The sequence below is a fragment of the Paenibacillus sp. Paensp38 genome (assembly GCF_059491915.1).
In genome coordinates, this window is the sequence record NZ_CP168516.1 from 2,500,343 (window position 1) to 2,731,028 (window position 230,686).

The following is a 230,686-nucleotide window of genomic DNA, read 5'->3' on the forward strand; positions in this document are numbered from 1 at the left end:
CTTCAAGCATGAATTACTAGCCCAGCCCCCAATCAAAACGCCGGGCGGAAGCGTACGAATCGTCGACTCCTCCAATTTTCCGATTTCCAAAACCATTGCAGCTGCTCTTGTTGAGATTGAGCCCGGCGCCATGCGAGAAATGCACTGGCATCCTAATAATGACGAATGGCAATACTATCTTGCCGGGCAAGGACGGATGACTGTCTTTGGCGGTAATGGTGCAGCCCGTACGTTTGATTTTAGAGCCGGAGATGTTGGATATGTGCCTTTTGCTTACGGTCATTACATTCAAAATACAGGCTCCAGCACACTTTGGTTTCTTGAAATGTTTAAAAGTGACCGTTTTGCAGATGTTTCCTTGAATCAATGGATGGCCCTTACGCCTACAGAACTGATTCAGAGTAATTTACATGTAGGTACTGATGTGATCTCAAATTTACGAAAGGTAAAATGGCCCGTTGTCAAATATCCCAGTTATTCTTATGACCCTAAAAAGAAATAACCATAAGAGGTCCGATGATTACTATACAAAAAAACACCGTATCTAAATACGGTGTTTTTACAAACTAATTAACAAAGACTATTCCTCAGAGTCTACATTGTGGTAAACCTGCTGAACATCCTCCAAATCTTCTAATGCATCAATCAGTTTATCGAATTGAACCTGTGCATCTTCTGGAAGAGAAATATCATTTTGGGCAAGCATGGTGAGCTCCGCAACGGTAAACTCAGTTACTCCTGCTTGTTTGAAAGCTTCCTGCACAGCATGGAATTGATCAGGCTCTGCATATACGATGACGGCTTCATCTTCTTCAATGATGTCACGTACCTCTACATCTGCCTCCATCAGTAGCTCCAGCACTTCATCTGCGGTTTTACCCACCAGACCAATAACTGCTGTTGAATCAAACATGTAGGCTACAGATCCGCTCACACCCAGGCTACCACCATTTTTAGTAAAAGCAGAACGAACATCCGATGCTGTACGGTTAACGTTATTGGTCAGCGCATCTACAATGACCATGGAACCGTTCGGTCCGAAACCTTCATAACGAAGCTCTACGTAGTTTTCATCGCCAGCACCTTTTGCTTTTTCAATAGCACGGTCAATGATTGCTTTGGGTACATTGTACGTTTTTGCACGTTCTAGAACTACTCTTAGTACCCGATTGGATTCAGGATCAGGTTCGCCTTGTTTGGCTGCCACATAAATTTCCACGCCAAATTTAGCATATATACGACTCGTATTAGCATCCTTGGATGCCTTCTTTTCTTTAATGTTATTCCACTTACGTCCCATAATATCCCGCTCTCTTCCTGTATGAATATACACAACGAACTTCATTATATCCTTGTATATTATATCTCCTAAAGGACATACGAACAAGTTTAAACAACTCTGTTATGGAAAAATAAACAATTCTACCTAATTAGGGATGCTTGAAAATGTGTACTTTCATTTCTCCTCATCTATGGACAATCTCCCTATCCATGTCTAAGATGAAGAGGAAGTCTGACTTGAAGGAGATCATTCACTTGGATGTCTTGTACAAAAAGTTGAGCCATAATCATGAAATCACAGTATACGAAACCACCGAGCTGTATGGTGAAAAGGGATTATTTCGGGTGATGCAGTTTTCAAATACAGCCGTCCAAGGCGCGGTGGACTTGAATCATCCACAACGCATTTTGTTCGAATATCCGAGAGCAATTATCCATCTTATGGAGCTGAACGATCCATCATTTGAAGATGTATTTGTTATCGGGCACGGTATAGGTACAATAGCGGGTCATTTTACAGATAAACGTTTTAAGATTGCCGAGCTGGATGCACAAGTTGTAGAGTTCAGCCGAACATTCTTTGGATACGATCAGGATAATGTGACTGTTGGCGATGGACGACGCCTTCTGGAGAAGGAAGCGCCGGATGCTTATGACTATGTTATTTTGGACGCCTTCACGGAGCTGGGTACGCCCTTGCATTTAGTATCCTGGGAATTTTTCAAGATGGCCAAAGAAAAGCTGGATTCCGAAGGCTCCCTGATCATGAATTTAATGGGCAAAAGTGAACACGACCATTTGATCCATGCCATTCATACAACGTTGCGTGAAGAATTTGCCTATGTCTCAACTTTCTCGCTCCCCTCGGAAGGCGCTGCCGACGTTCAAAATATCATTATGATAGGTCGGGACAAGCCAATCCGGTTTCAGGCACGTCAGATGGCGGACTTTCATGAGATTACACTCGGAGAAGGCCATATTCTACGGGATATAGATGCTTAGTGTAGTTCCAATATTCGTCTCTCTACATCTTCAATACGAATCGTCTCTTTGTTGCAGCTTTTTCGTTCCACTAACTCTACTTTCCCGTGTTCGGCATCTTTACCTACGATGATGCGCACGGAAATACCTACTAAATCGGAGTCTTTGAATTTAACCCCAGGCCGTTCCTCCCGATCATCCAGCAGCACCTCCACACCGCGATCCTGCAGCTGGTTGTATAATTTCTCGGCTATTTGCATCTGAAGCCTGTCTTTCACAGAAATCGGAATAATATGAACTTGAAACGGGGCTAGTGCATAAGGCCATATCATTCCGTTCTGATCGTGATTTTGCTCTACAATGGCAGAAAGGATCCGGGATACGCCAATGCCATAGCAGCCCATAATCATCGCTTGCTCAGCTCCAGACGCATCCAGAAAGGTCGCACCCAGCTTCTCACTATATTTGGTGCCCAATTTAAATACGTGTCCGATCTCAATTCCACGATGAAGTTTCAATTCCCCTTCGTCACATCGAGGACATCTATCCCCTTCTATGACATTGCGCAAGTCAGCCACATGCCGAAGATCTATATCGCGCCTTGGGTTCACATGTCGATAATGGTAATCCAGCTCGTTCGCGCCTGCGATACCGCTGGACATTTGGACAACGGCGTAATCCACCCACACAGGGATTGTCAATCCGCATGGGCCTATGAACCCCGAGGGGGTTCCAGTCGCCTTTGACACGATGTCTGTACTTGCTATTTCGAATTTTTCACTACCTAAAATATGTTTAATTTTCACTTCGTTAACCTCATGATCCCCCCTAACAACTACAGCAATAGGTTGATCGTCAGCCATATAAATCAGTGTTTTGATGATTTCTTTGGGCTCTATGTGAAGCGATTCAACCAGTTGATCTATTGTACACAGGCCTGGAGTATGGAATTTTTCCATTTTAGCTGTATCAAAAGAAGGAGGGCTGACTTGTTCATTTTTATATGAGACAGGAGATATTTCTATTTTTCCCGTCGACCGCGCCACGGATTTTTCAAGATTAGCTGCATATTCACAGCAGGTACATGCTACAATGGTGTCCTCTCCAATATCAGCTAGAGCCATAAATTCATGGGTTTCACCTTCGCCACCAATGGCACCCGCATCTGCTTCTACTGCACGAAAGTTTAGACCACAGCGAGTGAAAATGCGATGATATGCCTGGAACATGGTCGAATAGGTATGATCTAGTCCTTCCCAATGTGCATCAAACGAATAGGCATCCTTCATCAAAAATTCTCTACTGCGAAGCAGGCCAAATCGCGGACGTCGTTCATCCCGAAATTTGGTTTGAATTTGATACAACGTTACAGGCAATTTGCGATAAGAATTCACTTCATTTCGTATTAAAGACGTAATGACCTCTTCATGTGTAGGCCCCAAAGCAAACTCCCGACCATGCCGATCTTGCAAACGCATCAACTCAGGACCATAAACATCGTATCTTCCTGATTCTTGCCACAGCTCCGTTGGCTGCAATACAGGCATCAGCAGCTCCCCAGCCCCTACGCGATCCATTTCATCCCGTACGATTTGCTCTACTTTTCTGAGCACCCGTCTGCCCAGGGGCATATAGGTGTACATTCCAGCCGCCAGTTGGCGGATAAATCCTCCCCGCAGCATAAGCTGATGACTGATCACTTCAGCTTCTGCGGGTGCTTCACGCAAGGTTGTCAGTAATAATTGGCTTTGGCGCATGTGTAGCTTCCTCCTTGTATGGACGATAAAATGTACGCAAAAAGACACATCCGTCAGGGACGAATGTGTCGTGGTACCACCCTTCATTTGACCGTAGCCATACACGGAACGGTCCTTCATTAGATAACGGCGTCTAGCCGGTAACGGTTTATCATACAAACCGCTACAGCTCGCAAGGCAGGGAAACGTTCATTCGCGGCGAGAAACCTTTCAGCCCATGAGTTTCTTCTCTGTATAGCGAGTATTGAACCTTTGATCCTTGGTCTACACTATTCCTATATATTACAATTTTCACCACTTTACACGAAATGTAATTTCTAGTCAAGGAGATAATCTTCTGCTACACAGCAAGAAACTCGTTACCCTGCTCTGCCTGTAAGGGCCGCATAGAATAGATCAGTCTGTCCATCATACAACATGCTCCTTTTACAAATTCAATAATTGAGGCCATTACATACGTGAAGCTCCAAATATGCGCTGTTGTAGGTTAGAGTTCTCTTGATTAATTATGTATCATTCTTTTTAAAATACACGCCCTTGAAAAACACAAAATTTTGCGTATGTGTGCCATACAGCTCCTGAAACCTAGAATGAAGTTTATTCATAGAAAGAGTCTCTGAGACCGTCCGATCCGTTTGCAGGGTCAAGTCGACACAGCTAATTCCAAATTGGCACACTTGCTCCATAGGATAACCTTGGGTAATTCCATATATCATCCCGGCAATAAAAGCATCATCTGCGCCTGTGACATCAATGACCTCTTGAACGGGATGAATGGGAATTTGGCCATGAGTTCCATCCTGAGAGGCGTACAAAACACGATCAGCACCGCAGATAAAAATGACATTCTGAACTCCAAGTTTGTGAAAAATTCGGGTGGCATCCAACATATGCTGATCATCTGTAAGTTCTAGCTCCAAATAGGCTTCAGCCTCCACCGGTTTACATACCAGCCACTCCACTCCATGCAAATTTCGGGGAAGCTTTCTCATCTTCGAGGCCGATACCGAAGAAACGACAATCGGAATCCGATGCTCATGACAGACATGTATGGTGGCTGCAATTACGTTCATAGAGAAATTAGTGTCCAGCAGAACGAGTCGGGATGAGGCAATTAAAGGAGCATTTTCAAAAATTACTGAAGGACGAATCTGATCATAAATCTCCATTTCTGCTGTCGCTACAATCAGTTCACCACGCTCGTTCAGCAAGGCAGTATAAACCCCAGTTGACGGTTCACCTTGGACTTGCAGAGGAACCACGTGCATGTAACGGCTGGACTGTTCGATAATAAATTCACCTTCCGCATCGTCCCCAACTGCGGTCAGCAGGCTGACCCGCTGGCTCAACCTCCCTAAATTTTCGGCTACATTTCGTGCTACCCCACCGCAAGATTGCAGTCTTGTACTGCTCGGATTGGAGGTATGAAGCTGAAATGTACCTTTAATCATGATTTTACGATCCAAATTGGCCCCTCCGATACATAGTATTGGTTTGCTAGAGGGCCAAGGCTCGTCCTGTTCATTTTGGTGGATTTTTTTTAATTTCATCATTTGACTCCTTTCTCGAGTCTATTCGTTAAAATGATTTAAATTTGTACAGAAATAGGCACTATATAAAATTAACACGTTCCAAATGTCATATTCCCAAGAATAATGTCGAGTTCGTTAAAATATCCTAAAGTTACACATGCAAAAAAACACCCTATTGTAAAGATATCTTTCACTTTTACGATAGGGTGATTGGGTTGGAACTACAGCATAGTTCTTCCTTACATTATGTTATTCAGGATTTTTGCAAAATCCTCTATTTCAAAATAAATAGAGCTGCTCCGTGAGGAGGTAAATCTGTGGACAGCTCTTGTGCTAAAACACCTAAATCTACATGGTTCCATAAATCTCTGGCATTTGCCTGACCTTCAATACCAAGGTCTTTTAAGGATACACGCACCTTTGAAGATTCATCCCCAGCATTAAACAAAGCTGCATATACATGCCCTTTCCCGTTATGTGAAGTCCAAACGATATGTTCATCCTTTCTATACACCTGCCGTGCATTCAAACCGTTGCGATGAGCATTTAACACTTCTTCATTAGTCAGCAAAGAAAGAGTCCATGCATCATTATCCCGCAGTTCGCCCCCGAACATCAGGGGAGACCGGAAAATGCTCCACAAGGTCATCATCGTTAGCTGCTCATCCTTAGTAAAGCGTGTCCATCTGTCATGGCTGCCGGAATCTACCGAATCTACCGAACGAATACCCAGATGACCCAGTGGCAGCATGTCGCAATCCGGCCAGTGACCTGGACCTACATGTTCTGCCCATTTCTCGCAGCGCTCAAACATACCATACAGTAAAGGCCATACATCCCAGAAGTCATCAGTCATACGCCACATATTCGCGTTTGCGATTAAATCAGATGCATACTCCAGCGGTGCAGGACCAGGCGATAGACTCAACACCATCGGACGTCCGCATTGGGCGATAGCCCGCCTAATCAATTCAATTTCCGCCAAATGAATACCATAGAGACGTGATGCAGCAATGTCATCTACTTTGACAAAATCCACACCCCATTCCGCATACAGATCAAACAACGAATTATAGTACTCTTGTGCGCCTTCCTTGGATGCATCTACCCCATACATATCTGTGTTCCAGGGACAAATAGAGTTGGGATGCGCAATTTGTCTCGCCGTGGCTGTGGTTCCCAAAATCGGGGTATCCTGATGCACCGCCTGACGGGAGATGCCTCTCATAATATGTATACCAAATTTCAATCCCAGACCGTGTACATATTCCGCAAGAGCTTGGAAGCCTCGTCCATCTGCTGCCGAAGGAAACCGATTCACTGCTGGAATAAGACGTGAAAATGAATCCATTTCCAATGGGACAAACGGGCGATACTGTGAAGATACTGCTCCTGACTCATACCACTGAATATCTACCACGACATATTCCCAACCATATTCCTTCAGATGCTCCGCCATATATTGAGCATTTCCCCGTACTTCCTCTTCCCGTACTGCTGCACCGTAGCAATCCCAGCTATTCCACCCCATAGGTGGTGTATGCGCTGTCAAATGATGCTTCATTTCATTCATCCTTTCATCCAGTAGATCTCATCCTGCTACCAAAAATCCCCTCATCAGTACGTAACTATTATAATGTAAACCCTTACTTTTGTCGCTCGTCTCCTTTTTCATTTCCACTTTTTATACATTTAAGTTGACTAACTAAAAGAATGTGGTACATTTAAAATTGCTTTTAAAAAACTTTGACTTGAATCAGAGGGTGATTTTACATGTGTGAACATACTTATCGAATTTTGTTGTTTTACAAATATGTCAACATTGAAGATCCTGCCACCTTTACGGCAGAGCATCTGGCTTACTGCAAGGAGCTGGGCGTCAAGGGAAGAATCTTGATTGCTGCGGAAGGAATCAACGGAACACTGTCTGGTACAGTAGAGCAAACGGAGCAATATATGCGTGATTTGCGCGCCAATCCGAAATTCCACGATATCGTTATTAAAATAGATGAGTCTGACGGTCATGCGTTCAAGAAAATATTTGTACGCCATCGTCAGGAGCTTGTTACGCTGCGTCATGAAGATGAGCTGGACCCTAATGAAATTAGCGGTAAGCGTCTGTCACCAAAGGAGTTTTATGAACAGCTTCAAGATGAAGATGTAGTTGTTCTGGACGGACGTAATGACTATGAATATGACATCGGTCATTTCCGCGGGGCTATTCGCCCCGAAGTCGAATCGTTCCGTGAATTTCCACAATGGATTCGCAACAATATGACTCAGTTCAAAGACAAGAAAATTCTGACGTACTGCACCGGAGGTATCCGTTGCGAAAAGTTATCGGGTCTTCTGATCAAAGAAGGATTTAACGATGTAGGCCAGTTGGATGGCGGCATTGTGACTTACAGCAAGGACCCAGAAGTACAAGGACGTTTGTTTGACGGTAAATGCTACGTATTTGACGAACGAATCTCGATTCCGATCAATCATACGGATGAGGACGTCATTGTCGGCAAGTGCTTCCATTGTGAAACGCCGAGCGATCATTATATCAACTGCCCAGTGTGCAATCTCCAGCATATTGCATGTCCAGATTGCGAAGAACAGCATCAGCACTATTGCTCTGACGATTGCCGAACCAAAGCGGAAACCGTAGCTACTGCATAAATTGGCAGTATCATTGGTTCATTATAATAAAAGGGATGCCCTATTAGCCGTTCATCATGGCTGTGGGCATCCCTTTTATTGTTTTCACAATAAGTGTCGTAGGCTTCATAGTATATACCTATGGCCTTGATTGTATTTTCATCTTGGACGGGCTCGAAAGTAGCGTCTTATAATGGAAAATGTCATTACAGAAAGGATGGGTGGAATTCATGATTCAAATCGTACTTTCAACTCTATTATCGGTTATCGTTCCGCTGTCCATTCCGGTGATCGCCGGATTTTTACTTGGAAAATTCATGAAGCTGGAAACGAAACCGCTCTCGACTTTGTATTTATATTTTTTAAGCCCCGCCATGATTCTGGACACGCTACTCAAAGCACAGCTTACCTGGCATGATGTGGCGCAGACTGCCGCTTTTTCAATATTAAACCTGCTGCTGTTGTGGGGAATTGCACAATTAGCAGGGAAAATCTTTAGACTGAGCACTCCGGAAACGGCTGGACTTACCTTAATCTCCACACTCACCAATAGTGCAAATTATGGCCTGCCCCTAATTTTACTTGCCTTTGGGCAGCTCGGTCTGGATAAAGCCTCCGTGTATGTCGTCATCCAGATAATTATAGTCAATACCATTGGCGTTTATTTTGCAGCCCGCTCTGAATTTTCTGTTCAAAGTGCTGTTAAGTCGGTGTTTTCACTTCCTGCGATCTATGCAGCTCTACTCGCCATGGGACTGCGGCTACTGGACTGGCATCTTCCCTCAGGGATTCAATCAGGCGTCTCGATGATTGCTGCTGCCTATTCTCCGGTCGTGCTGGCGATTCTGGGTACCCAGATGGCTTATGTAAAAATATTTAAGTTGGAGTCGTCTATTAAAAAAGCCAGCTACGCCGGACTAACAATTCGGCTTCTACTCTCCCCACTTGCGGCTTGTCTTGCTATGCTGATACTGGGAATTTCAGGTCTTTTGTTCTCCGTTCTCTTCATTCTGGCCTCAATGCCGGTTGCTGTAAATGCTGTCATTTTAGCAGAAAAATTTAATGCATCGCCAAAACTGGTTTCCACCTGCATCCTGTGGAGCACGCTTGCCTCATTCCTGATATTGCCTATTCTGATTATGTTGGTGGCAGGTTAGCGAGAAAAAAAGACTCTCTACACCATAGAGAGCCATGCGCGATTCTGTCTCCATTCTACTTGCACAGGCGTTTCAAAAAAAGCACTAAGCGTTTCACTGCTTAGAATATCAGTCGTTTTACCTTTAGCAAATACCGTGCCCCGGCGGATTAAAATCGTATGCGTGTACATCGGTAGAATTTCTTCGATATGATGTGTAACATACAGTAAATTCGGCGAAGCCGGCGACTCCGATAACTGGCGAATGCTATCCAGCAATGCTTCCCGGGAAAAAAAGTCCAAACCATTACACGCCTCGTCCAAAATCAGTAGCTTGGGCGAGGCCATTAATGCGCGGGCGATAAGCACTTTCTGCTTTTCTCCCTGTGAGCATCCCTGATACAACCGATCCACGAGATGAGCACACCCCAGTTGCGTCATAAGCTGAACGGCCTGTTCATAATCTGTATCCGTCGTCTGATCATAAAGTCCAATGGAGGCAAATTTGCCACTAATAACAACATCCTGCGTACGCTGACTCCCATTAATTCTTTCCTGTAAAGAGGAACTGACCCAACCAATAGATTTGCGCAGCTCCCTCAGATCCACATCCCCAAAGGTATGGCCCAATACATCAACACTACCTGTGGTTGGCCATATGTAACCGTTAATCATATTGAGCATCGTTGTTTTACCTGACCCATTCAAGCCGAGTACAGCCCAGTGCTCTCCCTCAGCTACCTGCCAATTGATTTGATCTAGTATGGTGCGGTTATCTCTCTTCCAGCTTACATTGTTAAGTTCAATGACAGAATTCATGGCTGTACATCCTTTCTATTCGTCGTATCATCAGATGTTTATACGCATAGTAAAGATCATCGTTCGTACGTCTAGCTTCTCTTTCATGTAAGCATAGCACAGGGTCACAGGTTGTTCAATTTTAAATTGCCCACTCCATTGTTCATATAGGAGTGGGCTGGCAATGTAGTAATCTACTGGTCAAGATATTTTTTCTTTTTTAGGATCTTTAACTACTTTCTTATCTTTATCTTTATCTTTATCTTTATCTTTATTTTTATCTTTATTTTTATCTTTATTTTTATCTTTATTTTTATCTTTGCTTGGGACGGTGACTTTCCTTTTTTCATTAGCCAGCCGCCAATAGCTTAATACTTTACGGTACATGGACTTATCTGATAATTGGTTAAAAATATATGGGTCTGGCTTCGTATTCACCTCAATAATCCATGGGGTAAAGCGATGATCCAGTCCAATATCCACACCAATTTGCCGGAAATTTGGATATGTTTTTTGCAGTTGTTTGGCGATGGTAAGACCCAGTTCATTTAGTTTCTTGACCAGCTCCGCCTGTTTGCTTTGCGATAAATGGGATTTTAGTAACTGCTCCAAGGCCATCGGCTTGCCACCACTATGATAGTTAGTCACGATTTTACGGGGATGACCCAGACGTCCAATAATTCCAGTAGACTCCCATAGCCCTTTTTCATTACGCTGCACCATGACCCGAATATCAAAATAACGCATTTGATGGCGTAGTAAATGGATTCCCTTTTGAATAAGATAACTTTTCTTCCCCGTATGTTTCGATAGGCTGGTATATAGTGCATCCAAATGTTTAAATTCTTGACGCGTTTCCTCATATTGATAGGCGAAACGCTGGCCAGCCTCCTGCTCTACTCTCATTACACCTTTACCAAAGGTACCTCGCTCGGGTTTTACATAGACCATACCGTATTTCTCCAGCATTGACTTCAAATTTGCTTTGTTATATTTGCGAGTTTCTGGTACATAAGGTTTGATGCTTCCATTCTGAAGTAACAATTGGGTTTTATGCCATTTGCTGCGCGACGCCTGCGCTTGTGAAGAATTCACTTGCCCCTCTCCTCTCTACTCTCAGGTAGAACGCTCTTGTTAAAAAAGATCAATCTATCGTATGCGCTAACTCCCCATTCGAAGCTTCATCAGCCCTGTCCTGCATAGAAATGGACGTTTGACCTTGCCCGGTCGAAAGCGCCTGTCCAAGCATACGATATTGGGAGACGCTGGGAGCGTATATTTGCACATATAGGGAGTGAATAACATGTCAGCGCAATCGGATGGTCCACGGAAGGGTTTCCTTACAATCGATGTTCTGATTCCCGCAATTGATAAAGATATTGCCACACTACCGCTGGTAATTGACAGTCTGCGCCGTCACGTGCAGCACCGAATTGGAAATATTTATATCGTTTCACCGCAAAGCACCGGGATTCGCCGTCTGTGCGTAAACAAGAAATGTACATTTATAGACGAAAAAACGGTGCTGCCCATTACCAAAAAACATATCCATTACGGAACAACGCGCTGGGACCGTTCAGGCTGGCTGTATCAACAATTGCTCAAAATGAATGGCGACAAAATCAGTAAAGCCTCTTTTTTCCTCGTCATTGACGCGGACACGGTTTTGATTCGTCCACATACGTTCCGTAAAGACGGAAAAACGATTTTTTACTACCGCAGCTGGAGCCAGCCTGAGTATTTTCGCACCCATCACAAGCTGATGGGCGTTAAAGCTCCCTCACCAAAGTCCTTTGTTACTCATTATATGCTTTTTGAAAAAGCGCGGCTTACCCAGCTCAAGCAAGTTATCGAGGCCCGTCATGGAAAACCTTGGTACAACGCAATTATCCACAGTATAGACCGGACAAAACAGTTTGGGTTTTCCGAATATGAAACGTATGCCAACTATTTATACAGTAATCAGCCCTCTCGGATGATTTTGCGCAAGTCATTGAATAAAGCGCTTCATCGTCGGGCTTCTTCCCTGTCGCAAAAACAATTGGATGTCTTGGCTAAGAGCTATCGCTCCTTATCTTTTCATCAACGCAAGGTGTACCAGCTTACTCCAAAAACAAAGATTGAATCATCGCTAAAATAGTTTTTAAAATCCTGCAAAATGATGCAGTCCAAAATAGATCTGCATTGAAGGAGGAAACGTCCGTGCGCATCGTATTATTATGCGGTGGTGCCGGAAAACGGCTATGGCCACTATCCAACGAAATCCGGTCGAAGCTGTTTCTCCGGTTGTTGTCCGCTCCTGACGGGCATAAGGAATCTATGCTCGGTCGGGTGTACCGTCAGCTTACCTTAACCGGGCTGGATTCCTCTGCCCTGCTTCTGGCTCATCGGAGTCAGGTAAATCTAGCCTTTCGCCATACAGAAGGTCGTCTGCCCGTTCTGGGCGAGCCTGCCAAACGTGGAACCTTCACCGCTGCTGCACTGGCAGCTGCTTATTTTCACACCAGAGGCACAGGGCTGGATGAAGTTCTCTGCATTGCCCCAGCGGACATGTTTGCAGGAGAGGATTTCTTCCATAGCATAGCAGCGCTCTCCGGCATATTGTTTGAGAGCGGAGCCGATCTGGCTATGCTTGGGACAAGGCCCACTCATCCCTCCGACCAATACGGCTACGTCGTTCCGGGTCTGCAAATGATACGGGAAGGGAAAACTTCCTATGCGCAAGTTGCTCGCTTCACAGAAAAGCCGGATCTCCCCGGAGCACAACAGCTTATTCATCAGGGCGCGCTCTGGAACTGTGGTGTTTACGCTTTTACATTACGGTATATGTTGTCCTGTATGGAGCGAAGTGATCTGCCGCTGAACGATAAAGCATTATGCGCGATGTATGATAGCCTCCCCGTTCGCAGTTTCGACGAAGAGATTGCAGAGCGTGCCGAACATGCCATCGTCCTGCCCTACGATGGCGAATGGCACGACATCGGCAACTGGCAGGCTCTAACAGAGCAGCTAAACAGTCAAGTAATCGGGCGTGGACAGATTAGTGGGCAGACTCACGGCACGCATATCGTTAATGAGCTGCCCTATCCACTTCATGTCATTGGTGTGGAAGATATTATTGCTGCCGCGAGTCCCGATGGCATTCTCATTGCGTCCAAGAGCCATGCCCACGTAATCAAGGAGCAGCTAGGTAAACTTCAACTTCACCCCATGCATGGTGAAACCTCTTGGGGCAGTTACCGAGTGCTGGACGAATTTGATCATCGGAGTCTGAGCGATATACTGGCCATACGGCTGACGGTACTGCCAGATCAACGTTTGAATGGCCGTATTCACGGCAGTGGACTTAAAGTATGGACGATCGTGTCCGGCCGGGGAGAGGTCATGCTGAACGGAGAACGTTTTGCTGCGGCAAGCGGTTCTGTATTTAGCATTCCGGTCGATACGCATCACACAATCCGTGCCGATCTGGATACACCACTGGAGCTAATTGAGGTACGTCTGGGAAACAGCTTGGTGAACGCCTTCTATAAATCCGAGTCCTGACAACACATAGATCAGGATTTTGCAAAATTTGATTCCAGTCGCTCCAAAGTGCAATATATAGACGAACTAGAGCATTTCGATCTATATATTGTTCATTGGAAGTCGCTTATTGGATTTTTGCAAAATCCTCAGATATAATGCACGCTACGGATTCTGAACGAAGGTCGCAGGTCGCACATAAAAAATCGCTCCTGAGCAAGGTGAAAAAGTCCTTGCTCCAGAAGCGATTTTATTTTGTGATGCAGTTACCTTTGACTATTCCGGCTTCTTTTAAAAAATGCTGAACGATCTCCAACTGATAGTGTATGCGTACTTTCTTGGGCAGGCTCCAACCCGTTTCCACGGTAACCGCGCGTGCACCTAAAATACGGGCTACAGCGGTGCGGGAGGAACCTGGAAGCTCATGCAGCCGAAGGTTGAAATGTCGGTCGCTCACCTGTATGGAGCGATTCATTCGCTTAATAACCCGACGAACCGCAGGAACCACCGGGTTGGCCTTGTTGGAGATTAGCGTTTGACCAAGCACCTCGGCATCCTTTTGTGACAATCCATTGGCCTCATGCAAGTCAAGATACCATTCAGGTTGATGCTTTTGTGTTAATTTGAATAGAGCAGCGGAAAGTGGTTGTGTTGCCAGCTGCTTTTTTTTGCGCGGAAAGGTTCGATTAAGATCAGGTATTCCTCTAATCCGTTTGCGGTAAGCCTTTTGGTTTACAATCGGTACAATTATAAGCTTACCCTGGCTAATTCGCAGTTTTTGCTGATTCAAAAGCTTCACCAGTTTCTCAGCAGCTCGTATGCTAGCTATTTCATTACCATGTATCCCCGCGACCACCATCACACACGGACCTTTCTGCCCCCCTGTGACTATATAATAAGGAGTTGCCCAAGAGCCATTTCCGAGCATATATCGTTTGACCTGCATCCCCTTCACCTCCGTATAGGCTGTCGTTGTCCTCTCTTCTGTTCTCGCCGACGGATGATTTCACGGTATAGTCTTAAGTAGTTACTGGTCATCTGTTTGTTGGTAAATCTTTGGTTGACATATGAACGAAGCTGCGCTGGTGACGGATAATTTTTTTGCTGTGCCTTTCCTGCCATTTGGCTAACTGATTTGCAAATCAACTGTGGAAAGCCCAAGAGTACCTCGGGAACGGAGCCATTTTTTAATGCCAGCACCGGTGTTCCACAAGCCATGGCCTCGACCATTACGAGTCCAAATGGCTCTTCCCACAGTGTCGGAAACAGCAGACACTCTGCATGTTTCAGCAGCTTCTGTTTCTGAGCACCTCCAACTGCACCTACATAGCGTATATTCGGATTACGCTGAATTCGTTTCTGAATCTCTTTACGGAAAAATTCTGGAGCTTTGATAGGACCTGCAATAAGCAGTTTTTTTCCTGTTCGTTCTGCAACCTGAATGGCCTGCAATACACCTTTATCTCGTATGATTCTGCCCATAAACAGCAAGTAGCCACGCTTCTCACTGCTGAACTCGTATTCATGGGTGTTGATACCATTATAGATATAAAAACCTTTGCCCCTGCCCATCAGCTGACGCGCTCGTTTACTGACATATACCGGGTTTTTACCGTGTCTCTTCACTGGAAGATGAACGGTGCATACTGATGGACAAGGCAGCTTCCTACGTCCCACAGAAGAACGAAAAGTATGATCATGAATGATATGTGTGTTGGAAGGCATATGCCGGAGTACATATTGGGGGATCTGACTTTGTTTCAAACCCTTGGGGTAGGTAATCAACCGCGCACTGCTCCTGCTCCCACGGGCGGCAAACAGCGATACATGATGCCCTCGTCTCACCAATTCCTCAGTTAATTCATGCACGACCTTTTCCGTTCCGCCTTTGTTAGAGGGTACCGGCTGTGCATCGGGATAGTTGGAAATGACCTGAACAATGGTTAGACGCCGTTTTTTGAGTGCTTTATTCTGCCTTGAAGCCATACGAATTCCCCTTCCTGACCGGAAATACGGTGTGATCCTTACGATGTCAACGGGAATCAGAGCATACTCCCGTACAAGTTATAAATTGTAGTATATAGGTATGTATATTTTGCGTGATTGCTTGTGCCAATCGTCTGCAAGTCGTTTTTTGCCATACGAGCCTATCTATAAGGGGAGTCTATACAATTTGTCAAGCTAAAATTAAGGAGAAAATTCTCATCGTTTTCTAATAAATGAGGACAAAGCGTTGGGGTAACAGGTTTGTAACCATGAGTGGTAAATTCCGGACATTTTATTTGTGTTATTGTCATTTCAGGACATCAACACAATACGAATAACGGAGGAATTTATATATGAAACGTACTTCAAAAAAATTGTGGATGGGTATTTGCTTTACTATGACTTTGGCATTGAGCGCAGGGAGCTTCGTCGTTGGGCCAGCCACCACTCATGCCGCTTCGGCAAGTAAAGCTGATCAGATTATTTCTAAAGGTTCCCAGTTTATGGGTGTGCGTTATGAGCATGGAGCCCCAGCAGGCAATACAAGATCTTTTGACTGCTCTTCGTTCACTCAATATGTATTTGCACAAAATGGCATCAAGCTTCCACGTTCGTCCAGACAGCAATCAACTGTTGGCACTTTCGTACCGCGTAGTCAGCTGAAAAAAGGCGATTTGGTCTTTTTCTATGCGCCAATTCATCATGTAGCCATTTACATGGGGAACGGCAAAATTCTGCATACGTATGGTAAAGGCGGCGTAACGGTTACAGATCTAAATTCGGGCTGGTGGAGCCGCAATTACACAACAGCACGTCGTGTCCTCTAGGATAAATTTTAGTTGATTCCCATCCACCGAATGCTTAACTTACAAATAACAATAAAAAGGGCTGTTCCGCGAGTAGATATTTCTACTGGAGGGACAGCCTTTCCTTTTGTCTTTGGGGCAGCGTGACGATGACTACCGTTCCTTCTCCTTCTACGCTCTCCATACGTATCGTACCCTGATGAGCATCTGTAATTGCCTTGGCAATCGGCAACCCCAGCCCGGTCCCTCCAGTTTTACGATGCCTGGAGCTATCTACCCGATAAAATCGTTCGAAGACCCGCTTGATCTCGCCCTCAGGTATTCCGATCCCATAATCCTTAACCCGGATATAGACATCCTTTTTATCTTTAGATAAGCCTATTTCAATCTCATCCGAGCTGTATTTTAATGCATTATCCAGTAGGATCACTAGCAATTGCTTCATTTTTGTCAGGTTGGCATCCAGCCAAATTTCTTTCTCTTCGGTTAAAATAGAAATTTGACGATCATGTACAGGCTTGAGATGCGCTACTACCTGTTGACAACAACCGATCATTTCTATCCGCTCATGCGGCTCAGGGTCTTTCTGCTGTGAGGAGGCAAGAGTCAGCAACTGCTGTGTCATCGTACGCATTCGCTGAGTTTCTTCATAGATCGATTCAATGGATTCCTTATGAATGTCCTCATCACGCGTGCCCCACCGCCGCAGCATGTTGGCATAGCCCTCAATAATCATAAGTGTGGTATTCAGTTCATGTGAGGCATCTGAAACAAACTGCTGCTGGCTCTGAAAGCTTTCTTCTAATCTCTCCATCATTCGGTTAAAAGTAGCGGTCATTTGGGACAATTCATCTTGATTATGACTGCCAGCGGGGATTTTTTTAAATTTTAAGCTTCTCTCAATTTCCTGCATCGTTTGAATACTACTGGAAATCGGCAGCAATATGGCATTCGCCAAAATCGTGCTCCCTACCAAACTTAGCATCATTGCTCCTACAGTCGAAGTGATGAGAATCGTATTTAAAATATCGAGATTGGTTTCGAGTGCATCCCATTTTTCCACGATCTCCAGCGTTCCCTTCTGATTGCCCTCCGGAGAAAGCACGGGGAGATGGATTACCAGAATTTTATGACCCTGTACATCAGTCAATTGAGAGCTTTGAGAAGTGTTAAAACGAATATCGCCCAGCTTAAAGCGTGACTGGCGACTTACTTCATACAGAAGTCGGGATTGCTGATCAAACACCCTCAGAATAGTATCTCCGGAAAGCTCATCTTTCAATTTTGGACTCCATGCATTCTTCAGAATCATGGTATGTCCGGTTTCGGCAATGATTTCAGTCCACTTATTTTGCAGCACTTCTCTTTCATTTCGCGTAGCGATTTTGACGAACAACAAATGAACCGTGACATCCACAAACAGGAGTATTATCATCACTAAAATAGAACTGAGCAGGGTGATTTTGGTCCGCAGCTTCAATGTTCTTCCTCCCTGATGCAGTACCCCACACCACGTACGGTTTTAATTAATTTCTTTTTGTATCCATGATCAATTTTTTTGCGAACATACCGGATATACACATCTACGACATTCGTATCACCAACAAAATCAAACCCCCACACGTTCTGAATCAATTCATCCCGCTGCAATACCTGATTTTTGTGCTCCATCAGATAGAGAAGCAGATCATATTCTTTGGGCGTCAGTTCGATTCGGTTTCCTTCCCGCACCACTGACCTAGTCTTGCGTTCCAACACCAAGCTATCCACTTGGAGCCTGGACGACAACTTGTCCTCTTTTTGTGAAGCGGTAGCTGTTGGCTCCATTTGATGCCTCATACTGGCCCGCATCCGCGCTAATAACTCCTCAATCTCAAAAGGCTTCGTAATGTAATCATTGGCACCTTCATCCAGACCTGAAACCTTATCAGGAGTCGTGTTACGTGCAGTGACCATAATTACTGGTGTATGATTGTTCACTTTTCGAATCTGCTTCAGCACCTCGACCCCGTTCATTTCCGGCAGCATGACATCCAGAATGATGATATCCCATGTACGTGCTAGAGCTTTTTCCAATCCTTCTCTGCCCGTTTGTGCGATTTCAACTGCATATCCTTCATGGGATAACTCCAACTGAAGCAATCTGGATATCTTCTCTTCATCATCAATGACCAGCACCGACTTTTCCATCGCAAAACCACCTATTTCTATAGAAAAAGCAAATGAGTAACGGAAATGACATTCATTTTTTATTTGATTTTAAGCTTTTATCCGTGTAGTCGCTCTATAATATAACTTTGTTATTCAATTTTTTGATGTTAAGGAGTAATTTATTCATGTTAATTAATGTAGACTATGCTTTATTTCACTGGATCAATGAACTCGCTAATTCCCTCGCCTTTTTGAATGGAACCATGCGTTTCTTGGCGCAATATGCACCGTATTTATTCGGAGTGGCTTTGCTGATTTACTGGTTCACCTTTAAAATGCCGCATCGAATGATGGTTTTAGAAGCCGTTATAACGGTTTGTATCGGCTTTGTAATTAGTTGGGGTCTTGGACATTTGTTTTACAGAGATCGGCCTTTTGTCGGACATTCAGTCATTCAGCTTATTCATCATGATCCCAATGCTTCATTCCCGAGTAACCATGCACTTGGAGCGTTTTCTCTGGCTGCCATTTTATGGCTTCATCATCAAAAATTTCGTGTTCTCTGGGTTATTTTAGCTGTACTCATCGCAGTATCCCGCGTATGGACCGGAGTGCATTATCCCTCGGATATTTTGGCAGGTGCGCTTATTGGTGCAGGTTGTGCCATCGGCGTTCATCAATTCATTCGAAGTCGGAAGCTACCTGGCATCTTTATGCAGGCGGCTATTATATTTTATGAAAAATGGGAGCAGAAGCTGGGGCTCAAGCCTGGTGAACAGGCCAGAACCAAGATGACTGAACACACTTCCTCTGTCCAAATGAAAAGCAGACGCTAAAGCGTCTGCTTTTTTTAGAAACTTCATTATTTATGCAACCCGTTATGCTGTCGATTTAGAGCGAAGTGACAGCATTCGTCGTTCTTCGTACCGCTGATAAAACCAAATACAAGCTGCCATCCAGCAGCCACTCATAAAATAGCCACCCACAACGTCGCTCGGATAATGTACGCCCAAATAAATGCGGCTCGTCCCGATTGCTACAATCAGCAGGCTGCTGAGTACAATAAGAAGGATACGCCCCAGCCTAGAAGGAACATGCTTCCACACTAAAAATGTCAGCGCCGCATACATGCTGAAAGCTGTCATGGAATGTCCGCTTGGAAAGCTGTATCCATTCTCTTCAATAATACGGTGAATCTCCGGTCTCGCACGCTGAAAAAGTACTTTCAGTATCGTATTCAGCATTACCGATCCCAATACACCAGCCGCCAAAAAAAGCAGTTCTCTGCGGTGTCCCAATACTCTATAGAGCACGAACATGGCCATTAAAACAATGATCACAACTGGAATTCCGCTGCCGATCATGGTGAAAAATTTCATTACACGGGTCATGGCGGGCGACTCCAGTTGTCCAATAACCGAAATAATTTCCTGGTCAAAATGCCGAACTTGATGGTCACTCACCCATAATGCGATTAAGCCAAAACCGAATGCACATACTATACATGTGAGCAGAGCCAAGGAAATGGGCAGCTTTGTTGATGTTTGCTTCATTTTCTGTAGTTCCTCCATAATATTCATTGCGTGATAAAACAAAGTGCAGCATTAGCTTAGATATAGGTCTTACTTTGCCCACTTTTCCCTTATCATTTCATTAAAAGAATTAGTTGCATCCTCCACATAATGAAACCCGTTTTCAAAAAATATCACTTTCAGAATCATTTTATAATATAAGAAATTCATATTGACTACAAAATCGCAAGCGGACTGTAGCGAAAAAAGCAGCAACAAAAAAGGACGCCATTCAAGCCTTATAAACGGCTCGAATGACATCCTATGATTACACGTGGCATACTACAAACGTAATTCCCAAGTTAAACAAGCATCATCTACTAATTAGGTTGGTGTGACTTCTCCAAGTTTAACCTTACTCTCTGCTTCCTCTATTGGATAGCGTCTGCGGAACCACAGCGACTGAAGCAGCAAGAAGGTGCCGCTTACTGTCCAATATAATGGCATGGCAGCAGGGGCATTGAAGGAAAAGACCGCCATCATAATCGGTGAAAGATAGCCCATGATCGCAAATTGCTTGCGCTGGTCAGGCGTCATCTGAAACTGAGAAAGCTTGGCCTGTGCCAAGTATACAATTGCGACGACGATTGACAAAATCCAGTCCGGCTGTCCGAGCCGGAACCATAGGAAAGAGTGAGATGCGAGCTCCGGGGTTAAGCGGATTGCTGTATACATACCGCTCAAGATCGGGAGCTGAATGAGAATAGGCAGACAACCGATATTAAGCGGATTGAATTGATGTTCTTTGTAAAGCGACATCATTTCCTGCTGCATACTCTGCTGGCTGGTGGTATCTTTCTTGTTTTCATACTTCTTCTTAATTCGGTCCAAGTCGGGCTGCATAGCGCTCATCTTGCGCTTCATACCCTGCTGGGCACGCGTTTGACGCATCATAAGAGGCAGTAAGGCCAGACGGACAATGAATGTCAATGTCATAATCGCCAGCCCAAAGCTTCCACCAAACCATTGCGCCAATTGCTGAATAAGCCAAGAAAGCGGGAACACCACGTAATGATTAAAAAATCCGGGTGTCTGTGCATTTATCTCCGCAGCATTCGCACCACAACCAGACAGTAGCATGACCACCGCCAACGCTACCATTAATCCAAATATCCGTTCTTTTTTACCCCAAAAGGTGAATCCCTTGAATCGTTTCATATGTTCCTCCTCGTTGATTGGCTGTGCCATCGTTCAACGAGGGAGAACAATCGGATGCATCTTCATCCGGCGCTTCTTTACGCCGGATATGTCGGGCCAGCCGGACAGGCATGTCCTGTCCACGGGCAGACATCGGCATCTGCGGAGAGGCATGAGACCTCACGGGCCCACCTTCGACCCAGCATTCGGGTACATTGCCGTGCAAATGAGCGAGATACGTATAAGTCACTGTGCACAGCAAGCCAATTGTAAATAAATAAGGGAGTAGGTCTTGAAGCTCAAACAAGGGATTCACCTCCTTCGGTTTGTTGCTACAATTATAGCACGAAACCGGACAAGCGACTAATCTTTAATTAGAGATACGGGTTGGATCACAAGCAACTGAAATAATTATTTCTGCTCCTTCGGTCTAATGCTCAAATCCGGTGGAAGAACGCTCTATATTACGGTAAAACTTAACGGATAGCAAGCATACGATTCAATGCTAGTACAGCATCCTGTCTGATCTGAGCATCCACACGAATCACACCCACAGGCTCACCCCGGTCAAACTGTTCCATTGCCCACAGCAAATGGGGAAGATCGATCCGGTTCATGGTTAGGCAGGGACACATATCGGGATTGAGCGATTCAATCTGCTGTTCAGGGTACTGCTGCTTGATTCGTTGCACGAGATTCATTTCTGTGCCAACAGCCCATTGGGTCCCTGGCTCTGCCGCACGGATGGTATCGATGATGAATTTTGTGGAGCCCGCGCAATCTGCGAGCTGTACGACTTCATAAGAGCATTCGGGGTGAACGATGACCCGGACGTTCTTATCACGCTCGCGAACGTTGCGAATATGATCTACTGTAAACTTTTCATGAACAGAGCAATGCCCTTTCCATAAAATAATTTTTACGGTTGCTGGGTCCTGTTCAGTCTCAAGCTGATCTGCCAGCGGATTCCACACGGCCATTTCATTTAGCGGAATTCCAAGATCGTAAGCTGTATTGCGACCTAAATGCTGATCCGGCAAAAACAAAATACGTTCCTTTTGCTTCAGCGCCCACTCCAGCACTTGCTTAGCATTCGAAGAAGTCACGGTAGCCCCACCATGCCGTCCTACAAAGGCTTTGATCTCTGCTGTGGAATTTACATATGTTAACGGAATGATCGTATCTCCTACCAACTCCTGTAAATGCTTCCATGCTCGTTCTGTCTGTTCCACATTCGCCATATCTGCCATCGAGCAACCTGCACGCATATCCGGCAGGACAACAGTCTGTCGATCGGTAGTCAGCATATCCGCTGTCTCCGCCATAAAATGGACCCCACAAAATACAATGAACTCCGCTTCCTGATTTTGTGCAGCCATTTGAGCAAGCTGTAGAGAATCTCCTGTTATATCAGCAAACTGAATAACCTCGTCCTTCTGATAGTGGTGGCCCGGTATGAGCAGCTTGGATCCCCATTTTTGTTTCAGTTCGGCCACTCGCTGCTCCATTTCAGCAACCGTCAGTGTCTTATAATGCTCTGGCATAAGCCCTCGATTTCCTTGTAAAACGTCAAGCATAGACATTAGAATCCCTCCATATCGATGCGGCTGATCGTTCCGCTCTCAGCGAACAGATAACCGCTTTGTGTACATTCATATTTACAAGTGTCTTGACACTTATATTTACACATGCCTACAATAATCTCAAGAGTTTTTGAATGGAATTATTTTTAAGCAGGGAGGATTTGGTGTGATTTATCTCGACTATGCCGCTTCTACACCTATGTGTGGTGAAGCTTTAAATATGTTTAACGTATTAAATAAGGAAATGTTCGGAAATGCCAGCAGCCTTCATGATGCGGGCGGTCAAGCAGCCTACACGCTGGATTACAGCAGGCAACGAATAGCAAATATGATTGGCGGGCAAAAGGAAGGCATCTATTTTACAACAGGGGGAACAGAATCCAATATGTTGATTGTGCAATCGATCCTGAACGGGTTGCCGCAGCATAAAAAGCATTGGATCATGAGCGCTTTGGAGCATCACTCGATGTACAATCTTGCTACTTTGCTGGAACGTCAGGGCTATGAACTGACCATTGTGCAACCGGATCGGGAAGGACGAATGTCTCGCGAAGCTCTTTTACCTCACCTGAGAGAAAACACCGGACTTGTCTCCGTACAACACGCCAATTCGGAAACGGGACTAGTTCAGGACCTTGCTGCCTTATCTCCCCTGCTACGCGAACGGGGTATTTTGCTGCACAGTGATGCGGTACAGACATTTGGGAATATTCTCGTAGATGTAGAAGCCATGGGAGTAGATGCACTCTCTGTATCGAGCCATAAAGTGTATGGCCCCAAAGGCGTCGGTGCTGCATATCTCAAACCCGGAACCCCATGGCGTCCCGTGTACCCTGATACACTACATGAAAACGGATTTCGTCCTGGAACGGTTAATGTTCCCGGGATTGCAGCCTTTGTCGCGGCGGCAGAAATGATGACCGAACAGATGGAGTCGCATCAGGAGCGATATGCTTCCCTGAGAAGACACTTTATTACGAAAATTCGGGAAAGATCCATTCCGTTACGTTGGGTGGTACAGGAAAGCGAGAATAAAGCAGCGCTTCATCATATAGTAGGCTGTTTTTTTCACGGTTACGAGGGACAATATGTTATGCTGGAATGTAATCGCAGAGGTGTCTGTATATCCACTGGAAGCGCATGTGCTGCCGGACACCACGATCCTTCGCCTGCCTTACAGGCGCTTGGAGCATCCGGCCGTGAAGCGTTACAATTTATCCGTGTTTCTTTCGGAAGAACGACCACCATCGAGGAATTGAATGTATTGGTAGATATTTTGACAGACCTGACGCATCGAAAAGAAAGGAGCTTATCCCGTTGACTGAATCTTTAAAACGGTCAGGTACGGATCGCCGCGAACAGCTACTATTGTGGCTCAAGAGCGAATCACCACTGACCGGGAGCGAACTGGCGCGCAGATCCTCCGTCTCCCGACAAGTAATTGTACAGGATATTTCCCTGTTAAAAGCAAGCCAAGAGCCTATCCTTGCAACGAGTCAAGGATACATTTATATGGAGCCTGCGGGTCAGGCAACTCCCTTAGCCTCACGTATTATTGTGTGTAAACATCGACCTGAACAGACAGAAGAGGAACTAAAGCTGATTGTGGACTACGGTGTAAGTGTGCAGGATGTTATTGTTGAGCATCCGGTATACGGGGATCTGACTGCTCCGATACGGGTTGGAACTCGCAAGGAAGTGGACGATTTTATCCGTAAAATCAGCTCCACCCAGGCCACTTATTTGTCCCAGCTGACGGGAGGCATCCACCTGCACACCTTGAATGCCTCGGATGAAGATAAAATTAATGATGCCTGCGCTGCATTGGAGCAAGCAGGCTTCCTAATGACGGACTAACTTAGTGCGCTTAGCGGAGTAAAGAAAATCCTGTCCAGTGTATGTGGAGTGCAACTGTGCTCCACATGGACGGTATGTAAGCAGCGAGAAATAAAAAAATCCCGGCCCCCTCATATAAGGGAATCGGGAATGAACTATGTGAGCTTAATTTCAAGCAGCTCATATTTAATTACAGCCATGGGTGCATCCACATGAATGATACTGCCCACTTCTTTTCCCAAAAGTGCCTTGCCTAAAGGACTCTCATAGGAAATTTTGTTATCAAGAACATCCGCCTCAGCAGGACTTACAATTTTGTATTCCATCTTTTCTGAAAATTCGATGTCATTCAAAATGACAGTCGATCCAATACTAACGGTTCTAAGGTCTAAATTACTCTCATCCACGACCCGGGCTTTGGTCAGCATCTTCTCCAATATGAGAATGCGGGTTTCCATAAACGCTTGGTCGTCCTTGGCTGAGTGATACTCACTATTTTCTTTCAAATCGCCGTAGCTGATAGCCAACTTAAGGCGTTCGGCTAGCTCCTTGCGTTTTACGGTCTTCAGTTCCTTTAGCTCATCCTCCAGCTTGGCCAATCCCTCTTTAGTTAACAATACTTCTTCATTCGACATATTTTATCTACAACTCCTATTTCAGCATTTTGCTTAATTCCAATTCAACGCTCAAAAATACAATAAACGAACTAAACCGTTTTAGTCTAAACATTGCTGATTGAAAACGCTCTGGGATTTATGCAATTGATCATTTGGCTTGCTTTATTGTAGTTTACTCTAAATCGGACCAACATGCGAAATAAATTACTGGATAACAGTAGCCAACTGCCTTCAGCCAGGGTGATTCTTATAGTAACCAATGCTCTCTTATTCGCATATCGTATGATCATAACGTATTTTGATGAGCACTGTAGTGCCGCTGTCCTTGTCCCGAATTTTCATAAAAACCAGGCAAGAACAGTATATGGCGGGAGGAAGATTCAATGGCTTCCTTAGGAAAGAACGGCAATGGGAATGGCAATGGAAACGGGAATCGTAAATCCAAATCCCCACCTAACGGTCAAAAGAAAAATGGATTAAACAGTAATTCGGCTATCTTTTCCGCGCTTCAAGGAAAAAATGTGGAGGTCCTTGTGGCAGCCCTCCTACTAACAGGAAAACTAAACGTCGATTCGGTGACTTTATACAGACAAGCAACATTGTTTTTAGGACTCACAGGAAAATACAAAACACTAGCATCCACTCCATCCAATGTCGATAATATGGTGAAATTTTTAAATGATAACGGGAATATGACACTGGACCAGGTGATACAAGCCTTTTCACAGAAAATAAATAATTAACAAGTGGCGAAAGGAGACTTATGTGGTGAGTGAGTTTGATGGAGAATATTTTGCAGAGGTTGTCATTATTGTGATTCTAGTTGCCATGTTCTTCTATGGCTCCTCAGATATAGAGGGACTTTCCGCTTCGCCAACCCAATCCTAAAATGATAATTCCCGCTTCGTAAAAAATAAAAAAGCATCTATAGACTCTCACGAGGTCAATAGATGCTCTTACTTTTTAACGGCCCATCATTTCTACTTCATGGCCCTTTACTTCTACACTTATCGTTTGACTAGAAACTTCTCCTGAAGCATTGACTAACTCGGCCCGGTACTCATATGTACCCGGCTTTTGATTTTGGATGCTGGTCACTGCACTTTGGGCCTGCGGACTTTGGCTCAGCAGATCCTGCGCGTCGATCAGCTTTCCGTTTTCATACAAGTTGTATTTCGTCGCATTTGTGCCCCACCACATGTTCATAGCAAGAGTATAGGCACCATCACCATCCCAATTGTCATGAGACAGCACTGGAATGCCAGGAGAAGCATCGGTCACTTCGACAGTTAACGGGTCGCTGGTCGTTTTACCAGAAGCGTTGATCAGTTCTGCAGTATACGTGTAGGTACCGTTGGTCTTACCTGTAACAGGAATGACTGCATGCTGTGCTCCAGGAGAAGCCGCTTGCAACGATTGAGTGCCAATCAGCTTGTCATTTTCGTACAACTTGAGTTCATCACCATTCGTACCCCACCACAGATCCATAGTGATGTTGTAATTGCCATCCTTCAGCCCAGTGTCCTGCCCGTTATCATGCGACAGCACAGGTTTACTCGGCACTTCACCTACACCAGTCTTTTCGACTCTAACAGTTACAGGATTGGATACGACCGTTTTACCATCCAAGGTAACGCTGGCTGTAATCTCCGCGCTCCCCTCTTTTAGGGCCTTAAGTTCTCCATACGTATCCAGCGAAACGGATTCATGACTGCTGACATACTGAACAGAAGCGCGGTTTAAATCTGCTTCGCTGCCATCTGTCAGCGTACCCTTGAGATGTGTCACTGCCGTATCCCCAATGTTGAGGGTCGTTTGATCCAGTGAAAGCTCTACTTCTTGCAACTCTGCACCTGCCTGAGCTGAAAAATCATCCAGTCCACGCGGTTTCAACTGATAATTCCCTTTGAAAATCGCCGAAATTCCTTTTAGCTTCACGTGCTGTCCTTCTTGATATGGAAAAGTTGTCCGTGTTAAGCCTGTACGTGCATCGACACGCACATGGTGACTTACTTCACCTGATACTGCATCAAATTCAAACGAACCTACGGGAGTCGCGTCTATCACATTACGAATCATTGCCGTAGGAAGCTCAACCAACTGTCCTTGGCTCGCATCACTGAGTTGGGTGACTTGTACAGCTTCTGGAAGTTGTCCTTCTCCCGTTTTTTCAATTGCCACTGGATCGGTTAACTCTAGCTCACTATTAAACAGTGCCAAGCTTGCTGTAAGCTTTACTCGATCCCCTTGGTGAAAGCCGCTTTGGTTCTGATATACATAAATACCGCCACTTTCATCCTGCATGTAAAAGGCTTGACCACCGAATACACCTGGTTCTGTCGTCACAACACCCTCTAAGGTCACGACTTTACCAGCCGGGAGACTCCGTGCTTCTGCGACACTGATACGAGCTGGAACCGTATTGCCTTCCTCAGGCAACGGCTGGGCCGGGACATCAGCCAACACGACGGATTGAGTCAGCAGATTGCTGCCGTTTTGCCTCAGTCTAAGATTAGCTGAACCACTGGTTCCCGGCTTGATTCGCACCGTCAAGTCCTTATAGGCATGCCCTTTGCCGTTGGACTCCAGACTAAATGTTCCGCTATAGCCGTAAGAGGTTGGCCAGCTTCCATCCGGATTTTGAATCTGGGCTACTTGATTGCCGCCCTCTATATAAATACCTGTGCTGAATCCGCTAATCGTACTATTGGGAGCCAGCTGATCGGCAGTAACTCGAATTTGAAAAGGCTGTGCATTGGGCAGCTGCTCTTGACGAACGATGTTGTACACAGGCTGCGCACTGGCTGTAGGTCCGCCATAGGACCCTGCTTTGAAGGTTCGCTGATCCCACCATTTGTAGCCAGCTGCGGGAGCGGACCAAGGCTCGGCTTGTGGTTCCGTGGAAGCCTGTGGCTCTTCAAAAGGCAGTAATGCCGTCGGCTGGTCCAGCTGTAAGCTTTTCACTTCCGTCAGGCTGGTATACTCCTCCTTCTTGGACAACCAGTCTACGATATTGACCAGTAACTCGGCGTCATCCTGCTCCTTAAAGCCGTCATAGGTTGTCTTCTTGGTTCCTGTCTCTTCGCGCAAATATTTTGGCGTTGCATCTTCGACAGGAGACGAGTCCCCAATGAAAGCAGCTTTGCCTAGTCCTACTTTCGATACAACTGCATAAGGTCCTTCCGGAATGCCGCCTCCATTATACACGCCCTGATCTACCGCGTTGCCCCAAGCCTGATTGGTTTTAGGTAGATATACGATTCCCTTGGCTTTCGCTGGGTCGATAATTGCGAGTGTTGATCCTGCATGCATTGCCACATTACTCACTCCAGCTGTAATGCCGAACGCCTGTGCTGGCTCGACAATCTGATTGGCCGTGATATCGCCTAATGCATTGTAGCGAAAGCGCACACCAAACTGGCTGCCCAGCCAATCTGAGCTGACTACGCCCTGCATTGCTGCCGAGCTTTTTTCTTCCGCACTCATTCCCTTCGCAGGGTCTTCCCATGCACCACGACGATAGCCATTAATGCTCTCCGATCCGTCCCAGCGATTCTTGTTGCGGTCCGCGTTATAATGATCTCCAATGAAAAAAATACTATTGCCTGCTTTTACATACTGCTCCATTGCAGCCTGTTCGCTCTGTTTAAAAGGAATATTCGGCTCTGCTGTAACAAATACATCATAATTCTTTAGATCATTGTAAGTAATGGGCGTAGATTGGCGAAGCTCGTGTACATCATAGCCATTGCTCGCGAGGGCTTGGCCGAAGTCTGAAAATCCACCATCAATCACCCAATCTGCTGCGCCAGCTGTCTGTCCATGAGTATTATCAAACAGCACTTTTTTACCAGCGTTCTCATTGACCACTTTCGCTGCAATGAAGGGGGCTGGGTCCGCCGGACCTTCTGCCCGTACCGGTTGCATGCTGCCCGCAACACCAGCATACAACGATAAAGTGAAAACCATAGCAGTTGCATATTTGAAGCTACGGGATGTAAAACGACGAAAGATTCCCATTCTTTCCCTCCTGTTTGTTGGTTTAAAGCCCTTCTGGGGGGCATCAGATACAAATTTTAGCATTCATTTATGTTCGAATATGCATTGTTTTGTAAATCTTTAGGAATAATGGATAGGAAGGAAATTCCAATAAAAAAGATACACTGTATGCAGCAATGTGAGCACCGCAAATAGGATTTTCCCGGCAGCCCGGGTTCTTCTTTCCCCTGTAATCAGCTTTGCGCCATTCACGATCAATACCCACACGGCAATGAGTGCTGAAATGAGTGGCAGTGTGCAAATTCCCCAGATATACCACGCGGAATAGCCATACACGATCTGATTGTTACCATAGACGACCTGCACTCCGAGAAAAATCGTGTTTAGTGACGCAATGAATGCAAGGTTGGACGAAATGTGATTATTCGTTTTACGGATAGCTTTGATCACATATCTTACGATCCAAATTAGCAAGGTTGTGATGAAAAATAAGGAGGCGGCTGCATAGCTGACAAGCAGAGTCCAGGTGCGGTGCCAAAGTGTCGTTTGCTTCATGGTTTTACTATCCGGGGCAACCATCATCCACGTACCGTTTTCCTGATACAGCAAAATTTTAAGCTGGCCCTCCTTTTCCACAAACAATCCATCGCCTGCTGCTTGAAAAACTTTGTCTGTTGCTTCATTCTCATTTGGGTATTTTCCTTTAACAATTAACGTATGATCATCTTGAATTCGCACGGTGTATGTAATGTTTCCCAGTATTCGAATCCATTTTCCCCACCCATGAACAGGATTAGAATCCACCTGATATACACCCTCAATCTCTGGCGAAAGCTTCACTTGCGTGGTAGAACGAGCCAGTGACTGAGAAGCGGCCTGCGGATTTGCGGGCAGCATTTGGGCTATCGCATCGATGACTTTTCCATGAAGCAGAGTGTCCGTGTCAGCTGAATTAATGATCACAAAAATGCCGATCTTTTGTGACGGAATCAGTACCATTTCGGAAATAAAATCATCAATTTCCCCGGTAGCCCACAGCATAGGTACTCCTGTCTCCAAATGACCACGAAAAAATCCGTAGCCCACGCCATCCAGGCGTGCATCGACTGCAAATTGCTGCGCATGCATCACTTTTACCGTATGTGGTTGGAGCACCACTTTGCCCTCATACTTGCCTTGGTTTAAATGAGTGATCAAGTAATGGGAAAACTCGTTGGGTGTGACGTTCAACGCTCCTGCTCCGGGCAGATTGATATACGACAAAGGCTGTTTCAAATACGCTCCATCCTTCCACTGATACGACTGGGCCTGTGCAGGATGATTTAACGGCAATTCCAGTGTCGCGCTGGGCATATTCATCGGCTGGAACAGATGTGTACGAAGGTAATCATTCAGTCCCTGACCGCTTACTTGCTCCACGATATTACCGATCAGACCGAAGGCGACATTACTGTATTCATACTGAATTCCAGGTTTGCGGATAGGTGGCTGATTTTGAAAATACGTGCTGAGATACTGTTCTGTGGGTAAAACGCCTGCCCGAGTCGAGCTGTTAATGTCGTACAGCGCTTCATCCAATCCTGAGGTATGTGTCAAAAGCTGATGCAAATTGAAAGGCTGATTCTGGTATTGCGTAGCTTTATAGCTGTGGAGATAGTTATTCACGTCTTCATTCAAATCAAGCTTGTTTTGCTCAACCAGCTGCATCGTGGCGCTTGCACTAAATGATTTGGTTAGAGAGCCGACACGAACAATGGTCTTTGCTGGATCGAATGCCATTTTCCGCTCCAGATCTGCATATCCGTAGCCTTTACTAAAAAGAATTTGGGTTCCCTGAGTCACGACGACCGCAGCCCCCGGAATATGCAATTTTTCCAATTTTGTAACCATGATATCGTCCACTTTTTTTTCCAATGAATTAGGTGTTATGCTGTCTATTGCCCATGCCGGAGCAATGAGCAGGTTCCAGAGAAACAACGCTGCTAAAAATGCGGATAGGTAGCAAATGCCTTTATTCTTCATATTGAAGTACCATCCTTACGTATGAAGTTGATTTAATGATTTGAACCGTGCGGTGATTGCATAGCGAGCAGATATTTATACTCCGTATGGAAGCCATCAGCATGGCGCTATGGAATCATCGCACTTCCCATCGCGGGAGTGCACATAATAAAGCGAATCCTGATCGAGTCGTGTAAGCAGACGGCATCTTACCTGTCGATCAGGATTCATGTGTTACAGATTAAAAAATTAGTGATTCAGTTCTTAAAATCATCAACCGTAGATTTTCAAGATTTATGATGTGCTAAATCTTGTGTCATGTCTTTGTCCGTGTTCCGAGTTATCTTTTGTATTGCGGCACGGATACTTTTTACATTTTTCTCGATAAATCCGGGTTCCAGTAGTTCATAATGATTACCAATCAAGCTATGCTCTTCATAGCTACCTTGTGTAGCGTCTTTCCATAAAAGTCGATTATCTCCTGTACCCCTCACCGTTTCCGATCCAACGGCGACAAAGCCGTGAATATTCGCCTGAACGCTCTCTGTATTCACAAGCTGGTTGCCATACACCGCGTAAGCGATCATTTTACGTTGGTACGTTTCATTCAACAGCTCACGGTAGGAGTCGGGAACCTGTTCCAGCATGTCATGAATTTCATGCTCTGTTTCTTCAGCTGTGAAGGGCAGGGCTTCCGCCCTTTTGACCGAATCGAGCATAAAAATATCTGATACGGTATGACCTTGACGTTCCAGTGTGTCAGCAACCTTATGCGCCAGATTACCACCTATGGAATAACCAAGCAGTACATACGGACCTTGCGCTTGCGTGCTGACGATCAAATCAACGTAACGTGCCAGCATGGCCTGCTCATCGGCAGCATCATCCACGAACTCCAATCCATACACGACTGCGTCCTGATCCAGTTGTTTGGCCAGCTCCGCGAACGACAGCCCGTATCCAAGCATAGGAGGAAAGCAGAAGATGGAGATCGGACCGTGTTCATTCAACCGTATGATTGGACTATCGGCCTTGTATTCCAGATCCGCTTTCAATAATGTGAGCGCCTGCTCTTCTATAGTCGGGAAGTCCATAACACTACGGATGGGGAGCTCAATGTCTGTGGCAAGGTGAACTTTGCGTATAAGCTCCAGTACTTTCAAGGAATGTCCACCCAACGTGAAAAAGTCATCATGGATACCCACTTGTGGAATTTCAAGCACTTCCTGCCAAATGGATGCCAGCAACTGCTCCACATCGGTTCGCGGGGCGACATATTCTATACCCGTGTGCAGCCCTTTGTCCGGCACAGGTAAAGCTTTGCGATCGATTTTGCCGTTTGTCGTCAGCGGAAGCCGATCCAGTTGTACAAATGCGGATGGAATCATATAGCTCGGCAGACTGGCCGACATCGCAGCTCGAATCTCACGGACGGTCAGCTGTTCATCGGCAGTGAAGTAAGCACATAATTGCTGTTGACCCGTTCCATCCCGCAAAGCGATAACGACGCTATCCCGCACGGACGGTACACTTGCCAGCCGCGCCTCCACTTCGCCCAGCTCAATCCGGTAACCGCGAATTTTAACCTGTTGATCAATCCGTCCGGCGTATTCCAATATGCCGTCTTCACGCCAGCGAACAAGATCTCCTGTACAGTACAGGCGATCTCCGTCCACCCACGGGTTAGCAAGAAATCTCTCAGCCGTCAGCTCAGAACGATTTAAATAACCACGTGCAACTCCGTCTCCGCCGACAACCAGCTCACCCCAGGCTCCGACCGGTTGCAGGTTAAATGACGAATCCACAACATACGCCGTCGAATTGCAGATGGGACGTCCGATCGGCACAGAATCTAGCTGTTCTTCCGTAATGTGATACGTCGTCGAAAAGGTTGTATTTTCCGTTGGTCCATAGCCGTTAATGATGTTCATGTCCGGATTATCACGCAGAACCCGGTTAATATGGGGTGCAGACAAAACATCACCACCAACCAGCAAATACTTCACATCGCCGAAAAGTTTACTATCCTGCTGTGAAAGCTGATTAAATAACGGTGTGGTCAGCCACATCATGGTGATGCTATGATCCCGTATCGTCTCTTTAAGCTTGGCCGCGTCCAATAGATCATCCTTATGCACAAGAACAAGCTGACCGCCGTTCAGCAGCGCGCCCCAAATTTCAAACGTAGATACATCAAATACAAACGCGCAAGTCTGCAGCATTCGAGTCGATTCATCAAATGGCACATAATCGGTATTGCGGACAAGGCGCACGACACTTTGATGCTCAACAACGACACCCTTAGGCTTACCTGTTGAGCCTGAGGTATAAATAACATAAGCAGCATGATTACCCGCTCCATCTATACCCAGATTGGAAGCATCTGCACTGTAGGACTTATCCTCATTCAGATTAACAATCTGTCCGTCAAAATAGCAACGATCCAGCAAATCTTGTTGAGCCAGCAGCAGTTTGGCTCCCGAGTCCTCCAGCATATAACGGATACGGTCCTCCGGATATTGTGGATCTACCGGCACATACGCGCCACCAGCCTTCAAAATAGCGAGTGTTCCCGTAATCATATCCAGCGAGCGCTCCGTCAAAATGCCAACAGGTTCATCGGGTTTCACCCCTGCATCACACAGCGTATGCGCTAATCGGTTGGCTGTCTCATTGAGCTCCCGGTAGGTCAATGATTGATGACCCAAAGCGACGGCAATATGATCCGGCGTACGCTCTGCCTGCTCCTCAAACAATTTTTGGATCGTGTGATTGCTTGGATATGCAGAGGCAGTGTTATTAAACTCTCCTGTAATTTGTTGTTTTTCCGCCGCTGTAACCAGTTCCAGCTCTTCTATGCAAACATTCGGGTTAAGCAAAACTTGCTCCAACAGATTCACAAAATGTCCATGCAGACGCTTAATGCCTGTTTGATCATAACTTAACGCATTATACATAAAACGAATCTTGATGCATTCTCCTGGCATAACGACTAAGCTCAGATCATAGTTAGTCTGCTCCGCAGCCACCACGTTGGAGATCGGGAATAGTTCCTGCCCGTCACTTCCCAGTTCTTCGACCTGCTCATCTACCGGATAATTTTCAAACACCATAATATGGTTAATTAAATCCTGTTTCTGATCGGTCAATGCCTGAATCTCAAACAGTGGATACGTATCATACGCATGAGAAGCCAGAGCCTGCTCCTGCGTTTTCTTCATAACTTCTGCAAAAGATTCCCCTGCCTCACTAAGGATGCGAACAGGAATGGTATTAATGAACAAGCCGATAATATCCTCTACCCCGATAATATCCGATGGACGGCCTGAGACGACACTGCCAAATACGACGTCACTGTGGTTGTTATATTTTTGCAGCACAATCCCCCAGACGGTTTGTAATAACGTATTCATGGTCACTTGATATCGCTTAGCCGTCTCCTCCACCCGGAGGGTCAACTCACGTTCCAAAACCGTCACCCAATCACTAGCCGTGTTGCCTCCACTCTTGCGACCGGATTTTACAGCTGGTAATGCTGTTTGCTGCTCATATCCGGATAAATAGCTGCTCCAGTAGTCGGTTGCCGCCTTGCGATCCTGTGCTTCGAGCCATTCAATAAAGCGGCTGTACGGCACTGCGGGTGCTAGCTCTGGTACTCTGCCCTCCTGAAGTGCTGCATAGCTTTCAAACACTTCTTTATTTATAAGGGACAGACACCAGCCGTCCATGACGATATGATGGAAGCTCCATACAAAATGATAGCTGTCTTCTCCGGTACGTAAAATCGCTACACGCAGCAGAACATCCCTACGCAGATCAAAGCCTCGTGCTTTATCTTGTAGCTTGAAATTTTTCACCCGGGTATCTATTTCATCCTTCTCCAGATGGTGTAAATCTTCATATTGAAAGCCGCAATCCTGATTTCGATACACCACCTGCAACGGTTCCGTATCTCTGCCAAAATAAAAATGTGTACGCAGCGCCTCATGTCGCCGAACCAGAATATTCAGGCTTTCTGCAAAAGCCCGAATGTCCATCTGACCTCGCATATCATAAGAAACCTGCTCAAAATACGCGTCATTCGCGGCTGCTTGACTATCTAGCTGGCTGTGAAACAGCATCCCTTTCTGCATCGGGGTCAGTGCATATACATTGTCGATCTCACCTGCAGCACCCATTTCAGATAAGAGGCTGTCCAAGCCCTCCACACTCATTCCTTTATAGGAAATATCACTTGGGGTAAGCTCCGGGTGTTCTTTATGGATGCAATGCACCAAAATTTCGCGCAGGCTCGATTCCAGTAATTTCGCCAATCGCTCGATCGTCTCCGGTCTATAGCTGGTACGGCTATAGCTAATCGTCAGACCCAGTTGACCTCCCGAAATGATGCCACCAAAATCCAGCGTATACGTTCGAGCCATGGTCGGGCTCAGCGGCATCCCACCCTCATATGAGGATGATTGCAAGTCGTTCCCTTTCATATCCTGATCGAACTGTCCCAAATAGTTAAAGCTGATTTCGGGGTCTGTCGTAAATAGGGCTGGAGATGCCTCCGGTGCCTGTGTCTGATGATCGGCTAAGTATTTCAGTACACCGTAGCCAATCCCTTTTTGCGGGATGCCGCGCAGTCCTTCCTTCACCCGCTTAATCCGTTGCGAAAGTGCCAGTTCTTCCGGCATATCGAGCAAAACAGGATATTGGCTTGTAAACCACCCTATCGTCCGGGTAATGTCCACCTCTGGTAAAATGGCTTCACGTCCATGTCCCTCCAGATTAATCAGGAACCGATCATTTCCACTCCATGCTTGCAATGCCATTCCTACCGCCGTTAGCAACAGGTCATTAATTTCTGTACGGTAGGCACGATTGGCCTGTTTGAGCAGCTGCTCTGTCTCTGCGTGTGTCCACAAAGCAGTAACCGACTCACTATCGCCAATCAATGGCTTTTCGTGCTCATTATACCCGTAATCCTGCGGCAAAGGAGCCCGTTCCGCTTGTGCAAGTTTCCCCCAATACGCTTGCTCACGTTCCATAGCTGGGCTGTTGGCATAAGCGTGCAGCTGCTCGGCCCATGTTTGGAACGAATCTGTTTTATGAGGCAGCTGAATCACCTGTTCACCCTTGGAAGCTTGATCATAGGCAGTCGCCAAATCCTCGAATAAAATGCGCCAAGATACCCCGTCCACCGCCAAATGATGAATCACGACCAGCAGATGATCTCCATCCGGGCAACGGAACAGCCCCAGTCTCATCAGCGGACCTTCACTTAGAGAAATACCAGATTGAATTTCATTGCACTTCGCTTCAATTATCTTCGCCAAATCTTGCTGGTTTACATCGCTGTCATTATAATCAAAGCACTCTAGATGGTACGGTTCGCCTTCCTCTACACTGCGGTTCCATGCTGTACATCCGTTCTCCGACAAAATAAAAACCATACGCAGTGCATCATGGTGCGATGTAATCTGATGGAGCGCCCGCCGTAGTGCCTGTTCGTCATAGCCTTCCTGACGATAGAGCATGACAGATTGGTTAAAATAGTGTGGTTCTCCCGTTGGCTGTTCAAAAAACCAGCGCTGAATCGGTGTAAGCACTACATTTCCTGTAACCTCGCCCTGCTCGGCTATTCGGTTAACAGGCTGAATATATGTGCTTAGTCCTGCAATTGTCGGGTATTTGAACAAGTCCTTCATTTCCAGCTTGTATCCAGCCTGAAATAAGCGGGACGATACTTGAATGGCCTTGATGGAGTCACCACCCAAATGGAAAAAGTTATCCTGTATTCCGACTTTCGGGATACCAAGAATGGCTCCCCAAGCTGTAGCCAGTGCCTGTTGGACATCCGTCTCGGGTGCCACATAGTCCATACCTGTATCGAGATTGTGCTCAGGTGCGGGCAGTGCCCTGCGGTCTACTTTGCCATTCAGCGTCAAAGGCAGTCTGGAGAGCTGCACAAAGTAGGACGGCACCATATAGCCAGGCAGATCCTGCGACAAAATGTTACGTAAGTCGCTGGCGCTCAGTTCGCTATCTGTTACAAAATAGGCACATAGCTGTTTTTGTCCGTGATCGTCCTGCCGCACGGTAACAACTGATTCCTTCACACCTGGAATCGTGGACAAACGGGTTTCAATTTCACCCAGTTCAATGCGGTAGCCGCGAATTTTGACCTGTTCATCCATTCTTCCCTTGTACTCCAGTACACCATCAGCACGCCAACGCACTAAGTCCCCTGTACGATAGCAATATTCTCCAGACCGGAATGGACTTTCAATAAATTTTTCCGCCGTAAGCTCGGGTCGATTCAGATATCCACGCCCAACACCATCACCACCGACGATCAGTTCCCCCCAGGCCCCGATAGGTTGCAGCTTCAACGAACGATTGACCACATAAGCGGTCGAGTGATCAATTGGACGTCCAATGGGAATAGCCTGGGTTTGCGGTTCTGTAATGTCATAGATGGTGGAAAAGGTGGTGTTCTCAGTCGGCCCATAAATATTGGCTAGGCGAAGCTGCGAGTACTCCTTCAACACACGATTGACGTGCGGTACAGACAACACATCACCACCCACGAGCAACTCCTTCAAGGACGCAAACACTCCGATTTCTTGCTGCGAATACTGATTGAATAAAGCCGTGGTCATGAACATCGTGTTAACACGATACTTGTCAATTGCCTGTTTGAGCTTGGAGGCATCCAGAATAGTGTCATGACTTACCACATACAGTTGTCCCCCGTTCAGCAGCGTTCCCCAGATTTCAAATGTGGAGGCATCGAACACAACTGCGCCCAATTGCAGCATACGTGTATTTTCATCAAGCGTGGCATAGCTTTTGTTTTTCACTAGGCGCACGACATTACGGTGCTCAATCATCACGCCCTTCGGCTTGCCTGTCGTACCAGAGGTGTAGATCACATACGCAAGATCCGAGGAAGATCCCCCTGTTGTAATCGGAAGTGTTCCATCCGTATGAGCGTCAAATTCAGATTTGGTACTCCATCGTTGTTCATCACTCAAATCGATGACCGGAATGCCGGGTTCAAAAGGCATCTGCTCACGTCGTTGTAACAGTAACAGCCCCGCACCGGAATCCTCCAGTAAATAACGGATACGCTCCTCAGGATAATCGGGATCAATGGGAACGTAAGCCCCTCCGACCTTCAAGATCGCCAGCATACCGACGACCATTTCAATGGAGCGTTCAGCCATAATTGCTACTCGCTGTGTCTCTGGCTCGGAACCGCGCCGTATCCCATGGGAAGCGAGAATGCGTGCCAGACGGTCGGCACGTTCATTCAGCTCACGGTAGGTAAGCTGCATGTTCGCAAAGGTGATGGCCAGCCGATCAGGTGATTGCGCTACCTGTTCCTCGAACAGCACATGCAGTGCTTGATCTCGTGGATACGGATAGTCTGCTACCGTATCATTGAATCTCTGCACAAGCAGCTCTTTTTCTTGGGCCGAAACCATTTCTATAGCCGAAAGAGCGATATCCGGCTGTTGAGTAACCGCATTGATAAGCTGCTGCAAATGTTCAGTCAGTCGTTCAATGGTTTCTCGTTTGTACAGCCGAGTTCCGTATTGAAGAGCACAGGAAATTTGTTCTCCATCCTCCACTGCGAACAGACTCAAATCAAATTTGGCCGTCGTTTGCTCACTTGGATAAGATGCCAGTTGCAGCCCCGCCAGCTGCTGCTCTTTTTGCTCTATGTTTTGTAGTGCAAACATGGTATCAAATAACGGATTACGGCTTAAATCTCGATCCACGCCCAGCTTCTCCACTAGCTCTTCAAACGGATAATCCTGATGTTCAAAAGCCTTTAACGCGTTTTCCTTGACCTCCAACACATAATCGCGGAACGTTTTCCCGCCTTCTGGATAATTACGGATTGCCAGTGTATTCACGAACATCCCGATCAGACTGCCAAGATCCGCATGGGGCCGCCCTGCAATTGGCGAACCGACAATAATATCCTCCTGCCCGCTATAGTGGCTAAGCAAAGCCGAATAGGCTGCCAACAGCACCATATATAATGTCGATTCCGTCTGCACCGCAATGCTTTTTAAGCCTGCGCTTTGTCGTTGGTCAAGCGTAAATTCCAGCACATCTCCTTCAAAGCTTCTCACCGCTGGCCGTGGATAATCAGTCGGTAGATCAAGCACTGGTAGCTCTCCTGCGAAGGTATTGAGCCAGTAGTTTTCCTGTTCCCGGTAGCGTTCACTTTGCTGCTGCTTCTGTTGCCAAGCGGCGTAGTCTTTATACTGAATGCGTAACGAGGGCAGCGTGTCGCCTGCATATAAATGAATGAAGTCCTGAATTAGTACATTTATAGAGGTGCCGTCCGAAATGATATGATGCATATCCATGAGCAAAATATGATGCTCTGGGTCTGTTTCAACCAAACCAACTCGGAATAACGGAGCCTGCCTCAGATCGAATGGTTGGACAAAGTTACGTACCAGCTCATCCGTTTCCTTTGGGGTAGCTCCGTGAGCATTAGTCAATTCCATGCAAAAAGGAACCTCGTCATGTACTCGCTGGACAGGTTCACCGTTCATGGTCTCAAAACTTGTGCGCAATGTTTCATGGCGATCAATAAGCTGACGGAATGCACTATCCAGTGCCTTGTGATCAAGTGAACCGGTCAGAGTTAGGACACCAGGTATGTTATAGCTAATTCCCGCTCCATCAAGCTGATTGAGGATATACATCCGTTTTTGAGCCGAAGAGACCGCATAAAATGGCTTATTCTCCGTAACAGGGATGGATTCATAAGTGGTTTGCTCCAGTGCTTCAATAACCTGCGCCAGCTGTTCAATGGTCGGATGCTGGAACAGATCCTTTAGCTGCACATTTCTATGCAATTCCTTATAGATGAGTGATATGACATGTGTCGCCCGCAGGGAATGTCCTCCTGCCTCAAAAAAGTTATCCTTAATGCCAATGCGCTCAAGCTCAAGCACATCTTTCCAGATGCTAGCCAGTTGTGTTTGTAATTGATTTTGAGGAGGTACATATTCTGCGCCTGAGCCTACACCTCCCTCTGGCTGTGGCAACGCTCGGCGATCCACCTTGCCGTTGGGCGTCAGTGGCAATTGCTCTAGCTGTACAAAATACGACGGTACCATGTAGCCCGGCAGCTCCTGACTCAAAGCGCTACGCAGCTCACTTGTCGCTACTTCCGCATGGGTGACCACATATGCGCAGAGCAGCTTTTGCCCCTGTTCATCTTCATGTGCAATTACAACAGCTTCTCGGACTGCCTCCAGCTTCAACAGCTGTGCTTCCACCTCGCCCAGCTCGATCCGGTAGCCCCGGATTTTTACCTGCGCGTCGATCCGTCCCTTATATTCCAGCGTCCCGTCCGCATTCCAACGCACCAGGTCCCCTGTTCGATAGCAGCGTTCGCCGCCACGGAACGGGCTGTCAATGAACTTTTCGGTCGTCAGGTCTGGGCGGTTGCGGTATCCACGAGCCACCCCGTCACCGCCGACAATCAGTTCCCCCCACGCTCCAACAGGCTGGAGCTGCATCGAACCGTCCACGACATATGCCGTCGAGTTATAGATCGGGCTACCAATGGACACAGATCCCGATTGAACGCCAGTAATGGCTTGTGTGGTAGAAAAAGTCGTATTTTCCGTCGGACCGTAGCCGTTAATAATATGTAGATTCGGATGGGCCTCCAATACCCGATTAATATGCGGTACGGACAGCACATCACCACCGACCAATAGCTCCCGCATCCCCTCAAATAGTTCCAAGTCCTGCTGGGATAGCTGATTAAAGAGTGGTGCGGTCAGCCACATCGTGGTAATGCCGTGATTGCGGACAACTTCCTTGAGCTTGGGCGCGTCCAAAATAACATCCTGACTCACCAGCACCAGCTGTCCACCGTTCAGTAGCGCACCCCAAACTTCGAAGGTGGACGCGTCAAAGACAACAGACCCGGTCTGCAAAATGCGTGTGTCGGCATTCAAGCGTGCATAGTTTGTGTTTGTCACCAAACGCACGACATTACGGTGCTCCACCATAACCCCTTTGGGCTGGCCTGTAGTCCCTGAGGTGTACATAATATAGGCCAAGCGACCAGCTGCGCTCGCCTGTGGTTGTTCTTTAGCTGCATAAGTCTGCTGTATTTGTTCTGGTTCTGCTTGTTCTGATTGCGTAGCTTTTGGTTGCATGATTTCTGGTTGTATGGTTGTCGTAGAAGCAAGTTCGGGACTGGCGGAAATGGAGTAGAACGGATCTAGGCAGTCCACGTATCCCGAATCAGTATTCGTCCCGTGCTCATTCGACAAAATGGGATCGTAACGATCAGCATCATCCGTTCCATAAATTGCGGCATCGCTAAGGTCAAGCACCATTCCCTTAAAATCAGTGGGCCGATGTTCCATTCGCTGCACGAGCAGTATGTCCGCACCGGAATCCTTCAGCAAATAGCGTACACGCTCATCCGGGTAATCAGAATCAATGGGTACATACGCTCCACCTGCTTTGAGAATTCCGAGCATACCGACAATCATCTCAATCGAGCGTTCAGCTACAATGCCGACCGTCTGCTCGGTGCGGATTCCCTGCTTACGTAAAGAATGAGCCAGTCGGTTGGCCTTTTCATTCAATTCTGCATAGGTTAGGCTATCTTGCCCATACACTACCGCCACCTGCTGTGGTGTCTGCTTCGCCTGTTTCTCGAACAATTCATGAATAGACGCATGACGTGGATAATCCACATTTGTATCGTTGAAGGTATGGAGCAGCTGCTCTATTTCTTGCTCTGACAGCACTTGTGCTGTGGAAATCGCCAACTCTGGCTGCTGCAAAACAATAGTGTACAGCCGCAGAAGCTGCTCAACAAAGTGCTCAATCGTCGTCTCGCTATAACGGTCGCTACTATACTTTACGTTTAGGGAAACCGCTTCATGTTCCCATTGAAACTGGAAATCTAGTTCAGATTGTACGTGATCCAAAAAATCAGAAATATGAATATTTCGCAAGGATACTGTGGTGTGAATAAGAGGCTTTCCATCCTCATCACGTTGAATGTCAAGTAATTCAGAATAGTTCCAAAAAGGAATGTTTTGATGTTCAATAGCTTCGCCGACAGAGGTTTTGATTTGAGACAGCAAGGCTTTGAAGGTTGTGCTGGAATCCAGCGTATTTTTCAATAAAAGTAGATGGTTGATCGGCTTTGTAGCACCGTTGCTAGACTTGGCTACCGGAATGCCCAGCAGCACACGTTCCTCACCTGTGTATTTATGCAATAAGCTCTCTACTCCAGCAAGCAGGACCATAAACACGGCCCATGGAGCGCCACCTGTTATAGATGATATTCTTTGGGAAATTTCAGTTGGAAATGTGAGCGTGTACGTATGGGAATTTAAACTCGTTACAGTTGTACTTCTGGACACATGGTTAGTGTATGGTAGGCAGATGGTATGATCCTCAGATTCCAGTTTATGACTCCAGTAATTTTTTTCCTTCTCAAATAAGGCTTTCAATGACATCCCTCCTGCTTCTCGGGGCCTGTTCCCCGGTTGGATGGTGCGTTGTTACGTACATGAGCGTTGTGTCAGAAAAAGAATACTTTGCAGGCAAGGGCAGTCGGACAAGCCGCCGCCCTCTGCACACGCAAAGTGAACTCATTGCATTTTAGAAAACGGATTTAAAAAACAAAGTCGATGGAATCCGGTGAGAAGCCTTCCGGCCGCTCGTCCGAGTTAACCTGAATATCGCCTAACAGCAAATCTGGATCGATTCCAATCTGGGACAGGATCGCTATCAAATCTCTGGTTAATCTCTCAATAGCGTCGGCTCCAAACAGCTTCGTGCAATATTCAAACGAACCCTTGATTTCCCCGTCTTCATCACTCATAGACAAGGTCAAATCGAATTTGGAGATGCTGTGCTCCTGAACATATGGACTGAAGGACAGCGTTTCTAGCTTCGTTTCCTGCGACTCTGTATTTTGCAGTACAAACATGGTGTCAAACAACGGGTTACGGCTTGCATCCCGTGCTACATCCAGCTTTTCCACCAACTCTTCCAGTGGATAATCCTGATGCTCAAAGGCTTGCAGCGTACGATCTCTGGCTTCCTGCAAGTAGCTGTGGAACGTTTGGTTGCCTTTCGGCTGATGCCGGATGGCTAGCGTATTGACGAACATTCCGATCAGTGGCTCCAGCTCAGGCAACAAGCGGCCTGCTACTGGCGTACCGATGATCAAATCGTCCTGACCGCTGTATTTGGACAGCAGAACGGTGTAGGCGCTCAACAGCACCATGTACAGTGTACTTCCGGTTTGTGTCGCAATTCGGTGCAGTTGCTCGGATACATTCGCGTCCACTGTAAATTCATACATCGCACCTTCGAAGCTGCGAACAGCAGGTCTAGGATAAGCAATTGGCAAATTCAGTACCGGCAACTCTCCAGCTAAATGCTCCAGCCAGAAGTGTTCCCGGCGTTGGTATGATTCACGCTGCATCTCCTGCTGCTGCCACACGGCGTAGTCTTTGTACTGAATTTGCAGCGGCTCCAATGCCTGTCCTTCGTACAGTTGTACCAACTCCTGCACGATATTGTTCGACGATACACCGTCTGAAATAATATGGTGCATGTCGTACATCAGGAGATGGCGCTCTGGTCCGGTTTGAATAAGACGGACACGCAGCAGTGGTGCCTGGCGAAGGTCAAAGCTGCGTACAAAGGACTCGATATAGGCATCGGCTTCGGACTCCCTGGCTTGCAGGTGCTCTACTGCAAACTCCACTTGATCGTACACCCGCTGTACGACCTCGCCTTCCAGCATTTCAAAGGAAGTCCGCAGCGTTTCATGGCGAGCTATTAACTGACGGAACGCATCCTCCAGCCGATCGGCCTGAAGCGGTCCCTCCACGGTTAATACACCCGGCATATTGTAGCTGAGATCCCCACCTTCCAGATGGCTCAAAATGTACAGTCGTTTTTGAGCCGAGGAAACCGGGTAGTATGCCTGTTGCGCCGCCGCAGGAATCACCGTATAGGTGTCTGTGCCGTGCGTTGCGATGAGCTGGGCTTGCTGCTCAATCGTAAAGTGTTGGAACACCTCACGCAGCGTAATCCGGCTGTCCAGTTCCTGATGGATTTTGGCCACCAGCGTCGTTGCTCGCAGGGAGTGCCCACCCACGTCAAAGAATGAGTCGGTGACTCCTACGCTGGACAGCTTCAAGACATCCTGCCAGATTTGGGCTAGCTTGGCTTCCAGCGGCGTCCGCGGTGCAACGTACTCCAGGCCTCCTTCGAGGCGTGCTTCCGGCGCCGGCAGCGCCTTGCGGTCGATTTTCCCGTTCGGTGTCAGCGGGAAACGATCCAGTTGTACCACATACGTCGGGATCATGTAATCGGGCAGCTTCGGCTGCAGCGCATTCCGTAGCTCCGGCAAACTCAGGGACGCTGAAGCTATGATGTAGGCACACAGGTCCTTGTGTCCGTCTTCGTTTTCCCATGCTGTGACCACGGCTTTCTGAATGCCATCCACGGTCAGCAGCTGCGCTTCCACCTCACCCAGCTCGATCCGGTAACCCCGGATTTTCACCTGGTGGTCGATCCGGCCCAAATACTCAATACTGCCGTCTGGCATCCACCGTGCCAAGTCGCCCGTGCGGTACATCCGGTTTGCGTGAGTGCTGTCCGCTGGATCGGTTGCTGCCGCATCAGCGAACGGATTCAGGACGAACTTCTCTGCCGTCAGCTCCGGCAGGTTCAGGTATCCTCGTCCCACACCTGCACCCCCGATATAAAGTTCACCTGCGATACCGATCGGCACCAGCTGTTGCTGGCTGTTCAAGATGTACACAGACTGGTTCGCGATCGGCGTTCCGATGGATACCGTATGCTCCCCTTTTTCCAGCAATGCGTTCAGGGACTCCACATCTTCAATCGTATAAGCGGTCGCATCTACCGTCGTTTCGGTCGGACCGTACACGTTCGTAATCACCGGACGATACCCGGACCACTTGTGCAGGAACACTTGTACCAGCTGCACGGATAATGCTTCGCCACCAATCAGGTAATGCTTCACTTCCGGCGCTTCCGTCACACTGACGCTTTCGTTCAAAATATGCAGATGCGCAGGTGTGCCGTCCGACAGATCAATCCGGTGCGTGCGGTAGTAGGCGATCAAATGCTCTCCGCTCAGGCTGACGTCACGGGACACCACATGCAGAGTGTGGCCTAACAGCAAGCTGGCAAAGATTTGCTTCACCGAAGCATCAAATACAAATGCTGACAGCCATGCGACATGAAGCGGCTGTTCGTAACGGCTGTATACTCGTTTCCATAAAGCATCTACCAGATTGCTAACACTGCCCTGCTCGATCATGACCCCTTTCGGCTGACCGGTGGTGCCTGACGTGTAAATCATATAGGCCAGGTTATGCGGGCCGGCGACAGGGATCAGGTTGCTCGCATCCTGTGCTCCCAGTTGAGCTTGAACGTCCTCGTCATCCAAGACTACAGCTCGAACTGTGGATGGCAAGCTGAGCGACAGGTTGGCAACTCTACTTGTAATCACGACCTTGGCCCCACTGTCTTGGAGCATGTAGTCGATGCGCTCCTGTGGATACATCGTATCCATCGGCACATACGCGCCTCCGGCCTTCAGTACCCCCAGAATGCTCACCAGAATATCCGCAGAACGTTCCAGCAATACGCCCACCGGTTGATCTGCTTCGACCCCTTCCGCTCGTAACACACGAGCCAATTGGTTCGCACGCTCATTTAGCTCAGTGTAGGTCAGCGCGGTGGCCCCAGACACAACGGCTATCCGCTCAGGGTTGCGCTTCGCTTGCTCTTCAAAGCGTTCGCTGAGCGAATGGCCTTGTAATGCTCCAAGCACGCTATGCGCATTCGGATCATTGAATACCTTCAGAATCTGCTCGGTTTCTTCTGTTGTAATCAACTCCAGTTCACCCAGCTTCGCATCCGGGTTCACCGCCACAGCTTTGGCCAAGCGAACAAAGTGACGCGTCATCCGTTCTACCGTTTCACGCTCGTACAACGCAGTTGCATACTGCAATCCGAACTGGATACCCGCCTCTTCCTCTCTGGCTTCCAGCGTCAAATCAAACTTCGCTGGCGTTTGTTCCAAGCCGTATGGACGGAAGCTCAGATCTGCCAGTTGCAGTTCGCCTTCCTCAGTGGTTTGCAGGGTAAACATCGTATCGAACAGCGGATGGTGGCTCATATCCCGCTTCACATTTAGCTTTTCCACCAGCTCCTCAAATGGGTAGTCCTGATGTTCATAGGCTTGCAGTGCACAAACTTTCACTTCTTCCACGTAGCTGCGGAAGGTATGTTCCGCTGTCGGATAGTTTCGCAATGCCAGCGTTCCGACGAACATCCCAATCATCGGCTCCAGATCGGCATGCGGTCGTCCGGCAATCGGTGTGCCGACTACGATGTCCTCTTGCCCGCTGTATTGGTGTAAGAGCGCGGTGTACGCCGCCAGCAGCACCATATACAGCGTGGAGCCTGTGTACGCCGCCAGTTCTTTCAGCCGTTCGCTGACTTCACGTTCCAGTCCGAACACCACCGTGTCGCCTGCGGTACTTCGCACCGCCGGACGGGCAAAGTCCGTAGGTAGATCCAGTACAGGCAGTTCACCCCGGAAGGTGCCCCGCCAGTACGCTTCCTGACGTTGCATCCACTCTTGATGGGCTTCGCTTTGCTGCCATACCGCATAATCCTTGTACTGTATACGCAATGGCGAAAGCTCTTCACCGTCATATAAGCGGACAAATTCATCGGTCAGTACTCCCATGGACACGCCATCCGAGACGATGTGGTGCATATCGAGCATGAGTAAATGCTGCGATTCCTGCTCGGTTCCTTGTACGCCCAAATCTACCAAGCCTACCCGCAGCAGCGGAGCGGCTTTCAGATCGAACGGACGTACAAACTGCCGCACCCGTTCTTGTGCTTCCTGGCTGACCATCGTGTCCGTATCCGTGGTTGTATCCTGATCTGTATCCGTAGTCGCACCCTCTACCTGTACCTTTGTATACTCCACCTCGAACGGCACGGTGTCCTCAATCCATTGCACCGGCTCACTGTCCACCAGCTCAAAGCGGGTACGCAAAGTTGCATGGCGGGCGACCAGTTGACGGAACACGTCCTCCACTCGCTTCACGTCCAGCGGACCACTCACTTGCAGCACTGACGGCATGTTGTAGTTCACATCATTCGGGTCGAACTGATGCAGCACAAACAGTCGTTTTTGCGCCGAGGAAAGCGGGTAGAAGCTGCGTTCTTCCGTTACCGGAATGGACGCATACGCCACTTGATCCAGACCTTCCATGACCGTTGCCAGTTGTTCAATCGTTGGCGCTTCAAAAATACTGCGCAGTGGAAGCGGCTTGTTCAGCTCCTTGTGAATTTTCGAGGCCAGCGTCGTCGCCCGCAGCGAGTGTCCGCCAATCTCGAAGAAGTTTTCCTTCACACCGACCTGCGCCAGACCCAGCACATCCTGCCAAATTTGCGCCAGCTTCACTTCTACCCACGTCCGCGGTGCGACATAATCAGCTCCGCTTTGCAGGTTGCCTTCCGGTGTTGGCAGTGCCTTGCGGTCGATTTTACCGTTCGGTGTCAACGGCATCTGCTCCAGCTGTACCAAATACGAAGGCACCATGTAGTTTGGAAGCTCCTCGCCCAGTAAGCTGCGCAGCTCACCAGCGCTCACTTCCCTTTCAGCAACATAGTACGCCACCAATTGGTTTTGCCCCTGTTCGTCCGCCTGGGCCAGTACGATGACCTCTTGTACATCCTCCACTTTCAAAATTTGTGCCTCGACTTCGCCCAGCTCGATCCGGTAACCCCGGATTTTCACCTGATGGTCGATCCGGCCCAAATATTCAATGTTGCCGTCTGGCATCCATCTGGCCAAGTCACCCGTACGGTACATTCGTTCGTAGCCGGCTTCACCAGCCGCAAACGGATTTGGTATAAATTTCTCAGCCGTCAGCTCTGGGCGATCCAGATAACCACGGGCCAGACCCGGACCGGACACGCACAGTTCACCCGCTACGCCTACCGGAGCCAAATGTCCATGCACATCCACCATGTACACCCGATGATTCGGTATAGGGCGTCCGATGGAAATGAGTTGTCCTGCTCTCTCGTCCTCGGATACCGGCCAGACGGACGTCGCCACCGAGTTTTCGGTTGGACCGTAGCCGTTGTAGTACGCCACCTGATCCTTCCACTTGTATACCAATTCTGTTGAGGATGCTGAACCCGCAGTGAACAGAACACGCAGGTATGGCATCCGCTCCGGCTCCAGATACACCGCATAGGTCGGTGGTAACGTCGCCACCGTAATCTGATGTTCTGTCATATAATGTTCGAATCTCTCATAGTCCAAAATCGTCTCTGACGTTGGTACATACAACGTGGCTCCGCAGAACAGCGCCTGGAAGATTTCCCAGCAAGCCGCATCAAACGAATAGCTAGCAAACAGCAACGTATGATCCGACGTGCGGATCTTGAGCGTCTGATCAAAATACGTTTTCAGATTGCATAGACCGCGATGCTCCAACATAACACCCTTCGGCTGCCCCGTCGTACCTGACGTATAAATGACATAGGCCAGATCGTTCGGACCAGACAACGGCTCCAGATTGGAACCATCCTCGTGATACACACCCTGTGCCCCATTCAGCACCAGCACGCTACCGTCGAAAGCCACTTTATCAACCAGATGGTTTTGCGTTAACAACAGCTTCGCACCCGAGTCGTCCAGCATGTAGCGGATACGCTCCTCTGGATAGGTCGGATCGATGGGGACATATGCGCCCCCGGCTTTTAAAATCCCGAAGATGCCCACGATCATGTCCACCGAACGCTCGGTCATCAGTCCCACCAAACGATCCTTCGTCACACCTTGACTACGCAAGGTGCGCGCCAGACGATTCGCACGTTCATTCAGCTCGCGATAGGTCAGCTGTTCTCCTTCAAAGAACAATGCTGGCTGTTCCGGTGTGTGTGCCGTTTGTGTCTCGAACAGGCCATGGATCGTTTGCTCGCTCGGATACTCGGCGGCTGTATTGCCCCATACGCGGAGAATTTGCTCGCGCTCCTGCGTACTTACCATATCCAGCTCCTGCACCCGAGTGTCCGGCTTCGCTACCACCTGCTCCAATAGCTGTATCAGATGGCCCTGAGTCCGCTTCACGGCTTCACGATCATATAACTTCGCATTGTATTCAAATCGGATTTTCATCGCTTCCTGCGGCATGACAACCAGATTGAAATCATAGTTGGTTTGTTCAATCATGCCGGCATTGCGAATTTCAAAGTCCGACGCTGCCCCTTCGCCAAGTTGCTCGACCTGCTCCTCCACCGGATAGTTTTCAAACACGATAATGTGGTTGATCAGGTCTTGCTTTTGCTCGGTCAAGGCTTGAATTTCATACAGCGGATACGTTTCATAATCTTGAGAAGTCAGCGCCTGTTTCTGATTCGTTCTGATCAGGTCGGCAAAGGTATCGTCAACCCCACTGCGGATACGTATTGGAATGGTGTTAATGAACAAGCCCACCATGTTTTCGATCCCCGAAATATCCGCTGGACGACCCGACACTACACCACCAAAAACAGCGTCATCACTACCGTTGTACTTTTGGAGCAGCAAGCCCCAAGCTGTTTGCAGCAATGTATTCGGGGTCACGTGGTGCTGCTTGGCCACCATTTCCATACGTCCAGTCAAATCCTTGCCCAGATCACACAGGATATGCTCAAATTGGGCATCGTCCGCTTTCACGCCTACTTTTCCGGTCGGAATCGAAGTTTGCTGATCATAGCCGAGCAAATAATCCTTCCAGTAGGAAGCTGCTGCTTCTTCATCCTGTGCTTCAAGCCACTCAATATACTGACTGTATGGAGTCACGGGGGCAAGCTTCGGCTGTCTATGCTCCACGGCTGCAAAATAAGCCTCAAACACCTCATCCGTGACTAACGCCACACACCAGCCATCCATCAAGATGTGATGAGAGCTCCACACAAAATAATAATCCTCATCACCTGTTCGTAAAATCGCCACGCGCATCAACGCATCCCGGGACAAATCGAATCCGGCTGCCTTGTCCTTGCGAATAAATTCCTGCACATACGCGTCACGTTCCTGCTCATTCAGATGACGCAAATCTTCACATCTGAAACCAACCTCCTTGCGGCGGAAAATCACCTGCACAGGCTCATCCTGCCAACCGCTGATGAAATTAGCTCTAAAGATCTCATGCCGCTGCGCCAAATGATTCAAGCTATCCTGGAAAATATCCGCTTGGAAACGTCCGTGCAAATCAAAGGTCGTTTGTTCAAAATAAGCCCCGGATGCTGCATCCATCAGACTATGAAACAGCATGCCTTTTTGCATCGGCGTCAACGCATAGACATTTTCCAGTTCCCCGATGTCACGAGTCCGTTCTACCAATTGATCCAGCTCGGCCATCGTTACATGTTTAAGCATGACATCGCTTGGCGTCAGTTCTTGCTGTTTGCGGCCTGTGCAATGCGTAATGATTTCCTGCAAACTGATTTTGAACTGTTCAGCTAACTGCTCCATCGTTTCACGACGATATTCCTGCTTGCTGTAGCTGATTGTCAATTGCAGCTTACCTTCCGAAATCAGTCCGTTCATATCCAGCGTGTGCGATCTGGCTGCATGGGCGCTAAGCTCTGCACCACTAGCGTAAGGAGATACGCCAATAGATTGATTTTGCATATCTTGATCAAATTGTCCCAAATAGTTAAAGCTGATTTCAGGTTCGGTCACAAAACGCTCTTGCTCACGGGCTGCGGACAGGTATCTCAACATCCCGTAGCCAATGCCCTTTTGCGGAATGCGGCGTAGTCCTTCTTTCACCTGTTTGATGCGCTGTGAAAGGTCTTGCCCCACGCTCATATCCAGCACAACTGGGAATTGGGTCGTAAACCAGCCCACGGTGCGCGTAATATCCAGTTCTGGCAGAATGGATTCCCGCCCATGGCCTTCCAGGCTCACGAGCACTCGTTCCAGGCCCGCCCAGCGATGAATCGTCAGTCCCAATGCGGTAAGCAGCAAATCATTCATCTCCGTGTTGTAGGCACGATGCGCCTGTTTTAACAACTGCTCCGTTTCCTGAGCTGTCCACGTAACTGTCATGTTCTCGCTGTCCCTATTCAAGGAATGAGAAGGGGACTCGTCTTTTGGAAGCGGCTGATATACGCCATGTTCCATTTCCTTCCAGAATGCAAGTTCTGCTGCCATGGCCGGACTATTCGCATATTGAGACTGCCCATCCGCCCAGGTGCGGAACGAATCCGTTTTGTGCGGAAGGCGAGCCGTTTGTCCGTTCAATGCCTGCTCGTAGGCGGTTGTAATATCCTCGAACAAAATGCGCCAAGATACGGTATCCACCACCAAGTGATGAATCGCCATCAGCAAATGATCACCATCTGGGCAATGGAACAGCCCCAGTTTCACCAGCGGTCCTTCGCTTAACTGAATACCCGCCTGAATTTCATTCACTTTAGCCTCGATCGCCGCTGACACCTCAGTCTCATGGCTGAGGTCTATACGTTCCAGCGTATACAGCTCGCCCTCCCCAATTGCGCGATTCCAGGCTTCATATCCGTGCTCCGTAGGACGGAAAACGATCCGCAGTGTGTCGTGATGGCTAACGATTTGATCCATCGCCGTGCGCAGGGCCGGTTCATCAAAACCATCCTTGCTATGCAGCATGATGGACTGGTTATGATGATGAGCATCCGTCAGGTTTTGCTCAAAGAACCAGTGTTGAACAGGTGTCAGCTTCACAGCGCCCACCACTTCGCTTTGATCCGCCAATCGGGTCACCGATTGAACTTTCAGTGCCAAGGCGGACACGGTTGGATGACTGAACAGGTCTTTCATCTCCAGTCGATAACCTGCTTGCAGCAATCGGGAGGATACTTGCAAGGCCTTAATCGAATCGCCACCCAGCTCAAAGAAGTTATCCTGCGCACCTACCGCTTCCACGCCGAGCACCCCGGCCCATACCGCAGCCAGTACTTGCTCCACCGTCGTACGCGGTGCCACATAGGCTGCACCCGTATGGATGCTTCCTTCCGGTTCCGGCAAGGCCTTGCGGTCGATTTTGCCGTTGCTCGTCAGGGGGATCGTCTCCAGTCGCATCAAACGTGCAGGCACCATGTGCGCTGGCAGTCCGGCTTCCAGTTCGGCCTGTACCTCCTCGATCCGCAGCTCAGCTTCTCCTGTGATGTATCCGCACAAGTACTTGTGTCCACGCTCATCCGTCCGGTCGATGACTACCGCTTGACGTACACCCGGCACCCGCTGGATCGCCGTTTCGATCTCGCCCAGCTCGATCCGATAGCCCCGGATTTTCACTTGATAGTCCATCCGGCCGATAAAGTCCACATTGCCGTCCGGCATCCATCGCGCCAAGTCACCTGTGCGGTATAATCGTTCACCTGGCACGAACGGATTGGCTACGAATTTCTCGGCCGTCAGGTCCGCACGGTTCAGGTAGCCTCGTGCTACCCCAGCTCCGCCAATGCACAGCTCACCCAGTACGCCGATCGGCACCGGATTCAGCTGGCTGTCCACGATGTAGAAGCGTGCGTTCAGCCATGCCTGTCCAATCGGCACATTACCGCTGCTTGGCAGCTTCGACAGTTCTTCGTCGTAGAAGCTGGAGTCGATCGCCGCTTCCGTAACACCATAGCTGTTCATAATGCGAATATCTGCGCCAAATCGTTCTTGCAACACCCGATAATCCGTCACGCTGCAGCTATCCGAGCTGGTAATCAGCAATTCCAAACTGCTCATGTCCAGTCCCTGCTCATATACATGCTGCATGAACGGTACGATCAGGGCTGGAGTCGATTCGAACACGGTAATCTGGTAGTCACGAATCCAGCCATACAGACGGCTCGGGTCAATCCGGTCGTCTTTCGGACAGATAACCATCGTTCCGCCGTTATAGAGCGTCCGGGCGATATCGCCGACGAACACGTCGAAGGAGAAGCTTGCCAGCTGCAGCAAACGTACCGGGAACTGGTTCAGGCGATAATCCCGACGATACGCCGCGGCGGTATTCACCAAGCTGCGATGCTCGATCATGACGCCCTTCGGACGTCCCGTTGTTCCCGACGTGTAGATCACATACGCCAGATCCTTCGGTTCATTAATAGGTTCAACGTCCGTGGCATCCCCGGTGTACAGCGACTCATCGTCCAGCGCCAGTACAGTATGCAGACACAGTCCCGTTGCGGGTTCGGATACTGCTTCGCTTTCATCCAGCCAGACCTGCGCGCGCTCCTGTAAGCCCGTTTGGGTCAACAGTACCGTAGCACCACTGTCCTCCAGCATGAAGCGGATGCGTTCAGACGGATAGTCTGCATCCAGCGGTACATATGCACCTCCGGCTTTCCATACCGCCAATACGCCGACCAGCATGTCGACCGAGCGTTCACTCAAGATGCCAACAATCGATTCACGGCCAATGCCTTCATTTCGCAATCTACGGGCTAATTGGTTCGCACGCTCGTTCAGTGTGCGGTACGTCAGTTGTTGTTCCTCGTACACCACCGCCACATGATCTGGTATAAGCTGGGTCTGTTCTTCCACATAAGTATGGAATAAGCCTCCTGCTTCAGCAGTAACATCCGATACTCCCACATCTCCAAAACCGTAGATGATTTGTGCCTTCTCCTCGACAGTTACCATATCCAAAGCTGCCAGTGGCTGCTGCGGATGAAGAGTAATCGCACGTACAAGTTCGGTAAAATGCTGTGCCAATCGCGCGATGGTCTCAGGCTTGTACAGCGCCGTGCTGTATTCCAGACTGCACAGAATGCCTTCCGGCTGCTCCACGGCATCCAAGGTCAGATCAAATTTGGCCGTATGATTGTCTGTCGGATACGTTTTAAAGGTCAGACCTTCCAGCTCGAACTCCTGCTGCTCAAATGTTTTCAACTCAAACATCGTGTCAAACAGCGCATTCCGGCTCGTATCCCGCGTTAAATTCAGCTTTTCAACCAGCTCTTCAAAAGGATATTCCTGATGTTCGTAAGCACTGAGCGCATGCTCTTTGACCTCTTGCAAGTAATCTAGGAACGTTTTGTCACCAGCCGGATAATTGCGGATCGCCAGCGTGTTGAGGAATACGCCTACCAAGCCCTCCAGCTCCGCATGCGGTCTTCCGGCAATCGGCGTGCCGACGATAATGTCTTCCTGTCCCGAATATTTATGCAAAAGCGTGCTATACGCGGCCAGCAATACCATGTACAAGGTGGAGCCGGTTTGCGCGGACAGCTGTTTCAACTGTTCGCTGTCCTCCAGGCTGATCGCAAATTCCAATCGCGCTCCTTCCAGACGCTGTACGACTGGTCTTGCAAAATCCGTAGGCATATCCAGCACCGGAATGTCACCAGCCATCGTGTTCAGCCAGTAGCTTTCCTGCTCACGAAGCCGCTCACTTTGCATATCGGCATGCTGCCAAACCGCATAGTCCTTGTACTGAATACGGAGTGGCGGCAGTTCCTTGCCTTCATACAATTGAGAGAACTCCTGCACGATAATTCCTTCCGTGACGCCATCCGAAATAATATGGTGCATGTCATAGAGCATGACGTGACGCTCCGGTCCGGTTTCCACCAGCTGAACCCGCAGCAATGGTGCTTGTGCGAGATCAAATGCGCGTACAAAGTCTTGGGCATACTGCTGGGTCTCTTCTTCGCTTGCCTGCACATGCTCCACGCTGAATGCGACGCCCGATTCAATCCGTTGAATCACCTCACCATCCACCATCTCGAATCGGGTTCGCAGGGCTTCATGACGGGCAATCAGCTGGCGGAAGGCTTGTTCCAGTCGTTTTTTATCCAAGGAACCTTCGATAATCAACGCTCCTGGCATGTTGTAGCTAACCTCTCCACCTTCCAGGTGACTCAGCACGTACATCCGTTTTTGCGCCGAGGAAACAGGATAATATTCACGCTCCTCCACCACAGGAATAGATACATACGTTTGCTGGGTCTGATCTTCACCCATCAACTGCACCAGTTGCTCAATCGTCGGATATTGGAAAATATCTCGCAACGCCAGCTTGTGATTCAGCTCCTGATGGATTTTCGCCATCAGGGTGGTAGCGCGCAGAGAATGTCCTCCCACTTCAAAGAAGTTATCCTGGATGCCTATTTGATGATGATTCAGAACGCTTTGCCAAATACGTACCAACTGCTCTTCCAGCGGTGTGCGCGGTGCCACGTACGCCGTGCCTCCTTCGAGGCGCGCTTCTGGCGCAGGCAACGCTTTGCGGTCAATTTTTCCGTTCGGTGTCAGCGGGAAACGATCCAGTTGTACGACATAGGTCGGGATCATATAGCCCGGCAGTTTGGGCTGGAGTGTGCTGCGCAGATCCGGCAAATTCAGCGCCTCCGAGGCTACGACATACGCACACAGATCCTTGTCTCCGTCTTCGTTTTCCCAGGCGGTGACGATGGCTTTCTGAATGCCGTCTACGGTCAGCAGCTGCGCTTCCACCTCGCCCAGTTCAATCCGGAAGCCCCGGATTTTGACTTGATCATCCATCCGGCCGATAAAGTCTACATTGCCGTCCGGCATCCATCGCGCCAAATCGCCTGTACGGTACAACCGTTCACCTGGTACATACGGATTCGCTACGAATTTCTCGGCTGTCAGGTCTGCACGATTCAGGTAGCCTCGTGCCACCCCGGCTCCGCCAATGCACAGCTCACCCAGTACGCCGATCGGCACCGGATTCAGCTGGCTGTCCACAATGTAGAAGCGTGCGTTCAGCCACGCCTGACCAATCGGCACATGGCCGCTGCTTGGCAGCTTCGACAGCTCTTCGTCGTAGAAGCTGGAGTCAATCGCCGCTTCGGTGACGCCGTAGCTGTTCATAATGCGGATATCCGCACCAAACCGCTCTTGCAGCACTCGGTAGTCCGTCACGCTGCAACTATCCGAGCTCGTGATCAGCAGCTCCAGACTGCTCATGTCCAGCCCCTGTTCATGCACATGCTGCATAAACGGTACGATCAGGGCCGGAGTCGATTCGAACACGGTAATCTGGACATCGCGAATCCATCCGTGCAGACGGCTAAAATCAATCCGGTCGTCTTTCGGACAAATGACCATCGTGCCGCCGTTATAGAGCGTCCGCGCGATATCCCCGACGAATACGTCGAACGAGAAGCTCGCCAGCTGTAGCAGTCGGACTGGGAATTGGTTCAGGCGATAATCCCGGCGATACGCCGTAGCCGTATTCACCAGGCTGCGATGCTCGATCATGACGCCCTTCGGCCGTCCGGTTGTCCCGGATGTATAGATCACATACGCCAAATCGTGCGGTTCGTTGATGTGATCGACGTCTGTCGTATCTCCGGTGTACAGTGACTCATCGTCCAATGCCAATACGGTATGCAGACGCAGCCCTGTTGCCGGTTCGGATGCTGCTTCGCTGTCAGACTTCGAATCTGATTTTGAGCCTAAGTTTTCATTTAGGCTGTCTCTTTCCATCGTTTCAGCACCAGCCGCTGTTTCCAACTCACCCTCAGTCTGCCCTCCGGCCAAGGCCTGTCGGCTTTCCCCAAGCCATATCTGTGCTTGCTCCTGTAAGCCGATTTGGGTCAACAATACCGTCGCACCACTGTCCTCCAGCATGAAACGAATCCGTTCAGACGGATAGTCTGCATCCAGCGGCACATAGGCGCCTCCCGCCTTCCACACCGCCAGTACGCCGACCAGCATGTCTACCGAGCGTTCACTCAAAATGCCGACAATCGACTCGCGTCCAACGCCTTCATTCCGCAATCTCCGCGCCAATTGGTTCGCGCGCTCGTTCAGTTTCCGGTAAGTGAGCTGCTCCTCCTCGTATACCACCGCCACATGATCTGGTACAAGCTGTGCCTGTTCTTCCACATAGGTATGGAACAGGGCTCCTGCTTCAACTGCCGCACCATCCGATACTCCCACTTCTCCAAAACCGTAGATGAGTTGCTCCTTTTCCTCAACGGTTACCATATTCAAAGTTGCCAGGGGCTGTTGTGGATGGTATGCAATAGCTCGAACGATTTCCGCAAAATGCTGTGCCAATCGCGTCATGGTCTCAGGCTTGTACAACGCCGTGCTATATTCCAGACTGCACAGAATGCCTTCTGGCTGCTCCACTGCATCTAAAGTCAGATCAAACTTGGCCGTATGATTTTCCAGTGGATAGGAGCTCAAGGTCAAACCTTCCAGCAGTAACTCCTGTTGCTCCAAGGTTTTCAACTCAAACATCGTGTCAAACAGCGCATTTCGGCTCGTATCTCTCGTCAAATTCAGCTGTTCAACCAGTTCTTCAAAAGGATAGTCCTGATGCTCATAAGCACTGAGCGCATGCTCCTTCACCTCTTGCAGATAATCCAGAAACGTTTTGTCGCTGGACGGATAATTGCGAATCGCCAGCGTGTTAATGAAGACACCCACCAGATTACTGAGCTCCGCATGCGGTCGTCCTGCAATCGGCGTGCCGACGACAATGTCCTCTTGGCCCGTGTATTTGTGCAAGAGCGTAGTGTACGCCGCCAGCAGCACCATGTATAGGGTAGCGCCTGTTTGCGAAGCCAGTTCTTTCAGGCGTTCACTAACCTCACGCTCCAATGCAAATTCGATCGTATCCCCTGCCGTACTCTGCACCGCCGGACGGGCAAAGTCGGTTGACAGATCCAGTACAGGCACTCCGCCCCGGAAGGTGCCCAGCCAGTACGCTTCCTGACGCTGCATCCACTCCTGATGGGTTTCGCTTTGCTGCCATACGGCATAGTCTTTGTACTGAATCCGCAATGGCGACAGTTCTTCACCGCCATACAAGCGGACAAACTCATCGGTCAGTACCTCCATCGACACGCCATCCGAAACGATATGGTGCATGTCGAGCATGAGTAAATGCTGGGATTCTTGCTCTACTCCTTGGACACCCAGATCCACCAAGCCTACCCGCAGCAGCGGTGCAGCTTTTAGATCAAACGGACGGATAAACTGCCGTACCCGTTCTTGTGCTTCCTCGCTAATCCTCGTGTACGTAGCTGTAGTTGTATCCAATCCTGTAGCTGTGCCCTGATCCGTAGCCGTAGTCGTACTCTCTACCTGTACCTTCGTATATTCCACCTCGAATGGCACGCTGTCTTCAATCCATTGCATCGGCTCATTGTCTACCAGCTCAAAGCGGGTACGCAAGGTCGCATGGCGGGCAATCAGTTGACGGAACACGTCCTCTACTCGTTTCACATCCAGCGGACCGCTCACTTGCAGCACCGACGGCATGTTGTAGTTCACATCACTTGGATCAAACTGATGCAGTACATACAGTCGTTTTTGTGCTGAAGATAACGGGTAGAAGCTACGTTCTTCTGTTACCGGAATGGATGCGTACACCACTTGATCCAGACCTTCCAGAACGGCTGCCAGTTGTTCAATCGTGGGTGCTTCAAAAATGCTGCGAAGGGGAAGCGGCTTGTTCAACTCCTTGTGAATCTTCGAGGCCAGTGTCGTCGCCCGCAGCGAGTGTCCACCAATCTCAAAGAAGTTTTCCTTCACGCCGACCTGCGCCAGGCCCAGCACATCCTGCCAAATTTGCGCCAGCTTCACTTCCACCCACGTCCGCGGTGCGACATAATCGGCTCCGCTTTGCAGGCTGCCTTCCGGTGCTGGCAGGGCCTTACGGTCAGTTTTTCCATTGGGACTCAGCGGCATTTGCTCCAGTTGTACAAAGTAGGACGGCACCATATAGCTTGGCAGCTCTCGGCCCAGCTCACTTCTCAGCTCGCTGGCTCCTAGCTCTTGCCCGGCGACATAGTACGCCACCATGTGTTTTTGTCCCGTTTCGTCTGCACGCGCCATGACAACCGCTTCTCGCACGGACGCTACTTGGAGCAGCTGCGTTTCGACCTCGCCCAGCTCAATCCGGTAACCGCGGATCTTCACCTGATGGTCGATCCGGCCCAGATATTCAATGTTGCCGTCCGGCATCCATCTTGCCAAATCGCCAGTGCGGTACATCCGTTCATAGCCTGCTTCCCCGCCGGCAAACGGGTCGGCTACGAATTTCTCGGCCGTCAGCTCCGGACGGTTCAGATACCCACGTGCCACACCGACACCACCGATGCACAACTCCCCTGCAACCCCAATCGGCTGCAATTGCTCCGTGCCTTCCTTCACGATGTACAGGCGAATGTTTTGAATCGGTTTTCCGATCGGAATGACTGCATATTCTTCCGTCGGCTCGCAATCAAAGTACGATACGTCCACCGTCGCTTCGGTTGGACCGTACAGGTTGATCAGCTTCGCTCCGGTCAGGCTCGACACGAGCCGTTGGAAGCGAGCCACATGCTGTGGCGGCAAGGCTTCACCACTGGCAAAGACATGGCGCAGCGTTGCCAGTTTCACTTGCATCACTTCCCGTGGCTGCTGCTCCACATACTCCAGGAACGCATGCAGCATGGCAGGTACAAAGTGCATCGTGCTCACTCCATCGCGGGCAATCGTGTCCACGATGTCTTCCGGGTTCTTTTCCCCGCCTACCGACAGCAAGCTCACCTTCGAGCCGACCAGCGACCACCAGAACAGCTCCCACACCGACACGTCGAACGTAAAGGCGGTCTTTTGCAGGATCGTATCTTCCGCACTCAAGCCGTACCGATCATGCATCCACAAAATCCGATTCAGCACAGAATGGTGCTCCACCATCACGCCCTTCGGTTTTCCCGTGGAGCCAGAGGTATAAATGACATAGGCGACATGGTGCGGTCCGGCCAGTGGCTCCAGATTCGAGCCGTCTTCGTGGTAAATGTCTTGGCCAGCCTGCTCCTGACGATCCAGCACCAGCACCTGGCCGTCGAAACTCAGCGATGCTTGCTCCGCCAGATGCGATTGCGTCAGCACCAGCTTCGCGCCCGAGTCCTCCAGCATAAAGCGGATACGATCAGCCGGATATTCTGGATCAATTGGCACGTAGGCTCCGCCTGCCTTGAGGATCGCGTAGATGCCTACGATCATCTCTAGCGAGCGCTGAACCAGTATGCCTACCGGCTGATCCGGTTCAACACCTTCCGCACGCAACGTCCGAGCCAAACGGTTCGCGCGCTCATTCAGCTCCGCGTAGGTCAACGATTCCGATCCGCACAACACTGCCACTTGCTCCGGTGTGCTCGCTACCTGCTGCTCGAACAGTGAACTTAACGTCTGATCTTGCGGATAATCTGCCGCCGTATCTCCCCACACCTGAATGATCTGTGCCTGTTCTTCTGGTGTCACCAATTCCAGCTCATTCACACGGATATGTGGATTATCGATAATTTGCTCGATGACATGCAGTACATGTCCCCGCATCCGCTCGATCGTAGACCGATCATATACATTCGCGTTGTATCTAAACATGATGCGGAAAAGCTCATCTGGCATCACAATCAAGTCCAGATCATAATTCGTTTGCTCAACAACCTCTACATTCGTAATTTCAAAAGCGGATGGACGAACTTCACCCAACTGCTCGACTTGCTCCTCAACCGGATAGTTCTCAAATACCATAATGTGGTTAATCAGATTTTGCTTCTGCTCGGTCAGCGCCTGAATTTCATATAGCGGGAAGCTGTCATATACCCCCGAAGCCAACGCTTGCTCCTGCGTTTTCCGCATGATGTCCACAAACGTGGCATTCCGTTTACTTTGAATCCGAACCGGGATCGTATTAATGAACAGACCGATCATATGCTCTACACCCGCAATATCCGTCGGACGTCCAGATACGACACTGCCGAATACAACATCCTCATTGTTGTTATATTTCTGCAAAATAAGGCCCCACACGCTCTGCATCAGTGTATTAATCGTGACCTGCTGCTGCTTTGCAATCCGATACATGGCTTCGCTCCGCGTTGAATCCAGATCTACCGTTATTTTTCCAGAAATATATTCGCTGGTTTCACTTGCTGTAGTGGACACCGTATGATCCCTGCTGTCCGCCACGTGGTCTTTTGATGCGGTATCCGATCCAGGTAACAACGTCTGCTGTTCAAAGCCCGCCAAATAGCTGCTCCAATACTCTTTTGCCGCACGTTCATCCTGACGCTCCAGCCATTCAATATATTGACCATATGATGTAACAGGAGCAAGCTCCGGCTGCTTCTGCTCCAGCAGTGCAAAGTACGTACCAAACACTTCGCCTGTAACAAGCGATAAGCACCAGCCATCCATGACAATGTGATGGAAGCTCCAGACCAAGTGATACGTTTCTTCATCGGTTTGCAATACCTGTACGCGCATGAGCGCATCCGTACCCAGATTAAAACCTCTAGCTTGGTCTTCCTGCTTAAACGCCTGGATATAGGCCTGTTGCTCCGCTTTCGGCATTTCGCGTATATCCTGGAAGGAAAGGTCGCTATCTTTGTGACGGAACACGATCTGCAATGGCTCCTGACTGTGCCCTGTCTCAAACCGATGGAAATTCGTCCGCAGTGCTTCATGACGCTGTGTCAGCAGATCCAGGCTCTTACGGAAAATAGCAACATCAAAGCTGCCTTTTTGATCAAACGATGCTTGCTGGAAGTATGCAGCTGAGTCTGGCTCCATCAAGCTATGGAACAGCATCCCCTTCTGCATTGGCGAAAGAGCATACACATTTTCCAGTTCGCCCACAGAAGCCGTTTGCTCCGTCAATTGCTCCAGTTGTTCCAACGACAAGCCTTTGAACAAGACATCGCTTGGGGTTAGTTCGCTCCGCTCTTGGGAGGCACAATGCGCGATCACTTCCTGCAAGCTTTCCTGCAGCAACTGCGCAAAGTTTTCTACATTTTGCTGATGATATACCTTACTGTCATAGCGAATCTCCAGTGTCAGCGCGCCCGCTGTAATCATGCCGTTCACATTCAAAGGATGCTCCAGTACAGTATGGTCACTCATCGGCTCTCCACCTGGATGCGAAGACAGCCTGATATCCCCATTTTCCAAGTCCTGATCAAACTGTCCCAAATAGTTAAAGCTAATTTCAGGCTGCAAGGTCAAGGAAGGATGGACATCATGCTGAGACATATATTTCAAAATGCCGTAGCCAATGCCCTTATGCGGTACATGGCGCAGGTCTTCCTTCACCCGCTTGATTCGCTGCCCTACTTCTGCCTTCCCATCCACATCAAGCAGTACTGGATACTGACTCGTAAACCAGCCCACGGTACGTGTGATGTCGATATCTGGAACAATGGCTTCCCGACCATGGCCCTCCAGATTGACCAGTACGCGCTCCTGACCGCTCCAGTTATATAACGCGGTGCCGAGTGCAGTTAACAGCAGATCATTGACCTCGGTGTTGTACGCACGATGCGATTCCAGCAGCAGTAGCCGGGTTTCCTGTTCGCTCCAAGCTACGCTCACCGTCGCAGTGTCTCTGATTAGAGAATGTTGTCCCTCCGCTCTCTCTTGATCCTTAGGCAACGATGCAACTTCCATTTGGGCAAGATGCTGCCAATATTCGCGTTCGTTGTCGATCGCCGGACTGTTCGCATATTGAGACAACTGCTCTGCCCAAGCAGAGAAAGAGTCCGTTTTATATGGCAAGCGAATCGCTTCTCCCCGCACGGCCTGCTCATACCCCGTGGCAAAATCCTCAAACACAATCCGCCATGAAATCCCGTCTACGACCAAATGGTGGATCGCAATCAGTAAATGATCTCCATCCATGCAGCGGAAAAGTCCCAGCTTCACCAGCGGTCCTTCTTCTAGACGAATAGAGCTTTGGATGGCATTGGCTTTCGTTTCAATCGCCATCGCCACCTCTGCCGTGTCTTCGACGCCTGTCAAATCAACAACGTCCAGACTGTACAGCTCGCCTTCGTTCAAACCACGATTCCACGCTTCATAGCCCTGTTCGGTCTGACGGAAGACCATACGCAATGCATCATGATGCTCCGTCACCTGGGTCACCGTTTGATGCAATGCGGCTTCATCGAATCCTTGTGCTCTATACAGCATCACCGATTGGTTGAAATAATGTGGCTCTGCTGAGGATTGTCCAAAGAACCATTGCTGTATTGGGGTCAATTTAACTGCTCCCGAGACCACCCGCTGATCGGCTGTGCGGCTAACTTTGTGTACATGACTGCTCAGCAGTGAAATGGACGGATATTGGAACAAATCCTTCATCTCCAGCTTGTAGCCCGCTTGCAGCAAGCGGGACGATACCTGGATCGCTTTGATCGAATCGCCGCCCAGATCAAAGAAATTATCCAAAATGCCGACTCTCTTTGCTCCTAATACAGACTGCCAAATGGACACTAACGTCTGCTCCAGTGCTGTGCGCGGCTCTACATAATCCGCTCCGCTTTGCAAGCTGCCCTCCGGTGCTGGCAGTGCCTTGCGGTCGATTTTACCGTTCGGTGTCAGTGGCATCTGCTCCAGCTGGATGAAATACGAAGGCACCATATAGTTGGGCAGATCCTCACCCAGTAAGCTACGCAGCTCCCCAGCGCTTACGTCTCTTTCAGCGACATAGTACGCCACCAGTTGGTTTTGCCCCTGTTCGTCCGCTTGGGCCAGTACGATGACCTCTTGCACGTCTTCCACTTTCAAGATTTGTGCCTCGACCTCACCCAGCTCGATCCGGTAGCCCCGGATTTTCACCTGATGGTCAATCCGGCCCAAATATTCGATGTTGCCGTCTGGCATCCATCTCGCCAAGTCACCCGTACGGTACATTCGTTCATAGCCTGCTTCACCAACCGCAAACGGGTTCGCTACAAATTTCTCCGCCGTCAGCTCTGGACGATCCAGATATCCACGCGCCAGACCTGGACCAGACACGCACAGCTCACCTGCTACGCCTACCGGAGCCAAATGTCCATGCCCATCCACCATGTATACCCGATGATTCGGCACAGGACGTCCAATGGAAATGAGTTGTCCAGCCCTTGCATCCTCGGACACCGGCCAGATGGACGTTGCAACTGAGTTTTCAGTTGGACCGTAGCCGTTGTAGTACGCCACTTGATCCTTCCACTTGTATACCAGTTCGGTGGAAGATGCTGAACCCGCAGTGAACAGAATACGCAGGTGTGGCATCCGCTCTGGCTCCAGATACACCGCATAGGTCGGCGGCAAAGCGGCCACCGTAATCCGGTGATTCGCCATATATTGCTCAAACCGCTCGTAGTTCAAAATCGTCTCTGTCGTTGGCACATATAACGTGGCTCCGCAGAACAGCGCTTGGAAGATTTCCCAGCAAGCCGCATCAAACGAATAGCTAGCGAACAGCAACGCATGATCCGACGTGCGGATTCGAAGCGTCTGATCAAAATATGTTTTCAGATTGCACAGCCCGTGATGCTCCAGCATGACACCCTTCGGCTGCCCGGTTGTACCTGATGTATAAATCACATACGCCAAATCATCTGGACCGGACCACGGCTCCAGGTTAGAACCATCCTCGTGATACACCGTTTGTGCTCCATCTAGCACCAGCATGTGGCCGTCAAACGCGACTTTGTCCACCAGATGACTTTGTGTCAACAGTAGCTTCGCCCCCGAGTCGTCCAGCATATAGCGGATACGCTCTTCCGGGTAGGTTGGATCGATGGGGACATATGCGCCTCCGGCTTTTAAAATCCCGAAGATGCCCACGATCATATCCACCGACCGCTCGGTCATCAGACCCACCAAACGATCTTTCGTCACGCCTTGACTGCGCAAGGTACGAGCCAGGCGATTGGCGCGTTCATTCAGCTCGCGATAAGTCAGCGTTTCTCCTTCAAAGAACAAGGCTGTCTGCTCCGGTGTCTGCGCCGTTTGCGTCTCGAACAAGCCATGGATCGTTTGCTCGCTTGCATAGGTTGCTGCTGTTGCTGTATTCCCCCAAACCTTAACGATTTGCTCGCGCTCCTGCTCGTTTAACATATCCAGCTCATGTACACGGATGTTCGGATTCGCAGTCACCTGCTCCAGCAATTGCACCAGATGACCTCGAATTTGTTCTACACTTTCCCGTTCAAAGGCCAGAGCATTATAGCCAAAGCTCATGTGAATGGTGTTCCCGGGCAGCACCACCAGGTTAAAGTCATAGTTGGTCTGCTCGACAGACTCGGCTCCGGTGATCGTGAAGCTGGACTCATCACCGCTGCCTAATTGCTCGATTTGTTCCTCGACCGGATAGTTCTCAAAAATAAGAATATGATTGATCAAATCCTGCTTAAGCTCCGACAGTCCCTGAATTTCATACAACGGATACGTATCATAGGTATGGGAAGCAATCGATTGCTCCTGGGTTTGCTTCATCACATCGGAGAATAAACTGTCCACTTGACTGCGGATACGCACCGGAATCGTATTGATAAACAGACCAATGATGTGCTCCACATTCGGAATGTCTGCCGGACGTCCAGATACCACGCTGCCAAACACGACATCATCGGTGCCATTATATTTTTGCAGTAAAATACCCCAAACGGTCTGCATCAACGTATTGATCGTCACCTGATAACGCTTGGCTATGCGCTGAATACCAGCTGTGAGATCCGCGCCCAAATCAAAATCTAAACGCTCCGACTGATACCCCGTTTTGCCCTGAATTTTAGCCTGTGGCAAACGAGACTGCTCCTCATATCCTTCCAGAACCTTGCTCCAGTAGCTTGATGCGGCCTGACGATCCTGCTGCTCCAGCCATTCGATATATTGACTGTACGGCGTTACAGGGGCCAGTTCCGGTTGTTTATGGGCCAGGATCGCAAAATAGCTCGCAAACACTTCGTTGGTCACCAGCGACAAGCACCAGCCATCCATCACGATATGATGGAAACTCCATACAAAACGGTACGTCTCCTCACCTGTGCGCAACACAGTGACACGCATCAAGGCGTCTTGTGCTAGGTCAAAGCCTCTTTGCTTGTCTTTACGCGTAAATTCGAGCATGTATTCGTTTTGCTGCTCGTCCTTCATATCCCGCAAATCTTCCACATACAGTTCACTGCGCTTATTGCGGTACACAACCTGAAGCGGTTCATCCTGCCAGCCGCTGTAGAAGTTCGTGCGCAGTACCGTATGCCGCTGCATTAAAACATCCAAACTGGCCGCAAATGCAGCGATATTAAAATGTCCTCGCAGATCAAAGGAGGCCTGTTCAAAATAAGCTCCTGATTGCGAATCCATCAGATTGTAAAAGAGCATCCCCTTTTGCATCGGCGTCAGTGCGTATACATTTTCCAGCTCACCGATACGTGTTGCCTGTTCCGCAATTTGTTCCAGTTCTCTAGTCGTCAAACCTTTGAAAGACACATCACTTGGGGTCAACTCCGGCTGCTCCTGAGCCGCGCAATGCGCAATGACCTCTTGCAAAGCGGATTGAAGCAGTCCCGCCACACGTTCCAGCGTTTCTTTACGATACTGCTTACGGCTGTAAGCAATCGTCAAGCGCAGCGTGCCTTCCGAGATCATCGCGTTTAAATCCAGCGTATATTGCAGCGGTGAATGTGCATCCTCTGTCTCCCCTGCACTATAGGGTGACAATGTGATTCCACTGTTTTGTAGATCCTGATCGACTTGACCCAAATAGTTAAAGCTGATTTCCGGTTCTGCTGCAATCGCACGCGCTTCATCCGATGCAGACGCAGGAGACAAGTAGCGCCAAGTTCCATAGGTCAGCCCTTTATGTGGAATCCGGCGCAGACCTTCCTTCGTTTCTTTAATCCGCTGAGCCAGTGTCATTTCCTTGCCGGTCTCCAGCAGCACTGGATACAAGCTCGTAAACCAACCTACGGTACGTGTAATATCCACCTCTTGCAGGATCGCTTCCCGGCCATGGCCCTCCAGATTCACCAGTACCTGTCCTGCGCCTGTCCAATTGTGCACCGCCAGTCCCAGCGCGGTCAGCAGCAAATCATTGACCTCGGTGTTGTAGGCGCGATGGACCTGCTTTAACAGTTGCTGCGTTTCAGCTTCGGTCCACTCTACCGTCAGCACTTCGCTGTCTGCGTTTAAGGAGCCCTCGTAGGTAAAATCCTTAGGCAGCGGTGCGGCTTCCGCTTTGGCCTGTTCCAGCTGCTTCCAATAAACTTCATCCGAGGCAGCCTCAGGGCGGTTGGCGTAAGACGACAACTCCCGTGCCCATGCTTGGAAGGAATCCGTTTTATAGGGCAATCGTACAGGCTCGCCTTTGATCGCTTGCTCGTAGCCAGTAGAGAAATCCTCAAACAGAATCCGCCACGACACTCCGTCCACCACCAAGTGGTGAATGGCGATTAGCAGATGGTCGCCTTCGGCTGTGCGGAACCATCCGAGTTTGACTAAAGGTCCTGCGGACAGGTCCATGCTGCTTTGAATTTCCGTTACCTTCGCTTCCAGCGCTTCTGCATAAGTTTCCTGTTCACGGTAATCCACCGTTTCCAGCGTATACAGCGTGCCTTCCTCTACAGGGCGTGTCCAAGCCGTATAACCTGCGGGAGCCTGATGGAAAACCGTACGAAGCGCATCATGATGCTTCACAAGGTGATCCATGACTTGCCGAACCACTGCCTCGTTAAAGCCCTCAGCGCGATAGAGCATGACCGCTTGATTAAAGTGCTGCGGACGCTCGCGCTCCTGCGCAAAGAACCAATGCTGGATCGGTAGCAACGCGGTTTCCCCGCTCACTTCTCCTTGATCTGCCATACGGCTGACCTCATGCATATGCGGTGCCAGTGTTGCAACCGTTGGATACTGGAACAAATCCTTCATGTCCAGCTTATAACCGGCCTGGAACGCACGAGATGCGATTTGAATGGCCTTGATGGAATCGCCGCCCAGATCAAAGAAATTGTCCAAAATACCGACCGTCTGTAGTCCCAGTACCGACTGCCAGACCGCTACCAGTGCGCGTTCTTGCGCCGTACGCGGCTCTGCATAATCAGCTCCAGTTTGCAGGCTGCCTTCCGGTGCCGGCAAGGCCTTGCGGTCAATTTTGCCATTTGGACTCAGCGGCATCTGCTCCAGCTGTACAAAGTACGATGGCACCATGTAGCTTGGCAGCTCCCGGCCTAGCTCACTTCTCAGCTCGCTGGCACCGATCTCTTGCCCAGCGACATAGTAGGCCACCATTTGTTTTTGACCCGTTTCATCCGTACGAGCCATGACCACCGCTTCTCGTACCGATTCCACTTGGAGCAGCTGCGATTCGACCTCGCCCAGTTCAATTCGGTAGCCCCGGATTTTCACCTGATGGTCGATCCGGCCCAGATATTCAATGTTGCCGTCCGGCATCCATCTCGCCAAATCGCCGGTGCGATACATCCGTTCATAGCCTGCTTCACCACCCGAAAACGGATCAGTTACAAATTTCTCGGCCGTCAACTCCGGACGGTTCAGATAACCTCGTGCCACACCGACACCACCGATGCACAGCTCCCCTGCAACCCCGATCGGCTGCAATTGCTCCGTGCCTTCCTTCACGATGTACAGACGAATGTTTTGAATCGGTTTCCCGATGGGAATGACTGTATATTCTTCCATCGGCTCGCAATCAAAGTACGATACGTCCACCGTCGCTTCGGTTGGTCCATACAGGTTGATCAGCTTCGCTCCGGTCAGGCTCGACACGGTTCGTTGGAACCGGGCCACATGCTGTGGTGGCAATGCTTCGCCGCTGGCAAAGACATGACGCAACGTTGCCAGCTTCGCTTGCATCACTTCCCGTGGCTGCTGCTCCACGTACTCCAGGAACGCATGCAGCATAGCGGGTACAAAGTGCATCGTGGTTACGCCATCGCGGGCAATCGTGTCGACGATGTCTTCCGGGTTCTTTTCCCCGCCCACGGACAGCAAGCTTACCTTCGAGCCCACCAGCGACCACCAGAACAGCTCCCACACCGACACGTCGAAGGTGAAGGCCGTCTTTTGCAAGATCGTATCTTCCGCACTCAAGCCGTATCGATCATGCATCCACAAAATCCGGTTCAGCACAGAATGATGCTCCACCATCACGCCCTTCGGTTTTCCTGTGGAGCCGGAGGTATAGATGACATAGGCTACATGATGCGGCCCGGCCAGTGGCTCCAAATTCGAACCGTCTTTGTGGTAAATGTCTTGGCCATCCTGCTCCTGACGATCCAGCACCAGCACCTGGCCGTCGAAACTCAGTGAGGCTTGCTCCGCCAGATGCGATTGCGTCAGCACCAGCTTCGCGCCCGAGTCCTCCAGCATAAAGCGGATGCGGTCGGCTGGATATTCTGGATCAATCGGCACGTAGGCTCCGCCTGCTTTGAGGATCGCGTAGATGCCTACGATCATGTCCAGCGAACGGCGGACCAGAATACCGACTGGTTGATCCGGTTCAACACCTTCCGCACGCAAGGTGCGTGCGAGACGGTTGGCTCGCTCGTTCAGCTCCGCGTAGGTCAACGACTTTGCTCCGCACAACACCGCCACTTGCTCCGGCGTGTTCGCTGCCTGCTGCTCAAACAGACTGCTTAGCGTTTGATCCTGCGGATAGGCTACCGCCGTATCGCCCCAGACCTGAACGATCTGTGCCTGTTCTTGCGGGGTCACCAATGCCAGCTCATTCACACGGATATTTGGGTTGTCTACGATTTGTCCGATGACGTGGTCGATATGACCCTGGATACGCTCCATTGCAGACCGGTTATACACCAGCGCATTGTATTCAAGTAGGATAGAGATATCTTCGTCAGGCACGACAATCAGGTTGAAATCGTAGTTGGTTTGCTCGGCAAGTGCCACATTGGCAATCGAGAAGCCTGTTTGTGCCTTTGTCTCGCCGGAACCGCCCATCTGCTTCATCTGCTGCCCAATCGGGTAGTTTTCAAAGACCATGATGTGATGAATCAGGTCTTGTTTTTGTTCAGTCCGTGCCTGAATATCGTACAGCGGAAACGTATCATAGACACTGGAGGCCAAAGCCTGTTCCTGTGTGCGCTGCAATACTTCAGCAAATGTAGCATTCCGTTCACTTTGAATCCGAACCGGTATGGTATTGATAAACAATCCAATCATGTTCTCCACACCTGGAATGTCTGCCGGACGACCGGATACCACACCACCAAACACAACATCCTGATTATTATTGTATTGCTGTAAAATAACGCCCCACACACTTTGCAGCAAGGTGTTAATCGTGACATGTTGTTGCTTGGCTATTTGCTTTAATGCGGCACTCCGTTCTTTACCCAACATAAATGGCAGCTTTTCCGAAACATAGCCAGAATTTGAACTTCCACCACTTCCGTCTGGTTCTTCATCCCGTGCGGCTACAGAAGCTTGCGCATTCTCACCAGGCAACAAGGTTTGCTGCTCAAAGCCTGCCAAATAGTCACTCCAATAACGGGTCGCTTCCTGTGCATCCTGATCTTGCAACCATTCGATATAGTCACTATACGGCTTGACAGGTGCGAGCTCTGGCTGCTTGTTCTCCAGCAAGGCAGCATAGGCACCAAACACTTCGTCTGTCATCAGCGACAGGCACCAGCCGTCCATCACAATATGATGGAAGCTCCATACAAAACGGTATGAGCTTTCACCCGTGCGGAAGACGGATACGCGCATAAGCGCATCCTTGCTTAAATCAAAGCCTCGAGCTTTGTCCTGGGCCACAAATTCAGCTACAGCCTGTTCACACCCTCTAACGTCCTCATAAAAGAAGCTCGGACTTTTATGGCGATAGACGATTTGCAAGGGTTGACCATGCCAGCCGCTGTAGAAATTCGTCCGTAATATAGCATGTCGACTAACCAGCAGCTTCAGACTTTCCTCGAATGTGGACGGTGCAAAATGGCCCTCCAGATCAAAGGTCGCCTGTTCAAAATACACGCCTGTTTCAGCATTCATTAGACTGTGGAACAGCATGCCCTTTTGCATGGGCGTTAGCGGGTACACATTTTCCAATTCCCCAACCGTCTTGGTCTGCTCCTTAATCGTATCTAATTGCTCCAGGGTCAGACCTTTGAACAGTACATCACTTGGAGTTAATTCGATCCGATCTCGTGTAACACAATGCTCGATAACTTCAAGCAGATTGGATTTCAACAGGTTGGCTAACATTTGGACCGTATCTTTACGGAAGGCTTTGCCGTTATATCGAATGTCCAGTTCCAGGATGCCGTTCGTTACGATTCCGCTCACATCGAGCGCAAATTTCATCTTCGTCCGGTCACTAACGACCGATCCCATCGAGTAAGGAGACATACGAATATCGCTGTTTTGCAAGTCCTGATCCAGCTGTCCGAGGTAATTGAAGCTCACTTGCGGCTCGGCAAAAGCTTGATGTTGAGCGAGATTCAGTGCATCTGCTTGCTGACCCATGGCTTGGCCAGATTCACTCAAATATCTCCAGATTCCGTAGCCCATTCCTTGATTCGGAATATCACGCAGACTCTCTTTGACCTGTTTGATGCGTTCCGACAAAGCCTGATCACGACCGATGTCCAGCCATATCGGATATGGACTCGTAAACCAGCCTATGGTACGAGAAATGTCCGTATCCGGCAAAATGTTCTCACGTCCGTGTCCCTCTAAATGAATCAGACTGCGTTCATGGCCGGTCCATGTGTACAGCATCATGCCCAAAGCCGTCAGCAACAGATCGTTCACTTCCGTGTTGTACGCGCGGTGCGCTTGCTTCAATAGTCTCTCTGTCTCTTCTTCCGTAAGCTGGAAGACCACTGTATCGGTGTCAGCCAAAGTAAATGAGTCAGCCTGCGCTTGATCCTCAGGCAATCGTACTTGGTCAGACAAAGCGACTGCGTTCCATTGCTCCCAGTAGGCGTGCTCACTGTCCATGGCTGTGCTATTCGCATACTTGGAAAGTTTTTGTGACCAGGAACGGAAGGAATCCGTTTTGTCCGGCAGCTGAAGCACTTTCTGATGAACGGCCTGTTCATAGGCAGTAGCCAAATCCTCAAACAAAATACGCCAGGATACCCCGTCCACCACCAAATGGTGAATCACCATCAGCAAATGATCGCCATCTACACAGTGGAACAAACCTGCTTTAAACAGCGGCCCTTCTTGCAGTTGGATACTGCTTTGAATTTCGGTAGCTTTCGCCTCCATTGCCACGCTGAGCATGGCTTCATCCGTTATATCCCTAAAGTCCAGCACGTCCAGCTGATACAGCTCGCCTTCCTGTATTCCGCGATTCCAGGCTTTATAGCCTTGCGCGGTCTTGCTGAACACCATTCGCAAAGCATCATGATGCTTTGTCAGCTTGCCAAGCGCCTGACGCAGAGCCGACTCGTCAAACCCCTGCTCCCGGTGCAGCATAACCGCCTGATTAAAGTGATGCACGTCTACTTGCTCCTGCGCAAAGAACTCGTGCTGGATCGGAAGCAACGCCGTTTCTCCGCTTACTTCTCCCTGATCTGCCCTACGACTGGCCTCATGCATATGCGATGCCAGGGTTGCGACGATGGGATAGCGGAACAAATCCTTCATGTCCAGCTTGTAGCCGGCCTGGAATGCACGCGATACGATTTGAATCGCCTTGATCGAATCGCCACCCAGATCAAAGAAATTGTCCAACATACCGACGGTTGGCACACCCAGGACGGACTGCCAGACCGCTACAAGCGCTCGTTCCGGTGCAGTGCGTGGCGCTACATAATCCGCACCGCTGTGCAGATTGCCTTCCGGTGCTGGCAGGGACTTGCGGTCGATTTTACCGTTCGGTGTCAGCGGCATCTGCTCCAACCAGATGAAATACGACGGCATCATATAGCTTGGCAGTTCTTGTCCCAGCTCATGTCTCAGCTCACCGGCTCCCAGTTCTTGACTCGCCACATAGTACGCCACGAGCTGTGTTTGACCCGTTTCGTCCCCACGAGCCATGATGACCGCTTCTTGTACCGACTCCACCTGCAACAGCTGCGATTCGATCTCGCCCAGTTCGATTCGGTAGCCCCGAATTTTCACCTGATGGTCCATCCGCCCCAAATATTCAATGTTGCCGTCCGGCGTCCATCTCGCCAAATCGCCTGTATGGTACATCCGCTCATGGCCTGCCTTACCCCCAGCAAACGGATTAATCACAAATTTCTCGGCCGTCAGTTCTTCACGTTTCCAATACCCACGGGCCAATCCTTCCCCGGCAATACATAACTCGCCCGGCACACCGACGGGCTGCAATTCTCCACTCGCATTCATGATATAGATTTGGGTATTCGCAATAGGACGTCCAATATTAATATGCTGAGCATGGGTCAGTTCCTGCACGGCCGACCACACCGTCGTTTCTGTAGGTCCGTACATGTTATAAATACGGGGACCGTCTATCTCTTGCAGTGCTGCGAGCAGCTTGGACGGAAGAGCTTCGCCCCCAACCATAATTGCCTTCACGCTTTGCAGCACGCGCGAGCCTGCTTCATGACCCAACAGCATTTGTAACCGGGATGGGGTCATTTGCAACATCTCAATCGAATGTTGAGTAATCAACTCACCCAGCGCCTGAGGATTCACCTGATGCTGGCTGTCGCCAAGCACAACCGTCATTCCACCCAACAGGGGGAGAATGGTTTCCAATACGAAAATATCGAATGAAATGGTCGTCAGTGACAACATGGTTTGGCTCGCTTCAAAATCAATGACTTCGCGCATCCCAGTAATAAAGTTGAGGACCGAGCGATGCTGGAGCATAACTCCTTTCGGATTTCCAGTCGAACCCGACGTATAGATGACATAAGCCAAATGCTCTGGGCGGGCAATCGTCTCCAGGTTGCTACTTTCTCCCTGATACAATGCGGCATCCTCAAGAAACAGGGTATTGGCATGGCAATGGTGTTCTTCTGCCAGTTCACGACGGGTCAGAAGCACTGCGGCCTCGCTGTCTTTCAGCATGTATGCAATACGAGAGGATGGAAATTCGGGATCAATCGGCACATAAGCACCGCCTGCTTTTAGCACAGCCAGCAGACCTACGATCATTTCCACGGAACGCTGCACCATCAGACCGACCAGTTTGTCAGGTCCTACTCCCTGGGCTTGAAGCATTCGAGCCAATGAATTGGCACGTTCATTCAGCTCCCGATATGTCAGACGCTGATGTCCAAACACCAATGCTACCTGATCCGGCGTACACTCCACCTGATCCTCGAACAGCTGATGAATCGTCTGATGGGACGGAAATGCACAAGCGGTGTCATTAAAGGCCGCTGTAATCTGTTGTTTTTCTGCTGCTGTGAGTAGTTCCAGCTCTTCCACCCGAACATGCGGGTTGAGCGAAATTTGCTCCAGCAAACGTGCAAAATGTCCATACAAGCGCTCAATACCTGCTTGATCAAAGCTGAGCGTGTTATACATAAAACGAATCTTGATACCTTCTCCTGGCATCACGACGACGTTTAGATCGTAGTTCGTTTGCTCTGTAGCCACCACATTCGAAATTGTAAATGGTTCCTGTCCTTCACTGCCCAGCTGCTCTACCTGCTGCTCCACCGGATAATTTTCAAATATCATAATATGATTGATCAAATCCTGCTTCTGCTCGGTCAGTGCTTGAATTTCATACAGCGGGAACGCATCATAACCATTGGAAGCCAGCGCCTGCCGCTGTGTTCGTCTCATCAGCTCGACAAAACTTTCACCTGGTTCAGACTGCACACGCACTGGAATTGTATTAATAAATAGCCCGATCATGTGCTCCACACCTGGAATATCCCCTGGACGACCGGACACAACGCTGCCAAACACGATATCCGTACTGTTGTTATATTTTTGCAACAGAACGCCCCATACGGTTTGAATTAGCGTATTGATCGTGACCTGATTTTGTTTTGCCATCCGTTCGATCTGCGCAACCAACTCTGGCTGGAATTCGCAATCCAGATCTTCAGCGACATATTCCCCGGTGTGCATCGATTTCGGCTGTGCTTTTTGCTGTGGAAGCGTAATTTGCTGCTCATAGTCCGCCAGATACCCACGCCAATATTGCAAAGCTGCCTCACGGTCCTGACGTTCCAGCCATTCGATAAATCGACTGAACGGCGTGACAGGCTCCAGCGCTGGCTCATGACCGGCGCGCAGTGTCAGATAGCTGCCAAATACCTCCTGTGTCATAAAGGACAAGCACCAGCCATCCATCAAAATGTGATGGAAGCTCCAAACAAAGTGATACGTTTCATCCCCCGTTTGCAAAATGGAGACACGAATGAGTGCATCCTCTGCGAGATTGAATCCTTTCGCTTTGTCCTCGATGGCAAAAGCTTCAACACGAGCTTCTCGTTCCTCTTTTTCTAGTCCGCGCAAGTCTTCATAATATATTTGTCCGCTACGGTTGCGGAAGACGACCTGTACAGGCTCATCCTTCCATGAACTGATAAAGTTCGTCCGCAATGCCTCATGACGCTGCACGAGCAGATCAAAGCTTTTACCAAAAGCAACCACATCAAAACGACCGTTCAACTCAAAGGTGGCCTGTTCAAAATAAGCTGCCGAATTTTCATCCATCAGACTGAAGAAGAGCATGCCCTTTTGCATCGGCGTCAAAGCATACACATTTTCCAGCTCACCCATATCTTGCGTATCCTTCACCAATTGCTCCAGCTCATCCAGTGTTACATGGTTTAACAGGACATCACTTGGGGTCAGCACCGTTCTTTCTTGAGCGACACAATGATGAATCACCTCACGCAAGCCGGATGCCAGCAGCTCTCCAAGTCGTGCAATCGTCTCATGACGGAATTGCGTTGTACCGTAGCGAATCGTGAAAATCAGTTCTCCATCCTCGATGACTCCATTGATATCCAGTGCAAAATCCATAGCCGCATTCGTGCTGACAGGCACACCGATGGAATAGGAGGAAGGCTCCAGATCATTGCCTTTATAATCCTGATCGAATTGGCCCAAATAGTTAAAACTGATCTCAGGCTGAGCCTTTAACTGCACGCCTGCTTTCTCCAGAACATTCGTATCCGACAGGTATCGTAAAATACCATAGCCGATGCCTTTCTGCGGAATATGACGCAGCCCTTCCTTGACCCGTTTGATCAGACGAGCCGTATTCCCCCCTTGTCCCAGACTTCCATCCAGTACAACCGGGAACTGGCTCGTAAACCAACCGACTGTCCGCGTAATATCCACATCCGGTACAATAGCTTCCCGTCCATGGCCCTCCAGGTTGACCAGCACCCGTTCAGAACCAGACCAGTCATATACGGCTTTTCCGAGCGCAGCCAGCAGCAGGTCATTCATTTCCGTGTTGTATGCGCGATGAGCTTGTTTGAGCAACTGCTCGGTTTCCTGCTTCGTCCAGCGGACCGTCACAACCTCACTGTCCCCAAGCAGTGCATTGTCATTCGCAAAATCCTTTGGCAAAGGCTTCGCAAGACTGGCTTCTGCTTGTTCGATATGCTGCCAGTAAGCAAGCTCCCGCTCCATCGTCGCGCTATTCGCATAGGCCGACAGCTGCTCGGCCCATACCTGGAATGAATCTGTTTTATGCGGCAGCCGAATAGCTGTGCCTGTTTTACCTGCAACAGCCTGCTCATAACCGGATGCCAAATCCTCCAGCAAAATACGCCACGATACGCCGTCCACAACCAAATGATGAATGACGATTAGCAAATGGTCGCCCTCAGCGCAGTGGAACAGACCGAGCTTCACCAGCGGCCCCTCGCTCAAATGAATGCTGGCTTGAATTTCACTCGCCTTAGCTTCTACAGCGGTGGATTCGTCTTCAACTCCACTAAAATCTACAATGTCCAGCGTGTATAGCTCGCCTTCCTCTACACTGCGGTTCCAAGCTGCATAGCCTTGCTCCGTCTCACGGAATACCGTGCGCAATGCGTCATGATGCTGGACAATACGGTCCATTGTACGGCGTAGCGCGTTGACGTCAAAGCGCCCAGCTCGGTACAGCATCATCGCCTGATTGCTGTGGTGCAGATCAGCAGGCTGCTGCTCGAAGAACCATCGCTGAATGGGTGTCAGATCTACCTTGCCTACTGCTTCTTCCTGACTGGCCATCTTACCATCTGTACGAAGCAAAGGACTGAGCGCCGCTACCGTCGGATTGCTGAAGAGATCCTTCATGTTCAATCGATAGCCTGCTTGCAGCAAGCGGGACGATACTTGCAGTGCTTTGATCGAATCGCCGCCCAGTTCAAAGAAGTTATCCTGCGTGCCTACCGCTTCCACGCCGAGTACTCCGGCCCACACTGCAGCCAGTACTTGCTCTGCCGTAGTACGTGGTGCCACATAGGCTGCACCCGTATGGATGCTTCCCTCCGGTTCCGGCAAGGCCTTGCGATCGATTTTGCCGTTGCTGGTCAGCGGAATCGTCTCCAGTCGCATCAAGCGTGCTGGCACCATATGCGCTGGTAACCCGGATTCCAGTTCTGCTTGTACTTCCTCGATCCGCAGCTCAGCTTCTCCCGTGATGTACCCGCACAAGTACTTGTGTCCACGCTCATCCGTCCGGTCGATGACTACGGCTTGACGCACACCCGGTACCCGCTGGATCGCCGTTTCAATCTCGCCCAGCTCAATCCGGTAGCCCCGGATTTTGACCTGGTAGTCCATCCGACCGATAAAGTCCACATTGCCGTCTGGCATCCACCGCGCCAGGTCACCTGTGCGGTACAATCGTTCACCGGCTACATACGGATTCGCCACGAATTTCTCGGCCGTCAGGTCTGGGCGGTTCAGGTATCCACGTGCCACTCCAGCACCGCCAATGCACAGCTCGCCCAGTACGCCGATCGGCACCGGATTCAGCTGGCTGTCCACGATGTAGAAGCGTGCGTTCAGCCATGCCTGACCAATCGGCACACTGCCGCTACTTGGCAGCTTTGACAGTTCTTCGTCGTAGAAGCTGGAGTCAATCGCCGCTTCCGTGACGCCATAGCTGTTCATAATGCGAATATCTGCGCCAAACCGTTCTTGCAGCACCCGATAATCCGTCACGCTGCAGCTATCCGAGCTGGTGATCAGCAGTTCCAGACTGCTCATGTCAAGGCCCTGTTCATGCACATGCTGCATAAACGGTACGATTAAAGCCGGTGTGGATTCGAACACCGTAATCTGATAATCGTGAATCCAGCCATACAGACGGCTTGGATCAATGCGGTCGTCTTTCGGGCAGATGACCATCGTGCCACCGTTATAGAGCGCCCGCGCGATATCGCCGACGAACACGTCGAAGGAGAAGCTTGCCAGTTGCAGCAGCCGTACCGGGAACTGGTTCAAACGGTAATCCCGTCGGTATGCCACAGCTGTGTTTACCAAACTGTGATGCTCGATCATGACACCCTTCGGACGTCCCGTTGTACCGGAGGTGTAGATCACATATGCCAGATCCTGCGGCTCGTTGATATGTTCCACATCCGTGGCATCTCCGGTGTACAACGACTCATCGTCCAGCGCCAATACAGTACGCAGACGCAGCCCTGTTGCCGGTTCGGATGCTTCTTCGTTGTCAGAACTCGAATCTAATTTAAAACTTACGCCTTCACTCAGGCTGCCTCTTTCCATCGTTTCAGCGCCAGCCGCTATTTCCAACTCGCCCTCAGACTGCCCACCGGCCAAGACCTGTCGGCTCTCCTCCAGCCATGCTTGCGCGCGTTCCTGCAAACCTGTTTGCGTAAGCAGCACCGTAGCGCCGCTGTCCTCGAGCATAAAGCGGATACGTTCTGAAGGATAATCTGCATCCAGTGGCACGTATGCACCGCCGGCCTTCCACACCGCCAGTACGCCGACCATCATGTCCACCGATCGCTCGCTCAAAATACCAACAATGGATTCACGCCCAATGCCTTCCTTTCGCAATCTACGAGCAAGTTGATTCCCACGCTCGTTCAGCTCGCGGTACGTAAGCTGCCGCTCCTCGTATACCACTGCCACATGATCCGGCACAAGCTGCGCTTGTTCTTCCACATAGACGTGGAACAACCCTTCTGATTGCTTTTCATCACTCCATGCAGCTACGCCCACGGATCCAAAACCATCGATGATTTTTGCTTTTTCCGCAGCAGTCACCAGCTCAAGTTCATCTACCAGCGCATCTGGTCTGTTAATCGCTTCTTCAATCATATGCAGCAAATGCTCGCGGATTTGCTCTACAGCCGTGCGTTCCAATACTTGCGCGTTGTACTCCAAATGGACATGAATTTCATCGCCCGGCACAACCGTAATGTTGAAATCATAGTTCGTTTGCTCCGACACGGAAGCATTTGCAATCGTAAAGCCATTCGTGCCACGACTGCCCATTTGCTCCATGCGCTGTTCCACCGGGTAGTTTTCAAACACCATAATATGGTTCACCAGGTCCTGTTTCTGCTCTGTTAGGGCCTGAATTTCATACAACGGATAGGTTTCATAGGCACGGGAAGCCAGTGCCTGCTCCTGTATCTGCTTCATTAACGCAGCAAACGTCATATCTTTCTCACTGTGAACTCGTACAGGAACCGTATTAATGAACAAACCAATCATTTTATCGATGCCCGGAATATCCGCTGATCTGCCGGATACGACACTGCCAAATACAACATCCCGACTGTTGTTATACCGTTGCAGCACAACGCCCCACGCTGCTTGCAGCAGTGTATTAACCGTTACTTGCTTCTGCTTAACCAGCTTGTTCATCCGTTCCGTCACTTCGTGGCCCAGTGTAAACGAAAGCTTGTCCGCTTCATATTCTTTAGCGTGACTGTCCAGCTGTTTTACCTGCGGTAATACGGTCTGCTGCTCAAAGCCAGCAAAATAATCACTCCAGAACCGTTCAGCCTCCACGTTGTCCTGCCGATCCAGCCATTCAATGTATTCGCTGTATGGTGTTACCGGAGCGAGCTCCGGCTTGCGGTCTTCGAGGATGGCAAAGTACGTATTAAATGCTTCCCCTACAACAAGGAACAAGCACCAACCGTCCATCAAAATATGATGGAAGCTCCACACAAAACGATACGACTCCTCGCCTGTACGTAAAATAGACACCCGCATCAGCTCGCCTGAGCTGAAATGAAAGCCTTCGGCTTTGTCGCGTTCAGCAAAATCAGCAATGTATGCGTCCTGCTCACCTTGTTCCATCGAACGTACATCTTCAAAACGGAACCCGGCGTGCTTGTGACGGTACACCACCTGTAAAGGCTGCTCATTCCATCCGCTATAAAAATTCGTTCTGAATATTTGATGGCGATCCACCAGCTGATTTAGGCTTTCGGCAAAAGCCTCCACTTGAAAGCTGCCTTGCAGATCAAATGTCGCCTGCTCAAAGTACGCCCCGGATTGCGGCTCCATTAAGCCGTGGAACAGAATGCCTTTTTGCATGGGTGTGAGCGAATAAATGTTTTCCAGTTCTCCCGCATTAGCCGTCTGCTCTACAATATGATCCAGCTCTCCAGCCGTCAGTCCTTGGAAGGACAAGTCGCTTGGTGTCAGCTCCGGCAACTCTTTACCCACACAGTGAGCCAATACCTCACGTAAGCCCTCCTGCAACAGATCAGCCAGCTTTTTGATTGATTTTTTCATAAACATTTTGTTGCTGTAGCTGATCGTCAGTTCCAGTGCACCGTCCGTGATCATGCCGTTGATATCCAGAGCATACCGCTTGGTCAACGTGTCACTCATGGAAGCTCCGATGGAATAAGGAGACATGCGGAAGGCATTATTCTTTAAATCCTGATCGAATTGTCCGAGATAGTTAAAGCTGATTTCTGGCTCGGCAACAAAAGCTGCTTCTCCTTCACCGCTAGCAAGATATCTCAAAATCCCGTATCCAATCCCTTTATGCGGCAAACGGCGCAGCCCTTCTTTGACGTTCTTGACACGCCGTCCTACATTCCGATCCTCGCCCATATTGAGTACAACCGGGAATTGACTGGTAAACCAACCGACTGTGCGCGTAATATCCATATCCGGCAAAATGGCTTCCCGTCCATGACCCTCCAGATTTACAAGCACCTGACGGATGCCCGCCCACTCCTGAATTGCAGTGCCCAGAGCTGTCAGTAAGAGGTCGTTCGCTTCCGTATTGTAGGCCCGATGAGCTTGTTTCAAGAATTGTTCTGTTTCTTCTACCGTCCACGCTACGGTCAGCGTTCGATCATCGCGAAGCTGTGGCTTGGCCTGAGATTTACGAGTGTAATCCTTAGGCAAGGATGCCTGGCTTTTCCCTGCTTCCTCAATTTGCTCCCAATACGCACGCTCCTTCTCCAATGCTGTGCTGTTCGCATAAACTGACAGCTGATTAGCCCAAAGGCGGAAGGAATCCGTTTTATTCGGCAAACGGACAGACTCGCCCCGTAAAGCCTGTTCATAGCCGGTTGCCAAATCCTCCAACAAAATACGCCAAGACACACCGTCAACCACCAAATGATGGATTGCTACCAACAAATGGTCTCCATCGTTGCAACGGAACAGACCCAGCTTTACCAGCGGTCCTTCATCTAGACGGATGCTGCTTTGGATTTCGTTGGCTTTGTTCTCCAGCAAATGAGCAAAGTCAGACTCCCTTGTGTAATCCACCACTTCGAGGCTATACAGCTCTCCTTCTTGCACGCCTCGGTTCCATGCTTCATACCCACCGTCTGCATTCTGGCGGAATACGATGCGCAAAGCATCATGATGCTCGACAATGCTTTGCAGTGCCTGACGAAGCGCCGTTTCGTCCAGTCGATCCTCACGATGCAGCATCAGAGCCTGGTTATAGTGCTCAGGATTGGATGGCTGCTGTTCAATGAACCAGTGTTGAATCGGTGTCAATGCCACGGTTCCACTAACTTCTCCTTGATCGGAAACGCGGGTCACCCGCTGCACCCGTCCATTCAGCTCAGCAATCGTCGGATACTGGAACAACTCCCTCATTTCCAGCTTGTAACCATTTTGCAGCAGTCTTGAAGACACTTGGATGGCCTTGATCGAGTCGCCGCCCAAATGGAAAAAGTTATCCAGAACACCAATCTGTTCGATTCCCAGTACAGATTGCCATACCGATACCAATGTCCGCTCTACCTCATTACGGGCTGCTACATAATCCTCGCCGGAATCCACGCTTCCCTCCGGTTGCGGCAACGCCCGACGATCCACTTTGCCATTTGGTGTTAACGGCAATTGATCCATCTGCACAAAATACGACGGCACCATATAACCCGGCAATTCTTGGCTCAAGGTGCTTCGCAACTCACTAGCCGCGATATCCACAAGGGTGACTACATATGCGCAGAGTTGTTTCTGTCCCTGCTCATCCTCACGTGCAATGACGACAGCTTCTTGTACCGCATCTAGCTTCAAGAGCTGCGCTTCCACCTCGCCCAGCTCAATCCGGTAGCCCCGGATTTTCACCTGTGCGTCGATCCGTCCTTTGTATTCCAGCGTTCCATCCTCATTCCAGCGAACCAAATCGCCTGTACGGTAGCAGCGCTCTCCGCTACGGAACGGACTATCTACGAATTTTTCAGCCGTTAAATCAGGACGGTTCCGGTAGCCACGTGCCACCCCGTCGCCGCCGACGATCAGCTCACCCCATGCTCCAACAGGCTGAAGCTGCATGGAACGGTCTACGACATACGCTGTGGAGTTGTGGATCGGACGCCCAATCGGCACCGCTTCTGATTGCACTCCAGCAATCGCATGAGTTGTAGAAAAAGTTGTATTTTCCGTCGGACCATAGCCGTTAATAATCCGCAGGGACGGATGAGCCTCCAGTACCCGGTTAATATGCGGTACGGACAGCACATCACCACCGACCAGCAGTTCTTCTACCCCCTCGAACAGCTCCAAGTCCTGCTGAGATAGCTGGTTAAAGAGCGGCGCAGTCAGCCACATTGTCGTGATACCATGGTTGCGCACGGCTTCCTTGAGCTTGGGAGCGTCCAAAATAACATCCTGACTCACCAGCACGAGCTGTCCACCATTCAATAGCGCACCCCAAATTTCGAAGGTGGACGCGTCAAAGACAACGGCGCCAGTTTGCAAAATGCGCGTGTCAGCACCCAGTTGCGCATAGTTTGTATGCTTTACCAAACGCACGACATTGCGATGTTCTACCATAACTCCTTTGGGCTGTCCCGTCGTGCCCGAAGTGTACATCAAATAAGCTAGTCGGTTTCCAAATTTACGTTCTTGTGTCCCAGCAGTGCTGTCTACGACAGACGAGGACGATTCCTTTAAAATCTCATTTTTCGGATTTGTATAATCGGCATAATCCACATGATAAGCCTCGTTTTGCTCCCCATGTACGGTATTCAAGCATTGGTCATCCTCTGCCGCGTACACCTTAGCATCGCTTAGATCCAGCACGATTCCGGTGTATTCCTCCGGTTGCTGTTCTGCACGCTGCACCAGCAACAACTTCGCTCCCGAATCTTCCAACAGGTAACGTACACGTTCAGCGGGATAATCAGGGTCAATGGGTACATATGCACCGCCCGCTTTGAGAATCGCCAACATGCCGACGATCATATCCGTGGAACGCTCAGCAACGATACCTACAGTTTGCTCGGCGGTAACACCGTGTCCGCGCAACGTGTGAGCCAGTTGATTTGCTTTTACATTCAGTTCGCCATAAGTTAAACGGGCATTTCCAAACACAACTGCTGTCTGATTCGGTGTATGTTCAGCCTGTTCCTCAAACAACTCATGAATGCCTGCTTCGTGTGGATATTCCACCGCTGTAGCATTGAATACGTCGACGATTTGCGCCCGTTCTTCCTCACTGATCAGCGACAATTCCTGTATCCGCTTGTGTGGGCCCTGCACCATATGCTCCGCCACACTCAAAAATTGCCGAATAATTCGAGCAATTTCCTGTTCACTAAACAGCTCGGTACGATAATCCAGATACAGCACGAGTCTATCATCATCCAGCATTTCAACCATGTGAATATCGAAGTCGTTCACCGTATCTCCGCAGAAATCGTTATCCACCTGCTGAATCGCTTCATCAAACCGGGAGAAACTCAAGGTGCGGTACTGAATGGAAGCACCAAACAGACGCTGAATGTCCAGGCTGCTTTGCTGTTCACGCAAATCCTGAATAATTTTGTTGTACGGGTAACGCTGATGCCGCAAAATGGACGCCTGCTCCTTCCCTACACCTTGCAGAAAGGTCAGCAGTTCGGATTCTGGTTCGACCAACAGACGCGTAGCCACGGTGCTGACGAACATACCGATGGTATCCTTTTCCTTCTTAGACGTACGGTTGGCATAGAGTGTCCCCACGGTTAAGTCCTGCTCCCCCGTCACTTTATGCAAATAAATATACAGAGCCGCCAGGAAGAACGTGAAAATACTAATTTTATGCTCTTCGCAAAAAGCCGTAACACCACGATACAACTCATGTTCCAGTATAAAGCTCTCCCGGCGTGCAGCTGTACTCAGTGTCAGCGGGTTATATGATTTCAAACCTGTAGTCTCAGGCAAATCGGCAAACTTTTCCGTCCAGTACGTTTTGTCCTTTTGATAACGGTCTGATTGCTCATAACTTTGCTCTACCTGGATAAAATCCAGATAGGGATTGCCTTTGGTCGGCGCATCTTGGCCTGTACCATGCACAATATCCATATAATGTCCTGTGATTTCATTAATGGCCTGATTCATGGACACGCCGTCTGAAATAATATGATGCATTTTAAAATTAAACCAGGTTTCTTCTGTTCCGAGCTGCAAGATAACAAATCGGTACAGCTGCGAATCCAACAATGAGAACGGCTGTGGATTATGACGCTTTAACCATACATTCGCTTCTTCCGGGGTAACTTGGATCGTTTCTATACTTTCTGCCGTAAATGGCTCTACATATTGATATGGAATCCCATCCTGAGCAGTAATTTTGATACGAAAAGAATCATTTTGGGCAATTACCCGATTCATTGCTTGCTGCAAGGCATCTATGCGAACAGTTCCCCTGATCTTTACAGTAGCAATAATTGTTGAAGTGTTCCGATGAGGATACAAAAGCTCCGTATACCAAATACGTTGCTGTGGCTGGCTTAAGGAAAACAATTGAACATCTTGCTGTGTCATCCGTCTCTCTCCTCACAAAATAGATATTTGGTAAAAAGGAAATCGCATATTCATGCGGTTTGTTCCTCGGGATGCTTTCGAAATTGAAGCTCATACAGCTCTGCATAATGGCCGCCCTCGGCAAGGAGCTGATCATGGGTACCTTGCTCTTTCAGTTCGCCATCGGCAAGGACACAGATCGTATCCGCCCGTTCAATCGTAGACAATCGATGGGCAATAACTAATGTCGTACGATCCTTCATCAACTCATTTAAGCCCTGCTGGACTTCATATTCCGATTCTGCATCCAAAGCCGAGGTCGCTTCATCCAATAGCAAAATCGGTGCATTTTTGAGCAAAGCACGGGCAATTGCAATCCGCTGTCTTTGACCGCCGGACAAATTGGCTCCGCGTTCACCGACAATCGTGTCGTACCCCTCTGGCAACTCGGCTATGAAGCCGCTGGCATAGGCTGTTTTGGCTGCAGCCTCCACTTCCTCATCCGTGGCAGTCGGTGAGCCAAAACGGATATTATCCGCTACTGTACCGTGGAACAGCGTAGCCTCCTGTGGTACATAGGCCATCAAATCCCTGACCTCATCCAACGGAAATTCTTCTGCCAAACGACCACGAACCCGCAGCACACCTTCATCCGGTGGGTAAAATCCCAGCAACAACTTCATGACTGTGCTTTTGCCACCACCACTCGGACCGACAAGTGCAGTGACCTGCCCTTCCGGCACGACCAAGTTTAACCTTTGCAGCGTTGGATGGTCAGGCTGATAGCCAAAGGTGATGTCGTGCAGCTCCAGCGCAGCCGGAGTCTGTTCAATGGCGTGGTCTGAACCTAAGGTTTCAACATCGCCATAGAATTCCCCAGATTCACGGGCTGATAAAGCTGCCGTCTCGGGATCGCTAAGCCTAGTCAGCGGTCCCTTCTTTTTAGCCGCGGGGAACTGTTCCTCTTCCTTCGACTCATCCAGAATTTCGCGGATACGCGCCAAGCCTGCCAAGGAGTTTTGTAACAGTGTTACAGCCGCCCCTAGCTCCAAAAATACCGTTGAAATACCGGTTTGCAGTTGTACAATCTGTCCCAATACTCCCAGTTCCATTTGCTTCTGCGATACCAGAATCAATCCGGCGACAAGCACACCGCCCAGCGTAATGAACTCTATGACAAAATTGCACATATCCTGCAAGCCCATATGACGTCCCTGCCGGATGCTGATGCGATTGATGTCCTCGCTTGCATCGTTACATAGTCCACCTACCTTTGTCCTCAACCCAAACAACTTCACCGTCTGCAAACCGGAAAGCAAATCACTCAATCGTTCCGTGAACCTGCTCATCCGTCCCTGTAACTCTTCACTCGTCTTTCGCATTTTCTTCGCGAAATGAGCATTTATCCAGGCTGAAGCCAGTCCAAGTACAACCGCCATAATCCCAAATCGCCAATCCAAAGCCATCAAAATGACCAACGAGCCCAAGAAAAGCGAAATTTCCAGTATAATCGAGCGAATATGAACGGTGTAAGCCTGCTCTAGCGCCTGTACATCGTTCGTCATACGGGATACAAGATCACCCGAATGGTGTTTTTCGGCTTTTTCGTACGATAGCTTGACAATGTGGCCAAATAGTTTCATTCGTACATCAGCAATCGCCAGCTTTACACACCGTTTATACATATAGCTGCACAGGGGGGAGATAAGACTTAATGCCAAAAATGTACCACTGACCAAATAGACCGCTCGGTATAGCTCCTGTACATTGCCATTAACCGCGAAATTCAGCAAATAATGCACCACAAAAGAAAGTAAAATCGTGATGCTGGCATTGGTCAGACTATTGCCAACCAGCCCGGTAAAATACCATTTTCGGTGCGGCTTCATCAGGGACATCAACTGCTTAAATTCATAAAACCCCTGCTTGAAGGTCACGACGCTCACCCCTTTCCTCAGGCAACGAATTACCGTTTTCCGCCGTATGCTGTTCTTCTTCAAAATTTTTCAAATACAGCTTTCGGTACACACCATCACGACCCAGTAATTCCTCATGAGAACCCGATTCCACAATGCTCCCCTGATCGAGTACAATAATGCGATTCGCCTGACGTACGGTTGACAGTCGATGAGCAATGACCAGTACCGTCCGGTTTTGCATTACCGCATTCATCGCATTCTGCACCTGAGCCTCCGACTGACTATCGAGTGCTGAAGTCGGCTCGTCCAATAAAAGCAGCGGAGCATTTTTCAGTAATGCTCTTGCTATGGAAATACGCTGTTTTTGACCGCCAGACAATCCGCCTCCCCGCTCGCTCAACAGGGTTTCATAGCCCTCGGGAAGTTGAACAATAAAATCATGCGCATGTGCCGCTTTCGCCGCCTCGACAATTTCTTCTCGAGTCGCCTCCAAACGTCCATATCCGATATTTTCTGCAATGGTGGCCGGAAAAAGCGACGGCTCCTGAGATACCATCGAAATATGACTGCGCAGGCTTGTTAAATTCCAATCTGTCAAACTCTTTCCAAATAGTTGAATGGTTCCAGCATGCTCTCCAGGTTCATTAAATCCGCAAAGCAGCTTGAAAATCGTGCTTTTACCCCCACCGCTGGCACCGACAATCGCGACCATATCCCCTTGCCCTGCCTGGAAGCTGATATCCTTCAGCACTGTGTTCCCTTCATCGTAGCCAAAGGTCAAATGCTCAAAGCTGACTACAGCAACACTATCAACGTCATCATCACTTTCTGCTCCGCCTTCACTCATTCGGTTGGCTTCCCCATCTGCATCGTCTTTCAAATGAGGCGCCCTATTCTCTCGCTTCTGATCTACCAAGGTCATTTCGCCGTCCTGACGTTCATTCTGCCAATCCAGCACCTCAAACAAATGCTTTGCGGCTCCACCCGCTTCCTTCATTTGCGAAATGATCGTCGGCAGCATGGCAATCGGCTGCAATATGAACGAAATCAGGTATAAAAAAAGTACAATGCCTCCAGCATTCAACTCTCCATGTTGTATCAGGTATCCTCCGTATACAATGACCAAAATAATCGGTGTTGCTAGCATCATCACACCTACCGGAGTAATGGCTGCATAGCGCTTTTCTAGCCGTAAGCCGCGCTTGACGACCTCCTCCATAATCACCATATACTTCTTCAACAGCACAGCTTGCATATTGAATGCCTTGACGATAGGGATTCCTCCGATTGCATCTTGCCCCACAGCGTTCAAATGAGCAATTTTCTCCTGAAGATCCGCGGAGTATTTTTCAATTGGCTTGCTCATTAGTGATGTTATGATCATTCCTATTGGCATGAGCGCAAGACTTGTCAATATCAGTTTCCAGCTTGTCAGTAAAAGCAATATGAGTGATGCCGTAAACACGAGCGGTAAATAGAACAGATTGGCAAACTGCTGGATAAAAAAGTTCTGTAATACTGCCGTATTATTGGTTAGACGGGATACCAAATCTCCGGTAAATTTCCTTTCCACGCTGGAAACCGGTAAATCGCAAAACTTATGTACGAGATCGCCTCTCAAGTCGCGCAGAGCACTAACACTAAATCGCGCTGAAGCGTACCTCATCACAAACTTACAGGGCATTCCAATTAGCGTCATACCAACAACCAGATAGATCATGTTCTGGGTAGAGGAGAATGTCCCCTGTGCCATTTGCTCAATGGCCTTACCCAAAATAATGTCAATAGCTGCCAAACACAAGGAGGTGATCACCGTTATGAAAACCCATAGATTATACGGCCTTACATAACGTGCGAGTCTCCGAAAAGCAGAATTTAATCGAAACAAGGGCATCCCTCTTTTCGCTGCCCACACTTTTTCAGTGCGAACTTTTTATATTGGCTGTGGACGTCGTTGAGATAAACTCTGGGTTTGGATGCATGAGTATCCGTACAGAATAAAATGCGATTTTGAACTATGCTGGAATTTGCATCTTGGTGTGGGTTGGTTGTTGATTGTTGCTGAGATGGTAATAACGAAGTGTATCGTGATGTGTGGGACATTTAACTCTGTCTGAATCGTGGTTGTAGGGTGCTTGTGTTGTAAGCTGTATGAGCTCCCGCCGCGTGGGCCATCGGCGAGGATGTAGAAAGAATGTTCTCGACTGTGCTCATAACCTCTTGTTCTTGTTCATGGATGAAAAAGTGATTACCTTCGAACATTCGAACATCCATAGGTGATGTCGTATGCTGTTGCCAGGCATGCAGTGAATCTGTGCTAACCTCAAAATCCTTCATTCCGCCTAAAACAGTCATCGGACATATCAATGGATTTCCCGGCTGATAAACATAAGTTTCACATACCTTAAAATCTGCACGCAGACGAGGCATAATAATTTGCATCAATTCTGCATTTTGCAGCACCTCTTCAGGTGTTCCCTGCATCAAACGAAGCTCTTCGGTGAAAGAATCGTCTGCTAAATCATGGAGTCGTTTTTTGGAATATGGAATATGTGGTGCGGATTTACCGGATATGATGATATGCTCAGGTAGCTTTCCAGTTTTGCTGTACAATTGCCGTGCTGTTTCAAATGCAATCAGTGCCCCCATACTGTGTCCAAAAAAAGCGAACGGCTTATGTATGTATGGAGCCATAGCTGGAACCAACGATTGAACGATGTCTTGAAGAGTATCCAATGGAGCTTCTGTTGAGCGGCTTTCACGTCCTGGAAGTTGTATAGGCAACACGCTAATGTCAGGCGCAAACCTGGACTTCCAAGAGTTAAATATATAAGCACCACCACCGGCGTAGGGAAAGCAAAATAGTTGGAGCTTCGTAGTCGGTTGGACCTCTGTTTTCGCGAACCAAGATTGTGATCGAGTTGTCATAAGAATTCCTCCATCCTCTATGCAGTTCATAATTTTACAGTAAATCCTTATATCTCTTTTTTTCTTCCAACACTTTCTAACTGTTTTTAAATATACAAACTTTAAAACCACTTGGCATGGGACAAAAGGGCTAAATTGATAGAGCTCATAAAAATAAAATAAAATCCATATTATGTTATTTGTTTCCAAACTTCAAAAGCAACAATTTCACTTTTTGTATGAGTTATCTGTCAATCATGATCTGTTAATTTAGTTTAAAACAAGATTTCAGGTTTTCACGAATTTTGTAAAACTGAACTCATTTTGATTTACATTGAGGTCCCAACCCCTTATCCTACAACAATTTTATCTTTACTTGCCATTAACATAAATGTAACAAATTCAACCTGATATCATCCGACAAATTCCGACTTTTTCCGCAGCTCTCTTCAATCACCTAAATATTGGATTGGATTTGTATCAAGCTCACATAAGACAAAATTAATAACTCTTTATTTTTGTAATAAATATTGTTATTCCATAGTCATAAAGGACCATTTTTTTCATATTTTTTTCTGACTCTTCGTCTAAAAAATCCAGTTCGAATTGAATTTTTCTCTCCTAAATCTATGAATTTTCTTTTCAAACTCTAATAAAAACGTTTCTATCTCGCTTCAAAAGTACCTATTCTCTAGAAATTTATAGCCTTACTTTTAATCTTTCACCCTCTCAAAAAACAGTAGCGGCAAACAGCAAGGCTCCCCGTTGTTGGAGACTTGCTGCTTTATAAATTTCATTATGTTTGACTTCACTATCGGTCGATATGCAGAGTGTTGTAAGCTTTATTGTAGTTATCCCCCAATCTTATTAATTTAGTGGAATGGAGTATATGTATGGGTTCATGTATATATAATTTCCAAAATGCGAAAGCCTTATGGTATACAAAAAGAGCACAGCCCATTAAGGCTGTGCTCTCAGGCTGTCGAGAAAGTCTCGACAGCCTATTTTATGTTAATTTTGTTTAAGACGACACCGCGTTAATGTTGTATAATATAGGTAACTATTGTAGAACGGATGGTGTTGATATGCTACGCTCCAACCGCGAAAAACAACAATCCTACGAATTTGTTTCCATCGAAGATCTGGTTCCTCAAGATCACTTGCTCCGCAAAGTAGATAAGTATATCGATTTTTCGTTTATCGATGATAAAGTTCGACCACTGTATTGTGCAGACAACGGGCGTCCTGCCATTGATCCTACCGTATTGTTTAAAATGATCTTTCTCGGTTATTTCTATGGCATTCGCTCAGAACGGCAACTCGAGCGAGAAATTCAGACGAACCTAGCTTATCGTTGGTTTCTGGGGTTGGGCTTAACGGATAAAGTTCCGGACCATACGACGATTAGCTGGAATCGTCGCACTCGCTTTAAAGACATCACGATCTTTCAAGATATCTTCGATGAAATTGTGCTGCAGGCGATCTCTCACCGAATGGTGGGTGGGCGTGTTCTCGTCACCGATTCCACACACGTCAAAGCCAATGCTAACAGGCACCAGTACACCAAAGAACATGTGTTGCAAAATACTAAAGACTATATGGACGAGCTGAACGAAGCGGTGAAGGATGACCGGAGAAACCACGGAAAAAAGCCTTAAAATCCCGAGAGGAAGTGAATGAAGAAAAAGAAATTAAAGTGAGCAAAACAGACCCGGACAGCGGCTATATGATCCGTGATGGCAAGCCCGAAGGCTTCTTCTATCTGGACCACCGCACGGTGGATATGAAGTACAATCTGATTACGGACGTGCATGTGACACCAGGGAATGTACATGATTCTGTCCCCTATTTGTCCCGTTTGGATCGCCAAAGAGAACGTTTTGGTTTTCAAGTAGAAGCTGTTGCACTAGATTCAGGTTATTTAACAACGCCGATTTGCCGAGGTTTGCAGAACCGAAAGATTTTTGCCGTGATTGCTCACCGAAGATTCCATCCCAGACAAGGACTGTTTCCGAAATGGAAGTTTGAATACGATGCCAAACGCAATGCGTATAGATGCCCAGCCCAACAGGAACTGCCCTACCGAACGACGGACCGTAAGGGATACCGGCAGTATGCCTCTGACCCAGCTCAGTGCCAGCATTGCCCACTGCTAAGTCAGTGTACCCAGTCTCGAAACCACCGCAAAGTGGTGACTCGGCATGTCTGGGAAGACAGCAAAGAGTGGGTACGGAGCAACCGGCTGAGCCCATCTGGTAAAAAGCTGTACCGCAAACGAAAAGAGACGATTGAGCGAAGCTTCGCGGATGCCAAAGAGCTCCATGGGTTTCGCTATTGCCGTTTGCGCGGTCTTCCAAACGTCAGGGAACAAGCCCTTATGACGGCAGCCGTGCAGAACATGAAGAAGATGGCGATCCACCTAGATCGCCTGGAGAAACAGGGGTAACCCCCCTGCTTCTCCAGAGACCAGAGCATTATGATGTAAAAAAGAAACCCACGTCTCAAAATGACGGGGTTTCTCGACAATCTGAGAGCACAGCCCATTAAGGCTGTGCTCTCTTTTATCGTGCTTGGCGACGTCCTACTCTCCCAGGACCCTGCGGTCCAAGTACCATCGGCGCTGGAGGGCTTAACGGTCGTGTTCGGGATGGGTACGTGTGGAACCCCTCCGCTATCGCCACCAAACATGAATTTGCTATGCAAATTCTACCGTATTGAAACTCGGTTCATCACAGCTGTGTGAATGAATTTCAATGCGTATTTCGTATGTATTTCTACATACCTTCAAGGTTACACCCTGAAAACTGGATCCGAAACTCATTTGCGTTTTATTCTTAGGATAAGCCCTCGACCGATTAGTATTGGTCAGCTCCATGCATTACTGCACTTCCACCCCCAACCTATCCACCTCGTCGTCTTCAAGGGGTCTTACTAATTGGGAAATCTCATCTTGAGGGGGGCTTCACGCTTAGATGCTTTCAGCGCTTATCCCTTCCGTACATAGCTACCCAGCGGTGCTCCTGGCGGAACAACTGGTACACCAGCGGTACGTCCATCCCGGTCCTCTCGTACTAAGGACAGCTCCTCTCAAATTTCCTACGCCCACGACAGATAGGGACCGAACTGTCTCACGACGTTCTGAACCCAGCTCGCGTACCGCTTTAATGGGCGAACAGCCCAACCCTTGGGACCTACTTCAGCCCCAGGATGCGATGAGCCGACATCGAGGTGCCAAACCTCCCCGTCGATGTGGACTCTTGGGGGAGATAAGCCTGTTATCCCCAGGGTAGCTTTTATCCGTTGAGCGATGGCCCTTCCATGCGGTACCACCGGATCACTAAGCCCGACTTTCGTCCCTGCTCGACTTGTAGGTCTCGCAGTCAAGCTCCCTTCTGCCTTTGCACTCTTCGAATGATTTCCAACCATTCTGAGGGAACCTTGGGGCGCCTCCGTTACTCTTTAGGAGGCGACCGCCCCAGTCAAACTGCCCACCTGACACTGTCCTCGCACCGGTTCACGGTACCAAGTTAGAACCTAGATACGATCAGGGTGGTATCCCAAGGATGCCTCCCTTCAAGCTGGCGCTCAAAGTTCGACGGCTCCCACCTATCCTGTACAGATCGTACCCAAATTCAATATCAAGCTGCAGTAAAGCTCCATGGGGTCTTTCCGTCTTGTCGCGGGTAACCTGCATCTTCACAGGTATTAAAATTTCACCGGATCTCTCGTTGAGACAGCGCCCAAGTCGTTACGCCATTCGTGCGGGTCAGAATTTACCTGACAAGGAATTTCGCTACCTTAGGACCGTTATAGTTACGGCCGCCGTTTACTGGGGCTTCGGTTCATAGCTTCGCTCTTGCGAGCTTACCACTCCCCTTAACCTTCCAGCACCGGGCAGGCGTCAGCCCGTATACTTCGCCTTGCGGCTTCGCACAGACCTGTGTTTTTGCTAAACAGTCGCTTGGGCCTTTTCACTGCGGCCCCCTCGGGCTATTCACCCTACCGAGGCACCCCTTCTCCCGAAGTTACGGGGTCATTTTGCCGAGTTCCTTAACGAGAGTTCTTCCGCGCGCCTTAGAATTCTCTTCTCGCCTACCTGTGTCGGTTTGCGGTACGGGCACCTTCTCCTGGCTAGAGGCTTTTCTTGGCAGTCTGAGATCATGACCTTCGCTACTATAATTTTCGCTCCCCATCACAGCCCAGCCTTAACGATGTGCGGATTTGCCTACACACCAGCCTCACTGCTTAGACGGACATCCATCCGTCCGCGTCACTACCCTACTGCGTCACCCCATCGCTCATAGCGGATTACGGTGGTACAGGAATTTCGACCTGTTGTCCTTCGACTACGCCTATCGGCCTCGCCTTAGGTCCCGACTTACCCTGAGCGGACGAACCTTCCTCAGGAACCCTTAGGCTTTCGGCGGATCTGATTCTCACAGATCTTTTCGTTACTCATACCGGCATTCTCACTTGAATGCAGTCCAGCGCTCCTTACGGTACACCTTCAACCCGCATTCAACGCTCCCCTACCCCTGATGCAAAGCATCAAGCCATAGCTTCGGTGGTGTGTTTAGCCCCGTTACATTTTCGGCGCAGAGTCACTCGACCAGTGAGCTATTACGCACTCTTTCAATGGTGGCTGCTTCTAAGCCAACATCCTGGTTGTCTGTGCAACTCCACATCCTTTCCCACTTAACACACACTTGGGGACCTTAGCTGATGGTCTGGGCTGTTTCCCTTTCGACAATGGATCTTAGCACTCACTGTCTGACTCCCGGAACTAAATCTATGGCATTCGGAGTTTGACTGAGCTTGGTAACCCTTGCGGGCCCCGCACCCAATCAGTGCTCTACCTCCACGATTCTTCTTTCCGAGGCTAGCCCTAAAGCTATTTCGGGGAGAACCAGCTATCTCCGGGTTCGATTGGAATTTCTCCGCTACCCCCACCTCATCCCCGCATTTTTCAACATGCGTGGGTTCGGGCCTCCAGTGCGTGTTACCGCACCTTCACCCTGGACAGGGGTAGATCACCCGGTTTCGGGTCTACGTCCACGTACTCATTCGCCCTATTCAGACTCGCTTTCGCTGCGGCTTCAGCTCTTCACCTTAACCTTGCACGGGAACGTAACTCGCCGGTTCATTCTACAAAAGGCACGCCATCACCCCTATATCGGGCTCTGACTTCTTGTAAGCACACGGTTTCAGGATCTATTTCACTCCCCTTCCGGGGTGCTTTTCACCTTTCCCTCACGGTACTGCTTCACTATCGGTCGCCAGGGAGTATTTAGCCTTGGCAGATGGTCCTGCCGGATTCATACGGGGTTTCACGTGCCCCGCACTACTCGGGATCCGTCTCGGAGGGAACAAGTTTTGAACTACAGGGCTTTTACCTTCTCTGGCGGGCCTTTCCAGACCTCTTCATCTAACCGGTTCCTTTGTAACTCCATGTGAGACGTCCCACAACCCCAAGGAGCAAGCTCCTTGGTTTGGGCTAATCCGCGTTCGCTCGCCGCTACTGACGGAATCACTATTGTTTTCTCTTCCTCAGGGTACTTAGATGTTTCAGTTCCCCTGGTCTGCCTCTCACTCACCTATGAATTCAGTGAGTAGTGACTGTCGATGAAGACAGCCGGGTTTCCCCATTCGGACATCCCCGGATCAAAGCTTGCTTACAGCTCCCCGAGGCCTTATCGTTGTTCGCCACGTCCTTCGTCGGCTCCTGGCGCCTAGGCATCCTCCGTGTGCTCTTTGTAGCTTAACCTAGACTTTTCTTTGATAAAAGAAAATGTCGATGTTCGATAAAGAATGATTTTTGCCAAAGGCAAAAGATCTTTCCTTACCTGCTACCTTTATTTCACTTGTTTACACAAGATCAGCTTAAAGGAATATTCTAAAACGCAATTTCGTTTCGGTATCCAGTTTTCAAGGTGCAATTCGCTTCATCGAAGCGAAACCCGATGAATATTTCGGTTCCACACGGATGTGTGAATGAAGTATTCGTCGAAGCTTGAGAGTTTGAACTCTCAAAACTGAGCAACGAGTGAGTAAGTTTAGGATATTCATTTTATTCACACGAATGTGATGAACCGAATTGAATATCCGGTCGCAGGTACATGTACCTGCTAATTTGAATGTTTCCATCGCAGGAAACGATTCTCCATAGAAAGGAGGTGATCCAGCCGCACCTTCCGATACGGCTACCTTGTTACGACTTCACCCCAATCATCTACCCCACCTTCGGCGGCTGGCTCCCTTGCGGGTTACCCCACCGACTTCGGGTGTTGTAAACTCTCGTGGTGTGACGGGCGGTGTGTACAAGACCCGGGAACGTATTCACCGCGGCATGCTGATCCGCGATTACTAGCAATTCCGACTTCATGTAGGCGAGTTGCAGCCTACAATCCGAACTGAGACCGGCTTTTCTAGGATTGGCTCCACCTCGCGGCTTCGCTTCCCGTTGTACCGGCCATTGTAGTACGTGTGTAGCCCAGGTCATAAGGGGCATGATGATTTGACGTCATCCCCACCTTCCTCCGGTTTGTCACCGGCAGTCTGCTTAGAGTGCCCAGCTTGACCTGCTGGCAACTAAGCATAAGGGTTGCGCTCGTTGCGGGACTTAACCCAACATCTCACGACACGAGCTGACGACAACCATGCACCACCTGTCTCCTCTGTCCCGAAGGAAAGCCATATCTCTACAGCGGTCAGAGGGATGTCAAGACCTGGTAAGGTTCTTCGCGTTGCTTCGAATTAAACCACATACTCCACTGCTTGTGCGGGTCCCCGTCAATTCCTTTGAGTTTCAGTCTTGCGACCGTACTCCCCAGGCGGAATGCTTAATGTGTTAACTTCGGCACCAAGGGTATCGAAACCCCTAACACCTAGCATTCATCGTTTACGGCGTGGACTACCAGGGTATCTAATCCTGTTTGCTCCCCACGCTTTCGCGCCTCAGCGTCAGTTACAGCCCAGAGAGTCGCCTTCGCCACTGGTGTTCCTCCACATCTCTACGCATTTCACCGCTACACGTGGAATTCCACTCTCCTCTTCTGCACTCAAGCTCCCCAGTTTCCAGTGCGACCCGAAGTTGAGCCTCGGGATTAAACACCAGACTTAAAGAGCCGCCTGCGCGCGCTTTACGCCCAATAATTCCGGACAACGCTTGCCCCCTACGTATTACCGCGGCTGCTGGCACGTAGTTAGCCGGGGCTTTCTTCTCAGGTACCGTCACTCTTGTAGCAGTTACTCTACAAGACGTTCTTCCCTGGCAACAGAGCTTTACGATCCGAAAACCTTCATCACTCACGCGGCGTTGCTCCGTCAGGCTTTCGCCCATTGCGGAAGATTCCCTACTGCTGCCTCCCGTAGGAGTCTGGGCCGTGTCTCAGTCCCAGTGTGGCCGATCACCCTCTCAGGTCGGCTACGCATCGTCGCCTTGGTAGGCCTTTACCCCACCAACTAGCTAATGCGCCGCAGGCCCATCCACAAGTGACAGATTGCTCCGTCTTTCCTCCTTCGCCCATGCAGGAAAAGGATATATCGGGTATTAGCTACCGTTTCCTGTAGTTATCCCTGTCTTGTGGGCAGGTTGCCTACGTGTTACTCACCCGTCCGCCGCTAGGTTGTTTAGAAGCAAGCTTCTAAGTAACCCCGCTCGACTTGCATGTATTAGGCACGCCGCCAGCGTTCGTCCTGAGCCAGGATCAAACTCTCCATTAAAGACCAACCTAAGTTGGTTATAGAAAGAGCGATAAGCTCATTTTGAAACTGACGAGATAAAAATATCTCTTGTTTGCTTCCATTTTATACAGCCTGGAAGGCATGTACCAAAATTTCAGCGTTGGATTTTGTGAACAAAATCCGTACTCACTCGTTGTTCAGTTTTCAAAGATCAAATTATCATTCGGCTTCGTTTGAGCCAGAACAATAATATAACATTTTCAACTAATTCAATCAACCTGTAAATAATTCCAGGCGAGTCATCCACCCCATATTATTGAATAATCATTTTCGGGCTAGACTAACAATATATCAATTTAAAGCAATTAAGTCTATCTGTAAAAGTTCCCAGCTTGTTCAAACTTATTAAAAATCTTTGATCTTGTTTTATTGGCTGGACTAGTAATTTAACACGTATACCAAATTAATTCTACTTGCAATTAATTCCTTTTGATAGATAACTATAGATATTAGACCAAAGTAATTCATAATCCCAATAGACAGAAGTATTACTTAAATGTGTTATTCTAATTTTACATAAGGATTTGCTTTTCCAAATTAGTTCTCGGATGATTTCGAAGGCTGATCTATTCTAGCAGAGAAATTTATCAAACTTTTAGGGCCAAGGTACTTCATACCTTAAACAATAATCAGATAGACGTATATTGTTGGATATACATTTAGTAGATCATTTAGAGGGTTAAGAAATTACGAAGTAGACTAAAGAGAGATGCATGACAAAGATAATTATGTTTACGTCACTCAATAAAAGTGAGGTATACTCGATTCTTATTCCATGGAGTTGATAACTTCATCTGTTCTATGACAGTTAGATTGACCCTAAAATATGAAAAACAGCGGTATCCTTGGATAAGTCCTAGATACCGCTGTTTTATTGAACTATAAGCCATGACTTCAATGTTCAAGAAGATGCCGCTACCGCAAGCGTACCGGAAGAATCAGCTGTATGATGGATACTCCGCACGAAGCGAATCGTTTTTGTATCCGAGTGCATTACGACTGAATGAGTTTCCGCTCTGTGGCCGGGAAGAGAACGAACCCCCTGCAACCACTCTCCAGGTGTTACACCTGTAGCCACAAACATCACGCCTTGCCGTCCGACCATATCATCCATAGATAGCAACGCGCCAGGATCAGTAATGCCCATACGTTTGCAACGCTCAATCTCTTCTTCACCATGAGGCAACAAACGGCCCTGTATTTCTCCGCCCATGCATTTCAGCGCTGCAGCGGCCAATACACCCTCAGGAGCGCCACCAGAACCGATATGCAAGTCTACACCGCTATCCAGGCATGTTTCAATCGCGCCCATCACATCCCCATGGCCTAGCAATTTGATACGAACTCCGCTTTCCCGCAGAAGCTTGATAATCCCGGCGTGCCGTGTACGATCCAGAATGGACACGGTAAGATCAGACAAGGATTTACCGAGTGCTCGTGCAGCTTTTGACAATGTGGTCGGGATTGGGTCCTCAAGTGACAGCTTTCCAGCCAGCGCCGGGCCAACGGCCATTTTTTGCATGTACATATCCGGAGCGTGGAGTAGACTACCACGAGGTGCAGCAGCAATGACCGACAGAGCGTTATTCAAACCATTTGCCACCGTTTCGGTTCCTTCCAGTGGATCGACAGCGATGTCCATAGCCGGTCCTCTGCGATTGCCTACTCTTTCCCCGATATACAGCATGGGAGCCTCATCCATTTCGCCTTCGCCAATGACGACCGTGCCGTCCATGGATACCGCATTAAAATGAGTGCGGATGGCTACCGTAGCCGCCTCGTCTGCGCTATTCTTATCTCCACGCCCTGTCCATTGTGCTGATTGCAGTGCCGCTGCCTCTGTTACCCGAACGAATTCCAATGCCATTTGACTCTCCATACCTATCCCTCCACCTCTCCTAAAATAATTATTACCCTTAAGCAAATGAATATATTTAGGGCAGCTTTGCTGCAATCTTTCTATTTATCTATTAAACTCCTGTATCCTACGTTTTTAATTTTTAGTTATATGAGCAGCTACTAGGCTCTATAACATTCTGATAATTAAACCTGCCGTCTCTTCAATCGCCTTATCTGTAACATCAATAACCGGACAATTCAGCTCTTTAAACAAAGACTGCGCATACGCTATTTCCTCTTCCACTCTCGTCGCTGTAGCATACTGCACATTATTAGGAAGCCCCATAACCTTTAGTCGCTCACTGCGTATTTTCAACAGTAACTCTGGCTCGATCGTTAATCCGAACACTCGACCATGCTGAACATCCTTTAACTGAACAGGCGGTGTCAGCTCCGGTACAACCGGTATGTTGACCGTTTTATAACCTTTATGCGCGAGAAACATGGATAAAGGGGTTTTGGAAATACGGGATACTCCAAGCAATACAATATCCGCTTTGAGAATGGCGCTCACATCTTTGCCATCATCGTATTGAACCGCAAAATCCAAGGCCTCTACACGCCGAAAATAGTTGTCGTCCAGTCGGTGCAGCAGACCAGGCTTCTCTTTGGGATCGTTATGGAACGTATCGGCAAACGCCTGCATCATTGGTCCCATAATGTCGACAGCCCGCACATTCAGCCGGACAGCCTCTTCTTTCATCGCCTCTCTCAATTCCGGCTGTACCAGCGTATAAGCTACAAAGCCTCTACGCTCGGCAACTTCCTCCATCACCCGGCTCAGTTCGTCTTCATCCCTCACGTTCATAAATCTTTTGATCTCTGTGTCCGGTAACTCAAACTGGCGCATGGTCGCCTGTACGACAGCTTCTGCCGTCTCGCCAATCGAGTCTGAACAGATCGCTATAAAATGACTGCTCGCCTGAACCATTCGATTCCTCCCATTAATCCTCTGCTACCATATCGAGCAACATTTTAATAATATTTGTTTTTGTAATACGTCCCACGACTTTCCAGTGCTCTCCTTGCTTGTCGGAGTCGGAAGGGACGACGACAGGCAGACTGTCGATTTGACGGGCAATAATTTTGCGCGCTGCCTCTAATACCGTATCCTCTGGGGAAACGGTGACAACATTCGCCTGTCGGGTCATCACTAGGCTGACAGGAATGGTTGCTGCATTGGGATTCCCTAACGTTACCTTAAGTAAATCCTTGCGGGAAGCTACCCCTGCCAAATCTCCGTCTTCATCGGTAACGATCAAATTGCTCACATTTTCCAAAAAGAGAGCTACAACAGCTTCCTGAATCGTTGTTGTTTCACGTACGATGACTGGAACCCCGTGAAGATCGCCCACCTTCATTTGCAATAGCCGGAATTTTTCCTCCCGGTTCGGCGTGCCCCGCTTTCCAACAAAATATCCGACCTTGGGCTTTGCATCTATGTAATTCAGAATACCCAATTTGGATAGGTCGGTCCGAATGGTCGCCTTACTGAGATTAAGCATTTCCGCAATCTGATCCCCGGTAATTGGGGCATGCTTTTGTACGATGTTTAAAATTTCTACTTGTCTTGCCGTAAGGTCGATGATGAACGTCCCTCCTTTTTTTCTTGCGATCTAATATTGAATATAATACGTCATATATAACAATAAATCAACCTTAAAAAGCATATAAAACATCACATATATAAAATTAAAGTGGTTATTCATGTCTTTTTATCATTTAAAACACTTATTCAACACAAAAAAACGGGCACTTTACACCCTGCTCTTTCGAGTAAGGCGAAGTACCCGCTCTCTTATTCGTATCTTAAAGCATCAATTGGACGCAGCTTAGACGCCTTCCGCGCCGGATATACTCCGAACAACACTCCGACTGCCATACAGCACAGAAAAGAGTAAAGCACGGGCTCTATCGAATACACAATCGGCATTTGGACGAATTTCTCAAGCAGTTTTGCACCTCCGAGACCCACCATTACGCCAACTAGTCCACCCATCAGACTGAGAAAAACAGCCTCAGCCACAAACTGCAGCATAATATCACTACGTTGCGCACCAATCGCTTTACGAATCCCGATCTCCCTCGTACGTTCCGTGACGGACACCAGCATAATATTCATAATGCCGACACCTCCAACGCCAAGCGCAATTGCAGCTACACCGGCCAGCAGCATATTCATAATCCGATCAACCCCGGACACTGTTTTTAAGATTTCCGTCTGGGTCATGATCTGAAAGTCATCGCCCTCTGATGGCTTTAGCTCATGTCTGACACGAAGCACCTGCCGAATTTCTGCACTTGCCTGATCAATCTTCTCCTCTGATGTTGCAGAGGCGTTCACCTGCTGAATACTCATATTGCCTAGCCGTTCCATCCCCGTTGTAATCGGTACATATACCTGCTGACCGCTGTTACTCATATTGGAATTGGAATTTGCCAGCACACCGACCACCTTAAAAGGAAGCTGTTTGATCATGATCGTCTCACCGACCGCTCTGGAGGCATCCGGACCAAAAATATTACGGGCCGCATCACTCCCAAGCACGGCCACATTCATTTGTTTATCCACTTCATAGTGGGTAAACGACCTGCCTTGAGCTAGTGACAGCTTTCTCACATGAACGAATGCCAGTGAAGTCCCCTCAATTTGTCCGCTGACCTTATTGCGACTCCACGTAATATCTGCATTGGTCATAGCACTTGGTGCTACCTCTGCTACTGCTTTTTGCTGCTCTAGCGCATCGATATCTTTTAGAGATATTCCTTTCGTCTGATTGAACGACATGGAACTAGAGCCATCATATGGAGCATAAGGATAGATCATCAGCAGATTATTTCCCATACTGTTGATCTGAGATGTAATCGTAGCCGTTGATCCTTTACCGATGGCTACAATCATAATCACAGCGGCCACTCCGATAATAATGCCCACCATGGTCAGCAAAGATCGCAGCATATTGGTTCGCAAACTGTTGAGTGATACACGGATAATTTCCTTAAACTTCATGCCTTCACTTCCTCTGCCGCCATTCTTCGTTTCCCAACAGGCTGATCCTCTTCAATCCGCCCATCTCGAAAATGAATCAGACGCTTGGCGTATTCCGCAACCTCTTGATCATGAGTAACCAATACAACCGTTTTCCCCTGATCATTCAGACGCTGAAAAATCCCCATTATTTCAACACTTGTTTTGGAGTCCAATGCGCCTGTAGGTTCATCCGCCAAGAGAATGACCGGATTGTTCACAAGTGCGCGGGCAATGGATACCCGCTGCTGCTGACCGCCTGACAATTCGTTCGGCCTATTGTTCATCCGATCGCCTAGACCTACGCTAGTGAGGGCTTCCATTGCCCGCAAACGACGCTCCTTGACAGGAATACCTGCATAAATCATAGGCAGTTCCACATTCTCCAGAGCCGTTGATCGCGGGAGCAAATGAAATTTTTGAAATACAAATCCGATTTTCTGATTACGTATAATAGCCAGTTCATCCTCACGGGCATCTAAGATCGAATAGCCGTCCAAATAAAATTGTCCTGACGTAGGTAAATCCAGACAGCCGATAACATTCATCATCGTGGACTTGCCTGATCCAGACGGTCCCATAATCGCAACAAAATCACCGTCAGCAATATCAAGTTGAACCTCACGCAGAGCATGAATTTCCTGATCTCCGACATGGTACACTTTTTTCAAATCCTCAATCTGAATGACGTATCTCATACCCGTTTAAAAGCCTCCCTGCATGCCGCCCATAGCGGAAGGGTCCGGCGGAGGTTCAGGAGCAGGCACAATAAGCGTGTCACCCTCCTTTACACCTGACTTGAGTTCGACTCGATCTGGCGTATAAAATCCGAGTTCTACGGGCTTGAAAGTGCGCGCCCCTGGATTTGCAGCATTATTAGCGGAAACATACACGCCATCCTGTCCCCCTTCGGATCTCAGCGCAGTCGCAGGTACGAACAGTACATTTTTGTGTACTCCCAAAATAACGGCCACATTCATAATCATGCCCGTTTTGAGCTTGCCTTTCGGGTCATGAACAGACAGTTCCATCAGATACGTCGTCATCCCTTCATCCGTAGAGGCTTCCGGTGACACGAATTGCACCTTCCCTGGAAATGATTCACCCGGATAGGCATTGGTAGTCAACACGGCTGAAAGACCCTTCTTTACTTTGACAATGTCGGTCTGACTTACCTTCACAACCACCTTAAGGTCGTTGGAATCCGAGTTATTCATGACAATGAATGGAGCTGTCGGACTGGTCCCTACATCCCCGTTCACCTTCAAGATTACCCCGTCCCAAGGTGCTGTAACCTGAAGCTTGTTCAATTCATTTTTCTTCTGCTCCAGTTCCGTCGCCTGTCTTCGAACCTCTATCCGTGAGGCTTGAATATTGGATGCATCAGCCGGAACCTGAATTTTGCGAAGCTCTGCCATTGCCGTACGATATCCGATTTCAGCCTCTGAAATGGTGCGACGTTTTTGTGACATGATTTTGCGGAACTGCAGATCCAGACCATCATAGTCCGTCTGTGCTTTATCCAGTGCTTGCTCTGCCTGCTCCAATTCACTGTTGGACACCGCCCCGGCATCATGTAAAAACTTTTGGTCTTCATATGCCTTTCGCGCCTGTTCCAACTGCTTTTGGGAAGTTTTCTTCTGACTTTCGGCTTCTTCCAGCTCAAATGATTCTTGCGCTGTATCGATAGCCATTTTGGCCCGAAGTACATTTGTTTTCTGAATTTCAATGTCCTCAGCCTTCGGACCTTTCTCCAATTCAGCCAGCTTGGCTTTAGATATTTCCAAAGTATCAGACGCACTCTGAATTTGCATTTTAATTTCAGAACTGTCCAGAAGAGCCAGGACTTGTCCTTTCTTCACTTTGTCTCCGGCCTTCACGTTCACCGCTGCCAGCTTATTTTCGCCTGCGCTTGTAAAATTCAACTTCACTTCCTTGGAAGCCTGTACGGTACCGGACGTATCCAGCTTCTCGCTCACATCGCCGCGTTCTACTTTAAGCTTCTCATCCTGAACCAACGGTGCCGCCTGTTCTTTGGGCAAATTTAGGTATACTGCTGCTCCGCCTCCACCGACAACCAGTAGAACAATTGCAGTCCAGATCCACTTTTTTCTCCGTTTTCTCCGTAACTTGATTAAAGCGTCATTTAAAACCGTTTCTGCCAATGCCGTTTCCTCCCTATGTGCTCCATGGCTTGTTCAACGTATACTCATTTTGATCCAACTCGATCGTAAGCTCTTCCATTTGCCGTTCAATCTGGTTCACTTTCAACTGATTATTTTTCAATTCCATCTCAATAATTAGACCTCTGGCCCACTTTTTGCGTGATAATTCCAAGGCCTCTTTTGCTGTACGCAAGCTTTCTTCCAGTTGTACGTATTTCTTTTGATTTTCCTTAACTGTGGCATACAAATTACGGAGAGATTCGGCAAAATCCTTTTGACCTTTGTCGAGTTCCTCCTTAGCCGTATCGACATCCATTTTAGCTAGATCATAAGCACCAGCACCATTGTTAAAATCGAAATATCTCACATTAAGCTCCGAAGTTTTGATGCTATCCTCCAGCTTCCATAAATTTGGATTCATGTCTGTCAGCTGTTGTATATGTAATTCGATATCCAGCTTCTTCGGTTCCTTGTACACGGGTCGATCGACCAATTCATAAGCAGTTCCATTAGGCTGTCCCATGAGGAAGTTCAGGGCATCCCTGGATTTTTGCAACGCAATTTTCCCCTGCTCTACGGTTTGCTGAGCTTGGCTTCTGGCCTGTGTACTCTCGTTTTTCGCATACTCAGACAGCTTTCCGCGCGCAAATTTGGCAAGTGCAATCTTTTCCTCCGCTTGGGCGATTTCAAGCGCTTCTAGATCATTTTTCACCTGATTCTCTGCCACGAACACACTTTGATAGCTTTTCATCACATTAAAATAAATCTGGTCTTTGGCGAACTGCGCCTGCTTTTTGCTGGCTAAATAAGATAGCGTCGAGGAACTGTAATTTCTCCATGACGTTTCATCATCAACATACTCATTGTCTATAAAATCGACAGGTGAATTGCCCAGGTCCTTTTCTGCATTTTTCAGTTCCATTCTGCGGCGCTCTACGTCCCGTTCGGCGGTACGTGTATTGTAACTGTTCGTCTGTGCCCATTCCGCGGCCTGCTTGAGTGTCAATGTAGGTAAAGCCTGACCCGTTATGGATGATGTCTTCGATGGAGCCGCAGCAGAAGGTTTAACTGACGTACTTGATGCTACATTTCCTGATAAACTCTCAGCCTGTACAGTGGAGGCCAAGCCTGATGATAATGACAATACAAGCAGCATGGCAGCCGCTTTTTGCTTCATAGATGAATCTCTCCCCTTTCGGTGCATTCTTCGAATCTTTTCCGTTTTTTTCGACATAAATTTCCACAAACTCTTGCATTCTAATTGTACTTTCAGGTTTGTGTTGGTACAAGGTGTCAAAACAATACATTTTTGTAACCTTTACTTCCAGATTACTCGCTTTATACTACTTTTCGTCCAATCAGATATGGATTCAACCTATTTTTACCTTAACTTTACCTAATTTTCAGCTAATTTTAAGGAAACCAACAGCATCTATTAAGGTTTGGAACATATACTAGAGAAAGAATAACAGCCGCTCACTGGGAGGGTTAATAGATGATAAAAGAATCTCGTATGACAACCACTAACGAACCGTCTGATTTGTGGATGACCCGCTTTTTACGTGAATCAGAACAAAAAAAGAAACAACTCATCCGGGAAGCCCGGAAAAATAACGATATACCACTGATGAACAGCATTTCTTTTCACCTTGCCCAACGGGATCAGCAGCATCTTATCGGATAAAATGACAGATGAATCTTATGCTATAAATAACAGATTACCTCTAGTTATCTGCTTCGTATGCTAGATGAAAAAGACCGGGGCAAATCGTTAATTGACTTGTCCCGGTTCTTTATGATGATCAAATTTAATATAAAACCGCATAGCTTGTTCCGCGCCTATTCTTCCATCTCTGCCTGCGGATCATAGAGATATTGATCCAGTGGAATGCGCCCGTTTTCATTAAACCGTATGCCTTCCTCCTCCAAATACAGACGCTGCAGGGATGCGGACTCATCCTCCTGCAAAGCAATCTCCCCCAAACGGTTGACTACTCTATGCCAAGGAAGCCGGTGTTTTTGGCTCAATGTATGCAAAATCCGCACCACCTGTCTGGCACCTCTTGGGCTTCCGGCCTCTGCCGCAATTTGACCGTAAGTCATTACTTTTCCCTCAGGGATCAACAGTATAATTTGAAGCACACGGGCAGTGAAAGGCTGCATGTTCTAATTCCTCCGTATTACTATTGCTTTTTCAATAATTATAGCACCCTGAACAGATGCTAAAAACCCCTGCTCCTACAAATGTAAAAAACAGGGGAAAACCCATCGTTAAAATTTAGAATCCGCTCAGACCCTGCCTTTTTAAATCCTGTGCTACCAATCGTGCCAGTTCCCTTGCACCTTCATAGTTTGGATGGAGTGTATCACCGTTCATGTACAAAACCAGTGTAGCGACTTTACCAATAGAAGTAAAATAAGCTGAGCTAAGAACATTCAGGTCGACTAAAGGCGTTTGTTCCTCTTGAGCCAGCGCCAAAATAGCACTTCTATACCATCTATTTTCTGCGTTGTGTACATTGTTAGCATTAAAGTCAGTGGCTCGTCCTTGCGGAGTTGACAGGATTACCGTCGCCCCCTTAGCCTTCGCCTGCCGGATCATATCCCGCATCCAGTCCTTAAACTCTGCTTCGCTTTCGTTATGCTTTGGATTGGTGTCATTAATGCCCAATTGGAGAATAAAATAATCCCCCGGCTTAATATATTGGACGATGGCCTCCAACTGACCGTCCTGATGGAAGCCTCTAGCAATTTGGCCTCCTGACGCCATATTGCGAATTTGAAAAGTATTCGTGTTCACAAACTCTGGCAGCAGTTGACCCCATCCCGCCTGCACGCTGCTATCCAGCGGATAATAGTTACATACCGTAGAATCCCCACCGATATAAATTGTTCGATTCGTAACCGGATTGCTAGATAATTGCCTGATTTCCATTGCACTGAGTGTGAAGACCGCCCCCTCTTTGCCTTCAGTAACCAGCAGATTTAGTTGTCCGTCTGTTACTGGAATTTGAAAGCGATCCTTGGCCCCATTCCCTGTCATATTTATGACCTGATACACCCCTTCAGCTGCAATACTCGAACGAGAGGTATCTCCTAAAGTAACCGACACCTCATACAAACCAGGAGGAAGATCAACATCAAAAGTATTCTCGCTTTTCGTACCTGTAACCAGGAAACGTACCGCATCACTTGCCACTCCAGTCCCCGAAGCACTGACATTACGCATATTCTCAGGGGTACGAAAGCCATAGCCACGTGCTAAGTCATAAGACAGCGAAGCGCTCACTCCGGTATAACCCGTTTCGACCGTACCTCCGCCAAAATCAAACTTGTACTCGCCAGCGGATGCCTGGGCCGGGAGAGCTATGCCCACACCTGTTGCACCACATAAAAAAGCTGCTAAAAGCATATGAGTCAATCCTTTTTTCCACACCATTCTTCATTCCTCCTCCAGATTTTTAATTGTACGAAGCAATGGATATTTACTGTAAGCGCATACATAAAATTCTACCCATTGTTGCAGGGTTATGCCTGTGTAATTCTTATGCAAAAGAAAAGTAGTTTAATCGTTAAGCTTGAAACTTGTCTTGTACACAAAAAAGCTTCGCAGTTACATCTGCGAAGCCTCATGAAGCGATATTTCGTCATATCAAAATTACTACATTAATCCGCAACCAAAATTCCGTCAAAGCTCTCTGGACCTACACGTATTGTACCCAGCAGGTTAGCTGAAACAAAAGCAGTGTACACCAATTGTTCCGTAATCGGCGGGTTAAAGTCATCGGCTGAGAATGCAATAACCTGTGGAGCCAACAAACTCAAACTAAAAGTTGACGTGGCCGAATAAACAACAGGGTCAGTAACCAGGGTACCTCTTACAATAGTGATCGTTATTCCGACTAAAGCAAGCGGAAGTTGAAGCGATATAGTTCCTTTAAGCAAAACCCGTGGCGTACCTGTAGCTCCCAGTGTGTTTAACCCGATCTGCCCGAACAATTGAGGCGTATTTATAAGAGTGATCGGAATGGCAATAGAGTTGGCTGTCGAAGCATTTTGGGATGTTCTCCCATCAATAAATGTTCCCATGGTTTCTCCTCCTCTCTCTATCAGATACTCATAGACTATGAAAAAGTTTGTTTTGTGCTTGGACTGAATAACTTGTAAAACACACAACTTCTGATGAATAGGCTAATGTGCAGCCCCTTCTCTAGCCCTGTGAATACACTAAACCAACACTGAGAAAGGAGAGATGTCATGTCTAATAAGTTTAGAGCCACCTTAAGGGGGGCTAATGAAGTGCCTCCTGTCAGAACAAATGCGACAGGAACAGCCGAATTTCTTTACCGTCCAACGAGCCAACAATTAAGCTTTGAACTGACTGTACGCAATATCTCACGGGTAACCGAAGCGCATATTCATCTGGGACGAAGAGGTGAAAATGGCCCTGTTGTTGCTACACTGTTTGGTCCTTCGAAGTTTGGAATAACCGTTAGAAGAGGCGTCGTTAGCGGCGTGCTCCGTGCATGTGATCTTACCGGTCCACTCAGAGGCAGAACCATTTATGATTTGGTGTGCCAAATTAGAGAGGGTAATGCCTACGTCAATGTCCACACGATCCGTCATCCGAATGGTGCTATTCGTGGACAAATTAGACGCGCACCTATCAAACGTTGCAAATAACGAATAATCATGAGTATAAAAAAGAACTTCCATACCACTCATTTTGAGGCTATGGAAGTTCTTTTCTTAATTCAGGATTTTTGCAAAATCCTCAATTCTTAACAAAAGTTAAGAAGTTCATAAGCGTTTCTTAAGCCGTTCCCTTTAGGGTTGTTAAGAACTTTATCTTTTAATAGAAAGAGTTCAACAAGATACAGTTCACTCCTGAAAGGAAATGAAGCTTATGAAGCCTACGACCAAAGAAAAAATTCCCGAATTGCAGTTGGTCAGAGCCATGGCGATTTTAGCCGTCTTGATGGTACATGCCACTTCTTATGCAACGGTTCAGCTTACAAATTCCAGCCTATATGTTGTATACAATGCGCTCAATGTGTTGATGAAGTATGGAACCCCCGTATTTATCGCGCTTAGCAGCATGGTACTGTTCTACAACTACAAGGATCGTCCAATGGGACGACAGCTCTTAAGTCGCTTTTATAAGCAGAGATTGCTGTATATTCTCTTACCTTACGTCATGTTCTCCCTATTTTATTTCATCCTGTCTCTTATGGCTGGCAGTTCCGGACCATGGAGTTTAGCTACACTTGCGAAAAGCTTTGCTCTGAAGCTGGCGACAGGCAAAGCGTATACCCATTTATATTATATTTTTATCATGATGCAATTCTATCTTGCATTTCCATTCGTACTGTGGCTGTTCCAGCGATATCGGCAACTTCCACAATGGTCTATTGTCCTTGGGCTGTTGCTACAGTGGTCATTTGTAATTGGCAATAAATTTCTATTTCAGGTGCAAAATAAGGGCAGTTGGGCACTGTCTTATGTAGCCTGTTACATGCTGGGTGCTGCTCTAGGTTATTACTATCCACAGCTGAAAACGTGGCTTCTGATGCATAAGGGGCAACGAAGTGTTGCCGGAGTGCTGACATGGATCACAATTTGGGCTTTATGGCTGATTTCAGCCACCATGCATGTCTATATGTGGTACGAAAATAGAATGTACGGAATCTCGTATAATTCGCTAGTTTTCGAACTTATGTATAATATGTACAGCCTGTCCAGCACGCTGGTAATACTACAGATTTCCTTTTTAATGTATAGACGACAACATTCCTTTGTCACTCGCAAGCTGGAACGTCTGGGCACACTGTCCTTTGGTGTGTATCTGATTCATCCGTTTTTCCTGCTTCTGTATCGGCAGTTATCACCACATATCGGTTCTCCGCAGCTTATTCATGTGTGGTACGCTGGAGGTTTTTTCTTTGCACTTCTTTGCTCTTGGCTCGTCGTGTCTACCATCTCCCGTTTCCTACCATTTGCTTGGATCCTGTTCGGTCAACTACCGGGAATAGAAAAAAGACAATTCAAGCAAGAAAACCGTATTTCTTCAACTGAAACAGCACTATCCAAAGGCTGACGTCCCCAAGCAAGCGAACTGAGAAGAGTGTCCATAGCCTCCATCTTTAAAAAAGTATATAATACGCCATATTGTATACTGCTGGAAAGAACAGAAAGGGTGCACGGGCCATGCATAACGGAACCATTTTATTAGTAGACGATGAGCCTGAAATTATTAAGCTGATGCAAATTTATTTGGAAAATGAAGGATATCGACTGCTTATGGCACGAGACGGACTGGAAGCTCTGGAGCAAATCAGTCGGGAATCGATAGATGTGATGGTGCTTGATGTGATGATGCCCAATATGGACGGGGTTGAAGCTTGCATGAAGATCAGGGAAACCGAGCATTTTCCGATTATTATGTTGTCTGCGAAGGGACAAGATATGGACAAAATCACAGGACTCAGCGTTGGGGCCGATGATTACGTCACTAAGCCGTTCAGCCCGTTGGAACTGGTGGCACGCATTAAATCCCAGCTGCGTAGAGTACGGAAATATACCCATTCCTCCCCTGTATCGGAGCATGAAATGATACTGGATGAACTCTCCATTAATTCTGCTACGCATGAGGTCACTCTCGCCGGAGAATCCATTAAGCTGACCCCACGAGAATTTGCCATTGTCGAGCTGTTGGCCCGTAATCGTGGTCAAGTGCTGAGCATGGAGCAGATCTATGAAAAAGTGTGGAAGGAGCAATATCTGGAATCCAACAACACGCTGATGGTTCATGTGCGTAAAATTCGCGAGAAAATTGAGGCTGATCCGAGAAAACCCAAATATCTAAAAACGGTGTGGGGCATCGGCTACAAAATGGAAAAATTCGATTAATGGAGGATTCACGTCTTGAAGGCAAAACGATATGATACGTTGGGATGGAAGCTGGCAGCCCTTAGCCTTGCCGCTTTCGCTCTAACCGGACTGATTTTGATGGTGTCTTATTATGGAGCATCTTTGCTACTATGGCTGAATCCTTCCCGTTCATTTTTTGGCACCCGTCTGGTTCGCTGGACCGTAAATCACATTGGGTCCCCACTGATCATGCTGGTAGGCGGGCTACCTACATATATTTATTTCTTTTTCCTTTTTACCAAAAATACGATTGGTTACCTTCGCGAAATTACGACGGGGATGCAAGAGTTTGCTGACGGAGACCTGTCCTATACGATTCCTGTTTCTTCAGCGGACGAGCTGGGTACCTTGGCGAAAAATATGAACACCATGGCGGACAAGCTCCGTCTCTTGCTGGAAGAAGAACGGGCTTCTGCCAAGGCCAAAAACGACCTGATCACTGGCGTATCCCATGATCTTCGTACCCCGCTAACATCCGTGATCGGTTTTTTGGAATATATTGAAACCGACCGCTATCGGGATGAAATTGAGCTGCGCTATTATGTGAACATTGCTTATGAAAAGTCATTGACGCTTAAGAAGCTGATCGACGAGCTGTTTGAATACACGCGTGTGAGCGGTGGCAGCCTGCCACTGGAGCTGGAGCCTGTAGATCTCGGCAAATTGCTCACTCAGCTTGCTGAGGAATTTGTACCCTCTCTGGAACAGGCAGACATGTCCTACCGTGTCCGAATCGTCGAGCCTGTTCGGATTCTAGCCGATACCGACGAGATGGTACGCCTGTATGAAAATTTGTTTTCCAACGCTATTCGATACGGAAAAGACGGCAAACGCCTTGATATCACCATAGGACGCGAAGACGACGAGGCGGTGGTAATCTGCACCAACTACGGCACCCCAATTCCTGCGGAAGATGTCCCGTACTTGTTTGAACGGTTTTACCGGGTGGACAAATCACGTTCCAAGGAAACTGGAGGCACCGGGCTGGGCCTTGCGATTACAAAAAGTATTACCGAGCTGCACAATGGCCGCATTTCGGTTAGGAGTAATCGCAGACAAACAGATTTTGAAACCCGTTTTCCCCTCTATCATGCTCGTTAGGCGGTCTACACGCTAGCCCACTAACAACGTATAGACGATACCTGGCCCGTGTACACCGATCGTCAAATCATTTTCAATATCCGACGAGCGGCTTGGTCCAGTAATAAAATGAATGCCTGCAGGCAGTTGCTCACGCCCGACTTCGTCAAAGCGGCTTAGAATCTCGCCCAGTCGTGTTCGTAAGCGCTCTACTGGCAGAAGAATGATCAGTGCGGTTGGCAAAAGGCTGACCGCACGGCCTTTCTCCGGCGAGGATAGCACCGCTACCGAGCCGGTGTAAGCAGCCGCTTCGTCGGCGATGACGATGCCGATATCCGCCTCAGCGGCGCGGGCCTTCCAATCCTCGACTGGATCGGTGTTCCACACCGATAAACGGACTTGCGGCAGTGCCGATTCCAGCTGGAGCGCATCCAGGTCCGGCTCATTCTGCCGGACGATATAGGCCGCTCCCAGCTCTCGCGCTTTGCACGCGATCCAGTCTGCGGTCTGCTCCAAATTCGGCAGACGCACGACATGCCCGCCAACACTTGTAAAGTTAGCAGTGAACTCCTCGATGCGCCGTTCCGCGCTCCAATCGAATTCGTACCAAAATGCAGGTGCCCCGCGAAACGGCTGAACTGGCGGCTCCGTCTGTCGTGGACGCTTGAGCCGCGTCGCGATGCCGTCCATAAAGCGTACCTGCTTGGCACGGGATTCTTCTTCCATTTGATGAAGCCACGCTTCATGGGCCGCTTTTGCTTGCGCAGAAGGATTACTATGCTCACTCATGCTGCGTCCCTCCTTTACTTCTATCTGCCAAAATCTTCTCCATTCGGCTGAGAACATCCGGCTGCATCACGTTGCGTTCCTGCTCCAGCTTATGCTCCAGCGTGTTCCATTGCTGACGGAAGGATTTTTTCGCCAGAGAGGGAGCCACACGGTACGTATTCCAGCCTTTTAACGGGCCCAGCTTCAAGGTAATTTCACCTTTACGGACGATCGCTTTCTGGGCGATCTGCCCTAGCCGAATCGCCACTGCGAATCGCTTCGAGTTGGAAACTACGGTCGCAAAACCTTTCATCCCTGCCGTTTCCAGCTTATCTCCTTGTCCCGCCTCCACCTTGCGTCTGCGCAAATATACCAGCATATCATGCAGCGGTATTTTGACCGGACAGGCTTCATAGCACGCACCACACAGACTGGACGCACTCGCAATATCGTTCCACTCTTCGATGTTGCTATGAAGGGCAGGCGTAAGCACCGCACCGATAGGGCCACTATATGTCCCGCCATACGCGTGCCCGCCAATGTGTCGGTACACCGGACAGGCATTCAGGCAAGCACCACAGCGAATGCAATTCAGCAACTCTTGAAACTCGGGATTGCCCAGCTGTAGTGAACGTCCGTTATCTACGATGATGATGTGCATTTCGTCAGGCCCATCGGCATCTTGGCTGCGCCGAGGGCCTGAAATACCAGACATATACATGGTCAGCTTCTGCCCCGTAGCGGATCGTGGCAATAATGTAGCCATCACCTCCAAATCTGTCCAGGATGGAATAATCCGCTCCATGCCCATCAGCGTAATTTGGGTTTTGGGCAGAGTGGATACCATCCGTGCGTTCCCTTCATTTTCAAACAGGACCATGGAGCCTGTCTCGGCGATGGCGAAATTACAGCCCGTCATGCCAATATCCGCTTCTAGAAACTTCTCACGCAGCTTTTTGCGGACAAAGCCCGCCAAAATCGTCGTATCCGCGGACAGTTTCTCACCTGCTTCTTGGGATAACAGTTCGGCAATCTGAAAGCGGTTTTTGTGAATCGCCGGAATGACGATATGAGACGGGGGCTCTCCTGCCAGTTGAATAATATATTCACCGAGGTCACTTTCAATCGTCTCAATATCCGCACCCTCCAGCGCCTGATTCAAATGTAACTCCTCCGACACCATCGACTTGGATTTGACGACGGAACGGGCTTGACTATGTGCAGCAATATCCAGGGTAATACGTACGGCATCGGCTGCTGTATCGGCAAAATGGATATGCACCCCGTTGGCACGGGCATTTTCTACAAATAGATTTAAGTAATAGTCCAGATGGGCAATGGTATGCAGACGAATTTGACGGCCCCGTTCACGCCATTCTTCCCAATTTCCATGTTGCTCTGAAGCCACCTGCTTTCCGTTACGCAAACGCTCTGTAGTGAAACGAACTGCATTCCGCAGAAAATCATCATTTAGGGCCAGCTCTGCGCGTTTTTTGACCTTTTGGTTCATGGAATGTGTGTGTACGACGGTCATGCGTGCTTCACCCCTTCGTACAGCAGCTCAGCCAGATGCATCACCCGAACTGGCTCCTCCCGATACCGAAGATTTCCGGCAATGTTCATCAAGCAGGCCATATCTAGTCCGACCAGTACCTCGGCTTCGGTCTCCCTGATATGGTCCACTTTTTCAGTCACCATCGCTCCCGAAATATCTGGCATTTTCACCGCGAAAGTCCCACCAAAGCCACAGCAGTCCTCAGCAAAGGGAAGTGGTACTAATTGCAGTCCCTTTACACTGCCAAGCATCTTCATCGGTTCCTCCTTCACGCCGAGCAAACGTGTGCCATGGCAAGACGGATGATAGGTTACTGTATGCGGAAAAGACGCGCCCACATCGGTCACGCCAAGCACCTGTACCATAAATTGCGTAAACTCATACGTCTTTTGTTCCAGCCTCCGTGCTGAATCGAGCCATTCGGGCTCATCCTTAAACAACTCCGGGTAATGATGAATCATATATGTACAGGAACCGGAAGGAGATACGACAAAATCGCTGTCGTTAAACGCTTTCAGAATTGTTTTGGCAGCAACCCTCGTTTCATCCCAATAGCCGCTGTTATAGGACGGCTGTCCGCAGCATGTCTGTACCTTCGGAAAATCCAGCTGAACACCATATCTGGAAAGCAAGCGTGCCATCGCTTCCCCCACCTTGGGATAAATCGCATCACTCAGGCAAGTAATAAATAAGGATACCTTCATACGGAACACCCCTTACGTCTATGGAATAGCTATTACTTTATAGAGGATACCAGCGGATCGGTTCATTTGAATCTGGAGAAGCGTCAGCGTTTGCCTAAAAGCTTTCCAAAGGAAAGCTCTCTACGTAAGCATAAGCTTGCAGTGGGATTCTCACCTAAACGTGTTTTACATCATCAAAGAATCCCACTGCAACAGCGAGCGTAAGAGCAAATGAAACGCGGAGCGACACTCTCCACCTCGACATTTTTAAATTCACACAACCGTAACTGGAATAGCCTGCTCCGCAAGTTGACTGCGAATCGGATCCGACAACCTCGAATCCGTAATAATCTCGGATACCTGCGACAGGTTCACGACATGCGTAAACGCCTGTTGCCCAAATTTGCTCGCATCGGCCAGTAAAATCACACGGTCTGCAATGCTGACCATTTTCTGCTTCAAACGAGCTTGCAGTTCATTCGATTCACTAATACCGCGATCCAGATGAACCCCCTGGCTGGAGAAAAACAATTTATCCACATAATAGGTTTCCAGGGAGCGCTCTGCGAGCGGGCCTACAAATGACAGCGAGCGTTGAAGCAACTGCCCCCCCGTCGAAATGACCTCGATTTTTTCTTTACCCGCCAGCTCTGTAGCTACCCGAATCGAATTCGTTAATATCGTCAAAGGAATATCCGGTAAACTTGAGGCCATATACCAGGCGGTTGTGCTGGCATCCAGCAAAATACGATCATTCGGCTGAATCTGCTTAACCGCTTCTTCGGCAATTCTGCGCTTTTCCTCTGCGTTCATAATTTCCCGTACCGCATAGGGCGTTTCAGGCTGCTCGTTTTTGACACTTACCGCTCCCCCATGCGAACGGCGCAGTCGTCCCGCCTGCTCCAGACGGTCCAGATCACGACGAATCGTTTCCTCCGTTACTTTGCACAACTCACTCAATTCGGACACTCGTATGCTTCCTTTTTCATTCACGAGCTGCACAATCATCTCATATCTTTCTGCGACCAGCATGGCAATCTCACTCCACATCTTTAATGTACAAAAAGTCCCGCTACCCGCCGGAATTGCCCATAGGCATCCTCCCACGCTTCTGACTCGGCAGGCTCATATTCCTCCACGGAAATAGAATTCGCGATGACCCGGCGGGCTTCCCATATATCGGCGAACTTTCCCTGTGTCATCCATTGTACCGCAAGATTGCCGATTGCGCTCGCTTCTGCAGGTCCCGCCCACACTGGTTTTTGAATCGAATTGGCCGTCCATTGGCACAACAAGCGATTTTGAATCCCTCCTCCGACCATATGTAAACCATTAAACCGTTGTCCTGACACCTGTTCTGTAAGCTCCAAAATGTAACGGTACTTTAACGCCAGACTCTCCAAAATACAACGCGTGATTTCTCCCGGCGTCTCGGGCAATGGCTGTCGGGTATTGCGGCAATATTGGCGAATTCGTGTTTTCATATCCCCGGCGTGCAGAAATAATTCATCGTCCGGATCAATCAAAGAAGTGAATGCTGGAGCCTGTTCTGCCATATGAACCAGTTCAGGGAAGGAATAGGAGTACCCCTGCCGTTCCCACTCCCTACGCGCCTCCTGTAAAATCCATAAGCCCATGATGTTTTTAAGCAGCCTGTAAGTTCGACTGACCCCACCTTCGTTCGTAAAATTAAAACGAAGCGTATCGTCATTGATTACAGGCTGTGCCGTTTCCGTTCCCATCAGGGACCATGTTCCACAGCTCAAGTACGCAAACGAGCGCTCCAGCGCAGGCACGGCAGCCACAGCAGATCCCGTATCGTGCTCTGCTACTGCAATCACAGGAATCGCTCCAATGCCCAAATCGTTCATAACCGACGAGCGGATCGTTCCTGCAACATTTCCTGGCTCCAGCACCTCACCAAACCAGGAATGAGGAATGTTGATTCCAGACAAAAGCTCATCATCCCATTTTTGCTGCAACGGATTATATAATTGCGTGCTGGTCACATTGGAAAACTCATTGTACATTTCACCTGTCAGAAAATACCGTAGCAGATCTGGAATCATCAAGAAATGCTTTGCCTGCTCCAGCAACGGTGAACTCGCATTTCGCATAGCAGCCAGCTGATAAATGGTATTAAACGTCAAAAACTGAATGCCTGTGCGCTGGAAAATAAACTCTTTTCCCAGCCGTTCCTGTACTTCTTCCATTACCCCATGGGTGTGCCAATCCCGATAATGATAAGGGTTGCCCAGCAATTCTCCAGTTTCTCCGATCAGTCCAAAATCGACCGCCCAGGAGTCAATCGCTAGACTGGATGGATTCACTCCCCTATGCTTGGCTTTGATCAATCCTTGCTGAACCTCGTGATACAGACGCAACAGATCCCAGTGCAGATGTTCCCCAACCTTGACCGGATCATTCGAAAAGCGATGGATTTCCTCCACCACTATACGTGAATCCGTCAATTCTCCGAGTAGAACCCTGCCACTGCTTGCCCCCAAATCATAAGCGAGGATACTCACCAGCTTGCACCACCCTTGCCTCTTTGCAAAATCTGCGTGCCATACTCAGACGCTAAGTAAGCTTTCATCGGGTCTGCTGGTAAGCCTTGCTCTTCACGGATCGCTCTGAGCAATGGTGCCACATCAAACTCAAACGCTTGTCGCACAGCATCCTCTGCACCCAGCACATTCTGGCGGCTCGATGCTTCCTCCACTTCTGCATGATTAATTAGGAGCGCTTTCGCATATTGAGTCTGCACATTCAGCACCGAACGAATCATCGCCGGAATTTTTTGCTCAATATTGTGCGACTGATCGATCAAATAAGCAATTTTGTCCACCGTATGCCGAATATCTTTATCCACATCCTGAGCCGCATTTAAAATTTGATAAAAAATCAAGAACAGTTCATACGGATTCGCGGAGCCCACGATCAGATCATCATCCGCATATTTGTAGCTATTAAAATGAAAACCACCTAATCGCTTCTCATCAATTAGAAACGCCACAATATGCTCCACGTTGGCTCCCGGCAGATGATGCCCAGTATCCACCAGCACCTGTGCCTGCGGCCCCAGCTTGGTTGCGTAATTATACGCCATGCCCCAATCGGCAATATCCGTATGATAAAAGGCTGGCTCGAACGCCTTGTATTCAATCAGCATGCGCATGTCAGATGTGAGCGCCTTATACATTTCACTGAGCGCTTCCAGCATCCAATTTTTCCGTTTGCGAATGTCCCCCTGACCGGGATAATTCGTTCCGTCTGCGAACCATAAGCTAAAGTCGTTCGTGCCCGTTTCCTTCGCAATATCTACGCATTCTAGCAAATGGTTGATGGCCTTGCGGCGGATGGCCGGGTCTACATTGGTGACACTGCCGAGCATGTAGTCCTCGTCTTGAAACAGATTAGGATTCACGGCCCCAATCCGCAGACCGAGGCTTTCCGCATGACTGCGAAGCTTGCCGTAATTGTCTACTTTATCCCACGGAATGTGAATGGCAACGGATGGACATAAGCCTGTCACGGCATGAACCTGCGCCGCATCCTCTAACTTTTCGAACGGATCACGCGGCACGCCCGTTTTCTGAAAGACTTTAAATCGTGTACCTGAGTCGCCATATCCCCAGGATGGTGTTTCTATGCTAAGCGCTTTCAGCTTTGCCTTTACTCGCTCCAGGTCAATGCCTCGTTGTTGCTGTTGTTCCTCGAATAAGGCGTACGCTTTGTCACTCATCATGGTTCCTCCTTGGAAAAATGAAGTGAGTTATGGGAGATCGCTTCGCGTGCGGATTGTTCTTCCGATCGCTCCGCTGCTGACCACCCATAAAGTCACTTCTATTTTTAAAGTGTTAGTGTGTGTATAACATGTGGCTTGGATTAGTGAAATAGATTAGTACATTAAATTAGTTCGTTATAATCCTAAGTGTTGAGCCGTTGAAATGAGTCTATCGCTTACCCAGGTTCATTTTAATTCGGCTAGCGTGTAAAGGCAGCGGGGACGCCGCCGTCGATGGTCAGCATACAACCTGTCGTTTTCTCTGCCTTGGATGAGGCGAAAAAGGCAATGCCCTCAGCGATATCCTGCGGGTAAATATTGACCAGCAGCGTCGTCCGTATGCGATAATGCTCCTCCAGCTGGTCGGGCTCAATGCCGTAGGCAGTGGCGCGTTCATTACGCCAGTTGGAGTTCCAGATTGCCGAGCCTTGCAGAATGGCATCCGGCAAAATGGTGTTCACACGGATACCATATTCACCACCTTCTGCGGCAATACAACGGGCTAAGTGCGCTTCCAGCGCCTTGACCGAGCTGTAGGCCGTTACATTTTTACCTGCGTAGACCGAGTTTTTGGAGCCGACGAACACCATGCTGCCGCCAAGTGTCTGCTCCTTCATGAGCTTGAACGCTTCTCGTGCAACCAGAAAATAACCCGTTCCCAGCACATTCACATTTAAATTCCATTCCTTTAACGATGTTTCATCGAACGGACTGGATGTAGCAAGGCCTGCATTGTTGACGATGATATCTACACCGCCATAGGTCAATGCCGTTTCTGCATAGGCAGCCTGAATTTGCTCCTCCTGCGTCACATCCATTTTTACGGCAATGGCACAGTTTTCTCCGTAGCTACTATTGATCTCTGCGGCTACCTTTTGCGCGCCTTCCAGATTCAGGTCTGCCAGTACGACATGTGCGCCTTCATCCACCAAACGACGTGCGGTTGCACTGCCAATTCCGCCTGCACCACCTGTAATGAACGCAATTTTACGGGAAAATTCAACTTCTGCTGGCGCGAGTGACAGCTTATAAAGCTCCAGCGGCCAATATTCCACGTTATATGACTCGTTCTCACTGAGTGAAACAAACTCTCCTAACGTCGTTGCCCCTTGCATGACAGCGATAGCCCGATGGTACAGAGCACCGCTTACCTGCGCATTGCTCCAGCTTTTACCTGTGTTGATCATACCAACACCCGGAACCAAAATTACACGTGGCGCAGCCTCAAACATAACATCTCCCTCATGCCGATTGCGCTCGAAATAAGCTTGATACTGCTCCTTATAGGCTGCTATACCCTCGGCAAGCTTAACTTTCAAGCCCTCTACATCCTCCACATCCGGTGTCCAATCTACATAGAGTGGCTTCATCTTGGTATGGACCAGATGATCCGGGCACGCAGCCCCGACCTGGGATAAAGCAGCAGAATCCCGGCCGTTCACAAACTCCAACACATCTTCCGCGTCATCAAAGGTTAAAATCATCTTTTTCTCATCACTGACCGCTCCCCGAATCGACGGCATAACTTGAGATGCAATGCTACGGCGCTCTTCATAAGTAAGCGCTTTATATTTTGTTCCTCCAAACGCCTGCTTTTCCTCTTGACGAGCTTTAATATAGCTTTCTGCTTCTCGGATGATATCGATCGTTTTGGCATAAGCCGCTTCGGATGTGTCTCCCCACGTAACCAGACCATGTTTTTCCATCAATACCAATTCAGCTTGTGGATGATCGAGTACACCTTGGGCAATCATTTTCGACAGCTTAAATCCAGGACGGATATAAGGCACCCATACAAAACGGTCACCGAAAATTTCCTTAGCGATTTCCTTACCGTTGTGCGCACAGCACAAGCTAATAATCGCGTCCGGGTGCGTATGATCGACATGTCTAAAAGGCAGAAAAGCATGTAATAGCGTCTCAATTGAAGCCCGTGGATGCTTGGCATCTATCATACAGTTCGCCAAATATGCGACCATATCCTCGTCAGACATATCTTCTCTTTCAAATAAAGGACGAATATCCTCCATACGAAGTCCTGTGAAGTTATGCGTTTTCATTGTTGCGAGATCGGAACCGCTGCCCTTGACGTACATCACTTCTACTTCACGCCCGCGAAAATCTGGTATCGTCGTTTTGGCCGAAGTATTACCGCCTCCCCAATTGCACACACTCCTCTCTGTACCAATCAGGTTAGAACGGTATACGAGCTGTTCCAGCATGCTTTTCTGCTCAGACGCTTGTGAAGAAATCCACAGACTTTGTACCATAGGAAAAAGACCTCCAAGTTTAGTTTTAGTTTTGAAATGCTTTATTACAGTGGTTATTCTTTGTTTATGGAGACTATAACACCTTTGTTTTAATTTGAAAATAAGTAATACAAAAATAATCAAAAATAAATTTTAATTTTCATCCATCTGTAATCTGTGTACATTAATCAAAAGCCGCGCCGGGATCAGGTTATGAGAACCTTTTCCGGCACGGCCTTTTGGTAGGTAAATCACTTCATTGCCAAGCATATTACTACAAATCGAATACGTCCGTCCAAAGAAAGACTACTCAGGGAATATCAAGTCGTTTTTTAACGACTGCTGGTACCCCTGCAGCCATGGTAAAGCTGGGTATATCATCTTTAACAAAGGCACCTCCACCTATCATAGACCAACAACCAATGTGACATCTCTCCCGTACCGAGACACCGACGCCGATATAGGCCCCCTCATCTATGGTTACGTTACCTGCCAAATTCACACCAGGGGCTATGGTTATATAATCGCCAATAACCGCATCATGACTCACGTTAACACTCCGATTGATAATCACATGCTGTCCGATCTTAATATTGTCCGACAGGACAGCCCCTTCAAAGATCATACTTCCCTCTCCAATGGTGTTTCTTCGAGACAAACGAACACGCGGATGTATTAGCGGGGCTGCGATACGAAATCCCGATTGAATTGTATGATAAGCGAATCGTTTCTTTAATGCTGGGTCACCCACTCCCGCACATATCAGTTCCACCTCATATTTTAACGCTTTAATGTCGGTCAACGTCCCCAGTACAGGAACCCCATTTACGATCTGCCCTTTCGTCTCAGGCCGTTCGTCTAAGAATCCTATCACTCGAACTCCTAACTCTTCACATAACCAGTTAATTTCCCTGGCATGTCCGCCCGATCCCCAAATCACGAGTTTCCTCATCTGGCTGTCTCTCTTCCCAAGCTTCTTAGAACATTTACAATTCTTCGAACGATAATCTCATCCAGTTCCTCCCACAAGGGCAGGCTGACAATATGTTTGGTAATATGCTCGGTAACATGAAGAGTAGACCGGGGATAACTTTGGAACTGCTTCTGCTGATGGCACGCCGGAGAAAAATAGGTTCTGGCTTCTATTGAATTAGAGGCTAATAACTTAACGACCTCTTGATTCGTGTGTGAATCCGGACTAAGAATAGGGATAAATTGATGGACAACCGATCCTTGTGTTTTTTGTACAGACCATCCTCGTTCTAATAAGTCTGCTTGGAGCAGTTCTTGAAGATAATATTCGTAGATCGTCCTTCTATTCTCCCGTACAGTTTTGAAGTGATCGAGAGTAGCTAAAGCGATAGCAGCGGTATACTCGGATATCTTACTGTTAAGACCTTGGGTGACAGACTCCCTGCTGCTGGAGAAACCGAAATTCCCCGCCTGACGAATTCGCTTAATGAGATCCTGGTCCAAACTGTATACCAATCCACCCTCTCCGATACCAAAAGATTTGGTGGCATGAAAGCTGAATACTACGGCCCCTCCAAAGCCTTTACCAAAATGGGTGGCTTCCTCGGGAGATATAGTCCCAAAACTGGCAGCAGCATCAATGACTACCGGAATTCCTTGCTCCTGCAGCTTATTGTATACAGACAAATCAATGGCTGTACCGAAAGTGGCATAAGGAACGATTACCGCAATCTCATCTCCCAGCAGCTTGACTGCCTGCTCTAACTGCTCCCTATTCATTTGCCAATTCTCCGGTTCAATGTCAAGGAAATAGGGTTCTAACCCGCACCACTCAGCAGCAAGTGGGGTGGCAGCAAAAGTAAAACTTGGCATAACTGCATATTTGCCCTGTGGTCGCTTGCTGTGAGCGATAGCCAAAATCAAGCCGATGGTAGCGTTACTAACAGTCACAGCCGAACCGATTCCATTAAACACTTGCGCAATGACCCGCTCTTCAAACAGGTTATTTAAGGGGCCATAATTGGAGTAAATTCGCGTCTCTTCTATTTTCTCAAAATTAGCAATAAATCGTTCCTTTTTTACTAAACTAGGTCGTAAGAAGGGAATTTCAAACATAAGCCAAGCCTCCTTTGCACATGGGATGAGCAAGTTAGGATTCCAATGTTTTTAATATCATTTCAATTCGCTTGATATCTGCAACAAATTGTGGACGGCCTTTTATACGTTCATGATAAGAATGAAGTGCAGTTTTAAACAAATCGTTGGTATCAAGAAATCCATCATCTCTCGAGGCAATCATAATATCTAACCATTCCGTGAACGCATTTTGACCAAGCGTTTGATTATTTTGATTGGGATGTATTCGAAAATAGCTTAGCGCTTCAGGAATATAAACTGCTTTTCCTTTGGATAGTAAGTTCAACCAGGAAGCTAAATCATTAAGAAGAGAATACTGTTTCCCTTTATAAACTCCAAACCGTTCGATAAGATCTGTTTTTTTGAAAAACACTGTTGTAGGTTCACCAATCACATTTAAACAACGAGTTAATGCAACGTTTGCCAACATTCTTCCGTCCATTATCCTTGTTTCTTCGTATAACTTTTCCGTTGCATAGAGCGGTGGGAGAATAGCCCCTAATTCATTCATGGTTTGCCGATACGAGGTAACCAGTGTGATCTTTTCAAAATTTTCAAAAAAATAGAGCATCCTTGCTATTTTTTCTTTATGAAACATATCGTCATCCATCAAGTAATTGATATATTCACCTGATGCCAAATCAAAACATTTATGCCAATTTCCAAGAAAAAGATTTTTATCATTTTTATAATATTTAACTTGGGGAAAAGAATCTAAATAAGAATCAATCATTTCTTGTACTTCATTCGTTGTACTGTCATCACAGATAATAATTTCGATGTTCGGGTAAGTTTGTTCCAATACACTGTCGATGGCGATTTTTAGTGTATGCGGCCGGTTATATGCAGGTATAACTACACTTACTAATGGGCATTCCACACTTACTCCACCTTTCTTTAATGCTTCGGTGTTTACGACGGAGGTTTCAAACGGTTTATTCGCTATGTTCATATGGGCTGGTATTTTTCTCACATCCCCGAACACATACACATACATATATACTACTGGGAAATAAAATGATGCCAGGAAAATGGTTGTTTCAATAAAAACAATAGCTTACGTCTGAACGGCACCTCCCTCTCGTTGATGTTCGAAACTGGTAAAGGGGAATGATCATGTCATTGAATTTCACTCCGCTACTGACAACTCATTTATTTGTATCGAAGAAGGTTTTAAAGGATCATGTAAAAGAATTGATAGATAGATTGGAAGAAAATAACATTACAATAAACTTGTATGAGGCTGATCAGCCACTTATAGACAATAGCCTCCAAAAACCTTGGGTTTACGTCTCGATCGGAGAAGAGTGGGGAGAATTTTCAGCACTAAAAGCATTGCCTGGTCACGAAAAAAAACGCTGGTTACACTTCCAATCACCTGACGAAATTCAACCTATGCATTTATTTTTCTGCTGGCTTAAGGCAACAGATCCTCTTCCGGAGAATAGAACGATTCCTCCTACACATTTTTCTTCAAACACACCTTTAATATCCGTCTTTACTGCCAGCTACAGATCAAAGGAAAAAATTCAACGACCTTATCAATCTTTATTGAAGCAGACCTACAAGAACTGGGAATGGGTAATCGTGGATGATTCCGGTGATGAAGATGAAACGTACAAGGAGTATTTACTCCCTTTAGAGGATCACCGTGTGCGGAGATATCGCCAGGATTCCCGCAATGGTTATATAGGGGCTATCAAAAGGTTTGCAGCAGGTCTATGTACAGGGGAAATTTTGGTAGAAGTCGATCATGATGATGAGCTAACTCCTGACTGCCTGGAGAAAATCGTCAAAGCATTTCAACAAAACCCTGACTGTGGCTTTGTTTATGGGGATTGTGCTGAAGTGTATGCAGGGAGCAATCATGCACATTGGTATGGCTGGGATTGTGGCTTTGGCTACAGTGTTCATTATCGAGTCTGGCTGCATGAAATGAACAGATGGCAAAATGTACAAAAACATACGACCATTAATGGCAAAACCATTCGACATTTGGTCGGTTTACCCAATCATCCCCGTGCGTGGACAAGGGACTGTTATCATCTGATCGGGGGACATCGCAATGAACTACTGGTTGCAGATGATTACGATATGCTGGTCCGGACGTTTCTTTGCACTAAATTTGCAAACATCCCCGATTTGATATATATCCAATATCGTAACGAACATGGGAATAACACTACATTCCTAAGAAATAAGCAGATTCAGGTTCTTGTAGGGGAACTAAATAGATGCTATTTTCAAAGGATACAAATGAGACTGAAAGAACTCGATTTACCACAGCAATTGCCTTATCGTCGTATATGGGAGACTTCTACGGATGATCCTGCCCGGAAATCTGCTCACGTTATTCAAGAAGATACTTCTAAATTCTCGATATTGTTCCCTATCCCCCATTCCTGTCCTGAAATAGAGCACACCCAATTAATTAAAACGCTCCAAAAGGGCATTGAAAACAACTTTAGGGAGATCGAAATTGTGGTTGTAGGTCGAATTCCATCAGAAATCGAAACCTATGCCTCCAAAGCTCCCAGGGGAGCCATACGATGGTGGCCTATGGAGCCAAATGATTCATTAGAAACTTGTATTCAATATGGAAAATTTATTGCGTCCTGCAAAGAGAAAGTGGTTGTGTTGCCGTAAATTACAACAAGGCTGATTAGAATATTAGCCAACAATTATTTTCCAATACCTTTGTCGAAGTCTCTCTGAATCATTTCCATGAGACTTCGACAAAGGTTTTTTTTGTTACAGCAGGACTGCAAACATGAACTTAAGACAAAAAAAGAACCCAAAAGTTATAAATAACTTTTGAGTCCTCTAAATATACCTTGACCTTAAGCTGGTCCTTGGTCACCTTGCGGTCCTTGAACACCCTGAGGGCCTTGGTCGCCTTGGACGCCTTGAACTCCCTGAGGTCCTTGGTCACCTTGTACGCCCTGAGGTCCTTGGTCGCCTTGAACTCCTTGAACACCCTGTGGTCCTTGGTCGCCTTGAACACCTTGAACTCCTTGAGGTCCTTGATCGCCTTGGACTCCTTGAGGTCCTTGGTCGCCTTGCACGCCTTGAACTCCTTGAGGTCCTTGGTCGCCTTGCACGCCTTGAACTCCTTGAGGTCCTTGATCGCCTTGGACTCCTTGAGGTCCTTGGTCACCTTGTGGTCCTTGAACTCCTTGAGGTCCTTGGTCGCCTTGTACGCCCTGAACACCCTGAGGTCCTTGGTCGCCTTGGACTCCTTGAACACCCTGAGGTCCTTGGTCGCCTTGGACGCCCTGAGGTCCTTGATCACCTTGTACGCCTTGAACTCCCTGTGGTCCTTGGTCGCCTTGGACGCCCTGAGGTCCTTGATCGCCTTGGACTCCCTGAGGTCCTTGGTCACCTTGGTCGCCTTGAACACCCTGTGGTCCTTGGTCGCCTTGGGCTCCCTGAGGTCCTTGGTCACCTTGTACGCCCTGAGGTCCTTGGTCGCCTTGAACTCCTTGAACACCCTGTGGTCCTTGGTCGCCTTGAACACCTTGAACTCCTTGAGGTCCTTGGTCGCCTTGCACGCCTTGAACTCCTTGAGGTCCTTGATCGCCTTGGACTCCTTGGACTCCTTGAGGTCCTTGGTCACCTTGTGGTCCTTGAACTCCTTGAGGTCCTTGGTCGCCTTGTACGCCCTGAACACCCTGAGGTCCTTGGTCACCTTGAACGCCCTGAACACCCTGAGGTCCTTGATCGCCTTGAACTCCTTGAGGGCCTTGAACACCCTGAGGTCCTTGGTCGCCTTGGACTCCTTGAGGTCCTTGATCACCTTGGGCTCCTTGGACTCCTTGAGGTCCTTGATCGCCTTGGACTCCTTGAACTCCCTGAGGTCCTTGGTCGCCTTGCACGCCTTGAACTCCTTGAGGTCCTTGGTCGCCTTGCACGCCTTGAACTCCTTGAGGTCCTTGGTCGCCTTGTACGCCCTGAACACCCTGAGGTCCTTGGTCGCCTTGCACGCCTTGAACTCCTTGAGGTCCTTGGTCGCCTTGGGCTCCCTGAACACCCTGAGGTCCTTGGTCGCCTTGGGCTCCTTGAACACCCTGAGGTCCTTGGTCGCCCTGAACACCCTGAGGTCCTTGGTCGCCTTGTACGCCCTGAACACCCTGAGGTCCTTGGTCACCTTGTACGCCCTGAGGTCCTTGGTCGCCTTGAACACCTTGAACTCCTTGAGGTCCTTGATCGCCTTGGACTCCTTGAGGTCCTTGGTCGCCTTGCACGCCTTGAACTCCTTGAGGTCCTTGATCGCCTTGGACTCCTTGAGGTCCTTGGTCACCTTGTGGTCCTTGAACTCCTTGAGGTCCTTGGTCGCCTTGTACGCCCTGAACACCCTGAGGTCCTTGATCGCCTTGGACTCCTTGAGGTCCTTGAACTCCTTGAGGTCCTTGTTCGCCTTGGACGCCTTGAACTCCCTGAGGTCCTTGGTCACCTTGTACGCCCTGAGGTCCTTGGTCGCCTTGAACTCCTTGAGGTCCTTGATCGCCTTGGATTCCTTGAGGTCCTTGGTCACCTTGTGGTCCTTGAACTCCTTGAGGTCCTTGGTCGCCTTGTACGCCCTGAACACCCTGAGGTCCTTGGTCACCTTGAACGCCCTGAGGTCCTTGGTCGCCTTGGACTCCTTGAACTCCTTGAGGTCCTTGATCGCCTTGGGCTCCTTGAACTCCTTGAGGTCCTTGGTCGCCTTGAACTCCTTGAGGTCCTTGGTCACCTTGGACGCCTTGAACTCCCTGTGGTCCTTGGTCGCCTTGAACGCCTTGAACTCCTTGAGGTCCTTGATCGCCTTGGGCTCCTTGAACTCCTTGAGGTCCTTGGTCGCCTTGGACTCCTTGAACTCCCTGTGGTCCTTGGTCGCCTTGAACGCCCTGAGGTCCTTGGTCGCCTTGGACGCCCTGAGGTCCTTGATCACCTTGTACGCCTTGAACTCCCTGAGGTCCTTGGTCACCTTGTACGCCCTGAGGTCCTTGGTCGCCTTGAACGCCCTGAGGTCCTTGATCGCCTTGAACGCCCTGAGGTCCTTGATCGCCTTGGACTCCTTGAGGGCCTTGGTCTCCTTGGACTCCTTGAACTCCCTGTGGTCCTTGGTCGCCTTGAACTCCTTGAGGTCCTTGGTCACCTTGGACGCCTTGAACTCCCTGAGGTCCTTGGTCACCTTGGACGCCTTGAACTCCCTGAGGGCCTTGATCGCCTTGGACGCCTTGAACACCCTGAGGTCCTTGGTCTCCTTGAACTCCTTGAGGGCCTTGGTCTCCTTGTACGCCTTGAACTCCCTGAGGGCCTTGGTCACCTTGAACTCCCTGAGGGCCTTGGTCACCCTGAACTCCCTGAGGTCCTTGGTCGCCTTGGACTCCTTGAGGTCCTTGATCACCTTGGGCTCCTTGAACTCCTTGAGGTCCTTGATCGCCTTGGGCTCCTTGAACTCCTTGAGGTCCTTGGTCGCCTTGGACTCCTTGAACTCCCTGTGGTCCTTGGTCGCCTTGAACGCCCTGAGGTCCTTGGTCGCCTTGGACGCCCTGAGGTCCTTGATCACCTTGCACGCCTTGAACACCCTGAGGTCCTTGGTCGCCTTGGACTCCTTGAGGTCCTTGATCACCTTGGGCTCCTTGAACTCCTTGAGGTCCTTGATCGCCTTGGGCTCCTTGAACTCCTTGAGGTCCTTGGTCGCCTTGGACTCCTTGAACTCCCTGTGGTCCTTGGTCGCCTTGAACGCCCTGAGGTCCTTGGTCGCCTTGGACGCCCTGAGGTCCTTGATCACCTTGTACGCCTTGAACTCCCTGTGGTCCTTGGTCACCTTGTACGCCCTGAGGTCCTTGGTCGCCTTGGGCTCCCTGAACACCCTGAGGTCCTTGGTCGCCTTGGGCTCCCTGAACACCCTGAGGTCCTTGGACGCCTTGATCGGTTCCTAAAAGTTCATCAGATACTAACCGATGCGCAGGTACTAATTGCCCCAATGCATCTTTACCCCAAACAGAAATTTGAGTTTCATTCACTGCTGGTCCGCTTGTGGTAAACACGAATTCAAATGCGTCTAAATTTGCAAAGAAATTCCTAGTTATAACCGCATTTGGTCCCACTACAACTAGTTGTTGTACATATACTGTTCTACTGCCGTTTAAAATAAAACCCTCGATCAAAACAGTAGAAGAATTTACAGAATCTCGGTTATCTATTTTTACTGTGACCAGTTGGGTGGGTCTGACTCCTAGAACAGGATCGTTTGCAATGGGTCCAGTAGATAATACTGCCATTTAGATATTCCCTCCTTTCTAGTAAAAGCAAGCTTTTCTTGTAAACAATGAGGTCTTTCTCAAGATCATGTTCCCTCTATTTTATTTCTAAAACATGTGATATGATTGTGGCTTTACCTCTGTGCATTTGTTGAGTTTTAAGACTCTAACTGCTCATCCGCAACAATACGCTGAGCACCAATGATTGTACCACTCCCGTTTTTTCCCCAAACAGAAATATCAGTACTTTCTTCTGCCAAACCGCTTGTGGTAAAAACGAATTCATATGCGTCGAAGTTCGCTAGATAATTTCTCGTAACAACTGCATTGGGGGCTAAAGCTATTTGTTCTAGTACATGTAATGTTCGTAAACCATTTAAAATGAATCCCTGAATTAATATTGTTGAAGAATTGACTAAGTCACGGTTTACCATTTTAACAGTGACCTGTTGGATCGGCCTGACCCCACCAACAGGACTGTTCTCAATAGGACCAGTTGTTAATATTGCCATTAAGTTAACGCCTCCTTTACTGGTTATTAACAATAACTCCATGCAATCAAGTAAAATACTAGGACGAAAATAGAAAAGGAACCTGGAGTTCCCATGTATTATATTAATAATTTGTTAGATATGATTGTTTGTTTACCCATTAAAAAACAAGATATTATTTATTCTGTCATTCGGTCCGATCGAGCCTCAAACTACTCGTTGTTCTCAAGTTTTGGAAATCTCCTAATTCTCTCTCAAGGAAAGGAAATGAAAGATTTGCCCCTTCCTATATCATTCCAAACCATAAAAAAAGCACCCTAAGAGAAAGGGGTGCCCTCATCCTTGTTACAAATACCACTTGCGTCATGCTACAACACTCTTACAGATTTGTTTTTTAAATCCTCAAATCGTTCCTGCTTTTGTTTCTCATTCCATAAATAATGAAACCCCCATCGATTTGCGGTATCCCCTTCTCGCAGCTCTTGCTTCAAAGCTGAAAACCGTGAGTTAATATAGTCAAAACCCAAATATTTATAAATTACTTAAATATGTTAGCAAGCTTTGATTTCACTATTTGACTAGCATTAAATTTACTTTTTATCTTATTAGAACCATTTTTTCCAACAATCAACGCTTCTTCAAAGTGATCCTGGATCCAAAACAACCTCTCAGAAATTGCGTACCCGTTAGGTTCAACTTCAAAATAATCCTTTCCTTCCTCAAGAATAAATCTATCATTTCGGGGGTTTGTCGTAACAAGTACACATCCTGTCGATATCGCATCAACGGCAGCCGTAGTTGGAAAACCATCTAAAGCAAATCGATCCGGAACACTGCAATTTAGAAATATATGAGTTCTTTCGTACACTGACTTTAACTCTTCAGGGGAAAGTAGGCCATAGAATGTATAATTCTTATTTTTCAATAGAAGTAATTGATCTTCCCAATCACCAATTAGATTAAGATGAAAATCATCCGTAAGTCGATTAAATGCATCTGCCATAATGGGGAAACCTTTTCTAATGGCATTAAAAGCACAGAATGTTAACTGTATAGGCACTTCAACTTTCTTCTGTTTGAATGTATATAAGTCGGTATTAATCACAACGGGATAATAAATACTTCCAACAATCGATTCCATAACTTCATTGATGTTTGTAAATACGGTCGAACAATGCTGTCCTGCAATGGAAAGAAACTCTTTTTTTGTCCATGGATCCAGTCCGCCACCAGGGTACAAGGTAGCATGAAGATTAATATTTCGGTCATCTAAGAATGGCTTAATATTTAGATTAGGATTTGCTCCTGGCAAATAACTTCCATCCGGAAGAAAGCCATGCCCAAGCAAACTAAGTGTTAAATTTAAGAAAACACAATATACATCTGTAACCCCCTCAGACACTGCAACTTTCATAAAATCAGAAAAAGGATAAACTTTAGAAGGAAAATAATCATCATTAGGTTCAGTTGCAAAGAACAAAGTATCAGGCCTTTGCTCGAATATATTAAAGTTCTCCCAATATCGAAAACCACTTAGCTTCCATGGAAACTTCGTATCAATTACTGCAAGACGCCGGTTAGTATGCGATTGAATTTGCTGACTAAATATTTCCATACTTTCACCCTTTCTTAAGTTGCTGCTCCCTAAAGCTGTACACCACAGGCGTTTCCCGTATACATATGTGGCTACAATGGCCGATGTTCTAGTACAGGATAGCTGAATCATTCCTACGGTTAGAAAAGCTTCTTAAATTTGTAAGGCTTCCGCTGGTTCGCAAGCAGGTGATCCTGTGGCAGGAACGGCGGGTTCGTCAGGCTGGGAGTGTTTGGACTTCCGGCCGCCACTCTCACCATTCATCATATAATTCTTTAGCTCAATTCATCCCACCAAACTTTTGAACAATAATTTTTTGTGATGAACAACGGCTGCGAATACACGAATTCCAAGCACCGTCATATCCGCTGATTAGGTTGAGGTTTGATCGGACCGATTGACTGAATAAATGTCTAAATTTTGTGGGTAAACAAACAATCATATCTAACAAATTATTAACTCAACTTTCGCACCTAGAAAATCAGCCTAACCCCTTGAGTGAGTAAGGAAAAATCGAATAAGTTTTTCCGTATTGACAAAAAACACCTTACTTGTTTGGTATCATGGAAGTGTCAAATCAACCATGCCAACAAGAAAGGTGCGTAACTTTATGTTACAACAACATTCCATGTCTGAATAGACTCGCTTTTCCAACATTTTCGCAACCCTCCAAATGGAGAAATTCTTACAAATTGTGGGGATTTCTAAGTCTTTTAGCTTACCTAGTCCCGCAGTTTTCCAAATCGTCTTCTCACTGGTTTTTGAAGGGTGGCTTTATAACATCCCTGCAGGTAAAGCAGTATGCCTCCCATCAGAATGGAGCGGACACGTTCTGAGAGTTGTACGATCCCCATAACAAAGCCTTTTCACCTACGGCAGCTATCTAATCAACAGCTACTGTCACGCGTGGAGCTGGACCCCAACCTATTTGATTCGTAAATATAAGCTTTAAAATATAATAAGGCCATGCCAGATCAGGTTATGAGAACCTTTTTCAGCACGGCCTTATGGTTTGACCAACTAATCGTCTGTTCGCATTACTTTGGCTAGCAGCTCATACGAGCGCAGGCGCGCTTGATGGTCATATACCTGAGAGGTTGTAATCAGCTCATTGGCTCTAGTCTGGTCTATAATCCAATCTATCTTTTGCTTGACGGTGTCAGGACTGCCAATGGCTGAATACCCCAGCATATTACCACGAACCGCCTCCTTTTCCTGCTCACTCCAGAGTTTCTCCATGTCATCAACTGGTGGCTTCAGTCCTCCGCTGTGCCCGCGCAGCACATTTAGAAACTGTTGTTCTTGTGATGTAAAGAGCCTTTTCGCTTCCTCATCAGAATCTGCAACAAGCACATTAACACCGACCATCACATAGGGCTTATCCAGTGCTTTAGATGGTCGAAAATTGCGATGATACAACTCTAAAGCCTGTAGCAAATGAGCCGGGGCAAAGTGGCTGGCGAACGCGAACGGCAACCCAAGCTGACCTGCCAGCTGTGCGCTGAATCCGCTTGATCCCAGTAACCAGATGGGAATGTCCAGCCCTTCTCCAGGAACCGCTCTTACTCCCGGAACTGCTCCGCTTAGCGCTGGATTCAGGTAAGAACGCAGCTCATTCAATTGCTCGGGGAAATCTTCCCCAGTACTATGAAGCCCTCGCCGCAGTGCCCTCATCGCGGGTTGATCCGTGCCTGGAGCACGGCCAAGTCCCAGATCAATTCGTCCCGGATAGAGCGACTCTAATGTTCCAAACTGCTCCGCAATCATGAGTGGAGCATGGTTCGCCAGCATAATACCGCCTGAACCGACCCGAATCTTGTTTGTATGTGCAGCTACATGCCCGATGATCACGGACGTAGCTGCACTAGCAACTGCCTGCATGTTATGATGCTCCGTTAGCCAGTACCGATGGTACCCCCATTGTTCTGCATGCTGGGCAAGATCCACCGTGTCGCGGAAGGAATCGGCAGGAGTGCCGCCTTCAATGACAGGTGCAAGATCTAATATAGATAGTGCAACGTTCCGCGTAGTCATTATATATAAACCCCCTGTCAAAATATTATTATACGTATTTCCCTCAACGCCTTAATTCTTTGACCTATCAATTGATACGTCAATTATAATAATGTGTCCCGTTATGAATTGCAAATGATTTAAATTTTTAGTTTTTATCAAAAATCAGTTTACTTTTATGATAAGCTCATCTATTATGCAAATATGTGGATAATGGTTATCCACATTAGCCTGGTTATAAATATTGAGGTGATTGCTAGTGCATATGAAAACAGGTGTCGAACAATCTGTCTACGCTCTTCTTCTACTCACGATGCTGCCGGACAAAGCTGTTTTACCTGGGGAGGCCATTAGCCAGCAGTTAGGTGCTTCACCTACTTATTTTCATAAACTGTTACGAAAATTGGTTAGCTCCGATTTGATTACTTCTGTACCTGGTGTCAAGGGCGGGTTCAAATTAAAGAAAAAACCTGAGGATATACGGGTATTTGATATTTACCTGGCGATTGAGGGACAACAAACCCTTTATTCTTCCAGTGGTATATACAACGAAATGCTTGAATTAAAGAAAGACGATCAGTGTTGTTTACTGACAAATTTGATGGAAGAAGCGGAAGCCTCCTGGAAGGCCGTTCTGAAAAGGGAAACCATCGCGTCACTATCCGCTGACTTTTTTAAAGAAGGATATGATGCCAAAATTACTTCTTTGGAAAACTGGATTCAGGAAAAAATGGTCTTGTAAAGAACACTAATTATCAGAGAGGAACATGAACATGAACGATTACTTAGTAAAAGCTCTTGCCTACAATAATCAGGTACGGGCTTATGCCGTGAGAACAACGGAAACGGTAAGTGAAGCCCAACGGCGTCATTATACCTGGCCTACAGCATCGGCTGCATTGGGACGTTCTATGACGGTCGGCGTCATGCTGGGAGCCATGCTTAAAGATGAGGATAAACTGACGATCAGAATCAACGGTGGCGGACCTATCGGCACTATTCTTGTCGATACCAACTCCAAAGGTGAAGTTAGGGGTTATGTAAAAAATCCACAAACCCATTTCGAGCTTAATCAGATAGGGAAATTAGATGTCGCCAGAGCTGTAGGAACAGATGGAGCGCTCATTGTATCCAAAGATATCGGCTTAAAACACCCGTTTGTTGGACAAGTCCCTCTCATATCGGGTGAGTTGGGCGAGGATTTCACATCTTATCTCGTCCAATCCGAACAAATCCCTTCTTCTGTAGGAGCGGGAGTTATTGTTAACCCGGATAACTCTATTCAGGCGGCTGGAGGTTTCATTATTCAGCTGATGCCAGATACGCAGGAGGAAGTTATCAGTTTTATCGAGAGACGCATTGAGAGCATTCCAAGCATCTCCGCAATGGTCATGGAAGGTCTTACGCCAGAGCAGATTCTGGGTCAGATTTTGGGAGAAAGCAACCTGAACATACTGGAAACCATGCCTGTACAATTTCATTGTCCCTGCTCAGAAGAGCGTGTTACCAATGCCATTATCAGCTTAGGGAATAAGGAAATAGAAGATATGATCCATACCGATGGACAAGCTGAAGCTCATTGCCACTTTTGTAATGCACACTACCATCTCACCAAAGAAGATCTCGAAGGGATGCTGGAAACAAACATCATTTAAATATGGGTTGTTCCCAAAAAGTAGGTCTAGCTACTGGGGAACAGCTTTTTCTTTCCCAATGCTTCCGACGATTTCTTTATCCTAAATACGGTAGACTTGTTCATGATGTAAGTGATAATGTTATATTATTCCAATCACCTGAGATGAGGTGCGCTATGCTTGCAAATGATACGCATGAAATTCTGGCTTATTATGATGGCGGTGCAGAAATAGGCAGGTTAGAGCGAGGCATAGGAAAAATAGAACTGGAAAGATCAAAAGAAATCATTTCACGTTATCTCAGCGAGTCTACTCATGTTATTTACGATATCGGCGGCGGTGTAGGGGTCTATTCTTCGTGGCTGGCGGAGCTGGGATACGAAGTTCATCTATTTGATCTATCTTCCCAAGCCATTGAATTCGCTCGTCAGCAGCAACTGAATAACCCCATCATCAGTAAGCTGGAAACCGCGGATGCCAGAAATCTTCATCGTAAAGATGAAAGCGCGGACATCGTGCTATTGATGGGACCTTTATATCATTTAACGGAACAGAAGGAACGAGTAAAAGCACTACAAGAAGCGGCGCGTGTCTTAAAGAAGGGCGGAACGCTGATTACTTCAGCTATTTCCAGGTTTGGCTCGCTACTGTGGGGACTATCGGTGTACGACGAGCGCAATACCATTGTGGAGGAAGATGAGTTCATGAATATGGTTAGACAGGAGCTGACAGATGGTCAGCATGTACGACCGGCGGCCTATCCCTCTTTTATCACACGGTCCTACTTTCATACATCGGATGCCTTGCGTGCAGACTGGCAGGCGGCTGGATTGCCGAAGCCTCGTGTACTGGGCGTGGAAGGACCCGGCTGGATTGCACCCGGATTTGAAAAGAAGTGGGCGATCCCTTCCCATCGTAGCCGTTTGCTGGATATAGCACAGCAGGTTGAAGAGCAGGAATCTGTGATCGGTATGAGCCCGCATATGCTTGCAGTCGGTATCAAGCCTTGAAGCTCATCAACTCTACAACTATGGAGAGATATAGCCTATGAGAAGACGTAATCGTTACATCGTTAAGTCTGCAATCATTCTGATCGCAGCTATAATCGGAATGGTTTATATCGTAAATCTGGATACCTCTTTTAGAAAAGTCGTTTTGGATCGCATGGATACAGCCAAGATTAATACTATTCTCATTAGTAAATCGCCAGACTATACAGACCAATTGGTAAAAGACAAAAATGAAATTCAAAGTACCTCAATGCTCTTGCTGAAATGAAATTAAGAAAATCCAGTGTATTAGATAAAGGTCTTAATTCTGTATACATGCTCAGTATTTTCGTAGATCGCGAAAATGAAAGGGACTTATTTGGAATCACCCCTATATGACCAAAACTATATAGAAATATATGATGAAACCAAAACGAAAAATAAAGTTACTTCAGGGCCTTGGCAGTACAGTTGAGTAGCTTCTGTGTATAGGCTATTGTAAGTACAGGAGACTTTTTCCAGATAAACTGAACTACAGGAGGTCGTTTTTCTTGATGATCATTGAACTGGTGGCCATTATTTCTACTGCTGTCTTATCTACGTTTTTTTCCTTTCGATACCGCTTGTGGAGACAACTATAGTGAGAAGTGAACAAGAGATGCTGCATACCATTCTCCAATTTTCTCAAGAGGACGAACGGGTGCGTGCCGTGATTATGAATGGTTCACGCGCTAATCCACATGCTCCACGAGACGTTTTTCAGGATTTTGATATCGTCTTTCTCGTATCTTCCATGGACAGCTTTATTCAGGAACGTCGCTGGATCAACCATTTTGGTGAATTGATCATTATGCAGACGCCCGATGAGCATATGGAACCTACTTCGACGCCCCATGATCGCTTTGTTTTTCTCATGTTATTTACGGACGGCAATCGCATAGATCTTACACTCTACCCTGCGAATAACATCGCCAATTGGACCCGAGACAGCTTAAGTGTACTGCTGCTGGATAAAGATGGACTGGTGGAGCCTTTCCTACCGCCAAGTCTTCAAGATTATAAGACGATACCTCCAACTGCCCAAGTCTATGCGAATTCCTGCAACGAGTTCTGGTGGGTCAGTACTTATGTAGCTAAAGGATTATGGCGACAGGAGCTGCCCTATGCCAAATTTATGCTAGATCGGCCTGTAAGGGATGCGCTTCACTTGATGCTGGAATGGCATATTGGTATACGAACAGACTTCACTGCAGATCCGGGTAAACAGGGAAAATATTTCGAGAACCATCTTGAGCCTGAACTTTGGACGCTCTACATCCAAACGTTTGCGGATGCAGATTATGAACATATGTGGCAGTCTCTTTTGATCATGGGAAATTTATTTAGAGAAGTTGCCTTGGAAGTAGCGAACCATTATGGTTACGAATATCCGACTCTGGACGATCAACGTGTTACGAACTATCTCCATCGCGTAAAAGCTCTCCCAGCAGATGCTAAGGACATTTATTGATAAAAAACCAGTCGGCACTTAATTTATATGTGCTAGGCTGGTTTTATTTTTATACTCTAAGTTATTCGGTCAGAACCCGGTCACCTCTGCTCGCAGGCTGAGAGATAACCAAAAATTCAACATCCTCATTCGTTTCATTAAACATTTGATGAGGTACCATAGGAGGAACCTCACACCCTTCCTGAGATCCTAATTGGATTTGTTCACCATCCACTTCAAGTACCGCTGTACCTGATAAAATAAAGAAAAATTGGCGTGCATGATGATGATAATGTCTGACCTCATGAGTATTTCCGGGCATCCGCTCATGAATAATACTCAAATCCTTATTTTTCACTAAGCGCCAACCATCACATTGATCTCCCCATATATAATGTTCAGCATTATTTTTACTTATTTTCATATTGAACTCCTCCTTTTTGCAATTACAGTTTCATTTTAAATATGGATTCATAGAGCTACAATCTTATTTTAAAAAACGGCGGGACAAATGTAAAAAACACTCCGACTTAGTCAGACTGTTTTTATATATCCGCCTCGATAATTTCCTCCAACTTAATCCAGCTAAAATCCTCTTCCCCACGGGACAGCTTCACTTCTCGCCGACTTGTATTAATCACCGTGACCAGTCCACGCAGCTCCTCATCATCAAATGGATTGAACACTTTTAGCGTAATAGGCTTACGTTCGTTATAGGATACGATGATGGCCTGTTCAATCTGCTGCATTTCCTGATCGTCCAGTGTCGGTTTGCCGCGCCTACCTTGCTCCTTCATCAGTCTTAAATATGCCTCCCGATGCTCAGGCAAAATCATGCGCGAGCTTTCCCATATGCCATTTCCTTCAAGCTTTTTCCCCATCGTAAGCCCCTCCTATGCTGTTCTGGTTACCGGATGCCATGCCAATACATGATCTAATCGAAAAACACGTGGCTGGCCTGTCTGTAAACAGGTGGCTCGTATCAAGCCATTCTGCACACGATGCACCTCGATACGCCGATGAGACAGTTTGCCCTTCCGATCCAAATACACGATTTCCACGATCTGCCCCACGTATTTTTCCAACATGATCCTTCACTCCTTATCAGAACGTTTGTTTGTATTATATGCGAACATGCGTTTGATTATCAATGTAAAAAAATCCCCTGAGGGATTTGACTCTCTCAAGGGAATTAAAATTCATAAGTGGATAGCTTAATATCTTCTTTATTCAAATCTTTCAGAGGATGGACAGGGCCATTCCAATAAGTGAGAATATCAAGCGGCTCATTAGTACCATGTTCTTTTAAAGAAAGAGATAATTCAAGTAATAAATGGGGAAGTTGATAAGAGCTTGTTAAAAACTGATATTCCTCTGGGCTTTCACAGTCTTCTGCTCGATAGAACACAAAGTATCCCTCGGTATGATCCCCAATGAGTACAATATAGCGAGCAAGAAACATAATTTCGCCATTGGCAAAAGGAATGGAATATGTCGAAGCAGAGATCAAATCTGTCTCTAATCCCTCAATTCGAAGGGTGAGTTCATTGTTAAGAGCATCCATTCTTTCTCTTTGTTCGCTGACGAGTTGTTCATAATTTACAGGGACAAGCCCTCCTTTCTTGATCGTAGCGATCAGTTCGTCTATAAATACTTTTTGAGACAACACTCGATTGCTCATTCTATTCATCTCCATATTCGTGAAAATAAGCATGGAATTCCTGCTTCTACATGTTCAATAATTATGTATTAAAAATCTTGATTCATTAACTATCAAGCAATTTTGTGACTGCATTCACGACCCTTTCCATCTCAAATGGCTTAACAATAAAGTCTTTTGCACCTGCCTGAAATGCTTTTATAATCGCTTCCTGCTGCCCCAAAGCAGAACACATCAAAATGTTGGCTTGGGGATCAAGTTCTATGATCTTTTTAACAGCCTCAAGCCCGTCCATCTTAGGCATATTAATATCCATGGTGATTAAATCGGGACGAAAGTGTGCGTATTTCAAAACAGCATCATACCCGTTTTCTGCTTCCGCAATAACAGCGTGACCTAAATCCAAAAGAATATCTTTAAGTACAGAACGCATAAACAAAGAATCATCCACTACTATAACTGCTGCCAAATTAATCTCTCCAATCCGTTGTCAAATGATATGCACGCCCAAACTTCAATATCGGTGAAAAAACTGGTAAAATTAATAGAAAGAATCTGTAAAAATAAAAACGCTACCAATGAATTATAAAAGAAATTTGAAACTAGCTACTACAGAATTAGTTTTCAAAAAAACGTTTCACAATGACGTAAATCATTTCTGAAAAGCAAATTACAAAGGACTATATATCTACTGTATCTTGAGCACTAGCCATAAAAGCACAATCTTCTTGGATAGTTATAAAAAAACTGACGTCGGTATCATTCCGACGTCAGTTTATAAACTTATTCGTTTAGCATTTCTTATTCATTCAGAGCTTTTTTCAAAGCCTCCAGATTGTTTTTCATCACACCAAGGTAATCCAGGTTCTTCTGTTTGTCTTCATCCGTCAATCCTTCGAGCGGATTCAGTACATCGGTTTTTGAACCGATTTCAGTAGCTACGGTCTCAGCGACCTTCGGATCAACAAGAGTTTCGAAGAAAATCGTTTTAACATTATTTTCTTTAGCGAATTTGATAATACCCGCCAGCTTGTCCGGTGTAGGCTCTTGCTCTGGAGATAATCCGGCAATGGGTACTTGGGTCAGACCATATTGCTTAGCTAAATAACCAAAAGCAGCATGCTGCGTAATAAAGTCTTTACGTTTTACATCTTTCAGACCTGTTTTGAACTCGGTATCCAGCTCTTTCAGCTTGGCGATATAAGCATCAGCGTTTTTCTCATAATCAGCTTTGTTTGCTGGATCGGCTGCTACAAGCCCTGCTTCAATGGACTCCACTTCTTTTTGGGCCAAGACTGGATTAAGCCATACATGAGGGTCCATCACATGATCGTGATCATGGCCTTCCTCTGCATGTGCTTCTTCTCCTTCTTCCTCCTCAGCGGTGCCTTCCATCAGGTTTAACCCTTTGCTCGCTTCAACTACAACACGCTTATCGTTGGACGCGCTACTCAAAGCCTGTTCTGCCCAGCCTTCGACGATACCGTTATAAACAAACACGTCAGCATCCTTTACCTGTGCCATATCTTTGGCGCTCGGTTCCCAGTCATGCGGCTCGGCACCAGCTGGAATCAACGCGGTTACGTTAGCATGGTCTCCAGCAACTTGCTTGGTAAATTCATACATTGGATAAAAAGTGGTGACCACATTCAGCTTGTCTGCTGTTTGTGCCGCATTCGGCTCGGTTTGGGAAGCGTTTGTAGCTGTATTATCAGATTTGGCTCCGCAGCCAGACAAAATAAGTGCTAGTCCCGCAGACAATACAAATGATTTTTTGAACCATGTATTCATATTCATTACTCCTTTATCCGTTAGATTTTTTAGTTATTCTCACTGTAATTACACTCACTGACCTGCCGCATTCTGCCGTCGCGAAGCCTGTTGCTTGCCCAGCTTGCGGACCAGCTTTTGTATACCAGCTCCTACAATCAGGAATAATAACAGCACCATGGCAATTGTCCCCCCTGGGGGTGTACTAAGTTCATACGATGCCGTTAAACCCATAAATACGCCGATCAATGCAGTGACCATAGATATCCAGATGGCTGCCGCGAAGCTCGGTGCAATTCGAATCGCCAGCGCTGCAGGGAGCACGATGAGTGAGGAGACAAGCAGCACACCGACAATCGGCATTGCAGCAGCTACAATCATCCCTGTTAAAATACTAAATGCAAATGAGATGGACTTGACAGGAAGACCGTTGGTCTTCGCCGTTTCTTCATCAAAAGTAATCTGATACAAAGGGCGCCGAAACACGAAAAAGAAAATACCTCCGATCACAGCCACAACGATCATCAACATCAGCTCTGTCTGATTGACAGCTACTACCGAACCAAATAAATAAGCGGAAAATCCTTTGTTGATGCTCTGATTCAGATTCATTAAAATAACGGCCGTCGAGAGGCCACCTACCATAATAATAGCCACAGATATCTCACTATATGTTTTATAAGACCTGCGGACGTACTCAACGATAATCGCGCCGATTACGGCAACAATAAATCCGGTTATCGTCGGGTTAATGCCTAAATAGGCACCTGCTGCCACCCCTGCCAGCGATACATGCGATAGCATGTCCGCCATGAGAGCCTGACGCCGTAGCATCAAGTATACTCCAAGCACCGAGGCCAGCAGTGCAATTACCCCACCGGCACAAAATGCCCGCTGCATGAAGTCGTAGTGCAACATTTCCATCCGCCATCTTCCTTCCTCTCAAGCTCAATAATTCGATCCAGATAATGTTGCACTTCCGATAGTCCATGGGTCACCATGACCACGGTTCTTCCATATTCCTTAACCTGTTGATTCATCAGATCGTAGAAGTGGTAGCGGCTTTCCTGATCCATTCCGGTCGTAGGCTCATCCAAAATGAGCAAATCCGATTCCTGAGCGAGCGCTCTTGCCACACAAATACGCTGCTTCTGTCCACCGGACAATTCGCCGATTTTACGGTGACGCAAATCCCACATGCCTACCTGACGCAGCGCCTGCTCCGTCAGATCATGATCCTCAGACCGCATACGGCGTAACCAAGAGCCATGAGTATATCTTCCTGAACGGACAAATTCCAAAATCGTACTTGGAAATCCGCCATTGAAGGCGGCAATTTGTTGGGATACAAATCCAACAACGAGCTTTTTGCCTTCACCTGTACGATTAGACATGAACACCTTGCCCTTCCAAGGCTGAAGCAAGCCGAGCAACAGTTTGAGCATGGTTGACTTGGAAGCACCATTCGGTCCGGTAATGGCTACAAATTCTCCCGAAAAAATTTCAACATTGGCATCCACCAAGTTAGGAACATCTCCGTAGCCAAATGTGACCTGTTCCAATGAGGCCAATAACATGACGCAAATCTCCTTTTCCTTTAAAAAGCCTGGAGCCATCTGAGCAATCATCCTTTGCGCAGATTCTCCAGGTCGTTTATGATCATTAAACCATCTACCGTAATTATTACGATTTGGTGATAAAAAAATAAGCGTTTGATAAACGTAACCTTTACGCATTAGCAAGTTTAACAGTTTAGGCAAGGTTCGTCAATGTTTTGGCAACTCTTTTGTTTGTTTACTTCACTTTGTCCGGGTACAAGCCTGCAGCCAAGGTTTTCAGTGCAATTGGTGCACGCACGCCTTCAGCCGCCGCGGACAATGGCAGGACTATAAAGCGTTTATTTTTGATCGCTTCCACACCAGCTAATGCAGGCTTGCTCAGGAGTAGCTTCTCTTTATCCGCCAGTGAAGTATCTCCATAGTCGAGAATGACAATGACGTCAGGATTACGGTTCACAACCTCTTCCCAGCTTACCTCAGTAAAACTTTTGTCGATATCATCAAAAATATTTTTCGCCTTCACACTTTCAATCAAAGACGTTAGATAATTGTTGGCAGCCGTAAAGGGCTTGTCTTCTCCGCTGTCATAAACAAACACCTTGGGTGCCTGTTCAACAACACCAATTTGAGTCAGAATGGACTGCACTTGTTCACGCATTTCATTTACCAGCTTTTCTGCACGCTCCTCAACCCTAAAAATACGCCCAATATTTAGTATATCCTGATATACATCTTCTAATGTGGGGCCCGACTTATTTGAGGACTCCTGTATATAGGTCAGCACCCCTTGTTTGGCTAGCTCCTCACGGGAACCCAGATTTTTATCATTAAAGGCACTCTTCCAGCCCGCATAGGCAAAATCCGGTGCAGCGGCCATAAACACCTCTTTGGACGGATATTGTTCGGCCAGTACCGGGATTTTGTCATATTGAGCCTTATATTTTGGCAAAATCTGATCATCCAAATACGCAGTTCCTACCATAGAGGATTCCAGTCCAAGAGCCAGCATAACCTCAGTCGCGTGCTGGTTCAGTGTAACCGCGCGTTTAGGCGCCTCGGGAAATGCCATTTTAACGCCCATGTTCTCAAGCTCTACCGACGTCTCCTTGGTTGCTGATTGGGATGCGGCAGGTTGCTGCCCGTTTGCGGATGGATCGCTTGTTTGGGCCGTGTTTCCTGCTGCACAGGCTGATAACAACAGCATCATTGCCAAAGCGAGCATAACCAGCGGTAACGCGGGCCTGCTATATCTTTTCATATGTACCGTCTCCTCTTTTATTTGTAGTTAATCTTACCTCATCGTATCGCCTTTTCTGTTAACATCATGGATGGCCTCCTCTCCTGAGAGAATCCGGTAAGAAGGTAATATTCGGCTTTCCGGTTTTTGGATGAATGCAGATTTCTGTCTCGACCCCGAATACACTCCACAGCAGGTCTGGCTGAAGCACATCCTCTGTTATGCCGGAGGCTACCACTTTGCCTTCTTTTAATACATACATTCGATCACAATAAAATGCCGCTAAATTCAAATCATGCAGTGCAGCTAGCGTAGTTATCCGAAGTGTTTTGACCAAATCCAGAATTTGCAGCTGATACCGGATGTCCAGATGATTCGTCGGCTCATCCAAAACAAGAAATTTCGCCTGCCCGGCCAAAGCTCTGGCGATCAATACCCGTTGCTTTTCGCCGCCAGACAAGGTGGCAAAGCCCTGATCTGCCTGAGCATTCATGCCTACCCGCTCCAGCGCCTGCTCGACCAGTTCATGATCGACGACAGTATCTGCTTCCAACAGTTTCTTATGCGGATGGCGACCCATCAGGACGATGTCCCGTACTGAGAAATCAAACGTTTGCGGCGCATCCTGACTCACCACTGCCATTTGTCGGGCCGTCTCTTTATACTTCATCCGCAGCATATCCTGGCCATCCAACGTAACCACACCACTATCAGGCTTTAGCACACGATACATATTTTTGAGCAACGTTGATTTCCCGCTGCCATTCGGACCGATCAATCCGACTAGCTCCCCTGCTTTTACCTGGAGACAGATGCCGTCGATCAGCCGTTTGTCGTGAATACTGAAGGTCACGCATTCGACTTCTATATTCATTTTTCGCCTCCAAACGAGTAGGAACTACGACGCAGCAGCCACACAAAAAAAGGTCCTCCGCACACAGCCGTCACAATACCAATCGGTAGCTCCTGTGGAGCCAGCACAAGCCGGGCACATACATCAGCCCACACGACAAAAATAGCTCCCGCCAACAGGCTGACGGGCAGTACACGCCGATGATCTGATCCCACTACCAGCCTAACGATGTGCGGAATCATTAGTCCGACAAAGCCAATCGAGCCACTAACGGATACGACTGCCCCGGTTAAAAGAGACGCCACCACAACCAGTAATACGCGGAACGCCTGTACGTTCACACCAAGCGTTACTGCGGTCTCTTCACCCGTTAGCAAAGCATTCAGCGACCGGTATCGGGTCAGAAGCACAGCCGTTCCAACGACTACAATAAGGCTTGGAATGAAAAGCGTGTCCCATTGAGCACCTGCCAGACTTCCCATCATCCAATACATCGCGTCACGAATGCCTTTTTCATTCGGGGCCGTCGTCACGATAAAGCTAGTCACAGCCGACAGCATCATAGACACCGCCACCCCTGCCAGCAATAAGCGGGTCGTCGATATGCTCCCAGCTACACGGGCTAACGCGAACACCATAAGCATTGCAGCTAACGATCCTATAAAAGCAGATAAAGGCAGCGCAAGTCGTCCTAAAAACCCGAAAGCTCCGAACACAATTACCAATGTGGCTGTCACCGAAGCCCCAGACGAGACACCTAAAATATAGGGATCCGCTAACGAATTACGAATTAATGCCTGTATAGTCGCCCCTGTAACAGCTAGTCCTGCTCCTACGATGACACCTAACAACACGCGTGGAAAGCGGATTTCCCAAACGATATATTGCTCAGGCTTGGTCCATGTCACGGGTATCCACTGGTCCAGCCAGGGAAGATGGGACAGTGCAATTCGCCATATCGTCCCCGGTGCGACAGCTACAGGGCCCAGCATGACCGCGAGTGTGACCGAAAGCAACAGCCCAGCAGTCAGCAGCAGAATTGTTGTAAATCCCCAAGTAGGCTTGCCCGCTAGGTGTGCACGAGAATGATGTTGTGATGGATTAGGTCTTGATGGATTAAGGTGACTCGTTCTCGAAGTCATGAATTACTCAATGGCTTTTCGGCCGCTTCCAGCTTTCTCAATTGTTCCTCGATCTCGGAAGCAGAGAAATTCTCACCCATGACAACCGCTACATCGTTCACTGGCTTTTGCGGGCGGATCGGAATGATTTCCAGCTCCCGATAGGCAAATTGAAACATCATCTGACCCTCTGATTCCAGAAACCGCACAATTCCTTTGGCCCGATAAATTTCAGCTGGCAAACTGCGGAACAACTGTTCAAACTCGTAGCGTGGCACAGGTTGTCCAAAAAAATGCGTGTGAACAACTACATGGTCGTAGGAATGATAATGCTCCCCATGTTCGTGTTCGTGGTCATGGTCATGAGACTGATGATCTGTATGGTCATCATGGTCATACGTGTGCAGATGATTTTCCAAATGAGGATGTTCACTCTCAATATCAACTGCGGATTCCTTATGTCGCGAAACATCCATACGCTCCTCTCCTTGAGTGGAGAAAAAAATTCCAGCGTCCACGTCACTTCGTTGCGTGCTCACAGTCAAAACATATGGATTTAACTCTTTTACGAGGGCCTGTACTTTCTGTAACTCGCCCGCAGCCAATAAATCGGTCTTGTTAATAATCAGTTTGGAAGCGCATCGAAGCTGATCCTGCATCAAACGAAGCGATTTGCTTCTCTCGTTCCCCGAGGCAAAATCCAAAAATTGACGCGCGTCTATGACCGTGATAACGGATTGTAATATCATAGTAGAATAAATTGAGGCGTCTGTCACTGCATCTACAATCTCCATCGGGTTAGCCACTCCGGTACATTCTACAATAATCACGTCCGGCTTATATTCCTCAGCAAGATTCATGAGCTCGACGCCCAAGTCCCCGCGAATGGTACAGCATATACAGCCACTGAGCATTTCCTTCATGGGTGCTTGTCCATTCACCAAACTACCGTCCAGATTAACATCACCCAACTCATTCATCAAAATGGCTGGCTTGAGACCCTTTTCCTTGTAGTAAGCCAGCGCATGCTGAAGAAGAGTGGTTTTACCGCTACCCAAAAAACCGGATAAAACAACAATCGGTATCATATAACCCCTCCTTGTCTTTGCAACATTTAATATGGATCGTACCTTAAAAATTTCCTTCTTGCAATCATTTATCGGATTTTAATCGTAATAATTACTATTAATGAGTATAAATATATATGAGCATGCTCAGATTTGTCAATATAGGGAGGTGATTCACACACAATCCGGCGGGCATGATTGTCCCCTTACAGGCATAGGCTGTAGATAAGAACCCTTATTCCCAAGGAGACGTGGAATGAAAAACAGTACGCTGTTGAAGATGCTGCCTTTTATGATTCCGTTTGCCTTTCTCATCCCTGTGCTTGTCACGCTATCTCCCCAGTGGCTTCGTTTGTTAGATGTGGGGCAGCTGCAGCCATTAAAAACGGTATTTATGGGTATTTTTCTGGAAGCTGTTCCGTTTCTCCTTATCGGTGTGCTCGTCTCATCCCTTTTGCAGTGGCTTGTACCGGAGACATGGATTCGCAAAATAGCGCCTGCACATCCTGTACCGGGTGTCCTGCTGGCCTCCTTACTAGGTATACTGTTTCCCATCTGTGAATGCGGCATGATCCCTGTCGTTCGCCAATTAATGCTCAAGGGAATGCCTGCCTATATGGGTATCACTTTTATTTTAAGCGGGCCCATTATCAATCCCGTGGTACTGGCTGCGACGATGATGGCTTTCCCTTCCCATCCCGAGGTCACTGCCGTTCGAACGGGTTTGGCTTTTACCGTTTCCGCGATCATCGGACTGATCGTGTATGCCTTTGTGCGAGTACATCCGCTCAAACGGTCGTTACTCTCTTTTAACCAGCAAAAGCAGAACAATCAGACTCATCGGCATAATCGCACATGGCGGGGATTTTTTGTACATGCTGGGGACGAGTTTTTGGACATGAGTAAATATCTCATTATCGGCGCATTATTGACAGCCTGCATCCAAACCTTCATCCCACGTAATGAGATGCTTTCGTTAAGTGAAGGAACGGTCGGATCGTACGCCTTTATGATGGGTTTTGCCTACATACTGTCGCTGTGTTCCACCTCTGATGCCTTTGTAGCCACTGCTTTTTCACATACCTTTACACTGGGTCCACTGGCGGCCTTTCTTGTACTTGGTCCGATGCTAGATTTCAAAGGCACGCTCATGCTACTAAGCACCTTCCGCACCAAATTTGTCGCCATCCTGGCCTTGCTCATTGTTTCACTTGTTCTAGTGGGTTCTATAGCTGCTGAATGGTTATTGGGGAGGTGAATACAAACGTGAATTCAACCTTTAGCATCCGCTGGCAATATGGCATTCGCTCCTTGCTCATGATCGGATTGGCTGTATACATCATCTCATTGAGCCGCACGAATGCACTTCATTACTACCTAGCTCCCCATATGCAAAAGCTACTCCTACTCTGTCCTGTACCCCTCTTGTTCATCGCATTGGCGATGGCATGGCACGGAATCGTTGGGGGGCGGGACGGTGAGGATGTATGTGATTGTGAGCACCCGTTGCCGCAAAGCTGGTTCAAAAAAACACTCGTATATGGAATGCTGCTCATTCCGCTCCTATTCGGTTCTTTGCTGCCCAATCAGGCACTTGGTAGTGATATGGCCGCCAAAAAAGGCATGTCCTTCACGTATCCCAACCCGGACATCCGACGGAAAACAGATACACAGACCACGAAAGCATCCACCTCCTCCCTTTTATCAACTGCATCTTCTGTCCCCACTTCGCCCCCTCCAGAGGGGAAATGGAGTCAGGAAACGCTGGATAAGCTGTTCGTTCCGCCTGATAAGTACAATGTGGAATTCGCCGAACTGGCGAAACGCCTGTATCAGCAACCTATCATACAGATCAAGCCAGAGATTTTTTCCGAAACTATTGGAGCCATTGAATTATATAAACAAGCTTTTGAAGGAAAAAAAGTACAGGTGACTGGCTTTGTGTATAAAGACGACAATCTGCCGGGTAAAGGGCTTTTTGCAGTAGGAAGATTCCTCGTCATGTGCTGTACTGCCGATGCCATGCCCTTCGGGATCATCGTCCAATCCCAGAAAGCCCCGTCCTTTGACAAGGATACCTGGGTGACCATTGAAGGAACACTGCATACCGCACAAAAGGGAAACGCTCCCGTACTTGAAATTCGATCCGAAAAAATAACCGCTGTCGAGCAGCCAGAATCCCCTTATGTCTATACCCAAGCAGACTCGGTAGCTACCTTTGATCGCTTGAACACAACACACTAACCCCGCCAAGGAGGAAAAATGATGAACAAAGTTCCTGTTATTTTAATCAGTGGTTTTCTTGGAAGCGGCAAAACAACACTGCTTTTGCGCCTGTTAGCCCATACCCGCCAAATTCCCCTTCGTGCTGTTGTTTTAATGAACGAAATGGGTGAATATAATGTAGACAGCGCTATAATTTCAGAGGAAATGCCTGACGTAACAGTAGAAGGATTGCTAGAAGGCTGCATTTGTTGCAGCAAAAGAAATGAACTGGCAGGGGCTTTGCATACCCTGCTCAGCCAGGAGCCAGATCTGATCTTCATGGAGACCACCGGGGTAGCCAACCCCGAACAAGTACTGGAGGAGCTTCGCTCCCCTCTACTGGCAGATCAGCTTTATCTGGTTCACAGCATCAGTGTTGTGGATGCTGAGCTGTTCCATGAATACAATAGCCGTTTTACGGCTGATAAAGAACTGGTTCGCACCCTGCACGGACAACTGCGCACCGCAGACTTCATTGTGGTGAACAAGACGGATGCAGCAAGCAGCCGTGAAGTGACGAAGGTCGTCAAAAGCATCCGCAAGCTCAACGATACGGCCAAGCTGCAAACTACTGAATATAGCCGGGTTGACCTTGAACCACTGCTAGAGCCTGTTCTGGCCTCCACATCCGTTGCCGCGAAACCTGTACAGACACCTCAACCAGCACCTGCACAGGTCCAGCCCACTGATGCAGATGCACTGTCTGTCCCCATTCCCGTCAAAAGTTCCGGACGACCCAGTATTACCTCTATAAGTACGCCGTTCAAAGTTATTTCTGCACACAGTCATAGCCACAGCCACGATCCCAACCAGACCCACTCGTTTTCCCATTTGGAGAGCTTAACGCTGCATCAATATTCTCCTCAGCCACTCGAAAAACAACGATTGGAGCGCTTTCTGACAGGGCTAGGCTCCTCTCTGCTTCGAGCGAAAGGTTATTGCGTGCTTCCTCAGGAAGGGACAATGCTTTTGCAATTTTCAGGAAATCACTTGGAGTGGCAGCCTACTGCACTTCCCGTGAGTCAGGGATATGTCACGCTCATTGGGGAGCAGCTCGACAAAGCATCCATTACCGACCAATGGGAACAGTGCTTCATTTCGCTATAAATAACAGGTCTAAATTAAGACAAAAAAACCTCCTGCAGATGCAGGAGGTTTTTTAAAAAGCGATGTTCACGGATTATAAGCATAATCCATGAACACAACGCTCGACTGTTCTTACTTAAGGTTATATTTTTTGTTAAAGCGATCCACACGGCCACCGATATCCACGTTTCTTTGTTTACCAGTGAAGAACGGGTGGGAAGCGGAGCTAGTATCTACACGGATAACTGGGTATGTGTTACCATCTTCCCATTCCATCGTTTCTTGCGAATATTTAGTGGAAGCACTCAGGAAAGTAAATCCACAGCTAGGGTCCAAAAAGATAACTTTGTTCAATGTTGGATGAATATCTTTTTTCATTAGTTTCACCTAATCTTTCATGTAGTTTTAGTTTCAACCTCAAACGTACTGGCGCAATACTCCATCAGTTGGCAAAAGGAACGGTTATGTCCCAGAAAAAAAGACGACAGACCTTAACGGTTGGCGCTCAAGCTCGTAAACGACAAGCAAACGATGCCGCATATATCGCATCGCCCATTGCACGAACGCTCCGGATCTTTCGTCAGCCTTCATCGTTATATAAGCATATAGTGAATGGTCCTCCGGCTCGTCCCAAATGCTGACACCAGCACAGGAGAAGTCGGTAGCCACGTGCTTTCGATTCAAAAGGCAAAGCGTGCCATGTAGCTCAGCATCTATCATACAGCCGTGAAAAAAAGCCGTTCTCTTAGATGCAAGCTTTAACTTTAGACGCTCTGTCCACTGGACTAATTCAAGTTTTCGCCGGTTCCATAACGCAGGCTTTTGCAAACTTAACAGGCTTCGCTCAGGAAGCAGGATAATTCAGGTTGCTATACAGCAGGCCTCAAATTATCTAGTTTCACGATGGATCGTGTACTTTTTCAGACGCGGAGAGTATTTTTTCATTTCAAGACGGTCCGGATGATTTCTTTTGTTCTTAGTTGTTGTATAGTTGCGGTCACCGGATTCGGTGCATGCCAAGGTAACAATTACGCGCATTTCTCTTCCTCCTTAATTGGAATACATGGTATACAATTACAATAGTAATTTTTACGATTAGTTTTATTCTATAATTCATGCTCCGCTTTGTCAACCTTAGAGTCACGGTTTATCGCTTCTTCTACCGTGTTCCAGCGATTACGGTACTGTGCAAGCTTCGGATGAAGTTGTAGTGGTTCGCTCGAAAGCACCAATCTGACATTTCTAATCCATTCTCCAAACGATGCATAGGAAGCGCACAAATTTGCCATTTCAGGACTCATGTACAAAAAAAGTGGGGTCGTATACTTTTCCGCCAAAAAACGAATAGCTGCTTCAATCGGCGTATACTTTTTACGCTTACCTTCCCAGCTCTCAATGACAACAGCACTCAAAGCCTGCTCCCGCTGCCACTCTCCCAGCTCGTCCACCCGCTTGTAATACGAACGTACCGGCTGCTTCCACATTCTTCTGACGGTTTCTTCATGCAGCGGATACAGCACCAGCTTTGTAAAAGATAATGCAGCCCCCGTTTCGGCAAAAAGCTCCAGCTCTCTGGCTGTAATCTGCTCGAACGTATCATAGTAGACCATGGTCCCTTTATGCGTCTCGATCGGAGGCTCATAACCATAGGGTACATATTGAAGGTTTCTTGTCATGCCGGACACTCCGTCCTTCCATAGATGAACTTTTCCTTCTATATTATACCCTTGTTTTGGCATGAGGTTACATCAAATGTTTATCCTTGTTCAACAGCAGGCGTATTACCGCGTGGACCCCTTCGGAATTGCAACGCATAAAGTCCCATCGTCACAAGCGCAATCAGTGCAAGCACCGTAAAAATATTGCTAAAGTTGAACACCTGCACATTAGATACGACAGGATTCAGATGAAAGGACGACGAACTATCTAGCGTTTTGCCCAAGATACTTGTCGTAATCGCTCCGGCAATGAAATTCAGCAGAGATAGCAGCCCCATTCCAACACCAATCTGGTCTTTCGACAAGGTACGAGAAATCGTGTTGGACATGGCAATTTGCATGAAGGTCTGACCTACGTTTCCGAAAATAAGCAAAAACAAAATCAGATACGGAGACGCACCCACAAACGTAGACAAGCTGATAAAACAAATAAACAAAAGCGATACAGCTGTATAGACGAGAAACGAATTTCCTTTGCTATCCGCCAAACGCCCCCCTCTTTTACCCAATAGAGCCGAAGCAATAGCAGCCGGAAACATAACCAGTCCAATTATTGCGGGCGTAAGCTGATTGAGACTGTTCAGAAACTGCGGTGCCAAGTACGGCAATCCAAAGCTAATCCCCGTCCCTAAAAAAGCGATAAGGAGCCCGTATGAATATTGTTTGTTACGGAACAGCTTCGGCTGGATGAATGGGTCATGTGCAGTGTTAATGCGCCATATAAACAGTGCAAACAGCACCATACCGACCAGAAAAAACATCATATTGGTTTGCGAAATCGAAAGTAATAAGAAGGCTACTGTTCCACCCAGCAATAATCCACCAAGAAAATCGAACTTCTGATCCTCTCCACGCTGATCGTCCAAATATTTACGAAAGAACGGCAATGCGATCAGTGGCAGCATGGAAATGACGAACAAAAAACGCCAGCTTGCAAAGCCTGTGATCAAACCGGAAATAATCGGAGCCAGTGCAGTACCTAACGCCAAGCCGATTGCTGTGACGCCCAAAGCACGTCCTCTTTTTTCAGCCGAGAAATAACGGACTGGGACGATCATAGCAGTGGCCGGAATAACAGCAGCCCCTGCAGCCTGAAGCAAACGAGCTACAATGAGCATCCAAAATTGATTGGCCAACAGTCCAATAAGCGAACCCAGTGCAAAAAAGATAATCCCAAACGTCAGCAAATCCTTAAGACGATATTTATCTGCCAATTTGCCGTAGGTCACCGAGCCAACCGCATACACGATCATATAGCCAGTCAGCAACCAACTTACATCGGAAGCACTAATATGAAACTCCTCTCGAATCACAGGCATAACGACATTAAACATAAAAGCGTTCATCACTGAAAAAACAAGTGTGAAAGCTAGCACACGCATAAGCTTATCCGCATTCGGATAAGTTTGTTCATTTATCATTTGGTTGTCTCCCTCTCCTGTAAACCTCTTATCTAAGATCGTAATTCACTGCTTTTGAATACCCCTATCCGGGTAAAATCTCTATATATTCGCTCATGCACGGGCGTCCGCAGGGTGGTAGTCGCGGAGAATTTTTTTAAGCAGGCCGCGCAGCGTCTCCGATTCTCCGACAGATAACGTTTCCCCTACCGAGCTTTTAATTGCCTCAATAGTACGTTCAGCTACCTTGTGAATCTTCAAGCCTTCCTCAGTCAAATAGATTTGCTTCATGCGTGCATCTTCCGGGTGACTTTTGCGTACTGCCCAGTTTTTCTTAACGATCCCGTTAACCAGGCTAGTAACGCTTGATTTATCAATAAGCAATAGCTTTTCCAAATCCGTATTGGTGACTCCAGGCGACATCGCCAGTATATAGAGCGTCTGCGATTGTGGGGAGGTGAGCCCCAAAGGGCGCAGTGCTATTTCAATTTCGCGCCGGACGGTAGTGAAAATCCATTTAATTAAATACATCGTGCTCTCTTCCTCCCAAGGAAGACAAACGGGATACACCTCGCTTCCCATCTCACTACGAACCTCCATATCTATCTAATTTTAATGGTTTGAATTCCAACTAATTTTAATCAGCTGTCTACTTAGTGTCAATACTTTCGTAACATGATGCTTTATTAGATAGGGTTAATTTTGAATTACAAATTCATCCTTTATGGAAATATAGGCACAATAAAAGACGAGTCCTTTGAAGGAAACCCGTCTTTTACTTCATTCATCATTCATTTCTGTTTTATAGTTGCTTAGTCCGCAGTTTTCACTTGAACTAGCGGATATTCTTCTCCATCAACGGTAACCGTGCTAGCATCATTCAGTTCCAACCGCTGCCAAAGGGTCAATAGCGTACGATAAGGATACTTCTTCAGATCATACTCCGATGGTGTGTCAGTGTCTGTGTCTGTATTTGCTCCATTGCCACTACCCTCAGTAGTAATCTCCGAAGTCAAGCCTCCGTCCGTGTTGCCAGTCACTGCTCCAGATTGATCACCACTTTTTCCACTGGATGTACCCCCACGAGCTGTGGAACCATTGTCCGTGGATTGTCCATCTGCTGTCGTGCTTTTTGTAGTGGCGCTCCCAGTGTTTACATCACCGGATGGATCATTGTTCGCCTTACTGGCTGCTTCCTTGTCGTTCTGTTCAGCAAGTGTAAAATTTTCGTATAAGTGCTCCTGCTGATCCGCACCGACAATGACGAGCTTCTTCGGCTTAAATTCTGCCTGCTCTGTCGATGTCTGAAACGCAAACAACAGCTTGACCATTTTCGTAGTGGACTTGGTATTAGGCACATGTGTCACTATCGCCGTAGGCTCCTTTTTTACGGGCACTGTAGGCTCTACAGGCTGTTGTTGTACAGGCTTCGGAGTGGCAACAGGCGCAGGTGTGTCAGCAGATCCGATCACCCCGGTTGCTTTCAGGCCGCCTAGCGTACCTGCAATGACAATCAGCACGATCCCGGAAATCACCCCACCTTTACGGAAACGACGAAGCGTTTTGACCAGAGGCGTGTCCGTCTCACGCTTTGCTGCCAAATAGAAATTTTTAAAGGCAGGCTTCGCAGGTTCAAAATATTGACGCCACAGCGTTTTTTTATGCAGTCCCTCTCGTCCTTCCTTTTGGAAGAATAGAAGTAGCGCACGTCTGTAGGATGGTTCAAAACCGCCGCGTGGAGTAGCAAACTCAGGGTGTTCCTCCGACCATCGGATAAAGCGGTACATCGTATCGTTATCCTTTGCCCATTTGCGAATCGAACTGACCAGGCGAGCGAAATCCAATATTCCCTCTCCCGGCCCGTCAGAACGATAAAAGGCAGGCAACAGACGGGCAAAATGGCCTTCCGCAAGCTGCTGGGGCAGCCAGCTGTAAGCCCAATCCTGTACCTTTTCTACTTCGCCGGGCTCCAGACCGTCCAGCACCGACGGTTCCGGGTCCTCCGTGTTAAACCAATCATAAGCCGCAACTAATCGCACAGCTTGTCCCTTAAGAGGAGCAGGCAGCTTTCCAACCCACTGCACCAAATCAGGCCGTGTGAAAAAAGGAATCTGTACGACCTGATCGGGTGATATTTCCTTTAGCTCTACTTCGGTAAGTAAATACCGATCCGACGCTTCCTGCAAGCGTTCTGTCAATCCAGATTGCTCCAGCGGGGACAGTTTGCCTACGGCAGAGTTGCTGTCCCATTGACGCAAGCGTTGGTGAATGGCAGCCACAGCCTCTACTGGTTTTCTTTCCGCACGCAGTCGGCCCATCAGTGCAGATTCTGCCAAAAGCTGAAAATCGGCATTCGCCGACACTTCGATATACCTACTGCCCCATTCGTGCACAACAGCCAGCAGCCCCTTGGCATCCGGTGTTCTTTTCATCTGACTGTCCATGTAGGGAATGAACAGCATTTTTGTCAGTGCCGGATTACCCAACACTTTCGTAAAATATGCCTTGCCTAATGATGGATTCTCTTCAATTGTATGATAAATATACGTGACTGCTTCCGTATTTCTGGCAGTATAAGCATTGTTTAGCGAACGGATTAAATATTCCACCAACCGATTTTCGCTGCTGCGTGCATGAACTTTATAATAGTCCTTGAAACTATCTACCAGGCCTACATCCGGAATATATCCATCCTTCACCCGATCAAATTCATGATCAAAGAACGACAGAAACAGATCATTCAGCCTCATTTTACGTGGCAGCGCATCGGGTGGCGATAAATAATCAGTCAGGCTTCGTAACACAGTGATTCGTTGTTCGTTGTATAATGCCCGCTCTCCCTGCTCAATTCTGTACAACGTAATTAGCTCATGATAGCTGGATGGCGTCAAATCACGCCCGGCCTCCATACCTGTCAGCATTTGCTCGGCAAATTTGAAGAAATCGTCCGGCGTCTCACCATTCAACAACGTACGGACGATCCAGTCAAAATACGGCTGTCTCACCTGCTCTGCATCCACATTAAGTATTCGACTATGATTAGACAGGTCAAATACAAAGTCCTTTTCTACATTCCGATCACCGGGACGCAAACTAAAAGGCTCAACAAACATCAAGTGAATACCTTTTCTGCTGTTCGGTTCCTGTGCATATGTAAGAAATCCGAGTCTGTTCCGAAATGCATAAGGCAGTGCTGCATACAACACACCCAGCAGCTGCTTGGCTGAAGATCCGACCGCTTCTACAGGAACATTCAGCGCTACGTATACCTTTTTGCGACCCGCTGCGGACATCATGACTGCGTATAAAAGCTGTTTGAACACTTCTTCGCTCAGCTGCAATTGAGCCAGCACTGTAGACGGGTCAACAGCCGGAAATACACTTCCACCTGGTAGGCGCTCCAATTCCGGCAAATCCGTTCCCTGCTCAATATCATAAGTATCAACAAAGGAGGTGTTCAGCCACTGCTTATAGTCAGACGGAGATTCACCATGTCCGGCTGGAATCACATAGTTGTGCGTGAAAAGGGCGCTTCGTAGCCCAGTAAAATCCGCAGCCTTATAAATACTGCGGCCAAGTACTACATCCCCGGACTCCGTCCGTACCAGATGTATGGCTTCCGGATAGACACTTTCCTGTTTCTCGCCGCGCGCCGTCAAAGCAGCAGGCGCATCATATACACATAAGGGATGCAGCACCTTTTTAATAAAAGAAGCATCCAATCCTTTGGAATTAGCCACTGTATCGAAGCCTTCCGTAGAACGGAAAATACCACGCCGTTCCCGTGTGTACATCTGCTGTTGTATCAAATGAGAGGTAGCATAACTCACTGTGATTCTCTCCCCTCAATGTACTTCAACTTATAAAGCAGCCAAATAAATGGCTCATCCACACGGATCGGACTAACCAACCCTTGCAGCTTTTGCTCAACCGGATTGCTACCCAGCGCGGAAACCGCGAAATAGGCCGTATCCGTAAAATATACATCCATCGTGCCCTTGAACGGTTTATCCACCTTTTCGATGAAGCGCCGAACTTCGCCATCAATGTTCGCAAACTCATCCAAATCCATATATTTGCGATGCTCCATCGGATTAAAAATATTGCTGTTCGTCTTGATGTATGTGCCTTCTTCATCTGCCAACGCAGTAAGCATATCACTTTTGGTCAGGACGACAGCGGTCGGAATGTCCGTTTTCCCTTTTTCCTGATAGGCGATAAAATCACCGAACATCGTAAGTACAACGTCACGCGGTTCATCATATTGTGAGACCCACTCACCCGGCTTATCGCCAAGGTTAATCTTAATGCGCTCCCGAATAGAGCGGATTTGTAGTGGATCGACCATAAAGAGAATACCTGCAGAATTCTTAATATGCTGTCCATGCAGTCCCAGATAGTCCTGATCTACCATTCCCTCACCGGCAACATCAAAAAACACTAGCGTCAGTGGCGGCTTTTCCTCATCCTTAAATACGAACTGGAAGATAAAGGGCTCCTGCATCTTTTCTTTTTGTGTCGATGTAAGCAGATCGCCTCTTTCAAATAAGGGTTCCTCATACATAGTGCGGAACTTTCGGCTGATCTCTGCATTGAGTGGCATGCAAGCCGCGTCAAAATGATCGGCCGTAACATGTTGCAGCGTGTGAATCAGGGAGGTCATATAAACAGATTTCCCTGCCTGCGAAGCTCCAATAATCGAAATGATATTGCTAGGCACCTTACCCGCAGTCACGGGCAACTCGTTATGGCAGTGCGGGCACAGTCGGTGACGCGTCAGCTCGCCATAACGGTCGGTCAGTCCTGTCAGTACATGATCAGAATACAATCGATGTTCCTCAGGAACATCAAGGGGATGTAAAATCGCCTCCATATCATGCACACTGTCCAAGCCAAAACGCTCCCGATATTTGTTCAACAGCTCATCTTCACCCAAAGCGTAGTCCTCGTCATCTTCACGGTGATGAGAAGCACGGAATACTACTTCCTCCGGGGAGAATTTACTAAAGCAATAAGGGCACACAATATCATAAAATAACGGCCTTGGCGCTGCCTGTGGCTTTCTTCTGAATAAATTGCTAAGAAAACTCATCGGTTGCGGCCTCCTTTCATTCAGGAACTAATTCATATACCGTGCCATATTTCTGGCCGTCCGTAAAAAACAGCCGCACATATTCATCTCCCCCCACTTCAACAGCGGGTAAAACATTCCGTCCCGCAACAAAAGGTGCTGTGAACGGATACAAGGTTCCATCGTCCCGATCTGCGGGATAGCCCCCACGCTTCTTCACGTAGCAAAGCGCCTCCTGCGGGACAGGAACTTCGGCTGTCACCTGAATTTGGACGGTTTTGCGGCTGCGAAACCAGCCTTTTTTATGGTGAACCGCATATCTGATTTTAGCCCTTCCGGTGCTCAACTCCAGTTGGTTGGCTCCGTCTTGCTGACGGATCACGTAAGTGTCTCCATCCTCCCGAACAGCCGGATACACGGTATACCGCACGCGTCCAATGCCTTCAATTCGGTCACGATAGCTGCCAGCAGCCTTATACTCCTCGCGTGTAAAAAGTTTTAGGCTTGAAAAAGGCGGTAAAACTTCACCTTTATTTTGCCCATTCACACCTGCATCGGCTGATTGCTTCGCAATATATACCACGGCTGCGCCCTCAGGCCACTGCCAGCGTAACACAACCCGGTTGTCATCAATTTTGTGGCTCAGCTCCGAAATAATAGGATCACCGGGCTGTGCTTCCCTATACTGCATAAGTTCCAGCCTCCCGTTCTAAAATCCACTGCTGCGTCGATTGCGCGTCGGGGCTTCCGGTGCCCCTCTTCGGCGTCCTGACGACTCACCCTGACTTCCTCCACCGGAAGATCGGCGAGTATTTTCCGCAATCGGCAGAACAAGCGAAAAGACAGCAATAAGGGCTGCCAGTACGAGCGCTGCCAACAAACGAATCATCAAGTCGCCTATAGGCGATCCAGATAATCCTTTTTCCAAAATAAAGCCAGCGAGCAAGCCTGCCGGGACTCCACCAATGGCGAAATTCCGTGCAAGAAAACGGTTATCGAACATCAGCCCAAGAGCTAATCCCAATAGAGCGCCGATAATGACCAGAGCCGTTACACGATAAATGGCAAAATACAGACTGTCGGCATATTCACCTGTCCGCTCCGTTACCAGTGTGCGATCACCGATTTTGTTATATATTTTACCGAACGCCTGAGTAAGTCCTTGGGCATTGGCTACATTAGAATAAGTTCCACCTGTCAGGTTAGCAATATTTTGCAATAAGGCTATACCATCCGACTCTGCCAGTTTCAGCCCGATCGTATTAATCGGAATCTGGCGGGCGATATAAGGAGCCAATGCTGTCTGGGTATCCAGATCGCTAAAACCATCAGAGAGCATAATAACGAGAGAACCTTTTTCCGCATTGCCTTGGGTTTCAATCTCCTTGATCGTCTCGTCCAAAGCAAGCCCGATCTCTGTACCGCCTGACATTATAGTTTGCATACTATCGATTTTAGAATATACCGCTTGCTTCTCTGCATCTGTGCCAATGGGAGTAAATGGCTGAACCAACTGCGCAGCAGATTCAAATGAAACAATGGCTACCCGCTTGTCTCCATCCATTTGGGCAATCAGACTCTTGGCAGCCGTTAGGCGTTCATTATCAGGATCTGTTTGTTGCATACTTCCGGAATTATCAATCACAAGTACGAGGTCCTGTACGCTCTTGCGCCCTTCAGGGTTAACCTGATAGCCCAACTCCAATAGCAGACCTGCCACGAACAACATCACCAACGTAGCAGGCACCAGTAACTTCCAGGATAACCCGGAGTAGCGCTGCCGCCATGAATGTCCATTTAACTGTGGCGAAATCAGTTCGCCAATCAGACAGCCTAGGCCAATGCACAGGGCCATGATGCCAAAATACAGCCCGATCACGATGATATGCGGCCAATGCCCTATCAATTTGTGAAGAATAAGCTCTCCCAAGATGAAGCCTACTACAGCGCCCAGCAAGCCGAACAGTAATAGGAGAACGTTAAATTTACGCTGCTTCATAAGAATCGTTGCTTCCTTCCATCATTAAAGTAGGATGAATATGTGGCTACCGCAATTCCGGCAACCGGTCCACGTCGATTCCGTGAAACACGAAACCATTCGCAGTATATGTCTCATAATACGTTTTGCCGTTGCGGTAAACCATCAGATCCTCCAGATGGAAGCCGCCCATCAAATGCAGTTTTTCCACCCCGCTACTGCGGCGCTCATGCACAAAACCCAGTTTGTAAATACGCGAAGTAATGTCCACATCCATCGCATAAGGAAGAAATTCGCCTTCGTAGTCACCAAAGAAGTACTTTTCTTCATACCGATGCTCATGGGTATAGTCGAGCAAACGTACGTTAATTCCGCCATGTTCCTCTAACGTTTGATACAGTTTTCTAAACAGCTCATCCTTCGGAACGACCAGCCGATTTTCATATGCAGCAGCTACATTCGCACGCCGCAATAATTCTTCTTCGAAGGTCTGATTAAACGGCTGTGAACTGAGAATCAAGGTACGACAGGTCTGCGTAAGTCGATCCACCAATGCGGACAGACCCCCGTCCAGCAATCCGGATACAGGCCCCATATGCCGGGTATCAAAGAATATAGATTTTCCCCGCTTGCTTTCCAGCTCACGCATGACATCCTCTGTCACACGCTCGTAATACTCGAACAGGTTTTGACCTGTGTAACTGTCGGCCTGCCGAATACTGTCCGTTGCAGCTTGATGCAGTTCACGCTCCAGGCTGGCAAGCTGTACTGTAATATGCTTCGCTTGTGCATGCCATTTCTCTAGTGCCAGTTCATAGCGGCGAAGTAACTCCAAATCCGCTTGAATCCGCAGCATGTGCAGCTTGTGCCCGTAAACTGTCTCGGTCAGGTAACGGATCAAGCTGCGCACATTATGCTTATCCATGAGTGGTAGTCGTTGAAAAGGCTGGTCCTCCACCCGCCCGTTATACAGGGTATCCAGTTCAGCGGCACTAATCTGCAAGTCATTGGACGTATCACGAATCAGCCCCCGAACAGCCGTAAGCACATTCCCTGTTTTATTTTCATCCGTCCAGTCTGTCAGCTCGAAAAATCCGATTTCAGGATATTCCTTGGCAGCTGCATTCACAGCCAACTGCAGACCTGATTCCGCCTGAAAATCTCCCAACCGTTTGTGCACAATCCGTTCACAATTATCACGGAAAAAGGCTTCGCAGCCCTGACCAAACAAGGCCTCCTCCGCCTCACGTAATGTCATTCGCTTCAACGAGCCGTAGCTGGCTCCGCTGGTCATCAGTGCACTCATGTCCGTGATCGCTTCATTACCAGGAACTAGATCATTTCGCGTGCGACCGCGCTCAGCAGCATCTAAACCAAAATAATTCAGCTTATCGCGTATGTCCCACTCCTGCTCTGTTCTCATACGCTCTAACAGCTTCACATAAAAGTGATACAGCACCGTAAGTGCGATTGACTGGTTAGGGCGGTTGACTCGGGAAAATCCAGCCGACACATAACCCTGCCGCCCGGATTCCGTCATGATGTTGTTTTTAAACGATGTATTGTTGTATCCCCCATCCTGTGACCGATAGGAATCTCCTGCCTGATAACGGTTTTTAAGAAGCTGAATGTGGCAAATGATGTCACAGCTTTCTCGCAGACTATTCGGCACCGTTACGCCGCGTTCGTTCTTGTCGGACAGCACATAGACGAGATCGAACAACGGCGATGGAGCATGGGATACCGGAATGGTCAATTTGTCCTCGGTCATATGAAGCGGTGCCGTAAACGTATACTCCGGACTCTGGATATAGTCCAGCTCTCGCATGAAAGCAACGGACGTTGCACTACTGTAGCCAAATTGGGCAGTCTGATCGCTTTCATTCACCAACACATACAGATCCATTTGTACCGATTTAAAAGACTGTGCAAAAATATACTCCGCCAACAGTGTAACTTCAGGGATTAATACGTTCATGGGGTCATCCGCTGTCGTCAAGATCGACAAATGGACACGCTCGAACGAAGAATACAACCGACCGTAATCTGCCAGATGTCCACTAGCCCGGCGCAACGCGGTGTTAAGCTCAATTAGCTGCGATTCATGTGTATAAAAGGCTTGGTGTAAGTCACGGCGTATCGTTTGGTGGCCACTTTCCTCCGGTACCGCTATCGTATGAACAATAGCATCCACCGAACGATCTACAGCCGCATGTTCTTCCTGCGAGCGAATCTGAATATATGTTACTCCCGTGCTGTTATCCCACTTGGTTCGGTTGATATCTGCAATGGTGTTCATCACCGGGTTCATGCGATCCCCGATAAAAAGAAACACGGACGGGAAATGGATGCTACTGCGTCCATCCCCGCTTCCGATTAATTGGTCCTCTGCGGCTGCATAGTCAGCCGCATAACGTAACAGCTGCTCTCTCATACTTTATTTCAACTTTCTGCGGATGTCGTTTAATTTTCCAGCCATTTGAGCATAGAATGCATAAAGCTCCGCTCCGTTAGCCAGCTCCACCTTTTCATATTCCAATTGATTGCGGGCCTCTGTGTAAGTTGCAGCCAGTTCATCCAGCTTCGCCAGCAATGGTGTAATATCCTCAGATGAAGTCAATACAGCATCACGGCGATCCGCCTTGCGCATTAGAGCTGCAAATTTCTTTTCCTCTAAACCACGGAAGTTAGTAAACACTTCAAACTCCACATAATTGCGACTCTTCATGACATTGGCAAACGGCTCCCAAGCCTCTTCCTCTTCGTCACGATCATAGACATACAAAGCGCCTTTTTTCGTAATCGTGTCCGTATAGAGTGCCTGAATGAACTGATCCAGCCATTTTTCTTCATCTTGATATTTGCCCAGCAAAGCTTCCAGTTCAGCGGCTTTCGCTTCAATTTGTGTATACTTCGCCAGTTCTTCACGAACCACCTGTGTTAACTCCGGTGAACGGATCAGGTTTTCCTTCGCCATCTCTTCATTGATGCTGCCAAAGATGTCCTTGCTTCCGGCCTGCTCCAGCCCTTCAGCCAGCAGACGTTTCAACTCAGACCATGCTCTTTTCACCTCACCCAAATTCGGCTTGGATTCATGCAAGCGCATATCGTAGCCTGCCAGCATCGCATTCAGATCTAGCGCATGTGAACGGATTACAGTGAAGCGACTGCTCGTATTCTGATCGACATCCTTTTCCCGAATCACGCCAAATGACTTGGCACGGTCAAAATCATTACGAATGCGTGCATTGTATGCTTGCACACGCGAATTGACGTAAGTTTCGCCCCATGACTTTTCAGGAATCGGCGACGGCAGATTAGTCCAGTTGTTCTGGCCTGTTTGCACCAGATGGCGGCCAATACCTTCGCGGTCAAGAATCGTTTTTTCATAGCTTTCTTCATACACTTTGAGCGGCGTATATACAAACAGAGGAACACCATTACGCGTATTGAGCCAGAAAATCCGGTTACGAACTTCACTTTCTTTAATAGTAAAGTGTGATTTTCCAATTGCATTATTTTGATAATTGCGAACGCCTTTTAGGATATTAGGCGACTGTACAGGTACCGAAACGAATCCCCAAGACGGGAAGTACAAGTTGCCAGAGCTATTGCTCAGATGGAACACAGGTACAGCTTCCTCATCCAGTTTGCTCGCAATGTAGCGCTCCACAAATTTTTCAATGGCTTCATCTTGCCCGTATTTCATGACGAGGAAATCCTCCATGGAACGGGTAATGAGATCACCGAACTTATCAGTCAAGAAATTGGAGATTGAGCTGATGATGTCCATATCCTGATCCTTCACCCATTGATCTGAATTTTCGAGCAATTCTTGGGCAAAATCACGAATCAAATCGTCACCGTTGCGGTTATCCAGCAGCTTGGTCACAACTTCAGAAATATCCGGTACACTTACCAGATTCCAATAGTACGTTTTGTTACCTTTGTGATCGGACTGTTCCTCGCCGTTAATCAGCAGATCACCATTCTTCTCGAATATTGCGCTCAATGCGTTCAAAATTTCAGTAAATACATTATAAATGCGGCTATTTTCCTTATTCAACAGGTCATACAGGTCTTCATAAAATTCAATGAGCTGCTCTGTACGTTCCACATCAGCACGCAGCCAATATTCATTAATTTTCGCTTCAATGTACGCATTTTTCTTTTTATCCTTGGATACAAACGCGCTCTTGGCATCGCCCAACTTTTCGTTCGCCTGCTCACGCGCCCATTCAATGTCCGTCGGAATACGGTGCAGTGATTCACGCAACGTCTCCACATATGAAAGCAGCATTTTCAGCAAGCTAAATCCTTTTTCAGTATAAATCATGCGGGATACATAAAACGGTCCTTGCTCAGGATGCAGAAACATCCGGCGAATTTGATCCGTAAACTGTCCTGTAATTTCACCAGGAAGCTGCTTCTTCGCTTTGATATACTCTTCGCGGGCACGCGTCAGGAACGTTTGCTCCAGCTCGGTGTCCATATTGACAACTTGCATTTTAACGACATTGCTATAACTTAACCGTTCACTGTTTTCAAAGCCCGGAAGCGGCTCAGGTACACGGGATTCAAAGTTTTTGATCATGCTATCCAGATCCACGCCCAGCTTGCGGGCAAACTTCTCTACATCCTCTTGATTTGGCGATTGCTCGAACATTTTGGACATTTTGCCAAACATTCGATAAGCCAGATATGTCGTCATTTCCTCCATTGGCAGCACCGCCGAGGAAGCCCCGATAATATTGTAATCGTAGTTTGCTGGATACGCCTTATTCATTTGTGCGATGTTGGTACGGATATTGCTGATATAGTCATGAATGGCAAATTCTTCGCCGGATTGTTTTTCCTCACTCGCCATAAAGTTGGTGATGTTTTCGGCGGTGACATTCATACAGTAATCATAAGCATTTTCCAACAGCTTGCCTTCCGTATTCGTGGCCGAAATGAGATGGCACAGATTAAACGGCGGAAGCGGCGAGTTCACGGTCAAAATATTTCCGTACTGCTGCTTAAAGCGTTCACCACGGCTGTCTACATTCATCCAGTAGTCCAGCTCTTTCAGTGCAGCATAGCCGTTCTTTTTAATATATTCACGTGTATGCTCACTCAGGCTTTTGTTCGCCAAATTGATATCCGGTGTAAACAGATACCCTAATGTATTTACACGGTCTACACCTGCAGAGCCATAATCGCGCTCAATAATTCCTCGGACGATATATGAGATATCGAGGAAAGTACCGCTTCCTGTACCGCCGGACAAACCGGACAGCAGGAACACCATAAGCTTCTTATTGGTGCCCTCAGACAAGGTTTTGATTTTTTTGTCAATGCTTTGAACGACCTGATTAATTTTGGTGAACAGCAGTAATCGTCCTGCCTGACGTACCCCTGCCGCCCCGTTCATACCATCGGTAATGCTCAGCTCTGGAGACAGCCAATCGGTAATGTACGGCTCTAGAATGCTACGGTTTTGCAGCAATCCGCCGATTTCCGCATTGGACAGCAATACAAACTCATTGATGGGGTCCAAACCAATCCCCTTGTATTTTTTGTTGCGGTCTTGTTCATTCGTTTCAAAAGCGAGAAATTCCACATTGTCCGGTTTATCGCTCTTTTTCTTGGAGATCGGATCTGCTGGAAGCTTGAATCTGCGGTTAATTTGATATTTCAAGCGGAGAAGGGCATCAATTCCCGTACCTCCGAGTCCGATAATTAAAATAGGATTATCAATAGTATCCACTCTGATCTTATCGCTTACGATCCCCCCGCCGAGTGATACGTCTAATTGTTGGATATGCTCTCTAACTACTGGTTTCATAGATATGACCTCCTAAGGGTTCGTTTAGCTGTTTACTGAAATAAATTCCAGCAAAATGGTTTTGTCCACACTGGCTAACGGGATGGTCAGACGATCACCGTTTTTGAGTTCAAGACCGTTGCCTGTGTCTACAGCCCGCCCGGATTTTTCAATCGTAATCTCGGAGGTACTGCGCACAATGATACGATCCTGATTGGCTGGTGTGAACACAACCTTGTCGGTTCCAGCAAATTCCGGTGCCAGTTGCAGCAACTGGTGCAGATTAAATTTGCCCCGGAAGGTGTTCAGCTTCTTGTACTGCGGATACGTTTTTTCGCCAGTGTTCTCATCCCGGATTTCCAGTACGATTTGACCGACAAAGCCACGGTTGGCCTTTTTCATAGCCTTCCAGATGAAATATGCGGCAACCAGCAGAACGAGCAGTCCCAGCCCTAAAAGAATGAGTGGCATTAGCTTGGACTTTTCAGCAGGTGTTGTTGGCTGAGTCGTGCCCGTATTTGTACCGCTCGTCGCCCCTGCTTTAGCACTAATGGTTACAGGCTGTGTTTCACGGTAGAAGCTCTTCTCCTCTGCTCTAACGGTTAGTTCGTAGTCATGCTCATCTGGAATCGTATAGGAACCGGTAAAAGAATCCCCTGCGTTGGTTAACGGCACCTCATTCGTTGTACCGGAATCCAGATCCTTGACCTTCAGAACAGCATTCATATTCGCATACAATTCCTGATCCTGAAGATGCTGGCTATTGCTCGTCAGGTAGGAACGAATTTGAACTGCATCGCCTTTTTTGTATGATTTGGCGGGCGGTGCGTCCATTTTCAGCTCCAGATCATAGTTAAATACCAGATTAATATCAATCTGATCCTGCTGGACTCCCTTGACTTGGAGCTTCCAGTCACCAGCCGCAGGCTTGAGCAGTTTAATCAGTGAGTAGCTTTTGGACTTGGACAGCAGCACATCGCTCGAAGGAATCGGCTTGCTGTTGCCCGACGGGTCTATCAGTCTCGCATCCACCGGTTTCGAGGACATGATCGAAATGTTAGCCTCCAGCACACTATCGTTCGGTACGGTTACCGTTACGTCCTGATAGTCGCCGTTTGCCGTAATGGACTGCAAAGGCACCACTTTCAACTTCAAATTGCTGGCGAAAATTTCACTCAGAATGTTCGGCAGGTCATCCGCTGAGCTTGTAATAAAGGACTTGCCGCCCGTTTGCTGCGCTATGTCGGCAAGCTTGTTTTTATTCAGCTTCCCATCTGCATTCAAGCCGATGGTGTAGATCGGAACGCCGCTATTTTTAGCCTCGGCTACAGCCTGTGCCATATCCTGATCGGATTGGCTTTCGGTTCTACCTGTCGTCTTATTAAAATCGTTGTTACCGTCGGCCAGCATGACGAGCATAGGCGCATGTCCAGCTGTTTTACCATCTTGCAAAATGCGGATTGCTTCCTTGACACCCACGGAGGTGTCAGTATACGCCCCCCGGTTCAGTCCGTCAATAAACGTCTTCAGTTCCTGCTTATCCGCTTCGGATGTAATATTAAGCAAGGCTTTCTCACGCTGTACGACATCCGTATACGCTACAATCCCGACCTTGTCATTTTGCGTCGACAGCATATCAATGAACATTTTCATGGCTTCATTGCCAATTTTCCCAGGATCACTGGTGTTCATTGAATTACTTACATCGACGACCAGCACCGCATCCACCTTAGAAGCAGAGGGTGAAGCGGCATTCGCCATCTGTGGCTGCCATGCCAAAATCGAGGTCATGATCATTGTACATATGATTCCGATGACCAAAAACCATTTTCTGTCTCTACTAAACATCGCTTGTACCCCTTTGCCGGTTAATTCTCATTCTAAATTACAGTTGTACTCCCCTACTATTAAATTATAATGAGTTTTACATGAGCGCCAGCTGAAAATACTGCCCGAATGGTCTGAATCCAACCCAAAAGCCTGTTATACCGCGAGATTTTACCAATATCCTGCAGTAATGATATAATTATACCCCAACAAGGGCAATCGGGCACCAGCCTTCTCCTTTATACGACAAAAATAACAATAGCGAAACCCGCCCATGTAAAATATTGAACTAAAAATCCAAGTAGAAAGAGGAAATACACTATGATCTCATACGGATGTCTGGCGATTATGTTTCTTTTTGTCGCCATCAAATCACTAATTTACTATATACATAAAAAACGCGCCCCGTCGATTACACAAATCGACACCGAGCTTCTAGCGCTGCTGAACCGGAGAAGTGAGCACAATGAATAGTTCCAAACAAGCTGTACAATTTCGCCCATTTACCCGCACAGAGTACGCCTTCCAAAAGCTAAGAGTCTGCAAGCGTTGTGGACAATTTACCGCCCTTTGGGAAGAAGAGTGCACATCATGTGGTCGGGATACACTAGTTCCTGTAGAGCAATATGCCAGACTCAGAGCCAAACGTTATTTTCGTAAAGACCTTGCCGTTAGTGTCATATTGCTGGCTGCTACTGTCTTTTTCGGCCACTCGCCGCAACAAATGCTTCTGTGCGGTATCGTCGGTGCGCTTCTTCTGCTGCCCTTGGTGCTTCTACAGCAGGGTATTTATCCTTATGAACAGCGTAGGCAGCTTATACGTCTGTTCAGAGGCCGTATAGGGCAGATCCAGGAAGGACTAAACGTTAATCATAAAAACGCGGTTGCCCTGCGGCAGCTCAGTGAGCGTGTCTCCTATGAAATGCTGCGTGAGATGGCTGTACTCCTTCACAATGATCGGATAAGGCTCCAGCAGGTCGCTCTGCTGCAATCTTTTGTTCTCCGCAAAGACATGGAATTAACGCTCGATCCTCTCCTGATCAAGAGCTTTGAGCCGCTTATGGTCAGATATATCGGAGAGATTGCCAGACTCAATCGTGAGCTGATCAAGGACCGGACATTCCGATACGTAGTCTTTTATGAGCGCCGCATTCTGGAATTAGCAGGGGGCGAAGATATTCTCGTCCGCGTAGCCAGTGCAGCTGTCCGTAAAAAGCGCTACGTAGTCACCCATGCCGCTTTCATTTCCAGATATGTGCGCAAACTGCCAAAGGAACGAGTCCAGCGTTTATATCATATCATTCAAGAGAATCCGTTAGAACCCTTTGGAGATTTGGCCGATGAAGTAAAGATCATGTACCTGATGGAGCAATATAAAAGCTAAGCTGCCATAATGCCCTTCTTTATATGACGTCATCCCGATCACAAATCACTGCAATGAACCAGCAAAAAACCGTCAGGATCGCCAATGTGCCTCCAGACGGTTTTTTAAATTGTGGATTATTATAACATTGTTACTTTTTTATTGGCTATTGGCCTTGCAGTTTTTGCTGCGTATGTCTAATAGAAGTAAAGTTAAAAGCACGCACTCCCTGGCTATCATACACAATAATCTCTTTATTCAAATACGGGTGTAGACCATTAAAGTATCCGGGCATAATCAGTCTGCGCATAAATAGGTTTTTACCCAGCATACGGGGAGAATTGGTCGCTACGACAAGCATTTGCTGGGTTGCAGACCATGGGCTAGGTTGAATATATGACAGACAATACTCGCCTGCCGTAAAATCGCCGCCCAATGTATAACCTTCCTCCGTACATGTAATTTGCAGATCGGCTTGGTGCTTGTGAAGCAGCTCATGTCTGGACAAGCCCGAAGTGACACAAATCACGTTGCTATCAGCCAGTGCTTCCTCCGTAATATCAGTGGAAGACACCACCGGATAATGAACACCGATATACGGATTCCAAGTCGCTGTTCGTGGACTAGCCAAGGCGTTCGCCGTCCGTCTCACCGCCTGTTCTTCCTCCGGTGTAGCGTAGCTGGACGGAAGGACAATGTGAAGACGATCCATATAAACATCAAGCACACCCATACCATGGCTCAAAACGTTTCTTCCCACGCTTTTCGAATCCACAATTTTCTTTTTGGCATCCGATTCTTTTGTAAAGCATCCACTGCTTTCTTCCTCCCGTTCGGCAATCAAACGGTATTCAGGGGAGGGACGTTTATGTGACTGTGTCTTAACAAAGCGAAAGCGACTGTATTCCCGCAAATCCAACACGAAAATACGGGCTCCGATACGAACTTGAGCCAATTCCAAGGGCATGACCTCTTGAGAAAGATGAATGATAAATTCTTCGGCGTGAACTGCCTCGATATCTAACTCACCTGTGGCACTCATTTCACCGTACAACTCGGCATATTCCTCATTTACATCCATTCGCGTCAGTTCCAGCCAGTAAGCCCGGTTATGTCTGCCCCGTTCCGTCCGGTAGGCAATACGCTGAGGTACGACATCTCTTTTCCATTGCATAAGCCAGCCTAGTACACCGTCCAGAAGTCTCAGCTCATGCGTGTCCCAGTGATTAGAATGACGTTCTACGACACCTTTAAAATGATCAGATGGAAGCGCTGTTACTGGGGCTGTAAATGCTTGTGCAAATAAGTAATCCTGATCTCCACATACATTCAATATTGGCATATTCAACAGATTTATCAGATGCTTGGGATGTGGCGCTCCAGAGATAACCGCTATAGCCGCAAAACGAGAAGGATAAGCCTGTGCCATCGCCCAAGCAGCGTATGCTCCGTTCGAATAACCCGTCAGATAGACCCGATCTTCGTCCACTCGATACGCTTGCAGTATGACATCCAGTCCCTCCAAAAAAGCAGCTTCTCCAATATAACTGCCCAACGTTACACCACGGCACGAAAAAGTAACGAATATAGCTTCCTCTTCCCAGCCTCGCCCAAAACCTCGATTCTGAAAATCCGGCAAACCCAGCTCATATCGCTTGCCTGGCATCAGAACGATCAGAGGATACTGTCGGTCAGCCGAATAGCTTCTGGGAAGCTGAATGGTATAGCGTTGCAAACTATTGTCCAAACGGGAGACAAAAAATCCTTCCCCAATTCCGTCATTACACAAAAAGATATGTTCTTCTTGAAGTAAGGATGGGGAATGTGACTGCTCGGTATGTCCATTTGTGAAGATCTGTTTTAATAGCTTGATATATTCACGCACAATCCGGTAATCCCAGATTTCAAAAGGATCTTCCGGCAAATCCGTTAACCTTTTTAATTCTTCAAGCAGGCCCTCTATTTGTATTTTCTGCGCAGAATGAAGAATATCTATAGCGCGGGCTTGAATGTATTGGTCATACTCTTTCTGCAAGCCCTCCACGACGACTGACAAAGGCCGCACAAGTACCGAATACACAAAATGATGCTCCACAGCCTCATGATCCCGATATGTAACAGTGAAGTGCAGCATTCCCGTATTCCTGGCCTTTTCCTCATCCCAGTCATAGCTTTGCTCCTGCTCCCAATGTGCTGGAAAGCGATCCAGCTTCATGCCCTCATCATCCGTTACCTCGACCCATAACGTTTGATCTAAGGGAAGATCTATCCGATCCTTACGCAGTAAATAAAATAAGATCGGGCTGTCTTCGCCCTCCCTGCCAGCACTTTCTTCAACCTCTAGCCATGCCATATGAAAACGTATATTACGCTCTACAAATTCTCGATGCAGTTCTGTCACATCTGATTCGTCGCATACCTGATTTCCACTGATACGAATAGAGCGGGCCTCCTCGGGAATAAACGCAGCAATGATAACTACCGTGTGATCGCCTTCCTCCATATACAAGCGAAAAGGACCGGATTCCGCATATACCAGTGTGCCATCTATCCATATTTGTCCCGTTCCTTCAAAGGGTCTGAAAATCACTTCCTGTGCAGCCATACAACGAAGATTTGAAACCAGCAAAAGCCTTTCTTGTTCGGCCAAAGGCGGAAAAACACCTAGATTCAGTTCCGCAGTCCGAGGGTCCAGCTCGGTCAATAATCGGCACGCTGCCTTTCCTCCGGCTGAAAGCTCTACTCCTTCTTCACCACAAGCCTTTTCCAAATTCCAATCCTCATGGGCAAAATAACTTGACCATTCCCTACCCACACCGCAATTTTCCGGAAGCTCGACTGGACCGACTGCATAAGCAGACGCCAGACGTACCGGATGATCCGACAGCACAGTAGTTGCTTTTTCCAGATGTGTGAACCTCATAACATTCCCCCTCCAGGTTTTTGTTTCCTCAGAGACGTAGTCGCGGTTATATTCCGTTTAACATTCAATTGAACTATATAAAACTATTCGTTATTACCTCTACGTACTCCTCTGTGCTTTTCAAAAAAGAAGCTATTCTCACAACAAAAAAAGAGGCAGCTTCTGCCACCTCTCTTGAACATTACACTTATTTTCTTACAATGCTGCCTGCAAGTCTTCAATCAAATCTTCCAGATCTTCAATCCCAACCGAAATCCTCACCAAACCTTCGGTAATGCCTAACTCTGCACGACGTTCTACCGGAATAGAGGCGTGCGTCATACGTGCAGGAACGCTAATCAAACTTTCAACCGCTCCCAAGCTTTCAGCCAGTGTAAAATATTTCACCTTTTTCAGAAGTGCAACCGCGTTAGCGTCGCTACCTACATCAAAGGAAATGATGCCGCCAAAGCCTTGAGCCTGGATTTTGGACAGTTCGTGCTGCGCATGGCTTTCCAGTCCAGGATAATACACTTTTCTAACCTTCGGATGTTTTTCCAAAAAGGCTGCAATTTCCTTCGCATTTTGCTCAATCGCTTCCATACGCAGACCCAATGTTTTAATACCGCGGATCAATAACCAAGAATCCTGCGGGCCGAGAATAGCACCAATGGCGTTTTGCAGAAAATGGAGTTGTTCTCCCAGCTCGTCGCTGTTCACAACAGCCAGACCAGCTACAACATCGCTGTGGCCGCCCAAATATTTGGTAGCAGAGTGAATGACAATATCAGCCCCGAGTGTAATTGGCGTCTGCCAATAAGGGGTAGCAAATGTGTTGTCGACGATCAGTAAAAGATCATGTTTTTTTACAAGCTCCGAAACAGCGCGGATATCAGTAACTTTCAAAAGCGGGTTCGTTGGCGTTTCGACATACAATGCCTTCGTATTCGGACGAATTGCTTTGGAGATAGCTTCCAGGTCAGTCGTATCCACAAATGTGGACTCAATTCCGATACGGCTGAGCACTTTGCTTACAATGCGATAGGTGCCTCCGTATACATCATCGGTCAGCAAAATATGATCCCCTGCATTAAACAGTGAAAATACCGCATGAATTGCAGCCATACCCGAACCGAAAGCAAAACCACGCTTTCCTTCCTCCAGATCCTTGATCAGCTCCTCCAAAGCAAACCGGGTCGGATTGCCTGTACGCGAATACTCGTATCCCTTATGGACGCCAATTTCCTCTTGCTCATAAGTGCTTACCTGATAAATAGGAACGTTAACCGCGCCTGTATGGGGATCGGTAGGAAGCCCGCCGTGAATCAGTTTTGTTTTGCGTTTCATTTTATATCCCGCCTTCATATATTTTTTTACTCAGATAACGTTCGCTGCTATCCGGGAAAATGGTAACAATATGTGCACCATCCGGTGCATTTTCTGCTTCCAGTAAAGCGGCATGTAAAGCAGACCCTGAAGAACTGCCAACGAGAAGACCCTCACGTGCAGCCAGTTCCTTGACACGGCCAAAAGCATCGACATCACTAATGGTGTGGATGGCATTAAAATATCCTTTATCCACAAATTCAGGAATTAATTCCATGCCAATTCCTTCCGTTTTATGTGGACCTGACTCGCCGCCATTCAAAATGGATCCTTCCGGCTCCACGATGACTGTTTTAAGGGCTGCATTTTGTTCCTTAAGATAACGCGAGGTTCCCATAAACGTTCCCCCCGAGCCTGCACCTGCCACAAATACGTCCACTTTGCCGTCCAGATCGTTCCATATTTCAGGTCCCATTGTCGTATAGTATGCCTCGGGATTATCCGGATTACTGAATTGCCGCGGCAAGTATGCATCTTTTATTTCAGCAGCCAATTCTTTTGTTTTTTCGATAGCTCCTTTCATCCCCTTACTCGTCGGGGTATGAACGATGCGTGCTCCCAATGCCTTCATCAGGTCCTGTTTCTCTTGGCTGAACTTCTCAGGCACAGCAAAAATAACCGAGATATTATAATGAAGTGCTGCCATCGCAAGACCAATACCTGCGTTGCCTGCTGTTGCTTCAATTAATGTCCCACCTGGCTTCAGCTGACCTGTTTTTAATGCTTTTTCAATAAGAGCCTTACCCACCCGATCCTTTACGCTGCCGCCGGGATTCATAAACTCCAGCTTCGCAAACAGGCGAATTCCTCTCGGTAGAGAATAGCTGTTCAGCTCCACTAATGGCGTACGTCCGATGAGTTCAAGGGTATTTTGATATACATTCATAATTTCAAGCTCCTTTTAATGGCGAATCCAAAATAAACCAATGGTCAAAAATTAACGCCTACTGTCGGAGAAGTTCGCTATCATCTCCAAGAAAACATAGTAATGCGGTAAGTATTGATGCAATAAGATTTTATGTGTATTTGAAGCTTTTGTCAAATGGACCAGTCACAATACCCACACCCCCTGCCTGCTTGCTCGATAGGATAGAGAAGATGTCACAAAATATTCCCCGTGCAACATAAGGAGGAGTTCATATATGGGAAAGCAATTTCTAAAGATAGCTGCCGTATATTTTGCCCTCAGTGTGCTGCTTAGTGCCATTATTGGCGTGTCGGGTGATTACAGTCTGTCCAACATTCAGTCTCATATCCATTTATTGGGTTGGACAACGCTTGGAATCATAGGTCTGATCTATGTGGCCTTTCCCGCACTTTCAGTTACTATTCTGGCACATACCCATTTTTGGATGCATAATATCGGTCTGCCCGTGTTGATATTGGCGCTTACAGGTCAAAATTACAAGGTTCCAGAGACTGAAGTTTGGATCGTCACAGGGTGGGTGTTACTCGCAGGGGGGACTATGCTGTTTATGGTGAATGTGTGGGACAGACTGCGCTAGAGCAGATAAGTTCTCTTCATTTGACCATAAAAAAAAGGAGCCTGATCATGTCAGGACTCCTTGATATCTTCATCATATGTTAGCTATATACCAGCTGTACTAGCTAAGTGTCTTACTGTTACTTCACTATTTCATCCTGTACATGTTCTTTACAGAAGTTCTCAACAGCTTGCAGCTCATCCTCTTCAAGTTCAAGATCAATGTAATGATTCGTTACTTTTTCAATTAATTCATACTTCAGCAGTCCTGTCTTTTCTTCGTCTACTAAATAAAGACAACGGATATACAGTCCGTTTTCAGTGTATAGCTCGTCGTCCTCCTCTACCTCTACATCAATGATAAATTCATAACGCTGTCCAGTCAAAATACCAAAAGCATCTTTAATCTGATCTACGGTGTACGCTGTAAAGTTCAACATGTTTTTATTCCCTCCGGGTTTCCTTCAATTACGGTGCATTCTACGCCTGCAGGCAGTAGTTGTTCAACTTGTATACGTACTTCTTGACGACTCAAATCCTGGCCCATGATGGATATCCAGCCCCGATCATTGCGCGAACGAATTAAACGCCCTATGCCTTGTCTGAGTCTAAGTGCCATGTGAGGCATATCTATCTGAATAAACGGATCTGCTGCATCCTTGCGCAGAGCCGTAAAAACCGGATCATTCGGAGGAAATGGCAGTGACCAGATAATAACGTGCGACAGAGAAGGTCCAGGAATATCCAATCCTTCCCATAATGTGACAGCGCACAACACACTTTCCTCATCATTCTGAAAAGCTGAGATCAGATGGCTGATTTCAGCCGAACCTTCGTACAGAAAACGATAGGCAGACGCCTCCGGGTAAGCAACGAGACCCGTCTGGAATGCAGCCAATTCCTCCTGTGAAGGAAACAGGATAAGCGCTCTTCCCTGCGATTTCTCCAGCAGTGCCAGCGCTCTCTGGATTGGATCATCCCCCGCTTGCAACGGGTACAGTGCAGCTTGCATCTGATCGCTGTAGTCATAAGGTGAAGCAACAGAGAACGTTAGCGGATTTTCAATACCGAGACTCTGCGCCATATAGTCAAAAGAGCTTTCTACGGAAAGCGTAGCTGAAGAGAATACGATCGGTATATGCTGCGCAAATACTCGCTCTTTGAGAATCTCTTTTACCATCTTCGGCATAACCACAAGCGTTAATCCATCCTGATCCTCCATCACCCACGAAATGAGAAGTTCAGGACGCTTAAACAAAGCCAACGCGGTTTGAATCATTTCCAAATGTTCTTCCACAATTTTGACTTGATACTCATCCAAAGAGAATAGTCCGCTTTCAAATACAAGCTCTTCCTCGATCATGCCGATCAGTTCTCCAAAGCGGTTTACCTCTCGAGTCAGTGACTCATTCAGGATGAACTCCTTGCGATTAGAACCCTGGACAGGCTGACTGTTCTTATCTAGTGCAGCGAACAAAGCCTCACTTTGGGAGATTGCATCTTCAATCGTCATTGCCAGAGATTCTCGCACTTCTCCCTCCAGCAGTCGGGTAATTATAGACTCAAACTGAGCGTGCTTAAGCTTGTAAGTAAGCGCATTTTGTGCCGCTGTCTCCAGTAAATGCCCTTCGTCAAAAACAACAGAGCTGTGCTCCGGCAGCAACGGCAACTGACCCTCGCGCTTTCTCGCTTCGTAGGTCCATACATGCTCCATATAAAAATCATGAGAGCAGATGACCAGATCTGCCGCTTTGCGATAATGATCACGAGACAACGTCTGACCACAACGATGCCGCTGATGGCAAACGAGACAGTCTTGAAATACATCCCATCCGAGTCTGCTCCATTGTCCATCTGTTAGCTCAGGATATTCCTTTCGGTTCCCGTAAGGAGTGAAGGACTGTAACGTATCTGGAAAATGAACAAAATCCGGTAGATCCTGATAGATATCACGGAAAACATCTGCGTCCTCATCCAGTCCGCTTCGCACCTCATCCAGCTTATTCAGGCAAATATACTGATCTGGCGACTTCCCCAATCTGGCATCAATCGTCAGACTCAAATGCTGTGCCAGCTTGGCGATATCCCCTTCCGGCTTTACCAATTGTTCAATTAACGATTCATCTGCACAGGCGATAATCGCCGGTTTTCTCATGTATCGGGCATATGCAATAGCGTACAGCAGGTATACCAGCGTTTTACCAGTACCCACACCTGCTTCTGCAAAAATGGTCTTTTTTTCCTTATAGGCACGTTCTAGCTGGAATGCCATATAAATTTGTTCATCCCGAACCTCAAAGCCGACTTCAGGCAAAACTTCATAAAATACATCCGCAATCCAGTCACTTGCCTGCTCAATAAACGGCTTGGACGGATCAAAGGCAAAAGGGTAAGTAGTCAATCGGGCTGTGCCTCCAATTCGTTCATAATGTGCATCCTTTCATTATAACGCAAAACAAGCTAAAAAGAACATGAAAACTGTAAGAGCAGCTTATATTTTTTTTATGTCGGTATAAGATTCCCTTTAAAATAAAGGGGCATACTTTCGTCTCGGTGAGATGCTACGTTATATTAATATTTCATAAAGAAAGCTACATAGACATCTACGATGGAAATTTTTTGAGAAATGTCTGTTTTTTCCGTAATAGTAAATGAAGAAAATTATCATGACAAAATAAAAGAAACCAGCTAATGTATTACAAGCATTAGCTGGTTTCTTGTTGATTGATGAATATGCATTAAGCAGAAGCTCGTTCTCCTTAACTCATGTTTAAGATTCGCCAATTAGATCCAATTTTCCCCACGCTTATTAATACATGGTTTTGTTCTTCTCCATCTATATAAAGCTTAACTTCAAGCACCCTTATTTCTTGTATATTCATAGTCTGCTCTATAACATTTTTGTTCTTTTCACTATGACTCGATATTATTTGAGGCTTAGAGTACGTGCTACTCACCTTCATTTCCTTGATTTTCTTTAGGTCCATAGCAGCATTCGCTTCTCCCATAACGATACGTTTGCCCACCATATCCGGATTTGAGTTTAGGAACAGTAACATATAAAATTTCTCCCAATACTGTTCATATTCGATAAAGCTTTTTAAAAAGTTATGGCTTTCAAAGGAAGGAATGGGAGCACCTGCTTGAAGCTCATAGGTATGGAGCAAATTGAAATGATTATCTACTGTATTCGCACGATACTTTTCCACAATAGGAAAACATTTTAACGCACTGTCGAAGTTATGATCATTTACAGCTTCAAAAAAGGCTTCTACCACCAATTCGGGCGTGGAAAATTGCGCCTCAGTGGGTTGTGGCAGATCTGCCTGCAAGTTCTCCAAATAAGTGCTTCCAGGCTGCTCTTTTCTAGCATCTTCAGAGCTGATCTCTCCAGAATGTCCTTTATTCGTACAACCCGCAACCACTACGAACAGCAGCAGGACTACAACTGAACAAAATATCCATTTTCGTTGTCGCATGAATTCATGTTCCCCCATTATTTTGAAAATCAAAGACTACTAAGCTTTCCTTAATAATCGGTGATCTCCTCCGTACTTACAGAAAAGACGATTGCTGATTGTATCGCTGCAACTCTTTTTTATGTACAACAAAGGTATTGGTACAAAGATCGTGGACTCCCTGTTTCTTCGCAGTAAAAGCGACCACAATATATATAAGACGTAAAATCACAAAAGAAACGGCTTTAATCCAATAACGTCCTGAGGCATGCAAGAATCCAAGACGCTTTCCTTCCTTGTCTACAACAATTAAAGAGAACACAAGCTTACCCGGTGTTGCTCTTACCTTCGATGATTCCCATAACACACAGTAAAGCCATGGTACTACGAGCCATAAGATCAGCGGCCAAACCATAAGCAGCACTTGTATGAAACCCGTCTCCTTTATACCCAGAAGATCTGGGATAATGTTAATTGCTCCCCCTACTAAAAGGACTATGCCAGTAAGGATGATCAAATCAATCAAAAACGCGGCTGTTCTTATCCAGAATCCTCCGTACATCCGTCTTTCAGTATCACTTGTTCCTGTCATGATATGTATAACTCCTTTTGAAACGATATTTAAAATCCAGTTTATTCCTTTACACAAGATGATATCATACGGTTACCTACCTATATTGTCAATTTACGAATAAATACTCTTAAACAAGTAAAAGGACCTATTTCCATGCATTAAAATGAAAATTTTTAGGAATTAAGATCTTATATACAATGATTTTTCTTTGATTGGGTACAAAATAAGCGCAGCTACAATCTCTTCCCCCTCTATAAGTAGTACTTTGGCATCGAATTAAATAAAGTCTTTTTTTGTGCATAAAAAAACAGCGCATATGTAAATGAGATTACATACACGCTGCCTCACTATTACTCTGTGGATTTGACAAGCAACAGCTCAGCTCGAATGAGCTTGTTCCCGACCATCTTACTTACTATACATCTTACTCACTATATTTTTTTGCATTCAACACTAAACAAACCTTCTTCACCGCGCAGCTTTGCCAATGCCTCGACAAAGAAATAATCGCCATAGATAATGGGAACGTTGATGTATTTTTGCTCAGGATAGTGTACGGTCCCGTTCATCAGCAATCCCTCATGCTCCTCGCCCCACGCCGTACACGTATGATGCAAGCCCTTGAGAATAGATTCTGCAGCTTCTGTAAAATGCTCCGCACGTGTCGAATATTTTGCCAGCTCTAGCAAACCACTGGCTGCAATCGCCGCAGCCGATGAATCCCATGCCCCTCGGTGCTCTTCTTCTGCTCTAAAATCCCACACAGGCAGGCAAGCATCGCCCAGTTGGGACAGGAAAAAATCAGCCGTGTTCTCGGCCACCTTCAAATAACGCGAATCGCGCGTGTACCCATACGAAAGCGTAAAACCATACAATGCCCAAGCCGTGCCACGTGCCCAAGCAGAACCGGGAGCAAATCCCTGTCCACCATGCTCGGCGACCTTTTTTCCAATCTCCGGATCGAATTCGACCACATGTGCGATAGAACCGTCCGAGCGGACAAATTCACGTGCTACGGTATCTGCATGCTGCACAGCGAGAGCGGCAAAACGCGGATCTCTGCTTACCTCCGAAGCCCAATAAAGCAAGGGTAGATTCATCATACTATCTATAATCGCAACGCCCCGTGTATCCATGTCCTTCGAGGGGAAGTTCCATGCGCGAATAAAACGGCCATTCACGTTAAAACGGGCAGCCAGCAGATTGGCAGCCAACACCCCGCGTCTTCTGGACTCTGAATCTCCGGTCAGCCGATGGGCGGCTACACCGCTGAGCAGCCAAATAAAGCCAAGATCATGGTCTACAGCTTCGCTATTATAGAGTATTTTTTCCAAACGACCCTCGCACCGCTGTGCAATCCCGGCAGCCACACTGTCAGGACGCGCCCGATTGGTCAGCCACAGTAGCCCCGGATAAAAGCCTGCTGTCCACCACGCTTCTTCACGATTATCATAACGTCCACCCTCAGCAACATGTGGAAAAGCGTCCCCCAGTCTTGCCGCTAAGGCAAGGGTCTTATCCAAAGCCAGCTCCCACGATTGCTCCAGCCACGCTTCTGCTTTCGTCATTTCTTTTCCCTCTCCTTTTTCCACATGTTAAACCATATTCATGGCTCCAGCTCTAACTATTCAGGTAACCGAATGATAAAGGAAATGCGGTTGCCTTCATATTCCAGACGCGCTCCCTTAAGTAAACCATTCCGACAGGCTACTGAAGCTAATTCTTCCGGCCATACCACGTTCGTTCCTTCCGTCGTCGGGATAGCTTCGAGGCTTGCGCCTGCGTATTCTACTCGAATGCTTTCCGTTTCTTTCCCGGCTGACATGACATGATGAATTACGCTGCGCTCCCGACCGTCATACGCCATTAAGGGAATAAGTGCCCCTACATTCTGAATATTGCCTTGAATCTCATACGCCACTTCAATTTTGCCAGGTACCTGACGATAATGCGTTCGGATTTCCCTCACTCCCGGGAAGGGACCTTCCCACAGGAGAGTAAAATCCGTTGCTCCGTTAGACGCTGAGCTTTGTTCCAGCTGTACGGTTCCTCCGCCATCCTGCGGGTCAATCCCTCCATCCCGATCGAACTCCAACGTACCGGGAATACCTTCCGACAAGCTGTGCCACTTTCCGTCCTCCGTTTGCCAGGCCGGGGTATAGCTCAGCGGGAAAATATCTCCCTCCGCGAAGCCTGTAAAGCCGCGGTCTGCATGACCTGCTGAGGACGGACCGATCAGCGACGGCAGCGCAGACTGCTGAATACGCACGATGCCCGGAACATTATACGGGTCGTTGACCGATGTTTGCACAAGCATTTGCTGCCCCTCTACGGCTGCAATGACAGTCTGGAACCAGCCATCCGTTGCCAACACCCGGCTGCCGATTTCCGCCGGGATGAAGGTTGGAGAAATGCGATCCATCTCCTCCCCATATAGAAGGGTGTGGGCCAGCACAGCCGCCGTCCACAGACTGTAGCAGGTATGATTTGAATACACCTCAAAGCCATGCCGTGCCTCGGACGAATAATGGTTGCGGACGATATGCAGCTTGCCGTCATCGGTCTGCCAACGGCTAATTGCTTGCCAGCATAGATCTGCTGCCCGTCGGAACGCACCTGCAAGCCCATGCTCTCCTGCCGTAATAGCCTGCTGAGCATGTGTTGTAAAGACAAAGGCAGCAGCCGCTTCGTTCCACTGATGCTGCGCGCTTCTTCCACGCGGCGGAATTTCCCCGTGCGGGGATAGCGCCAGTAATGTGCTGAGCGCCCCCCTGCGAAGGTGGTCACGCAGTTCGAGTGCGCAGCTGCCATCATATCCATTCTCCAGCATCACGCCCAGATGGAAGCGTGTAACGATATCGTAGGCAAATGGGCTATTGGGCCGATCCAGCGGTCCATCCTGATACAGGCCCAAACCGGTAAAACGAGGCAAATGGTAGCTTCGGATATACTTCTCCATCCATTCCGAATCGGCTGCAATTCCTTCCGCTGCACGCAAAAACTCGCCGGAAATCATAATTGCATTCCAGTTGATCATCCGGTTCGGGTTTTTCATTTTGCTCATCGTAAAAATGTAGGTCTGCTCCGGCTGAATTCTGCTCAGTTGTTGCTTCCATGCCGTGGCTTGTTCTGGCAGCAAATTTTTAAGGAGCCGATACGCTCCCATCATCATAATTGGAAAAAAGTCTGGGTGGTGATCGGGCGCTTTTTCCTCCACTACACAAGCTATGCTATGCGTCAAGGCCGCAGCAGCAGATTCCAGTAAATCATGCCGGCCTTCTTTGACCAATACCGCCGCAGCGAACGCATAGGACGGGGTGGAGTAGTACCGTTCACTTTCAGAATGGAGGTCAATGATAGCTCCAGATTCATCCTGATGCAGGGCATATGCGCGAACCAGCTTTTCCAGCACGGCCAGCTTATGTTGGTGAGTCCATCCGTCATTCACTTGGTTCGGTGCGCTTTCCACCTGTTCTATAAATCTCTCCAGTTCCGTCTGCCAAGGGTACGCGCTGCCTGTCTGCAGCTTATTCATCCTGTCTGCCTCCCATTCAAAATGAAAATTAATGTATGGTAAAAAACAGATTGCAATCTACGCTTGCAGAACCGTTCCAGTGATTGGAGCCCAGCTGCAGCGATGTTTTATAAAACACAAAGGGAACTCCGTCATGATCTATGTGCTTCACAGCCTCCACCCCCGCCCGCAGCACGCTGGCATCATAATCTAGCCTGACGACCGCGCTCGTTCCCTTCCATTCCACGAAGTTTGCTCCCAGATTAGGCTGAATGCGGCTGATGAAAAGCTCCTCCACATCCCATGACTTCATGCTAACGCCAGACGTTTCAAACTCAAAATGATCTGTGACGGTAAGCCTTGCTCCCTTGCTTCCCTCCAGCACAGTCCATGTGAAGGAGCGGGTGAAGACTGCCAATTCTTCTACGGGATAAGCAGATGTCAAATCAAGCTTAAGTCTTGTGCCTGGCTGTACCTCCTCCTGCTCATCCAAAGCAATATCCAGTACAACCGCCTTTGCCTTTGCGCCCGATTGCTGCATAGTCCCATTGATGACAGGCACGGAGTGACCTCCGGAGGAGATATTGATAATCGACTCTCTTCCCGGTGAAAAATAGGCCTTCGTGTATAAGCCTGCTCCCAGATCACACAATAGATTTTCGCCACCACCATGAAGGATGAAGTGTCCAAGATCGTTATGATTGTGCGGTTCATTGTTATGCCCAGCCTTCGCTGAAAATGCAAGCATGATACCTGATTCACCCTTTTGGCTTCCATATCCACTATGGCTGGAACTGCGGCTGCGGCACATCAGCCAACCAAGTTGCGGCAAATAATTGGCAACGGTCTCACCGCTCCCAAATGCCAAAGGATTCGTCCAGACCAGATTACGCAATACATGAGCCCAGCGGCGACAGGGGTCTTCCAACAGACCAGGTACGCAGAAAGGGAGTGTAGATGGTCGTTCTTGCAATGAATTCAAATGAGAGATGAGTCCGGAAGGCAAACGTTCCGTTTCACTACTGTCCGAATAATTAGCAAAAATGCCATCCGACAGATGAACCCGCTCTGCAAAGGCTGCGATTTGCCTAATCTTTTCCGAGTTCAGAATATCCACTGCTCCTTCGGTAAACTCACGCAGCATATCGGCAAAATAAATGAAATAACCAAAGCCGTACACCCAGTATCCTACGCCTTCGGGGCATCCCCCGTCCTCACTGTAGCCTGCCAAAAAACAATCCAGTGCGCCCAGCATGCTCTCGATGGCTACCGCTCTGGAAAAGTCATCTTCTACCAGCAGCAATGCTGCAATTCCACAACCCGAAGCACATACTGCCGACCAGTTATGATCTGCGGTTTCCCATCCAAAATGACGAGGCTGCCAAAAAACGGGTTCCAGTACACGACGTTCGATCTCTTCGTGCACCTGAGCGACCACATGGCTAGCCAGTTGTTCTCCTAGCAGCAATAAAATTTCAACCAGCATTTGTGCTGTTTCGGACGTGAATAAATCCACCTGCTGCCAAGGCGGTGTTACTGTGTCCTCTTCATTGACATGTGCAGGAAGCGCCCAGGTGTACTCGCTGCATATGTCCAGCAGACCGCTTTCCACCGCTTTTATCTTTCGAGGCTCCGGCTTGACAACCGCTTCCAGCACTATAGCAACCAGTCGTCCACGCCGTCCAAAGTACACATCCTCATACGGTTTGCGCTCCCCTGTATTAGCAAATTCCCGAAACAGAGACAACGGCAGTTCAGGCCATGATGTTTCCCGATTATCTTTACAGGCACGCTCAATATCCTTCCAAAACTCGGCGTATATCGGCTCAGAGACAGTCGTCCGCAGCCTTTTTGTCCAATTACTCCTTAACCGTTGCCTTGCTGAATCCTGCATACTACCAGCCAGCGCCTTAACGAGCCGCGAAGCAGGCCAAGCCTCCCTCAGAAGACTCATTTGCCTTTCCTCCCCATGAGAAGCATTCGTTTCACCCTCTTTTTTGTTAACGCTTTCATTGTATCTAACAATCATCCTAAATTCAAAGGGGTAGAAAAACAATACCGCAAAACACAAAAGAACCTCCACGCCACGTTGCTGTAGTCATGGAAGTTCTTGTTCTACTCTTTTGCCAGACTGAGTCCAGATTGGCCTGGATTTATCGTTTCTAGACCTTTGGCTTTTCTGGTTTCCAGTTTTTAATTCCGTCATCCTCCAGAATACCCAGTGCTGCATCTGAGATATTAGGATCACGTAGCAAAGCGTCCTCGACTCTAAATTTAATATCGTCAGCATCTGCCAGCGTCATGCCCGGTGTAAGCTCAATCAACCCTTCCACGTGATAGTAGCGTCCTTCCTGCAAAATACGCATTTGATAAATATCCGTAACATGTGTGTCTGCTAGAATAATGGAAGCCACACGTTCTTCGATATCAGGAGGAGCAGATACACCGATCAAACCTACCATGTTGTCGTAACCGACCCGGAAAGCAACACCGACCATCAGACAACCGATGAGAATACTTGAAATACCGTCCAACAGTTTAAAATCGGTCAGCGATGTGACCACCACTGCTAGCAGGGCGAGTACTCCCCCCGTTGTTGCTACCAAATCTTCATAAAATACCAGACGGGTTGGCGGTGCAGCACGCCCCACGTGGCGGAACGCAGTGGTGAAAATGCTTAGCCCCTTCGCTTCTACTCTGGATTCATGCAGCACTTCTTTCATCGCTTTGCTCCATACAAATCCGTCCACCACTAGTGACAAAATCAGCACTACTACATTAATCCAAAATCCATGTGTAGATTCAGCCGGATGCTGAAGCAAATGAATGCCTTCCAATGCGGTTTCATAGGCCATGATCGTTACGACAATAACAGCAACCATACAGAACAGGTTAATCACCCGTCCAAAGCCGGTAGGAAAGCGTTTTGTCGGTTTTTTCTCTGCTAGTACACTGCCCGCGAACACAAACATTTGATTCACTGCATCCGCAATGGAATGCATCATCGTAGCAAACATAGAACCACTACCTGTCAAGGCAAAAGCAATCCCCTTAATCAAGGCAATGCCAGTATTACCTAACGCCGCCGAGCCCGAAGATTTGTTTCCTTTTTTGACCATACTCCAAAAGGAGTCCTCTTTCTGTTTCACTTCCATCTTGTAGCTCCTCCTGAGGTATACATAATCTGTTATATCATCGTTTGTTATGTATTATTTTTAACCCGTCCATATTCTACCTAACCAGCTGAGGAGAATCAATACAAACGATAATATTTTCCATGGAAAAGGAATGCCCCATGTCACCCTACGACATGAAGCATTCCCGTTACAGCCTTCTATCAGACATACCCTCAAGTTAACAACACAGATAATCTACATGCGCTGGCGATCAACATAAGTGCCTGTTTACCAGCTTGATTTCGTAATGCCTGGAATTTGGCCTTGATGTGCCAACTCGCGGAACGCTATACGAGACAGCTTGAATTTGCGCAAGTATCCTCTGGGTCTTCCTGTCAGCTCACAACGGCTTTTCAGGCGTGTTGGAGATGAGTCACGCGGAAGCTTTTGCAAAGCTTCGTAGTCCCCTTTTGCTTTCAATTCACGTCTCAGGTCCGCATATTTAGCTACAATTTCCTGGCGTTTCTTCTCTTTTACGACTTTTGACTTCTTGGCCATGTAAAGCTCCTCCTTGTGTTATATGCCAATCATGAAGGTTCACCATCACTACCACGAGATTGATGAACACGGATATGAACATGATTTCACACCATAAATAGTAATAATTACGATTACTATTTAATATAACGCTGCTCCAAGCGTGTTGTCAACCCAAGCGGTTTGAATCACAACAACATTAAAAAGCCGTTGAAACAGTAGACCCCTTTCACTCTTGTGATCGGTCTGCCGTTTCAACGGCTTTAAAATTTGTTGACTAGCTCTGTTCATTCAGCCAAATGGCAAGCTACCCAGTGATCTGGACGTGCCTCACGATAGAGTGGAATCTCTTTAGAACAACGCCCGATGGCAAAGGGGCAGCGAGTATGGAATTTGCAGCCCGAAGGCGGATTAACCGGACTAGGAATATCCCCCTTGAGCAAAATTCGTTCTCTTTTCAACTTCGGCACCGGAATAGGCACAGCCGACAGCAACGCCTTCGTATACGGATGCAGCGGATTGCCGAATAACTCGTCACGCGAAGCTGTTTCGACCATAGAGCCTAGATACATCACGCCAATACGGGAACACAAATGTTCCACCACGCTCAAATCATGCGAGATGAACAAATATGTCAAACCCCGTTCGGCCTGCAATTTGGCGAATAGGTTAATAATCTGCGCCTGTATGGACACATCCAGCGCTGATACCGGCTCATCAGCGATAATTAGATCCGGCTGAAGCGCCAACGCTCGGGCAATGCCGATCCGTTGACGTTGACCTCCCGAAAATTCATGGGGGAAACGGTCGATATGATATTCGGACAATCCACATAGCTTGAGCACGTCCAGCACAATCTGCCGGACCTCCTCTTTGGTAGCTATACCGTGATCCAGTAGCGCCTCACCAATGGCATCACCAATCCGTACACGGGGATTCAGCGAGCTATACGGGTCTTGAAAGATCAGCTGAATTTTAGGACGAAGCTCCTGCATCGCTTTGGCAGACAAGCTGTGCAGATCCACCCCTTTGTATTTTACGGTACCGTCCGTTTTATCCGTCAATCTAACAATCGTGCGGCCCACCGTGCTTTTACCGCTCCCCGATTCCCCTACCAACCCGAAGGTTTCACCCTGACGGATTGTAAAGCTGATATCGTCTACCGCCCGCACATGTCCTGAAGTACGGTTCATAAACCCGGACTTCACGGGAAAGTATGTTTTTAAGCGGTCTATTTCCAACAATGGCTCAGCCATGAACAACCGCCTCCTCATATAGCCAGCAGGATGCTTTCTGCTGAGCTGAAACTTCTTTTAATGTAGGCTCTTTTATACGGCAAATGTCCATGCAATACCCACAGCGGTCGTGAAAATAACAGGAAGTCGTCAGCTCCAGCGGATTAGGTACCTGCCCGGGGATGGAATACAGTTCCTCTTGGCGCTGATTAAGCACCGGTTTGGACTTTAGTAACCCCTGTGTATAAGGATGCTTGGGATGATTGAACAGCTGTACCACCTCGCCTTCCTCGACGATCTTGCCTGCATACATCACTATGACGTAATCAGCCATTTCGGCGACAACACCCAGATCATGAGTGATTAGCATGAGCGACATATTGGATTGGGCTTTAAATTCACGCAGCATATCGAGAATCTGCGCCTGAATCGTTACATCCAGCGCCGTGGTTGGCTCATCCGCGATAAGCAGCTTGGGACTGCAAGAAACAGCAATGGCAATCATAATGCGCTGCAGCATTCCTCCGCTCAGTTCATGCGGATAGCTTTTTAATATCTGCTCCGGTCGGGATATACCGACCTGTTCGATCAGCTCCAGTGCTCGCTTACGAGCTTCCTTACGGCCTATTTTCAAATGCTCAATCAGTGGTTCGGATAGCTGTTCACCAATGGTCATGACTGGATTCAATGAAGACATCGGCTCCTGAAAGATCATGGATATTTCATGCCCGCGAATCGTGCGCATCTCATTTCTGCTAAGCTCTAGCAGATCGGTTTCCTCAAAACGGATGCTTCCGCCTGCCACTTTACCACCAGGACTCTGGATGAGACCCATGATCGACATCGCGGTAATACTTTTGCCGCAGCCCGATTCACCGACAATGCATACCGTTTCCCCCGGCTTCACACGGAAGCTGATATCATCCACCGCTTTAACCGTTCCTTCTTCTGTATAAAAATGAGTGCTTAAATGTTCAATGGAAAGTAAATTGTCCATGGTGTATGATCACCTACCTCTTATGTTTCGGGTCAAGTACATCCCGCAGCCCGTCACCAAAAATATTAATAGCGATGACTGTAGCAAAAATAGACAGTCCTGGCGGTATCCACAACCACGGTCGTTGCTGAAAATCCAGCACATTGTTAGCGGCATCAATCATATTGCCCCAAGTTGGTGTCGTGGGTAGCACGCCAAGGCCAAAGAAGCTGAGTACAGATTCACTCAAGATAGCTCCGCCAATATTCAATGTAGCGATAACGATCAACAACGGTAAAATATTCGGCAGCAGATGCTTGAACAGCTTTCGACGATTCGAGAGTCCCAGTACCGTCGCGGCTTGCATAAATTCACGTTCCCGCAAACTAAGCATCTGGCCCCTCACCATCCGTGCAATCCCCGGCCAGTTGACCAGACTAAGCATCAGCATGACAATATACATCCGTTGATCGGGTGGAACCTTCCAATCAGATAGCAGCGCGCCCATAATAAATAGCAGGGGCAAACTGGGAATTGTCAGCAGCAAATCAGCAACGCGCATAATAATCTGATCTGCAATCCCGCGAAAATATGCGGATATGACCCCCAGCGTAGCCCCCAAAAAGACTGACAATACCATGGAAGCCAAACCCACGGTAAGAGAAATTTGACCTGCCTGCATCACACGTGTCAGCACATCCCGTCCCAGCTTGTCTGTTCCTAACCAGTGATGGATATTTGGCGCCTTGTTCATCATTAATATATTTGTTTTATTATCGGAATAAGGAGAAAATAGCGGGCCGATAAAACAGAGCAAAAACATAAATACCACGACGAGCAGACCAGCCATAGCAAGCTTGTTTCTGAACAGCTGCCGGAGCGCTTGCTGCCACATTGAAGATTTAACAGTTGCTTGCAGTCTGCCGTTGCTCTTGCTCAAATTACTGCTCACGGATGACATTCCTTAGCCCCCTTCTTACACTTTCACACGCGGGTCCGCGATGCGATACAAAATATCGGACAACAGTGTCCCGATCACGCTCAATATGGCAATTAGCATCGTAAAGCCCATAAGTAGCGGATAATCCCGGAGCGAAAAGGATTGCATGTACAACTGACCGATTCCCGGCCAATTAAAAATCTTTTCAATAATCAGGGACCCGCCAAACAGTGCAGGTAATTCGAAGCCAACGAGCGTAATGGCAGGCAGTAATGCATTTCTCAATGCGTGCGTAAAAAGTACCTTTCTTTCCTTTAAGCCCTTTGCACGCGCTGTGCGTATATAATCCTGCTGGATCACGTCGATCATATTGCTACGGAAGTAGCGGGTCAGCGAACCCAGTCCCAGCAGCGTCATAACGATCACTGGCAAGGTCATATGCTGGAGAACCTCCTTCACATACTCCATACCTGTAGCGTTACTGCCCGTATTGAGCATGCCACCGGGTGGCAACCACTTCAGGTCAACCGCTGCGATTTTAATCAGATACAGCCCGATAAAAAAAGAGGGCACAGACATGGCAGCGAAAATCACTACCATTACCAACGTATCAAACCATGAATACTGCTTATAAGCAGCAACCACACCAATAATGACCGCGATAAACCAGGTCAGGAAGGTCGATATAACGGCCAGCAAAAACGAGTTCCAGATATATTCATTAAATAAGGTCAGCACCGGCTTCTGCTGGGCAAGCGAATAGCCAAAATTGCCATGCAGCGCATTGCCTAGCCAATTTCCATAGCGTTCAAGAATAGGCTTATTGAGGCCGTAAATCTCCCTCAGCTCCGCCTTTCTCTCTGGCGACAGCTTCAGATTGCCGCTAATGAAATCTCCCGGTGTCATGGCATACAGGAAAAAAATCATCATCGATGCGGCCAACAAAATAATAACCATATACGTCAGTCTTTTCGTTAAAAACGAGCTCATGACAGACTCCTTTCAATTCAAGGTCAGGCTACTCATTACGTTTCCCCCATTTGGGAGGCCCCTTGATCCGAACCTGATGTTCTTCACAAGGGGCCCGCAAATGTGGCTTATTTAAGGGACCATTCGAACAGATTACCAGACAAGCCAATGAACGGACTGACCTTTACATGTTCCATCCGACCATTGTAGGCATACACCGTCTTCTTATAGTTGGTAAAAATAACGGGCAGTTCATCGTTTAGCAGCACATATAATTCTTTATATATTTTCTTGCGTTCTTCCATATTCGTCGTAGACAAGCCTTTTTCATATAGCTCTTTTACCTTTGGATTGTTATATCCCTTGACTTCTCCATTGACGAATTGCTCGATTCCATCCGATGGATCTGTCAGCATGCCTGTCGAGAAGGCGGCGAGATCATAATCTTTACCTTCTACTTTGGCTACCATTGCATTAAAGTCTGCAAAGATTTCCGGCTGAAGGTCAACACCAATCGCTTTGTAATTTTCAGCCGCAAGCGCAATAAAGGTGTCTGTTTCTGGACGTTTAGAGGTCAGCAGGTGAATGGTCAGCTTCTGACCGTTTTTCTCACGGATACCGTCACTACCTTCTACCCAACCCGCTTCATCCAGCAGCTTTTTCGCTTGCTCCGGGTCGTAGTTGTATGGATTGATTCCATCGGTCGTGTAAGACCAGAATATTGGGGAAGCTGGAATGTTTGCGACCGCCCCTGCTCCCTGAGCTGCGTCGACATAAATACTTTTCCGATCCAGTCCATAGGTCAATGCTTGACGAACCTTTTTATCCTTAAGCTTTTCATTTTCTAGATTTACTTGCAAATATCCGTAAGTGCTAGGGGTATACGGCAAAATGTTTAAAAAGCCAAGCCCTTTCAGTTTGTCAATATTTTCCTGAGTTGCGGTGAAGGATGCAAAGTCGGTATCGCCCGTTTCAATAAACTGCCAAGCATCGCCTTCTGCTGTTTTGTAAATGAAATGCTGTGTTTTCGGCTTGCCTTTGAAAAAGTGATCATTCGCCTCCAGACGAACTTCTTGCCCCGGAATAAATTTTTCCAGCTTATAAGCCCCATTCCCCAGAGGACTACTATGTAGATTCTTAAAATAATCCAGCTGTCCAAACTTATAATCCTTGCCGTAGTAGGCTTTGGACAGTACATATTCACCCAGAATCGGCAGAGCCAACGCGTTAGGTTTTTCCAACGTCGCAGAAATGGTCTGCGCATCAATTACCTTGATTCCTGCAATTTGTTTTGCCTTGCCTTCCGTATAGGCGTTGCCGCCTTTAATGTTCAGCTTTCGGATTTGACTGTCGCCAGGATAGGCTTTGTCATAGATCAACGTCCAAGTAAAAGCGACATCTTCTGCTGTCAAAGGGGAGCCATCACTGAATTTAGTACCGGGAACCAGATGAAATGTATACGTTAGATTATCTTTAGAAATATCCCAGCTCTTAGCCAGATTGGGCAGCGGAAGCCCCTTCTCGTCTACTGTGACCAGCGGAGTCCACAATTGCGAAATCACGTTGCCGTCATAGCCGCTTTGGTTAAAATACGGAGTAAACACCCCGGCTGGGTCAGTCAGACCCACAATAATCGTGTCGCTTCTCTTTTTGGACACTTCCGGCAATTTGGACATATCAGAGGCCTTTACCAAACTTGTTAATGGCTGCGTTGTAGTAGCTGTCTGTGTGTCCCCATTATTTTGGGCAGTAGCATTGTTGGAGCTGTCCGGTCCACCGTTAGAGCAAGCCGCCAGCAAAATAGAGCTCGCCAGAAGTAGACTGCTAAGTAAAATAATACTCTTTTTCAACATAATCCCCCCGAGTTAAATTATTAAATTCCGATAGAACAAGTTGTGATTAAGAAGATAAACCTCATTATAGGAATTTATTGGGGTTCTGTAAAGGGAGAACTACATTTTTTATGTAAAAAAAAGACGTCAACTCATCTGGATTCCAAATGATCGACGTCTATTTGTTTAAAGTGTTAAAGTCTGACGGGTGCGTGCAGCCTAATTTCGCTCCATATAGCCAAAAATGCTCCGATGCATTTCATCCACAGCCGAAAGCCGTGCGCTATATCCGAGTAATGTTTCTCCATCAAAATGTGCATGAATGAAGCCGGAGGCCCGGAGCTTAAAAATATGGTCGTGCGTGATTCCCTTGGACAGCTTGAGATGACGGACAATCTCAATAAAGGTTCGTGGAGACTGGCTTTGATACAAATATTTTAAAATCCTAAGCCTGCTCTTCTCCCCCAAGCTTCGGATCATTCGATATTCCTGTGGGGATAAAAAATCTTCCTCCTGAACATAAATTCCTGCCGAGTAATGGCATAACAGGAGCGACCCAAATCGATAAATAATATTTATCGGCTGAAAATGGTATTGAGGCACCAGCAACACGCGCGTCAGTCCCTCGGAAGGCTCGAACCGGAAGCCATTAGTGGTACGATCCACCCACTCCATAGAGCTATAAACGCCCTTCTCCTTATTTCTTCGTTCAGCTTCCTGTTCCAGACCGCTTAGAATACTTATATCCACATGGCGAAAATACTCTTCGTCCCAGCCAGATAGCAGTTGCAAAGCAAGTTTGCGAAGCTTCTCCATGTCGTCAGGCAGCGGAATCCCATAGGCTGATGCCTGTTGTTTTAATTCCTGTAAAGTCTGGCTTTCCAAACGGTCTACGACCTCTTCAACGCCCCCCTGATCAGAAAGCATATAGACAAGTCCATAAATAACCTTCCAATCTGCATTGATTTCCATGGACTCCAGCAATTCGGACAAACCTGGAGACAGCGTTCCACTCACTTGCTCCGCCCACCCGGCTGATAAGTCGGTCTTCTTGTAAGCCTTGCGGCAAATAAAGGTGTGTAAGCTGCTGAGCAGCTCAAACACCGGTCCATATGCTACATGTACATCGTAAGGAGCATTCACGTCGTGACTCATCGCTTTCTGTCCTCTTTTCTATCATATCTGATGTCCATTATACATACTATCGTACACCCATTCATTCTTAGTGAGCCATTCGTACGAGAATTTAGCAAAACACAGACACAAATATGAAGGAAACAAGCGCTATAATCAAAGCGCAAAAAAAGCCTGATCTCACCAGACTTTAACTGTTCAGCTATGAATTCAAAAAGGTTGTCTCCCACAAATATCGCAGGAGACAACCTTGGGTCAAATAGTATAATGTTTAAAGTTTGTTAGCTGCTACTTTCCACTCTAAAATTCCTGTGGATGCTGAACCTTTGGATACCATTTCAATTCTTAATTTCGTTGTTTTTACAGGCGTAAAAGTAGTTGTATTATACTGGTCTGCCGAAGCACCCAATCCATTAGCCTGCTTGACATTGGACCAGCTGCGACCATTCCAATACTTAATCTTGTAAGACTTAGGAACATCAATGCCACCGCCATCTTTAAACCAATAGACATCCGTTTGGGATACCGTATATTCTTGATCAAAATCATATTGGACCCATTGTGTACCTGTCTCAGGCCAATTGCCGTACACGGCATGACTTCGATCATTAGAATTAGCAGGTTCAAATCCATCGTTTAGCGCGCTTACATTTTCCCAAGTTGAAGTATAGGAACTGCTAGCCGTTGCCGCAGGCGCAATGTTTACGCTTTCATCAGGATCTATTTCAATTGGGCCATCGTCGTCTTTAGTCGTGATTGGGAAACGAGCCGTATCCTTTTTGATTTGACTCCAGGTATACCGCAGCATCCAAACATCCCAGTCGGTGATATGATCGGAGTTGCCAGCCCACATAATCGTGTTCGTTGGAAATCCACCTGGTGGACGCTCATGTTCTTCATAAAAATCGTTTAATCCAAATCCATGCCCAATTTCATGTTCAGTAATCTCAATCTCATCAGAATTCACCGTACTCAGAACGTATTCATCATTCATGCGCTGTCCCCAGTCGCCGCCGGCTCCCCCGCCAAAATTTTCTGTGGCCCAGAGATACATATCAAAGCGTTTATCCAATCCACCCGGATATGAATAGTTCGGGTCCGAAAAATGCTCAAATCGGGATATTTCATTAGGCGCAACTGGAAGTGCAGCAGGAATTTCCGGTTTTTCAGAAGCTAGTGTATCTAGAATGGTATCCGTATAAATGACCTCGTCAGGCTGCTTGTCTAGGAGCAGTGAAGGATCGGCAACAGCCCAGCCTACCACTTTTACTTTAATATTCTTATAGGGCCAGCCGTCATATCCTTGAAGATGATCTGTCCAATGGTTCATCTGCCGATCTATCATTTTAGCAATATCCTGGCGTTGCTTCAGTGTAACAGGCTTAGAGGATTGCCAGCGTATAACATAATTAAGAGTCCCTTTACCCGCAAAAATTTGATCAAAAATCGTATTTTTACGAGCCGTTGAGCCTTCGGTCAACATTCTATTCTTCCAAACCCATTCCACCGATGATTTGAGATAAGGTGGCATATCAGCCAATGTCGAATCACTCGTTGCTGCAACCACAGAATTCCGGTTTAGATGAGAATCCGCTGATATAAAACTAGCATTTCCCATCAGTAATGAACTAGCAATGACTACTGAAAAAGAAGCCATCATCATTCCTTTTCTGTTCAACATGTATGTACCTCCATATCCATTTGTATTATTGCAGTAGTTTTCCTGAAACGATGATCTCTATCAGCTCTCTTTTCGTGTTTGCGAACTAATCTAGGAGATCAAGAGTACACTATCAATCCTCCTTGTCGTTTTTTGTAAATAATCACAAATCATATTATCACTGGATTATTACATCGTCAATATTTTCCTTAATGATTTAAATTAGGATTTTTAATCGTATTTTGGGACATATACTTACTCTTTGCATGCACAAAACTGGTATTTTATAAAATGAAAAAACCGTTTATTCACTGAATCAATTCCATCGCAGAATTTGATTTTGGAATAAACGGCTCTATTTATAAGCTTTTTCACACTACTCTAGCATTTTTTAGCGGGTAGGAAAACGAGTAGTATCCTTCTTGACTTGGCTCCAGGTATACCGCAACATCCAGGTATCCCACTCTGTTATTTTGGGAGAATTGCCGGCCCACATAATAGTTGGCACAGGAAAACCACCGCTAGGCTCACGCTCCTAGTCTATGGATATCAATGCCGACTCAGCCAGTGAAGCCAGTAGCTTCGCTGTTCCGGGCAACGCACGTTCGTCCAGATCAAAGGCAGGATGATGCCATTCCTGGCTTCCCGCAGTGCCGACAAAGACAAATACACCTGGGATGTTCTTCTGATAAAACCCAAAATCCTCGCTCGCCGAGGACGGTACGGGGCGAACGACTTCCAGACCGACCGCTTCGGCCACCTCTTCCGCGATAGCGGCCAACTTACCGTCATTCAGAACAGGTGGCGGACCCTCGATCCAGCGGATGGTTGCTTTCGTGCTGAAAGCATCGGCAACACCTTTTACGACCTGCTCGAAGCGTTCAGTCACCTGAGCGCGAACATTCTCGTCAAATGTGCGGATTGTTCCGTCCAAATGGGCGCGGTCAGGAATGATGTTCCAGGCGTTGCCACTGTGCAGCTTCGTGACGCTAATGACCGCGCTATCCAGCGGATTAACGCTCCGACTCACAATGGATTGCAGCGCCGTAATGATATGTGACGATACCACGATGGGGTCAATCCCTGCATGCGGCACTGCCGCATGTGTGCTCAGACCCTCCACCTCGATGTAAAAACCATCCGCCGCTGCCATTAGAGGACCTTCTTTGATGCCGACCGTGCCTACGGGCAGGTCTGGCTTGTTATGCAGGCCAAATATGGCCTGCACCCCTGCCAACGCACCGCTGTCCAGCACTTGGGCAGCGCCTTTGGCCTTTTCCTCAGCTGGCTGGAACACCAGCCGAACCGTGCCTTTCAGCTCCTGCTCCCGCTGCTTCAGGAGTATGGCTGCTCCTAACAAGGACGCGGTATGAAAATCATGCCCACAAGCATGCATCTTGCCCGGATGCACCGAAGCATAAGGCAATCCCGTCTCCTCCTGAATAGGCAACGCATCAATGTCTGCACGAAGCGCGACAGTTGGTCCCTCCTGCCGTCCGCCAATTTCCGCTACTAATCCGGTACGCAGCGGCACATCCAGAATCGTTATGTTCTGTTCTTCCAACAGACGGCGGATAAAGGCGGTAGTTTCAACCTCCTCGTTAGATAGCTCGGGATTTCGATGCAGATGGCGGCGAATATCCACCAGCTGCTGCTCCAAAACCTGCTCCTTCGTCCCGGTTGATCCACTCATCCCTATTCCTCCTTCGTGAACCCAAAATAGTTACAATTCTCTCAGACCAACAATTTCTAGGACTGCACAGGCAATCCGGCAAAAGCTTCATGCAACAACTCGAACGAGCGCACGCGCTTGTGTATATCTCTTATTCCTGTCGTAACGATCAGCTCATCGACCTGATACTTCGCTTGAATTTCCGTCAGGACAGCATAAATTTCGTCTTTATTCCCTTTGTTAATTTGCGCTTGTGTAGCTTCAATTGTATATTCTTCACCCGATTGCTTGCCAAACTTTTCTGCACTTTCCAACGTGCCCACCGTAGCCGTCTTGCCACTGGCCAGATGAATTTTGTACAGCTTGTGCTCCCCTGCTAACTCTGCAGCTTCCTCGGAAGTGTCCGCTACGATGACTGAAAGCGCAAAAAGAGCTTTCGGCTCACGTCCATAACTATAATCGAAAGACGCCCGATACGTACGGAATGAGTCCAATGCAACCTGCTCATTACTATTGATAAATTGTGAGAAAACGTAGGGCAACCCCAAACGCGCAGCAATTCCAGCACTGTCTGTACTTGTACCCAAAACGTAAATATCTGCCGGTGTTTCTGGAATCGGATTCGCCTGTAACCCGGCTAACGGTCCTTCTTCAGACGGAATATTATGAATATAGCGACTTACTTCATCAATTTTTTCTTCGAGAGAAGGCGCGTCATGAACGTTTCGTTGTAACGCCTGTGTGGATTTCGGCAGCCCGCCCGGCGCGCGTCCGATTCCCAAATCTACGCGACCCGGTGCAAGAGAGGACAGTACATTAAAGTTTTCAGCTACTTTATAAGGGCTGTAATGCTGAAGCATCACTCCACCAGAACCGACGTTAATACGCTCAGTGCGTGCCAGCAAGTGGGAAATGAGTACCTCTGGCGAAGAGCCCGCAACCTGCTCGGAATCGTGGTGCTCTGATACCCAGAAGCGTGTAAACCCCAATTCCTCTACACGCTGTGCTAGCTTAATCGTATTACGAAGGGCCTGCGCTGCTGTTTCCCCCTCGTGTATGGGGCTTTGATCCAATACTCCGATTTTAATACTCATGTCTCCCTCTCCCGTCTAAATTGAATAGTTATATTCCGGTGTAATCCGTTTCAGGAATTGTTGGGTACGTTCCTCTTTGGGGCGGTTAAAAATGTCGTCCGGTGTGCCTTCCTCGATAATATGACCGCCATCCATAAATACCACATGATTTGAAACATCGCGCGCAAAGCCCATTTCATGTGTAACGACAATCATCGTAATGCCTTCCTTCGCAATCTTGCGGATCACCGACAGCACCTCACCCACCAATTCAGGGTCCAGCGCCGAAGTCGGCTCGTCAAATAAAATCACTTCCGGGTTCAGCGCCAAAGCACGCGCTATGCCGACACGCTGCTGCTGCCCACCGGATAGCTGACTTGGATAATGATTCAGTTTCTCACCCAGACCGACCTTTTCCAGCACTTCAATGCTGATCTTTTTCGCTTCCTCCTGCTTGACCTTGCGGACAACGACAAGTCCTTCCATGACATTTTCCAGTGCTGTTTTATGCTTGAACAAATTGTATTGCTGGAAAACCATAGCCGTCTTTTGGCGTAGAGCCAAAACATCCTTCTTCGCAGGTCGCTTGCAGTTCACTGTAAAATCGCCAATGCTGACTTCCCCATCATTCGGCTTTTCCAGATAATTAATGCAGCGTAGCAGAGTCGTTTTTCCTGAACCGCTCGGTCCTAAAATAACGACGACCTCGCCTTTGTTCACGGTCAAATCAATGCCTTTAAGCACTTCATGTTTGCCGAACGACTTCGTAATATTTTGCAGACGGATCATGATGCTCGACCTCCATTAAACACATTGATTTTTTTCTCCACCAACCCAGATATTCGCTCAATCAATACCGTCAAGCCCCAAAATAGCAGTGCAGCTGCGATATATACCTCCAAATATTTCCAGTTGGTAGATGCCAGAATTTCAGCCTGTGCCTGGATTTCTGTGACAGAAACCGTGAAAGCCAAGGTAGAGCCATGAAGCATCCCAATAACGGAATTCGTCAGATTTGGCAAACTCACCACGAATGCCTGCGGAAATACAATCCGTCTCAGCACTTGCCACGTCGTCATCCCGACAGCATAAGCCGCCTCGATCTGCCCCTTGTTGACCGATTGAATTCCAGAACGGACGACCTCAGACATATACGCGCCACTGGTAATGGAAAACGAAATGAGTGCAAATACCATATAAGGAACATCTTTGGATTGCAGCGGCCAGCCGAAATGCTTCGCTCCCGCATCAATTAACAAAGGCAAACTGAAATAAATAAGCAGCAAATGCATCAGCATCGGTGTGCCACGGATAAAGGTAACGTAACCGTGAGAAATCTGGGATAACACAGGAACCTTATAGATTCGCGCCAGCGCCGTTATTATACCGATGACCAACCCTGCCAGTACAGAAACCACCGTAATCATTAAGGTGTTGGGCAACGCGGAGAACAACCCTAAAAAGGCAGTATATATAAATCCAAAATCCAGACTCATATGCCTTTACCTCCTTTACTCAGACGAGGACTTCTCAGGTAGCGCACCACAAAACTTTTTCGTTTTTCGGGTTCTTTCTGCACTTCATCCCGATGCTCATGCCGGAGAAGCGTATTTTCCAGCACCCTGAACAATTTTTGTAAAATCAGACTGATGACCAGATAAATAAGGGATAACGCGATGTAGGTTTCAACAAAATGCTGGGTAGCCGACCCTAATGTCTGTGATTTCCCTGTCATCTCCATCGCTCCGATTGTAAATGCCAGCGAGGTATCCTTCAGATTGCCAATCACCAGATTGGAAAATATCGGAATCACCACAGCCAGCGCTTGCGGCATTATGATACGTGTAAAGGTCTGATAGCCTGACATGCCGACGGACTGTGCAGCCTCGATTTGTCCTCGGTCTACTGCCTCTACTCCTGACCTGATAATTTCGGAAATAAAGGCTCCACTATTGAGTGCGTAGGTCGCTACAGCAAACCACAGCACATCCCATCTGGAGGAATTGATATCTACCAGCTTTAGTAGCTCTGGCAGGCCGTAATACACCAGAAACAATTGGATTAGAATAGGTGTTCCGCGAAAAAAGGAAACATACACCTGAGAAACACGTTTGAGAAATGGAATGTTATACATGCGAGGCAGCGCAACCAACAGACCAATGATAAGCCCCAATACAAGCGAGCTTGCTACAATAAACAAGGTGATGTGTAAGTAAGACAGCATTTTCGGGATAAAGCTAAAAACATAGTCAATATTGAACTCTCTGCTCATATGCCTGCCTCCTTTCTATACATCAGCGGTCAGAATACATAGAGTACCCTGACCGCTGAAATGTCCAAGTCTATCCTTACTTTTTACTGCTGTTACCTTCCTTTTTCACATCTTCCAGAGACTTCGTGAAATCCTCTCCAAGCCATTTAATGCTCAGCTTCGACAGCGTACCGTCGTCCTTCACTTCCTGAATGGCTTTGTCCAGGTCATCCGCCAATCCTTGCTCATTTTTATTCAGTACATACAGTACATCCGATTGAGTCAAAGGATCACCAACGGTTTTCAGAGCTACTTCTCCTTTTTCATCGGTGTTAAAACGGTTCGCAAAGTCTGTCGTAACGGTAGCATCTATACGGCCACTCGTAATTTGTTGCACCGTATCATTGGCCGCACCACTCGTATAAACGATATTCAGGGCATCTCCATGGTTTTTGTTATATTCTTTTAGCACATACGCCGCATTACTGGTTGGGCTGGTAAGTACCTTTTTCCCTTTCAAATCATCAATGGAATGAATGGTATTGTTATCCTTCGCTACAGCGACTCTGTTCAGAAAAATGCTATATGGATTTTTGTTGAACAGATACTTGGCTTCGCGCTCCGGGTTTTTTTCCATTTGATGCGATACCAGATCAATCTTGCCGGCATCGAGACTTAGCAGCAAATTTCCAAAGTCCATCGTTTTGAATTCAAACTCGTATTGAGGCAGGCGCTTGTCCAGCTCCTTAATCAGCTCCACATCAAAACCTGTTAAATTTCCGTTTTCGTCAATAAAGCATACATTTTTGAATTGAGTACCTGTGCCTACGATAATTTTCTTCACGTCTCCGCTCGAACCTGACGCGCTAGACGCGTTATCTGAGGAACCGCAGCCTGCCAACACCAGGATGATTGCCATAACAGACAATATTGCAAACCACTTTTTCATATGAATCCCCCTCATCTCTTTGTATATCAGCAGTTTGCGACATACATGGTAGCTACAACATTCAATAATTCATAATTCCTATGAGTTTAATCGGTTTTAGGATGTGACTAATTTAACACCTGGAAACCTATACGTCAATCCACCAAGCTATAGAACTTTTCTATAACAAAACAGCACCCCGGAAACCTTCTGTCAGTGCATCTGCAAAATCCGAGGTCACTGCACAGTCTTCTTTGGTCGCTATTATGCTAATCTGCATCGACACCCCAGCTACCTCTGGAACATGGATACGGAACAGTTTCTGATCTTTCACTTCACGGTTCACACAGACATCCGGCAAAAAGGCAATACCCGCTTCTTCCAATACCAGCTTTTTGGCCGTGACCACATTGTCTACCTGAAAAGCAATGTCCGGGGGCTGCTCCAGTGATTCAAAAGCGCGATGAATTCTCATCCAATCTAGTGATCCACATTCGAAAAACACCAGTGTTTCACGTTGAATATCCTGTATGCTGGCCTTTCCTGTCTTCATAAACGGATGGCCGTCGTATACATACAGGGAAATCGGATCTTCATAAAAGGCGAGCGTACGGATAGCCGGATGCATCACTTTACGGACAAAACTAATGTCTACCTCACGGTTCAACAGTTTATGTAGCAGTTGATCCGTCGTAGCCGTCACAATTTTGTAATTAACCTCTGGATAACGGGCACGAAGCTGCTTTAATATTTCAGGAATAATGTAGTTCGACACCGATATCGTGCAGCCAATTCGAATTTGCTGAGGGGCTTTCTTGCGCTGTTGAAGCTTCTGCTTCCCTTTTTGCAGCACTTGGAGCATCTGCTCCGCATAAGGAAGAAACTTTCGTCCATCCTCCGTCAGAATCGTTTGTTTGCTTTGGCGGTCGAATAACTTGCACTCAAGCTCACGTTCAAGCGTCTGAATCCGGGCTGTGACTGAGGGCTGTGACAAGAATAACGCTTCTGCTGCCTTGTTAAAACTTCCATAATGATTCACGTATACAAAGGCTTCCATATTCTCGATATTCATACGCAAGTCCCCCAGTAAGTTTTATATACATTTATCAAATGAGTTAACTTGGTTTTTTGTATCATAAAACTCACTGAACGACCTGTCAATGGAAAAATTGAAAATATCTATAATTTTAATAGCTCATTTAGTTCTTTAACAGAACGTTCCAACCGTGCAACCAATTCTTCAGACAACCCGTATGCTCCATCTGGCAGACGCTCAACCCACTGATCCACTGCGTACACCCCGCCAAGAATATGTCTTCCGCCCAGTGCATTAATAACCGGCTTCAACGCATAGTCAATGACCAGCAGGTGAGCCAGCGTACCTCCGATAAATAAAGGCAGGACAGGTTTCCCTCTTAGTCCCTCCTGCGGAACCAAATCCAGAAATATTTTTAATAGTCCTGAATAGGACGCCTTATATACTGGAGATGCCACAATAATGGCATCCGCTACTGCAATCAGCGAAAGTGATGCTGTGATGTCGGGGCTGTTAAAGTTAGCTGAGACCAAATCCTCTGCTGGCAAGTCGACCACATTCAGTAATGTGACCTCCGCTCCAGCCTGCTGCAGCTGCTCCGTTGTATAGTTAATCAAACCGTATAAACGGGATTGTGTAGACGGACTGCCTGATAGGATGACAACTTTGGACATATTTCTTCCTCCTTCTGTTATGCGTCAACCTTCACTTTGGATCTGGCTGCTGTATAGCGGTTCTCAGGAATAGGCACGCCTAGGTTTTCACGCAGTGTGCTAAATTCATAATCCTGACGGTAAATACCGCGTTCCTGCAAAATAGGCACAACCAGATTTACAAAGTCATGCAGACTCGATGGCACATCAGAACCAATAATGAATCCGTCTGCTCCTTTTCTTTCGAACCACTCCTGCACTCGATCCGCTACCTGCTCAGCGGTTCCGATAAAAGAGGTTCTCGGCGTAGCTGAACGTAGCGCAACCTCGCGTAGGGTCAAATTTTGTTCCTTGGCTACTCGTTTGATTTTATCTGTACCACTGCGGAACGCATTGCTGCCAATACCATCAAGCTCAGGGAATGGCTCATCCAGCGGATATTGTGAGAAATCATGATGATCGAAGAAACGTCCCAAATATTTTAACGCAGCCTCAATCGTCACCAGATTCGTGATCTCTTCATACTTACGTTCCGCTTCCTCCGTTGTATTGCCAATAATCGGCGATATGCCCGGCAAAATGACAATATCCTCTTCGGATCTACCATAGCGTACCCCACGTTCTTTCACATCACGATAAAACTGCTGCGCTTCCTCTAACGTTTCATGTCCTGTAAATACAGCATCCGCTTCCTTGGCGGCCAGGTTTTTGCCATCCTCCGAGGAACCTGCCTGGAAAATAACTGGCTGTCCCTGCTTGGATCGTCCAATGTTCAGCGGACCCTGCACAGAGAAAAACTCACCTTTATGGTTCAATGTATGCAGCTTTTCAGGATCAAAAAATACTCCAGCTTCCTTATCACGAACGAACGCATCCGCTTCCCACGAGTCCCACAGTCCTTTGGTAACCTGTAAATATTCCTCTGCAATTTTATAGCGCTGCGGATGCGACGGGTGCTCGCCTTTGCTAAAGTTAAGGGCAGAGCCTTCCAGCGGGGAAGTCACCACATTCCAGCCTGCCCGACCTCCGCTAATATGATCAATGGAAGAAAACTGGCGTGCTACCGTGAACGGTTCGCTATAGGAAGTCGACAATGTGCCAACCAGTCCGATATGCTTCGTCACCCCAGCCAAAGCGGACAAAATCGTAATTGGTTCAAAACGGTTTAGAAAGTGGGGAATGGATTTTTCGTTAATGAACAGGCCATCTGCGATAAATACGAGGTCAAACTTTCCTTCCTCTGCCTTTTGTGCCTGCGTTTTATAAAATTCAAAGTTAACACTCGCGTCCGCAGGTACTTCAGGGTGACGCCAAGTCGTCATGCTTCCCCCAACGCCGTGAATAATCGCACCAAATTTAATTTGTTTATTCTTAGCCATAACTCTTCCACCTCTCTTGAACATGATTGTTATACCACTTGATTGTAACTTTCCAGCACTTTACCCAACTCTTCCAGATCCGGGTTGAGCAGGGCTTCATATTTGTTATCCCCGCCTACTTCGACGACAGGAACATAACGAACACCATATTTGGTTTCCAGCACGTCACGCAGCGCATCATTTCCGTCCACTTGGATATTTTCATACGGCTGATTTTGGGATTCCAGGTACGATTTGATCTCTCCACAAAAATGACAGCCGGTTTTGCTCCACAATACAACTTTAGGTTTGGACGACATATACATACCTCCGTGAGCTTAATGTTTATAATTCCGATGAATTAAATAAGGATTATATTTATAATGTATCCTGCCGACCCTTTTCCGTCAATCGCTTGTGTAATAGACATTGCTAATTCAACGATAGAAAATTTTAATCTTATATCGTATTTAATCGGTTTATTGGTAGCTCAGTTATTTAAATTTAGGGGAATTGGAGTTTAAATGTGCCTTGACGCGGATATCCTTGGAATAGTAGCGCCCTTGTGGCGAAATGAAATGGGGTTGAGTAAATGCAGGATTGGGCCGAGGTTGCTATACGCACATTAATGGCTGTCGCTATATTATTTTTAATCACCAAAATTCTTGGAAAACGTCAGGTATCCCAGCTTTCCTTGTTCGAATATATAACAGGAATCACGATAGGTAACCTGGCTGCTACCATTCCTATGGAGCGTGAATCCACCTGGTATCTAGGCCTCATAGCCTTGTCAGTATGGGTACTGACAACACTTGGCATTGAATATTTGCAAATTAAAAGCAAGAAAATCAGAGATATAACAGATGGAAGGACAACAATCCTGATCAAAGACGGCAAAATTTTAGAGGATAATCTGAGAAAGGAACGGCTCACCCTGGATGAACTCATGGAGCAGCTACGAAGCAAGAATGTATTCAAAGTATCTGATGTAGAATTTGCTCTCATGGAAACCAGTGGCGAAGTCAATGTGCTGTTAACCAAAGACAAGCAGCCTGTGACGCTTAAAGATTTGAATATGTTTCAGCTACCGGAGAAGGAACCCACAGCAGTCATTATGGATGGACAACTTATGGAGCAACAAATGGCATATATGGGGATTACTCAACAATGGCTGGATGCCAAGCTAAAGGAAAAGAGCCTGACGGTCAAAGATGTGTTTTTCGCGCAGGTGGACACGCAAGGGGAGCTATATATTGACCCATACAGTGATAATGTACAGATGTCCAAGGCACAGGATTCGAATCAAGCTGTGCTGACGCTGCTGCAGCAATGTACAACCGAGCTGCAAAAACTGGCTACGAATTCCAGCGAACAGCAAAGGAAACAGTTGTATGAGCTATGCTCACACAACTTGAAGGAAGCTATCCAGGAAATGCAGCCGGTAAATTCATCTAAGTCCTGAGCACATACGCATATGCCATAAGAGTATAAGCATGGGAGTTAAAAAGGAGCGTCCTTCAGCCGCTTATGGCTTTGAAGACGCTCCTTTTTATATTACTGTGCCGGTGTACATTTCACAGTTGTTGCTGCCTTTCATTCCTTGCCGGCGCAGCGGCAGCATAACCGTAAATACCGTTCCTTCTCCCACCTTGCTGGATACAGAGATAGAGCCGGTATGCATCTCTGTTATTTTATAAGCAATGGACAGTCCCAAGCCGCTGCCTCCTGCAGTTCGGGCCCGTGACTGGTCTGCTTTATAAAACCGTTCAAAAATGCGTTGCTGATCCTGTTCGTTGATGCCCTGTCCCGTGTCCGCAATGCGGATAACCGCCTGTTCACCGTTACTTGAAAGAGAAACAGATATGCTTCCACCCTGTGGTGTAAATTTAATGGCGTTGTGAAGGAGATTTACCCAAACCTGGCCCATCAGATCCTCGTCCGCGTTGATCTCAACGATATCCACCTCAACAGTCATCTCGATTTTTTTAGCCTCCCATTGCGGTTCGCAGGCGAGAATAAGCGAAATTAGCTGCTTGTCCAGCCGATAAAGGGACGGACGAAACAGATGCCGCTCCGAATCCAGAATCGCCAGCTTCATGAGATTATCGCTTAGCTTGGATAGACGAATACACTCCGTCTCGATGATCGTCAAATACCGGTCTCGCTGTTCACGATCCAGATTCTCGTCCTTGAGCGCCTTGGCGAATCCGATTATCGAGGTCAGCGGTGAGCCGATTTCATGGGATACGTTTGAAATAAACTCCTCCCGCAGCTTTTCCATAGCCTTCAGATTTGCAGCCATATCATTGATACTGTCCACCAACTGTACATAAGGATGCGGCCTCCGATGTTTTCCGTTCCTCCCGCCGAGATCCCAATCCAGATTAATGTGAAAGTCTCCTTGCGAAATACGTTTTAAAGCATCGATCATTTCGGTAAAAGCGTGCTGTTCTCTAGGCTGGAAGAAGCGCCTTACCGTCATACTGATAATACCGAAGAAGAAAAAGCCTAGCGTCGTATTCATAAGAAAGACGAACAAACCATGGGGAGCCCATGACATGTGCGAATAGATCGCCTCCATAATAAAGAACGCGGCAGTCCAGCTGAGATACAGCACCAATAACACCAGCATGAGTCTCGCAAGGATATGGAGGAATCCCGGTTCTCGTTTCATTGCCTTACCTCCAGCCGATAACCCAATCCTCGGATCGTACTGATCCGGAAGGAGTGGCTTGCCTCCGGAAACCGTTCCCGAAGGCGTTTGATATGGACATCAACCGTTCTTTCGTCTCCCTCATAATCATAACCCCAGATCTGTTCGATCAACTGGTCGCGGGTAAAGGTTTTGCCAGGATAGCTGGCCAGCTTGAAGAGCAGCTCAAATTCTTTGCGCGGCAGGGTAAACTCCTTCTTTTCAGCCCGGCATTCAAATGTATCACTCCGCAGGACAAGATCTCCGACAGTCACTGATTTGGAAGCCATGATACGATAACGTTTTAATAAAGCCTTCACGCGTGCAACAAGCACCATGGGGTCGAATGGCTTGACAAGATAGTCGTCCGTTCCGAGCGCGAAACCTTTCACGATCTGTGTCGTCTCGCCTTTAGCTGTAAGCATAAGCAGCGGCAGGTCGGTTTGCTCTCTCAGCTTACGACACAACTCCCAACCATCCATTCCCGGCATCATGATATCAAGAACAAGTAAATCGACCTTGATTTGCTCAAAAATGCGCATCGCGTCCAATCCATCCACCGCCTCGACTACATCCAGACCTTCCATCCTCAAAAAGTGTCCGACCATTTCGCGAATATGCGGATCATCATCAACGACCAATACACGCGCCATTTCAATCCCCCCCTAACTAGTTCTGCCTTAAATCTCTCATCCTCGTCAAGAAGACTGCCATCTTATGCTTTACGCATATATGCACGCACCGTAAGCGGCGCGAAGATCGCCACAATGACTGTAGCGCCAAGCAGGGAGATCGCCAGTTCCCCGCCAATCGTTCCCGTATTCGCAAGCTCCCTGACTGCGTTCACAAGATGTGAAATCGGGTTAACGTTCACAAACCACTGTAGCCAACCAGGCATTGTGTCCACAGGCACAAATGCGTTGGAAACAAAAGTGAGCGGAAACAGAACAATCATGGAGATGCCCTGTACACTGGAAGCAGTGCGGGCAATCACGCCAAAGAAGGCGAAAATCCAGCTGACTGCCCAGGAACACACGATGACCAAAAGCGCGGCGATAGCAACACTCAGCAGCCCTCCCTCTGGCCGATACCCCAAAATATACCCCATGGCGAAGGTAAGTACAGTCGCAATAGTATACCGGATACTGTCAGCCAGCAGAGCTCCAGCCAAAGGCGCAATACGTGCGATTGGGAGTGACTTGAACCTGTCGAACACTCCTTTGTCCATATCCTCACGTAGTTGGACGCCGGTAACGACGGAGGTCGAGATCACAGTCTGCACGAGGATGCCTGGAATAATAACCGGCAAATAATGCTGCACGTCTCCTGAGATGGCGCCACCAAAGATATAGGTAAACATAAGTGTGAAAATGATCGGCTGGAGCGTGACATCAAACAATTGCTCGGGAGTATGCCGGATCTTCAGAATGCCCCGGTAGGCCATCGTCATGGAATTGAAGAACGCCTGTCTGAAACTCACAGACTTCTTCAAAGTGCGATCAAAACCTGTCATAACCGTAGTGCTCTTCATGCTCTCGCCCCCTCCCCAGCATGCGCTCCTTGGGACGTCTGCTGCTCGTTTACTTGTGCCCCATGACCAGTGATGGACAAAAACACCTCGTCAAGCGTCGGCTTTTGCACACTCATTTCTGCTAGACGAATCTCTCCAGTACGGAGGGCAATCAGCAGGTCCGTTACCCGATCTGCATTGGCCATCGGAGAAATAATCTTTCCAACTTCCACTGACACGCTGGACTTGACTGAAAGCACCTGTTCAACGATCTGAACAGCTCTCTCAATGTCCTGTTGATTTTGCACTTTGAGTTGCAGAGTCGACGCCCCCACTGCCGCTTTCAGTTCATCCACCGTACCCTCAGCGACTACCCGGCCATGATCGATCACCGCGATTCGGTCAGCAAGTTGATCCGCCTCGTCGAGGTACTGGGTAGTGAGCAGTACGGTGGAACCGGTCTTGACCAGACGCCGGATCGTGTCCCACATCTGGACACGCGTGCGCGGGTCTAGTCCGGTAGTCGGCTCATCCAGGAAGATCAGCGGCGGCTTAGCGATGAGACTGGCGGCCAAGTCCAGTCGGCGGCGCATGCCTCCCGAAAAATTTTTTAACGGTCGCTTGGCTGCTTCGGCCAAGCCAAATTCCTCCAACAGCTCCGCTGCCTTATGACGCGCCTCGGCACGTCCCAGTCCAAGCAGTCTAGAGAAGATGATCAAGTTCTCAGTAGCGCTAAGCGACTCATCGACCGATGCGTATTGGCCTGTTACCCCGATTAATTGACGCACAACCTGCGGCTCCTTTACTACATCGTGCCCGAAGATACGCGCTGATCCACCATCAGGTCGCAATAACGTTGACAGCATTCGGATGGTAGTCGTCTTACCTGCTCCATTAGGGCCGAGCACACCGTAGATCGTGCCAGCATGGACATTCAAATCGACACCGTCAACCGCATGCTTATCACCAAAAGTTTTAACGAGTCCCCTTGCTTCAATGGCCAAGGTCTCTTTTTTGTCTGTATAATCCACATTCATATCCTCCCTATACGGTTTCTATAGCGAGAATAACCCACGTTTATGAACTGAATATGAATAGAAAGATATTGAACCTATTTACACTGTAAAAAAATAATCTCGTTCTACCTTGCTCACTCTTAAACCAAATGTTTTATACCACTCGGATTTCCCTTTTTCCTGCGCTACCTTGTGCAGCTCGTTATGTTTCCAATTTTTTATAGCGTCTAGAGACTCCCAATAGGAAACTGTGATGCCTACTCCATTGTGATCACGAACACTTTCCACACCTAGAAAACCAGGCTGCTCGGCAGCCAGTTCCACCATTTTGTCTCCCATCACTCCGTATCCGCCATCTCCTTCCGTACGTTCAGAAGTAAAGATAGCCGCATAATAGGGTGGCCGAGGAGTTTTAGCAATTGAGTTCATATGTTCCTCCTAAAACAAAAATATATAACCTTTCTTTCATTTGATTATAATCATAAATATTAAATAAAAAAAATGAATATATCTGATATGATACATGAATATATTTCATTAAAAAAATAGGAGTGAACAGGAATTTGTTTAAATATAAGATTTTTCTTTGCGTAGTTGAAATGGGAAGTTTCACAAAGGCCGGGGAAGTTTTAAATCTTACACAATCGGCAATCAGCCATGCGATCTCTGGATTGGAACATGAATTAGGGTTGACTCTTCTGATCCGAGGTCGTTCAGGCATCAGATTGACCAATAACGGAGAAAGATTGATGAAGCAATTTAGAGAGATCGTACAAATGGACGAAAAGCTCTACCAAGAGGTAGCTCTAATTAAAGGATTGGAAATCGGAACCGTAAAGATCGGCACATTTTCAAGCGTCTCTATTCATTGGCTGCCCCGTATTCTAAAAAAATTCAATGAGCAGTTTCCTCTTATTGAAATAAAACTGCTCGATGGGAACTACCATGAAATTGAGAGCTGGATAATCAGTGGGGAGGCTGATTTCGGCTTTGTGAACCTCCCCACGCTAGACACATTAGAGGCGTTGCCCTTAAAAGAAGAAAGCATGCTTTGTCTACTTCCTTCCGATCATATTCTGGGAAAGCAAGCCTCCATTCGAGTAGAACAGCTCAGAGATGAGCCTTTTATTATGCCTGTTGCAGGCTGTGACACCGATGTAAGGAATATTTTTTCACAGCATAATATGTCACCTAAAATCAAATATGAATTAGAAGATGACCATGCGATTATGGCTATGGTGCAGAATGGACTAGGCGTGAGTATTCTTCCTGAAATGATCCTGTCTCACATTCCTTACGACATCTCTATTCGTCCATTGGATGAGAGGCATTCCCGTACTATCGGTATCGCTACCGCTTCCTTAAAAAATGTTTCTCCAGCAGCTAAAAAATGTATGGACTTTATTAATGAATGGATCAACTAGCTTCATCATGTCGGCCAAGGAAGCGGATTTTCAAAACTGGACCAGTCCATATCCATTTCATTATCGTTCAGCAGACATTCATCTAGCTCTTCTTCCAAGTCCGGTCGATTCATTCCGATACCTATCATAACGATTTCGTTCATGCGATCGCCCCATTGTTCATCCCAATGGTCCAGAACCTCGGGGTCCGCTGCGACGATCTCCTGCCGTTCTTCTTCGGATAATGCAGCAAGCCAGCTTCCCGCAGGGCCAAATTGAATAGAGGGTCCTGCCTGACTAATACTCGCTGCCCAATCCTGCGGGGTGGCAATCCAGGCCAAACCTTTGGCGCGAACGATCTCCTCCGGCCAATAGTTCATAAATTCAGCCAATCTTGCAGGATGAAATGGTCTTCTACGACGATATACAAAGGAATTTATCCCATATTCGTCCGTTTCCGGTGTATGGCTTTCAAGCTCCAGCTCCCGAATCCATCCAGCGGATTGACTAGCCTTGTCAAAATTGAACAGCCCTGTATTCAAAATGTCCGAAGGAGCGACCTTTCCCTTGGAAGTACGAATGATTCGGGCTTCAGGCTGTAATCTCCGCAGCACACCCTCCAGCTTATCCAGCTCAGCAGACTGAACCAGATCGCACTTATTCAGAATCAATACATCACAGGTTTCAATCTGGTCTATGAGCAAGTCCGAGATATCACGCGTGTCGTCTTCACCAGTAGCCTGCCTGCGATCCAGTAACGTTTCTCCTGATTCAAAATCATGCCAGAAACGGTTCGCATCGACTACGGTCACCATGCAATCCAGTTTTGCCAGCGAAGCCAAATCAATGCCAGTTCCTTCATCGGCGTACGTAAAGGTTTGAGCGATTGGCACGGGCTCACTGATGCCTGTAGACTCGATTAAGATATAATCAAACTCTCCTTGCTCCGTCAGCTTCTTGACCTCCAGTAATAAATCTTCACGCAATGTGCAGCAAATACAACCATTAGACAACTCGACCAGTTTTTCTTCTGTTCTGGACAAGCCGCCCTCTTTTTTAACCAGCTCAGCATCTATATTCACTTCACTCATGTCATTGACGATGACTGCCACTTTCATTCCGTCCCGATTGTTTAATACATGATTCAAAATCGTTGTTTTTCCTGCACCCAAATATCCGCTCAACACTGTTACTGGTATTGCTTTCTTATTCATCGCTGGTACGCTCCCTTGAATATCGGCTTTTCATTTTCATTTTCATTTTTTAAATCGTAATAATTACTATTAAAACCAACTTTCAGTAATATACAGCATCCCTTTTGCCTTGTCAACCGTAAAAAAACTCTTGAAATGAATGACCTAAGTTATTATTAATATGAGAAATAACGATATTTAAAGAGTTTTATTTTTTAAAGCTATAGATCAGGTTCGTGGAAATATGCAAAAACTGGCGACCGTAGAAGCAACACAATCTCTGGAAGTTCTTTTTGCATTAATGGGAGAATTAATCTTTTTGTTTTAGCGCATATATATTTTTTCCATGGTCGTTCAAATGTGGATCAGGCACCAGAAAAAAGCAGCAGATCAAAGAGAGGCTCCTGATCTGCTGCTTTTTGCCGATGATTTCTAACAAAGAATGATGCTTTATGACGAGTACAAAGTATTATTACCAAGCGTAGGCTTCTGGCGCAGGTTTTCCTGGACCTGGAAAAATCTCATTCAGCTTGGCAAGCACTTCCTCGCTCAATTTGACCTCAGGTACCCGTAGAGCATCCTCTAACTGTTCTAAGGTCCGTGGTCCGATAATTGGAGCCGTTACAGCCGGATGGGAAAGTACCCAAGCCAGTGCAATCACGTCTTCCTTTTCACCCAGCTCGCGGGACAATGCTGCAAATTGCTCCAGCTTCATACGATTCTGCTCCACCTTTTCCTTGGCGCGTGCGCTGCGGGAACCTGTACCAGCTAACGCATTCCGTCCCAGCAGTCCGCCCGCCAACGGGCTCCATGGGATCACACCCAGCCCCAGCTCCTGAGCTGCCGGTAATACTTCAAGCTCGGCGGAACGTTCGTTCAAGTTGTACAAATGCTGCTCGGATACAAGCCCCAAAAAACGCCGTGCCTTCGCTTCGGCCTGCGCCACCGCAATGTGCCAGCCCGCAAAATTACTGGAACCGATATAACCAACTTGTCCCCGATCCACCACGGACTCGAATACGCCCCACAGCTCATCCCATGACACGTTTCGGTCAATGTGATGCATTTGGTATAGCTCTACATGGTCGGTCTGCAGACGTTTCAGAGACGCATCCAAATGGCGGCGAATTTTGTAAGCAGACAAGCCTGATCCTGCATTGGGTCCGTCATGTTCATTTTTCATATCTCCGTATACCTTCGTTGCCAACACGACCTTCTCGCGTCTTCCGCCGCCCTGCTGGAACCAACGTCCGATAATTTCCTCTGTCCAACCTTTACGGTCATGGCCATATACATTAGCCGTATCAAAAAAGTTAATGCCCGCATCCAGTGCGGCATCCATAATTTTAAACGCATCCTTTTCTTCGGTTTCTGGTCCGAAATTCATCGTCCCCAGACATAACCGACTCACCTTTAAGCCTGACTTTCCTAAGTATGAATACTCCATACTACCTCCCGCCTTTGCTTAAGGATTTTAAAATTCCGCAAAATTACATGCCAAAAAAGACCATACTCCGTTTATTCACCAGAACAAACCGCATTGAAACACCCCCAAATGCAATTTAAAGTTTGGAGAGCGCATGCAAAAAGGCCTCCGCACCATGCCGAAGCATAACATGCGGAGGCCACCTCCCCGTACTACCCGCCGAATATTAAAAGAAGGTGACTTTACGGCGGATGCCAGCAGAGCGGAGGATTTGAATCTGGAGAAGCGGCGCGTTCGCCTTTGCCACGGGATTCTTACCTTTTCATGTCTATCTAATCCAAAGAATCCCGTGGCAACAGCGATCGTAAGATCAAATCCTTCGCGGAGCGCGTTTATCCACCGTAACTCACTCTCTATTTAACAATCAAGGAATTAATTTCGTTTCTTTCGCTCGCTCAGCCATTTTTTTCGTATGCTTGCTGAGCGGCTTCTTCAACACCAATCCAAACAGGAAGCAAACACCGATAAATACAAACAGCATCACCACATCCCGTATCACCGTTGAAGCCAACATCCCTCCTACTGTCTCTCGTAACAGACTAACCGCATAGGTAAATGGTACAAATGGATTCAGCGCCTGAAAGAATGGTGTACTCGTCGCAATCGGAAACGTCCCTCCTGAACTGGAGAATTGAAGCACCAGCAGGATGACCGCCAGTCCCTTGCCGATATTGCCGAACACAGAAACTAGTGTATAGGTCATCGCCGTAAACACCAGACTGATCAGCATAGAGGATAGTACAAAGGCTACTTTGGCATCCACATACGCCCCGAGCAGGAACAAGTCACCGAGAGATACGCTCAGCGCCTGAAAAATACCAATTGTGGAGAATGTCATCAGCCGTCCGAAATACACTTGGTAGCTTTTAAATTGTCCTTCCGGGTCATCCACATCTACCCTGAACATTGATACCAGTAGCATCGCACCTACCCAAATCGACAATGTAGTGTAAAAAGGTGACATCGCAGAACCATAGTTAGGGATTGGATATATCCGTTCCTGCTTCAACGATACCGGACTGCCGAGAAACTCACTTTCCTTTTTCACATCCCCCTTGAGCAATGCAATAGCGCGTCCGAGTGCATTTTCGCCCTTAAGCTTGCGAATGGTATCTGCAGCCTGACGTATGGAATCCTCGGCAGCTGGAAGATCGCTCCTTACAAAATTGGCTACTTGGTGCACCGCTTTTTCCGCTTCAGGAAATTTATTTTCAATTAAGTCAGCCATTTTGACAAACTGTTGTTCCGCTTTGGGCAAATCATTACGCACAAAATCTGCCGCCTGATGAATTTTACTTTTAACCGTCGGCAAATCGTTATTTACGAAGTCTGCTGCTTTGTTCACAGCATTCGTAAACTCGCCCATACGTCCCTGAATCGTTGTCGCCGCTTCATGCAGTTTCTGACGGTATTGTGGCAGATCCTGCTGGAGACGTGTTAGCTCTTGCTGGCCGAATTCTGCTGCAGCCTGTGCGTCATTTAATAGCTTTTCAATATTCGGTAGCTGCTCTTGAGCTGTAGTCAGCACATTGGCAGAATTGCGGGCTACGGATTTGATCTGATCTAGCGCCTTTTGAATGGCGGGTGCATACTCCGTATCATAATTGCCCAAAATGTTGTCAATTCCGCTACTGATTTCTCCAGCAAGGCGATCAGTGTCATCCAGCAGATTTTGCGCAGGCTTTTCACCGCGCTGGATGGCATTCCCGATACTAGTTACTGTGCTATTCAGACGGCGGAAACGATCCTCCACCCCGCCCACACGGGAAATAAGTGAATCCAGAGGTTGACTTGGCAAGTATCCGTTCACACGGTTCAGCAATTGAGAAATATGATCCAGCACCCCCACGGCAGTTGTCAGCCTACCGCTGACACGATTCACCGCAGCTTGTGCTGCTTTAGGATCAAAATCCACACCACGAATGATGTCTGTAATCTGAGAAACCTCATTCGCAATTTGTTGTACCAGTTGTAAATCTTCTTTAACTACTGTACCTATCGAATCAAGCGCACCCTCATTTTTGTCCAGAAATTCAAGTAAACCGGTTGTAAAGTCCTTGCCTGTGTCCGCTATCTGCTGTACTTCTGGCAGTGCCCTCTGGGCAGCATTAATAACTTTAAGAGCCGTTTGCGTATCCTCCAGGGCGGTGGTCAGTGCGCTTTCTACCTTGCTAAAATTTTGATCCAGTTCAACAATTCGATCACCAGCCTTTTGAATATCAGGTAGTCTTTTTTGGATATCTAAAATAACAGCGGCTACCTTGTCCAGCTCAGGCATGTTTTTGTCAATTTTGAGCACCAGGTCACCGGCGCGGTTAATTTCAGGAATTTTCTCCTTCAATGCGATAATCTTTTGTCCCTGCGCCTTAATTTTCGGCAAATTTTGCTCCAGCTCCAAGGCCTGTTTGCCCAACCTATCGATATCCGGTAGTCGATTATTTAGCTCCAACACCCGGTTTTCAATGTTACGAATTGTCGGGAGTTCCTCCTCCAACTTTACTCCAGCTTCCTTCAACTTCGTCAATACCGCCTGGCTAGCAGTTTCAATAAAGTTTTGGCTAATCTGGTTCGTCAGAGAGGTTGCCCCCGAAGATGTAATTTTCGGAGCTACTGCATTAATTTTTTCATTTACGGCGTAATCAATTTCCGGCTTTTGCGGATTTTCCGTCAGCACACTCGTAATTTTCTCTGAAAAGTCTTTCGGGATCAGCAGGCTGGCATAATAATCACCATCCAACACACCTTTCCGTGCTTCCGCTTCATTGACAAAAGTCCAACCCAGCTTCTTGTTATTTTGAAGGTTATGCAAAACCTCATCGCCGATATTAATCTTCTTACCATTCACTTCTGCACCCTGATCTTGGCTGGTAACTGCAATTTTAATTCCAGATGTATTCGCATATGGATCCCACATCGCTTTCAAATTCACCCATGCATAGACGGAAGGCAAAAGAATGATGCCAATGACTAATAAAGTCCCGGTCGATACTTTGAATACATTTCTCCAGTCTGTTAAGTAGATTTGCCATATCTTCCGCAACTTCATCACTCCTTGTATGTACATTAACCTGTCGTCCAGTGTTGTATGCACACGTATTGTAAACGATTCGAGCAAATGAAGCCAATCCTGTTACAATATATGCCAAAAGCGTATGGGTCTTATAGAGATCATAGGCTTTTTCTTGCCCCAACTCAAAGAAGCCCTTCAGACCTAATGAATAGGCTCGAAGAGCTTCTTTCTTATACATAGTTATCCATTCTTCAGCAGTCTGGCCGCCGAAAATGCTGCGCCATGACGCAACTTCCGCTTCTCCAACCGTTTGTGCAGCGAACGATTATACAGAACCTGAATGACAAAATACGAGATAATGCCCAGCACCACACCGAAAATCGACATGCCGATCAGGATGTGCAAGCCTCCGTGCAACAAGTCTCTGAATACAGACCAGTTGCCGTGAAACAGCTCCATAAAAGAATGCTCGTGAAGTCGTCCGCCCCTGACATGTACCGGATAATGAGATGGATAAATCCAAGCCCCCACTTGCTTGGCGAATGGCATTAGTACAATTGGCAAAAAGGTCAGCTTACCTACAACGTTACCCACAATGGCCGCAGGCAGCGAGCCGCCAGACAGACGAACAATCGGATAAAAAACAAGGTATACCAGAGAAGCCGTGGAAATCACAATCATCTCCAGCGCAAAGCCAATGGCGAAGCCCAAGGAGATCTTTTTAACTCCTCCAGGGGCGCGCAACAGCTTGATGAAATTCAGCCGAATCGCACGCCCTATATTTTGAAACATATTATAGTTCTTCTTCGATTTATGAGGTTTGAGCCTTTTCGGATTGAGCTTTATCAATAGGAGGACTCCTTCAACAGTACAATTCAATTTCAGGAATGAGTATTTACAGCTCCCATCCTTACTTATGTCTATACTGTCATTATAACCCTCAGCGTTCGAAAAGCAATGCTATTCCGCCTGTTTCGCCGTTTTAGGACAGAATTCGCTTGTAGACATCGTTCTGGAGAGGTACAATGTCCCAAATCTCAGCCGCGTATTGCTGAATCGTACAATCACTAGAAAATTTACCGGAGTGTGCCATATTGACAATAGCACGCCGAGTCCACTCCGAGGGATTCCGATACACCTGTTCAATATGAACCTGCGTATCCACATAGGCTGCGAAGTCCTTGAGCACAAAGTATTCATCATTATGATCAATCAGGGATTGATAAATGGCCTCAAATTCCCGTTCATGCCGCGTAAAAGGAGCATCGTTCACAAGTTGATCCAGCACTTCACGCAGTCTTTCGTCACTGTTGGCTGTTTTGCGCGCCGAATACTGGCCGTCCCGGTAATATGCCTCGATCTGATCCACCTTCAATCCAAAAATGAACATGTTGGCATCGCCTACCATTTCATGCATTTCAACATTGGCTCCGTCCAATGTACCTATTGTGAGCGCACCGTTCATCATAAATTTCATATTGCCTGTGCCTGAAGCTTCTTTGCCTGCCGTGGAAATCTGCTCACTGACATCCGCCGCAGGAATAATCAGCTCCGCCAGTGAGACCGAATAATTTTCAAGGAAAACGACTTTCAGCTTGTCCTTGACTTCCACATCTCGATTGATCGTGTCCGCCACGTTATTAATGAGCTTGATCGTCTGTTTGGCGAGAAAATAACCGGGTGCGGCTTTGGCTCCAAAAATAAATGTGCGTGGCGTCACATCCAGGCCCGGATTACTTTTAAGCTGGTTGTATAGATGCATCACATGCAAAATATTGAGCAGCTGTCGCTTATAACCATGCAACCGTTTGACCTGTACATCAAAAATGGAGGACGTATCCAATCGCACGCCCTGTTTTGCAAAAACATACTCAGCAAGCCTGACTTTATTATTTCGCTTAATCGCCTGTATCCGTTCTTTGAACGTCTCGTCCCCACTGTAACGAAGCAGGTCGATGAGCTCCCTTGGACGGGTCCTCCAGCGTGTGCCGATCGTCTCATCGTACAAGCTTGCCAGCTCCGGGTTGGCGTGCATCAGCCAGCGGCGATGGGCAATCCCGTTTGTTTTATTGTTAAAACGGTCAGGGTACAGCTCGTGAAACGACTTCATCTCTCGTTCCTTTAATATTTGCGTATGCAGCGCAGCCACCCCATTAACGCTGTAGCTGCCGACGATTGCCAAGTGGGCCATACGGATTTGTTCACCGTGAATAATCGCCATTTCACCAATTTTGATGTCCTGGCCTGGGTAATGCTCCAGTAGCATAGCGCAATAACGTTTGTTAATTTCTTCAATGATTAAAGAAATACGAGGAAGCAGCTCCCGTACCATATTAACAGGCCATTGTTCCAACGCCTCACTTAATATCGTATGATTCGTATATGAAACGGTTCGCGTCGTAATATCCCATGCTTCGTCCCAGCCCAAGCCCTTCACGTCCATCAGAATACGCATCAGTTCCGGAATAACTAGGGTCGGATGTGTATCGTTAATGTGCAGTGCTATTTTATCGGGCAAATGGCTATAAGGTAAACGAAGCTTCTCAAACGTACGCAAAATACTTTGTAATCCGGCCGAGCACAGGAAATACTGCTGCTTCAAGCGAAGCAGCTTTCCCTCATAATTGGAGTCGTCCGGATATAGAAATGCGGAGATAGATTCCACCGATCGATTGTAGTCGAGAAAGCGGTAATAACCGCCCTCGCCTCGAATCGGTCCTCGAACGGGATCAAGCGCTGATTCCGCACTCCAAATCCGCAGCGTATTCACCTGTGTATGACCATAGCCTACCAGCGGAATATCGTAAGGGACAGCCCAGACCGTTTCAGCATCCTTTGTCTCGAATACAAGACGTCCCTCCTGTTCGTGGGTTTCCACTCTTCCCCAAAAATGAACCTCGACCTTTTTATCAGGACGACGTTCCTCCCAGACATTCCCTTTCTGTAGCCAGTAATCCGGCAGTTCAACCTGATTGCCGTCCACAATACGCTGTTCAAACAGACCATATTTATACCGGATGCCGCACCCATGTCCTGCATAGCCAAGGGATGCCAGCGAGTCCATGAAGCAAGCCGCCAGACGGCCGAGACCCCCATTGCCTAGCCCCGCGTCCGCCTCCTGTTCTTCAATTTCCTCCAGATCCCAGCCCAGTTCACCCAATGCCTGCCGAACCATATCCAGTACGCCCAAATTCAGCAGATTACTGCCCAGTAGACGACCTATCAAAAATTCCAGGGAAAAATAATAAATCTGCTTCTCTTGTCCTTCTTTATAGGCTTGGTTCGTTTCTGCCCAATTCTTGCCGACTTGTTCACGAATCATGCCACCCAAAACCTTATATACGTCTTCCGACTGAGCCTCCTGCATCGGTTTGCCCAGCCTTCCGACCAGTTGCTCTCGAAAAGCCTGCTTAAATGCTTCTTTATTGCTGAACAAAGTTGTACCTCCTGTTATTTCCGTTTTAATGGCTAAGTATATCCTTTAAATTACGCTATTCTTGGCAATGACATAGGGAACTCTAATGTCTCCAATCAGAGTTCGATCTGGTGAAAGCTGTACATCTTTATCTAAAACCACATTCTCCACAACTGCCCCTTTACGGATGACACATTTTTGCATAATAATCGAGTTGCTTACCCGCGCGCCCTCCTCCACCCGCACTCCACGGAAAAGAATACTATTCTCGACCTTGCCTCCAATGGTGCAGCCATTGGCAACAAGTGAATGATCCACCTCGGCGCTGTGCGTATAGCGGGTCGGGGCTTCATACTTGATTTTGGTGTGTACCGGCTGATTCTGAAACAGGGCTTGATACTGCTGCTGATCCAACAGCTTCATGCTATTTTTATAGTAGCTCTCAATAGAATTAATAACCGCATGATAACCTTCATAATGATACGCATAAATACGCAGTCCACTTGGGTTTTTCTGGATGGCATCACGAAAGAAATGATTATCCTGATGGGCAATGCAATGCTTCACCTGATCCAGATACAAGTCTTTGTCCATCACAAACATTTCCAAATAAATGTTATGATGATCCTGCTCCTGATGAATACCCGTCACTCGTCCGTTCTCATCAATCTCCAGTCGTGCACAAGGATCATGCTCAGATTCTAGCTGGTCTATGGGTTTATATACAAGGGTAACATCTGCATTTTTCTCCTGATGATAACGGTATACATCCTCGATATCCACCTTATTGACATGCTGAGTTCCTGCGTGAATAATGGTTTGCCCCGATGAGCGATGAAAAAAATCCAGATTGTTGTGCACATGCTGCAAATCTCCACGCGATGCATCCGTCGGATCATTCCAGTCCGGTGGCAAAATAAACAACCCGCCCCGTCTGCGGTCTAAATCCCAAGGCCGACCTTCGCCCAGATGATCCAGCAGCGAACGGTATTTGCGGCGGATAAACAGTGCAATATCATGCACCCCTGCATGCATCATATTGGATAAGGTAAAATCAATGAGCCGATATCGACTAGCAAAGGGGACTGCGGCCCCGCACCGGAAATAGGTCAACTCCTTCAACTGATCCAGTTCGTGATCCAGGTTGATAACTCCAATGAGTCGACTCATAGCAGACACCGTCCTTATCCGGGTTAAATTCGTGCATGAAGCTGGCTTTCCTGATCGAACAAAATAATCTCATCAGAACTATCTTCAGGTCCAATAAACGCGTTGTCTTCAATAACGATGTTCTCATTCACGATAGCCCGGTGAATACGTACATTGCGCCCAATTTTTACGTTCGGCATGATGACAGAATCGGTAATGACGCTCCCTTCACCTACTTCGACCCCATAAAATAGTACAGAATGCCTTACTTCTCCATCCACCATGCAACCTTCATTTACAATGCTGTTTTTGAGGATCGCCCGTTGGGTTATATACTGGGCCGGTTGATTGGGGCTGCGAGTATAGATGCGCCAGAAAGGATCGTTCAGATCCAAAGGCGGATCCTGAACCAGAAGATCCATGTTGGACTCCCACAAGCTCTGAATGGTACCTACATCCTTCCAGTACCCAGCAAACGGGTACGCATACAGCGACCGGCCATGCTGAAGCAACAATGGAATGATATCCTTGCCAAAATCATGTGAGGATTCAGAATCGCTTGCGCTTTCCAGTAAATAGCGACGCAACACCTCCCATTTGAACAAATAAATACCCATGGAGGCCAATGTACTTTTCGGCTGTTCAGGCTTCTCCTCAAAGTCATATATTTTCAGATCATCGTCAGCGTTCAGGATTCCAAATCGTTTAGCTTCCTGAATCGTGACATTGATAACAGAAATGGTGCAGTCTGCTTCCTTCTCCTTGTGATAGTGGAGCATTCGACTGTAGTCCATTTTATAAATGTGATCCCCTGACAGAATGAGTACATGCTCCGGGTCATACTGATCCAAGAAATGCAGGTTTCGATAAATTGCATCCGCCGTGCCCCTGTACCAGTTGTTTCCATCTTCTTTCTCGTGCGGAGGTAAAACGAACACTCCTCCATCCAGACGATCCAAATCCCAGTCGCTGCCTACGCCGATATAGGAATGAAGCACCAACGGCTCGTATTGGGTCAATACGCCTACGGTGTCTATACCAGAATGAGTGCAATTGCTGAGAGGGAAATCAATAATGCGGTAAGTTCCCCCAAAAAATACTGCCGGTTTGGCTAGTGTACGGGTAAGTCCTTTGAGTCTTTTGCCTTGTCCGCCGGCGAGCAGCATGGCAACCACTTCCTTCTTTCTCATAACAAAGACCTCCCTGTCATGTGCGTCTGAAGCCATTGTGGCGGGATATTTGATAATATCCATTAAACATGAAAAGACAGTCGTAATCGTTTCATTGGCGAAGGAACGGGTAAGATGTGATGGAGAAGGGTAAATCATAGTTATGCGGAACGAGTGCAAGGAATCACTAAATCGTAAAATCCCGTTCATCTTTTCACATTTTGGATGCTTTTAAGCATTTGGGTATGACAACATGATCATAAGGAGGCGTACTTTATGAAGAATAAGAAATGGGTGGTAGCAGCATTGGGAATGGGTGTGACGTATCTGATGAAAAATAAAGGGGCACGCGATAAGGTATTGAATAAGGTACAGACTATTGTCAATCGTGCGAAAACCTCTGCAAAATCGTAAAATGTTAAAGCTAGAAAAAAGCGAGCCTCTCTGAATCATGGTTCAGGGAGGCTTTTCTCTGCCTCTACAAACAAATTATTGTTCGAGGCTGTATCCGTAGACGGTCAGGCATTCTCCTTATGTTCTTCTACTTCCATGATATGTTCAACGGTAAAGGTTCGATGCGTCCATTCGGAAGAACGGTAAGCCTCTAGGAGACCGAAGGTACGAATTTTCTCCTTGTCCACCTTTTTAAAGGTATGAGTAATCCCTACCTTGCCCTTGAAAGGAAAAAAGGAGAGCCCTACAGTCTGATCCGATAGCCACTCGGCCCAAACTCGCCCGCTTTCATGACGAACAGCCGGGAAGCTCAAACCTTCAGCAAACCATTCATATTCTACTGTAGGCGTACCCGGCTCTCGACTGCACAAAAACAGACTCAATTCGTCGCAAAACAACATTCTCCGTACATCCGTCCGCACTTGATGGTCGAAGGTTACGCCACATGCCAGCTCCTGTTTGAGCCTCAGACGACGCTGTTCCTCCGCTTCCTGATAAGCATGCGTAATCTGCTTGTCCTGAGCATTTTGATGCTCGGTCCGCCCGACTAGCTCCTTGTACATCAAGCTACACAGCAACGCAGCATACGTGTTTCCTTGTTCGACTTCATCAATCCCAAGACGATAGAAAACAAAACGTGGACTGAGTGGAAAATCAATAAATGTATAAGGTGCTGACATATGATCATTCCAGAAAGGAGCAGCGTCTAACTGTATCCAACCCCGATCATGCTCCCTTGCTGCATATACAAAATCCTGCTTATGACGTCTATTCTTGAAGGCACTCTCTTCCCATTGTAAAGCCAACTCACCTGAAATATGGGCATGGTCATGCTGCGTCGTCATGATATAAGCTTGGTCCGTTTCATAAATAACCATATGCTCTCCCCTTCCGTTCGGCGATTCGTGTGATTGTGTACAAACTCTCTGATTGAAGGTCATGGTTATGCATACGTTTATTATATCAGGATAAGGGTAAAAAGGCAGTGGAGTTTTCCCCCTCTTTATATCTAATTCCCCCTTTGATTCTGCACTCGAAACTGCTGCGGGCTCATCCCCTCCAGCTCACGAAACACTTTGTTAAAGTGCTTTGCATTGTCAAAGCCCACGTTAGCCGCAATTTCATAGATCCTGCCCCCTTGACACTCCAGCAGCTTTTTGGCTTCTGTAATGCGCAGCCTTTTTACATATTGAACAAAGCTGAGGCCTGTATAGGCTTTGAACGCCTGACTAAAATACGTATAATTCAAGGATACTGAGTTGGATACTACTGCCATATTCAAATCCTCGCTGTAATGAGCGTGGATATATTGGATAGCACGTGTCATACTACCACTTCTATCGACGTTGGCACTCGCGCCAGCTAGTCTATCTTTCTCTACGCCGACAACACTATCGTATGTGAGGGGGTTCCTCCGCTTCAATTCCTCATTCAAAACTGCCAGTGCACCGAACAGTTCCTCCCTTACAATCGGCTTGAGTAAATACTCCCGTGCCCCACAGCGAATCGCTTCGCGCGCATACTGGAACTCGTCATATCCACTGAGAATGATCACCGAAGGCCTGCGTTCCGGCTCCAGCTCACGAATATGCTGCATCAGCATAATGCCATCCATAATAGGCATACGGATATCCGTTATCACCAACTCGGGCAAAAACTGCTTCACATGCTGCCAGGCTTCCCTTCCGTCCTTGACCAGTACACATTCATAGAGACCGGAAAATTCCCGTTCGATCATAGCTTGAAGTCCCATTCGAATATTTTTCTCGTCATCCGCAATCAACAGCTTGGTCGTCATGGTCCGTCCCCCTCATCATGTAACGTCTAGGCAAAATCAGGGTCACTGTCGTCGATTGTCCGTGGATGCTGTCCAGTCTTATGCCATACTCTTCGCCATACTGCATACTTAAACGGCGATGCACATTATACAAACCGATTCCCCCATTCATCCCGGGCTCGTGGAAATCCATATTCGTTCGCGCTAGACCAGCCATGATGGCGTTTCTTCTTTCTTCAGATATCCCCACTCCGTTATCCTGTATACGCAATTCTATGATATCCTGCTTAGAGCAGGCCTCAATCGTGATGCTGAATGGGCTTTGCAATGTACTCCACCCGTGCTTGATAGCATTTTCGACTACAGGCTGCAGCGACATTTTCAGCATCTCCAGTTCCATAAACGCCGACGATAGATGAATTTCCAATCCAATTTGGTTATCGTGGCGAATGTTCATGATGGCCACGTAATGCTGGATATGTCGGATTTCATCCCGCAACGCAACACACGACCCGGACCATTGGAGATTATAACGCATCATCGAGCCAAGGGAGGTAAGGGCATCCGACAGCGGATACTGCCGTTCTATCTCCGCCATCATTTTTAAATTTTCCAATGTATTATAGAGAAAGTGGGAATCAATCTGATGCTTGAGCGCTAGCAGTTCAGCTTCTTGAGCAGTGGCCTGCTTGTGTACTGCCTCGGCAATGAGCCCGTTAATTCGACTCAGCAGACTGCGAAAATATAAAGCCAGCTCAGCCACTTCTCCCCGTCCATATACTGGAATCTTAAGCTGAAAGTCACCCTCCTGCTCTACTTTTTTCATGGATTCACGCAGGGTATGTAGCTGCTTGAGAATGAAGGCATGCAAGGTATAGGAAATGACGGACATAAACAAAATCAGCATACTAATAATGAGCAGCATGGCATTGCGTTTCTGACGGAGATCACCTAGCGGACCGTCCAGCGCCACCACATTTAGCAGGTAGGCGTCCAACCCTTCTATATAACGGTACAAACCAAGATAAGGCTTATTCCCATAGGTAAAGTCAAAAACACCACCCTGTCCCTGAACGCGGGACTGTAACAGATGGTGCACATGGGACAGAGGGATCGGAATGGGATCAGGTTGAAAGGAAGCTATAGCTATATCGGTAGAAGACACTAATTTTCCACCGTTTGAGATGGAATCCCCGCCGTTCAGAATGAACATTTGCCATGCGCGATTACGTTGCGGGATTCCAAATACCCTAGGTGAAAATAGCTCCAGCCTCATATTTGTTTCTACCAACCCCGCGTGTCTTCCTCCAGTAGACTGAATTTCACGCAGCAGTGCCATATACTGCACTGTCTCACTTTCCTGGCGGGATTGTCCCCCAAGTAAGCTTTTCGGCCCCTTGTACATATCCCACCATATTTTCCCTTGTCGGAGTTGAGCCGCTTTCAGCCAGGAAGCCTTAGGCAATCGTGATTCTTTGAAAATCATCGGCCATATTTCATGCGTCTGGGGATTATTGGTATACAGTCGAATGTTCTCTACATTGGGATTACTGTACAGCAAGTGCTGTAAATTTGGAAACACATTCAAGTTGAATTGGACTAGCTCATCGCTGCTTATTTCACGTTCCTCGGTTAGATAATGAAGCACGTTGCGATCTGAGATCGCAAGCTGTGCGGTTCGCTCCATAATTTCCATATTGCTATGAATATGGGCCAGCTCTGTATCCAACACATACTGATTTTGTACGGTAATGTCTTTCATTGTATTCTCGTACAGTTGGTGAAAGGTATATAGCGAGAACAATACCACCGGGATTAAAATGACGCCGATATACGCGACAATGAGCTTAACTTGAAGGGAACAACCGCCAAGCCGATCGGTCGTTCCCGTCATCCACTGCCATATCGTGCGGCGCAGCAGGCTCTTCATCTGTGAACGTGCACGGCCTGGCATGTAATCACATCCTTAGGGGTTCAATAGATTAAGTTATTGAATTAAATCATTTGGTGAACTGTTCAATTTTCTTAAGGTTTTCCTCATAGGCTTTTTGCTGATAAGCCAATACCTTGTCATAGCCTGCTTTTCTGCGGTCTTCCAAAAAGCGGGCAAACAGCCGATCGAACTCCTCATCCGAGGAAGCCAGCAACAGTTTCGGTAATGCCTTGCCCCAAATTTTGTCTATCTGGCCTGACGCAATGCCTTCTGCCGAGGTTCCGGTCGGTTTGATATTCTCATATTGAGAGAAGCTGTGGGTCTTGCCTTTCGTCCAATCTTCAGGCTGCTTATACGGCTCGACACTGGGCGGCGCCCACTGCAAATTCATATTTGTATCCATCAGCATCCAGAAAGTGAAGGAGGCGCCATACTTTTTGTCAAATGCAGACCGATCCTTGTTCAGCAGCTCCAGTACCTCCGGCTTGAAGGCTGGCTTACCGTTAACTGTGTCCCACAGCTTTCCCTGCTCCCCCAGATACAGATCACGATTCCCTTCCTCGCTAATCAGATAAGTCAGAAATTCAATAGCCCGCTCCTTGTCTTTGACATCCTTCGAAATAAGCGTCACCGTCCACCCGGAAATGCCCGGCCCGGCCAGCGTCGGCGGGTCCAGCTTACTGTTGGAAGGTCCATCCACCGCAATGTAGACGGAGTTGGGATCTTTCGCATGCAACGTCACCTGTTGTGTAGCAAAATCAGAGCGCTGATATAGCATGGCAAAATACCGTCCCTGTGCCACCTTCTCCTCCATTTGCGGACGTTTGTCGATAAATACGTCCTTGGCGATCAGACCCTGCTCATTGGCTTGACGGAATGTTTTGAGCCAGCGAATGTACTCTTCGTCCGATCGACGGTCGTACAGCTTTCCGTCCTTCTCATGTGGAACGGCTAAAAAATTAAGTAAATAGTCTTCAAAAGAATAATTTCCGTTATCCGTAAATTCGTGGAACCCTATCGGGATCAGCGGTTGACCGTTTATCTCCGGGAATTTCTCCTTTGCTTTTTGAAGCGCTTTCAGAAATCCCTCTGGTGTTCTCATATCCGGCTTGCCAATCGCCTCGTACATATCCTTCCGAACCATAAACGTTTGATTGGAGACAAAATTTTGGCCGTATTTTTGGTAATCCTGTGGTGAAGAGGACGCGTTAGGATACCCATATACATTCCCGTCCGTTTGACGATACCATGACATTTTAGCTGGGTCTGCCACTTTAATCAGATATGGATCATATTTCTCGGCCAACTTGTTAAGTGGGAGCACCATCTTGCCCTCGATCATTTTTTTGATCGCATCTTCCCCCCAACTGAGCGTGACAAAATCAGGCAGTTTGCCCGAGGCGAGCATGGTATTCAGTTTTTCATTTTCATTCCCTGCGGGTACGATAAAATTAACGCTGACCCCAGTCTTTTGCGTCACATACTTCGAGGTCATATCCGTTCCCCACTTGTTCGGGAACCAGGAAAAATTCAAATACCAGTCAAACGTAATCGGCTCTGTATCCGCCTTCCAGCCTGGCGTATCTGCCGAAGCCTTAGTTTTCTCGTCCTTCAATTCCGTGACAGCGCCACTTCCACCGGACGTACACCCCGCGAGCGGTCCTATCAGCAGCACGACGGCCAACAGCCCTTTCTGCCATTTGCGAATATTCATCATAAATCTCCCCCTTGGATGATGTGCTAACCCTTGATCGATCCGATCATCAGACCCTTGACGAAATACTTCTGCAGAAAAGGATATACCAGTACAATGGGCAATGTCGTCACGACCATCGTCGCCAGCTTGATCGATTGCGAAGTGACAGACTGGGCAACGCCCCCCGGTGCAGCAGCCATCATTTGATTAGAGCTGGATTGGGCAACAACCCGGTACAAATACGTCTGAATCGGCTGAAGATCCGTATTATTAATATAGATCATTCCAGTAAAATAATCGTTCCACTGGTATACCCCATGAAACAACGCAATCGTCGCTACTACCGGCATGGATACAGGGAGCACGATTCGGCAGAAGATACCGAAATCATTCGCACCGTCTATTTTCGCCGCCTCTTCCAGTGCATCCGGCAGTTCTCGGAAAAAAGCCATAAAAATAATAAGATCAAAAAAGCTGAACATCGCAGGAATGATGTACACCCAAAAGCTGTCCAGCAGTCCGAGATCACGAATCAGCAAATACGTTGGAATCAATCCCCCACCGAAAAACAGGGTAATGGTACCAATCAGCATATACAGCTTGCGCCCGATCAGCTCCTTACGGGAATATGCATATGCAATCATAGCGGTAAAAAACACATGAACAATCGTGCCGATAAGCGTCTTGGCAATAGTCACTCCCATCGCAGTCATAATACCGTTGTTAGCAAATACGGCCTGATAGCTGCCCAGACTGAAGACTCTCGGCCACCAGTAAATGCCACCCCGCATAGCGTCTGCTCCTTCGTTAAAGGAGTTCACCAGCACATACCACACGGGATACAATGTCACAAAACAAATGATCAGCATGAAGACGTTGTTCATGAAATCGAATATCGCTTCGCCTGCTGTTCTACGTTGCAATAGCTGCATGCACCCGTCCTCCTTCAAAATAGGGATGTATTATTCACCCGTTTGGTCACCGAATTGGTAATTAGCAGCAAAATGAGAGCAAGAACCGATTTCAGCAAACCCACCGCGGTAGAATACGAGAAACGGCCCTGCTGAATGCCCACCTGATATACATAAATATCAACTACATTACTTGCACTTTCATTCAGCGAGTTACGCAGGACGAGAATTTGATCGAAGTTGGAGTTCAATATGCCGCTGACCGCCAAAATAAACAAAATGGATATGGTCCCCTTGATAGCGGGAAGTGTGACGTACCACATTTTCTGAAACCGTCCGGCCCCGTCAATGGTGGCCGCTTCGTACATGTCCGTAGATACCCCCGCCATGGCTGCCAAATAGATAATAGCTGACCATCCAAGCTCTTTCCAGATATCCGAGCTAACGACGATAGCCCAAAAATAGCTCGGCTCTGCCAAATAACTGATCGGCTGGTCAATCCACCCCCAGGCTAGCAACAGTTGATTGATCATCCCGGTATCTGCCAGCCACGTCGTTAAGATCCCGCCAAGAATGACCCAAGATAAAAAGTGCGGAAGGTACGAAATGGTCTGAATAGATTTTTTGAACCGTGTAGACCGAATCTCATTCAGAAACAGAGCAAATACAATAGGTAACGGAAACCCGATCGCCAGCTTGAGCAGGCTAATGCCCAGTGTGTTTTTGACAATGTACCAAAAGTTATCATCCTCCAAAAAGGCCCGAAAATGCTCTAACCCTGCCCAAGGTGCGCTTGATATGGT

149 protein-coding genes, 3 rRNA genes and 2 pseudogenes (2 of these 154 cut by a window edge) are annotated in these 230,686 nt (G+C 47.5%); 33 read left to right on the plus strand and 121 right to left on the minus strand.

The window, feature by feature from the left end; translation table 11 throughout:
- A protein-coding gene (locus ACEN8J_RS10895) for an oxalate decarboxylase family bicupin (protein ID WP_069011190.1) crosses the window boundary here: on the plus strand, window positions 1-502 show its 3' end. Its footprint begins 689 nt before the window's first position; only the last 502 of its 1,191 coding nucleotides appear in the window; its start codon lies beyond the left edge, outside the window; the stop codon is at window positions 500-502.
- A gap of 78 nt (window positions 503-580) precedes the next feature.
- Here the strand turns inward: ACEN8J_RS10895 and ACEN8J_RS10900 are convergent, their stop codons facing one another.
- On the minus strand, window positions 581-1,300 hold the full coding sequence (locus ACEN8J_RS10900; protein ID WP_013310214.1) for a YebC/PmpR family DNA-binding transcriptional regulator: 720 nt from the start codon (window positions 1,298-1,300) through the stop codon (window positions 581-583).
- 218 nt (window positions 1,301-1,518) lie between these two features.
- Here ACEN8J_RS10900 and ACEN8J_RS10905 point away from each other — a divergent pair, with 218 nt between their 5' ends.
- Window positions 1,519-2,283: a spermidine synthase gene (locus tag ACEN8J_RS10905; protein WP_340957767.1), complete on the plus strand. Its 765-nt coding sequence runs from the start codon at window positions 1,519-1,521 to the stop codon at window positions 2,281-2,283.
- Here the strand turns inward: ACEN8J_RS10905 and ACEN8J_RS10910 are convergent.
- The 3 genes from ACEN8J_RS10910 to ACEN8J_RS10920 all read right to left on the minus strand — a co-directional run bounded on the left by ACEN8J_RS10910 (window position 2,280) and on the right by ACEN8J_RS10920 (window position 7,115).
- Window positions 2,280-4,019, minus strand: a complete 1,740-nt coding sequence (locus tag ACEN8J_RS10910; RefSeq protein WP_165150077.1) for a proline--tRNA ligase — start codon at window positions 4,017-4,019, stop codon at window positions 2,280-2,282. The two genes, ACEN8J_RS10905 and ACEN8J_RS10910, sit on opposite strands and share 4 nt — an antisense overlap.
- Before the next feature lie 506 nt (window positions 4,020-4,525).
- Entirely contained in the window at window positions 4,526-5,569 is a 1,044-nt protein-coding gene (locus ACEN8J_RS10915) for a carbohydrate kinase family protein (RefSeq protein WP_029514878.1), read from the minus strand.
- A gap of 256 nt (window positions 5,570-5,825) precedes the next feature.
- Window positions 5,826-7,115, minus strand: coding sequence for a glycoside hydrolase family 27 protein (locus ACEN8J_RS10920; protein WP_495594491.1), 1,290 nt, complete (start codon window positions 7,113-7,115; stop codon window positions 5,826-5,828).
- A gap of 209 nt (window positions 7,116-7,324) precedes the next feature.
- On the opposite strand from ACEN8J_RS10920, the gene trhO reads away from it, so the two are divergent.
- Window positions 7,325-8,218, plus strand: a complete 894-nt coding sequence (gene trhO, locus ACEN8J_RS10925) for an oxygen-dependent tRNA uridine(34) hydroxylase TrhO (RefSeq protein WP_209950193.1) — start codon at window positions 7,325-7,327, stop codon at window positions 8,216-8,218.
- Window positions 8,219-8,427: 209 nt separating this feature from the next.
- Window positions 8,428-9,354 (plus strand): AEC family transporter, encoded by a 927-nt coding sequence (locus ACEN8J_RS10930; RefSeq protein WP_069011667.1) that lies wholly within the window; start codon window positions 8,428-8,430, stop codon window positions 9,352-9,354.
- Window positions 9,355-9,371: 17 nt separating this feature from the next.
- Here ACEN8J_RS10930 and ACEN8J_RS10935 read toward each other — a convergent pair whose 3' ends face one another.
- Together ACEN8J_RS10935 and ACEN8J_RS10940 are read right to left on the minus strand one after the other, a co-directional pair.
- A complete protein-coding gene (locus ACEN8J_RS10935) occupies window positions 9,372-10,151 on the minus strand; it encodes an ABC transporter ATP-binding protein (RefSeq protein WP_069011668.1) in 780 nt (259 codons plus the stop codon).
- Window positions 10,152-10,331: 180 nt separating this feature from the next.
- Window positions 10,332-11,225: a YheC/YheD family protein gene (locus ACEN8J_RS10940; protein WP_495594492.1), complete on the minus strand. Its 894-nt coding sequence runs from the start codon at window positions 11,223-11,225 to the stop codon at window positions 10,332-10,334.
- Between the two features lie 208 nt (window positions 11,226-11,433).
- Between ACEN8J_RS10940 and ACEN8J_RS10945 the strand changes: the two genes are divergently transcribed.
- Window positions 11,434-12,270 carry a DUF6492 family protein gene (locus ACEN8J_RS10945; protein WP_495594493.1) on the plus strand — a complete coding sequence of 279 codons (837 nt, stop codon included), beginning with the start codon at window positions 11,434-11,436 and terminating at the stop codon, window positions 12,268-12,270.
- 62 nt (window positions 12,271-12,332) lie between these two features.
- Window positions 12,333-13,676: a sugar phosphate nucleotidyltransferase gene (locus ACEN8J_RS10950; RefSeq protein WP_029514867.1), complete on the plus strand. Its 1,344-nt coding sequence runs from the start codon at window positions 12,333-12,335 to the stop codon at window positions 13,674-13,676.
- Window positions 13,677-13,905: 229 nt separating this feature from the next.
- On the opposite strand, the gene ACEN8J_RS10955 is transcribed toward ACEN8J_RS10950, so the two are convergent.
- Both ACEN8J_RS10955 and ACEN8J_RS10960 read right to left on the minus strand, forming a co-directional pair.
- The gene (locus tag ACEN8J_RS10955; protein ID WP_069011670.1) at window positions 13,906-14,601 is read right to left on the minus strand and encodes a succinylglutamate desuccinylase/aspartoacylase family protein; all 696 of its coding nucleotides are present in this window, start codon (window positions 14,599-14,601) and stop codon (window positions 13,906-13,908) included.
- A 5-nt stretch (window positions 14,602-14,606) separates the two neighbouring features.
- Complete coding sequence (locus ACEN8J_RS10960) at window positions 14,607-15,641, minus strand: glycosyltransferase family 4 protein (protein ID WP_029514864.1); 1,035 nt, start codon at window positions 15,639-15,641, stop codon at window positions 14,607-14,609.
- A gap of 353 nt (window positions 15,642-15,994) precedes the next feature.
- Between ACEN8J_RS10960 and ACEN8J_RS10965 the strand changes: the two genes are divergently transcribed.
- A complete protein-coding gene (locus tag ACEN8J_RS10965) occupies window positions 15,995-16,468 on the plus strand; it encodes a C40 family peptidase (RefSeq protein ID WP_029514862.1) in 474 nt (157 codons plus the stop codon).
- A gap of 82 nt (window positions 16,469-16,550) precedes the next feature.
- Here ACEN8J_RS10965 and ACEN8J_RS10970 read toward each other — a convergent pair whose 3' ends face one another.
- Together ACEN8J_RS10970 and ACEN8J_RS10975 are read right to left on the minus strand one after the other, a co-directional pair.
- On the minus strand, window positions 16,551-17,927 hold the full coding sequence (locus tag ACEN8J_RS10970; RefSeq protein ID WP_029514860.1) for a sensor histidine kinase: 1,377 nt from the start codon (window positions 17,925-17,927) through the stop codon (window positions 16,551-16,553).
- On the minus strand, window positions 17,924-18,637 hold the full coding sequence (locus ACEN8J_RS10975) for a response regulator transcription factor (protein ID WP_069011671.1): 714 nt from the start codon (window positions 18,635-18,637) through the stop codon (window positions 17,924-17,926). Before ACEN8J_RS10975 ends, ACEN8J_RS10970 begins: the two co-directional genes overlap by 4 nt.
- A gap of 146 nt (window positions 18,638-18,783) precedes the next feature.
- On the opposite strand from ACEN8J_RS10975, the gene ACEN8J_RS10980 reads away from it, so the two are divergent.
- Window positions 18,784-19,434, plus strand: a complete 651-nt coding sequence (locus ACEN8J_RS10980; RefSeq protein WP_029514856.1) for an undecaprenyl-diphosphatase — start codon at window positions 18,784-18,786, stop codon at window positions 19,432-19,434.
- A 42-nt stretch (window positions 19,435-19,476) separates the two neighbouring features.
- Here ACEN8J_RS10980 and ACEN8J_RS10985 read toward each other — a convergent pair whose 3' ends face one another.
- The 4 genes from ACEN8J_RS10985 to nadA form a co-directional block, all read right to left on the minus strand.
- On the minus strand, window positions 19,477-20,151 hold the full coding sequence (locus tag ACEN8J_RS10985) for a phosphatase PAP2 family protein (protein ID WP_029514854.1): 675 nt from the start codon (window positions 20,149-20,151) through the stop codon (window positions 19,477-19,479).
- Between the two features lie 342 nt (window positions 20,152-20,493).
- Entirely contained in the window at window positions 20,494-21,327 is an 834-nt protein-coding gene (yidC, locus tag ACEN8J_RS10990) for a membrane protein insertase YidC (protein ID WP_069011673.1), read from the minus strand.
- Entirely contained in the window at window positions 21,293-21,613 is a 321-nt protein-coding gene (locus tag ACEN8J_RS10995) for a hypothetical protein (RefSeq protein ID WP_013310179.1), read from the minus strand. Before ACEN8J_RS10995 ends, yidC begins: the two co-directional genes overlap by 35 nt.
- Before the next feature lie 169 nt (window positions 21,614-21,782).
- Window positions 21,783-22,889 (minus strand): quinolinate synthase NadA, encoded by a 1,107-nt coding sequence (nadA, locus tag ACEN8J_RS11000; RefSeq protein WP_459760345.1) that lies wholly within the window; start codon window positions 22,887-22,889, stop codon window positions 21,783-21,785.
- Between the two features lie 166 nt (window positions 22,890-23,055).
- On the opposite strand from nadA, the gene ACEN8J_RS11005 reads away from it, so the two are divergent.
- Together ACEN8J_RS11005 and ACEN8J_RS11010 are read left to right on the plus strand one after the other, a co-directional pair.
- Window positions 23,056-24,210 (plus strand): IscS subfamily cysteine desulfurase, encoded by a 1,155-nt coding sequence (locus ACEN8J_RS11005; RefSeq protein ID WP_495594494.1) that lies wholly within the window; start codon window positions 23,056-23,058, stop codon window positions 24,208-24,210.
- Entirely contained in the window at window positions 24,207-24,746 is a 540-nt protein-coding gene (locus ACEN8J_RS11010) for a transcription repressor NadR (RefSeq protein ID WP_029514848.1), read from the plus strand. The genes ACEN8J_RS11005 and ACEN8J_RS11010 overlap by 4 nt, the downstream gene beginning before the upstream one ends.
- A 134-nt stretch (window positions 24,747-24,880) precedes the next feature.
- Here ACEN8J_RS11010 and greA read toward each other — a convergent pair whose 3' ends face one another.
- Window positions 24,881-25,360, minus strand: coding sequence for a transcription elongation factor GreA (gene greA / locus ACEN8J_RS11015; protein ID WP_013310174.1), 480 nt, complete (start codon window positions 25,358-25,360; stop codon window positions 24,881-24,883).
- Between the two features lie 365 nt (window positions 25,361-25,725).
- Between greA and ACEN8J_RS11020 the strand changes: the two genes are divergently transcribed.
- Window positions 25,726-26,085 carry a hypothetical protein gene (locus tag ACEN8J_RS11020; RefSeq protein ID WP_029514846.1) on the plus strand — a complete coding sequence of 120 codons (360 nt, stop codon included), beginning with the start codon at window positions 25,726-25,728 and terminating at the stop codon, window positions 26,083-26,085.
- A 220-nt stretch (window positions 26,086-26,305) separates the two neighbouring features.
- On the opposite strand, the gene ACEN8J_RS11025 is transcribed toward ACEN8J_RS11020, so the two are convergent.
- The 7 genes from ACEN8J_RS11025 to ACEN8J_RS11055 all read right to left on the minus strand — a co-directional run bounded on the left by ACEN8J_RS11025 (window position 26,306) and on the right by ACEN8J_RS11055 (window position 90,169).
- Window positions 26,306-29,362, minus strand: a complete 3,057-nt coding sequence (locus ACEN8J_RS11025) for an endonuclease (protein ID WP_069011680.1) — start codon at window positions 29,360-29,362, stop codon at window positions 26,306-26,308.
- A 99-nt stretch (window positions 29,363-29,461) separates the two neighbouring features.
- The gene (locus ACEN8J_RS11030; RefSeq protein WP_069011683.1) at window positions 29,462-31,363 is read right to left on the minus strand and encodes a serine hydrolase domain-containing protein; all 1,902 of its coding nucleotides are present in this window, start codon (window positions 31,361-31,363) and stop codon (window positions 29,462-29,464) included.
- Window positions 31,364-31,629: 266 nt separating this feature from the next.
- Window positions 31,630-42,849, minus strand: a complete 11,220-nt coding sequence (locus ACEN8J_RS11035; RefSeq protein WP_495594495.1) for an amino acid adenylation domain-containing protein — start codon at window positions 42,847-42,849, stop codon at window positions 31,630-31,632.
- Between the two features lie 164 nt (window positions 42,850-43,013).
- Window positions 43,014-85,343, minus strand: a complete 42,330-nt coding sequence (locus ACEN8J_RS11040) for a non-ribosomal peptide synthase/polyketide synthase (protein ID WP_495594496.1) — start codon at window positions 85,341-85,343, stop codon at window positions 43,014-43,016.
- A 50-nt stretch (window positions 85,344-85,393) separates the two neighbouring features.
- On the minus strand, window positions 85,394-87,259 hold the full coding sequence (locus ACEN8J_RS11045) for an ABC transporter ATP-binding protein (protein ID WP_495594497.1): 1,866 nt from the start codon (window positions 87,257-87,259) through the stop codon (window positions 85,394-85,396).
- On the minus strand, window positions 87,234-89,129 hold the full coding sequence (locus ACEN8J_RS11050) for an ABC transporter ATP-binding protein (RefSeq protein WP_495594498.1): 1,896 nt from the start codon (window positions 89,127-89,129) through the stop codon (window positions 87,234-87,236). Before ACEN8J_RS11050 ends, ACEN8J_RS11045 begins: the two co-directional genes overlap by 26 nt.
- Window positions 89,130-89,344: 215 nt before the next feature.
- Window positions 89,345-90,169 (minus strand): thioesterase II family protein, encoded by an 825-nt coding sequence (locus tag ACEN8J_RS11055; protein WP_495594499.1) that lies wholly within the window; start codon window positions 90,167-90,169, stop codon window positions 89,345-89,347.
- A 1,064-nt stretch (window positions 90,170-91,233) separates the two neighbouring features.
- Here ACEN8J_RS11055 and ACEN8J_RS11060 point away from each other — a divergent pair.
- Window positions 91,234-92,594 (plus strand): IS1182 family transposase gene (locus tag ACEN8J_RS11060; protein ID WP_495594500.1). Its coding sequence is split into 2 segments (ribosomal slippage): window positions 91,234-91,801 and window positions 91,801-92,594, totalling 1,362 coding nucleotides; the frame shifts between segments, so codons are not numbered across the junction.
- 122 nt (window positions 92,595-92,716) lie between these two features.
- On the opposite strand, the gene rrf is transcribed toward ACEN8J_RS11060, so the two are convergent.
- The 10 genes from rrf to ACEN8J_RS11110 all read right to left on the minus strand — a co-directional run bounded on the left by rrf (window position 92,717) and on the right by ACEN8J_RS11110 (window position 106,160).
- Window positions 92,717-92,833, minus strand: a 5S ribosomal RNA gene (rrf, locus tag ACEN8J_RS11065).
- A gap of 150 nt (window positions 92,834-92,983) precedes the next feature.
- Window positions 92,984-95,912: ribosomal RNA gene (locus ACEN8J_RS11070) — 23S ribosomal RNA — on the minus strand.
- 402 nt (window positions 95,913-96,314) lie between these two features.
- Window positions 96,315-97,870: ribosomal RNA gene (locus tag ACEN8J_RS11075) — 16S ribosomal RNA — on the minus strand.
- Together the 16S, 23S and 5S rRNA genes form the textbook arrangement of a ribosomal RNA operon.
- Window positions 97,871-98,792: 922 nt before the next feature.
- Window positions 98,793-99,770 (minus strand): class II fructose-bisphosphatase, encoded by a 978-nt coding sequence (gene glpX / locus ACEN8J_RS11080; RefSeq protein WP_165150815.1) that lies wholly within the window; start codon window positions 99,768-99,770, stop codon window positions 98,793-98,795.
- A gap of 147 nt (window positions 99,771-99,917) precedes the next feature.
- The gene (locus ACEN8J_RS11085) at window positions 99,918-100,721 is read right to left on the minus strand and encodes a pyruvate, water dikinase regulatory protein (RefSeq protein ID WP_165150816.1); all 804 of its coding nucleotides are present in this window, start codon (window positions 100,719-100,721) and stop codon (window positions 99,918-99,920) included.
- Between the two features lie 13 nt (window positions 100,722-100,734).
- On the minus strand, window positions 100,735-101,406 hold the full coding sequence (locus ACEN8J_RS11090) for a helix-turn-helix transcriptional regulator (RefSeq protein ID WP_185156381.1): 672 nt from the start codon (window positions 101,404-101,406) through the stop codon (window positions 100,735-100,737).
- A gap of 182 nt (window positions 101,407-101,588) precedes the next feature.
- Window positions 101,589-102,800, minus strand: a complete 1,212-nt coding sequence (locus ACEN8J_RS11095; protein WP_029518436.1) for an ABC transporter permease — start codon at window positions 102,798-102,800, stop codon at window positions 101,589-101,591.
- Window positions 102,797-103,516: an ABC transporter ATP-binding protein gene (locus tag ACEN8J_RS11100; protein ID WP_029518437.1), complete on the minus strand. Its 720-nt coding sequence runs from the start codon at window positions 103,514-103,516 to the stop codon at window positions 102,797-102,799. The genes ACEN8J_RS11095 and ACEN8J_RS11100 overlap by 4 nt, the downstream gene beginning before the upstream one ends.
- A gap of 6 nt (window positions 103,517-103,522) precedes the next feature.
- On the minus strand, window positions 103,523-104,983 hold the full coding sequence (locus tag ACEN8J_RS11105) for an efflux RND transporter periplasmic adaptor subunit (RefSeq protein WP_029518438.1): 1,461 nt from the start codon (window positions 104,981-104,983) through the stop codon (window positions 103,523-103,525).
- Window positions 104,984-104,996: 13 nt separating this feature from the next.
- Window positions 104,997-106,160 (minus strand): TolC family protein, encoded by a 1,164-nt coding sequence (locus tag ACEN8J_RS11110; protein WP_495594501.1) that lies wholly within the window; start codon window positions 106,158-106,160, stop codon window positions 104,997-104,999.
- 318 nt (window positions 106,161-106,478) lie between these two features.
- Between ACEN8J_RS11110 and ACEN8J_RS11115 the strand changes: the two genes are divergently transcribed.
- Window positions 106,479-106,667, plus strand: a complete 189-nt coding sequence (locus ACEN8J_RS11115; RefSeq protein ID WP_013370989.1) for a hypothetical protein — start codon at window positions 106,479-106,481, stop codon at window positions 106,665-106,667.
- 155 nt (window positions 106,668-106,822) lie between these two features.
- Here ACEN8J_RS11115 and ACEN8J_RS11120 read toward each other — a convergent pair whose 3' ends face one another.
- From ACEN8J_RS11120 to ACEN8J_RS11130, 3 genes are all read right to left on the minus strand, one after another.
- Window positions 106,823-107,146 carry an MGMT family protein gene (locus ACEN8J_RS11120; protein ID WP_029518440.1) on the minus strand — a complete coding sequence of 108 codons (324 nt, stop codon included), beginning with the start codon at window positions 107,144-107,146 and terminating at the stop codon, window positions 106,823-106,825.
- A 115-nt stretch (window positions 107,147-107,261) separates the two neighbouring features.
- On the minus strand, window positions 107,262-108,422 hold the full coding sequence (locus tag ACEN8J_RS11125) for a rhamnogalacturonan acetylesterase (RefSeq protein ID WP_495594502.1): 1,161 nt from the start codon (window positions 108,420-108,422) through the stop codon (window positions 107,262-107,264).
- Between the two features lie 227 nt (window positions 108,423-108,649).
- The gene (locus ACEN8J_RS11130; protein WP_029518442.1) at window positions 108,650-109,072 is read right to left on the minus strand and encodes a hypothetical protein; all 423 of its coding nucleotides are present in this window, start codon (window positions 109,070-109,072) and stop codon (window positions 108,650-108,652) included.
- A 168-nt stretch (window positions 109,073-109,240) separates the two neighbouring features.
- On the opposite strand from ACEN8J_RS11130, the gene ACEN8J_RS11135 reads away from it, so the two are divergent.
- The 4 genes from ACEN8J_RS11135 to ACEN8J_RS11150 all read left to right on the plus strand — a co-directional run bounded on the left by ACEN8J_RS11135 (window position 109,241) and on the right by ACEN8J_RS11150 (window position 113,014).
- The gene (locus ACEN8J_RS11135) at window positions 109,241-109,666 is read left to right on the plus strand and encodes a CHRD domain-containing protein (protein WP_495594503.1); all 426 of its coding nucleotides are present in this window, start codon (window positions 109,241-109,243) and stop codon (window positions 109,664-109,666) included.
- A gap of 223 nt (window positions 109,667-109,889) precedes the next feature.
- Window positions 109,890-111,080 carry an acyltransferase gene (locus ACEN8J_RS11140; protein ID WP_430025954.1) on the plus strand — a complete coding sequence of 397 codons (1,191 nt, stop codon included), beginning with the start codon at window positions 109,890-109,892 and terminating at the stop codon, window positions 111,078-111,080.
- Between the two features lie 110 nt (window positions 111,081-111,190).
- Complete coding sequence (locus ACEN8J_RS11145; protein ID WP_029518444.1) at window positions 111,191-111,892, plus strand: response regulator transcription factor; 702 nt, start codon at window positions 111,191-111,193, stop codon at window positions 111,890-111,892.
- Between the two features lie 15 nt (window positions 111,893-111,907).
- Window positions 111,908-113,014 carry a HAMP domain-containing sensor histidine kinase gene (locus tag ACEN8J_RS11150; RefSeq protein ID WP_165150818.1) on the plus strand — a complete coding sequence of 369 codons (1,107 nt, stop codon included), beginning with the start codon at window positions 111,908-111,910 and terminating at the stop codon, window positions 113,012-113,014.
- A 12-nt stretch (window positions 113,015-113,026) separates the two neighbouring features.
- On the opposite strand, the gene ACEN8J_RS11155 is transcribed toward ACEN8J_RS11150, so the two are convergent.
- From ACEN8J_RS11155 to ACEN8J_RS11200, 10 genes are all read right to left on the minus strand, one after another.
- Entirely contained in the window at window positions 113,027-113,782 is a 756-nt protein-coding gene (locus tag ACEN8J_RS11155; protein ID WP_029518446.1) for a LutC/YkgG family protein, read from the minus strand.
- The gene (locus tag ACEN8J_RS11160) at window positions 113,775-115,295 is read right to left on the minus strand and encodes a LutB/LldF family L-lactate oxidation iron-sulfur protein (RefSeq protein ID WP_029518447.1); all 1,521 of its coding nucleotides are present in this window, start codon (window positions 115,293-115,295) and stop codon (window positions 113,775-113,777) included. Before ACEN8J_RS11160 ends, ACEN8J_RS11155 begins: the two co-directional genes overlap by 8 nt.
- Entirely contained in the window at window positions 115,292-116,020 is a 729-nt protein-coding gene (locus tag ACEN8J_RS11165; protein ID WP_039275138.1) for a (Fe-S)-binding protein, read from the minus strand. The genes ACEN8J_RS11160 and ACEN8J_RS11165 overlap by 4 nt, the downstream gene beginning before the upstream one ends.
- Before the next feature lie 252 nt (window positions 116,021-116,272).
- A complete protein-coding gene (locus ACEN8J_RS11170; protein WP_029518449.1) occupies window positions 116,273-117,031 on the minus strand; it encodes a DeoR/GlpR family DNA-binding transcription regulator in 759 nt (252 codons plus the stop codon).
- Between the two features lie 20 nt (window positions 117,032-117,051).
- A complete protein-coding gene (rhaB, locus tag ACEN8J_RS11175) occupies window positions 117,052-118,527 on the minus strand; it encodes a rhamnulokinase (protein ID WP_495594504.1) in 1,476 nt (491 codons plus the stop codon).
- Window positions 118,524-119,744 carry an L-rhamnose isomerase gene (gene rhaI / locus ACEN8J_RS11180; protein ID WP_029518451.1) on the minus strand — a complete coding sequence of 407 codons (1,221 nt, stop codon included), beginning with the start codon at window positions 119,742-119,744 and terminating at the stop codon, window positions 118,524-118,526. The genes rhaB and rhaI overlap by 4 nt, the downstream gene beginning before the upstream one ends.
- Before the next feature lie 242 nt (window positions 119,745-119,986).
- On the minus strand, window positions 119,987-122,056 hold the full coding sequence (locus ACEN8J_RS11185; protein WP_318628435.1) for a bifunctional aldolase/short-chain dehydrogenase: 2,070 nt from the start codon (window positions 122,054-122,056) through the stop codon (window positions 119,987-119,989).
- 289 nt (window positions 122,057-122,345) lie between these two features.
- Window positions 122,346-122,987, minus strand: a complete 642-nt coding sequence (locus ACEN8J_RS11190; protein WP_039275128.1) for an acetyltransferase — start codon at window positions 122,985-122,987, stop codon at window positions 122,346-122,348.
- Window positions 122,984-124,123 (minus strand): DegT/DnrJ/EryC1/StrS family aminotransferase, encoded by a 1,140-nt coding sequence (locus tag ACEN8J_RS11195; RefSeq protein ID WP_029518454.1) that lies wholly within the window; start codon window positions 124,121-124,123, stop codon window positions 122,984-122,986. The genes ACEN8J_RS11190 and ACEN8J_RS11195 overlap by 4 nt, the downstream gene beginning before the upstream one ends.
- A 34-nt stretch (window positions 124,124-124,157) precedes the next feature.
- Window positions 124,158-125,024 (minus strand): glycosyltransferase family 2 protein, encoded by an 867-nt coding sequence (locus tag ACEN8J_RS11200; RefSeq protein ID WP_069012379.1) that lies wholly within the window; start codon window positions 125,022-125,024, stop codon window positions 124,158-124,160.
- Window positions 125,025-125,260: 236 nt separating this feature from the next.
- Here ACEN8J_RS11200 and ACEN8J_RS11205 point away from each other — a divergent pair, with 236 nt between their 5' ends.
- Complete coding sequence (locus ACEN8J_RS11205) at window positions 125,261-126,790, plus strand: glycosyltransferase (RefSeq protein ID WP_495594505.1); 1,530 nt, start codon at window positions 125,261-125,263, stop codon at window positions 126,788-126,790.
- Window positions 126,791-126,920: 130 nt separating this feature from the next.
- Here ACEN8J_RS11205 and ACEN8J_RS11210 read toward each other — a convergent pair whose 3' ends face one another.
- From ACEN8J_RS11210 to ACEN8J_RS11225, 4 genes are all read right to left on the minus strand, one after another.
- The gene (locus ACEN8J_RS11210) at window positions 126,921-130,037 is read right to left on the minus strand and encodes a hypothetical protein (RefSeq protein ID WP_495594506.1); all 3,117 of its coding nucleotides are present in this window, start codon (window positions 130,035-130,037) and stop codon (window positions 126,921-126,923) included.
- A 513-nt stretch (window positions 130,038-130,550) separates the two neighbouring features.
- Window positions 130,551-130,904, minus strand: coding sequence for a hypothetical protein (locus tag ACEN8J_RS11215; RefSeq protein ID WP_029519178.1), 354 nt, complete (start codon window positions 130,902-130,904; stop codon window positions 130,551-130,553).
- A 517-nt stretch (window positions 130,905-131,421) separates the two neighbouring features.
- Window positions 131,422-132,498, minus strand: a complete 1,077-nt coding sequence (locus tag ACEN8J_RS11220) for a glycosyltransferase family 4 protein (RefSeq protein ID WP_165147204.1) — start codon at window positions 132,496-132,498, stop codon at window positions 131,422-131,424.
- A 999-nt stretch (window positions 132,499-133,497) separates the two neighbouring features.
- A complete protein-coding gene (locus ACEN8J_RS11225; RefSeq protein ID WP_029519174.1) occupies window positions 133,498-134,511 on the minus strand; it encodes an LLM class flavin-dependent oxidoreductase in 1,014 nt (337 codons plus the stop codon).
- Between the two features lie 238 nt (window positions 134,512-134,749).
- Here ACEN8J_RS11225 and ACEN8J_RS11230 point away from each other — a divergent pair, with 238 nt between their 5' ends.
- The 5 genes from ACEN8J_RS11230 to ACEN8J_RS11250 all read left to right on the plus strand — a co-directional run bounded on the left by ACEN8J_RS11230 (window position 134,750) and on the right by ACEN8J_RS11250 (window position 138,623).
- The gene (locus ACEN8J_RS11230) at window positions 134,750-135,232 is read left to right on the plus strand and encodes an RrF2 family transcriptional regulator (RefSeq protein ID WP_029519173.1); all 483 of its coding nucleotides are present in this window, start codon (window positions 134,750-134,752) and stop codon (window positions 135,230-135,232) included.
- Between the two features lie 31 nt (window positions 135,233-135,263).
- Window positions 135,264-136,145, plus strand: a complete 882-nt coding sequence (gene hslO / locus ACEN8J_RS11235; protein ID WP_039275256.1) for an Hsp33 family molecular chaperone HslO — start codon at window positions 135,264-135,266, stop codon at window positions 136,143-136,145.
- A gap of 155 nt (window positions 136,146-136,300) precedes the next feature.
- Window positions 136,301-137,134 carry a class I SAM-dependent methyltransferase gene (locus ACEN8J_RS11240; protein ID WP_495594507.1) on the plus strand — a complete coding sequence of 278 codons (834 nt, stop codon included), beginning with the start codon at window positions 136,301-136,303 and terminating at the stop codon, window positions 137,132-137,134.
- Window positions 137,135-137,171: 37 nt separating this feature from the next.
- Window positions 137,172-137,402: a hypothetical protein gene (locus ACEN8J_RS11245; RefSeq protein ID WP_029519170.1), complete on the plus strand. Its 231-nt coding sequence runs from the start codon at window positions 137,172-137,174 to the stop codon at window positions 137,400-137,402.
- Window positions 137,403-137,753: 351 nt separating this feature from the next.
- Window positions 137,754-138,623 carry an aminoglycoside 6-adenylyltransferase gene (locus ACEN8J_RS11250; protein WP_165147213.1) on the plus strand — a complete coding sequence of 290 codons (870 nt, stop codon included), beginning with the start codon at window positions 137,754-137,756 and terminating at the stop codon, window positions 138,621-138,623.
- Window positions 138,624-138,684: 61 nt separating this feature from the next.
- Here the strand turns inward: ACEN8J_RS11250 and ACEN8J_RS11255 are convergent, their stop codons facing one another.
- The 12 genes from ACEN8J_RS11255 to ACEN8J_RS11310 all read right to left on the minus strand — a co-directional run bounded on the left by ACEN8J_RS11255 (window position 138,685) and on the right by ACEN8J_RS11310 (window position 147,890).
- On the minus strand, window positions 138,685-139,026 hold the full coding sequence (locus tag ACEN8J_RS11255) for a cupin domain-containing protein (RefSeq protein ID WP_069010190.1): 342 nt from the start codon (window positions 139,024-139,026) through the stop codon (window positions 138,685-138,687).
- A 121-nt stretch (window positions 139,027-139,147) separates the two neighbouring features.
- A complete protein-coding gene (locus ACEN8J_RS11260; protein WP_029519167.1) occupies window positions 139,148-139,483 on the minus strand; it encodes a YolD-like family protein in 336 nt (111 codons plus the stop codon).
- Between the two features lie 12 nt (window positions 139,484-139,495).
- Window positions 139,496-139,690 (minus strand): hypothetical protein, encoded by a 195-nt coding sequence (locus ACEN8J_RS11265; protein ID WP_013310131.1) that lies wholly within the window; start codon window positions 139,688-139,690, stop codon window positions 139,496-139,498.
- A gap of 104 nt (window positions 139,691-139,794) precedes the next feature.
- Window positions 139,795-140,283 carry a hypothetical protein gene (locus tag ACEN8J_RS11270; RefSeq protein WP_029519166.1) on the minus strand — a complete coding sequence of 163 codons (489 nt, stop codon included), beginning with the start codon at window positions 140,281-140,283 and terminating at the stop codon, window positions 139,795-139,797.
- Between the two features lie 85 nt (window positions 140,284-140,368).
- Window positions 140,369-140,731 (minus strand): response regulator, encoded by a 363-nt coding sequence (locus ACEN8J_RS11275; RefSeq protein ID WP_029519165.1) that lies wholly within the window; start codon window positions 140,729-140,731, stop codon window positions 140,369-140,371.
- 332 nt (window positions 140,732-141,063) lie between these two features.
- Complete coding sequence (locus tag ACEN8J_RS11280) at window positions 141,064-142,053, minus strand: metal ABC transporter substrate-binding protein (protein ID WP_029519164.1); 990 nt, start codon at window positions 142,051-142,053, stop codon at window positions 141,064-141,066.
- A 54-nt stretch (window positions 142,054-142,107) separates the two neighbouring features.
- Window positions 142,108-142,956 (minus strand): metal ABC transporter permease, encoded by an 849-nt coding sequence (locus ACEN8J_RS11285; RefSeq protein ID WP_029519163.1) that lies wholly within the window; start codon window positions 142,954-142,956, stop codon window positions 142,108-142,110.
- Window positions 142,902-143,609: a metal ABC transporter ATP-binding protein gene (locus tag ACEN8J_RS11290; protein ID WP_039273487.1), complete on the minus strand. Its 708-nt coding sequence runs from the start codon at window positions 143,607-143,609 to the stop codon at window positions 142,902-142,904. Before ACEN8J_RS11290 ends, ACEN8J_RS11285 begins: the two co-directional genes overlap by 55 nt.
- A 217-nt stretch (window positions 143,610-143,826) precedes the next feature.
- Window positions 143,827-144,849, minus strand: a complete 1,023-nt coding sequence (locus ACEN8J_RS11295; RefSeq protein WP_029519161.1) for an ABC transporter substrate-binding protein — start codon at window positions 144,847-144,849, stop codon at window positions 143,827-143,829.
- Window positions 144,850-144,913: 64 nt separating this feature from the next.
- Window positions 144,914-145,702 carry an ABC transporter ATP-binding protein gene (locus ACEN8J_RS11300; RefSeq protein WP_029519160.1) on the minus strand — a complete coding sequence of 263 codons (789 nt, stop codon included), beginning with the start codon at window positions 145,700-145,702 and terminating at the stop codon, window positions 144,914-144,916.
- Entirely contained in the window at window positions 145,699-146,823 is a 1,125-nt protein-coding gene (locus ACEN8J_RS11305) for a FecCD family ABC transporter permease (protein WP_165147225.1), read from the minus strand. The genes ACEN8J_RS11300 and ACEN8J_RS11305 overlap by 4 nt, the downstream gene beginning before the upstream one ends.
- Entirely contained in the window at window positions 146,820-147,890 is a 1,071-nt protein-coding gene (locus tag ACEN8J_RS11310; RefSeq protein WP_029519158.1) for a CobW family GTP-binding protein, read from the minus strand. The genes ACEN8J_RS11305 and ACEN8J_RS11310 overlap by 4 nt, the downstream gene beginning before the upstream one ends.
- 235 nt (window positions 147,891-148,125) lie before the next feature.
- Here ACEN8J_RS11310 and ACEN8J_RS11315 point away from each other — a divergent pair, with 235 nt between their 5' ends.
- Genes ACEN8J_RS11315 through ACEN8J_RS11325 form a run of 3 tightly spaced genes read left to right on the plus strand, consistent with a single transcriptional unit; the run spans window position 148,126 to window position 151,241 of the window.
- Window positions 148,126-149,127 (plus strand): permease, encoded by a 1,002-nt coding sequence (locus ACEN8J_RS11315; RefSeq protein ID WP_029519157.1) that lies wholly within the window; start codon window positions 148,126-148,128, stop codon window positions 149,125-149,127.
- Between the two features lie 8 nt (window positions 149,128-149,135).
- Complete coding sequence (locus tag ACEN8J_RS11320; RefSeq protein ID WP_029519156.1) at window positions 149,136-150,113, plus strand: TIGR03943 family putative permease subunit; 978 nt, start codon at window positions 149,136-149,138, stop codon at window positions 150,111-150,113.
- 18 nt (window positions 150,114-150,131) lie between these two features.
- Complete coding sequence (locus ACEN8J_RS11325) at window positions 150,132-151,241, plus strand: CobW family GTP-binding protein (RefSeq protein WP_049817075.1); 1,110 nt, start codon at window positions 150,132-150,134, stop codon at window positions 151,239-151,241.
- A 111-nt stretch (window positions 151,242-151,352) separates the two neighbouring features.
- Here ACEN8J_RS11325 and ACEN8J_RS11330 read toward each other — a convergent pair whose 3' ends face one another.
- The 12 genes from ACEN8J_RS11330 to ACEN8J_RS11385 all read right to left on the minus strand — a co-directional run bounded on the left by ACEN8J_RS11330 (window position 151,353) and on the right by ACEN8J_RS11385 (window position 169,041).
- The gene (locus tag ACEN8J_RS11330) at window positions 151,353-151,598 is read right to left on the minus strand and encodes a type B 50S ribosomal protein L31 (RefSeq protein ID WP_013310118.1); all 246 of its coding nucleotides are present in this window, start codon (window positions 151,596-151,598) and stop codon (window positions 151,353-151,355) included.
- Window positions 151,599-152,108: 510 nt separating this feature from the next.
- Window positions 152,109-152,258 (minus strand): 50S ribosomal protein L33, encoded by a 150-nt coding sequence (gene rpmG / locus ACEN8J_RS11335; RefSeq protein ID WP_013310116.1) that lies wholly within the window; start codon window positions 152,256-152,258, stop codon window positions 152,109-152,111.
- A gap of 68 nt (window positions 152,259-152,326) precedes the next feature.
- On the minus strand, window positions 152,327-152,896 hold the full coding sequence (locus tag ACEN8J_RS11340; protein ID WP_029519154.1) for a hypothetical protein: 570 nt from the start codon (window positions 152,894-152,896) through the stop codon (window positions 152,327-152,329).
- Window positions 152,897-152,976: 80 nt separating this feature from the next.
- Window positions 152,977-154,359 carry an MFS transporter gene (locus ACEN8J_RS11345; protein WP_069010194.1) on the minus strand — a complete coding sequence of 461 codons (1,383 nt, stop codon included), beginning with the start codon at window positions 154,357-154,359 and terminating at the stop codon, window positions 152,977-152,979.
- Window positions 154,360-154,452: 93 nt separating this feature from the next.
- Complete coding sequence (locus ACEN8J_RS11350; protein WP_029519152.1) at window positions 154,453-154,920, minus strand: MarR family winged helix-turn-helix transcriptional regulator; 468 nt, start codon at window positions 154,918-154,920, stop codon at window positions 154,453-154,455.
- Window positions 154,921-155,150: 230 nt separating this feature from the next.
- Window positions 155,151-158,168, minus strand: a complete 3,018-nt coding sequence (locus ACEN8J_RS11355) for a GAP1-N2 domain-containing protein (protein WP_029519151.1) — start codon at window positions 158,166-158,168, stop codon at window positions 155,151-155,153.
- Window positions 158,165-159,430: a TRAFAC clade GTPase domain-containing protein gene (locus tag ACEN8J_RS11360; protein ID WP_029519150.1), complete on the minus strand. Its 1,266-nt coding sequence runs from the start codon at window positions 159,428-159,430 to the stop codon at window positions 158,165-158,167. The genes ACEN8J_RS11355 and ACEN8J_RS11360 overlap by 4 nt, the downstream gene beginning before the upstream one ends.
- A 16-nt stretch (window positions 159,431-159,446) precedes the next feature.
- The gene (locus ACEN8J_RS11365) at window positions 159,447-160,100 is read right to left on the minus strand and encodes a beta-mannanase (RefSeq protein ID WP_069010195.1); all 654 of its coding nucleotides are present in this window, start codon (window positions 160,098-160,100) and stop codon (window positions 159,447-159,449) included.
- 18 nt (window positions 160,101-160,118) lie between these two features.
- On the minus strand, window positions 160,119-161,408 hold the full coding sequence (locus ACEN8J_RS11370; RefSeq protein WP_069010196.1) for a vWA domain-containing protein: 1,290 nt from the start codon (window positions 161,406-161,408) through the stop codon (window positions 160,119-160,121).
- A gap of 46 nt (window positions 161,409-161,454) precedes the next feature.
- Window positions 161,455-163,821, minus strand: a complete 2,367-nt coding sequence (locus ACEN8J_RS11375) for a transcription initiation factor TFIID (protein WP_069010197.1) — start codon at window positions 163,819-163,821, stop codon at window positions 161,455-161,457.
- Window positions 163,822-163,824: 3 nt separating this feature from the next.
- Entirely contained in the window at window positions 163,825-167,214 is a 3,390-nt protein-coding gene (locus ACEN8J_RS11380) for a tubulin-like doman-containing protein (RefSeq protein ID WP_495594508.1), read from the minus strand.
- Window positions 167,215-167,238: 24 nt separating this feature from the next.
- The gene (locus ACEN8J_RS11385; protein ID WP_165147243.1) at window positions 167,239-169,041 is read right to left on the minus strand and encodes a vWA domain-containing protein; all 1,803 of its coding nucleotides are present in this window, start codon (window positions 169,039-169,041) and stop codon (window positions 167,239-167,241) included.
- Window positions 169,042-169,341: 300 nt separating this feature from the next.
- Here ACEN8J_RS11385 and ACEN8J_RS11390 point away from each other — a divergent pair, with 300 nt between their 5' ends.
- Together ACEN8J_RS11390 and ACEN8J_RS11395 are read left to right on the plus strand one after the other, a co-directional pair.
- The gene (locus tag ACEN8J_RS11390; protein ID WP_165147246.1) at window positions 169,342-169,494 is read left to right on the plus strand and encodes a hypothetical protein; all 153 of its coding nucleotides are present in this window, start codon (window positions 169,342-169,344) and stop codon (window positions 169,492-169,494) included.
- Window positions 169,487-170,404 (plus strand): hypothetical protein, encoded by a 918-nt coding sequence (locus ACEN8J_RS11395; RefSeq protein WP_342426013.1) that lies wholly within the window; start codon window positions 169,487-169,489, stop codon window positions 170,402-170,404. Before ACEN8J_RS11390 ends, ACEN8J_RS11395 begins: the two co-directional genes overlap by 8 nt.
- A gap of 145 nt (window positions 170,405-170,549) precedes the next feature.
- Here ACEN8J_RS11395 and ACEN8J_RS11400 read toward each other — a convergent pair whose 3' ends face one another.
- The 3 genes from ACEN8J_RS11400 to ACEN8J_RS11410 all read right to left on the minus strand — a co-directional run bounded on the left by ACEN8J_RS11400 (window position 170,550) and on the right by ACEN8J_RS11410 (window position 175,557).
- A complete protein-coding gene (locus tag ACEN8J_RS11400) occupies window positions 170,550-173,306 on the minus strand; it encodes a PHB depolymerase family esterase (protein WP_495594509.1) in 2,757 nt (918 codons plus the stop codon).
- Window positions 173,307-173,501: 195 nt separating this feature from the next.
- Complete coding sequence (locus ACEN8J_RS11405; protein WP_029519142.1) at window positions 173,502-174,632, minus strand: bifunctional cystathionine gamma-lyase/homocysteine desulfhydrase; 1,131 nt, start codon at window positions 174,630-174,632, stop codon at window positions 173,502-173,504.
- A gap of 1 nt (window position 174,633) precedes the next feature.
- Window positions 174,634-175,557, minus strand: coding sequence for a PLP-dependent cysteine synthase family protein (locus ACEN8J_RS11410; RefSeq protein ID WP_029519141.1), 924 nt, complete (start codon window positions 175,555-175,557; stop codon window positions 174,634-174,636).
- Between the two features lie 256 nt (window positions 175,558-175,813).
- Here ACEN8J_RS11410 and ACEN8J_RS11415 point away from each other — a divergent pair, with 256 nt between their 5' ends.
- Complete coding sequence (locus ACEN8J_RS11415) at window positions 175,814-176,176, plus strand: hypothetical protein (protein WP_029519140.1); 363 nt, start codon at window positions 175,814-175,816, stop codon at window positions 176,174-176,176.
- 118 nt (window positions 176,177-176,294) lie between these two features.
- Here the strand turns inward: ACEN8J_RS11415 and ACEN8J_RS11420 are convergent, their stop codons facing one another.
- From ACEN8J_RS11420 to ACEN8J_RS11550, 27 genes and pseudogenes are all read right to left on the minus strand, one after another.
- A complete protein-coding gene (locus ACEN8J_RS11420; protein WP_029519139.1) occupies window positions 176,295-176,594 on the minus strand; it encodes a DUF6509 family protein in 300 nt (99 codons plus the stop codon).
- Window positions 176,588-178,555, minus strand: coding sequence for an ATP-dependent DNA helicase (locus ACEN8J_RS11425; RefSeq protein ID WP_029519138.1), 1,968 nt, complete (start codon window positions 178,553-178,555; stop codon window positions 176,588-176,590). Before ACEN8J_RS11425 ends, ACEN8J_RS11420 begins: the two co-directional genes overlap by 7 nt.
- Before the next feature lie 358 nt (window positions 178,556-178,913).
- A complete protein-coding gene (locus ACEN8J_RS11430; protein WP_029519137.1) occupies window positions 178,914-179,633 on the minus strand; it encodes a hypothetical protein in 720 nt (239 codons plus the stop codon).
- 76 nt (window positions 179,634-179,709) lie between these two features.
- The gene (locus tag ACEN8J_RS11435; RefSeq protein ID WP_029519136.1) at window positions 179,710-180,204 is read right to left on the minus strand and encodes an RDD family protein; all 495 of its coding nucleotides are present in this window, start codon (window positions 180,202-180,204) and stop codon (window positions 179,710-179,712) included.
- Between the two features lie 413 nt (window positions 180,205-180,617).
- On the minus strand, window positions 180,618-181,754 hold the full coding sequence (locus tag ACEN8J_RS11440) for a glycoside hydrolase family protein (RefSeq protein WP_495594510.1): 1,137 nt from the start codon (window positions 181,752-181,754) through the stop codon (window positions 180,618-180,620).
- Between the two features lie 56 nt (window positions 181,755-181,810).
- The gene (locus tag ACEN8J_RS11445; protein WP_495594511.1) at window positions 181,811-183,721 is read right to left on the minus strand and encodes a glycosyl hydrolase; all 1,911 of its coding nucleotides are present in this window, start codon (window positions 183,719-183,721) and stop codon (window positions 181,811-181,813) included.
- Between the two features lie 28 nt (window positions 183,722-183,749).
- Window positions 183,750-185,654, minus strand: coding sequence for a heparinase II/III domain-containing protein (locus ACEN8J_RS11450; RefSeq protein ID WP_029519133.1), 1,905 nt, complete (start codon window positions 185,652-185,654; stop codon window positions 183,750-183,752).
- Between the two features lie 208 nt (window positions 185,655-185,862).
- Window positions 185,863-186,855 (minus strand): cation diffusion facilitator family transporter, encoded by a 993-nt coding sequence (locus ACEN8J_RS11455; RefSeq protein WP_029519132.1) that lies wholly within the window; start codon window positions 186,853-186,855, stop codon window positions 185,863-185,865.
- A gap of 249 nt (window positions 186,856-187,104) precedes the next feature.
- The gene (rpsN, locus tag ACEN8J_RS11460; RefSeq protein WP_029519131.1) at window positions 187,105-187,374 is read right to left on the minus strand and encodes a 30S ribosomal protein S14; all 270 of its coding nucleotides are present in this window, start codon (window positions 187,372-187,374) and stop codon (window positions 187,105-187,107) included.
- A gap of 266 nt (window positions 187,375-187,640) precedes the next feature.
- On the minus strand, window positions 187,641-188,609 hold the full coding sequence (locus tag ACEN8J_RS11465; protein ID WP_069010207.1) for an ABC transporter ATP-binding protein: 969 nt from the start codon (window positions 188,607-188,609) through the stop codon (window positions 187,641-187,643).
- Window positions 188,602-189,585 carry an ABC transporter ATP-binding protein gene (locus ACEN8J_RS11470; protein WP_069010208.1) on the minus strand — a complete coding sequence of 328 codons (984 nt, stop codon included), beginning with the start codon at window positions 189,583-189,585 and terminating at the stop codon, window positions 188,602-188,604. Before ACEN8J_RS11470 ends, ACEN8J_RS11465 begins: the two co-directional genes overlap by 8 nt.
- 13 nt (window positions 189,586-189,598) lie before the next feature.
- Window positions 189,599-190,525 (minus strand): oligopeptide ABC transporter permease, encoded by a 927-nt coding sequence (opp4C, locus tag ACEN8J_RS11475; RefSeq protein ID WP_029519128.1) that lies wholly within the window; start codon window positions 190,523-190,525, stop codon window positions 189,599-189,601.
- Window positions 190,526-190,540: 15 nt separating this feature from the next.
- Entirely contained in the window at window positions 190,541-191,494 is a 954-nt protein-coding gene (locus ACEN8J_RS11480) for an ABC transporter permease (RefSeq protein ID WP_322252053.1), read from the minus strand.
- 107 nt (window positions 191,495-191,601) lie between these two features.
- Window positions 191,602-193,326, minus strand: a complete 1,725-nt coding sequence (locus ACEN8J_RS11485) for an ABC transporter substrate-binding protein (RefSeq protein WP_342428838.1) — start codon at window positions 193,324-193,326, stop codon at window positions 191,602-191,604.
- Between the two features lie 198 nt (window positions 193,327-193,524).
- The gene (locus tag ACEN8J_RS11490) at window positions 193,525-194,460 is read right to left on the minus strand and encodes an ArsR family transcriptional regulator (protein ID WP_029519125.1); all 936 of its coding nucleotides are present in this window, start codon (window positions 194,458-194,460) and stop codon (window positions 193,525-193,527) included.
- Between the two features lie 250 nt (window positions 194,461-194,710).
- Window positions 194,711-196,120 (minus strand): discoidin domain-containing protein, encoded by a 1,410-nt coding sequence (locus ACEN8J_RS11495; RefSeq protein WP_318626582.1) that lies wholly within the window; start codon window positions 196,118-196,120, stop codon window positions 194,711-194,713.
- A 370-nt stretch (window positions 196,121-196,490) separates the two neighbouring features.
- Window positions 196,491-196,625 (minus strand): annotated as a pseudogene (locus ACEN8J_RS11500) (dockerin); the annotation flags it as partial.
- 9 nt (window positions 196,626-196,634) lie between these two features.
- Entirely contained in the window at window positions 196,635-197,792 is a 1,158-nt protein-coding gene (locus tag ACEN8J_RS11505; protein WP_495594512.1) for an amidohydrolase, read from the minus strand.
- 56 nt (window positions 197,793-197,848) lie between these two features.
- A complete protein-coding gene (locus ACEN8J_RS11510; RefSeq protein ID WP_495594513.1) occupies window positions 197,849-198,865 on the minus strand; it encodes an LLM class flavin-dependent oxidoreductase in 1,017 nt (338 codons plus the stop codon).
- A 15-nt stretch (window positions 198,866-198,880) separates the two neighbouring features.
- The gene (locus ACEN8J_RS11515) at window positions 198,881-199,633 is read right to left on the minus strand and encodes an amino acid ABC transporter ATP-binding protein (RefSeq protein ID WP_341039297.1); all 753 of its coding nucleotides are present in this window, start codon (window positions 199,631-199,633) and stop codon (window positions 198,881-198,883) included.
- A complete protein-coding gene (locus tag ACEN8J_RS11520) occupies window positions 199,630-200,340 on the minus strand; it encodes an amino acid ABC transporter permease (protein WP_340885196.1) in 711 nt (236 codons plus the stop codon). Before ACEN8J_RS11520 ends, ACEN8J_RS11515 begins: the two co-directional genes overlap by 4 nt.
- Entirely contained in the window at window positions 200,337-201,116 is a 780-nt protein-coding gene (locus tag ACEN8J_RS11525; protein ID WP_029519119.1) for an amino acid ABC transporter permease, read from the minus strand. Before ACEN8J_RS11525 ends, ACEN8J_RS11520 begins: the two co-directional genes overlap by 4 nt.
- A 76-nt stretch (window positions 201,117-201,192) precedes the next feature.
- Window positions 201,193-202,044, minus strand: coding sequence for a transporter substrate-binding domain-containing protein (locus tag ACEN8J_RS11530; RefSeq protein ID WP_029519118.1), 852 nt, complete (start codon window positions 202,042-202,044; stop codon window positions 201,193-201,195).
- Window positions 202,045-202,204: 160 nt separating this feature from the next.
- Window positions 202,205-203,095 (minus strand): LysR substrate-binding domain-containing protein, encoded by an 891-nt coding sequence (locus tag ACEN8J_RS11535; RefSeq protein ID WP_495594514.1) that lies wholly within the window; start codon window positions 203,093-203,095, stop codon window positions 202,205-202,207.
- Window positions 203,096-203,202: 107 nt separating this feature from the next.
- Entirely contained in the window at window positions 203,203-203,733 is a 531-nt protein-coding gene (gene ssuE, locus ACEN8J_RS11540; RefSeq protein WP_495594515.1) for an NADPH-dependent FMN reductase, read from the minus strand.
- A gap of 17 nt (window positions 203,734-203,750) precedes the next feature.
- Entirely contained in the window at window positions 203,751-205,091 is a 1,341-nt protein-coding gene (locus tag ACEN8J_RS11545) for an LLM class flavin-dependent oxidoreductase (RefSeq protein ID WP_340955306.1), read from the minus strand.
- Between the two features lie 29 nt (window positions 205,092-205,120).
- Window positions 205,121-205,390 (minus strand): glutaredoxin family protein, encoded by a 270-nt coding sequence (locus tag ACEN8J_RS11550; protein ID WP_029519113.1) that lies wholly within the window; start codon window positions 205,388-205,390, stop codon window positions 205,121-205,123.
- A 272-nt stretch (window positions 205,391-205,662) separates the two neighbouring features.
- On the opposite strand from ACEN8J_RS11550, the gene ACEN8J_RS11555 reads away from it, so the two are divergent.
- Window positions 205,663-206,532, plus strand: coding sequence for a DUF421 domain-containing protein (locus ACEN8J_RS11555; protein ID WP_069010217.1), 870 nt, complete (start codon window positions 205,663-205,665; stop codon window positions 206,530-206,532).
- A gap of 87 nt (window positions 206,533-206,619) precedes the next feature.
- Here ACEN8J_RS11555 and ACEN8J_RS11560 read toward each other — a convergent pair whose 3' ends face one another.
- From ACEN8J_RS11560 to ACEN8J_RS11580, 5 genes are all read right to left on the minus strand, one after another.
- The gene (locus tag ACEN8J_RS11560; RefSeq protein ID WP_165147288.1) at window positions 206,620-207,744 is read right to left on the minus strand and encodes a sensor histidine kinase; all 1,125 of its coding nucleotides are present in this window, start codon (window positions 207,742-207,744) and stop codon (window positions 206,620-206,622) included.
- Window positions 207,741-208,415 (minus strand): response regulator transcription factor, encoded by a 675-nt coding sequence (locus ACEN8J_RS11565; protein WP_340955304.1) that lies wholly within the window; start codon window positions 208,413-208,415, stop codon window positions 207,741-207,743. Before ACEN8J_RS11565 ends, ACEN8J_RS11560 begins: the two co-directional genes overlap by 4 nt.
- Window positions 208,416-208,477: 62 nt before the next feature.
- Window positions 208,478-209,293 carry an ABC transporter permease gene (locus ACEN8J_RS11570; RefSeq protein WP_029519108.1) on the minus strand — a complete coding sequence of 272 codons (816 nt, stop codon included), beginning with the start codon at window positions 209,291-209,293 and terminating at the stop codon, window positions 208,478-208,480.
- Entirely contained in the window at window positions 209,290-210,309 is a 1,020-nt protein-coding gene (locus ACEN8J_RS11575) for an ATP-binding cassette domain-containing protein (protein WP_029519107.1), read from the minus strand. The genes ACEN8J_RS11570 and ACEN8J_RS11575 overlap by 4 nt, the downstream gene beginning before the upstream one ends.
- A gap of 78 nt (window positions 210,310-210,387) precedes the next feature.
- A complete protein-coding gene (locus tag ACEN8J_RS11580) occupies window positions 210,388-210,717 on the minus strand; it encodes an antibiotic biosynthesis monooxygenase family protein (protein WP_013310063.1) in 330 nt (109 codons plus the stop codon).
- Between the two features lie 134 nt (window positions 210,718-210,851).
- On the opposite strand from ACEN8J_RS11580, the gene ACEN8J_RS11585 reads away from it, so the two are divergent.
- On the plus strand, window positions 210,852-211,712 hold the full coding sequence (locus tag ACEN8J_RS11585; protein WP_029519105.1) for a LysR family transcriptional regulator: 861 nt from the start codon (window positions 210,852-210,854) through the stop codon (window positions 211,710-211,712).
- Between the two features lie 5 nt (window positions 211,713-211,717).
- Here ACEN8J_RS11585 and ACEN8J_RS11590 read toward each other — a convergent pair whose 3' ends face one another.
- Window positions 211,718-212,905 carry a GTP-binding protein gene (locus ACEN8J_RS11590; protein WP_318626599.1) on the minus strand — a complete coding sequence of 396 codons (1,188 nt, stop codon included), beginning with the start codon at window positions 212,903-212,905 and terminating at the stop codon, window positions 211,718-211,720.
- 184 nt (window positions 212,906-213,089) lie between these two features.
- On the opposite strand from ACEN8J_RS11590, the pseudogene ACEN8J_RS11595 reads away from it, so the two are divergent.
- Window positions 213,090-213,206, plus strand: a pseudogene (locus tag ACEN8J_RS11595) (multidrug resistance efflux transporter family protein); the annotation flags it as partial.
- A gap of 150 nt (window positions 213,207-213,356) precedes the next feature.
- Here ACEN8J_RS11595 and ACEN8J_RS11600 read toward each other — a convergent pair.
- The 6 genes from ACEN8J_RS11600 to ACEN8J_RS11625 all read right to left on the minus strand — a co-directional run bounded on the left by ACEN8J_RS11600 (window position 213,357) and on the right by ACEN8J_RS11625 (window position 223,134).
- Window positions 213,357-214,331: an aldo/keto reductase gene (locus ACEN8J_RS11600; protein ID WP_029519103.1), complete on the minus strand. Its 975-nt coding sequence runs from the start codon at window positions 214,329-214,331 to the stop codon at window positions 213,357-213,359.
- Between the two features lie 403 nt (window positions 214,332-214,734).
- The gene (locus tag ACEN8J_RS11605; protein ID WP_495594516.1) at window positions 214,735-217,410 is read right to left on the minus strand and encodes a YhgE/Pip domain-containing protein; all 2,676 of its coding nucleotides are present in this window, start codon (window positions 217,408-217,410) and stop codon (window positions 214,735-214,737) included.
- Between the two features lie 210 nt (window positions 217,411-217,620).
- A complete protein-coding gene (locus ACEN8J_RS11610) occupies window positions 217,621-218,172 on the minus strand; it encodes a DUF2062 domain-containing protein (RefSeq protein ID WP_049817076.1) in 552 nt (183 codons plus the stop codon).
- A 190-nt stretch (window positions 218,173-218,362) separates the two neighbouring features.
- Window positions 218,363-220,816, minus strand: a complete 2,454-nt coding sequence (locus ACEN8J_RS11615) for a glycogen/starch/alpha-glucan phosphorylase (RefSeq protein ID WP_495594517.1) — start codon at window positions 220,814-220,816, stop codon at window positions 218,363-218,365.
- Between the two features lie 45 nt (window positions 220,817-220,861).
- Entirely contained in the window at window positions 220,862-221,965 is a 1,104-nt protein-coding gene (gene glgD / locus ACEN8J_RS11620) for a glucose-1-phosphate adenylyltransferase subunit GlgD (protein WP_165147348.1), read from the minus strand.
- Window positions 221,966-221,988: 23 nt separating this feature from the next.
- Complete coding sequence (locus ACEN8J_RS11625; RefSeq protein WP_029519096.1) at window positions 221,989-223,134, minus strand: glucose-1-phosphate adenylyltransferase; 1,146 nt, start codon at window positions 223,132-223,134, stop codon at window positions 221,989-221,991.
- A gap of 255 nt (window positions 223,135-223,389) precedes the next feature.
- Here ACEN8J_RS11625 and ACEN8J_RS11630 point away from each other — a divergent pair, with 255 nt between their 5' ends.
- On the plus strand, window positions 223,390-223,527 hold the full coding sequence (locus ACEN8J_RS11630) for a hypothetical protein (RefSeq protein WP_023988334.1): 138 nt from the start codon (window positions 223,390-223,392) through the stop codon (window positions 223,525-223,527).
- Between the two features lie 104 nt (window positions 223,528-223,631).
- Here the strand turns inward: ACEN8J_RS11630 and ACEN8J_RS11635 are convergent, their stop codons facing one another.
- The 6 genes from ACEN8J_RS11635 to ACEN8J_RS11660 all read right to left on the minus strand — a co-directional run.
- A complete protein-coding gene (locus tag ACEN8J_RS11635) occupies window positions 223,632-224,444 on the minus strand; it encodes a DUF3891 family protein (RefSeq protein WP_069010222.1) in 813 nt (270 codons plus the stop codon).
- A gap of 131 nt (window positions 224,445-224,575) precedes the next feature.
- Complete coding sequence (locus ACEN8J_RS11640) at window positions 224,576-225,364, minus strand: response regulator transcription factor (protein WP_495594518.1); 789 nt, start codon at window positions 225,362-225,364, stop codon at window positions 224,576-224,578.
- A complete protein-coding gene (locus ACEN8J_RS11645) occupies window positions 225,336-227,297 on the minus strand; it encodes a sensor histidine kinase (protein WP_495594519.1) in 1,962 nt (653 codons plus the stop codon). The genes ACEN8J_RS11640 and ACEN8J_RS11645 overlap by 29 nt, the downstream gene beginning before the upstream one ends.
- Window positions 227,298-227,343: 46 nt before the next feature.
- On the minus strand, window positions 227,344-228,990 hold the full coding sequence (locus ACEN8J_RS11650; protein ID WP_029519090.1) for an extracellular solute-binding protein: 1,647 nt from the start codon (window positions 228,988-228,990) through the stop codon (window positions 227,344-227,346).
- Between the two features lie 26 nt (window positions 228,991-229,016).
- Window positions 229,017-229,904 carry a carbohydrate ABC transporter permease gene (locus ACEN8J_RS11655; RefSeq protein ID WP_029519089.1) on the minus strand — a complete coding sequence of 296 codons (888 nt, stop codon included), beginning with the start codon at window positions 229,902-229,904 and terminating at the stop codon, window positions 229,017-229,019.
- A 14-nt stretch (window positions 229,905-229,918) separates the two neighbouring features.
- On the minus strand, window positions 229,919-230,686 hold the 3' portion of the coding sequence (locus ACEN8J_RS11660; RefSeq protein WP_495594520.1) for an ABC transporter permease. 195 nt of this gene lie beyond the right edge of the window; the window shows 768 of its 963 coding nt (coding positions 196-963); its start codon lies off the right edge, out of view — the gene reads right to left on this strand; it ends in the stop codon at window positions 229,919-229,921.

Bases quoted from the DNA above. Each gene is read 5' to 3' on its own strand.
- hslO (WP_039275256.1), top strand. From the start codon at position 135,264: ATGAACGATTACTTAGTAAAAGCTCTTGCCTACAATAATCAGGTACGG.
- ACEN8J_RS11120 (WP_029518440.1), bottom strand. From the start codon at position 107,146: ATGCAGCCTTTCACTGCCCGTGTGCTTCAAATTATACTGTTGATCCCT.
- ACEN8J_RS11225 (WP_029519174.1), bottom strand. From the start codon at position 134,511: ATGACTACGCGGAACGTTGCACTATCTATATTAGATCTTGCACCTGTC.
- ACEN8J_RS11290 (WP_039273487.1), bottom strand. From the start codon at position 143,609: ATGTTATTGGCCTCATTGGAACAGGTCACATTTGGCTACGGAGATGTT.
- yidC (WP_069011673.1), bottom strand. From the start codon at position 21,327: ATGAAACGATTCAAGGGATTCACCTTTTGGGGTAAAAAAGAACGGATA.
- ACEN8J_RS11365 (WP_069010195.1), bottom strand. From the start codon at position 160,100: ATGCAGTATAGGGAAGCACAGCCCGGTGATCCTATTATTTCGGAGCTG.
- ACEN8J_RS11405 (WP_029519142.1), bottom strand. From the start codon at position 174,632: ATGAAACGCAAAACAAAACTGATTCACGGCGGGCTTCCTACCGATCCC.
- ACEN8J_RS11030 (WP_069011683.1), bottom strand. From the start codon at position 31,363: ATGAAGAATAAAGGCATTTGCTACCTATCCGCATTTTTAGCAGCGTTG.
- ACEN8J_RS11325 (WP_049817075.1), top strand. From the start codon at position 150,132: ATGATGAACAAAGTTCCTGTTATTTTAATCAGTGGTTTTCTTGGAAGC.
- ACEN8J_RS11640 (WP_495594518.1), bottom strand. From the start codon at position 225,364: ATGACGACCAAGCTGTTGATTGCGGATGACGAGAAAAATATTCGAATG.
- ACEN8J_RS10975 (WP_069011671.1), bottom strand. From the start codon at position 18,637: ATGGAAAAGTCGGTGCTGGTCATTGATGATGAAGAGAAGATATCCAGA.
- ACEN8J_RS11515 (WP_341039297.1), bottom strand. From the start codon at position 199,633: ATGATCCGTCTGCAAAATATTACGAAGTCGTTCGGCAAACATGAAGTG.
- ACEN8J_RS11415 (WP_029519140.1), top strand. From the start codon at position 175,814: ATGGGAAAGCAATTTCTAAAGATAGCTGCCGTATATTTTGCCCTCAGT.
- ACEN8J_RS11360 (WP_029519150.1), bottom strand. From the start codon at position 159,430: ATGAGTTTTCTTAGCAATTTATTCAGAAGAAAGCCACAGGCAGCGCCA.
- ACEN8J_RS11465 (WP_069010207.1), bottom strand. From the start codon at position 188,609: ATGGCTGAGCCATTGTTGGAAATAGACCGCTTAAAAACATACTTTCCC.
- opp4C (WP_029519128.1), bottom strand. From the start codon at position 190,525: ATGTCATCCGTGAGCAGTAATTTGAGCAAGAGCAACGGCAGACTGCAA.
- ACEN8J_RS11400 (WP_495594509.1), bottom strand. From the start codon at position 173,306: ATGAGGTTCACACATCTGGAAAAAGCAACTACTGTGCTGTCGGATCAT.
- ACEN8J_RS11580 (WP_013310063.1), bottom strand. From the start codon at position 210,717: ATGAACTCAATTGCTAAAACTCCTCGGCCACCCTATTATGCGGCTATC.
- ACEN8J_RS11550 (WP_029519113.1), bottom strand. From the start codon at position 205,390: ATGTCGTCCAAACCTAAAGTTGTATTGTGGAGCAAAACCGGCTGTCAT.
- ACEN8J_RS10900 (WP_013310214.1), bottom strand. From the start codon at position 1,300: ATGGGACGTAAGTGGAATAACATTAAAGAAAAGAAGGCATCCAAGGAT.
- ACEN8J_RS11330 (WP_013310118.1), bottom strand. From the start codon at position 151,598: ATGAAAAAAGATATTCATCCAACATTGAACAAAGTTATCTTTTTGGAC.
- ACEN8J_RS11195 (WP_029518454.1), bottom strand. From the start codon at position 124,123: ATGTTTGAAATTCCCTTCTTACGACCTAGTTTAGTAAAAAAGGAACGA.
- ACEN8J_RS11445 (WP_495594511.1), bottom strand. From the start codon at position 183,721: ATGAATAAGCTGCAGACAGGCAGCGCGTACCCTTGGCAGACGGAACTG.
- ACEN8J_RS11450 (WP_029519133.1), bottom strand. From the start codon at position 185,654: ATGAGTCTTCTGAGGGAGGCTTGGCCTGCTTCGCGGCTCGTTAAGGCG.
- ACEN8J_RS11655 (WP_029519089.1), bottom strand. From the start codon at position 229,904: ATGCAGCTATTGCAACGTAGAACAGCAGGCGAAGCGATATTCGATTTC.
- ACEN8J_RS11455 (WP_029519132.1), bottom strand. From the start codon at position 186,855: ATGGAAGTGAAACAGAAAGAGGACTCCTTTTGGAGTATGGTCAAAAAA.
- ACEN8J_RS11505 (WP_495594512.1), bottom strand. From the start codon at position 197,792: ATGAGTGGATCAACCGGGACGAAGGAGCAGGTTTTGGAGCAGCAGCTG.
- trhO (WP_209950193.1), top strand. From the start codon at position 7,325: ATGTGTGAACATACTTATCGAATTTTGTTGTTTTACAAATATGTCAAC.
- rhaI (WP_029518451.1), bottom strand. From the start codon at position 119,744: ATGAGTGACAAAGCGTACGCCTTATTCGAGGAACAACAGCAACAACGA.
- ACEN8J_RS11280 (WP_029519164.1), bottom strand. From the start codon at position 142,053: ATGAATACATGGTTCAAAAAATCATTTGTATTGTCTGCGGGACTAGCA.
- ACEN8J_RS11220 (WP_165147204.1), bottom strand. From the start codon at position 132,498: ATGGAAATATTTAGTCAGCAAATTCAATCGCATACTAACCGGCGTCTT.
- ssuE (WP_495594515.1), bottom strand. From the start codon at position 203,733: ATGTCCAAAGTTGTCATCCTATCAGGCAGTCCGTCTACACAATCCCGT.
- ACEN8J_RS11295 (WP_029519161.1), bottom strand. From the start codon at position 144,849: ATGAAAAGATATAGCAGGCCCGCGTTACCGCTGGTTATGCTCGCTTTG.
- ACEN8J_RS11600 (WP_029519103.1), bottom strand. From the start codon at position 214,331: ATGGAGTATTCATACTTAGGAAAGTCAGGCTTAAAGGTGAGTCGGTTA.
- ACEN8J_RS11545 (WP_340955306.1), bottom strand. From the start codon at position 205,091: ATGGCTAAGAATAAACAAATTAAATTTGGTGCGATTATTCACGGCGTT.
- ACEN8J_RS11135 (WP_495594503.1), top strand. From the start codon at position 109,241: ATGTCTAATAAGTTTAGAGCCACCTTAAGGGGGGCTAATGAAGTGCCT.
- ACEN8J_RS11630 (WP_023988334.1), top strand. From the start codon at position 223,390: ATGAAGAATAAGAAATGGGTGGTAGCAGCATTGGGAATGGGTGTGACG.
- ACEN8J_RS11480 (WP_322252053.1), bottom strand. From the start codon at position 191,494: ATGAGCTCGTTTTTAACGAAAAGACTGACGTATATGGTTATTATTTTG.
- rpsN (WP_029519131.1), bottom strand. From the start codon at position 187,374: ATGGCCAAGAAGTCAAAAGTCGTAAAAGAGAAGAAACGCCAGGAAATT.
- ACEN8J_RS10955 (WP_069011670.1), bottom strand. From the start codon at position 14,601: ATGCAGGTCAAACGATATATGCTCGGAAATGGCTCTTGGGCAACTCCT.
- ACEN8J_RS11025 (WP_069011680.1), bottom strand. From the start codon at position 29,362: ATGGGAATCTTTCGTCGTTTTACATCCCGTAGCTTCAAATATGCAACT.
- ACEN8J_RS11650 (WP_029519090.1), bottom strand. From the start codon at position 228,990: ATGAATATTCGCAAATGGCAGAAAGGGCTGTTGGCCGTCGTGCTGCTG.
- ACEN8J_RS11085 (WP_165150816.1), bottom strand. From the start codon at position 100,721: ATGGTTCAGGCGAGCAGTCATTTTATAGCGATCTGTTCAGACTCGATT.
- ACEN8J_RS11370 (WP_069010196.1), bottom strand. From the start codon at position 161,408: ATGAAGCAGCGTAAATTTAACGTTCTCCTATTACTGTTCGGCTTGCTG.
- ACEN8J_RS11410 (WP_029519141.1), bottom strand. From the start codon at position 175,557: ATGAATGTATATCAAAATACCCTTGAACTCATCGGACGTACGCCATTA.
- ACEN8J_RS11190 (WP_039275128.1), bottom strand. From the start codon at position 122,987: ATGAGGAAACTCGTGATTTGGGGATCGGGCGGACATGCCAGGGAAATT.
- ACEN8J_RS11165 (WP_039275138.1), bottom strand. From the start codon at position 116,020: ATGAAGGTATCCTTATTTATTACTTGCCTGAGTGATGCGATTTATCCC.
- ACEN8J_RS11610 (WP_049817076.1), bottom strand. From the start codon at position 218,172: ATGTTTCAAAATATAGGGCGTGCGATTCGGCTGAATTTCATCAAGCTG.
- ACEN8J_RS11555 (WP_069010217.1), top strand. From the start codon at position 205,663: ATGCAGGATTGGGCCGAGGTTGCTATACGCACATTAATGGCTGTCGCT.
- ACEN8J_RS11490 (WP_029519125.1), bottom strand. From the start codon at position 194,460: ATGAGTCACGACGTGAATGCTCCTTACGATGTACATGTAGCATATGGA.
- ACEN8J_RS11635 (WP_069010222.1), bottom strand. From the start codon at position 224,444: ATGGTTATTTATGAAACGGACCAAGCTTATATCATGACGACGCAGCAT.
- ACEN8J_RS10915 (WP_029514878.1), bottom strand. From the start codon at position 5,569: ATGAAATTAAAAAAAATCCACCAAAATGAACAGGACGAGCCTTGGCCC.
- ACEN8J_RS11170 (WP_029518449.1), bottom strand. From the start codon at position 117,031: ATGCTGGTCGCAGAAAGATATGAGATGATTGTGCAGCTCGTGAATGAA.
- ACEN8J_RS11020 (WP_029514846.1), top strand. From the start codon at position 25,726: ATGGCTTCCTTAGGAAAGAACGGCAATGGGAATGGCAATGGAAACGGG.
- ACEN8J_RS11485 (WP_342428838.1), bottom strand. From the start codon at position 193,326: ATGTTGAAAAAGAGTATTATTTTACTTAGCAGTCTACTTCTGGCGAGC.
- ACEN8J_RS11115 (WP_013370989.1), top strand. From the start codon at position 106,479: ATGATAAAAGAATCTCGTATGACAACCACTAACGAACCGTCTGATTTG.
- ACEN8J_RS11340 (WP_029519154.1), bottom strand. From the start codon at position 152,896: ATGACAAGAAACCTTCAATATGTACCCTATGGTTATGAGCCTCCGATC.
- ACEN8J_RS11375 (WP_069010197.1), bottom strand. From the start codon at position 163,821: ATGAGAGAGCAGCTGTTACGTTATGCGGCTGACTATGCAGCCGCAGAG.
- ACEN8J_RS11260 (WP_029519167.1), bottom strand. From the start codon at position 139,483: ATGGGGAAAAAGCTTGAAGGAAATGGCATATGGGAAAGCTCGCGCATG.
- ACEN8J_RS11345 (WP_069010194.1), bottom strand. From the start codon at position 154,359: ATGATAAATGAACAAACTTATCCGAATGCGGATAAGCTTATGCGTGTG.
- ACEN8J_RS11055 (WP_495594499.1), bottom strand. From the start codon at position 90,169: ATGACAACTCGATCACAATCTTGGTTCGCGAAAACAGAGGTCCAACCG.
- ACEN8J_RS11270 (WP_029519166.1), bottom strand. From the start codon at position 140,283: ATGAGCAATCGAGTGTTGTCTCAAAAAGTATTTATAGACGAACTGATC.
- ACEN8J_RS11575 (WP_029519107.1), bottom strand. From the start codon at position 210,309: ATGAATGTGGATTATACAGACAAAAAAGAGACCTTGGCCATTGAAGCA.
- ACEN8J_RS10945 (WP_495594493.1), top strand. From the start codon at position 11,434: ATGTCAGCGCAATCGGATGGTCCACGGAAGGGTTTCCTTACAATCGAT.
- ACEN8J_RS11390 (WP_165147246.1), top strand. From the start codon at position 169,342: ATGATCTCATACGGATGTCTGGCGATTATGTTTCTTTTTGTCGCCATC.
- ACEN8J_RS11155 (WP_029518446.1), bottom strand. From the start codon at position 113,782: ATGAGTGAGCATAGTAATCCTTCTGCGCAAGCAAAAGCGGCCCATGAA.
- ACEN8J_RS11470 (WP_069010208.1), bottom strand. From the start codon at position 189,585: ATGGACAATTTACTTTCCATTGAACATTTAAGCACTCATTTTTATACA.
- ACEN8J_RS11570 (WP_029519108.1), bottom strand. From the start codon at position 209,293: ATGAAGAGCACTACGGTTATGACAGGTTTTGATCGCACTTTGAAGAAG.
- ACEN8J_RS10965 (WP_029514862.1), top strand. From the start codon at position 15,995: ATGAAACGTACTTCAAAAAAATTGTGGATGGGTATTTGCTTTACTATG.
- ACEN8J_RS11495 (WP_318626582.1), bottom strand. From the start codon at position 196,120: ATGTTGAACAGAAAAGGAATGATGATGGCTTCTTTTTCAGTAGTCATT.
- ACEN8J_RS11240 (WP_495594507.1), top strand. From the start codon at position 136,301: ATGCTTGCAAATGATACGCATGAAATTCTGGCTTATTATGATGGCGGT.
- ACEN8J_RS11565 (WP_340955304.1), bottom strand. From the start codon at position 208,415: ATGGCGCGTGTATTGGTCGTTGATGATGATCCGCATATTCGCGAAATG.
- ACEN8J_RS11435 (WP_029519136.1), bottom strand. From the start codon at position 180,204: ATGACAGGAACAAGTGATACTGAAAGACGGATGTACGGAGGATTCTGG.
- ACEN8J_RS11440 (WP_495594510.1), bottom strand. From the start codon at position 181,754: ATGACGAAAGCAGAAGCGTGGCTGGAGCAATCGTGGGAGCTGGCTTTG.
- ACEN8J_RS11215 (WP_029519178.1), bottom strand. From the start codon at position 130,904: ATGGCAATATTAACAACTGGTCCTATTGAGAACAGTCCTGTTGGTGGG.
- ACEN8J_RS11520 (WP_340885196.1), bottom strand. From the start codon at position 200,340: ATGAGTCTGGATTTTGGATTTATATATACTGCCTTTTTAGGGTTGTTC.
- ACEN8J_RS11315 (WP_029519157.1), top strand. From the start codon at position 148,126: ATGAAAAACAGTACGCTGTTGAAGATGCTGCCTTTTATGATTCCGTTT.
- ACEN8J_RS11305 (WP_165147225.1), bottom strand. From the start codon at position 146,823: ATGACTTCGAGAACGAGTCACCTTAATCCATCAAGACCTAATCCATCA.
- ACEN8J_RS11125 (WP_495594502.1), bottom strand. From the start codon at position 108,422: ATGGTGTGGAAAAAAGGATTGACTCATATGCTTTTAGCAGCTTTTTTA.
- greA (WP_013310174.1), bottom strand. From the start codon at position 25,360: ATGTCGAATGAAGAAGTATTGTTAACTAAAGAGGGATTGGCCAAGCTG.
- ACEN8J_RS11420 (WP_029519139.1), bottom strand. From the start codon at position 176,594: ATGTTGAACTTTACAGCGTACACCGTAGATCAGATTAAAGATGCTTTT.
- glgD (WP_165147348.1), bottom strand. From the start codon at position 221,965: ATGAGTCGACTCATTGGAGTTATCAACCTGGATCACGAACTGGATCAG.
- ACEN8J_RS11395 (WP_342426013.1), top strand. From the start codon at position 169,487: ATGAATAGTTCCAAACAAGCTGTACAATTTCGCCCATTTACCCGCACA.
- ACEN8J_RS11350 (WP_029519152.1), bottom strand. From the start codon at position 154,920: ATGGGAAGCGAGGTGTATCCCGTTTGTCTTCCTTGGGAGGAAGAGAGC.
- ACEN8J_RS11095 (WP_029518436.1), bottom strand. From the start codon at position 102,800: ATGAAGTTTAAGGAAATTATCCGTGTATCACTCAACAGTTTGCGAACC.
- nadA (WP_459760345.1), bottom strand. From the start codon at position 22,889: ATGTCTATGCTTGACGTTTTACAAGGAAATCGAGGGCTTATGCCAGAG.
- ACEN8J_RS11530 (WP_029519118.1), bottom strand. From the start codon at position 202,044: ATGAAAAAGTGGTTTGCAATATTGTCTGTTATGGCAATCATCCTGGTG.
- rpmG (WP_013310116.1), bottom strand. From the start codon at position 152,258: ATGCGCGTAATTGTTACCTTGGCATGCACCGAATCCGGTGACCGCAAC.
- ACEN8J_RS11285 (WP_029519163.1), bottom strand. From the start codon at position 142,956: ATGGAAATGTTGCACTACGACTTCATGCAGCGGGCATTTTGTGCCGGT.
- ACEN8J_RS11140 (WP_430025954.1), top strand. From the start codon at position 109,890: ATGAAGCCTACGACCAAAGAAAAAATTCCCGAATTGCAGTTGGTCAGA.
- ACEN8J_RS11380 (WP_495594508.1), bottom strand. From the start codon at position 167,214: ATGAAACCAGTAGTTAGAGAGCATATCCAACAATTAGACGTATCACTC.
- ACEN8J_RS11255 (WP_069010190.1), bottom strand. From the start codon at position 139,026: ATGAAAATAAGTAAAAATAATGCTGAACATTATATATGGGGAGATCAA.
- ACEN8J_RS11185 (WP_318628435.1), bottom strand. From the start codon at position 122,056: ATGGTACAAAGTCTGTGGATTTCTTCACAAGCGTCTGAGCAGAAAAGC.
- ACEN8J_RS10935 (WP_069011668.1), bottom strand. From the start codon at position 10,151: ATGAATTCTGTCATTGAACTTAACAATGTAAGCTGGAAGAGAGATAAC.
- ACEN8J_RS11040 (WP_495594496.1), bottom strand. From the start codon at position 85,343: ATGACACAGCAAGATGTTCAATTGTTTTCCTTAAGCCAGCCACAGCAA.
- ACEN8J_RS11645 (WP_495594519.1), bottom strand. From the start codon at position 227,297: ATGCCAGGCCGTGCACGTTCACAGATGAAGAGCCTGCTGCGCCGCACG.
- ACEN8J_RS11145 (WP_029518444.1), top strand. From the start codon at position 111,191: ATGCATAACGGAACCATTTTATTAGTAGACGATGAGCCTGAAATTATT.
- ACEN8J_RS11510 (WP_495594513.1), bottom strand. From the start codon at position 198,865: ATGAGTATTAAAATCGGAGTATTGGATCAAAGCCCCATACACGAGGGG.
- ACEN8J_RS10910 (WP_165150077.1), bottom strand. From the start codon at position 4,019: ATGCGCCAAAGCCAATTATTACTGACAACCTTGCGTGAAGCACCCGCA.
- ACEN8J_RS11535 (WP_495594514.1), bottom strand. From the start codon at position 203,095: ATGAATATCGAGAATATGGAAGCCTTTGTATACGTGAATCATTATGGA.
- ACEN8J_RS11300 (WP_029519160.1), bottom strand. From the start codon at position 145,702: ATGAATATAGAAGTCGAATGCGTGACCTTCAGTATTCACGACAAACGG.
- ACEN8J_RS11110 (WP_495594501.1), bottom strand. From the start codon at position 106,160: ATGAAGCAAAAAGCGGCTGCCATGCTGCTTGTATTGTCATTATCATCA.
- ACEN8J_RS11430 (WP_029519137.1), bottom strand. From the start codon at position 179,633: ATGCGACAACGAAAATGGATATTTTGTTCAGTTGTAGTCCTGCTGCTG.
- ACEN8J_RS11245 (WP_029519170.1), top strand. From the start codon at position 137,172: ATGAGAAGACGTAATCGTTACATCGTTAAGTCTGCAATCATTCTGATC.
- ACEN8J_RS10985 (WP_029514854.1), bottom strand. From the start codon at position 20,151: ATGAAGCAAACATCAACAAAGCTGCCCATTTCCTTGGCTCTGCTCACA.
- ACEN8J_RS10930 (WP_069011667.1), top strand. From the start codon at position 8,428: ATGATTCAAATCGTACTTTCAACTCTATTATCGGTTATCGTTCCGCTG.
- ACEN8J_RS11265 (WP_013310131.1), bottom strand. From the start codon at position 139,690: ATGTTGGAAAAATACGTGGGGCAGATCGTGGAAATCGTGTATTTGGAT.
- ACEN8J_RS11205 (WP_495594505.1), top strand. From the start codon at position 125,261: ATGTCATTGAATTTCACTCCGCTACTGACAACTCATTTATTTGTATCG.
- ACEN8J_RS11100 (WP_029518437.1), bottom strand. From the start codon at position 103,516: ATGAGATACGTCATTCAGATTGAGGATTTGAAAAAAGTGTACCATGTC.
- ACEN8J_RS11310 (WP_029519158.1), bottom strand. From the start codon at position 147,890: ATGATACCGATTGTTGTTTTATCCGGTTTTTTGGGTAGCGGTAAAACC.
- ACEN8J_RS10920 (WP_495594491.1), bottom strand. From the start codon at position 7,115: ATGAAGCATCATTTGACAGCGCATACACCACCTATGGGGTGGAATAGC.
- ACEN8J_RS11385 (WP_165147243.1), bottom strand. From the start codon at position 169,041: ATGTTTAGTAGAGACAGAAAATGGTTTTTGGTCATCGGAATCATATGT.
- ACEN8J_RS11525 (WP_029519119.1), bottom strand. From the start codon at position 201,116: ATGAGCAGAGAGTTCAATATTGACTATGTTTTTAGCTTTATCCCGAAA.
- ACEN8J_RS11590 (WP_318626599.1), bottom strand. From the start codon at position 212,905: ATGAATAAGAAAGCAATACCAGTAACAGTGTTGAGCGGATATTTGGGT.
- ACEN8J_RS11625 (WP_029519096.1), bottom strand. From the start codon at position 223,134: ATGAGAAAGAAGGAAGTGGTTGCCATGCTGCTCGCCGGCGGACAAGGC.
- ACEN8J_RS10980 (WP_029514856.1), top strand. From the start codon at position 18,784: ATGTTAATTAATGTAGACTATGCTTTATTTCACTGGATCAATGAACTC.
- ACEN8J_RS10960 (WP_029514864.1), bottom strand. From the start codon at position 15,641: ATGGCTTCAAGGCAGAATAAAGCACTCAAAAAACGGCGTCTAACCATT.
- ACEN8J_RS11160 (WP_029518447.1), bottom strand. From the start codon at position 115,295: ATGACCGTCGTACACACACATTCCATGAACCAAAAGGTCAAAAAACGC.
- ACEN8J_RS11560 (WP_165147288.1), bottom strand. From the start codon at position 207,744: ATGAAACGAGAACCGGGATTCCTCCATATCCTTGCGAGACTCATGCTG.
- glpX (WP_165150815.1), bottom strand. From the start codon at position 99,770: ATGGAGAGTCAAATGGCATTGGAATTCGTTCGGGTAACAGAGGCAGCG.
- ACEN8J_RS11130 (WP_029518442.1), bottom strand. From the start codon at position 109,072: ATGGGAACATTTATTGATGGGAGAACATCCCAAAATGCTTCGACAGCC.